At 66.2% G+C, this 226,120-nt stretch carries 216 protein-coding genes, 5 tRNA genes and 1 riboswitch (2 of these 222 cut by a window edge); of the genes, 134 read left to right on the top strand and 87 right to left on the bottom strand.

Translation table 11 applies throughout. The features are described from left to right. The 3 genes from SB751_RS03460 to SB751_RS03450 form a co-directional block, all read right to left on the bottom strand. Positions 1–511 carry the beginning of an ABC transporter permease gene (locus SB751_RS03460; protein WP_144197499.1) on the bottom strand. It extends 584 nt beyond the left edge of the window, so the window shows 511 of its 1,095 coding nt (coding positions 1–511); its start codon is at positions 509–511; the stop codon falls past the left edge of the window. Then, positions 504–2,072 carry an ABC transporter ATP-binding protein gene (locus SB751_RS03455; protein WP_211942762.1) on the bottom strand — a complete coding sequence of 523 codons (1,569 nt, stop codon included), beginning with the start codon at positions 2,070–2,072 and terminating at the stop codon, positions 504–506. The genes SB751_RS03460 and SB751_RS03455 overlap by 8 nt, the downstream gene beginning before the upstream one ends. 331 nt (positions 2,073–2,403) lie before the next feature. After that, entirely contained in the window at positions 2,404–3,312 is a 909-nt protein-coding gene (locus SB751_RS03450; RefSeq protein WP_144197501.1) for a pirin family protein, read from the bottom strand. Between the two features lie 680 nt (positions 3,313–3,992). On the opposite strand from SB751_RS03450, the gene SB751_RS03445 reads away from it, so the two are divergent. The 4 genes from SB751_RS03445 to SB751_RS03430 are packed head-to-tail and all read left to right on the top strand — an operon-like array spanning position 3,993 to position 7,527. Beyond that, complete coding sequence (locus tag SB751_RS03445; protein ID WP_410747783.1) at positions 3,993–4,709, top strand: ABC transporter permease; 717 nt, start codon at positions 3,993–3,995, stop codon at positions 4,707–4,709. A 13-nt stretch (positions 4,710–4,722) separates the two neighbouring features. Then, positions 4,723–5,664, top strand: a complete 942-nt coding sequence (locus tag SB751_RS03440) for a glycine betaine ABC transporter substrate-binding protein (RefSeq protein WP_144197503.1) — start codon at positions 4,723–4,725, stop codon at positions 5,662–5,664. A gap of 10 nt (positions 5,665–5,674) precedes the next feature. Continuing rightward, positions 5,675–6,328 carry an ABC transporter permease gene (locus SB751_RS03435; protein WP_144197504.1) on the top strand — a complete coding sequence of 218 codons (654 nt, stop codon included), beginning with the start codon at positions 5,675–5,677 and terminating at the stop codon, positions 6,326–6,328. Further along, positions 6,325–7,527 (top strand): betaine/proline/choline family ABC transporter ATP-binding protein, encoded by a 1,203-nt coding sequence (locus SB751_RS03430; protein ID WP_410747782.1) that lies wholly within the window; start codon positions 6,325–6,327, stop codon positions 7,525–7,527. The genes SB751_RS03435 and SB751_RS03430 overlap by 4 nt, the downstream gene beginning before the upstream one ends. Positions 7,528–7,606: 79 nt before the next feature. Here the strand turns inward: SB751_RS03430 and SB751_RS03425 are convergent, their stop codons facing one another. Continuing rightward, the gene (locus tag SB751_RS03425) at positions 7,607–9,184 is read right to left on the bottom strand and encodes an aldehyde dehydrogenase (NADP(+)) (RefSeq protein WP_410747781.1); all 1,578 of its coding nucleotides are present in this window, start codon (positions 9,182–9,184) and stop codon (positions 7,607–7,609) included. Positions 9,185–9,298: 114 nt separating this feature from the next. Then, positions 9,299–10,057, bottom strand: a complete 759-nt coding sequence (locus tag SB751_RS03420; RefSeq protein WP_144197507.1) for a FadR/GntR family transcriptional regulator — start codon at positions 10,055–10,057, stop codon at positions 9,299–9,301. 220 nt (positions 10,058–10,277) lie between these two features. Between SB751_RS03420 and gudD the strand changes: the two genes are divergently transcribed. Beyond that, positions 10,278–11,627, top strand: coding sequence for a glucarate dehydratase (gene gudD / locus SB751_RS03415; protein ID WP_211942758.1), 1,350 nt, complete (start codon positions 10,278–10,280; stop codon positions 11,625–11,627). Between the two features lie 59 nt (positions 11,628–11,686). Then, on the top strand, positions 11,687–12,685 hold the full coding sequence (locus SB751_RS03410) for a Bug family tripartite tricarboxylate transporter substrate binding protein (protein WP_144197509.1): 999 nt from the start codon (positions 11,687–11,689) through the stop codon (positions 12,683–12,685). Positions 12,686–12,767: 82 nt separating this feature from the next. On the opposite strand, the gene SB751_RS03405 is transcribed toward SB751_RS03410, so the two are convergent. Then, positions 12,768–12,857: transfer RNA gene (locus tag SB751_RS03405), tRNA-Ser, on the bottom strand. Between the two features lie 192 nt (positions 12,858–13,049). Here SB751_RS03405 and SB751_RS03400 point away from each other — a divergent pair. Continuing rightward, positions 13,050–13,562 (top strand): glycine zipper 2TM domain-containing protein, encoded by a 513-nt coding sequence (locus SB751_RS03400; RefSeq protein WP_144197510.1) that lies wholly within the window; start codon positions 13,050–13,052, stop codon positions 13,560–13,562. 76 nt (positions 13,563–13,638) lie between these two features. Here the strand turns inward: SB751_RS03400 and SB751_RS03395 are convergent, their stop codons facing one another. The 6 genes from SB751_RS03395 to SB751_RS03370 form a co-directional block, all read right to left on the bottom strand. Beyond that, positions 13,639–14,736, bottom strand: a complete 1,098-nt coding sequence (locus SB751_RS03395; protein WP_144201707.1) for an enolase C-terminal domain-like protein — start codon at positions 14,734–14,736, stop codon at positions 13,639–13,641. Positions 14,737–14,841: 105 nt separating this feature from the next. Next, positions 14,842–16,122 carry a radical SAM family heme chaperone HemW gene (hemW, locus tag SB751_RS03390; RefSeq protein WP_211942757.1) on the bottom strand — a complete coding sequence of 427 codons (1,281 nt, stop codon included), beginning with the start codon at positions 16,120–16,122 and terminating at the stop codon, positions 14,842–14,844. Continuing rightward, positions 16,119–16,733 carry an RdgB/HAM1 family non-canonical purine NTP pyrophosphatase gene (gene rdgB / locus SB751_RS03385; RefSeq protein ID WP_092293271.1) on the bottom strand — a complete coding sequence of 205 codons (615 nt, stop codon included), beginning with the start codon at positions 16,731–16,733 and terminating at the stop codon, positions 16,119–16,121. Before rdgB ends, hemW begins: the two co-directional genes overlap by 4 nt. A 35-nt stretch (positions 16,734–16,768) precedes the next feature. Continuing rightward, on the bottom strand, positions 16,769–17,485 hold the full coding sequence (rph, locus tag SB751_RS03380; protein ID WP_144201703.1) for a ribonuclease PH: 717 nt from the start codon (positions 17,483–17,485) through the stop codon (positions 16,769–16,771). Between the two features lie 85 nt (positions 17,486–17,570). After that, positions 17,571–18,485: a PP2C family protein-serine/threonine phosphatase gene (locus SB751_RS03375; RefSeq protein WP_144201701.1), complete on the bottom strand. Its 915-nt coding sequence runs from the start codon at positions 18,483–18,485 to the stop codon at positions 17,571–17,573. Between the two features lie 59 nt (positions 18,486–18,544). After that, the gene (locus SB751_RS03370) at positions 18,545–19,591 is read right to left on the bottom strand and encodes a serine/threonine protein kinase (protein WP_144201699.1); all 1,047 of its coding nucleotides are present in this window, start codon (positions 19,589–19,591) and stop codon (positions 18,545–18,547) included. Between the two features lie 257 nt (positions 19,592–19,848). Here SB751_RS03370 and SB751_RS03365 point away from each other — a divergent pair, with 257 nt between their 5' ends. The 4 genes from SB751_RS03365 to SB751_RS03350 all read left to right on the top strand — a co-directional run bounded on the left by SB751_RS03365 (position 19,849) and on the right by SB751_RS03350 (position 24,516). Further along, positions 19,849–20,784, top strand: a complete 936-nt coding sequence (locus SB751_RS03365) for a YicC/YloC family endoribonuclease (protein WP_144201697.1) — start codon at positions 19,849–19,851, stop codon at positions 20,782–20,784. A gap of 22 nt (positions 20,785–20,806) precedes the next feature. Next, positions 20,807–21,481: a guanylate kinase gene (gene gmk / locus SB751_RS03360; RefSeq protein WP_144201695.1), complete on the top strand. Its 675-nt coding sequence runs from the start codon at positions 20,807–20,809 to the stop codon at positions 21,479–21,481. Between the two features lie 97 nt (positions 21,482–21,578). Beyond that, entirely contained in the window at positions 21,579–21,782 is a 204-nt protein-coding gene (gene rpoZ / locus SB751_RS03355; protein WP_006162413.1) for a DNA-directed RNA polymerase subunit omega, read from the top strand. Positions 21,783–22,098: 316 nt separating this feature from the next. Next, positions 22,099–24,516, top strand: coding sequence for a RelA/SpoT family protein (locus SB751_RS03350; protein WP_144201725.1), 2,418 nt, complete (start codon positions 22,099–22,101; stop codon positions 24,514–24,516). 3 nt (positions 24,517–24,519) lie between these two features. On the opposite strand, the gene greB is transcribed toward SB751_RS03350, so the two are convergent. Next, positions 24,520–25,089, bottom strand: a complete 570-nt coding sequence (gene greB / locus SB751_RS03345; RefSeq protein WP_144201693.1) for a transcription elongation factor GreB — start codon at positions 25,087–25,089, stop codon at positions 24,520–24,522. Between the two features lie 125 nt (positions 25,090–25,214). On the opposite strand from greB, the gene SB751_RS03340 reads away from it, so the two are divergent. From SB751_RS03340 to SB751_RS03325, 4 genes are all read left to right on the top strand, one after another. Next, positions 25,215–25,291: transfer RNA gene (locus SB751_RS03340), tRNA-Arg, on the top strand. Between the two features lie 161 nt (positions 25,292–25,452). After that, positions 25,453–25,731: a hypothetical protein gene (locus SB751_RS03335; RefSeq protein WP_144201691.1), complete on the top strand. Its 279-nt coding sequence runs from the start codon at positions 25,453–25,455 to the stop codon at positions 25,729–25,731. Between the two features lie 157 nt (positions 25,732–25,888). Then, positions 25,889–26,128: a hypothetical protein gene (locus SB751_RS03330; RefSeq protein WP_144201689.1), complete on the top strand. Its 240-nt coding sequence runs from the start codon at positions 25,889–25,891 to the stop codon at positions 26,126–26,128. 122 nt (positions 26,129–26,250) lie between these two features. Next, positions 26,251–26,327, top strand: a tRNA-Met gene (locus SB751_RS03325). A 92-nt stretch (positions 26,328–26,419) separates the two neighbouring features. Here SB751_RS03325 and SB751_RS03320 read toward each other — a convergent pair. Further along, positions 26,420–26,680, bottom strand: coding sequence for a hypothetical protein (locus tag SB751_RS03320; RefSeq protein ID WP_410747780.1), 261 nt, complete (start codon positions 26,678–26,680; stop codon positions 26,420–26,422). Between the two features lie 59 nt (positions 26,681–26,739). Beyond that, positions 26,740–27,021 (bottom strand): hypothetical protein, encoded by a 282-nt coding sequence (locus SB751_RS03315; protein WP_092292251.1) that lies wholly within the window; start codon positions 27,019–27,021, stop codon positions 26,740–26,742. A 231-nt stretch (positions 27,022–27,252) separates the two neighbouring features. Between SB751_RS03315 and SB751_RS03310 the strand changes: the two genes are divergently transcribed. The 3 genes from SB751_RS03310 (at position 27,253) to lpxO (ending at position 30,037) form a co-directional block, all read left to right on the top strand. Then, positions 27,253–28,665, top strand: coding sequence for a DUF2252 domain-containing protein (locus tag SB751_RS03310; RefSeq protein ID WP_144201687.1), 1,413 nt, complete (start codon positions 27,253–27,255; stop codon positions 28,663–28,665). A 45-nt stretch (positions 28,666–28,710) separates the two neighbouring features. Further along, complete coding sequence (locus tag SB751_RS03305; RefSeq protein WP_092292255.1) at positions 28,711–29,022, top strand: hypothetical protein; 312 nt, start codon at positions 28,711–28,713, stop codon at positions 29,020–29,022. Positions 29,023–29,134: 112 nt separating this feature from the next. Beyond that, positions 29,135–30,037 carry a lipid A hydroxylase LpxO gene (lpxO, locus tag SB751_RS03300; RefSeq protein WP_144201685.1) on the top strand — a complete coding sequence of 301 codons (903 nt, stop codon included), beginning with the start codon at positions 29,135–29,137 and terminating at the stop codon, positions 30,035–30,037. A 23-nt stretch (positions 30,038–30,060) separates the two neighbouring features. Here lpxO and SB751_RS03295 read toward each other — a convergent pair whose 3' ends face one another. Together SB751_RS03295 and SB751_RS03290 are read right to left on the bottom strand one after the other, a co-directional pair. Then, positions 30,061–31,593 carry a sensor domain-containing diguanylate cyclase gene (locus SB751_RS03295; protein WP_186296953.1) on the bottom strand — a complete coding sequence of 511 codons (1,533 nt, stop codon included), beginning with the start codon at positions 31,591–31,593 and terminating at the stop codon, positions 30,061–30,063. A gap of 100 nt (positions 31,594–31,693) precedes the next feature. Continuing rightward, the gene (locus SB751_RS03290) at positions 31,694–33,142 is read right to left on the bottom strand and encodes a PLP-dependent aminotransferase family protein (protein WP_211942755.1); all 1,449 of its coding nucleotides are present in this window, start codon (positions 33,140–33,142) and stop codon (positions 31,694–31,696) included. Between the two features lie 176 nt (positions 33,143–33,318). Between SB751_RS03290 and SB751_RS03285 the strand changes: the two genes are divergently transcribed. After that, positions 33,319–33,702 (top strand): hypothetical protein, encoded by a 384-nt coding sequence (locus SB751_RS03285; protein ID WP_144201679.1) that lies wholly within the window; start codon positions 33,319–33,321, stop codon positions 33,700–33,702. Further along, positions 33,686–35,305: an NAD(P)/FAD-dependent oxidoreductase gene (locus SB751_RS03280; RefSeq protein WP_313818697.1), complete on the top strand. Its 1,620-nt coding sequence runs from the start codon at positions 33,686–33,688 to the stop codon at positions 35,303–35,305. Before SB751_RS03285 ends, SB751_RS03280 begins: the two co-directional genes overlap by 17 nt. Positions 35,306–35,309: 4 nt before the next feature. Here SB751_RS03280 and SB751_RS03275 read toward each other — a convergent pair whose 3' ends face one another. Then, positions 35,310–36,581 (bottom strand): TIGR03862 family flavoprotein, encoded by a 1,272-nt coding sequence (locus SB751_RS03275; protein WP_313818698.1) that lies wholly within the window; start codon positions 36,579–36,581, stop codon positions 35,310–35,312. A 157-nt stretch (positions 36,582–36,738) separates the two neighbouring features. Here SB751_RS03275 and SB751_RS03270 point away from each other — a divergent pair, with 157 nt between their 5' ends. Together SB751_RS03270 and SB751_RS03265 are read left to right on the top strand one after the other, a co-directional pair. After that, positions 36,739–37,848, top strand: coding sequence for an acyltransferase family protein (locus SB751_RS03270; protein ID WP_144201673.1), 1,110 nt, complete (start codon positions 36,739–36,741; stop codon positions 37,846–37,848). 53 nt (positions 37,849–37,901) lie between these two features. After that, complete coding sequence (locus tag SB751_RS03265) at positions 37,902–38,495, top strand: DUF1415 domain-containing protein (protein WP_144201671.1); 594 nt, start codon at positions 37,902–37,904, stop codon at positions 38,493–38,495. Between the two features lie 54 nt (positions 38,496–38,549). Here the strand turns inward: SB751_RS03265 and SB751_RS03260 are convergent, their stop codons facing one another. Continuing rightward, complete coding sequence (locus tag SB751_RS03260; RefSeq protein WP_144201669.1) at positions 38,550–39,392, bottom strand: class I SAM-dependent methyltransferase; 843 nt, start codon at positions 39,390–39,392, stop codon at positions 38,550–38,552. 261 nt (positions 39,393–39,653) lie between these two features. Here SB751_RS03260 and SB751_RS03255 point away from each other — a divergent pair, with 261 nt between their 5' ends. From SB751_RS03255 to SB751_RS03240, 4 genes are all read left to right on the top strand, one after another. Beyond that, on the top strand, positions 39,654–41,267 hold the full coding sequence (locus SB751_RS03255; RefSeq protein ID WP_144201667.1) for a DUF342 domain-containing protein: 1,614 nt from the start codon (positions 39,654–39,656) through the stop codon (positions 41,265–41,267). A gap of 189 nt (positions 41,268–41,456) precedes the next feature. After that, the gene (locus tag SB751_RS03250) at positions 41,457–41,903 is read left to right on the top strand and encodes a response regulator transcription factor (protein WP_186296952.1); all 447 of its coding nucleotides are present in this window, start codon (positions 41,457–41,459) and stop codon (positions 41,901–41,903) included. Positions 41,904–42,301: 398 nt separating this feature from the next. Continuing rightward, positions 42,302–42,580, top strand: a complete 279-nt coding sequence (locus SB751_RS03245; protein ID WP_144201665.1) for a type II toxin-antitoxin system RelE/ParE family toxin — start codon at positions 42,302–42,304, stop codon at positions 42,578–42,580. A gap of 13 nt (positions 42,581–42,593) precedes the next feature. Beyond that, a complete protein-coding gene (locus SB751_RS03240; protein WP_144201663.1) occupies positions 42,594–42,884 on the top strand; it encodes a HigA family addiction module antitoxin in 291 nt (96 codons plus the stop codon). 115 nt (positions 42,885–42,999) lie between these two features. Here the strand turns inward: SB751_RS03240 and SB751_RS03235 are convergent. Together SB751_RS03235 and SB751_RS03230 are read right to left on the bottom strand one after the other, a co-directional pair. Next, positions 43,000–43,075, bottom strand: a tRNA-Thr gene (locus SB751_RS03235). Positions 43,076–43,254: 179 nt separating this feature from the next. Next, the gene (locus tag SB751_RS03230) at positions 43,255–44,322 is read right to left on the bottom strand and encodes a porin (protein ID WP_144201661.1); all 1,068 of its coding nucleotides are present in this window, start codon (positions 44,320–44,322) and stop codon (positions 43,255–43,257) included. Positions 44,323–45,004: 682 nt separating this feature from the next. Between SB751_RS03230 and SB751_RS03225 the strand changes: the two genes are divergently transcribed. The 6 genes from SB751_RS03225 to SB751_RS03200 all read left to right on the top strand — a co-directional run bounded on the left by SB751_RS03225 (position 45,005) and on the right by SB751_RS03200 (position 50,646). Then, positions 45,005–45,841, top strand: a complete 837-nt coding sequence (locus tag SB751_RS03225; RefSeq protein WP_144201659.1) for an NAD-dependent epimerase/dehydratase family protein — start codon at positions 45,005–45,007, stop codon at positions 45,839–45,841. A gap of 43 nt (positions 45,842–45,884) precedes the next feature. Next, positions 45,885–46,742 (top strand): SMP-30/gluconolactonase/LRE family protein, encoded by an 858-nt coding sequence (locus SB751_RS03220; protein ID WP_211942785.1) that lies wholly within the window; start codon positions 45,885–45,887, stop codon positions 46,740–46,742. Positions 46,743–46,840: 98 nt separating this feature from the next. Continuing rightward, complete coding sequence (locus SB751_RS03215; protein WP_144201657.1) at positions 46,841–47,851, top strand: TRAP transporter substrate-binding protein; 1,011 nt, start codon at positions 46,841–46,843, stop codon at positions 47,849–47,851. Positions 47,852–47,996: 145 nt separating this feature from the next. Beyond that, on the top strand, positions 47,997–48,446 hold the full coding sequence (locus SB751_RS03210) for a TRAP transporter small permease (protein WP_410747820.1): 450 nt from the start codon (positions 47,997–47,999) through the stop codon (positions 48,444–48,446). Then, entirely contained in the window at positions 48,437–49,720 is a 1,284-nt protein-coding gene (locus tag SB751_RS03205; protein WP_092292289.1) for a TRAP transporter large permease, read from the top strand. Before SB751_RS03210 ends, SB751_RS03205 begins: the two co-directional genes overlap by 10 nt. After that, complete coding sequence (locus SB751_RS03200) at positions 49,693–50,646, top strand: aldose 1-epimerase (RefSeq protein WP_410747779.1); 954 nt, start codon at positions 49,693–49,695, stop codon at positions 50,644–50,646. The genes SB751_RS03205 and SB751_RS03200 overlap by 28 nt, the downstream gene beginning before the upstream one ends. 67 nt (positions 50,647–50,713) lie before the next feature. Here the strand turns inward: SB751_RS03200 and SB751_RS03195 are convergent, their stop codons facing one another. Both SB751_RS03195 and pepN read right to left on the bottom strand, forming a co-directional pair. Continuing rightward, the gene (locus SB751_RS03195; protein ID WP_144201651.1) at positions 50,714–51,730 is read right to left on the bottom strand and encodes a class 1 fructose-bisphosphatase; all 1,017 of its coding nucleotides are present in this window, start codon (positions 51,728–51,730) and stop codon (positions 50,714–50,716) included. A 95-nt stretch (positions 51,731–51,825) separates the two neighbouring features. Beyond that, the gene (pepN, locus tag SB751_RS03190) at positions 51,826–54,537 is read right to left on the bottom strand and encodes an aminopeptidase N (RefSeq protein WP_410747778.1); all 2,712 of its coding nucleotides are present in this window, start codon (positions 54,535–54,537) and stop codon (positions 51,826–51,828) included. 162 nt (positions 54,538–54,699) lie between these two features. On the opposite strand from pepN, the gene SB751_RS03185 reads away from it, so the two are divergent. Further along, a complete protein-coding gene (locus tag SB751_RS03185; RefSeq protein ID WP_377731475.1) occupies positions 54,700–55,437 on the top strand; it encodes a DUF4136 domain-containing protein in 738 nt (245 codons plus the stop codon). A 181-nt stretch (positions 55,438–55,618) separates the two neighbouring features. Further along, complete coding sequence (locus SB751_RS03180; protein WP_211942749.1) at positions 55,619–57,940, top strand: NADP-dependent malic enzyme; 2,322 nt, start codon at positions 55,619–55,621, stop codon at positions 57,938–57,940. Positions 57,941–58,090: 150 nt separating this feature from the next. Here SB751_RS03180 and SB751_RS03175 read toward each other — a convergent pair whose 3' ends face one another. The 8 genes from SB751_RS03175 to SB751_RS03140 all read right to left on the bottom strand — a co-directional run bounded on the left by SB751_RS03175 (position 58,091) and on the right by SB751_RS03140 (position 65,399). After that, positions 58,091–58,336 carry a hypothetical protein gene (locus SB751_RS03175; protein WP_092292299.1) on the bottom strand — a complete coding sequence of 82 codons (246 nt, stop codon included), beginning with the start codon at positions 58,334–58,336 and terminating at the stop codon, positions 58,091–58,093. 187 nt (positions 58,337–58,523) lie between these two features. Continuing rightward, positions 58,524–59,186, bottom strand: coding sequence for a hypothetical protein (locus SB751_RS03170; RefSeq protein WP_246119021.1), 663 nt, complete (start codon positions 59,184–59,186; stop codon positions 58,524–58,526). A 1-nt stretch (position 59,187) separates the two neighbouring features. Continuing rightward, on the bottom strand, positions 59,188–59,865 hold the full coding sequence (locus SB751_RS03165; protein ID WP_144201645.1) for a hypothetical protein: 678 nt from the start codon (positions 59,863–59,865) through the stop codon (positions 59,188–59,190). 247 nt (positions 59,866–60,112) lie between these two features. Further along, entirely contained in the window at positions 60,113–61,228 is a 1,116-nt protein-coding gene (locus SB751_RS03160) for a porin (protein ID WP_144201643.1), read from the bottom strand. A gap of 146 nt (positions 61,229–61,374) precedes the next feature. Continuing rightward, complete coding sequence (gene uraD, locus SB751_RS03155) at positions 61,375–61,905, bottom strand: 2-oxo-4-hydroxy-4-carboxy-5-ureidoimidazoline decarboxylase (RefSeq protein WP_144201642.1); 531 nt, start codon at positions 61,903–61,905, stop codon at positions 61,375–61,377. Then, positions 61,902–62,846, bottom strand: a complete 945-nt coding sequence (gene puuE, locus SB751_RS03150; protein WP_144201640.1) for an allantoinase PuuE — start codon at positions 62,844–62,846, stop codon at positions 61,902–61,904. The genes uraD and puuE overlap by 4 nt, the downstream gene beginning before the upstream one ends. Before the next feature lie 228 nt (positions 62,847–63,074). Further along, positions 63,075–64,481: a nucleobase:cation symporter-2 family protein gene (locus SB751_RS03145; protein ID WP_144201638.1), complete on the bottom strand. Its 1,407-nt coding sequence runs from the start codon at positions 64,479–64,481 to the stop codon at positions 63,075–63,077. 171 nt (positions 64,482–64,652) lie between these two features. After that, positions 64,653–65,399, bottom strand: coding sequence for a GntR family transcriptional regulator (locus SB751_RS03140; protein WP_149136443.1), 747 nt, complete (start codon positions 65,397–65,399; stop codon positions 64,653–64,655). A gap of 355 nt (positions 65,400–65,754) precedes the next feature. Here SB751_RS03140 and uraH point away from each other — a divergent pair, with 355 nt between their 5' ends. Together uraH and SB751_RS03130 are read left to right on the top strand one after the other, a co-directional pair. Continuing rightward, positions 65,755–66,108 carry a hydroxyisourate hydrolase gene (gene uraH / locus SB751_RS03135; protein WP_144201634.1) on the top strand — a complete coding sequence of 118 codons (354 nt, stop codon included), beginning with the start codon at positions 65,755–65,757 and terminating at the stop codon, positions 66,106–66,108. Between the two features lie 31 nt (positions 66,109–66,139). Further along, positions 66,140–67,348: a urate hydroxylase PuuD gene (locus SB751_RS03130; RefSeq protein WP_144201632.1), complete on the top strand. Its 1,209-nt coding sequence runs from the start codon at positions 66,140–66,142 to the stop codon at positions 67,346–67,348. A 129-nt stretch (positions 67,349–67,477) separates the two neighbouring features. Here the strand turns inward: SB751_RS03130 and SB751_RS03125 are convergent, their stop codons facing one another. The 7 genes from SB751_RS03125 to xdhA all read right to left on the bottom strand — a co-directional run bounded on the left by SB751_RS03125 (position 67,478) and on the right by xdhA (position 77,091). After that, positions 67,478–68,056, bottom strand: coding sequence for a TMEM165/GDT1 family protein (locus SB751_RS03125; RefSeq protein WP_092292319.1), 579 nt, complete (start codon positions 68,054–68,056; stop codon positions 67,478–67,480). 64 nt (positions 68,057–68,120) lie between these two features. Further along, a riboswitch (yybP-ykoY riboswitch) is annotated at positions 68,121–68,327 on the bottom strand. 68 nt (positions 68,328–68,395) lie between these two features. Then, positions 68,396–69,565 (bottom strand): fatty acid desaturase, encoded by a 1,170-nt coding sequence (locus SB751_RS03120; RefSeq protein ID WP_211942748.1) that lies wholly within the window; start codon positions 69,563–69,565, stop codon positions 68,396–68,398. Positions 69,566–69,715: 150 nt separating this feature from the next. Continuing rightward, positions 69,716–71,038 (bottom strand): guanine deaminase, encoded by a 1,323-nt coding sequence (gene guaD, locus SB751_RS03115; RefSeq protein WP_144201628.1) that lies wholly within the window; start codon positions 71,036–71,038, stop codon positions 69,716–69,718. A 56-nt stretch (positions 71,039–71,094) separates the two neighbouring features. Continuing rightward, entirely contained in the window at positions 71,095–72,150 is a 1,056-nt protein-coding gene (locus SB751_RS03110; protein ID WP_144201626.1) for an adenosine deaminase, read from the bottom strand. A 48-nt stretch (positions 72,151–72,198) separates the two neighbouring features. After that, positions 72,199–73,215: a xanthine dehydrogenase accessory protein XdhC gene (gene xdhC / locus SB751_RS03105; protein ID WP_144201624.1), complete on the bottom strand. Its 1,017-nt coding sequence runs from the start codon at positions 73,213–73,215 to the stop codon at positions 72,199–72,201. A 10-nt stretch (positions 73,216–73,225) separates the two neighbouring features. Beyond that, on the bottom strand, positions 73,226–75,571 hold the full coding sequence (gene xdhB, locus SB751_RS03100; protein ID WP_410747777.1) for a xanthine dehydrogenase molybdopterin binding subunit: 2,346 nt from the start codon (positions 75,569–75,571) through the stop codon (positions 73,226–73,228). A gap of 14 nt (positions 75,572–75,585) precedes the next feature. Next, positions 75,586–77,091, bottom strand: a complete 1,506-nt coding sequence (gene xdhA / locus SB751_RS03095) for a xanthine dehydrogenase small subunit (protein ID WP_144201619.1) — start codon at positions 77,089–77,091, stop codon at positions 75,586–75,588. Positions 77,092–77,367: 276 nt separating this feature from the next. On the opposite strand from xdhA, the gene SB751_RS03090 reads away from it, so the two are divergent. Continuing rightward, positions 77,368–78,315: a LysR substrate-binding domain-containing protein gene (locus tag SB751_RS03090; protein WP_144201617.1), complete on the top strand. Its 948-nt coding sequence runs from the start codon at positions 77,368–77,370 to the stop codon at positions 78,313–78,315. Between the two features lie 14 nt (positions 78,316–78,329). Here the strand turns inward: SB751_RS03090 and SB751_RS03085 are convergent, their stop codons facing one another. Beyond that, positions 78,330–79,172 carry an extracellular solute-binding protein gene (locus tag SB751_RS03085; RefSeq protein ID WP_377731474.1) on the bottom strand — a complete coding sequence of 281 codons (843 nt, stop codon included), beginning with the start codon at positions 79,170–79,172 and terminating at the stop codon, positions 78,330–78,332. 145 nt (positions 79,173–79,317) lie between these two features. Between SB751_RS03085 and SB751_RS03080 the strand changes: the two genes are divergently transcribed. The 7 genes from SB751_RS03080 (at position 79,318) to SB751_RS03050 (ending at position 86,150) form a co-directional block, all read left to right on the top strand. After that, complete coding sequence (locus tag SB751_RS03080; RefSeq protein ID WP_211942746.1) at positions 79,318–80,415, top strand: substrate-binding domain-containing protein; 1,098 nt, start codon at positions 79,318–79,320, stop codon at positions 80,413–80,415. A 94-nt stretch (positions 80,416–80,509) separates the two neighbouring features. Then, the gene (locus SB751_RS03075) at positions 80,510–81,091 is read left to right on the top strand and encodes a DUF4126 domain-containing protein (protein WP_144201613.1); all 582 of its coding nucleotides are present in this window, start codon (positions 80,510–80,512) and stop codon (positions 81,089–81,091) included. Positions 81,092–81,123: 32 nt separating this feature from the next. After that, entirely contained in the window at positions 81,124–83,700 is a 2,577-nt protein-coding gene (locus SB751_RS03070; RefSeq protein WP_284459806.1) for an ABC transporter permease, read from the top strand. A gap of 30 nt (positions 83,701–83,730) precedes the next feature. Beyond that, positions 83,731–84,153, top strand: a complete 423-nt coding sequence (locus SB751_RS03065; RefSeq protein ID WP_410747776.1) for a group II truncated hemoglobin — start codon at positions 83,731–83,733, stop codon at positions 84,151–84,153. Beyond that, entirely contained in the window at positions 84,140–84,751 is a 612-nt protein-coding gene (locus SB751_RS03060) for a DUF924 family protein (protein ID WP_410747775.1), read from the top strand. The genes SB751_RS03065 and SB751_RS03060 overlap by 14 nt, the downstream gene beginning before the upstream one ends. A 104-nt stretch (positions 84,752–84,855) precedes the next feature. Beyond that, positions 84,856–85,569: a TetR/AcrR family transcriptional regulator gene (locus SB751_RS03055; RefSeq protein ID WP_144201605.1), complete on the top strand. Its 714-nt coding sequence runs from the start codon at positions 84,856–84,858 to the stop codon at positions 85,567–85,569. Continuing rightward, positions 85,566–86,150 carry a TIGR00730 family Rossman fold protein gene (locus SB751_RS03050; RefSeq protein WP_410747774.1) on the top strand — a complete coding sequence of 195 codons (585 nt, stop codon included), beginning with the start codon at positions 85,566–85,568 and terminating at the stop codon, positions 86,148–86,150. Before SB751_RS03055 ends, SB751_RS03050 begins: the two co-directional genes overlap by 4 nt. Before the next feature lie 30 nt (positions 86,151–86,180). On the opposite strand, the gene SB751_RS03045 is transcribed toward SB751_RS03050, so the two are convergent. From SB751_RS03045 to SB751_RS03010, 8 genes are all read right to left on the bottom strand, one after another. Continuing rightward, positions 86,181–86,636 (bottom strand): diacylglycerol kinase, encoded by a 456-nt coding sequence (locus SB751_RS03045; protein WP_144201601.1) that lies wholly within the window; start codon positions 86,634–86,636, stop codon positions 86,181–86,183. Continuing rightward, positions 86,593–87,681, bottom strand: a complete 1,089-nt coding sequence (locus SB751_RS03040) for a glycosyltransferase family 4 protein (protein WP_144201599.1) — start codon at positions 87,679–87,681, stop codon at positions 86,593–86,595. The genes SB751_RS03045 and SB751_RS03040 overlap by 44 nt, the downstream gene beginning before the upstream one ends. Before the next feature lie 53 nt (positions 87,682–87,734). Next, on the bottom strand, positions 87,735–88,730 hold the full coding sequence (locus SB751_RS03035; protein ID WP_144201597.1) for a UDP-2,3-diacylglucosamine diphosphatase: 996 nt from the start codon (positions 88,728–88,730) through the stop codon (positions 87,735–87,737). 72 nt (positions 88,731–88,802) lie between these two features. After that, entirely contained in the window at positions 88,803–89,834 is a 1,032-nt protein-coding gene (locus SB751_RS03030; RefSeq protein WP_144201595.1) for an esterase/lipase family protein, read from the bottom strand. After that, positions 89,831–90,400, bottom strand: coding sequence for an RDD family protein (locus tag SB751_RS03025; protein WP_410747773.1), 570 nt, complete (start codon positions 90,398–90,400; stop codon positions 89,831–89,833). The genes SB751_RS03030 and SB751_RS03025 overlap by 4 nt, the downstream gene beginning before the upstream one ends. Positions 90,401–90,469: 69 nt before the next feature. After that, entirely contained in the window at positions 90,470–91,279 is an 810-nt protein-coding gene (locus SB751_RS03020; RefSeq protein ID WP_211943678.1) for a DUF3106 domain-containing protein, read from the bottom strand. 1 nt (position 91,280) lies between these two features. Next, positions 91,281–91,721: a DUF3619 family protein gene (locus SB751_RS03015; RefSeq protein WP_144201588.1), complete on the bottom strand. Its 441-nt coding sequence runs from the start codon at positions 91,719–91,721 to the stop codon at positions 91,281–91,283. Beyond that, positions 91,718–92,284 (bottom strand): RNA polymerase sigma factor, encoded by a 567-nt coding sequence (locus tag SB751_RS03010; RefSeq protein ID WP_092292361.1) that lies wholly within the window; start codon positions 92,282–92,284, stop codon positions 91,718–91,720. The genes SB751_RS03015 and SB751_RS03010 overlap by 4 nt, the downstream gene beginning before the upstream one ends. Positions 92,285–92,629: 345 nt before the next feature. On the opposite strand from SB751_RS03010, the gene SB751_RS03005 reads away from it, so the two are divergent. From SB751_RS03005 to SB751_RS02975, 7 genes are all read left to right on the top strand, one after another. Next, positions 92,630–94,393, top strand: coding sequence for an acetolactate synthase 3 catalytic subunit (locus SB751_RS03005; RefSeq protein WP_144201586.1), 1,764 nt, complete (start codon positions 92,630–92,632; stop codon positions 94,391–94,393). Next, positions 94,393–94,884 (top strand): acetolactate synthase small subunit, encoded by a 492-nt coding sequence (gene ilvN, locus SB751_RS03000; protein WP_008643328.1) that lies wholly within the window; start codon positions 94,393–94,395, stop codon positions 94,882–94,884. The genes SB751_RS03005 and ilvN overlap by 1 nt, the downstream gene beginning before the upstream one ends. Positions 94,885–95,012: 128 nt before the next feature. Then, a complete protein-coding gene (gene ilvC / locus SB751_RS02995; RefSeq protein WP_144201584.1) occupies positions 95,013–96,029 on the top strand; it encodes a ketol-acid reductoisomerase in 1,017 nt (338 codons plus the stop codon). Positions 96,030–96,295: 266 nt separating this feature from the next. Beyond that, positions 96,296–96,958 (top strand): phosphatidylserine decarboxylase, encoded by a 663-nt coding sequence (locus SB751_RS02990; RefSeq protein WP_144201582.1) that lies wholly within the window; start codon positions 96,296–96,298, stop codon positions 96,956–96,958. 34 nt (positions 96,959–96,992) lie between these two features. Then, a complete protein-coding gene (gene pssA / locus SB751_RS02985) occupies positions 96,993–97,898 on the top strand; it encodes a CDP-diacylglycerol--serine O-phosphatidyltransferase (RefSeq protein WP_144201580.1) in 906 nt (301 codons plus the stop codon). A 106-nt stretch (positions 97,899–98,004) separates the two neighbouring features. Further along, positions 98,005–98,508 carry a peptidoglycan-binding protein LysM gene (gene lysM / locus SB751_RS02980; RefSeq protein ID WP_144201578.1) on the top strand — a complete coding sequence of 168 codons (504 nt, stop codon included), beginning with the start codon at positions 98,005–98,007 and terminating at the stop codon, positions 98,506–98,508. Positions 98,509–98,824: 316 nt separating this feature from the next. Further along, entirely contained in the window at positions 98,825–100,363 is a 1,539-nt protein-coding gene (locus SB751_RS02975) for a 2-isopropylmalate synthase (RefSeq protein WP_144201576.1), read from the top strand. 126 nt (positions 100,364–100,489) lie between these two features. Here SB751_RS02975 and SB751_RS02970 read toward each other — a convergent pair whose 3' ends face one another. Further along, positions 100,490–101,026, bottom strand: a complete 537-nt coding sequence (locus SB751_RS02970; RefSeq protein WP_144201575.1) for a hypothetical protein — start codon at positions 101,024–101,026, stop codon at positions 100,490–100,492. A gap of 156 nt (positions 101,027–101,182) precedes the next feature. Here SB751_RS02970 and SB751_RS02965 point away from each other — a divergent pair, with 156 nt between their 5' ends. From SB751_RS02965 to ureG, 45 genes are all read left to right on the top strand, one after another. Next, positions 101,183–102,475: a branched-chain amino acid ABC transporter substrate-binding protein gene (locus SB751_RS02965; protein WP_144201573.1), complete on the top strand. Its 1,293-nt coding sequence runs from the start codon at positions 101,183–101,185 to the stop codon at positions 102,473–102,475. A gap of 172 nt (positions 102,476–102,647) precedes the next feature. After that, positions 102,648–102,911 (top strand): 30S ribosomal protein S15, encoded by a 264-nt coding sequence (gene rpsO / locus SB751_RS02960; RefSeq protein WP_144201571.1) that lies wholly within the window; start codon positions 102,648–102,650, stop codon positions 102,909–102,911. Positions 102,912–103,353: 442 nt separating this feature from the next. Continuing rightward, entirely contained in the window at positions 103,354–105,516 is a 2,163-nt protein-coding gene (pnp, locus tag SB751_RS02955) for a polyribonucleotide nucleotidyltransferase (protein WP_144201569.1), read from the top strand. 150 nt (positions 105,517–105,666) lie between these two features. Beyond that, complete coding sequence (locus SB751_RS02950) at positions 105,667–106,671, top strand: NAD(P)H-quinone oxidoreductase (RefSeq protein ID WP_410747772.1); 1,005 nt, start codon at positions 105,667–105,669, stop codon at positions 106,669–106,671. A gap of 133 nt (positions 106,672–106,804) precedes the next feature. Next, entirely contained in the window at positions 106,805–107,542 is a 738-nt protein-coding gene (gene tpiA, locus SB751_RS02945) for a triose-phosphate isomerase (protein WP_144201565.1), read from the top strand. Positions 107,543–107,591: 49 nt separating this feature from the next. Continuing rightward, positions 107,592–107,957, top strand: a complete 366-nt coding sequence (gene secG, locus SB751_RS02940) for a preprotein translocase subunit SecG (protein WP_144201563.1) — start codon at positions 107,592–107,594, stop codon at positions 107,955–107,957. A 189-nt stretch (positions 107,958–108,146) separates the two neighbouring features. Beyond that, positions 108,147–108,231: transfer RNA gene (locus SB751_RS02935), tRNA-Leu, on the top strand. Between the two features lie 173 nt (positions 108,232–108,404). Continuing rightward, complete coding sequence (locus SB751_RS02930) at positions 108,405–108,764, top strand: NADH-quinone oxidoreductase subunit A (RefSeq protein ID WP_144201561.1); 360 nt, start codon at positions 108,405–108,407, stop codon at positions 108,762–108,764. A 6-nt stretch (positions 108,765–108,770) separates the two neighbouring features. Beyond that, on the top strand, positions 108,771–109,253 hold the full coding sequence (locus SB751_RS02925) for a NuoB/complex I 20 kDa subunit family protein (RefSeq protein ID WP_008643342.1): 483 nt from the start codon (positions 108,771–108,773) through the stop codon (positions 109,251–109,253). A gap of 1 nt (position 109,254) precedes the next feature. Further along, entirely contained in the window at positions 109,255–109,857 is a 603-nt protein-coding gene (locus SB751_RS02920) for an NADH-quinone oxidoreductase subunit C (protein ID WP_144201559.1), read from the top strand. Positions 109,858–109,867: 10 nt separating this feature from the next. Beyond that, positions 109,868–111,121, top strand: a complete 1,254-nt coding sequence (locus SB751_RS02915) for an NADH-quinone oxidoreductase subunit D (RefSeq protein WP_144201557.1) — start codon at positions 109,868–109,870, stop codon at positions 111,119–111,121. A gap of 225 nt (positions 111,122–111,346) precedes the next feature. Then, positions 111,347–111,844, top strand: a complete 498-nt coding sequence (gene nuoE / locus SB751_RS02910; RefSeq protein WP_144201713.1) for an NADH-quinone oxidoreductase subunit NuoE — start codon at positions 111,347–111,349, stop codon at positions 111,842–111,844. 1 nt (position 111,845) lies between these two features. Next, positions 111,846–113,141 (top strand): NADH-quinone oxidoreductase subunit NuoF, encoded by a 1,296-nt coding sequence (nuoF, locus tag SB751_RS02905; protein ID WP_144201555.1) that lies wholly within the window; start codon positions 111,846–111,848, stop codon positions 113,139–113,141. Positions 113,142–113,153: 12 nt separating this feature from the next. Next, positions 113,154–115,526, top strand: coding sequence for an NADH-quinone oxidoreductase subunit NuoG (gene nuoG, locus SB751_RS02900; RefSeq protein ID WP_149136412.1), 2,373 nt, complete (start codon positions 113,154–113,156; stop codon positions 115,524–115,526). 18 nt (positions 115,527–115,544) lie between these two features. Next, complete coding sequence (gene nuoH / locus SB751_RS02895; RefSeq protein WP_144201551.1) at positions 115,545–116,609, top strand: NADH-quinone oxidoreductase subunit NuoH; 1,065 nt, start codon at positions 115,545–115,547, stop codon at positions 116,607–116,609. 74 nt (positions 116,610–116,683) lie between these two features. Further along, the gene (nuoI, locus tag SB751_RS02890; protein WP_186296954.1) at positions 116,684–117,172 is read left to right on the top strand and encodes an NADH-quinone oxidoreductase subunit NuoI; all 489 of its coding nucleotides are present in this window, start codon (positions 116,684–116,686) and stop codon (positions 117,170–117,172) included. Between the two features lie 171 nt (positions 117,173–117,343). After that, positions 117,344–117,985 (top strand): NADH-quinone oxidoreductase subunit J, encoded by a 642-nt coding sequence (locus tag SB751_RS02885; RefSeq protein ID WP_144201547.1) that lies wholly within the window; start codon positions 117,344–117,346, stop codon positions 117,983–117,985. A gap of 17 nt (positions 117,986–118,002) precedes the next feature. Further along, positions 118,003–118,308 (top strand): NADH-quinone oxidoreductase subunit NuoK, encoded by a 306-nt coding sequence (gene nuoK / locus SB751_RS02880; protein WP_029050842.1) that lies wholly within the window; start codon positions 118,003–118,005, stop codon positions 118,306–118,308. A gap of 55 nt (positions 118,309–118,363) precedes the next feature. Continuing rightward, complete coding sequence (gene nuoL / locus SB751_RS02875) at positions 118,364–120,448, top strand: NADH-quinone oxidoreductase subunit L (protein WP_144201545.1); 2,085 nt, start codon at positions 118,364–118,366, stop codon at positions 120,446–120,448. A 27-nt stretch (positions 120,449–120,475) separates the two neighbouring features. Continuing rightward, a complete protein-coding gene (locus SB751_RS02870) occupies positions 120,476–121,942 on the top strand; it encodes an NADH-quinone oxidoreductase subunit M (protein ID WP_149136410.1) in 1,467 nt (488 codons plus the stop codon). A gap of 21 nt (positions 121,943–121,963) precedes the next feature. Beyond that, positions 121,964–123,439, top strand: a complete 1,476-nt coding sequence (nuoN, locus tag SB751_RS02865) for an NADH-quinone oxidoreductase subunit NuoN (protein ID WP_144201541.1) — start codon at positions 121,964–121,966, stop codon at positions 123,437–123,439. A gap of 29 nt (positions 123,440–123,468) precedes the next feature. After that, positions 123,469–123,783 carry a DUF2818 family protein gene (locus SB751_RS02860; RefSeq protein WP_144201539.1) on the top strand — a complete coding sequence of 105 codons (315 nt, stop codon included), beginning with the start codon at positions 123,469–123,471 and terminating at the stop codon, positions 123,781–123,783. Positions 123,784–123,827: 44 nt separating this feature from the next. Next, positions 123,828–124,469, top strand: coding sequence for an NUDIX domain-containing protein (locus SB751_RS02855; protein WP_144201537.1), 642 nt, complete (start codon positions 123,828–123,830; stop codon positions 124,467–124,469). Positions 124,470–124,674: 205 nt separating this feature from the next. Beyond that, the gene (locus SB751_RS02850) at positions 124,675–125,145 is read left to right on the top strand and encodes a DUF1178 family protein (RefSeq protein WP_144201535.1); all 471 of its coding nucleotides are present in this window, start codon (positions 124,675–124,677) and stop codon (positions 125,143–125,145) included. A 96-nt stretch (positions 125,146–125,241) separates the two neighbouring features. After that, positions 125,242–126,444, top strand: coding sequence for an acyl-CoA dehydrogenase family protein (locus SB751_RS02845; RefSeq protein ID WP_144201533.1), 1,203 nt, complete (start codon positions 125,242–125,244; stop codon positions 126,442–126,444). Positions 126,445–126,457: 13 nt separating this feature from the next. Continuing rightward, positions 126,458–127,576: an acyl-CoA dehydrogenase family protein gene (locus SB751_RS02840; RefSeq protein WP_144201531.1), complete on the top strand. Its 1,119-nt coding sequence runs from the start codon at positions 126,458–126,460 to the stop codon at positions 127,574–127,576. Positions 127,577–127,655: 79 nt separating this feature from the next. Continuing rightward, complete coding sequence (locus SB751_RS02835; RefSeq protein ID WP_149136404.1) at positions 127,656–128,105, top strand: MaoC family dehydratase; 450 nt, start codon at positions 127,656–127,658, stop codon at positions 128,103–128,105. Positions 128,106–128,145: 40 nt separating this feature from the next. Further along, positions 128,146–128,619 carry a MaoC family dehydratase gene (locus tag SB751_RS02830; RefSeq protein ID WP_144201527.1) on the top strand — a complete coding sequence of 158 codons (474 nt, stop codon included), beginning with the start codon at positions 128,146–128,148 and terminating at the stop codon, positions 128,617–128,619. Positions 128,620–129,234: 615 nt separating this feature from the next. Beyond that, positions 129,235–130,203: a ubiquinol oxidase subunit II gene (gene cyoA / locus SB751_RS02825; protein WP_211943674.1), complete on the top strand. Its 969-nt coding sequence runs from the start codon at positions 129,235–129,237 to the stop codon at positions 130,201–130,203. Positions 130,204–130,211: 8 nt separating this feature from the next. Continuing rightward, positions 130,212–132,185 (top strand): cytochrome o ubiquinol oxidase subunit I, encoded by a 1,974-nt coding sequence (cyoB, locus tag SB751_RS02820; RefSeq protein WP_144201711.1) that lies wholly within the window; start codon positions 130,212–130,214, stop codon positions 132,183–132,185. A 5-nt stretch (positions 132,186–132,190) separates the two neighbouring features. Continuing rightward, complete coding sequence (gene cyoC, locus SB751_RS02815) at positions 132,191–132,841, top strand: cytochrome o ubiquinol oxidase subunit III (protein ID WP_144201523.1); 651 nt, start codon at positions 132,191–132,193, stop codon at positions 132,839–132,841. Further along, positions 132,841–133,188: a cytochrome o ubiquinol oxidase subunit IV gene (gene cyoD / locus SB751_RS02810; RefSeq protein ID WP_092292429.1), complete on the top strand. Its 348-nt coding sequence runs from the start codon at positions 132,841–132,843 to the stop codon at positions 133,186–133,188. Before cyoC ends, cyoD begins: the two co-directional genes overlap by 1 nt. A gap of 304 nt (positions 133,189–133,492) precedes the next feature. Next, a complete protein-coding gene (gene urtA / locus SB751_RS02805; RefSeq protein WP_144201518.1) occupies positions 133,493–134,755 on the top strand; it encodes an urea ABC transporter substrate-binding protein in 1,263 nt (420 codons plus the stop codon). Positions 134,756–134,872: 117 nt separating this feature from the next. After that, positions 134,873–136,516 (top strand): urea ABC transporter permease subunit UrtB, encoded by a 1,644-nt coding sequence (urtB, locus tag SB751_RS02800; protein ID WP_410747771.1) that lies wholly within the window; start codon positions 134,873–134,875, stop codon positions 136,514–136,516. A 1-nt stretch (position 136,517) separates the two neighbouring features. After that, positions 136,518–137,735, top strand: a complete 1,218-nt coding sequence (gene urtC, locus SB751_RS02795) for an urea ABC transporter permease subunit UrtC (RefSeq protein ID WP_250025144.1) — start codon at positions 136,518–136,520, stop codon at positions 137,733–137,735. After that, on the top strand, positions 137,732–138,613 hold the full coding sequence (gene urtD, locus SB751_RS02790) for an urea ABC transporter ATP-binding protein UrtD (protein WP_250025145.1): 882 nt from the start codon (positions 137,732–137,734) through the stop codon (positions 138,611–138,613). The genes urtC and urtD overlap by 4 nt, the downstream gene beginning before the upstream one ends. 2 nt (positions 138,614–138,615) lie before the next feature. Further along, entirely contained in the window at positions 138,616–139,308 is a 693-nt protein-coding gene (gene urtE / locus SB751_RS02785) for an urea ABC transporter ATP-binding subunit UrtE (RefSeq protein ID WP_092292439.1), read from the top strand. 9 nt (positions 139,309–139,317) lie between these two features. After that, positions 139,318–140,190: an urease accessory protein UreD gene (locus tag SB751_RS02780; protein ID WP_186296951.1), complete on the top strand. Its 873-nt coding sequence runs from the start codon at positions 139,318–139,320 to the stop codon at positions 140,188–140,190. 33 nt (positions 140,191–140,223) lie between these two features. Next, positions 140,224–140,526: an urease subunit gamma gene (locus tag SB751_RS02775; RefSeq protein ID WP_144201510.1), complete on the top strand. Its 303-nt coding sequence runs from the start codon at positions 140,224–140,226 to the stop codon at positions 140,524–140,526. A gap of 28 nt (positions 140,527–140,554) precedes the next feature. Next, a complete protein-coding gene (locus SB751_RS02770) occupies positions 140,555–141,193 on the top strand; it encodes a HupE/UreJ family protein (protein WP_144201508.1) in 639 nt (212 codons plus the stop codon). Positions 141,194–141,224: 31 nt separating this feature from the next. Continuing rightward, the gene (locus SB751_RS02765; protein ID WP_144201506.1) at positions 141,225–141,530 is read left to right on the top strand and encodes an urease subunit beta; all 306 of its coding nucleotides are present in this window, start codon (positions 141,225–141,227) and stop codon (positions 141,528–141,530) included. After that, complete coding sequence (gene ureC / locus SB751_RS02760; protein WP_144201504.1) at positions 141,530–143,248, top strand: urease subunit alpha; 1,719 nt, start codon at positions 141,530–141,532, stop codon at positions 143,246–143,248. Before SB751_RS02765 ends, ureC begins: the two co-directional genes overlap by 1 nt. Before the next feature lie 12 nt (positions 143,249–143,260). Further along, positions 143,261–143,857: an urease accessory protein UreE gene (ureE, locus tag SB751_RS02755; protein ID WP_410747770.1), complete on the top strand. Its 597-nt coding sequence runs from the start codon at positions 143,261–143,263 to the stop codon at positions 143,855–143,857. 18 nt (positions 143,858–143,875) lie between these two features. Then, positions 143,876–144,568, top strand: a complete 693-nt coding sequence (locus SB751_RS02750) for an urease accessory protein UreF (protein WP_144201499.1) — start codon at positions 143,876–143,878, stop codon at positions 144,566–144,568. Positions 144,569–144,581: 13 nt separating this feature from the next. Continuing rightward, positions 144,582–145,205 carry an urease accessory protein UreG gene (gene ureG / locus SB751_RS02745; RefSeq protein WP_144201497.1) on the top strand — a complete coding sequence of 208 codons (624 nt, stop codon included), beginning with the start codon at positions 144,582–144,584 and terminating at the stop codon, positions 145,203–145,205. 21 nt (positions 145,206–145,226) lie between these two features. Here ureG and SB751_RS02740 read toward each other — a convergent pair whose 3' ends face one another. Beyond that, complete coding sequence (locus SB751_RS02740) at positions 145,227–145,607, bottom strand: helix-turn-helix domain-containing protein (RefSeq protein ID WP_092292459.1); 381 nt, start codon at positions 145,605–145,607, stop codon at positions 145,227–145,229. 289 nt (positions 145,608–145,896) lie between these two features. Here SB751_RS02740 and SB751_RS02735 point away from each other — a divergent pair, with 289 nt between their 5' ends. After that, the gene (locus SB751_RS02735) at positions 145,897–146,550 is read left to right on the top strand and encodes a hypothetical protein (RefSeq protein ID WP_144201495.1); all 654 of its coding nucleotides are present in this window, start codon (positions 145,897–145,899) and stop codon (positions 146,548–146,550) included. A gap of 22 nt (positions 146,551–146,572) precedes the next feature. Here the strand turns inward: SB751_RS02735 and SB751_RS02730 are convergent, their stop codons facing one another. Both SB751_RS02730 and SB751_RS02725 read right to left on the bottom strand, forming a co-directional pair. Further along, the gene (locus SB751_RS02730; RefSeq protein WP_144201493.1) at positions 146,573–147,265 is read right to left on the bottom strand and encodes a glutathione binding-like protein; all 693 of its coding nucleotides are present in this window, start codon (positions 147,263–147,265) and stop codon (positions 146,573–146,575) included. Positions 147,266–147,476: 211 nt separating this feature from the next. Beyond that, positions 147,477–148,739 (bottom strand): acyl-CoA dehydrogenase family protein, encoded by a 1,263-nt coding sequence (locus tag SB751_RS02725; RefSeq protein WP_144201491.1) that lies wholly within the window; start codon positions 148,737–148,739, stop codon positions 147,477–147,479. Between the two features lie 156 nt (positions 148,740–148,895). Here SB751_RS02725 and SB751_RS02720 point away from each other — a divergent pair, with 156 nt between their 5' ends. The 3 genes from SB751_RS02720 to SB751_RS02710 all read left to right on the top strand — a co-directional run bounded on the left by SB751_RS02720 (position 148,896) and on the right by SB751_RS02710 (position 153,317). Further along, on the top strand, positions 148,896–149,837 hold the full coding sequence (locus tag SB751_RS02720) for a LysR family transcriptional regulator (protein WP_144201489.1): 942 nt from the start codon (positions 148,896–148,898) through the stop codon (positions 149,835–149,837). Positions 149,838–150,112: 275 nt separating this feature from the next. Next, positions 150,113–151,237: a CAP domain-containing protein gene (locus SB751_RS02715; RefSeq protein ID WP_246119020.1), complete on the top strand. Its 1,125-nt coding sequence runs from the start codon at positions 150,113–150,115 to the stop codon at positions 151,235–151,237. Between the two features lie 163 nt (positions 151,238–151,400). Beyond that, on the top strand, positions 151,401–153,317 hold the full coding sequence (locus SB751_RS02710) for a gamma-glutamyltransferase family protein (RefSeq protein WP_144201485.1): 1,917 nt from the start codon (positions 151,401–151,403) through the stop codon (positions 153,315–153,317). 89 nt (positions 153,318–153,406) lie between these two features. On the opposite strand, the gene SB751_RS02705 is transcribed toward SB751_RS02710, so the two are convergent. The 4 genes from SB751_RS02705 to SB751_RS02690 form a co-directional block, all read right to left on the bottom strand. Then, entirely contained in the window at positions 153,407–154,408 is a 1,002-nt protein-coding gene (locus tag SB751_RS02705) for a Bug family tripartite tricarboxylate transporter substrate binding protein (RefSeq protein WP_144196193.1), read from the bottom strand. Positions 154,409–154,600: 192 nt separating this feature from the next. Further along, entirely contained in the window at positions 154,601–155,677 is a 1,077-nt protein-coding gene (locus SB751_RS02700; RefSeq protein WP_144196191.1) for a phosphotransferase, read from the bottom strand. A 69-nt stretch (positions 155,678–155,746) separates the two neighbouring features. Beyond that, the gene (locus tag SB751_RS02695) at positions 155,747–156,526 is read right to left on the bottom strand and encodes an oxepin-CoA hydrolase, alternative type (protein ID WP_092292477.1); all 780 of its coding nucleotides are present in this window, start codon (positions 156,524–156,526) and stop codon (positions 155,747–155,749) included. A 69-nt stretch (positions 156,527–156,595) separates the two neighbouring features. After that, positions 156,596–158,119 carry a 3-hydroxyacyl-CoA dehydrogenase gene (locus tag SB751_RS02690; protein ID WP_144196189.1) on the bottom strand — a complete coding sequence of 508 codons (1,524 nt, stop codon included), beginning with the start codon at positions 158,117–158,119 and terminating at the stop codon, positions 156,596–156,598. A 177-nt stretch (positions 158,120–158,296) separates the two neighbouring features. Between SB751_RS02690 and SB751_RS02685 the strand changes: the two genes are divergently transcribed. The 4 genes from SB751_RS02685 to SB751_RS02670 all read left to right on the top strand — a co-directional run bounded on the left by SB751_RS02685 (position 158,297) and on the right by SB751_RS02670 (position 161,305). Then, positions 158,297–158,938: a glutathione S-transferase gene (locus SB751_RS02685; protein WP_144196187.1), complete on the top strand. Its 642-nt coding sequence runs from the start codon at positions 158,297–158,299 to the stop codon at positions 158,936–158,938. A gap of 209 nt (positions 158,939–159,147) precedes the next feature. Next, positions 159,148–159,648, top strand: coding sequence for a PAAR domain-containing protein (locus SB751_RS02680; protein WP_410747769.1), 501 nt, complete (start codon positions 159,148–159,150; stop codon positions 159,646–159,648). Between the two features lie 3 nt (positions 159,649–159,651). Beyond that, the gene (locus tag SB751_RS02675) at positions 159,652–160,263 is read left to right on the top strand and encodes a hypothetical protein (RefSeq protein WP_144196183.1); all 612 of its coding nucleotides are present in this window, start codon (positions 159,652–159,654) and stop codon (positions 160,261–160,263) included. Positions 160,264–161,005: 742 nt separating this feature from the next. Continuing rightward, entirely contained in the window at positions 161,006–161,305 is a 300-nt protein-coding gene (locus SB751_RS02670) for a hypothetical protein (RefSeq protein ID WP_144196181.1), read from the top strand. 240 nt (positions 161,306–161,545) lie between these two features. On the opposite strand, the gene SB751_RS02665 is transcribed toward SB751_RS02670, so the two are convergent. Both SB751_RS02665 and SB751_RS02660 read right to left on the bottom strand, forming a co-directional pair. Further along, positions 161,546–162,718, bottom strand: a complete 1,173-nt coding sequence (locus SB751_RS02665) for a pyridoxal phosphate-dependent aminotransferase (RefSeq protein ID WP_144196177.1) — start codon at positions 162,716–162,718, stop codon at positions 161,546–161,548. A gap of 59 nt (positions 162,719–162,777) precedes the next feature. Continuing rightward, positions 162,778–163,314, bottom strand: a complete 537-nt coding sequence (locus SB751_RS02660; protein WP_410747768.1) for a putative toxin-antitoxin system toxin component, PIN family — start codon at positions 163,312–163,314, stop codon at positions 162,778–162,780. Between the two features lie 40 nt (positions 163,315–163,354). On the opposite strand from SB751_RS02660, the gene yaaA reads away from it, so the two are divergent. Beyond that, entirely contained in the window at positions 163,355–164,140 is a 786-nt protein-coding gene (gene yaaA / locus SB751_RS02655) for a peroxide stress protein YaaA (RefSeq protein WP_144196173.1), read from the top strand. Positions 164,141–164,176: 36 nt separating this feature from the next. Then, on the top strand, positions 164,177–165,319 hold the full coding sequence (locus tag SB751_RS02650; protein WP_144196171.1) for a carboxypeptidase family protein: 1,143 nt from the start codon (positions 164,177–164,179) through the stop codon (positions 165,317–165,319). A gap of 59 nt (positions 165,320–165,378) precedes the next feature. On the opposite strand, the gene SB751_RS02645 is transcribed toward SB751_RS02650, so the two are convergent. The 3 genes from SB751_RS02645 to SB751_RS02635 form a co-directional block, all read right to left on the bottom strand. After that, a complete protein-coding gene (locus SB751_RS02645) occupies positions 165,379–166,137 on the bottom strand; it encodes a BspC domain-containing protein (RefSeq protein ID WP_368013930.1) in 759 nt (252 codons plus the stop codon). Between the two features lie 285 nt (positions 166,138–166,422). Beyond that, positions 166,423–167,295 (bottom strand): N-formylglutamate amidohydrolase, encoded by an 873-nt coding sequence (locus SB751_RS02640; protein WP_144196170.1) that lies wholly within the window; start codon positions 167,293–167,295, stop codon positions 166,423–166,425. A gap of 25 nt (positions 167,296–167,320) precedes the next feature. Next, the gene (locus tag SB751_RS02635) at positions 167,321–168,307 is read right to left on the bottom strand and encodes a Bug family tripartite tricarboxylate transporter substrate binding protein (RefSeq protein ID WP_144196168.1); all 987 of its coding nucleotides are present in this window, start codon (positions 168,305–168,307) and stop codon (positions 167,321–167,323) included. 162 nt (positions 168,308–168,469) lie between these two features. Between SB751_RS02635 and SB751_RS02630 the strand changes: the two genes are divergently transcribed. Then, positions 168,470–169,372, top strand: coding sequence for a LysR family transcriptional regulator (locus tag SB751_RS02630; RefSeq protein ID WP_410747767.1), 903 nt, complete (start codon positions 168,470–168,472; stop codon positions 169,370–169,372). Between the two features lie 21 nt (positions 169,373–169,393). On the opposite strand, the gene SB751_RS02625 is transcribed toward SB751_RS02630, so the two are convergent. Genes SB751_RS02625 through SB751_RS02615 form a run of 3 tightly spaced genes read right to left on the bottom strand, consistent with a single transcriptional unit; the run spans position 169,394 to position 172,071 of the window. Beyond that, positions 169,394–170,569, bottom strand: coding sequence for a vWA domain-containing protein (locus tag SB751_RS02625; RefSeq protein ID WP_144196164.1), 1,176 nt, complete (start codon positions 170,567–170,569; stop codon positions 169,394–169,396). A gap of 27 nt (positions 170,570–170,596) precedes the next feature. Then, on the bottom strand, positions 170,597–171,187 hold the full coding sequence (locus tag SB751_RS02620; protein WP_144196162.1) for a GNAT family N-acetyltransferase: 591 nt from the start codon (positions 171,185–171,187) through the stop codon (positions 170,597–170,599). A gap of 5 nt (positions 171,188–171,192) precedes the next feature. Beyond that, positions 171,193–172,071, bottom strand: a complete 879-nt coding sequence (locus SB751_RS02615; protein ID WP_149136371.1) for an AAA family ATPase — start codon at positions 172,069–172,071, stop codon at positions 171,193–171,195. Positions 172,072–172,424: 353 nt separating this feature from the next. Between SB751_RS02615 and SB751_RS02610 the strand changes: the two genes are divergently transcribed. Further along, positions 172,425–172,772, top strand: coding sequence for a c-type cytochrome (locus tag SB751_RS02610; RefSeq protein ID WP_144196158.1), 348 nt, complete (start codon positions 172,425–172,427; stop codon positions 172,770–172,772). A gap of 13 nt (positions 172,773–172,785) precedes the next feature. Further along, positions 172,786–173,193, top strand: coding sequence for a c-type cytochrome (locus SB751_RS02605; RefSeq protein WP_149136369.1), 408 nt, complete (start codon positions 172,786–172,788; stop codon positions 173,191–173,193). Positions 173,194–173,274: 81 nt separating this feature from the next. Here the strand turns inward: SB751_RS02605 and aroG are convergent, their stop codons facing one another. The 4 genes from aroG to SB751_RS02585 all read right to left on the bottom strand — a co-directional run bounded on the left by aroG (position 173,275) and on the right by SB751_RS02585 (position 181,558). Further along, positions 173,275–174,354 (bottom strand): 3-deoxy-7-phosphoheptulonate synthase AroG, encoded by a 1,080-nt coding sequence (gene aroG, locus SB751_RS02600; RefSeq protein ID WP_186296752.1) that lies wholly within the window; start codon positions 174,352–174,354, stop codon positions 173,275–173,277. 437 nt (positions 174,355–174,791) lie between these two features. Further along, positions 174,792–176,252, bottom strand: a complete 1,461-nt coding sequence (tldD, locus tag SB751_RS02595) for a metalloprotease TldD (protein WP_092292517.1) — start codon at positions 176,250–176,252, stop codon at positions 174,792–174,794. Between the two features lie 68 nt (positions 176,253–176,320). Beyond that, positions 176,321–177,163, bottom strand: a complete 843-nt coding sequence (locus SB751_RS02590; RefSeq protein WP_144196154.1) for a carbon-nitrogen hydrolase family protein — start codon at positions 177,161–177,163, stop codon at positions 176,321–176,323. Between the two features lie 36 nt (positions 177,164–177,199). Further along, positions 177,200–181,558: a YhdP family protein gene (locus SB751_RS02585; protein WP_410747766.1), complete on the bottom strand. Its 4,359-nt coding sequence runs from the start codon at positions 181,556–181,558 to the stop codon at positions 177,200–177,202. A gap of 109 nt (positions 181,559–181,667) precedes the next feature. Here SB751_RS02585 and glnE point away from each other — a divergent pair, with 109 nt between their 5' ends. Both glnE and rrtA read left to right on the top strand, forming a co-directional pair. Further along, positions 181,668–184,634: a bifunctional [glutamate--ammonia ligase]-adenylyl-L-tyrosine phosphorylase/[glutamate--ammonia-ligase] adenylyltransferase gene (glnE, locus tag SB751_RS02580; protein ID WP_211943818.1), complete on the top strand. Its 2,967-nt coding sequence runs from the start codon at positions 181,668–181,670 to the stop codon at positions 184,632–184,634. A 37-nt stretch (positions 184,635–184,671) separates the two neighbouring features. Next, positions 184,672–185,253 carry a rhombosortase gene (gene rrtA / locus SB751_RS02575; protein ID WP_144196314.1) on the top strand — a complete coding sequence of 194 codons (582 nt, stop codon included), beginning with the start codon at positions 184,672–184,674 and terminating at the stop codon, positions 185,251–185,253. Here rrtA and mprA read toward each other — a convergent pair. From mprA to SB751_RS02555, 4 genes are all read right to left on the bottom strand, one after another. Continuing rightward, positions 185,250–186,875 (bottom strand): MprA protease, GlyGly-CTERM protein-sorting domain-containing form, encoded by a 1,626-nt coding sequence (gene mprA / locus SB751_RS02570; protein ID WP_410747765.1) that lies wholly within the window; start codon positions 186,873–186,875, stop codon positions 185,250–185,252. The two genes, rrtA and mprA, sit on opposite strands and share 4 nt — an antisense overlap. Before the next feature lie 70 nt (positions 186,876–186,945). Next, the gene (locus SB751_RS02565) at positions 186,946–187,398 is read right to left on the bottom strand and encodes a hypothetical protein (RefSeq protein ID WP_144196145.1); all 453 of its coding nucleotides are present in this window, start codon (positions 187,396–187,398) and stop codon (positions 186,946–186,948) included. A gap of 67 nt (positions 187,399–187,465) precedes the next feature. After that, positions 187,466–189,268, bottom strand: a complete 1,803-nt coding sequence (gene recN, locus SB751_RS02560; RefSeq protein ID WP_410747764.1) for a DNA repair protein RecN — start codon at positions 189,266–189,268, stop codon at positions 187,466–187,468. Positions 189,269–189,296: 28 nt separating this feature from the next. Continuing rightward, a complete protein-coding gene (locus SB751_RS02555) occupies positions 189,297–190,229 on the bottom strand; it encodes an NAD kinase (RefSeq protein ID WP_144196141.1) in 933 nt (310 codons plus the stop codon). Between the two features lie 101 nt (positions 190,230–190,330). Between SB751_RS02555 and hrcA the strand changes: the two genes are divergently transcribed. From hrcA to SB751_RS02540, 3 genes are all read left to right on the top strand, one after another. Continuing rightward, positions 190,331–191,380 (top strand): heat-inducible transcriptional repressor HrcA, encoded by a 1,050-nt coding sequence (hrcA, locus tag SB751_RS02550; RefSeq protein WP_144196139.1) that lies wholly within the window; start codon positions 190,331–190,333, stop codon positions 191,378–191,380. Positions 191,381–191,443: 63 nt separating this feature from the next. After that, complete coding sequence (gene hemH, locus SB751_RS02545) at positions 191,444–192,559, top strand: ferrochelatase (protein WP_144196137.1); 1,116 nt, start codon at positions 191,444–191,446, stop codon at positions 192,557–192,559. A gap of 19 nt (positions 192,560–192,578) precedes the next feature. Beyond that, entirely contained in the window at positions 192,579–192,974 is a 396-nt protein-coding gene (locus tag SB751_RS02540) for an RNA-binding S4 domain-containing protein (RefSeq protein ID WP_144196135.1), read from the top strand. Positions 192,975–192,982: 8 nt separating this feature from the next. On the opposite strand, the gene SB751_RS02535 is transcribed toward SB751_RS02540, so the two are convergent. Further along, positions 192,983–193,216, bottom strand: coding sequence for a hypothetical protein (locus SB751_RS02535; RefSeq protein WP_144196134.1), 234 nt, complete (start codon positions 193,214–193,216; stop codon positions 192,983–192,985). Between the two features lie 213 nt (positions 193,217–193,429). On the opposite strand from SB751_RS02535, the gene grpE reads away from it, so the two are divergent. Both grpE and SB751_RS02525 read left to right on the top strand, forming a co-directional pair. Continuing rightward, on the top strand, positions 193,430–194,002 hold the full coding sequence (grpE, locus tag SB751_RS02530) for a nucleotide exchange factor GrpE (RefSeq protein WP_410747763.1): 573 nt from the start codon (positions 193,430–193,432) through the stop codon (positions 194,000–194,002). 83 nt (positions 194,003–194,085) lie between these two features. Then, positions 194,086–194,493, top strand: a complete 408-nt coding sequence (locus SB751_RS02525) for a thioredoxin family protein (RefSeq protein WP_144196130.1) — start codon at positions 194,086–194,088, stop codon at positions 194,491–194,493. Here the strand turns inward: SB751_RS02525 and SB751_RS02520 are convergent, their stop codons facing one another. Both SB751_RS02520 and SB751_RS02515 read right to left on the bottom strand, forming a co-directional pair. Continuing rightward, complete coding sequence (locus tag SB751_RS02520) at positions 194,494–195,816, bottom strand: phospholipase A (protein WP_144196128.1); 1,323 nt, start codon at positions 195,814–195,816, stop codon at positions 194,494–194,496. Positions 195,817–195,946: 130 nt separating this feature from the next. After that, entirely contained in the window at positions 195,947–196,378 is a 432-nt protein-coding gene (locus tag SB751_RS02515) for a DUF1841 family protein (RefSeq protein WP_144196126.1), read from the bottom strand. Positions 196,379–196,483: 105 nt separating this feature from the next. Between SB751_RS02515 and SB751_RS02510 the strand changes: the two genes are divergently transcribed. Together SB751_RS02510 and SB751_RS02505 are read left to right on the top strand one after the other, a co-directional pair. Beyond that, on the top strand, positions 196,484–197,413 hold the full coding sequence (locus SB751_RS02510; RefSeq protein ID WP_144196124.1) for a DMT family transporter: 930 nt from the start codon (positions 196,484–196,486) through the stop codon (positions 197,411–197,413). Positions 197,414–197,543: 130 nt separating this feature from the next. Continuing rightward, entirely contained in the window at positions 197,544–198,131 is a 588-nt protein-coding gene (locus tag SB751_RS02505; protein WP_144196122.1) for a malonic semialdehyde reductase, read from the top strand. A 39-nt stretch (positions 198,132–198,170) separates the two neighbouring features. On the opposite strand, the gene nth is transcribed toward SB751_RS02505, so the two are convergent. Further along, positions 198,171–198,815, bottom strand: coding sequence for an endonuclease III (gene nth / locus SB751_RS02500; RefSeq protein WP_211943937.1), 645 nt, complete (start codon positions 198,813–198,815; stop codon positions 198,171–198,173). Next, entirely contained in the window at positions 198,812–199,621 is an 810-nt protein-coding gene (gene rsxB / locus SB751_RS02495) for an electron transport complex subunit RsxB (protein ID WP_144196118.1), read from the bottom strand. The genes nth and rsxB overlap by 4 nt, the downstream gene beginning before the upstream one ends. Before the next feature lie 231 nt (positions 199,622–199,852). Here rsxB and SB751_RS02490 point away from each other — a divergent pair, with 231 nt between their 5' ends. Further along, positions 199,853–200,488 (top strand): TetR family transcriptional regulator, encoded by a 636-nt coding sequence (locus SB751_RS02490; protein ID WP_144196116.1) that lies wholly within the window; start codon positions 199,853–199,855, stop codon positions 200,486–200,488. Positions 200,489–200,565: 77 nt separating this feature from the next. On the opposite strand, the gene SB751_RS02485 is transcribed toward SB751_RS02490, so the two are convergent. Continuing rightward, entirely contained in the window at positions 200,566–201,807 is a 1,242-nt protein-coding gene (locus tag SB751_RS02485; RefSeq protein WP_211943936.1) for a polyhydroxyalkanoate depolymerase, read from the bottom strand. A 276-nt stretch (positions 201,808–202,083) separates the two neighbouring features. Next, the gene (locus tag SB751_RS02480; protein WP_410747762.1) at positions 202,084–203,280 is read right to left on the bottom strand and encodes an amino acid aminotransferase; all 1,197 of its coding nucleotides are present in this window, start codon (positions 203,278–203,280) and stop codon (positions 202,084–202,086) included. A 197-nt stretch (positions 203,281–203,477) separates the two neighbouring features. Here SB751_RS02480 and uvrB point away from each other — a divergent pair, with 197 nt between their 5' ends. The 13 genes from uvrB to iscX all read left to right on the top strand — a co-directional run bounded on the left by uvrB (position 203,478) and on the right by iscX (position 214,715). Beyond that, the gene (gene uvrB / locus SB751_RS02475) at positions 203,478–205,553 is read left to right on the top strand and encodes an excinuclease ABC subunit UvrB (protein WP_144196110.1); all 2,076 of its coding nucleotides are present in this window, start codon (positions 203,478–203,480) and stop codon (positions 205,551–205,553) included. Between the two features lie 61 nt (positions 205,554–205,614). Continuing rightward, positions 205,615–205,836 carry a hypothetical protein gene (locus tag SB751_RS02470; protein ID WP_144196108.1) on the top strand — a complete coding sequence of 74 codons (222 nt, stop codon included), beginning with the start codon at positions 205,615–205,617 and terminating at the stop codon, positions 205,834–205,836. Between the two features lie 38 nt (positions 205,837–205,874). Continuing rightward, positions 205,875–206,117, top strand: coding sequence for a hypothetical protein (locus SB751_RS02465; RefSeq protein ID WP_410747761.1), 243 nt, complete (start codon positions 205,875–205,877; stop codon positions 206,115–206,117). A 33-nt stretch (positions 206,118–206,150) separates the two neighbouring features. Further along, entirely contained in the window at positions 206,151–206,639 is a 489-nt protein-coding gene (locus tag SB751_RS02460; RefSeq protein WP_144196104.1) for a low molecular weight protein-tyrosine-phosphatase, read from the top strand. 61 nt (positions 206,640–206,700) lie between these two features. Then, positions 206,701–208,791: a site-specific recombinase gene (locus SB751_RS02455; protein ID WP_410747760.1), complete on the top strand. Its 2,091-nt coding sequence runs from the start codon at positions 206,701–206,703 to the stop codon at positions 208,789–208,791. 109 nt (positions 208,792–208,900) lie between these two features. Then, positions 208,901–209,452 carry a Fe-S cluster assembly transcriptional regulator IscR gene (gene iscR / locus SB751_RS02450; RefSeq protein WP_144196102.1) on the top strand — a complete coding sequence of 184 codons (552 nt, stop codon included), beginning with the start codon at positions 208,901–208,903 and terminating at the stop codon, positions 209,450–209,452. Positions 209,453–209,521: 69 nt separating this feature from the next. After that, positions 209,522–210,745, top strand: a complete 1,224-nt coding sequence (locus SB751_RS02445) for an IscS subfamily cysteine desulfurase (RefSeq protein ID WP_280527770.1) — start codon at positions 209,522–209,524, stop codon at positions 210,743–210,745. Positions 210,746–210,799: 54 nt separating this feature from the next. After that, entirely contained in the window at positions 210,800–211,204 is a 405-nt protein-coding gene (iscU, locus tag SB751_RS02440; RefSeq protein ID WP_144196098.1) for a Fe-S cluster assembly scaffold IscU, read from the top strand. A 78-nt stretch (positions 211,205–211,282) separates the two neighbouring features. Continuing rightward, entirely contained in the window at positions 211,283–211,603 is a 321-nt protein-coding gene (gene iscA / locus SB751_RS02435) for an iron-sulfur cluster assembly protein IscA (protein ID WP_144196096.1), read from the top strand. Between the two features lie 76 nt (positions 211,604–211,679). After that, the gene (hscB, locus tag SB751_RS02430; RefSeq protein ID WP_144196094.1) at positions 211,680–212,198 is read left to right on the top strand and encodes a Fe-S protein assembly co-chaperone HscB; all 519 of its coding nucleotides are present in this window, start codon (positions 211,680–211,682) and stop codon (positions 212,196–212,198) included. A 79-nt stretch (positions 212,199–212,277) separates the two neighbouring features. Continuing rightward, positions 212,278–214,143, top strand: coding sequence for a Fe-S protein assembly chaperone HscA (hscA, locus tag SB751_RS02425; RefSeq protein ID WP_410747759.1), 1,866 nt, complete (start codon positions 212,278–212,280; stop codon positions 214,141–214,143). A 37-nt stretch (positions 214,144–214,180) separates the two neighbouring features. After that, positions 214,181–214,519 (top strand): ISC system 2Fe-2S type ferredoxin, encoded by a 339-nt coding sequence (fdx, locus tag SB751_RS02420; protein ID WP_144196090.1) that lies wholly within the window; start codon positions 214,181–214,183, stop codon positions 214,517–214,519. Position 214,520: 1 nt separating this feature from the next. Next, the gene (iscX, locus tag SB751_RS02415; protein ID WP_144196088.1) at positions 214,521–214,715 is read left to right on the top strand and encodes a Fe-S cluster assembly protein IscX; all 195 of its coding nucleotides are present in this window, start codon (positions 214,521–214,523) and stop codon (positions 214,713–214,715) included. A 101-nt stretch (positions 214,716–214,816) separates the two neighbouring features. Here iscX and SB751_RS02410 read toward each other — a convergent pair whose 3' ends face one another. The 5 genes from SB751_RS02410 to prfB form a co-directional block, all read right to left on the bottom strand. Next, positions 214,817–215,503 (bottom strand): glycine zipper 2TM domain-containing protein, encoded by a 687-nt coding sequence (locus SB751_RS02410; RefSeq protein ID WP_144196086.1) that lies wholly within the window; start codon positions 215,501–215,503, stop codon positions 214,817–214,819. Positions 215,504–216,133: 630 nt separating this feature from the next. Then, complete coding sequence (locus SB751_RS02405; protein WP_144196084.1) at positions 216,134–216,724, bottom strand: N-acetylmuramoyl-L-alanine amidase; 591 nt, start codon at positions 216,722–216,724, stop codon at positions 216,134–216,136. Between the two features lie 223 nt (positions 216,725–216,947). Then, positions 216,948–218,480 (bottom strand): lysine--tRNA ligase, encoded by a 1,533-nt coding sequence (gene lysS / locus SB751_RS02400; RefSeq protein WP_144196082.1) that lies wholly within the window; start codon positions 218,478–218,480, stop codon positions 216,948–216,950. Positions 218,481–218,534: 54 nt separating this feature from the next. Beyond that, a complete protein-coding gene (locus SB751_RS02395) occupies positions 218,535–219,293 on the bottom strand; it encodes an SDR family oxidoreductase (protein ID WP_144196080.1) in 759 nt (252 codons plus the stop codon). Between the two features lie 109 nt (positions 219,294–219,402). Further along, positions 219,403–220,507 (bottom strand): peptide chain release factor 2 gene (prfB, locus tag SB751_RS02390; RefSeq protein ID WP_144196078.1). Its coding sequence is split into 2 segments (ribosomal slippage): positions 219,403–220,425 and positions 220,427–220,507, totalling 1,104 coding nucleotides; the frame shifts between segments, so codons are not numbered across the junction. 177 nt (positions 220,508–220,684) lie between these two features. Between prfB and SB751_RS02385 the strand changes: the two genes are divergently transcribed. Next, entirely contained in the window at positions 220,685–221,425 is a 741-nt protein-coding gene (locus SB751_RS02385) for a peptidoglycan DD-metalloendopeptidase family protein (RefSeq protein ID WP_410747758.1), read from the top strand. 19 nt (positions 221,426–221,444) lie between these two features. On the opposite strand, the gene SB751_RS02380 is transcribed toward SB751_RS02385, so the two are convergent. From SB751_RS02380 to SB751_RS02365, 4 genes are all read right to left on the bottom strand, one after another. Continuing rightward, positions 221,445–221,927 (bottom strand): hypothetical protein, encoded by a 483-nt coding sequence (locus SB751_RS02380; RefSeq protein ID WP_244845011.1) that lies wholly within the window; start codon positions 221,925–221,927, stop codon positions 221,445–221,447. Positions 221,928–221,964: 37 nt separating this feature from the next. Beyond that, complete coding sequence (locus tag SB751_RS02375; RefSeq protein WP_410747757.1) at positions 221,965–222,831, bottom strand: hypothetical protein; 867 nt, start codon at positions 222,829–222,831, stop codon at positions 221,965–221,967. A 117-nt stretch (positions 222,832–222,948) separates the two neighbouring features. After that, positions 222,949–224,649: a single-stranded-DNA-specific exonuclease RecJ gene (gene recJ / locus SB751_RS02370; RefSeq protein WP_144196072.1), complete on the bottom strand. Its 1,701-nt coding sequence runs from the start codon at positions 224,647–224,649 to the stop codon at positions 222,949–222,951. Positions 224,650–224,694: 45 nt separating this feature from the next. Further along, on the bottom strand, positions 224,695–225,855 hold the full coding sequence (locus SB751_RS02365; protein WP_144196070.1) for a hypothetical protein: 1,161 nt from the start codon (positions 225,853–225,855) through the stop codon (positions 224,695–224,697). 101 nt (positions 225,856–225,956) lie between these two features. Between SB751_RS02365 and SB751_RS02360 the strand changes: the two genes are divergently transcribed. Then, positions 225,957–226,120 carry the 5' portion of a lipoprotein-releasing ABC transporter permease subunit gene (locus SB751_RS02360; RefSeq protein WP_144196068.1) on the top strand. Its footprint extends 1,087 nt past the window's final position, so the window shows 164 of its 1,251 coding nt (coding positions 1–164); the start codon lies at positions 225,957–225,959; its stop codon lies beyond the right edge, outside the window.

The following is a 226,120-nucleotide window of genomic DNA, read 5'->3' as shown; positions in this document are numbered from 1 at the left end:
GCAGCAACTGCTGGGCGATGTAGGTCAGCATCAGCGAGACCAGGATCTCGTTGGCATTGAAGCGGTCCTTGAGCAGCGCGGTGATGGCCGCCCAGGCCATGCCGCCGATAATGCCGGCCAGCCCGGCGATGACCAGCACCGCCGGCCCGGCGATGGTGTGGCCCGGTGTGTCGAAATAGAGCACGGCGGCCCCGGCGAAGATGCCGCCGAGGATCAGCTGCCCATCGGCGCCAATGTTCCAGACATTGGCCCGGTAGCAGACCGACAGCCCCAGCGCGCAGAGCACCAGCGGCACGGTCTTGAGCAGCACCTCGCCAATCGCGCGCTTGTCTTTCAGCGGATCGACCAGGAATACCTTGAGCGCGGCCACCGGGTCCTTGCCGAGCACCAGGAACAGCAGCGCGCCGAACAGCAGCGTCAGTACCAGCGCGAACACCGGCGAGGCATAGGCCATCGGGCGCGACGGGGCGCCGCGCGGCGCCAGCGTCAGCGGGGAGCGGAGATCAGCCATGGCTAGCCCCCTCCGTGGCGGCGTGCGGCCGTTCGCTGGCCGGCCCGCCTTCCCACAATCCGCTCATCCACAGGCCCACCTGCTCGCGCGTGGCCGATTCCACGGGAATCGACGGCGACAGGTGACCCTTGGCCATCACATGGAGCCGGTCGCAGAGCCCGAACAGCTCGTCGAGTTCCTCGGACACGACCAGCACGGCGCAGCCGGTGGCCTTGAGCGCGAGGATCTCGTTGTGGATCTGCGCGGCGGCGCCCACGTCCACGCCCCAGGTGGGCTGTGCCACGATCAGCACTTTCGGGCCACTTTCGATCTCGCGTCCGACGATGAATTTCTGGAGATTGCCGCCCGACAGGCTGCGCGCCAGCGCCGCCGGCCCGCTGGCCTTGACGCGGAAACGGTTGATGATGCCGGCTGCCAGGCCCTCGGCTGCCTTCGGCGACACCATGCCGCCCCGCACATAGGGCGGCGTCTGGTGCGACAGCAGGGTATTGGCCGACAGGCTCATGCCCGGCACCGCGCCCCGGCCCAGCCGTTCCTCGGGCACGAAGGCCAGCCCCACGCGGCGGCGGGCGGCGGCGTCGAGCCGGCCCACCGGCTGGTGGTCGATCTGCACGCTGCCCGCCGCGCCGCGCGGGTCCTCGCCGGAGAGCGCCGCCAGCAGTTCCTGCTGGCCATTGCCGGATACCCCGGCGATGCCGACGATCTCGCCCGCATGCACATCGAGCGCAATCTGTTGCAGTTCGGTGGCGAAGGCGTGCGCGCGTGGCACCGAGAGGTCGCGCACGGCCAGTCGCACCGGCCCGCGCTCGGTGGTCACGCGGGCCTCGCGCGGCGGCTCGCCGCCAATCATCAGCCGCGACAGCGACGCCGCGCTTTCCGCGCGCGGGTCGCAGACGCCCGTCACCCGCCCCATCCGCATCACGGTGGCGTGATGGCACAGCGCGCGGATCTCGTCGAGCTTGTGACTGATATAGAGGATGCTGGTGCCTTCCTCGGCCAGCTGGCGCAGCGTGACGAACAGCGTCTCCACGGCCTGCGGGGTCAGCACCGAGGTGGGCTCGTCCAGGATCAGCAGCTGCGGCCGGGCCAGCAGCGCGCGGACGATCTCCACGCGCTGGCGCTCGCCCACGGACAGCGTGTGCACATGGCGGTTCGGCTCCAGCGGCAGGCCGTAGCGCGCCGCCGTGGCGCGGATGCGTTCGGCCAGCTGCTTCATCCCGCCGACTTCCTTCGGCGGCAGGCCGAGCGCGATGTTCTCGGTCACGGTCAGGGTGTCGAACAGCGAGAAATGCTGGAAGACCATGGCGATGCCCAGGTTGCGGGCATCGTGCGGGCTGGCGATGGCAACCGGCGCCCCGTTGAAGTGCACCTCGCCGGCGTCCGGGCGGACCGCGCCGAAGATGATCTTCATGAGGGTGGATTTGCCGGCGCCGTTCTCGCCAAGAACGGCGTGGATCTCGCCGGGAGCGACGGAGAGGCTCACGTCGTCATTGGCGGTCACGCCGGGATAGCGCTTGGTGATGTGGGCAAGCGCCAGCCTGGGGGGAAGTTGTAATGTCACTGAGGCGGCTCGGATTGTTGTGGCAGCAACGTTGAAATCAGGCACGTGACAGCGGCTGTGCGTGGCGCAGCATCGCCGCGCGGCAGGTTGTCATCATCATGGTGTCGTGATGCCCGGAATTTGCTGTGGATTATATAAGTGCGCGGGGGTTCGGCGGGCCGTTTCCGGCCGCAGGCCATGGCCCACAACGGTTACAGGCAGGTTGCAAGTCGCGTGCCGAGCACGCGGGCATGAAAAAACCGCCGCGCTGTCACGAGGACAGGGCGGCGGTCAGCAAGGGCCCCGGCGGGCGCCGGGGCAGGGAGCTATCGGTCAGGCGTCAGTCAGCGCATCACGCGGCATTGGCTGCCACGCCAAAGCGGCCTTCGCGGAAGTCGGCCAGCGTCTGGTAGATCTGTTCCTGCGTGTTCATCACGAACGGGCCGTACTGCGCGATCGGCTCGTTCAGCGGCTGGCCGGCAATCACCAGGAACTGCGCGTCGCTCGAGGCGGTCACGACCACGCCATCGGCCTGGCCGCTGTTGTCCAGCACGCCCATGCGCTGCGCTTCCACCACCGCGTCGCCAATCCGCACTTCGCCCTGATGCACATAGACAAAGGCGTTATGGCCGGCCGGCAGGGCCTGCGTGAAGGTCTGCCCGGCGGGCAGGTTCACGTCGAGGTAGATCGGCGCGGTGACCGGGCGCGTCATGGCCCCGGCCACGCCGTGGGTGGCGCCAGCCAGCACGCGCACGGTGCCACCCGAGGGCAGTGCCACGGTCGGGATCGACGTGGCCGGCATGTCGCGGTACCACGGCGTGGTCATCTTGTCCGCGGCGGGCAGGTTCAGCCAGAGCTGAAAGCCTTCCATGCGGCCGTCTTCCTGCTCGGGCAGTTCCGAGTGCACCACGCCGGAGCCGGCCACCATCCACTGCGCGCCGCCGCCTTCGAGCAACCCTTCATTGCCGGCGCTGTCGCGGTGACGCATGCGGCCAGCCAGCATGTAGGTGATGGTCTCGAAGCCCCGGTGCGGGTGATCGGGGAAACCGCCGATGTAGTCGTCCTTGTTGTCGGTGCCGAAGGCATCGAGCATCAGGAACGGGTCCAGCCGGCGTTGCAGGTTCTGCGTCAGCACGCGGGTGAGCTTTACGCCGGCGCCATCGGACGTGGCAATGCCGCGCACCACGCGGTCGACGGCGCGCGAGCGCGCTACGGTCTCCTGGGCGGTGGCCGGAACGGTGGCGAGAGTGCGGGTTTCCATGTTGTTTGTTCTCCTGTGGCGGACGGCCCTCGGCCGTCTCTGCATACCCGTAAATGTAGGGGTTTGGTGGCAAAGCGGTAGACGGCCGACGGGCAACAGATTGTTCCACTCATGTTGCAAGTGAGCATGCAGTCGGCGCATGGATGCAACGGGGTGACCGGCGTATCAGCAGTCGGAAGATCGCTACCAGATCGCAGAAGAAGCCGCCCGAAACCGCTGCGGAAAACGCGAAGATGACAGGTTGGCAGAAGTTGTGTAGAATAGCGCTCTCTTTGTCATCCGTTGCTGGAAATTGCTGTGGGCCGGTCTGTGCCGGAATCCCCGCAATCCGTTGTCCAGCAACGGCCGATTGACCGGCGGCGCCCACCGAAGCGCGTTTTCACAACGACACCAGTCGCCGCCACTGGCCAAGCCGGATCGATGCGATCCGATTGCGCCGCTATCGGGCGATCCGCGCCACAGCTTTACCGCGCGAATCCCCTTCACAAGGCTGTCCCGCCCCTTTCGCGTGGCAGCCACAAGTCCGTCCGCCGGCAATCGTGCCGGTCATGGCGGCAAGGCAATCTGAACCGGGCCCCGGCGGGCACCCATCCGAACTACCGCCGGCCCTTTTGTTTTCCGCTTCCGGGAAGTGGCGCCTGATCCTCATGGTGCCGCCCCTGGCTTTGGAAAGGGGGAATATGTCGAAGCAAACCATCCGGGCGCTGGCCTGGAGCGGTGTCATTGCCGCTGCGCTGGCTGGTCTGGTCGCGTGGATTGGTGTGGATGTGATTCATCGGTATCACGAGCGTCTCTTGTACGACGTGGGCGACCACCTCCGTCTGGTCACCATCTCGATGGCGCTGGCGCTCATCACCGGCGTGCCGGCGGGTATCGCCCTGAGCCGGCCCTGCATGCGCCGCTGGGCGGACCGCCTGATGCAGATCTTCAATATCGGCAATACCGTGCCGTCGCTGGCCGTGCTGGCACTTGCGCTGGCCGTGCTCGGCATTGGCGAGCGTCCGGCGGTGCTGGCGCTGTGGCTGGCGTCGCTGCTGCCCATCGTGCGGAATACGTACGAAGGGCTGCGCAACGTCTCGCCGGCCCTGCGCGAGGCTGCGCGCGGTATCGGCATGACGCCGTGCCAGCGCCTGGTGCGCGTGGAACTGCCCAACGCGCTGCCCGTGATCCTGGCCGGGGTGCGCATCAGCCTGGTGATCAACGTGGGCACCGTGCCGCTCTCGTTCCTGATTGGCGCCAACAGCCTTGGCGAGCTGATCTTCCCGGGCATCTACCTGAACAACCAGCCGCTGCTGCTGCTGGGCGCCGCGGCTACCGCGCTGCTCGCGCTGCTGCTGGACGCGCTGTTCGCCGCCGCCGGCCATATGTATCTGCGCCGCCGTGGGCTGGCGTACTGAGGAGCTGAATCACATGGGAATGCAACGAAACTGGGAGCGCCGGCTGTTCTGGCTGTTCGCCGTGGTGGGCGTGGCGGCTGCCGCCGTGCTGCTGGGCACCGCCCCGGCCCGCGCGCAACAGCCGGCTGGCGAGCCCGTGCGGGTGGGCGGCAAGAATTTCACCGAGCAGCTGATCCTGTCGTCGATGACCACGCAGTACCTGCGCGCCAAGGGTATCAACACGGAAGTCACCTCGGGTCTGGGCAGCACGCTGATGCGCCAGGCCATGGAGTCCGGCCAGCTGGACGTGGTGTGGGACTACACCGGCACCGCGCTGATCGTCTTCAACAAGGTCGAGGAAAAGCTGGACGCCGAGCAGAGCTACGCCCGCGTGAAGCAGCTGGACGCCGCCAAGGGGCTGATCTGGCTGGACGCCTCCCGGGTCAACAACACCTACGCGCTGGCCATGCCGAAGGAGCGCGCCGAGCCGGGCCTGACCACGCTGTCCGCATACGCCGCCAAGCTGCGCGAGAAGGCCGCCGATGACAAGGCCCGCCCGTTCGCCGTGGACATGGAGTTCGCCGCGCGCCCGGACGGCCTGGAGCCGCTCAAGGCCGCCTACCAGCTGCCGCTGGGCCGCAAGGACGTGATCCAGCTCGATCCCGGCCTGGTCTACACCGCGCTCAAGAACAACCAGGTGGATCTGGGGCTGGTCTACGCCACCGATGGCCGCGTGAAGGGCTTCGACCTCGTGCTGCTCGAAGACGACCTGCACTTCTTCCCGCCGTACAACGCCGTGCCAGTCGTCCGCAAGGCCGTGCTCGACAAGCGGCCGGAGTTGGCCGGCCTGCTCAACGCGCTGTCCGCCCAGCTCGACAACGCGGCGATGACCGACATGAACTATCAGGTCGATATCGGCCAGCAGCCGGTGGACAAGGTGGCGGGAGACTTCCTGCGCAGCCACGGTCTGATTTGAGGAGCCGCCCATGGATTTGCTGACTTATCTCGCGCATAGCTGGCCGACGCTGCTGCGCCTGACCGGCGAGCATCTGGCGCTGGTGGGCTCCGCCGTGGGGCTGGCCATCCTGATCGGCGTGCCGCTTGGCATCCTGATCACGCGCCACCGCTTCCTGGCCACGCCGCTGCTGGCGCTGGCCACGGTGGTGCTGACGCTGCCGTCCATCGCGCTGTTCGGGCTGATGATCCCGATCTTTGCGCGCTTCGGCCACGCGCTCGGCTACGTGCCGGCGGTGACCGCCGTGTTCCTGTACTCGCTGCTGCCGATCATGCGCAACACCTACACGGCGCTGGCCAATGTCGATCCCGGCATCCAGGAGGCCGGGCGCGGCATCGGCATGACCACCTGGCAGCGGCTGCGGCTGGTGGACCTGCCGCTGGCCGTGCCGGTGATCCTGGGCGGCGTGCGCACGGCCGTGGTGATGAACATCGGCGTGGCCACCATTGCCGCCATCATTGGCGCCGGTGGCCTTGGGGTGCTGATCCTGCAAGCGATCAGCCAGAGCAACATGAGCAAGCTGGCGGTGGGCGCGGTCCTCGTCAGCGTGCTCGCCATCGCGGCGGACGCCGGCCTGCAAGCCCTGCAGCGCGCGCTGACGCCGAAAGGAATCCGCCAACCATGATCGAACTCGACCAACTCACCAAGTCCTTCCACCAGAAGGACGGCACCGAAGTGCGCGCCGTGGACGCCGTCTCGATGACGGTGCCCAAGGGCGAGATCTGCGTCTTCCTGGGCCCCTCGGGCTGCGGCAAGACCACCACGCTCAAGATGATCAACCGGCTGATCGAGCCCACCTCGGGCACGGTCCGCATCGAGGGCGAGGACACCGCCGGCATCGACGGCGTGACGCTGCGCCGCAAGATCGGCTATGTGATCCAGCAGATCGGCCTGTTCCCGAACATGACGATCGAGGAAAACATCATGGTCGTGCCGCGCCTGCTCGGCTGGGACAAGCGCCGCTGCCGCGAGCGCGCCCGGGAGCTGATGTCGATGGTGCAGCTCGACCCGGACAAGATGCTGGGCCGCTACCCGCGCGAGCTGTCGGGCGGCCAGCAACAGCGCATCGGCGTGATCCGCGCGCTGGCGGCGGACGCCCCCGTGCTGCTGATGGACGAGCCGTTCGGCGCGGTGGACCCGATCAACCGGGAGAGCATCCAGAACGAGTTCTTCCAGATGCAGCGCCAGCTGGGCAAGACCGTGATCATGGTGTCGCACGACATCGACGAGGCGATCAAGCTGGGCGACAAGGTGGCCGTGTTCCGTCGCGGGCAACTGGTGCAGTTCGACCATCCGGACGCGCTGCTGGCCCACCCGGCGGACGACTTCGTGCAGGCCTTCATCGGCCATGACAACACGCTCAAGCGCCTGCTGCTGGTGCGCGCGGGCGATGCCGCGACGATGCCGCCGAGCTGCCGTCCGGACATGTCGCTGGCGGAGGCGTTCGGCGTGATGGACGAAGCCGACGTGCGCCACCTGCCGGTGATTGATGATGCACAGCGCGCGCTGGGCTACGTCACGCGCCGCGACGTGCGCAACGCGCTGGCCAAGGGCGGCAGCTGCGCCGACGTGCTGCGCCCGTTCGCGGCCAGCGCCGCGTTCGACGAGCACCTGCGCATCGTGCTGTCGCGCATGTACCAGCACAACACGAGCTGGCTGCCCGTGGTGGATGGCGAGGGGGTCTACCTCGGCGAAGTCACGCAGGAGTCGATTGCCGACTACCTGAGTTCGGGGCGCTCGCGCGGCAACGCGCCGGTGATTCCGCCGCCGGTATCGTCGCCGGTCACCACGCCGAGTTCGGCGCCGGTGCGGGTTGCCGCCTGACCGCGGCTGGAACGCCCTCCGCCATGAAAAACGGCCGCTTGCGCGGCCGTTTTTTCGTTCATCAGGACTGGGACGAGGCTCAGGCCCGGCCGAGTTCGCCGTCCTTCAGGCGCCACAGGTTCAGCGGGTTGCCATCCTGCACGGCTGCCGGCAGCAGGGCGGCCGGCACGTTCTGGTAGCACACCGGACGCAGGAAGCGGTCGATCGCCGAAGCGCCCACCGAGGTCGTGCGGGTGTCCGAGGTGGCCGGGAACGGACCGCCGTGCACCATCGCGAACGACACTTCCACGCCGGTCGGGTAGCCGTTGAACAGCACGCGGCCCACCTTGCGTTCCAGCGCCGGCAGCAGGCGCGCGGCCACGGCCTGGTCGCCGGCGTCAGCCTGCACCGTGGCCGTCAGCTGGCCTTCCAGGATGCGGGTGACGGCCAGCAGCGTGTCCACGTCGCGGCAGGTGACGAGCACCGTCGACGGGCCGAACACTTCGGCATGCATGCGGTGATCGGCGATAAAGCGCTCGGCGGTCGTCTCGAAGAACGCCGGACGCGCCTGGTTCGGACCCGTGCCCGCCAGGCCGCAACCCGGGCGGGTCAGGCCTTCCACGGCGGACAGCTGGGCCACGCCACGCTCGAACGCCTGATGGATGCCCGGCGTCAGCATCGTGCCGGCGGCCTTGGCCGACACCGCTGCCACGGCGGCGGCGCGGAAGGCGTCCAGCGCCGGGCCTTCGACGGCCAGCAGCAGGCCGGGATTCGTGCAGAACTGGCCCACGCCCATCACCAGCGATTCCACCAGGTCACGCGCAATGGCTTCGCCGCGCGCGGCGAGCGCTTCGGGCAGCAGGTAGACCGGGTTGATGCTGCTCATCTCGGCGTAGACCGGAATCGGCTGCGGACGCTCGTTGGCGACCTTGACCAGCGCCATGCCGCCCGTGCGCGAGCCGGTGAAGCCCACGGCCTGGATCACCGGATGGGCAACCAGCGCCGTACCGATGGCGATGCCGGCGCCCATCACGATCGAGAACACGCCTTCCGGCAGGCCATTGTCGGCAACTGCCTTTTGAATCACACGTCCGACCAGTTCCGAGGTGCCCGGATGCGCCGGGTGGGCCTTCACGACCACCGGGCAGCCTGCGGCCAGCGCGGAAGCGGTATCGCCACCGGCCACCGAGAATGCGAGCGGGAAGTTGCTGGCGCCGAACACGGCCACCGGACCCACGGGAATGTTCTGCATGCGCAGGTCGGGGCGCGGCGGGGTGCGCTCGGGCAGGGCGCTGTCGAGCGTGGCGTCTTGCCAGCGGCCATCGCGCACCACGCGCGCAAACAGGCGCAGTTGGCCGGCGGTACGGCCGCGCTCGCCCTGCAGGCGGGCGATGGGTAGCGCCGTCTCGGCGTGCGCGCGCTGGACCAGTTCATCGCCCAGTGCCTCGATGCCTTCGGCGATTGATTCGAGGAAGCGCGCACGCTGCTCGGGCGTGGTGGCACGATAGGTATCAAAGGCCGCCTCGGCCAGTTGGCAGGCGCGGTCCACATCGGCGGCATTGCCACCGTGGAACGTGGGGGCCAGGGTCTCGCCCGTGGCCGGGTTGATCGCCTGGAAAGTGTCTTCGGTGCCGCGTACGGCAGTCGCGCCGATCAGCATCTCGCCGGTAAGAGTCATGGTGTATCGATCCTGCGTCGTATCAGAAACATGTCATAAGACATCATATGACATCGGAAAGTCGCCCGCAACCGCGCCGCCCCCCAACTGCCAAAAGGGGCCGCGCGCATGGCGTCAGGCGGGAGAACCGGTGGAGCCTGCCATGGCGGAAGCCTTGCGCAGGCGCTCGCGGCTGTTGGTCAGGTGCATGCGCATGGCGGCCTTGGCGGCCTCGGGGTCGCGGCGCTCGATCGCATCGTAGATGCTCTCGTGCTCGAAGTTGACGCGCTCCAGGTACTGCTCGCGCTCGGGCGTGCTGACCTGCAGGCGGCTGCGCGGAATCACCATCGTGCCGAGGTGGCCCATGATGTCCGTGAAATAGCGGTTGCCGGTGGCGCGCGCGATGGACAGGTGGAACTCGAAATCCGAGCCCACGGCATCGCTGCCTTCGGAAGCCTTGCGTTTCATGTCGTCGAGCGCGCGGCGGATGGCCGTGAGCTGCTCGTCGCTGCGCCGCGTGGCGGCCAGGCTCGCGGCCTCGGCTTCCAGGCTGACGCGGAATTCGAGCATCGCCAGCACGTCCATGGCCGTGACCATGGCCGAGGGGTCGATGCGGAACGGCGAATGGGTCTCGACCGGGCGGGCCAGCACGAAGGTGCCGATGCCGTGGCGGGTCTCGACCAGGCCGCTGGCCTGGAGGCGCGAAAGTGCCTCGCGCACCACCGTGCGGCTCACGCCAAGCGTGGCCATGATCTCGGATTCGGTGGGCAGCTTGTCGCCGGGCTTGATCTGGCCCTGCTGGATGCTGTCGGTCAGGTTACCCACTACTTCCTCGGCAAGCGTACGGCCGCGGCGGCGCAGGGGGGCGGGCGAAGTCATCGGGACATTGGACATGGGTAGGGGAAACTGAGGTATTGACCGGCGCAAGATGCGCTCATTATACTGCGTCGTAAGTCATACGATGACAGATAACGCACAGGTTTGCGAGGCCCCTTGCAATAATCGGCATCGATCTGTCGCCGTATGACGGCCAAACATCACAAGCAGGGCGCAGTCTCGTCTTGGAGCGCGAACCCGGCATCACCCTGAAACGCGATTTCGGAGACAGATCCACATGACCGCATCCCAACATGCCGGCGTTGCCACGCCCGTCGTCACCGAGCTGACCGTCGTGCCCGTGGCGGGCCATGACAGCATGCTGATGAACCTGTCCGGCGCCCACGGCCCGTACTTCACCCGCAATATCGTGATCCTCAAGGACAGCGCCGGCAATACCGGCGTGGGCGAGGTGCCGGGCGGGGAGGGCATCCGCCAGACGCTGGAGGATGCACGTCCGCTGGTGGTGGGCCAGCCGATCGGCCAGTACCAGGCCGTGCTGAACAAGGTGCGTGCGACGTTTGCGAACCGGGACGCCGGTGGCCGCGGCCTGCAAACCTTCGATCTGCGCATCACGATCCATGCCGTGACGGCGATCGAGGCGGCAATGCTCGACCTGCTCGGCAAGCACCTGCAGGTGCCCGTGGCCGCGCTGCTCGGCGAAGGCCAGCAACGCGACGCCGTGGAGATGCTCGGCTACCTCTTCTACGTGGGCGACCGCCAGAAGACCACGCTGGACTACCGCACCGAGCCGAACGCCGACAACGAATGGTTCCGCGTGCGCAATGAAGTGGCGATGGACGCCAAGGGCGTGGTGCGCCTGGCCGAGGCCGCATACGAGCGCTACGGCTTCAACGACTTCAAGCTCAAGGGCGGCGTGCTGAGCGGCGACGAGGAGATGGAAGCCATCATCGCGCTGCACGAGCGCTTCCCCAAGGCGCGCGTGACGCTGGACCCGAACGGCGGCTGGCTGCTGGCCGACGCGATCCGCCTGTGCCGCGACAAGCACGGCATCCTGGCCTACGCCGAAGACCCCTGCGGTGCCGAGGACGGCTACTCGGGCCGCGAGATCATGGCCGAGTTCCGCACCGCCACCGGCCTGCCGACGGCCACCAACATGATCGCCACGGACTGGCGCCAGATGGGCCACGCGGTGCGCCTGCACTCGGTGGACATTCCGCTGGCCGACCCGCACTTCTGGACCATGCAGGGCTCGGTGCGCGTGGCGCAGATGTGCGCGGAGTGGGGCCTCACCTGGGGTTCGCACTCGAACAACCACTTCGACATCTCGCTGGCAATGTTCACCCACGTGGCGGCCGCCGCGCCGGGCCGCGTCACCGCCATCGACACGCACTGGATCTGGCAGGACGGCGAACACCTGACGCGCAGCCCGCTGAAGATCGAGGGCGGCCTGGTGCAGGTGCCCAAGACGCCGGGGCTGGGCGTGGAACTCGACATGGACGCGCTGGCACGTGCCAACCGTCTCTATCAGGAGAAGGGTCTGGGCGCGCGCGATGACGCCATCGCCATGCAGTTCCTGATCCCGGGGTGGAAGTTCAACAACAAGGCGCCGTGCATGGTGCGGTAACGCGTCCGGGTCACGGATCAAGGCATTAAAGATAAGACAGTCAGACAGGAGACAAGACAATGCTGAAACAGAAGACGCTGTTCCGCCGGATTGCCGGTGTATTCGTCGCCCTGGCCGTGGGCGCCACGGTCAGCAGTGTGGCCGTTGCGGCCGGCACGGCCTGGCCGCAGAAGGCGGTGACGATGGTGGTGCCGTTCCCGGCTGGCGGGTCGTCGGACACCATCGCCCGCGTGCTGGCGCAGCCGCTCAACGACAAGCTGGGACAGCCGTTCGTGATCGACAACCGCCCCGGCGCCACGGGCGCGATCGGTGCCACCTTCGTCAAGCGTGCCCCGGCCGATGGCTACACGCTGCTGGTGGCCTCGATTGGCGTGTACGCGGTCAACCCGTTCCTCCAGAAGAACCTGGCCTATGACCCGGCCAAGGACTTCGACCTGCTGACCGTGGCCGTACGCGCGCCGAACGTGCTGGTGGCCAACCCGAACTTCCCGGCCAAGAACCTGGCGGAACTGGTTGCCCATATGAAGAAGAACCCGGGCAAGGTGAGCTTCGCCACCTCGGGCGCGGGGTCGTCCGACCACCTGACCGCGGCGCTGTTCTGGCAGAAGAGCGGCACTGACGGCCTGCACGTGCCGTACAAGGGCGGCGCGCCGGCCATCTCGGACCTGCTAGCGGGCCAGGTCGATGTCTCGTTCCAGAACCTCAACGCGGTCATCCAGCACATCCGCACGGGCAAGCTGCGCGCGCTGGCGATTACGTCGGACAAGCGCTCGGCCCTGCTGCCGGACGTGCCGACGATGGCCGAGGCCGGTGTCAAGGATGTGGAAGTCTATTCGTGGCAGGCCGTGGCCGCCCCGAAGGGCCTGCCGGCGGACGTGAAGTCGCGCCTGCACGGCGCGCTGGTGAGCGCGCTCAAGGAACCGGGGATGCAGAAGAAGCTGGGCGAGCAGGGCTTCGAAGTCGTCGCCAACACGCCGGAGCAGTTCGTCCAGTTCGAGAACGAGGAACTGAAGCGCTGGAAGACCGTGATCGAGCAGGGCAAGATCACGCTGGAGTAAGCGCCCGGACCGAATCACCGTGGGGGTCAATGCTCCACAGCAGTGCTTCGCCCCGCCTGAATGGCGGGGTTTTTTATTTGTCTGGCGGAAGCGGTGAGATTCGAACTCACGGATGGGTCACCCCATCGGCAGTTTTCAAGACTGCTGCCTTAAACCACTCGGCCACGCTTCCTTGGAGGGCCGCATTATACAAGGTGGCGGCGGCCCGTAGTGTGATGCCCTCGTCAATCGCTTTGCCTGCGTTGTCGGTGTTTGTCGGACACAGCGGAACCTTGTGGGCCACATCGCCTCATATTGGCAGGACGTGCGGCGCCTGCCTGCCGCGCGTTGGCATCTCAAACAAGCGATAGAGGAGGACTTATCCATGCAGCAACATCGCAGCAAATCGTGGCTGGCCCTTGGCGCGCTGGCCTGTGCGGCCACCCTGGCAGGGTGCGCGCAACCGGGCTACAACGGCTACGGCAACTACAACAACGCGCCGCCCAACACGGGTTACCAGGACCCGAACCAGACCACCTACCAGGCCCCGGCCGGGTCGGTGTTCACGGGCCGCGTGGAGTCGATCGAGCCGATCAGCAGCACGCAAGGCAGTTCCGGCCTGCTCGGCACCGTGATTGGCGGCGCGGCGGGCGGCTTGCTCGGCCACCAGATCGGTGGCGGGCGTGGACAGACCGTGGCGACCATCGGCGGTGCCGTGGCGGGCGCCGTGGCCGGCAACCAGATCGAGAAACGCGCGGGCAGCAATACGCAGACCGTGTATCGCGTGAACGTGCGGCTGGACGATGGCCGGATGGCCACCGTGACGCAGAGCAACATCGGCAACCTGCGCGTGGGCGACCGGGCGCGCGTGGCCAACGACATGGCTACGCCGTACTGAGTACGCACCTCGTAGTTCTACGAAAAAGCCACGCGTCATGCGTGGCTTTTTCATCGGAGGCCCGTTTGACCCGGTTTCACTCGTATTGAAACCGCTTCACGGCGGGCTCGTCCCACTCGATCCCCAGACCGGGCCTGTCCGGCACGATGAGTTGCCCGTCTTCGAGCGCGAAGGGCGCCTTCAGGACGGGGTAGCCCCAATCCTGCCATTCCAGCCAGTGTGGGGTCTCTGTGATGCGCATCAGGTGCGCGCAGGCTTCCGGATACAGGTGCGTAGAGACCGGGATCCCCGCAGCGGACGCGATCGGCGCGGCGCGCAGCCAGCCCGACACGCCGCCGATCCGCATCATGTCCAACATGACGCAATCGCAGGCGCCGGCCTGCAATGCCTTCCAAACATCCCGCGGACCGTAGAAGTTTTCGCCTAACTGGATCGGCGTCCTGATCTCCCGGGCCAACTGTGCATGTCCGTCGGTGTTGGTGTAGGCGACCGGCTCCTCGAACCAGTAGAGCCCTTGATCGTCGAGCGCGTGGCAGCGGCGCAGGGCGTCGTCGAACGACAGGCCCTGGTTGAAATCCACCATGAGTTTGGTGTCTTCGCCGACGGCTTCCCGGACGCTACGAATGGCGTCGAGGTCGTCCTGCAGCCGCTCGCGGCCCAGCCGCAGCTTCAGCGCGTGGAAGCCGCCCTCTGCAACGAGCGCGGCGGCCTCCTCGGCAAGCCCGCCGACGTCGCTCAGCCAGAGTCCGTTGCTGTTGTACGCCGGCACCTTGCCCACCGCGCCCCCGAGCAATGCGGCGAGCGGCAAGCCGGCGGCCTGGCCAAGGGCGTCCCACGCGGCCATGTCGAGCGCCGCGATGGCGATCATCGTAATGCCCTCGTAGCCCACAAGGTGCAGGGCGCGTCTGGCGTGCTGGAAGTCATCCAGCGGGCAAAGCGGGGTGCCTGCCCGCGCCGCGACAAGGTCTCGGATGACGGGCACGATGTACTTCGCGGCTTGCTTGAGGTACGGCTCAAGATAGCTGCGGCCGACAATGCCTTCCCGGGTGTGAAGATCGATCAGGATCAACGGCCACTGGTCGAATGCGCCAACTTTCGACACGATAGGCCGTTTCAGTGGCACCAGAACCGGCCGGACCTCAACGCTTTGGCAGACCAGCGGTTCGAGCTTCATGGCGGCACCTCCAGCGCACTTCCCGAGGCGGTCGGCGGCAAGCGTGCCGCGACCTTCTCCCCAATATAGTCCGGGGTGGGGGGGATGGCGGGACCAGGTGCCGGTTCAGTCCTTCAGGAACATCTCCTGGAGGTCGTTCAGGAAGCGCCGGCCCAGTTCGGTCGGGCGGATCGTGGCGAGGTCGGCCTCCAGCAAGCCTTTCTTCTCGGCTTCGGCCAGGGTCTTGCTGATGGTGTGCAGGGGCAGGCCGGTGTAGTCGTGGAAGCTCGATGCCGGGACGCCGTCGGTCAGCCGCAGCGCGTTGAGCATGAACTCGAACGGCAGTTCGTCGGCGCTCACATCGCGCGCTTCCTGCACGGCGTTGCCGGCCATCGCCTCGCGCATATAGGTGGCGGGGTGCTTGTGCCGCATCTGGCGCAGCACCCGGTGCGGGAACGACAGCTTGCCGTGCGCGCCCGCCCCGATGCCGAGGTAATCGCCAAAACGCCAGTAATTGAGGTTGTGCCGCGCCTCCCGGTGCGGCTTGCCGTAGGCCGAGGTCTCGTAGTGCCGGAAGCCGGCCTCGCCGGTGCGGGCCTCGATGATGTCCTGCATCTCGTAGGCGATGTCCTCGTCCGGCAGCGCGGGCGGGTACTTGGCGAACAGCGTGTTCGGCTCCAGCGTCAGGTGGTACATCGACAGGTGCGTGGTGCCATAGGCCAGCGCCGCTTCGAGGTCGCGCACGCATTCCTCCACGGTCTGGCCCGGCAGCGCGTACATCAGGTCGAGGTTGACGTTGTCGAAACTGGCCTGGGCGATCTCGATGGCCGCGCGCGCCTCGCGCTCGCCGTGGATGCGGCCCAGCGCCTGGAGATGCCGGTCGCTGAAGCTCTGGATGCCGATCGACAGCCGGTTGATGCCGCTCGCGCGGTAGCTCGCGAACCGCTCGGCCTCGAAGGTGCCGGGGTTGGCTTCCATCGTGATCTCGGCGTCGGCATCGAGCGGCAGCAGCGCGCGGATGTCCGATAGCAGCCGGTCCATGCCGGCAGCGGACAGCAGGCTCGGCGTGCCTCCGCCGATAAACACCGTATGCACGGGGCGGCCCCAGACCAGCGGCAGCGATTGTTCCAGGTCGGCGCGCAGGGCGTCGAGGTAGGCGTCTTCGGGGATGTCGTGGCTGTCTTGTCCGCCGACGGTGCCCGGCGCCGCGTGCGAGTTGAAATCGCAATACGGACACTTGCGCACGCACCACGGGATGTGGACGTAGAGCGAGAGCGGCGGGGAGCCTGGCAGGGCAATCTGGCCCGGCTTGAGCCAGAGTTGCTGGTTGTCGGCGGGAGAAACGGCGGGCGAAGCGGCGGCGGAAACAGCCGGCTTGCCGCTGCTGACGGGGTGAATCGGAATCATGCGCGAACCTTCAGGCTGGCCGCCTGGAGCCGGGCCACCAGCCCCTGGAGCGCCAGCGCGCGATGGCTGATGGCGTTTTTCTCTTCCGCGCTCAGTTCGGCGGCCGTCTTGCCGATGCGCGGGAGCAGGAAATGCGGGTCGTAGCCGAAGCCGCCGGCGCCGCGCGGGGCGTCGACCACCTCGCCGGCCCAGGTGCCCTCGGCGATGATCGGCCGCGGGTCGTCGGCATGGCGCACCAGCACCAGCACGCAGTAGTAATGCGCGTGGCGATTGAGCTTGCCGGCCAGCTGCGAGATCAGGTGCGCGTTGTTGGCCGCGTCGGACTTTGGCTTGCCCACGCTTTGCGCGTAGCGGGCCGAATACACGCCCGGGGCGCCGTCCAGCGCGTCCACGCAGATGCCCGAGTCGTCGGCCAGCGCCGGCATGCCGGCGAGCCGGCTGGCGTGGCGCGCCTTGGCCAGTGCGTTCTCGACGAAGGTCGGATGCGGTTCCTCGGCTTCGGGAATGCCGAGGTCGCCCTGCGGCACCACGTCGATGCCCAGCGGCATCAGCAGCGCGCCGAACTCGCTCAGCTTGCCGGGATTGTTGGAGGCCAGCACAAGGCGTTGCATCGTCATCCCCTTTTGCTTTGCACGGTTCTCGTCGCTTACAGGCCGAGCGCCAGCTTCTGGTGGCGCACGAGGTCGGCAATGCCGGCTTCGGCCAGGCGCGTCATGGCGTCCAGGTCGGCGCGGCTGAACGGCACGCCTTCGGCGGTGCCCTGTACTTCGACGAAGCCGCCGCTGCCGGTCATCACCACGTTCATGTCGGTGTCGCAGCTGCTGTCCTCGGCGTAGTCGAGGTCGAGCACGGGCACGCCATCGACCATGCCCACGGAAACCGCGGCCACGAAGTCAAGAATTGGACTTTTTGCGATCAGGCCATCGGCCAGCATCTTGCTCACGGCGTCATGGGCGGCCACGAAGGCGCCGGTGATGGCGGCCGTGCGGGTGCCGCCGTCTGCCTGGAGCACGTCGCAATCGAGATGGAGGGTGTACTCGCCCAGCGCGCCGAGGTCGAACACCGTGCGCATGGCGCGGCCGATCAGGCGCTGGATCTCCTGCGTGCGGCCGGTCTGCTTGCCGCGCGCGGCCTCGCGGTCGGAGCGGGTGTGCGTGGCGCGGGGCAGCATGCCGTACTCGGCCGTGACCCAGCCTTCGCCGCTGCCTTTCTTGTGCGGCGGCACCTTGGCCAGCACGCTGGCCGTGCACAGCACCTTGGTATCGCCAAAGGCACTCAGCACGGCACCTTCCGCGTGGCGGGTGTAGTGGCGGGTCAGGGTGATGGGTCGCAGCGCATCGGCTGCGCGTCCGCTGGGTCGCATGGGGATCTTTCGTTGGAATCGGGTGAGACCGCGATTCTAACGCCGGCAGGCCATGCGTGCCCGCCGGCGCCCCATGCGCGGTACTTCAGCGCATGAAATTGGTGGTCTTGTCGATCGCGGCGCGGATCTCGGCAATCGACCGTTCGATCTCTTCCTCGGACAGCAGGTCGTTCTCGCTGCCCGTCCGCTCCAGGATCGACGTGGTGAAGGCGTTCAGCGGCAGGGTGTCGGTCAGCACGGCGTCGTCGTTCGGCACGGTGGCGTCGGCCTCCCACATCATGGCGATGGCTGTGGTGTTGTCGGCACCTTCGCCCGCGTTTTGAAGCGCCTGTTCGATCATGTCCGGAATGGCGTGCACCACCGACAGGCTGGTCACCTTGTCGACGATGACCTTTTCTTCCAGCGCGCCCCACAGGCCGTCCGAGCACAGCATCGCCACGTCGCCCGGTTCCAGGCGCACCGGGCCGCCGATGTCGATCAGCGGCAGGTTGGGCGAGCCAAGGCAGTTGTACAGCTTGTTGCGCTCGGGGTGGTTGGCCACGTCCATCGGCAGCACGCGCTCCTGCTGAAGCAGGTTTTCGATCTTCGAGTGATCGCGGGTGCGGGTGAGCAGCGTGCCCTTGCGGATCAGGTACAGGCGCGAATCCCCGGCGTGGGCCCAGTGGATCTGGCCGTTCTGGATCAGGCAGCAGACCACGGTGGTGCGCGGCACGTCCGCCAGGCGGTTGGCTTCGGCGTAGCGATGGATCTCGCGGTGCGCCAGCATGACCGTGTCCTGGAGGAAGTCCGCCGGATTGCGGATGGCCGGGCGGGCCTGGGTCTGGAACTGGCGCGCCAGCGTCTGCAGGGCTTGCTGCGCGGCGACTTCGCCCAGCGCATGGCCGCCCAGGCCGTCGGCCAGCACCATCAGCAGGGCATCACGCGTGAAGCAGTAGCCCATGCGGTCCTGGTTGATACGGCGGCCGCCTTTCCGGCTTTCCTGGTAGACGGAGAATCGCATGTTGTCGTGAGTTCGGTCAGGGCCGGCCCGGCGGGTGCGCGGGGCCGACGCGTAGTGATTTAATCGCCGCTCTGCGTGGTGGCGGTGTCGTCGCGGCGGCGCAGCAAGGTCATGAAGCGGCTCGTTGCGTTCATGCGTTCGGTAACGGGCCCGGCGGGGTTGGCCGCTGCCGCGGCGGCGGATTGTTCGCCCAGCGCGTTGCTCTGGTCGCGCAACTCCTTCTGGAGGCGGAACACGCTTTGCGGGCGCTCGGACGGCGTGAGCCGGAGGCACCATTCCACGAGGTCCACCAGCCCGTTGGTATAGGTGGCGCGCAGGCGGGCGATCGATTCGCCCATGCGGTCTTCCTTCTCGCGCTGGTTGGCTTCCTGCGGCGGCATGCCGGCCATGCACGCGTAAAGCGTGGCGCCCAGGCTGTAGATGTCGGTCCAGGGGCCGAGGTCGCTGTGCTTGCCGTAGAGTTCGGGCGCGGCGAAACCGGGGGTGTACATCGGCTGGAAGCGGGCGGCTTCCATGGTCAGGATCTGCCGCGCGGCGCCGAAGTCGAGCAGGATCGGCGATTCGTCCTCGCGCAGGTAGATATTGCCGGGCTTGATGTCCAGGTGCAGCAGCTTGTGGATATGGACTTCGCGCAGCCCGCTCATCAGGTCGTGGAATACCTTGCGGATGAACCGCTCGCGCAGGACCTTGGGCTTGCCCTGCTGCCGGGCCTGCAGGATATGCTCCTGCAGCGTCTTGCCCAGCTCGTAGTTCATGACCATGTAGACCGTGGAGTTCTCGCGGAAGAAATTCACCACGCGCACCACGCTCGGATGGGAAATGCGTGCCAGCGAGCGGCCTTCCTCGAAGAAATATTTCAGGCCCAGGCGAAACGAGGCCGCGTTCTCGTCCGGGACGACCGGAATCAGCTCGCCCGGGTTGCGGCGGGCCAGCGAGGACGGCAGGTATTCCTTGATGGCCACCGGGGCGCCGGTTTCATCGGTGGCGAGGTAGACGAAACTGAACCCCCCGCTGGCCAACTTCTTTACAATACGGTAGTTGGCGAGCAGCGTGCCGATGGGCAGCGGCGCACTCTTGGGTTGGTTAGCGCCCTTGGACTCTGTCATAGGATTCGGGACCTCATTTGCCCACGGATTCTCCCGGCTAATCGATCACTTGTAAAGAAAACATTAGCGGGGACTGTTGCCAAAAATCCGCGTTTTCCAACCGGGTTTTCCGTTGATTTTCTGCCCGGCCGGCGCGCTGCCCGCGCACCCGCCCCGGTGCTGGCTTGCAGGCCCCGGCGGCATGCGATTACCGCCCCGATTTACCCGTATTTCGACCCTTTCCGACCCTTTCCGACTCTTACGCGAGATAACCGACAATGATCCACAGCATGACAGGGTATGGCCTGGCGACGCGCCAGGCGCCGCTGACAAACGCCAAGGGCGAGCCCAGCGGCCGGACCGCCTCGGTTTCGGTGGAATTCCGGACTGTCAATTCGCGTTTTCTCGACCTGTTGTTCCGCGCCCCCGAGGAATGCCGCGCGTTCGAGCCCGCCCTGCGCGAGATGCTCATGGGCGAGCTGTCGCGTGGCAAGCTGGAGTGCCGCATCAACCTGCAGCGCACCGATACCGGCGGCGCCACGCTGGCGCTGAACCAGGGCCTGCTGGACCAGATCCGCGCGCTGGAGTCCACCGTGGCCGCCACCTTCAGCGGCGCCGGTTCGCTGCGCATGGGCGAGATCCTGCGCTGGCCCGGCGTGCTGGTGGAGCCGGAACTGTCGCAGGAGTCCCTGCGCGAGGCTGTCACGGGTGCCGCGCGTGACGCGCTGAACCAGCTGCTGGAAGCGCGCCGGCGCGAGGGCGAGGCCCTCAAGGCCACGCTCATGGAGCGCATCGACGCCATGCTGGCCATCGTCGAGCGCCTGACGCCGACCATCCCGCAACTGATCGCCCATCACCAGGAAAAGCTGACCGAGCGCCTCCAGGAGGCGTTCAACCTGGCCGCACCGTCCGGCATGCCGTCGATGAGCCGCGACGAGATCGGCGAGCGCATCCGCCAGGAAGCCACGGTGTATGGCATCCGCATCGATATTGCCGAGGAACTGTCGCGCCTGCAGGCCCACCTCAACGAAACGCGGCATATCCTGAAGAAGGGCGGTCAGGTCGGCAAGCGGCTCGACTTCATGATGCAGGAGCTGAACCGCGAGGCGAACACGCTTGGCTCGAAGGCCGCCGCCAAGGAGCTGGCCGATGCGTCGATGGAGCTCAAGCTGTTGATCGAGCAGATGCGCGAACAGATCCAGAATCTCGAATAAGTCCTAAACCAGATCACAGATCATGAGTGAAACGTCCCACACCGCGTCCCAGTCCACGCCGCACGTCGCCATCGACACCGCCTACCCCGGCAACCTGTTCATGGTGGTGGCCCCGTCCGGCGCCGGCAAGTCCACGCTGGTGAACAAGCTGCTGTCGCAGGATTCGGCCATCCGCCTGTCGATCTCACACACCACGCGCAAGCCGCGCCCGGGCGAGCAGAACGGCCGCGAGTACCATTTCACTACCGTGGACGAGTTCCGCGCCGCACGCGACCGGGGTGAGTTCCTGGAATGGGCCGAGGTGCACGGCAACTACTACGCCACGTCCCAGGTCTGGATCGAGCAGCAGATGGCCCAGGGCAACGATGTGCTGCTCGAGATCGACTGGCAGGGCGCCCAGCAGGTGCACAAGCGGTTTTCGAACGCGGTGGAGATCTTCATCCTGCCGCCGTCGCTGACCGCGCTCGAGGAGCGGCTCAAGAAACGCGGCCAGGACGAGCCGAACGTGATCGTGCGCCGCCTGCTGGCCGCGGGCAGCGAAATGTCGCATGCGTCGGAGTCGGACTACGTCATCATCAACGAGGTGTTCGATGACGCGCTGGCGCAGCTGAAAGACGTCGTTCGTGCCACCCGTCTGCGCTTTTCGTCGCAGAAGGCACGCCACAACGAGCTGTTCATCGAGTTGGGCATTCACTGACCTGAGGTCGGTGCCCAGGGGGCGGCCGGAACGTTTCCGGCCGCGTGCTGTAAAATGACGGCCTGTCGAACAGGTTTTGTCCCAAGGTGGATTCAATATGGCGCGTATTACCGTCGAAGATTGTCTGAAACACATCCCGAACCGCTTTGAGCTTGCGCTCGCCGCGACGTACCGGGCACGCCAGCTGGTGCAGGGCCATACGCCCAAGGTCGAGGCCAAAGACAAGCCCACCGTGGTGGCGCTGCGCGAGATCGCGTCCGGCCAGATCGGCATCGAGATGCTGAAGAAGGTGCCGACCTGATTGCCAGGGCGGCCTGTGGTGCATCGTTGTCTCGCGTACGTGCGGATTCAGCCGCGCATTCGTCCGGATTCCAGGGGCCGCCCCCATGTCTTCATCGTCGTCCAAGTCCGCGATCCATCCCGCGATCGTCCCGCCGGTCCCGCCCGGCGTACGGACGGACGGCGAACGGCCGGCATTGGGCCCCGTTGCCGCCGCCAGCGTGGCGCCGGGCGCCCCCTTGCCTGCCACACCCTCCGCACTGCCGGTGTCAGTCGGCTTGCCGCCTGCGCCGCCGGGTTCACCCGGAGGTAGGCGCGCCATGTCTGGCCAGATGCCGATGACCGCCCGAACCGGCGCCCCGAACCTGCCCGATCCGCTCGGCGACAACGTCGTCGGGGAGCGGTCTGTCGTGCCGCCGCTGCAGGGTAAGTCACGTGCGGGCCTGGCCAGCGAACTCGTGGCCGAGCCCGTCGAGGGCACCCTGCCGGCCGCGCCGGCGGGCGAGCTCTTCATCGACGCAGTGCTGGCGCAGTCATACCGGCACTTCTTCGGCCCGACCTCGCAGCCAGCGGTTCCGCCGCGCCAGCAGGTCATCTCCATCGCCCGGCTGATGGAGAAGCTCGCGTACCTGAAGCCCGCCGACCAGGCGCTGGTGCGCGAAGCCTTCCAGTTTTCCGACGAGGCCCACCTGGGCCAGTACCGCCAGAGCGGCGAGCCCTACATCACCCATCCGGTGGCGGTGGCGGAGCTGTGCGCGGACTGGAAGCTGGACGTCCAGTCGATCATGGCCGCGCTGCTCCATGACGTGATGGAGGACCAGGGCATCACCAAGAGCGAGCTGGCCGAGAAATTCGGTCCCAAGGTCTCGGAACTGGTGGATGGCCTGACCAAGCTGGACAAGCTCGAATTCCAGAGCCGCGAGCAGGCGCAGGCGGAAAGCTTCCGCAAGATGCTGCTCGCGATGGCGCGCGATGTGCGGGTGATCCTGGTCAAGCTGGCCGATCGCACGCACAACATGCGTACGCTCGATTTCGTGCCGCCCGAGAAGCGGCGCCGGATCGCGCTCGAAACCATGGAGATCTACGCGCCGATCGCGCACCGGCTGGGTCTCAACACGATTTACCGCGAGCTCCAGGAACTGTCGTTCAAGGTGGGCTCGCCGTTCCGCTACGCCACGCTGGAGAAGGCCGTCAAGGCCGCGCGCGGCAACCGGCGCGAGGTGGTCAAGCGCATCCTGGAAGCCGCCGAGCGCGCGCTGGCCGACGCCGGCATCGTGGCCGAGCTGTCCGGGCGCGAAAAGACGCTGTACAGCATCTATCGCAAGATGCACGACAAGCAGCTGTCGTTCTCGCAGGTGCTGGACGTCTACGGCTTCCGCGTGGTGGTGGAAACGCAGATGCACTGCTACATGGCGATGGGTGCGCTGCACAGCCTGTACAAGCCGATGCCGGGCAAGTTCAAGGACTACATCGCGATTCCGAAGATCAACGGCTACCAGTCGCTGCACACGACGCTGGTGGGCCCGTTCGGTACGCCGGTGGAGTTCCAGATCCGCACGCGCGGCATGCACCAGATTGCCGAGGCCGGCGTGGCTGCGCACTGGATGTACAAGCACCAGGCCGATCACGCCAACGATATCCAGCAGCAGGCCCACCAGTGGCTGCAGTCACTGCTGGACATCCAGAGCCAGACCGGCGACTCGCAGGAGTTCCTGGAGCACGTCAAGATCGACCTGTTCCCGGACGCGGTCTACGTGTTCACGCCGAAGGGCCATATCCGCGCACTGCCGCGCGGCGCCACGGCGCTGGACTTCGCCTACGCGGTGCACAGCGACCTGGGCAACCAGTGCGTGGCGGTCAAGATCAACAACGAGCTGCTGCCGCTGCGCACCGAGCTGAAGAGCGGCGATATCGTCGAGGTGGTGACGGCGCCGTACTCGAAGCCGAATCCGGCGTGGCTCGCCTTCGTCCGCACGGGCAAGGCGCGCGCGGCGATCCGGCATTACCTCAAGACCACCAAGCTCGACGAGGCCATCCAGCTGGGCGAGCGCCTGCTGGAGCAGTCGACGCGCCAGCTTGGCATCGAGCTGAAGGCGGTGCCGCAGGCGGTCTGGGATCGCATGATCCAGTGGACCGGCAACAAGCATAAGGAAGACATCTTCGCCGACCTGGCGCTCGGCCGCCGCGTGCCGGCAGTGGTGGCGCGGCGCATGGAGATCCTGCTGCAGGAGCTGTCCGGCGACGTCGACAGCGCGCTGCTGGCCGCCGTGCAGACCTTTGCGGGCGAGGAAGCGCCGGCCGTGCCGATCACCGGCGACGAAGGCATGTCGATGATCTTCTCGGCCTGCTGCCGGCCGATTCCGGGCGATTCGATCGTCGGCTATCTGGGCAAGGGCGAGGGGCTGCAGATCCACGTGCAGGACTGCAAGGTGGCCAAGCGGCTGCACAGCAAGGACCCGGAGCACTGGATCGAGGTCATGTGGGCCAAGAAGACGACGCGCGCCTTCGACGTGTCGATCAAGGTCATGGTGCGCAACGTGAAGGGCATCGTGGCGCGCGTGGCCGCGGACCTGACCGCCGCCGACGCCAACGTGGCCCACGTGGCCATGGAACAGCAGCAGGGCGGCCACCAGGAAGCCACGTACATGCAGTTCGTGATCCAGGTCCAGAACCGCCTGCACCTGGCCAACGTGATGCGTGGGCTGCGGCGCAACCCGGACGTAATCCGGATCTTCCGCGACCGCAACGACGGCTGACGCCTAGTTCACCGCGGCCTTCGCCGGGTAGCGGACTTCCAATATATCGATCTGTTCCATCCCGGCCGGCGTGCGCAGCGGCACGGTGTCGCCCTCGCGCGCCTTGATCAGCGCCTTGGCGATCGGCGAAATCCAGCTCACATGGTTGTTGTCGAGGTCTACCTCGTCCATGCCGACGATGGTGATGGTGGTTTCGTCGCCCGACTGGTTCGCATAGGTGACCGTGGCGCCGAAGAAGACCTGGTCGTTGTCGCCCTGCAGCGAGGGGTCGACGACTTCGGCCTTGTCGAGCCGGCGCGTGAGGAAGCGGATGCGGCGGTCGATCTCGCGCAGCCGCTTCTTGCCGTAGAGATAGTCGCCGTTCTCGGAGCGGTCGCCGTTGGAGGCGGCCCAGGAGACGATCTGCACCACCTCGGGACGCTCCACGTCGATCAGGTGCATCAGTTCGTCGCGCAGCCGGTTGTAGCCCGTGGCGGTAATGTAGTTCTTGGTGCCGGCGGGCAGCGGTGTCGCGCCCTCGGGCAGGTCGTCGTCGTCATCGTTCGACGACTCTTTGACAAAAGCCTTGTTCATGGTCCGGATCACTTCTTCGGGTAGTCATTATAGGAAGTTGCGCGGCTGGGGCGCGCCGGGCGAAAAAAATGCGGCGTAGGGGGTTCACAAAACTGAAAACTTCTATATAATCTCATTTCTCGAGTGCGGCTGTAGCTCAGTTGGATAGAGTACTTGGCTACGAACCAAGGGGTCGTGGGTTCGAATCCTGCCAGCCGCGCCACCTATCGAGTCAAAAAGGGCTTCCGGAAACGGAAGCCCTTTTTGCATTCTGGCCTCGATTCTCCGCCCCCGCTCCCCGTATTTCCCTTTCGCTCGCTGGAACGCTCCGCCCGCGCACCGCTCAAACCTGCATCGGTCTTGTCGATCGCAGGGAGAACGCGCATGAACCAGGATGAATGGCGGGTGGAGGGCTATCGCGGCATGGATGCCTACGTGCTGGTGTCGTCGCATCGTCAGGCGGTGGCCGGCAGCGTGGCCGACACCGAAACGTATGGCTACGAGGTGCGCGTTGCCGAGGAAGGTGTCGATCCCTCTGATACCGGTGATATCGAGATACTTTCCAGCGGCGGCCACGAATTTGCCACGCGGCACGCGGCCGAAGTGGCGGCTTTCAGTGCTGCCTACGCCCTTATCGACAAACTTTTGGGGCCGGTCAGATAGACAGCAAAGTTCCTTGTGGCCAGTGCAATGACGCATATCACGTCGTGATGCGTCTGTCGGGCCGGAACTTGATCAGGATCATTTTTGATCGGCGGGGTGACCCCTAGTCTGGATGTGGAGCGCGATGTTCGCGCCTTGCAGAAGACAGGAGGTAACCATGCCCGAGTATGAAGGGTTCAAGATTGTCTACGAAGTGATCAATTTGCCGAAGGGCAAGTGGGGGATCCTGATCGAGGTCATCCGGCGCGTGGACGGCGAAATCCTGATGGCCCGGCACAATCCTTTTCCGAGCCATCCTTTCGATACGAAGCTCGAGGCGCTCGAGCACGTGAACCGCTACGTTGCCTCGACGCTCGATGATCTTGATGACGCGCACACGGTGCGGCGTATCGCGTGATCCGCGTCGGTAATGCACAAAAAGAAAACGCCCTTCGCGGGCGTTTTCTTCTTCATGGTGCAGAAAGTGGAAATAGTGGTTGCCTTATGCGGGACGATCCCCCATAATTCATCTCCTTCAGACGCGGGGTGGAGCAGTCTGGCAGCTCGTCGGGCTCATAACCCGAAGGTCGCAGGTTCAAATCCTGCCCCCGCAACCAACACCTCTGAAGCCCTCTTCAAACACCTCTGCCGATCACGGCAGAGCGTTCCTGGCAGTACTTTCCCACATCGTATTTTCAGCGCCTGACGCCTACGCGTGCACCAGCGACGCCGCCTTCGCGAACGTATCGCGCACCTGCGGCTGGCCTTCGCGCTCAGCCGCCTCGGCGCGATCGGTGAGGCGGCCCTTGAGCACGGCGATATTGCCGCCGCCCAGCTTGGTCGATGCATCGCGCATCAGTTGCGTGAGCTCCTGCGTCACGTCGGCGCCATCGAAGGCGCTGACCGACAGCGCGGACACGCGCTCCAGAAAATTGTTGACCAGCGCTTCATCATGTTGCGGTTCGGGCATGGCTGCTCCTTGTCGAACGATTGTGAGACGCAATTGTGAGACGCAGGGCCGGGGGGCGATCAGGACCGGGGCAATTGCGGCGTGATGCGCCGCCGTGCGGGCTTCAGCGCCCGCGTGGGCCAGAGCACGTAGTTCGTATGCGGGTCCATCGGCTTGCCGAAGTACGAGACCCACACCTGCACGCCTTGTTCGGTTTCGGAAACGATCGCGGCCACGGCACGGGCGGCGACGGAAGGGGACTTGAGCAGATCGGCCAGTGCTTCCACGCCCTGGACCACATGGTGCTTCACCCCCCTGAACCACACGTACTGGCGCATGGCTGCAAGAAAATTCTTTGTCATGGACTCGATGGTTCCTTGTTGGTGCTGCGAGATGAGACCCAAGCTTACACGCTTAGTTGTGACACCTTTGTAGGGGGGCGTCTGATTTTTCCGCAAAGGCACGGCCAGATGTGATGCATGCGACGTGCGGTGCCAAATTGACAATGTGCGACGCTTGTCTTAGCTTCGTTACATACGCTGCACAAATCGCTGGTTTCACAACGTTTTTCCGGCCGAAGGCATGGAGGCATTTTGGAACATGTGGCGGATCTGAACGAACGGCGCGCCCGCGGCAAGGCGCTGCGCCAACTGGTGCCGCGGCGCTCGCACGCGGCGGTCGGCAATGTGGACCGGGACCCGATACCGCTGCTCGAGACCAGCAGCGCTGGCCGGGTGGAGCGGCTGGTGCCCTTGCGCTACGGGCGCATGATCCAGTCCCCGTTCGCATTTTTCCGAGGCGGCGCGATCATCCAGGCGCACGACCTTGCCGGCACGCCAGCCTCGGGCATGACCATCCAGATCTGCGGCGACTGCCACCTCTCGAATTTCGGCGGGTTTGCTACGCCCGAGCGCGCGCTGCTGTTCGATCTGAACGATTTCGACGAGACCAGCCCCGGCCCATGGGAGTGGGACCTGAAGCGGCTGACCGCCAGTATGGTGGTGGCCGCGCGCCACCTGCGCCACAGCAAGGCCGTCGCCGACAACATGGTGTGCGAAGTGGTCAACGGCTACCGTGACCGCATGGCCATGTATGCGGAAATGGGCGTGCTGGAAACCTGGTACGACCGCATTACGTTCGACCGCCTGCTGGCCGAGGCGCTCAACCCTGTGGCCCAGAAGGAGATCCGCCGCGCGATGGAGCGCGCCGCCAGCCGGACGCATGAGACGCTGCTGCCGAAGCTGAGCGAGCGCGAGGGGCACCGCTGGCGCATCCTGGACGCCCCGCCGGCCCTCTTCCATGTGCGCGGCGAGCAAACGCTGTTCACCGAGGACGACGACTGGCTCAAGACCGACATCGGCCCCGAAGTGATTGCCAGGTGCTTCAGCGATTACATCACCACGCTGGCCGCCGATCGCCGCGAACTGCTCTCGCACTTCACCTCCCAGGACATCGCCTTCAAGGTGGTGGGCGTGGGCAGCGTGGGCACGCGCTGCCTGATCCAGCTGCTCACGGACAGCCATGACAAGCCGCTGTTCCTCCAGTTCAAGGAAGCCACGCAATCGGTGGTGGCGCGCTTCTTCAAGTCGCCGAAGCTGACGCACGAGGGCCGGCGCGTGGTGGAGGGGCAACGCCTGATGCAGGCCGCCAGCGACCTGTTCCTGGGCTGGACCAAGGGGCCGTACGGCCGCCATTTCTACGCCCGGCAGTTGCGCGACATGAAATTCTCGGCCGAGATCGAACTGATGGATGCCGACCTGCTGACCGGCTACGGGCGCATCTGCGGTCGGGCACTGGCCCGCGCGCATGCCAAGGCGAGCAACCTTGCGCCGGAGATCAGCGGCTACCTGGGCACCAGCGATGCCATGGCCGAGGCGCTGGTGGGCTATGCCAACGCCTACGCGGACCAGGTGGAACGCGACTACGAGGCCTTCACCACGGCTTGCCGGTCGGGGCGGCTCGCCGCGCGCACCGATGCCGACATCGCCGCCGATTTTCAGGTTTGATGCCCGCGTAATATCAGAATCAGAATCGTCCTAAGGAGCTTGCCGATGACCGAGGATATGCTGCTGCAACTGATGGTGGAGGTGGAGCGTGCGGACCCCATCGACTATGCCAACCTGCCGTTCGACGACGACGCGTTGCGTGCGCTCGCCTGCAAGCTGATCGCCGAACGCTCGACGGAACTGGAGCTATCGGGGATGTCGCAGGAAGCGTTGTTGGCGACACTTTGGGCATCCACAGCCAAGCTCGTGCTCGAGAACATCGTGCTCAACGCGCGGCTGCTGACGTTGCAGGGATTGCCCGATGACGCCAAGGCGCTGATCGACCGCATCGCCCGCCAGTCGCGCGGCGGGGCGTGAACCCTCCCGCAGTAAAAAAGCGGACCGCGCATCACACGATGCGCGGGCGCCGACGTTTGGATAAAATACCGGCTTCAATCGGGCCTGGGCCTGATTTCTGGAGGTTTTACGCGTGATCAAGTGGATTATCGTCGCTGGATATCTGGGTGCGATCCTGTATGTGCATTTCCGCGGCAAGGTGCGACTGCCGTTCATGCGCCAGTTGCTCGACCACTCCGCGCTGGTGGCGCCGGTCAACTGCTTCATGTACATGTTCTCGGGCGTGCCGCGCACGCCTTACATCGGCGTTGAACGCTTCCCGGATCTGGAGAAACTGCGCGCCGCCTGGCCGCAAATTCGTGACGAGGGCCTGGCCCTGGTCGCGATGCGCAAGATCAAGGCCGCCGACAAGAACGACGACGCCGGCTTCAACTCGTTCTTCAAGTACGGCTGGAAGCGTTTCTACCTGAAATGGTATGAGGCGCAGCATCCGTCCGCCGAGACGCTGTGCCCGAAGACCGTGGCGCTGCTGCGCGAGTTGCCGACCGTGAAGGCGGCGATGTTCGCCGAGCTGCCGCCGGGCGGCAAGCTGAACCCGCACCGCGACCCGTTTGCCGGCTCGCTGCGCTATCACCTGGGGCTGTCCACGCCGAACGATGACCGCTGCTTCATCGAGGTGGACGGCGAGCGCCATAGCTGGCGCGACGGCCATGGCGTGGTGTTCGATGAAACCTACCTGCACTGGGCCGAGAACCGCAGCGACAAGGATCGCCTGATCCTGTTCTGCGACATCGAGCGCCCGATGCGCTATCGCTGGGCCGCCGCGGTCAACCACTGGATGGGCCGCAAGGTGATGACGGCCGCCAGCTCGCCGAACGAGGAAACCGACCAGACCGGCGCGATCAACAAGCTGTTCCGCTTCGTCTGGCTGGGCGGGCAGTACCGCCGCCGCTTCAAGTCCTGGAACAAGAACGTCTATTACGTGACCAAGTTCGGACTGATCCTCGGCGGCGTCGCGCTGATCGTTTTTCTCTGATTTTTCCGATTATTTCCCGATAGTCAGGACTCGGCGGCACCCGTCCGCCGACGCTCCGCGCCCACTGCCTCGTAGTGGGCGCGCTTGTCCTCGTACATGCGGCTGTCGGCCAGCTTGACTGTGTCGGTCAGCCGGTCGCCCTGCGTGCACGTGGCGGCGCCAATCGAAAACGACAGCCGCGCACCCGGATAGAACTGGTTGTTCAGCTCCACCACCTGCTGGATCTGATCGACCACCGTGGCCGCGCCGCGTTCGTCGTTGCCGGGTAGCAAAACCATGAATTCGTCGCCGCCGATGCGGGCCACGCAGGCTTGCTCGCCCACGGCTTTCTTGAGCACCTCGCCTGTGCGGCGCAGCAGCGCGTCGCCGTCGCCGTGGCCGTACTGGTCGTTGACCTGCTTCAGGCCATTGAGGTCCACCGCCACCACGCTGACCGGCCACGGCCCCTTGCGGCCCAGGCGCGCCAGCTCGTCCTCGTAATAGGCGCGGTTGTAGAGCTTGGTCAGCACGTCGTGCTTGCCCAGGAACTCCACGTAGGCTTCCGCCTTTTTGCGCGCGGTGATGTCGGTCAGCGACACCAGCACCTGGTCCCAGTCTGCCTCCCGGCCCGGGAAGACCGACCACTGCATGAACACGTCCACCGAGCGGCCATCGAGCGCGTAGTTGATGACTTCGCGCTGCTGCCAGAGCTTTTCGTGCCAGAGGTCGATCAGCTGCTCGGCGAAGTGGATGCGCATGTCGTCGCGGAACACGTCGCCCAGCCGGGACAGCAGGATCTCCTTGCTCGGCGCGGCGAACATCGTCAGCGTCTGCTGGTTGACGTCGAGCACGCGGATTTCCTGCATGCAGCGCGAGACGAAGTCCGGGTGCACATTCAGAAACGTCCGAAAATCGGTGATGCCGGCCGCGCGTACCTCGTCCAGCAGCATCTTCACCGCGCTGAAGTCCTCCACCCAGAGCGAGACCGGCGAGTGCTCGAACAGCCCCTGGGCGTACTGCTGGCTGCGGCGCAGGTCGCGCTCGCTGCGCACGCGCGCGGTGATGTCCTCGATCGACAGCAGCACGCGCGACCAGTCCTGCTCGTGGCCGGGCATGACCGTGGCGTCGAGGCGGATGTCCAGCCGTTCGCCGTCGAGCGTGTAGTTGACGGTCTGGCTGGCGAAGTGCCGGCCGCCGTCCCAGAGCTGACCCAGTTCCTCGACGTGCTGGTCGAACATGTCGTCACGGAACACGGTGTCGAGGTTGGCGACGAGGTCCGCCAGGTCGGCGGCGCGGAAGAGGTCGAGCGTGCGGCGGTTGACGTCGAGCACGCGGATCAGGGCCGAGCAGCGCGCCACTTCGGCCGGGCGCTCGCGCAAATAGGCGCGCAGGTCGGTCACCCCGCCCGCGCGCAGCTGGTCGAAGGCCAGCCGCACGGCGCTGAAGTCCTCAAGCCAGAGCGAGACCGGCGCGAGCTGGAACAGCGTTTGATAATCGTCGTCAAGCCGCGAAGCGGCGGGTGCACTGCCCAAGTTTGTTCTCCCTGGTTCTGGTAGTCGGTGTCCGCGCACAAGCATAGGCGAGGGCGCCGCCATTTTGGGACAAATCTGGGCGGAAGTCTCGCAAGAACGGTGCCGGGGGCGGGTGCGCGGGGACGCAGGAAGGCGGAGGGCGCCGTCAGGGGGCCAGCCGGCGTACCACGCCGGCCACGGTTTCCAACGCGCGTTCGATCGCCGGCTCGCGCGGATTGCCGCAGTTGAGCCGCAGATAGTGATCGAAGCGGTTCGAATTCGAGAACATCGAGCCCGGCATGACCCGGATGCCATGGGCCAGCACCTGCTCGAAGACGGTTTCAGACGACATCCCGGCCGGCAGTTCGATCCACAGGTGCAAGCCGCCGCGCGGCAGGGTGAGCCGCGTGCCGGCCGGAAAGCTGCCCGCCACGGCCTGCGCCATCCATTCGCGCTGGTTGCGCAACTGCTCGCGCAGGCGGCGCAGATGGCGCTCGAAAGCGCCGGTGCCCATGAAATCGGCCACGGCAATCTGCGCCAGCATCTCGTTGGGCCGCGAGAGGCCGAACTTGAGCATCTCCACGCGCGCCTGCCACTTGCCGGCGGCGATCCAGCCCAGCCGCATGCCCGGCGCCAGCACCTTGTGGAGCGAGGCGCAGTGGATCACGTTGCCCGTTGTATCCCACGTCTTGGCCGCCGCGAGCGGCGTCTCGCCCTCATAGGTGGAAGCGCAGCTGTCGTCCTCGATCAGCGCGATGCCGCGCGCCTCGCACCACGCCACCAGGCGCTGCTTGTGCGCGTCGGGCATGACGCAGCCGAGCGGATTCTGCAGGTTGGGCACCACGGCCACGGCCTTGATGTTGTCGTAGGTCTGCGCGGCCAGTTCCAGCGCCTCCAGCGAGATGCCGGTCTGCGGGCTGCACGGGATTTCGAGCGCGCGCATGCCCAGGCTCTCGAGAATCTGCAACAAACCGTAATACGTGGGCGATTCCACGGCGATGACATCGCCCGGCTGGGCCACGGCGCGCAGGGCAAGGTTCAGCGCCTCGGTGCAGCCATGGGTGACGACCACGTCCTCGGGCGCGAGCTGGATGCGCGAGCGCAGCGCGTGCCGGGCCAGTGCGGCGCGCAGGGACGGATGGCCGTCTGCCTCGGCCGCGCTGCCAAAGAGATCGGGATAGCGCCGCAACGCGCGGGCCGTGGCGGTGCGCAGCGCGGCCGTGGGGTAGAGCGAGGGCGCGCCGCACGCGCCGCCGAGGTTGATCTTGATATCGCGATGCTGGCTGCGCGCGAGGATGGCCGAGATGCGCTGGTGAATGCCCACGTACTGCGCTGGGTCGGGCAGGCCGGCCGCCGGTTCCTCGATCGGCGCCAGCGCCGGGCGCGACGGCGCGCGCACGAAGTAGCCCGAGCGCGGCCGTGCTTCCAGCAGCCCGGCGGTTTCCAGTTCCCGGCACGCCTGGAGCGCCGTGGACAGGCTCACCTCATGCAGCCCCATCAGCGACCGCACCGACGGCATGCGGTCCCCCACGGCCAGTGTGCCGGCGGCGATGGCCTGCCGGTAGTGGCCGGCCACCTGTTGATAGAGCGGGAGGGAGGGGTGCGTGGCAGTCATGGCGCGATCATCGCCCACGGAGCGCGGGCACAACAGATACAGATGAAGGGTGTCTGTATCGTAACAGAGCCGCATCGTGCGATCTGTTCTGGTCCGGTCCGCAATCCCTTGTGCCTGTTGGCCTGGCGGGCCGCCCGATAGGCTGGAGACCTGATTCTGGACCCCGGAGCGCGATCATGTCCCCAGCGAAGTTATCGACCGAAACCTACCAGCTGGCCGCCGGCCAGTGCCTCAGGCTGCACCTGGAGCCCGGTGCCGTGGTGCACCTCGAATCCGGCCGCCTGACCGTGGCGGGCCCGCCGCGCTGGCTGGCCGAGACGGTTTGCCAGCCTGCCGCCACGCTCGCGCCCGGCGCGGTGTATATCGCCGGCATCGCCGGCTGGGCCACGCTGGCCGCCGGCGGCGCGGCAACCGTGCACATCATGCAGCCGGCGCCGCCCCCGGGATGGTGGCGACTGATAAAATCCCGCTTCGGCCGATCTGGCCTCCTGCTGGGTAACGCCCGGCCACCAGACACCAAGGCCGCTGAAATACCCGTTCCCCATGCTACGTCTAAGTGAAGTCAAACTCCCGCTCGACCATACCGAGAGCGACCTGGAGGCGGCCGTGCGCAGCCACCTCGCGCAGATCGGTGTCAAAGGCGACGGGATGGTCGCGTTCACCGTCTTCCGCCGCGCGCACGATGCCCGCAAGCGCGCCGACATCAAGCTGACCTACATCGTCGATATCGAGGTCCGCGACGAGGCCGCCGCGCTCCAGCGCATGGCCGGCAAGCCCAACTGGAGCGTGACGCCCGACATGACGTACCGCTTCGTGGCGCAGGCCCCGGCGGGCGGGCCGAAGCTGCGTCCGGTGGTGATCGGCCTGGGCCCGTGCGGGCTGCTGGCCGGGCTGATCCTGGCGCAGATGGGCTTCCGTCCGATCATCCTCGAACGCGGCAAGGAAGTGCGCGAGCGCACCAAGGACACCTTCGGCCTGTGGCGCAAGAGCGTGCTCAATCCCGAGTCGAACGTACAGTTTGGCGAAGGCGGCGCGGGCACGTTCTCGGACGGCAAGCTCTACAGCCAGATCAAGGACCCCCGGCACTACGGCCGCAAGGTGCTCAACGAGTTTGTGCGCGCGGGCGCACCTGAGGACATCCTGTTCAAGGCGCGGCCCCACATCGGCACCTTCCGTCTGGTGAGCATGGTGGAGAAGATGCGGGCCGAGATGCTGTCGCTGGGCGCCGAAATCCGCTTCGAGACGCGCGTGGACGACATCGACATCGAGAATGGGCAGGTGCGGGGCCTCAAGCTCTCCACCGGCGATTACCTCGAGTGCGACCACGTGGTGCTGGCCGTGGGCCACAGCGCGCGTGACACCTTCCACATGCTGCACGACCGCGGCGTGTTCATGGAAGCCAAGCCGTTCTCGCTGGGCTTTCGCATCGAGCATCCGCAGGGGCTGATCAACCGCAGCCGCTTCGGCAAGTTCGCCGGCAACAAGCTGCTGGGCGCGGCGGACTACAAGGTGGTGCACCACGCCAGCAACGGGCGCGCGGTGTACAGCTTCTGCATGTGCCCGGGCGGCACGGTGGTGGCGGCGGCGTCCGAGCCGGGCCGGCTGGTGACCAACGGCATGAGCCAGTACTACCGGGCCGAGCGCAACGCCAACGCCGGCATCGTGGTGGGTATCACGCCGGAGGTCGATTTCCCGGGGGGGCCGCTGGCGGGCATTGCGCTCCAGCGTCATTGGGAGGAGCGCGCCTTCGAGCTCGGTGGCAGCGACTACCGCGCGCCGGGCCAGCTGGTGGGGGATTTCATCGCGGGACGGCCGTCCACGGCGCTCGGCTCGGTGGAGCCGTCATACAAGCCGGGGGTGACGCCGACGGACCTCAGCACGGCGCTGCCTGACTATGTGATTGACGCGATCCGCGAGGCGCTGCCGGAACTCGACAAGAAGATTGCCGGGTTTGCGATGCACGACGCGGTGCTGACCGGGGTGGAGACGCGTACGTCGTCGCCGCTGCGGATCCGGCGCAATAACGACGACTACCAGAGCATCAACGTGAAGGGGCTGTACCCGGCGGGCGAGGGTGCCGGCTATGCGGGCGGGATCTACTCGGCCGCCATCGACGGTATCGAGGTGGCCGAGGCCGTGGCGCTCGATATCGCCAACGGCTAGCCAGTCAGTTACCCGTCGTACCCCTCAGATAGTCGGCCGCGCCCAGGCCGGCCATCCGCCCACTGGCGAAGCAGGCTGTCAGCAGATAGCCGCCGGTGGGCGCTTCCCAGTCCAGCATCTCCCCCGCGCAGAACACGCCCGGTATGGCGTTGAGCATCAGGTGAGCGTTCATTGCCTCGAACGCCACGCCGCCGGCCGTGCTGATGACTTCGTCGATGGGCCGCGCGCGCACCAGCCGCAGCGGCAGCGCCTTGATGGCCGCCGCGAGGGCGGCCGAATCATGCATGTCGGCCTTCGACACCGCTTCATAGAGCAACCCCGCCTTGACCCCGGTGATGCCGAGCTTGCTCTGCAGGTGGCTCGACACCGAGCGCGAGCCGCGCGGGCGGGCGATCTCGTCGGCCACGCGTGCCGCGCTCATGCCGGGCGCCAGGTCCAGGTGGATCTCGGCGCTGCCATCCCGTTCGATGAGATCGCGGATCGGGGCGGATAGCGCGTAGACCAGGCTGCCTTCGATGCCGGTCGCGCTGATCACGAACTCGCCCTGACGATGCAGCGGCGTGCCGTCCGGCGCGGTGACCGCCATCGCCACGGATTTCACCGGCTGGCCGGCGTAGCGTTCGCGGAAGACATCGGACCAGTCCACATCGAACCCGCAATTGGCGGGGCGCAGCGGAGTGATGTCGACGGCACGTTCGGCAAGCCAGGGCACCCAGGCGGCGTCCGAGCCCAGTCGCGCCCAACTGCCACCGCCCAGCGCCAGTACCACGGCTGATGCCGATACCGTCGATTCGCCCGCCGGCGAGGCGAAGCGGAGCCGTCCGGCATCGTCCCAGCCCAGCCAGCGATGGCGGGTGTGCACGCGCACGCCCGATTCCCGCAGCCGATGCAGCCACGTGCGCAGCAGCGGCGCGGCTTTCATCTCGGTGGGGAAGACGCGGCCGGAACTGCCGACGAAGGTGTCGATGCCGAGGCCGTGCACCCAGGCACGCAGCGCCGGGCCGTCGAACTGCGCCAGCAGCGGTGCGATGCGGTCGGCCCGCTGGCCGTAGCGCGCCAGGAAGGCCGGCGCGGCCTCGGCATGCGTGATGTTCATGCCGCCCTTGCCAGCCATCAGGAACTTGCGGCCGACCGAGGGCATGGCGTCGTAGACGTCTACCGTCACGCCGCGCCCGGCCAGCGCCTCGGCCGCCATCAACCCGGCCGGGCCGCCGCCGATGACCACGGCGTGGGGCGTGCCAGAAGGGGCGGATGCTGAAAAGGAGGAGGCGGACATGGGCGGTGGCCGGTTGGCGGAGCAGGGGGAAGAGACGCGGGACGCCGCGCATTATAGGTGACAGCGCTCCGGCACCACGGCCGTGCGCGGACGTGCGGTGGCGCACAGCGGGCGCTCCCGGCGCCGGCCAGACTCGTTTAAAACAGGGGAGGCTTCCATGAGCTCAGCACCGCGCAATCCCACCATCGACATGTGCAGGGGCATCGGCATCGCGCTGGTGGTCTTCAGCCATGCCTGGGCCCTGCCTGATCCGGTGTATCGGGCGATCTATTCGATGGCCTTTCCCGCCTTCCTGCTGCGGGCCGGGCTGGTGTTCCAGCCCTCGCGGGCGGTGGCTGCACCGGCGTCGCACCTGTGGGGCAAGTTCATGCGGCTGGTGGTGCCGGCCTGGGGCATGGGGCTGGTGCTGGCGGTGCCTTATATCGTCGCCTGGGCGCTCGGACGGTTTCCCGACGACGAATTCGCCATGCGCTTTGTCGGCACCATGACCGGGTCCGCCATCAACGAATGGAATTTCCTGAGCACGCCGCTGTGGTCGCTGTTCTGCCTGTTCTGGCTGGACGTGGCGGCTACCGCGCTGGCGCGGCTGGGCCCGAGCGTGGCCGGGGCGCTGATGACCGGCGTCGGGCTGGTCTGGATTGTCTTCACGCAGGGTGGCGGCACGTGGTCGGACGTGAATCCGGTGGAGTGGCCGTTCTCGCTGCGTAACGTGGGCTGCGCCATGGTGTTCTACGGCGCCGGGCTCTGGCTGGGCGGCGGCAAGGGGCCCCGGGCCGCCGCGGTGGGGCCGATGCAGTTCACGCCGGCCTCGCTGACCATGCGGCGCGCCCTGTTGCTGGTGGTTACGCTGGCGGTCTGGGTGCTGGCCGTGCGCCACGCGCCGGATGTCTTGAATGTTTCGCGCAACCGCATCGGCACCACGCCCATGGCGATGGCGATGACCCTGCTCGCGGCCTTCGCCGGCACCGCGCTGCTGTGGCAGGTGGTGGTGCTGCTGCCAACCTCCCGCGCGGTGGTCTGGCTCGGCACGCATACGCTGCCCGTGTTCGGCTTCAACTACCTGGTCAACAAGATCGTCTTCGAGACGGCCACCCGCGCTGGGGTGGAGGTGGCGCGGCTGGGCAACTGGTGGTGGGTGCTCGCGCTGATCGAGCTGGCGCTGCTGTGCGCCATCGCCTGGGTGCTGGACCGCATGGGGCCCATCGGCGACCTGTTCAATGGCCGGCCGCTCAAGCGGGTGGGGCGAGAGAAGGCGCGCATGGCCTGACCTCGGGGGGAGGCGGGGCGTAGAATGGCGCTTTGCCAGCCGCTGTCCCCGCCATGCCTGCCTTTCCTGATTCTGCCGATGCTGCCGATGCCACCGATGCCCAGGTCGTCGAGGCCGTGCGCCATTGGCTGTCGCGCGCCGTCATCGGCCTGAACCTGTGCCCGTTCGCCAAGAGCGTCTATGTGAAGGATCAGGTGCGCTACGTGGTCAGCCCGGCCACGCGGGCCGAAGACCTGCTCGAAGAACTCGAGGGCGAACTGCGCGCGCTGGCGGACGCCGATCCGGCCCAGACCGACACCACGCTGCTGATCGTGCCGCACGCGCTGGCGGACTTCCTCGCCTATAACGACTTCCTGTACTTCGCCGAGCGCCTGCTGCGCAGCCTGCGGCTGGCCGGCACGCTCCAGATCGCCAGCTTCCACCCGGACTACCAGTTCGAGGGCACCGAGGCGGACGATATCGAGAACTACACCAACCGCGCGCCGTATCCGATCCTGCACCTGCTGCGGGAAGACAGCATCGCGCGCGCCGCCGAGGCGTTTCCGGACGCCGCCGATATCTACGAGCGCAACCAGGCCACCATGCGGCGGCTGGGCATCGACGGTTATCGGCGGTGGATGTCGGAAAAATCCGAAGACGAAGGCTGATCCGGGCGCAGTTCAGGGCGTCCCGGGCGCTTCCGGGGGCTGCACGGGGCGGTGTCAGGGCGCGGTGAAGAACCGCTCGCCCATTTCCTCGAGTCCCAGCGTCTCCAGCACGTTCTGGAGCCGGTCGGCCGCCCGCTTGCGCGGCAGGTCCTTGTACTGGGCGATGATCAGCTCGTTTTTCATCGAATGTTCCCAGCCCACCAGTTCGGTCACGCTGACCTGGTAGCCGTGCGCCTCGAGCTGCAGGCAGCGCAGCACATTGGTCACCTGGCTGCCGAACTCGCGCGTGTGCAGCGGATGGCGCCAGATCTCCGTCAGCGGATTGCCGGCCAGCAGCTTGCCCTTGTGCTTGCGCAGCACGCTGGCCACCTCGGCCTGACAGCACGGCACCAGCACGATGTGGCGTGCCTGCCGGGCCAGGGCGAAGCGGATGGCGTCGTCGGTGGCGGTGTTGCACGCGTGCAGCGCGGTCACCACGTCCACCGTGGCGGGCAGGGCGGGCGAGGTGATGGATTCGGCTACCGACAGGTTCAGGAACGACATCCCCGGGAAGCCCGCGCGTGCGGCCAGTTCCTGCGAGCTCTTCACCAGTTCCTCGCGGGTCTCGATGCCGTAGATATGCGAGTTCTGGCCCTGTTCCTCGGGCAGATCCTTGAAGAACAGGTCATAGAGGATGAAGCCCAGATAGGACTTGCCGGCGCCATGGTCCACCAGCGAGACCGCGCCGCGCGCGTCCGCCACCTCGCGCAGCAGCGGCTCGATGAACTGGAACAGGTGGTAGACCTGCTTGAGCTTGCGGCGGCTGTCCTGGTTCATCTTGCCGTCGCGCGTCAGGATGTGGAGTGCCTTGAGCAGCTCGATGGACTGGCCGGGACGGACTTCGTAACTATTGGACATGGAAGGCAAAACCTGAGGCGGGGACATCGGAGGGCGACAGTTTACCGAAATCCCGCCCCCCGGACCGCCATCCCCCGATTTCCGGGGCTTTCCGCGCGAGTGATACCCCACTTTTGTGGGCTAAAGTTCACGCCACCCGCTGCCGTTGATCAAAGATCGACGACAAGCAGAGTTGGCGGCAGCAAACGGTAATCCTTGCGGAAGGATCGGGGCCACGGCCCGGCCGGACTGCCATCGCCTGCCACACAGAAGCGGGGACACATGACAACCGACGCCGGACTACGCCTGGAACTGAGCCAGCCAGGGGACCACGTACGCGCGTGCTTTACACCGGAACCAGGACGCCTGCCGCCTGACCGCGCCACCCTCGAAGCCAGCCTCGAGGAACATGGCTGGCGCGGCGCGCGGCTCGACCAGAGCGCGGTGAACGCCTTCCTGACCCAGTGCCAGCTAGCCGACGGCGAGGTCGACGGCGTGATCGGCAGCCTGCTCGACGGGGCCTTCGAACTCGAAATTACCGCTGACAAGCTGTCCCTGCTGCTGACGCTGATGCCGCCCGAGGGCGGCCGGGCGATCGATATCGAAGACATTGCCGCCGCGGCGACCTCGATGGGCGTGGTGGCGCTGCTCGACAAGGCGGCCATCGAAGTGGCGCTGGAGGCCGGCAGCTGCGAGGGACGTGAAATCGCGCGCGGCGTGGCGCCGGTGCAGGGCCAGGCGGCACGCTTCGACAGCCTGGTGCAGCCGCGCAAGCCCGCGCAGAGCGAGAGCGAGGATGACCGCTTCGACCTGCGCGACCTGGGCAGCCTGCTGCTGGTGAACCCCGGCACGGCACTGATGCGCCGCACCCCGGCAAAGGCCGGCCAGGACGGCATGGATATCCTGGGCAAGCCGATTCCGGCCGAGCCGATGGTCGACACGCCGTTCGCGGCGGACCTGACCGGCGTGGCCATCGACCCCAATGACCCGCTGCTGCTGCTGGCCGTGATCGCCGGATCGCCGCGCGTGCTGCCGAGCGGCGTGATCGTGAGCCCGGTGGTGGACGTGGAGGCGGTGGACCTGCATTCGGGCAATGTCACGTTCGATGGCTCGCTGCGCGTGTCGGGCGACATTCGTACCGGCATGTCGGTGCGCGTGACCGGCGACGTGGTGGTCAGCGGCACGATCGAGGCGGCGCACGTGGAGGCCGGCGGCGACGTGATCGTCAAGGGCGGCATCATCGGCAAGGCCGAGACCGCGCACGGCGCCGATTCTGGCGAAATTGCGAGTGTGCGCAGCAAGGGCGCGGTGCATGCGCGCTATATCCAGAATGCGATTGTCGAGGCAGCCACCGAGGTGGTGGTGGAGAGCGGTATCCGCCAGAGCGACGTCTCGGCGGGCGAGCGCGTCACGGTAGGCAGCCCGACCGGCCAGGGCAGCATCAGCGGCGGCCGCACCCGGGCGCTGGCCAGCGTCAGCACGGCCATGCTCGGCGCGCCGGCGGGCACGGCCACGACCGTGCAGGTGGGCCTCAACCCGTTTGCCGACCAGCAGAAAGCGGAGCTGGAGGAGCAACGGCGCAAGATCCTGGAGGAGCAGGCCAAGCTCCAGCAACTGGCCGCGTTTTTCGCGAAACATCCAGAGCGCGCCGTCGGCGACATCCGCGAGAAAGCGCGTGCGACGATGTACAAGATCAACCGCGACCTGTTCGAGCTGGACGCCGAGATCGCCAGGCTGGCCGAGCAGATGAAGCCGTCGGAGGAGGCGGTAATCGCCGTGGGGCGGCGCATTCATGGCGGCGTGACGATGCAGGTGGGCCACAAGATCCTCAAGGTGATGGAGGACAAGACCGGCGGCCAGGTACGCGTGGTGGACGACCGGATCTCGGTGACCTGAGCGCGGCCGTGTTACGACGGGCTGGGTCGACGTTACGGCCGCCGTAACATTGGCGCGTCCCTCCGGCCGGCATGTCCGGCGGCGGTCTTCCCTTGTCCGGCAAGGGTTTGCGGGCCGATCGGCTTGCCCTTCTTCCTATGGCATGGCCCTTGCGGATGGCTCCCCGGCAAGACCAACGGGGAGACAGCCATGCGCGCGATCATCATCGACAGCCAGCCACTGGTGCGGATCGGCATCCTGCGGATGCTGGAGCACCTGCCGGACATCGGCCCCATCCGCAGCACCGACCCGGAGTCCATCGGGACGCTGCCCGTGACCGACGAACGGGTGCTGGTGGTGTACGGCATGTCCAGCGAGACCACAGACAACTGGGGGCTGCTGCGCCGGCTGCATCGCAGGATGCCGCAGGCGCGCATCCTGCTGCTCTCCGACAACGTCTGGCTGCACGTGCCGTCGTCGCTGCAGGTCTGCGGGGTGGTGGAGCAGGCCCCGAAATCGGCTTCCATCGAACGGCTGGAGGCGGCTATCCAGCACCTGCTGGGCAGCGCGGGCGCCCTGCCGCAGCCGGCACCCCGCTCGGACGCCTGGCAGCCGCTGCATCTGCCCCAGGCCCTGCTCGCCCCGGCTGCGCGCTGAGCACGCCGAATGACGCCCGCTGAAGGACACCCGCCATCGCGGGAAATCTGCACTAAGCTGGAAGGGTGTCCTGGGGTGCCGCAGGATCCGCGACAGCTAGTTCCGGGCAGCGAATGAAGACGCGGTCCAGCACACTGCGAAGGCGTTACGCGGAACCGGATCACGAGGCACTGGAATCAGGAAAGCCAACCTGCGCAAGCGGTTGGCTTTTCTTTTTGGTGGGTGGCGAACTTGGAGAACGTGGTGATTGAGAGGAATCTGATTTTGCGGGGAGGGCGCTTGCGCGTGTGCGGGCGGTCCTAGAATCGGCCTTCCCTATTTCGATGGAAAGCACGATTGGCTGATTGCGTTGCGTAACCCTAAGGGTTACACTCTCCGCCGACGATTGCCGTCTCACCATGATTCGCTCATTTGCGCACAAGGGTCTCGAACGCTTCTTCACCACAGGCAGCACGGCGGCGATTCCCGCGATGCACGTCAAGCGGTTGCGGCTGATCCTGGCGCTGCTGGACGAGGCAGGCTCCGCGCGCGATATGGATGCGCCCGGCTTGCGACTGCACGCGCTCAAGGGCGACCGCGCGGAGCTTTGGGCCGTGACGGTGCAGGCGAACTGGCGGGTGACCTTCCGGTTCGAGAACGGGGACGCGCACATCGTCAACTACATTGACTATCACTAGTGAGAGGGGCGCCATGCGCATGCACAATCCACCGCATCCGGGCGAGTTGCTTGCGGAGCTTTGGCTCGAGCCGCTGCGGCTGACGATTACCGATACCGCCGCGGCGCTCGATGTTTCGCGGAAGACGGTTTCCGAGATCGTGAATGGCCGGGCTGGCGTCACGCCGGAGATGGCGGTTCGGCTTGAACTGGCGTTCGGCAAGAGCGCCGAGTCTTGGCTCGCGCATCAGGCCGCGTACGACCTGTGGCAGGTGGACCAGTACCGCAGCGAGCTGCGCGTGCGCTCGCTCCAGCCCGCGACCTGAGCTTCGCCCCAAGTGCGCCGCCCATGAAGCGCCGCCCATGAAAAAACCCGCAGCGCTTGCGCGGTGCGGGTTTTTGAAGGCGACGCGGTAAAACTGGCGTCGCCGGTAATGCTGTTGGTGCCGAAGAGAGGAATCGAACCCCCGACCTTCTCATTACGAATGAGCTGCTCTACCGACTGAGCTACTTCGGCAACACCGTTGAGTGTTTCCAGCGCCTTGCGTTGCTTGCGAAACAATCGAACTGAGCCCGCAATCTTAGCGGTGAGTTTTGGGTTTGGCAAGACCCCCGTGCAGATTTTTTGCGCGATTCTTGCTGTGGCAACGTCGCCGGAACAACGCGGAAAGCCGGCGACGCGCCACAGGCGTCACATCAGAATTTGTGGCGCAGGCCGGCCATCACGCCAACCCGGCTACCGTGGCCGTAGAACGGAGTCTGGAACGTGGACTGGCCGCCCAGGGTGCGCCAGGCGTCGGTCAGGTTCGTGTAATCGGCCTCGATGTACACGTCCGTGCGCTTGCTGAATGCGTAGTCGAGCATCAGGGCGCCGGTGAAGCGGTTGCCGGAATCGTCGCCGTGCTTCAGGTGGTCGTAGGTGCCGAGTGCGATCACGGACCACGCGTTGGTGAACGCGTATTGCAGGCCCAGGTAGCCGGCCTGGTTCTTGTAGCCGGCGTTGTCGACATTGCTGTTGGTGTAGCCGAGGTAGACCGTGGCCGGGCCGACCTTGTAGGTGCCGCCCAGCGTCCAGACCTTCTGGTCGCTTACGGGTACGGCCACGCCGTAGTACGCCGCCGTGTCGCGCATGATCTGGTAGCCGCCGCCGACCATGAACGGGCCCGAGGCGTAGCTCACGCTGGCGCCCGTGGAGGACGAGTTCGAGAAGCTGCCGGCCACTTCGCCGAAGGCGTGTTGCGCCGCGATCGAGAACCCGCCGAACCGGCCCGAGTACTTGATCATGTTGTCCTGGCGCACGCCGCCGGTGTAGTTGCCGCCCTGGAAGCCGACGATGGCGAGGTTGGCCAGCGCCATCGCGTCATAGCTGGCAATGACTTCGTGGATCACGGTGAACTGGCGGCCCAGCGTGACCGTGCCGAAGTCACCCTGCAGGCCGACGTATGCCTTGCGGCCGAACAGGCGGTTGCCTTGCAGGCTCTGGCCGGCGTCGGGCGAGAAGCCCGATTCGAGCACGAACAGCGCCTGGTAGCCGCGGCCCAGGTCTTCCAGGCCGTACATGCCCCAGCGGCTGCCGGTGAGCACGCCGTCGGTCATCTGGACCTTGCCGTTGCCGGCGGCGGATTCGTTCGAGGTATAGCGGATCGTGGTGTCGACAATGCCGTACAGCGTGACATTGGATTGCGCGTGGGCGGGCGCCGTGGCGCCCAGTGCTGCGGCGCCGAGTGCTGCGGTAGTGAAGAAGGGCGCGAGGGCTCGCTTCATGGTTTGCGTCTCCATCCTGGCTCGTTATGGGTTGTTGTTGCGGAATGGCCGGTGCCTGTTTTCTTTGTGGACTTCTGCGACGTCCTTGGCTCAGGCATTGACCTGCACCGGCGTGGCGTGAAGGCGGCCCTGGATGGGCAATCCAGGGCGCCGGGACTGCTGATTGCCGGGGTTGGGAAAGGCAACTCAGGTCATCAGATGTCCTATGACATCGTACCTTACAGAAAAATAACGTCGCAAGACATAGGACGAGACATTAGTCAGCACGCAACACTAGAGCGGGGTGTCAGTTTTGCCAGGACGACCGGCCGAGGCCAGACATTTCGGCATCGCCGGCGTGATGCCTTTGTCGGTGCAGGGACGATGCACGAAAGCCTGGGCGCAATCGATGGATTTGCGTTGATCCATGTGCGAAGCCGGTTTCCGGGCGATTGACCGTGCGGCGTACCGCAAAAAGACCCCGTTTTCAAAGCGGCAAATTTACCCAAAACACCAATACGCGCAAATTCGTTTCAGTTGTCTGCAAACTAAAACTTCTAGGGAATTCACTGACGTTGCACCGCCTTGACCGCAGGTTGACGGACGATTAGATTCCAGTCACGTTGTATGACGACAGATCAATCAACCTATCCACATATCCCGCGAGGCCCTTGGCGGGGCCACGCCAGCGCATCCCGAACCTATGTCCCTCGCCCCCAAAGATCCGCTCGACGGTGTTGTCACCCGTTGCCATCGCATCCTGCTGACCGGCGCGGCCGGCAACCTCGGCAAGGTCCTGCGTGACCGCCTGAAGCGCTATGCCGATGTGGTGCGCATCTCCGATATCGCCGACCTCGGCCCGGCAGGCGCGCAGGAAGAAGTCGTGCCTTGCGATTTGTCTGACGCCAAGGCCGTCCACGCGCTGGTGGCGGGCGTCGATGCCATCGTCCATCTGGGCGGCGTGTCGGTGGAGCGTCCGTTCGAGGAGATCCTGCCGGCCAATATCCAGGGCACCTACCACCTCTACGAGGCGGCGCGGCGCCATGGCGTGCGGCGCATCGTGTTCGCCAGCTCCAATCACGTGATTGGCTTCTACAAGCAGGGCGAGGTGCTCGACGCCGATTCGCCGCCGCGCCCGGACGGCTATTACGGCGTGAGCAAGGCGTTCGGCGAGCAACTGGGCAGCTTCTATTTCGACCGCTACGGCATCGAGACCGTGGCGCTGCGCATCGGCTCGTCGTTCCCGGAGGCGAAGGACCGCCGCATGCTGGTCACCTGGCTCGGCTACGACGACCTGGAGCAGTTGATCAAGCGCGCGGTCTTCGTGCCGGAGGTGGGTTTCACGATCGTCTACGGCGCCTCGGCCAACCGCGATAGCTGGTGGGACAACAGCAAGGCGGCGCGGCTCGGTTTCCGGCCGGTGGAGTCGTCGGAGCAGTTCCGGGCCAAGGTGGAATCCGTCCCGCCGCTGCCGGCGGACGACGCGGCGGGCTGGTACCAGGGCGGCGCCTTCGTCAAGGCCGGTCCGTTCGGGGACTGACGCCGTGAGCGCCCCCATCTCTCAAGGCGAACGCATTGGCGACATGCGCTGCGGCGTGGGCGAGAGCCCCGTCTGGCACGCCGCCGAGGCTGCGCTGTACTGGACCGATATTCCCGGCCGCACGCTGTGGCGATACGACCCGGGCAGCGGGCAGACCGACCACTGGAGCCTGCCCGAGATGGCCGGCTGCATGGCGATGACGCCGGACGGCGGCTGGCTGCTGGCAATGGAAACCGGCCTGTTCCGCGTGGCGCGGCTGGTGCCGGGGCAGGCCACGCCGCCGCTGCAACGCGTGGCCACGGTGGCGCATGCGCGCGCCGGCATGCGCTTCAACGATGGCCGCGCGGACCGCCAGGGCCGCTTCTGGGCCGGCACGATGGTCATGGACATGTCGCTGGCCGCGCCCGACGGCAAGCTCTATCGCCATGACCCGGTCACCGGTGCGCTGGATGTTATGCGTGACGGATTGATCACCCCCAACGGACTCGCCTTCAGCCCCGATGGCCGCACGATGTATCTGTCCGATTCGCATCCCGCGCGGCAGGCCGTGTGGGCGTACGACTACGACACCGACACCGGCACGCCGTCCAACCCGCGCCTGTTTATCGACATGAACCGCTACCCGGGCCGCCCCGACGGCGCCGCCGTGGATGCCGATGGCGGCTACTGGATCTGCGGCAACGACGCCGGCCAGATCCACCGCTTCACGCCCGATGGCCGGCTGGACCGGTCGCTCGCGGTGCCCGTGGCCAAGCCGGCGATGTGCGCGTTCGGCGGGGCCGGGCTGGACACCCTTTATGTCACGTCGATCCGCACCGACGACACCGATCCGCTCTCGGGCGCGGTGTTCGCGCTGCAACCGGGCGTGCGCGGCCTCGAGGAGCCCATGCTGCGCGCGTGAGACCCCAATCGTCGAATCGCCGAATTGCCGTATCGCTTGCCCGCAAGCACCCAAGTCTTGAAGTCTTGATCGAAAAACTACAAATCCGGAGGCACTTCATGTTTTCTACCCGACTCCCGCGCGTCCGCCTGGGCGCACTGATGGCCGCCATGGCCGCCGCTGCTGCCACCTTGGCCACCGTGGCGATGCCGATGGCCGCGCAGGCCGCGGACATGCGCTCGGCTGACATCCACCCCGAGGACTACCCGACCGTGCAGGCCGTACGCCACATGGGCGAGTTGCTCAAGCAGCGTTCCAATGGCCGGCTGACGGTCAAGGTGTTCGCGCAGGGCTCGCTGGGCAGCGAGAAGGATGCGATCGAGCAGACCAAGATCGGCGCGCTGTCGATGGTGCGCGTGAACTCGGCGGCCATGAACAACATCTGCGAGGCCACCATCGTCCCGACGATGCCGTTCCTGTTCCGCTCCACCGACCACATGCGCCACGTGCTGGACGGCCCGATCGGCGACGACATCCTGAAGTCGTGCGAGAAGAACGGCTTCATCGGCCTGGCCTGGTATGACAGCGGCTCGCGCTCGATGTACACCACCAAGCGTCCGATCCGCACGCTGGCCGATGCCCGCGGCATGAAGATCCGCGTGCAGCAGTCGGACCTCTGGGTCTCGCTGCTGGAGGCGATGCACGCCAACGCCACGCCGATGCCGTGGGGCGAGGTCTACACCGCGCTGAAGACCGGCCTGGTCGATGGCGCCGAGAACAACTGGCCCAGTTACGAAAGCTCGCGCCAGTTCGAGGTGGCCAAGTACTACTCGCTGACCGAGCACTCGATGGCGCCCGAGATGCTGCTGTTCTCGAAGGTGATGTGGGACCGCATGTCCAAGGATGACCAGGCGATGGTGCGCCAGGCCGCCAAGGACTCGGTGCCGTACATGCGCAAGCTGTGGGACGAGCGCGAGCTGAAGTCGCGCAAGATGGTGGAGGCCGCCGGCGTGCAGATCATCAGCGTCGACAAGACCTCGTTCCAGGCCGCGATGAAGCCCGTCTATGACCGCTTCATCACCAGCGCCCAGATGAAGGACCTCGTGCGCCGCGCGCAGGATACGAAGTAAGGGTAAGGGCGCCATCATGCTTTCGTCTTCTCCCACCCCGGCCGCGCCGGTGGATGGTGCGCCGGGGCCCGCTCCGGCCCCGGTCTCCAGCCCCACCGGCGCCAGCCTCTACACCCGCTTCTGCGCCACGCTGGCTCGCGCCTGCATGGCGCTGGGCGTGACCGGGCTCGTGCTGCTGGTCATTGCCGTGCTCACGCAGGTGTTCGGCCGCTACGTGCTCAACGACACCCCCACCTGGGCCGAAACCATCGCCATGCTGCTCGTGCTCTACGTGACGATGCTCGGTACGGCGGTGGGCGTGCGCGACGCCGGCCACATCGGCCTGGAGTCCCTGCTGGTGCTGCTGCCCGAGCGCATCCGAACCAGGATCGAGCTGCTGATCCACGTGCTGGTCGGCACCTTCGGCGCGGTCATGGCCTACAACTGCGCGCTGCTGGCGCTGTCCGTGGCGGACTACAAGCTGCCCACGCTCGGCATCTCGGAGGGCTGGCGCTATCTGCCGCCGGTGATCGCCGGCGCGCTGATCGTGCTGTTTTCGATCGAACACATCATTGCGGTGCTGAAAGGCACGGAAGTGGAGCCGGCATGGCACTGATCATTCTCTCCATCAGCTTCTTCGGCCTGCTGGTCCTTGGCGTGCCGGTGGCGTTCTCGATCGGGCTGTCGGCGGTCATCACCATCCTGTACGAGGGCCTGCCGCTGGCCGTGGTGTTCCAGCAGATGACCTCGGGCATGAACGCGTTCTCGTTCCTGGCCATCCCGTTCTTCATCTTCGCCGGCGAGCTGATGCTGTACGGCGGCATCGCGGACCGCATCGTCAACTTCGCCAAGTCGATGGCCGGCCATGTGCGCGGTGGGCTGGGCATGTCGAACGTGCTGGCGTGCACGCTGTTCGGGGGCGTTTCCGGCTCGCCGGTGGCCGATGTGTCGGCCATGGGCGCGGTGATGATCCCGATGATGAAGCGCGAGGGCTACCACGCCGACTACGCGGTCAACGTGACCACGCACGCGGCGCTGGTCGGCGCGCTGATGCCGACCAGCCACAACATGATCATCTACACGCTGGCGGCGGGCGGGAAGGTGTCGATTGCCGCGCTGATCCTGGCCGGCGTGCTGCCGGCGCTGATCCTGACGATCTGCAACCTGGCCGCCGCCTACTTCGTGGCGCGCAGCCGGGGCTATCCGGCCGGCAAGTTCCCGGGCTGGGACATCGTCGGCCACTCGCTGGCGGCGGCGTTGCCCGGGCTGTTCGTGGTGGTGCTGATCCTGGTGGGCATCCTGTCCGGCGTGTTCACGGCGACGGAGTCCGCGGCGGTGGCAGTGCTCTACGCGCTGGCGCTGACCGTGCTGGTCTACCGCTCGCTGACGCGCGAGCAGTTCGTCAAGGCCGCGGCCAAGGCGGTCAAGACCACCGGCGTGGTGCTGCTGCTGATCGGCATTTCCGGCACTTTCGGCTACCTGATCAGCCTCTATGGCGTGGCCGAGCTGACCGGGCAGTTTCTGAGTTCGCTGTCCACCAGTCCGTGGATGATCTTCCTGATGGTGAACGTGATGCTGTTCATCCTCGGCACCTTCCTGGACATGGCCGCCACCATCCTGATCTGCACGCCGATCTTCCTGCCGATCTGCCAGCACTTCGGCATGGGGCCGGTGCAGTTCGGCATGATGATGCTGATCAACTGCGCGCTGGGGCTGAACACGCCGCCCGTGGGCACGACGCAGTTCGTCGGCTGCGCCATCGGCGGGGTGTCGGTGGGGCAGGTGATGAAGACGATCTGGCCGTTCTACGGGGCGCTGCTGGCGGCCCTGCTGATGGTCACCTACGTGCCGGCGTTCTCGATGTGGCTGCCGGACCTGCTGCTGAAGTGAGCGGCTGGCTGACCCCCGGCGCACTGCACACCGTGCGCGCGGGCGCCCACGTCCTGACCGTGGCGCCCGCCGCCGGTGGCCGCATGGCCGCGCTGACCACCACGCGTGCCGATGGCAGCGCCATCGACTGGCTCGCGCCGATGCCGGCCGCCGCGCTGCGCGACGGCTTCGAGGCCCGCGCCTGGCCCAAGGCCGGCAGCTATCCGCTGCTGCCGTACTCGAACCGCATCCGCGATGGCCGGTTCCGCTGGCAGGGGCGCGAGGTCCAGTTGCCGCCGCATCCGGGCCAGCCGCACGCGATGCATGGCTTCGGGCACGTCCGCCCCTGGCAGGTGGTGGAATCTCAGGAAAATGCGATCACGCTGGCGCTCCAGCATCCGCCCGGCACCGACTGGCCCTGGGCCGTGCTGGCGCGGCAGTCGCTGGTGCTGGACGAGGCGGGCCTCGCCGCCGCGCTCGACATCCGTAACGTGGGGGATACGCCGATGCCGGTGGGTGGCGGCTTCCATCCGTTCTTCGCCCGGCCGCCCGGCCTGCGCATCCAGTTCGACGCGGCGCATGTCTGGCCGGCGGACGGCGGCGGGGTGGCCACGGGCCGCGCGGCGATCGGGCGGCGCGAGGCCTTCCTGCGCGAGCGCCATCTGCCCGACTCGGACCTCTCCGTCTATTACAGCGGCTGGAAGCGCCAGGCCACGCTGCGGCGCGCGGACGGCGCCACGCTGACCCTGCGCGCCGCCGAGCCGCTCGAGCACCTGATCCTCCACGCGCCCGGCGGGTGCGACTTCGTCTGCCTGGAGCCGGTGTCGCACGTGGCGGACGCTGTCAACCTGTGCGCGCGGGGCTGGGAGGGCACCGGCCTGCGCGCGCTGGCACCTGGTGAGTCGGTCACGTTCCGCATGCAGTGGCTCATCGAGGTGCCGCGCTGATATGCAAACAGGGCGCCGGAGCGCCCTGTCTTGTCCTGCATCCCCCTATATATATAGAGGGACTGGCTTACGCCTTGCCTTCGGCTTCCCGGTGGTAGCGCGTGATGCGATCCACCTCGTTCTTGGAGCCGAGCACCACCGACACGCGCTGGTGCAGCTGGGTCGGCTGCACGTCCAGGATGCGGTCGTGGCCGTTGGTGGCCGCGCCGCCGGCCTGTTCGACCAGGAACGCCATCGGGTTGGCCTCGTACATCAGGCGCAGCTTGCCCGGCTTCTCCGGCTCGCGCTTGTCCCACGGATAGAGGAACACGCCGCCGCGGGTCAGGATGCGGTGCACATCGGCCACCATCGACGCCACCCAGCGCATGTTGAAGTTCTTGCCGCGCGGGCCTTCCTCGCCGGCCAGGCATTCGTCGATGTACTCGCGCACGGGCGGGGCCCAGTGACGCATGTTCGACATGTTGATGGCAAATTCCTTGGTGTCTTCCGGAATCTGCACGTCCGACTGGGTCAGCACGAAGCTGCCGGCCTCGCGGTCCAGCGTGAACATATGTACGCCGTTGCCCACGGTCAGCACCAGCGTGGTCTGCGGGCCGTACACGGCATAGCCGGCCGCCACCTGGTGCGTGCCCGGCTGCAGGAAGTCGTGCTCCGTCACGGTCTGGCCCGGCTTGGGCATGTGCAGCACCGAGAAGATCGTGCCGATCGACACGTTCACGTCGATATTCGACGAGCCGTCGAGCGGATCGAACAGCAGCAGGTACTCACCCTTCGGGTAGCGGTTCGGGATCTCGTAGAACGAGTCCATTTCCTCCGAGGCCATCGCCGCCAGGTGGCCGCCCCACTCGTTGGCGTCGAGCAGCACTTCATTGGCGATGACGTCCAGCTTCTGCTGGGTCTCGCCCTGCACATTGCCGGTGCCGGCCGAGCCGAGCACGCCCGCGAGGGCGCCCTTGCTCACGGCGTTGGAAATGGCCTTGCAGGCGCGCGCCACCACCTCGATCAGCAGCCGGAGCTCCGGCTGGATCGTGTTGTGCTTGCGCTGCTCCTCGACCAGATAGCGGGTGAGGCTGATGCGTGTCATGTGGGTTCTCCTTCGATGGCCGCAATTCTACATGTCTGCCGCTACAGACATCGCAGTTTTACGAATGGTTGCCGCTCCGTCCTCAGCCGGCGGGGTCAGGCAGCCAGTGACTTGCCGACGATCTCCCGCACGTCCCGCGAGAGCGTCTGGGACGCCGCCACGCGCTCCAGCGCGGCGCGCATGCGGTCCCGCAGCGGCAGCGCGTACTTCTGCCAGCGATCCATCACCCGCGCCAGCCGGGCGGCCACCTGCGGGTTGATGGCGTCCAGCGCCAGCACCTGATCGGCCCAGAATTCGTAGCCGGAGCCGTCCTCGGCGTGGAACTGCGCCGGATTGCCCGAGCAGAAGCTGAAGATCAGCGAGCGGGCGCGGTTCGGGTTGCGCAGGTTGAAGGCGGGGTGGGCCATCAGCGCGCGCACGGTGTCGATGGTGCGCTTGCCGGCGTGCGGGCCCACGTCGCCGCGCTGCATGCCCTGGAGCGAGAACCACTTGTCGATGACCAGCGCGTCCTGCTCGAAGCGCTGGTAGAAATCCGCCAGCGCGTGCTCGCGGCCCGGTGCGAAGCTGTTGACCAGCGCCGACAGCGCCGCGGCGCGGTCGGTCATATTGTCGGCCTGCTGGTAGTGGGTGTCGGCCAGCGCCTGCATGGCGGCGTCGCCGCTGTCGGCCAGATAGCCGAGCGCCAGGTTGCGCAGCGCGCGGCGGGCCATCGCATCCGCGTCGGGGCTGTACGGCCCCGGAGTGGCGTTGGCTTCATATGCGGCGAGCCATTCGCGTTGCAGCGCGCTGGCCAGGCCCTCGCGCATGAACAGGCGGGCGCGGTGGATCGCGGCCGGATCGGCCACGCCCATGCGCTCGGCCAGATAGGCTTCGGCAGGCAGCATCAGCGCCTGCTCGCGGAACGCCGGGCTCAGCGAGCCGTCCGTCAGCACGGCGCGGAAGGCAGCCACCAGCGCAGGGTCGAGCTTCAGTTCCCGGCCGGCCTGCACCTCGCCCACCAGTTTCAGCAGCGCGCGCGTGGCCAGGCGCTGGCCGGCTTCCCAGCGGTTGAACGCGTCGCTGTCTTGGGCCAGCAGGAAGGTCAGTTCGGCATCGGAGTATTCATAATCGACGATGACCGGCGCGGAGAAGTCGCGCAGCAGCGAGGGCAGGGGCGCCTTGTCGCCGCGCGGCAGCCCCGTGAAGCGGAAGGTCTGTTCGGCCTGCGTGAAGTCGAGCACGCGGGTGGTGCCACGCTGGGTAGCATCCCCGGCCCGCTCGCCTTCGAGGTGCAGCGGCAGGTCGGCGCCATCGGCACCGATCAGGCCCACCGCGAACGGGATGTGGAACGGCTGCTTTTCGGGCGTGCCCGCGCGGGTCTCGATGCCGACCTTGGGGCAGCGCTGGGTCAGCGTTAGCGCCAGCGTGCCGGCGGCGCCGTCCCACGCGGTCTTCACGCTGACCACCGGCGTGCCGGCCTGGCTGTACCAGAGCCCGAACTGGGTCAGGTCGCGGCCGTTGGCGTCGGCCATGGCGGCGCGGAAGTCGTCGCAGGCCACGGCCTGGCCGTCATGGCGCTGGAAGTACAGGTCCATGCCCTTGCGGAAGCCGTCGCGGCCCAGCAGGGTCTGGTACATCCGCACGACTTCGGCGCCTTTCTCGTAGACCGTGACGGTGTAGAAGTTGTTGATCTCCTCGTAGCTGTCCGGGCGCACCGGGTGGGCCATCGGGCCGGCATCCTCGGGGAACTGCACCTGGCGCAGCACGCGCACGTCCTCGATCCGCTTCACCGCGCGGCCGGACTCGGAGCCCATCATGTCCGCCGAGAACTCCTGGTCGCGGAACACCGTCAGCCCTTCCTTGAGCGAAAGCTGGAACCAGTCGCGGCAGGTCACGCGGTTGCCGGTCCAGTTGTGGAAGTACTCGTGCCCCACCACCGACTCGATATTGGCGAAGTCCACGTCCGTGGCCGTCTGCGCATTGGCCAGCACGTACTTCGTATTGAAGATGTTCAGGCCCTTGTTCTCCATCGCCCCCATGTTGAAGTCGCTCACGGCGACGATCATGAAGCGGTCGAGGTCGAGTTCCAGCCCGAAGCGGCGCTCGTCCCAGCGGATGGCATGGATCAGGGAGTCCATGGCGTGGCGGGTCTTGTCGAGGTCCTGCGGCTCCACCCAGACCTGCAGCAGCTTTTCCTTGCCCGAGGCGCTGGTGATGCGCTCCTCCACGCAGGCCAGCTTGCCGGCCACCAGCGCGAACAGGTAGGACGGCTTGCGGAACGGGTCTTCCCAGACGGCTTCGTGGCGGCCATCGGGCAGCGCGCGCTCGGACAGCAGGTTGCCGTTGGAGAGCAGCACCGGGCTGGCGGCGCGGTCGGCGCGCAGCGTGACGCGGTAGGTCGCCATCACGTCGGGTCGATCGAGGAAATAGGTGATGCGGCGGAAGCCTTCGGCTTCGCACTGGGTGAAGAAGTTGCCGTTGGAGACGTAGAGGCCGGACAGCGTGGTATTTGCCGCCGGGTTGCAGGCGGTGGTGATGGCGAGCGTGCCCTGCGCCGGCAGGCCGGTCAGCGTGAGCGTGCCGGCGTCTTCCTTCGCGCTGGCGAACGGCTGGCCGTCGAGGGTTACGCCGAGCAGCTCCAGGGCCTCGCCCACCATGACCAGCGGGGCGTCGCCGGTCGTGCCGGGCGCGCGCTGGAAGGTCAGCGTGCTGGTGACGACGGTGCGTTGCGGGTCCAGCTCCAGCACCAGATCGACGTGGTCGATGGCGAAGGCGGGCGGAGTATAGTCCTTGCGATAGACGGTAACGGGCGTATCGGTGCGCAGCATGGGGAATCCTGTCTTCGGAGTGACCGGGGGCGGGCGCCACGGCGGGTGGCGGTGCGGAAGGTCCGCGGAAGTCCCCATTGTAGCCAAGGGCGGCGGGGAATTCCGCGAGACCGCCCGTGTCTGAAGTCTGGTAGGACGAACGAACAAGAACGAGGTATCGCGATGTGGGATTTGGTAGCAGGGATGGGGCGACGGGCCGTGGTGGCGCTTGGGGCGCTGGGAGTATTGGGTTTGGCTGGCTGCGCCAGCACGGTGACCACCGAGGTCACCGCCTTCCGGCAGGCCGGGTGGCAGAACGACGCGCCGCGCACCTACGCCTTCGAGCGTGCGCCGGTGCAGGCGCCGGCCGGGCAGGCGGCGGGGCAGCCCGCCCAGGCCCCGCAGACTCAGCAGGCTCAGCAAGTCCAGGCTCAGGATTCCCAGCTCGAATATGAGACCTACCAGGCGTGGCTGGCCGAGGCGCTGGCCGGCGTAGGCTTCGAGCAAACGCCGCCGGGGCAGGCGCGCTACCTCGTCAGCATGGACTACGGCGCCGTGCCCGGCATGGTGCGCGTGGCCGAAACCTACTATTCCGATCCCTGGTACGGCCCGTGGGGACCGTACTGGGGGCCGTACGGCGGCTACTACCGGCCCTATGGCCCGTGGGGCTGGGGCCCTGGCTATTGGCCGCCGCAGACCGTGGTGCGCGACGTGCCGGTGACGTTCTCCAGCCTGCGCATCTTCTTCAAGGACGCCGCGAGCGGCAAACGCGTGTACCAGATCACCGCGCGCAATACCACCGAGGGCGGCAGCCTGGCGGGCGTGATGCCGTACATGATCCGCAGCGCCCTGACCGAATTCCCGTCCGAGAACGGCCGGCCCCGGCGCGTGACACTGGAAGTCGACAAGGACAAGAAGTAATTGCGGCGCGGCGCATGGGACGCCCGCTGGTTCACCCATAAGACAAGGCGATTGCCTACCGTGCGGTAAAAGGAGTTTTGCGCCAGATTCGCGCAAAACTGCTGCCGGCACGCGGCAAAGCGCAACCAGTCGCGAAATGGCTGGGCTAGAATGGCTCCTCGATTTTTTCCGGTACGAGCAAATGAGCAGCAAGACAAGCGGTGATGCACCGCAACATGCCCCCAATAGCCCTGAAGCGCAGTTGCGTCTCGCCGCGCTGGAATATCACCGCAGCCCGACCAAGGGCAAGATCCAGGTAACCGCCACCAAGGCGCTGTCCAACCAGCGCGACCTGTCGCTGGCCTACTCGCCGGGCGTGGCCTATGCCTGCGAGGAGATCGCCAAGGATCCGTCGATGGCCGCCGAGTACACCTCGCGCGCCAACCTCGTGGCCGTGATCACCAACGGCACCGCCGTGCTCGGCCTGGGCGATATCGGCCCGCTGGCTGGCAAGCCGGTGATGGAAGGCAAGGGCTGCCTGTTCAAGAAGTTCGCCGGCATCGATGTGTTCGACATCGAACTCGATGCCCGCGACCCGGACAAGATCGTCGAGATCGTCGCCGCGCTGGAGCCCACGCTCGGCGGCGTGAACCTCGAGGACATCAAGGCGCCCGAGTGCTTCTATATCGAGAAGAAGCTGCGCGAGCGCATGAACATCCCCGTCTTCCATGACGACCAGCACGGTACGGCCATCATCTCGGCCGCGGCACTGCTGAACGGCCTGAAGGTGGTGGGCAAGGAAATCGGCAGCGTGAAGGTGGCCGTGTCGGGCGCCGGCGCCGCTGCCATCGCCTGCCTGGACACCATGGTGAGCCTGGGCCTGAAGCGCGAGAACATCTCCGTGGTGGACTCGAAGGGCGTGATCTATGTGGGCCGCGACGCCAACATGGAAGCCAACAAGGCCCGCTACGCGCAGGACACCGCCAACCGCACGCTGGCGGACATCGTCAACAACGCCGACGTGTTCCTGGGCTGCTCCACCGCTGGCGTGCTGACCGGCGAGATGGTCAAGACGATGGCCGACAAGCCGATCATCCTGGCGCTGGCGAACCCGGAACCGGAAATCCGCCCGGAAGTGGCCAAGGCCGCGCGCCCGGACTGCATCATCGCAACCGGCCGGTCGGACTATCCGAACCAGGTCAACAACGTGCTTTGCTTCCCGTACATCTTCCGTGGCGCGCTGGACTGCGGCGCGACGAAGATCACCGAGGAAATGAAGCTGGCCTGCGTGAAGGCGATTGCCGAGCTGGCCGAAGCCGAGCTGAACGACGCCGTGGCCGCTGCCTACGGTGGCCGTGAGCTGAAGTTCGGCCCGGACTACATCATTCCCACGCCGTTCGACCAGCGCCTGATCGAGAAGATCGCGCCGGCCGTGGCGAAGGCCGCCGAGGAATCGGGCGTGGCCACGCGGCCGATCCAGGACCTGGAAGCCTATCGCCAGCAACTGACGCACTACGTCTACCACACCGGCCTGATCATGAAGCCGGTGTTCTCGGCCGCCAAGGCCGCGCCGAAGCGCGTGGCCTACGCCGAGGGCGAGGAAGAGCGCGTGCTGCGTGCCGTGCAGGGCGTGGTGGACGAGGGCCTGGCCAAGCCGATCCTGATCGGCCGCCCGCACGTGATCCAGATGCGCATCGAGAAGGCCGGCCTGCGCCTGCGCCCGGGCGTGGACTTCGAGCTGATCAACCCCGAGGACGATCCGCGCTACCGCGCCTATCACGAGGCCTACCACGCGCTGCGCGGCCGCGACGGCGTGACGCCGGACATGGCCAAGGTGGCGCTGCGCCGCTCGAACACGCTGATCGGCACCATGCTGATGCATATGGGCGATGCCGATGCACTGCTGTGCGGCACCGTGGGCCGCTTCGAAGCCCATCTGGAGCACGTGCGCGACGTGATCGGCCTGGCGCCGGGCGCCAAGGTGTTCGCCGCCATGAACGCGCTGATGCTCGAGAAGTACACGCTGTTCATCACCGATACCTTCGTGAACGAGGACCCGACCGCCGAGGAACTGGCTGCCATCACGCAACTGGCCGCCGAGGAAATCCAGCGTTTCGGCCTGCATCCGAAGGTGGCGATGATGTCGCACTCGATGTTCGGCTCGTCGAACCGCCCGTCGGCACGCAAGATGCGCGACGCCGCCGCGATCCTGGCCAAGGTGGCCCCGCAGCTGGAAGTGGAAGGCGAGATGCAGGGCGATGCAGCACTGGTCGAGGACGTGCGCCGTCACTTCCTGCCGAACACCAAGCTGGCCGGTAGCGCCAACCTGCTGGTCATGCCGACGCTGGACGCCGCCAACATCGCCTTCAACCTGCTCAAGATCACGGGCGGGCAGGGGGTGACGGTGGGCCCGATCCTGCTGGGCGCGGCCAAGCCGGTGCATATCCTGAACCCGCAGGCCACCACGCGGCGCATCGTCAACATGACGGCCGTGGCCGTCGCGGAGTCGAGCGCGGTGCGCTAAGTGTCTGGCGCGGCGCGCTAGGCAGCGGCCGGCAGGAAAGCGCTGGTGCCAAAGAAAAACCGGGCCTGAGGAAACTCAGGCCCGGTTTTTTCATGTCGGTGCGCTGGCAGCGTCTGCCGGGGTTGCCAGCGCGTCGGCGGGGCGATTGCACTATTGCAGCACGTTGTACTGCTCCCGCATTACCACGATGATCGAGCGTGCCGCTGCCATGCGATGGGACAAGTCGTCAAAGGTATCCTCGCGAAAATCAACCTCAGCGCTCCAGTTGCAACCCGTATGGTCCGGCTGGTGCACGCGCATGGCGTGAAGTTCCGCCTCGCCGCATTCAGGGTTGTTGTCCAGGCACTGGCTCAGGATAGCCATCAATTCCGACCGGGTCTTCGCATAGCGCCTCATGAGTCACCTCTTTGGTTCGCCGCGGGATTCGCGCTGGTTCGTGGTCCGGCCCACAGTCCGGACAATTAATCTATGCAGCGGGCGGGTCAGTCGCCAATTGAATCCACCTATGGAGCACCGGCTTCCGATCCTTCCCGGCATGTATTCCGCAGCGCAGCAATTGCCGCCGTCCTGGCCATCCGCTGCGCTAGAACGCGATCCCCATCGACACCACCACCACCTGCGCCGACGAAGCAGGATTGAACCAGTACACGCCCGCGGTGACCCGCTTGAACGTTACCTGCGCGAACGGGCCGCGTTGAATGTCGCGATCCGATTGATAGGCGCGCGTCCGCTGCACCGCGAGGCCGAGCCTGAGCCAGTCCGCCGGCCGATAGGCGAGTTCGCTCCACGCATAGACGTAGCTCGATTCGCGCTCGCGCTGGTCATGCACGTATTCGATCTCGATGTAGTAGTCGAACTTCCGCCAGGCAAGACTGGCCTCCAGGCCGCCGATCGGGCCGCGAACGTCGCCGCCGACCCAGCCCACGATCGGCGTAGCGGAGTAGGTGAGGGCTTCGCCGCCGGCAAAGGTCCACCCGACGAAGGCCGACATCGCGCGTCTCGCCTCATAGTTGACCCGTGTCTCCAGACGCAGCGCGCCAATATTCGCGCCGACGATGCCGGTCACGTACTGCTCGCCATGACGCGGAATGTTCCAGTAGGCCGTGGCGGCGAGGCTTTTCTCCGGGCCGCCGGCTTCCTTCGCTTCTTCCCCCACTTCGGCACGCGCGTCCTGGCAGGCCATTGCCATTACCGCTGCCATTGCCATGCCGACGCCGCCGACCATCACCCGGCAACGGGGGCGCATGTCAGCCACCCAGGGCGATGACCGCCATGGTCAGCGCCAGACCCAACGCCAGCATGCCGAAGCCAGCGCGTATGGCACCAAAGCCTGCGTAGTGCCCGAGCGCCATGCCACCCGCGAACAGCATGATCATCGAGAGCACGCGTGAGATGAGCAACGCAAGCGGCACGTGGTCGATCAGAACGAACGGCAGTGCCACCGGGAAGGTCGACAGCACGACGATGAAGAAGATGCGGACTGAGCCGAGCCAGTCGGCGGCGTCGAGGGTGGGGCGCGTCGGCAGGGCGGTCGCACCGGCCAGCCGGGCGCGGATGGCTTCCAGCTCGGTGTCGTCGACGAGCGTCCTCATCGCCGGCGGCAGCGTGTCGCGGATGATCCGCACGGCTTGCGCGGGATCGGCGGCGTGCTGCACCGCCAGCGCCAGCCTGAGCCGCTGGCCGCGGTTGGCCAGCGTCCGCACGAGGAACATGACCGCGTCGACGAGCCCCCAGGCAAGGTTGCAGCCCAGCGCCGCGCGTAGCATCAGGTGCCCCGCGTCAGGACCGACCGAAGTGGAGACGGCGCCGACAAACGTCAGGGCCATGAACAGTCCAAACAACATCTCTGACACGCGGTCGACGATATCGAGCACGGGCTCGCGTGTTTCCGCTGCGTTCTCGATGGCGATGTGGTTCGGATTCATGAGGCGTCGTTCCTCGAAAAGTGCCGGCAGCCTGACCTATTTATAGGCGGATCTTCGCGAGGATTCGCTTGGCCGAAAGGCCCGATCGCGCCAATCGCCGCGGGTAGCCGGAACGAGGACGCGATGAGGCCGTGATGCGGTGTGCCTCATGATGCACCGTCGGTATGGCGCCAAAAAAAAATGCCGTCCAGCGCCTGGCTGGACGGCATCGCCGCCGAAACGGCTTCCGTCTGACCGGTGACCCGGATCAGAACTTGTGACGCATGCCCACGCCGAAGGTATCGCCGTGCTCGAGGCCAGTGATCTTGTCGTAGAAATACGCTGCGTACACGTCCGTACGCTTCGACAGGTTGTAGTCGTAGGCCACCGCGAACGTGTTGCGCTTGAAGCTGGCCACGTCGTTCAGCGTCTTCACGTAGCCGTACGAGGCCAGAACGTTGCCCGCGCCCACCGGCACCGAAACGCCGGCCTGGCCGTCCATGTGCTTGATGTCGCCGTTGACGTTGGCGTTGACGTCGCTCTTGATGTACTGGCCCTGCGCGAACACCTTCACGACCTTGAAGTCGTACGACAGGCCCACCTGCACGGCGTTCTGCTTGTCGAAGCCCTGGATGTACGGGCTGTTGACGCTGCCGGTGGAGTTGGTCAGGTCACCCGGGGTGCTGTCGAACTTGACCTGCTGGTAGGCCACCGTCGCGGCGAAGTTGCCGACGAAGTACGTCAGGTTGGCGCCGAACTTGTTCTTGCTGTTGTTGCCGGCCGACTCACCCAGGCTGTAGATGAAGTTGGCGGTCAGGCCGCCGAACGTCGGCGTGGAGTAGACGATCGAGTTGCTCCAGCCGGAGTCGCCGATGATGCCCGGATCGTACAGCTGGCCGTTGTTGACCGTGAAGTACGTGTGGAAGATCTGCGGCGAGAACACGTACGAGTCGACCAGCGGGTTGAACAGGATCGTCGAGACGAAGTACGGCGTAGTGTTGCGGCCGAGCTTGACCGTGCCGTAGCTGTTGTTCTGCAGGCCGACATACGCATTGCGGCTGAACATCGAGTCGCCGTTGAAGCGGCCCATCGAGCCGGAGTCGGTGCGGAAGAAGCCGTTCAGGTCGAAGATGGCCTTGGTGCCCATGCCCAGGTCCTCTACGCCCTTGATCCCCCAGTAAGACGTCTGCATGCCGCCCGAATTGGCCACAAAGGCTCGGTCGCCGTTGCCCGGGCTCTTGACGCCACCGACGAACATGTCGGCCTGGCCGTACAGCGTGACGCTGGACTGGGCCATGGCCGCGCCGGAAAAGAGCATGGCGGCGACGGCCGCCAGCTTGATCGCCGGCTTGGAAGCCGGCTTGTTGTTGTACTGCTTCTGCATGGTAAAGACCTCCGTGGTTGTGATGCCTGCTCAGAACGTTTCTTGTGTGTGCCGGAACCCTTCTGGGTCTCTCTGGTGTGTCGAACGTTGCTGCCCTTCTTTCTCTCTCTCTTCTTCCAGTTGCCGCGCTATGCGTGTCGCGGCAACTAAGTCGCGGATACTAAGTCGTTCAGCCGGAACTGCGCAATGCGATGAATCTGACTGATGCAAGTTTGCAACTCCACCCCGGGCGCGTTATCGAGGCGGCTTGCAAAAGCGTCGATGATGCCGTGGCGGTCATAGCCGCGAACGGCCAGGATGAACGGGAAGCCGAACTTCTGGTTGTAGGCGGCGTTGAGCGCCTGCAGCCGTTCGAACTCCTCGGCCGTGCATTGGTCGAGCCCCGCGCCGGCCTGCTCGCGCGTGGACTCTGCCGTCAGCTCGCCGCGCACCGCAGCCTTGCCGGCCAGCTCCGGGTGGGCGCGCACCAGCTTCAGCTGGGCGGCCTCGCCGGCGGCATCGACGGCACCACGCAGCGCGGCGGCCAGTGCTGCGGCGTCGGCGAACGGGCGCGCCTTGGCGGCGGTCTCGGCGAACCAGGGCGAATGCTCGTAGATGCCGCCTAGTACTTCGACGAATTCAGCCTCGGGCATCGCATTCAGCTGGGCGAGGGTGTAGGTCGTGCCGGTCGTGCTCATGCCTGGCTCCCGTGCGGATGGGTGTCGATCCAGTGGCGGGCGATGTCCACGCGCCGGCAGATCCATACCTTGTCGTGCGCCTGCACGTAGTCCAGGAAGCGTTGCAGCGCGCGGAAGCGGCCCGGGCGGCCGAGCAGCCGGCAGTGCATGCCGATCGACAGCATCTTGGGCCGGTCCTGGCCCTCGGGGTCGCCCTCGGCATAGAGCACGTCGAACGCGTCCTTCAGGTACTGGAAGAACTGGTCGCCCGTGTTGAAGCCCTGCGGCGTGGCGAAGCGCATGTCGTTCGAGTCGAGCGTGTACGGCACCACCAGATGCGGCTTCTTCTCGCCGCCGGTGACTTCCACCTCGGTCCAGAAGGGCAGGTCGTCACCGTAGTAGTCGGCGTCGTACAGCAGGCCGCCGTGCTCCACCACCAGCCGGCGCGTGTTGGGGCTGTCCCGGCCGGTGTACCAGCCGAGCGGCATTTCGCCGGTCAGTTCCTTGATGATCTGCATGCCGATGCGCATGTGCTCGCGCTCGGTGGCTTCGTCGATGTTCTGGTAGTGAATCCAGCGCCAGCCGTGGCAGGCGATTTCGTGGCCCAGCTCGACGAACGCGCGCGTCAGCTCGGGATGGCGCTGGAGCGCCATCGACACGCCGAAGATCGTCAGCGGCAGCTTGCGCTGCTCGAACTCGCGCAGGATGCGCCAGACCCCGGCGCGCGAGCCGTACTCGTACACGCCTTCCATGCTCATGTGCCGCTCGGGATAGGCCGCGGCACCGATGATCTCGGACAGGAACTGCTCGGAGCCGGCGTCGCCGTGCAGCACGTTGTTTTCGCCGCCTTCCTCGTAATTGAGCACGAACTGCAGCGCGATGCGCGCGCCGCCCGGCCAGCGGGCGTGCGGCGGCTGGGCGCCGTAGCCGATGAGATCGCGTGGATAGTTATCGTGTGTCATCTCTTATATGTCTGCTTCAGGAGAAATCTGCTGCTCGCATGAGCGAAGGTCTCGATTGTTGTCATCGCCCCTGGCTGAAGCGACTTCACTTACGCAAAGCGCGTGCCAGAGGCGTCTCATGCGAGTCCGGCGCTGTTGACATGTTTTAGCGATGGTTGCGCGCCAAATGCCGTCAAAAACTGTCGGACAAAAATGTTGAATACGATTGTTGAATCAGGATTGTTGGGCTCACTCCGTGCCGTGGGAGTTGGCCGCTGCGCTGCGCATGGCCTCGTCGGCCGATTGCATGCCGTTGAAGAACAGGTTCAGCACGACCGCGACGATGGTGCCCAGCACGATGCCGCTGTGCGTGAACGGATCGGTCCACTTGGGCAGGTACTGGAACAGCGTGGGCGAGAGCGTGGGGATCATGCCGAAGCCGATGGAGATCGCCACGATGAACAGGTTGTGCCGGTTGCGGGTGAAGTCGCAGCTACCCAGGATGCGGATGCCCGACGCGGCGACCATGCCGAACATCACGATGCCGGCGCCGCCGAGCACGAACTGGGGCACCGACGCCACGATGTGCGCCATCTTCGGGAACAGGCCGAACGCGATCAGGATCACGCCGCCGGCTGCCGCCACGTAGCGCGAGCGCACGCCGGTCACGGTGACCAGGCCCACGTTCTGCGAGAACGAGGTGTACGGGAAGGTGTTGAAGATGCCGCCGATCACGGTGCCCAGGCCGTCGGCGCGCAGGCCGGCGGTCAGGTCGTTGCGGCTAAGCTTGCGGCCGGTGATGTCGGAGAGGGCCAGGAACATGCCGGTGGACTCGACCAGCGTGATCAGCATCACGATGCACATCGACAGGATGGCCGTGATCTCGAACGTCGGCATGCCGAAGTGCAGCGGCGTGATGATGGCCACGTAGCTGGCTTCGTTCAGGCCCTCGAACGAGACCTTGCCGAACGCCATCGCCACCACCGTGCCGATCACGATGCCGAGCAGCACCGCGCAGTTGGCGATCAGCCCCCGGCCATAGCGCGAGAGCAGCAGGATCACCAGCAGCACCAGGCCGGCGATGGCCAGGTTGCCGAGGTCGCCGTAGGCGAGGTTGGGCACGTCCTTGACCACGCCGTCGATCACGGTGCGCGTGGTGGGCTGGCCGCCGCCGGCCCAGTTGATACCCACCCGCATCAGCGACACCCCGATCAGCGTGATCACCGTGCCGGTCACCACGGGCGGAAACAGCCCGAGCATGCGTCCCATCATCGGCGCAATCAGCACGCCGAACAGCCCTGACGCGATCACCGCGCCGTAGATGCCGAGCAGGCCCACGTTGGGGTCGTTGCCGATGGCGATCATCGGTGCCACCGAGGCAAACGTCACGCCCATCATCACGGGCATGCGGATACCGAACTTCCAGAAGCCGATGGCCTGGATCAGCGTGGCGAGCCCGGCCGCGAACAGATCGGCATTGATCAGGAACGCCAACTGGTCCTTGGGCAGCTTGAGCGCCCCGCCGACGATGAGCGGTACGGCAACGGTGCCGGCGTACATCACCAGCACGTGTTGCAGGCCCAGCGCCAGCAGGCGCCCGGAGGGCAGCCGTTCGTTGGTGAGGTCCGTGGGGACCGTGGTGCTTGGGGAAGTCATGGGTGTGTCTCCTCTCCTTTGGTTTTGATGGGAACGCGCGCCGGGGTCCATGGCCTCTTGTAGTTATGAGGGTCTCGCGCCGTGCCTCTGTCGGGCGTTGGTGGCGGCGGGATTTGTGGGCCTGGCATCGGCAACAGGGGTGTGCTGTTGTCCGGCGGCGGGAACATCGCGCTAGGTGGAGCGGCCCAGCACGCTGCGAAGATCGAAATTGCCGGGTTCGTCCGGCTGCACGCGGTCCGCACAGGCGCCAAGGTGGTGCGCCATGCGCGACTGGGCGAGGGCGGCGTCGCCCTGTTCCAGTGCGTCGAGAATGTCGTCGTGTTCGTCGAACGAGCACGCGTTGTGGCCAGGGGACTCGACGCTGGCAATCATCAGCGTGGTGCGCGAGACCAGCCGGCGCATCATCGTCACCAGCAGCGCGTTGCCGGACAGCTCGGCCAGTGCGGTGTGGAACTCGGCGGAGAGCCGGATCCAGCGCGGGCGCGCGTGCGTCAGGAAGGCCTGGCGCTCGGACTCCACCATCTTGCGCAGCGGGGCGATCACGGTGCGGACGTTGGGCAGGCTGGCGAGCTTCTCCAGCACGGCGCGCTCGAGCATCTGGCGCAGCTCGAACATGTCGTGCGCTTCGTCGGTGGACGGGCTGGCGATGAACGCGCCCCGGTTGGGTTCGAGGTCGACCATGCCGTCAGCGGCCAGCCGCGAGAGCACCTTGCGCACGGTGTGGCGCGCGGTGGCATAGATCTCGCAAAGCGAATGCTCGGTCAGCTTGGTGCGCGGCGGCAGCCGGTGCTCCATGATCGCGTCGTAGATCTCGTGGTACATGCGCTCCTCCACGGAGCCCTTGCGGGCGGGCTTGTTATCGGAGGGGGTGGACTGGGCTTCGGCCACGGCGGCAATCAGTTTGAGATTCTTGGACATCCTGGGCACTCGCAAGGGAGACAGAGGGGATGATCGGGAGGAGCAACGATCGTAGCGAGTGGGTATCAAGTCGACATCAGGCGCCTTGATACCGGTCATACGGTCGCGTGGATCTAAAAATTGTTGACAATTATTTGGATATGCAAGCACTATTGTCAACAAAACCTGAGAAGGTTTTCGACAAGTACGGGAAATCCCCGAGTTGTCATACGGATTGGGCAGGCGCATTGTCGCCACGCACCAATCCAGCGCCGGGATGCGTTAAAAGACGTACCGAGCGGGCATCATTCCCACAAATGGTGCTAGTGAAGGCAGCGGCGCCCCTCACAACCCACACCCGCAAAGGAAGAACAGGATGGGACGCTTGACCACTCACGTTCTCGACACGGCCGCCGGCACGCCCGGTAAGGCGATGTCGGTCACCCTTCATAAAATTGTCGACAATCGCCGCGAGACGCTGAAGCAACTCGTGACCAACCACGATGGCCGTTGCGACCAGCCGCTGCTGGAAGGCGATGCGCTCGTGGCAGGCGTGTACGAACTCGAGTTCGGCGCCGGCGACTATTTCCGTGCCCAGGGCGTGCAGTTGCCCGACCCGGCATTTCTCGACGTGGTGACGCTGCGCTTCGGCATTGCCGACACGGCCGCGCACTACCACGTGCCCCTGCTGGTGTCGCCGTGGTCGTACTCGACCTACCGCGGCAGCTGAGCATCAGGCGGACGGGAAAAGGAGACAAGTCATGGAAGGCTACATTCTCGACTGGGCCAATCTGCTGCTGCGTTGGGTGCACGTCATCACGGCCATCGCGTGGATCGGTTCTTCGTTCTATTTTGTCTGGCTCGACAACAGCCTGACGCGCCCCGAAGATCCGGCCCTGAAGGAGAAGGGCGTTGGCGGGGAACTCTGGGCCGTGCACGGTGGCGGGTTCTACAACCCGCAGAAGTACCTGACCGCACCCAAGTCGCTGCCCGAGAACCTGCACTGGTTCTACTGGGAGTCCTACTCCACATGGATGACCGGCTTCGGCCTGCTGGTGGTGCTGTACCTGTTCAACGCCAGCACCTACCTGATCGACAAGAACGTGTTCGACATGTCGCCCGGCGCGGCGGTCGGCTTCGCGGTCTCGTACCTGGTCATCGGCTGGGTGGTCTATGACTCGATCTGCCGGCTGTTCGGCAAGAGCGACCGCGTGGTGGGCATCCTGGTGGCGGTGTTCGTGGGCGTGGCGGCGTATGCGGCCTGCCATATCTTCTCGGGCCGCGCGGCGTTCCTGCTGACTGGCGCGATGATCGCCACGATCATGAGCGCCAACGTCCTGATCTGGATCATCCCGGGTCAGCGCAAGGTCGTGGCGGCGCTGAAGGCCGGCCAGCCGGTGGACCCGATCCACGGCAAGCGCGGCAAGCAGCGTAGCGTGCACAACACCTACTTCACGCTGCCGGTGCTGTTCGCGATGCTGTCGAACCACTACAGCATGACGTACGCGCACAAGCAGAACTGGCTGGTGCTGATCCTGATCATGCTGGCCGGCGTGCTGATCCGCCAGTTCTTCATCCTGAAGCACAAGGGCAAGATCAACGTGGCCTGGCCGGCCGCCGGCGTGGCGCTGCTGGGTGTGGTGGCGGTGATGATCGCGCCGCAGCCGCGCCCGCAAGTGGCCAGCAACGCCGCTGGCGAAGCCGCCACCGCGGTGAGCTTTGCCAAGGTGCAGGAGATCATGAACGCGCGCTGCGTGCAGTGCCACGCCGAGGCGCCCAAGATGATGCCGACCGCCGCCAAGGGCATCAAGCTCGATACCGTCGACGAGATCAAGGCGCACGCGCAGTTGATCTACCAGCAGGCGGTGCAGCAGAAGGCCATGCCGCTGGGCAACGTCACGCAGATCACGGAAGACGAGCGTGCGCTGCTGGGCCAGTGGTTCGAGGGCGGCGCGAAGACCACCAACTGAATTTGACCGGGCATCGGTGATCGACGGTCCGGGGGCTGTGCAGTCCCGGCAGCCGGCAGTACCGGACCGGCGAGGGTTTGAACGGGGCGCAAGCCCCGTTTTTTTATGGCGTGCCGGCTTTGACCTGTCTCAGTGGCCGCCGACGTTGAACAGCGCCAGCAAGCCGAGTACGAGGAAGATCACTGCGGCGATCTTGTGTACGAGGGCGATCGGCATCCGGTTGGCAAAGCGGTCGCCGAGCAGCACGGCAGGCGCATTGGCCAGCATCATGCCGAACGTCGTGCCCGCCACGACGGCCAGTACTTCGCCATGGAAGCGTGCGGCCAGGGCCACGGTGGCGATCTGCGTCTTGTCGCCCATTTCGGCGAAGAAGAACGCGACGATCGTGGTGCCGAGGATGCTCAGGGCGCCGTTTGCGGGCTTGGCTTCCTCTGCCTCGTCGAGCTTGTCGGGAATCAGCATCCAGCCCGCCATGGCGATAAAGCCGAGGCCGAGGATCCAGCGTAGCAGGTTGGCGCCAAGCACCTGCGTGATCCAGCCGCCGAGCGCGCCGGCGAAACCATGGTTGACGAGGGTGGCGATCAGGATGCCGGCGATGATCGGCAGGGGCTTGCGATAGCGCGCGGCCAGCACGAGCGACAGCAGTTGCGTCTTGTCGCCCATTTCTGCGAGCGCGACGATGCCTGTGGAGACGAGGAACGATTCCATTTTTATAGGATTGGTACCGGGCCGCACACGCATCGCGAGATGCCAATGACGCACACCTTTCCCGGCCCGGCCAGAAAGGTATGGTCATCGGTCTCGCCAGGCGTTGGACGCTTGAGTCAGGCACGAAGCCCGCTCGGGTCCTGCGCTGCGTACGCCATAACCGTTGATGCTGGACACCACGGTCAAGTCTGTTGACGTACGCCCCTGTCTGCCGTATGCCGCATTGCGCGGCGTGGTGAGACGAGGGCGGCTACTCCCCAATGGAAGTCGCAATTGTACTAAAAGGCGGCGGACACTGTCCACCGCCTTTGGCATCGTTGCTGGGAAGTGCGGGTCAGGTCAGACCGGCACGGGCGAGTTGTCGCTGGTCTGGCGGCCGCGGAAGTCGGTCCAGCACAGGGCCTTGAAGTCGTACAGCTTGCAGCGGCGCGCGGTGCGGAAGTACCAGCGCCAAGAGAAATTCTCGATGATGATGCGGCCCGGCAGCGCATGCTCCAGCAGGGCCTGGGCGCGCTTGAGCCGGTACAGCGGCACGCTCATGTCCACGTGGTGCGCGGTGTGCTCCATGATGTGGTGGAGCGCGGCGCCGATGCCGAAGCGGAAACGCAGGTGCACGGTGGTCGAGACGAACGGCTGGGCCTTGGCCCACATCGGCTTGGTGTCGTACCACGCCACGCTCGTGTGCGTGTGGTGGACATACAGCACGAAGCCCACGGTCAGGTTCCAGATCAGGAACGGCAGCACGAAGCCGGCGCCGACCAGACCCAGGACCGACTGGTCCGTGGCCACGGCCAGCCACGCCAGCGCACCGATCCAGATGGCGCCGAAGGTGGCCACCAGCGTGCAGTCCCACATGAAGATCGCGCGGCGCGTGGCCATCTGGCGCTTGCTCGGGAAGAACAGCTTGAGCCACCAGATCTCGATCAGGTAATAGAGTCCGGCGCCAAAGCCATTGCGATAGATCCGCTCCATCACCCGGCGCCAGCGCGGCAGCGCGCGGAATTCCTCGAGCGAGTAGGGCGCCCAGACGAAGTCGAAGCCCTTGAGGTTGGTGTACCCATGGTGGACCACGTTATGGCCGACTTCCCACAGACTGTAGGGCGTGAGCGACGGCAGGAACGTCAGCCGGCCGAGCCATTTGTTCAGGCCGCGGCGGTCGGTCAGGCTCTGGTGGCAGGCATCGTGGCCGATGATGAACAGCCGGGCGATCACCAGACCCAGCAGCACGCCGAGGCCCAGCTTGGCCCACCACTGCGGCGCCAGCACCACGCCGGCCAGCACGGCGGCGAAGATCGCGTAGTCGAGCGCGAACAGCGTCAGCGCGCGGGCCACGCTGCGCTCGCCGAGCGGAATCAGCCAGCCACGGATGGTCTTGCGGTTCGGGAACGGGGCCTCGAAGGCGATGGGTTCCGGCAGGGGAACGCCGGCGAGCTTGCGGGGCGGGTGGGCAGGGTTGGAAGCCGGCTCAGCGGTCTGGGCCGGCGATAAATCCAGAGGTCGGGCAGTCATGTCAGTCTTTTTGGGTCTGTCTTGGCGCACCCGATAGCCGGGGGCGGGCAATGCGACAGCCTAGAAGGCTTTGATGACGATTGTGTTGATGCTGGTCAAGGCGGACGGGCGACAACCCGTATTTGCATGCCGTCCGTCGCCCAAAAGCGATCAGCCCGCCAGTTCCCGCGTGGCTTCGCCCATGATGTAGACGTTGTCCACTACGCGGTCGTCGCCCAGCATGGCAAACGCGAACAACTGCTCCTCGAGGGTCTCGGAGCGGCTGCTGCGGCGTGCGATCAGCGGCGTGGCCTCGGGGTCCAGCACAACGAAATCGGCCTCGCAGCCCACCGAGAAGCTGCCGATGCGGTCCGCCCAGCCCAGCGCCTCGGCGGCGCCGCGCGTGGCCAGGTAGAACATGCGCAGGGCGGTCAGGTGATAGCCGCCCATGCGCGCCACCTTGTGCGCCGCGTTCATCGTGCGGAACATCGAGAACGAGGTGCCGCCGCCCACGTCGGTGGCCAGCGTCACGTTCAGGCGGTGGGCATCGGACTGGTGGAAGTCATAGAAGCCGCTGCCCAGGAACAGGTTCGAGGTGGGGCAATGCGCCACGGCGGCGCCGCTGTCGGCCAGCCGGCGGCGGTCGTCCTGGTCGAGGTAGATCGCATGGCCGTAGAACGCGCCGGGGCGCAGCAGGCTGTAGCGGTCGTACACGTCCAGGTAGCTGCGGGCGTCGGGGAACAGCTCGGCCACCCATTTCACCTCGTCGCGGTTCTCGGCCACGTGGGTCTGGATGAAGGCGTCCGGATGGGCGCGCGCCAGTTCGCCGCAGGCGGCCAGTTGCGCCTCGGTGGAGGTCGGCGCGAAGCGCGGCGTGATGGCGTAGGCCAGCCGGCCCTTGTTGTGCCACTTCGAGATCAGGTCGGCGGAGTCCCGCGCGCCGCTCTCGGCCGTGTCGCGCAGGAATTCGGGGCAGTTGCGGTCCATCAGCACCTTGCCCGTGATCATGCGCAGGTTGCGGTCCTGGCTCGCGCCGAACAGCGCGTCTGCCGACGTGGCGTGCACCGTGCTCCAGACCATCGCCGTGGTGGTGCCGTTGCGCAGCAGCTCGTCGGTGAAGAACTCGGCCACGGCGCGCGCGTAGGCGGGCTCGCTGAAGCGGCGTTCCTCGGGGAAGGTGTAGGTGTCGAGCCAGTGCAGCAGGCCCGGCGACGGCGACGCGATGATGTCGGTCTGCGGATAGTGCACGTGGGTGTCGATGAAACCCGGCACGAGCAGCTTGCCGCGATGGTCGATCACCTCGGCGCCGGCCGGGATGTCGCGCGCCAGGTCCTCGTACAGCCCTACGGCGGCAATGCGGCCGTCCGTGACGAGCATCAGGCCATCTTCCCAATATTGATACGCCTCCTCATGGAACTGCGGATCGCGCAGGAAGTGGAGGATGCGGCCGCGGATGGCGCGGGTCGTGGCGGGATTGGGGGAAGTCGTGGTCATCTTCTCGTCTCAGGGGCGGCCGGACCTGGGGTCCGGCATCGTGTTTATGCGCCCGGTCAGGTCGTGGGAGCCGTCGCGGGCGGATTCTCGGGCGTGGCGGACCAGAAATGGTCCACTTCGGCCAGGTACTCGGCCTTCTGCTTGGCGGGCAGGAAAGCCGCTTCGAAACTGTTGCGGGCCAGCTTGTAGGCGTCGGCCGCGTCCAGCGGCAGCGCGGCGAACGAGGCTTCCCAGTTGGCGTTCATGTAGCCGCCGAAATAGGCCGGATCGTCCGAATGCAGCGTGACGGCCACGCCGGCATCGAGCAGGCGCTTCATCGGGTGGTCGCGCAGGTCGGGGTAGACCATCAGTTTCTGGTTCGACAGCGGGCAGACCGTCAGCGCGATGCGCTCGCGCGCCAGCCGCTGCACCAGGGCCTCGTCCTCGACGGCGCGCACGCCATGGTCGATCCGCTCTACATCGAGGATGTCGAGCGCATTGACCACGTACTGCGGCGGCCCTTCCTCGCCGGCATGGGCCACGCGGTGCAGCCCGAGCGCCTTGGCGCGGGCAAATACGCGCGCGAATTTCTCCGGCGGATGGCCTTTCTCGGACGAATCCAGCCCCACGCCGACAAAGCGGTCGCGGTAGGGCAGGGCAGCCTCGAGCGTCTCCAACGCGGCGTCCTCGGACAGGTGGCGCAGGAAGCAGAGGATCAGGCTGCTGGAAAAGTCGTACTCGGTGCGGGCCTGGGCCAGCGCATCGGCAATGCCGTCGATGATCACGCCCATCGGCACGCCGCGCTCGGTATGGGTCTGCGGGTCGAAGAAGATCTCGGCATGGCGGACGTTGTCGGCGGCGGCGCGCTTGACGTAGTCCATCGTCATGTCGAAGAAGTCTTCCTCGGTCAGCAGCACGCTGGCGCCGGCGTAGTAGATGTCGAGGAAGGACTGGAGGTCGGTGAACGCGTAGGCCGCGCGCAGCGCCTCCACGTCGGGGTAGGCCAGCTTGACCTGGTTGCGCTGGGCCAGCCGGAAGATCAGCTCGGGTTCGAGCGTGCCTTCGATATGCACGTGCAGTTCGGCCTTGGGGGTGCGGCGGATGCTGTCCGCGAGCGCGGCATCGATGGTCATGGGGCCTCTTTTCTGTCTTTGGCGGCTGCCGGATCACGGCGGCCGGGGTTACGGATGCATCGCTTCCGCCTGGCTGGCGGCCAGCGCCGCAGCGCGCTGGTCGCGCACCTGAAGCAGCTGGGCGACGATGGCTACCGCAATCATAGCCGGTGCCTTGTCCGTAATGCCGGAGACTCCCATGGGACACGTCATTTCCGGGAAGCGGGCCGGGTCGAAGCCGTGCTCCGCCATCCGGTGTTCGAACTTCGCGCGCTTGGTTTTCGAGCCGATCAGGCCGAAGTAGGCGTAGTCCGTGCGGCGGAAGATGCGCTCGCAGAGCGCCTGGTCCAGCGCGTGGCTGTGGGTCATGACCAGGAAATACGCGCCGGGCGGGGCCTGGTCGACCACGGCCTCGGGGGTATCGGAGGCCTCGGCCTCGATGTTCTCGGGCAGGCCGCCCGGGAACAGTGTGTCGCGCTCGTCCACCCAATGCACGCGGCAGGGCAGCGTGGCGAGCACCTTGACCAGCGCATGGCCGACGTGGCCGGCGCCGAACAGCACCACGTGCATGTCGTCCGGCACCAGCGTGTCGGTCCAGGCGCCGTCGGGGCGCAGCGCCACGGATGGCAGCAGCGCGCGGCTCGGCGCCACGGTGACCGGGCCAGCGCCGGAGGCCGGCACGGACCGCTCCAGCGCGCGCCCGCTGGCGAAGGCGGCGTCCACGGCATCGAGCCAGCCCAGGTCCTCGGCGCCCAGCACCTCGAAGGCGAGCTGCACCACGCCGCCGCAGCATTGGCCCAGCGAGGGCCCAAGCGGAATCCGCTCGATGCGGCGGGCGGCAGCGCCGGCGCCATGGGTACCCTCGCCGGCCATCATGGAGCGGGCGATGTCCATCCCGCGCCATTCAAGGTGCCCGCCGCCGATCGTGCCGACCAGATCGCCGGCCGTGACCAGCATGCGGATGCCGGGCTCGCGCGGCGCGGAGCCCTTGACCTCGACGATGGTGACCATCGTCACGGGCACGCCGGCGCGCACCCAGCGGGCGGCGTCGGCGAAGCGGAACGGTTTGAGCGGGGCGTCCTGCATGATGACCGCCTCAGGCGCGCGCCGCCTGCACCGCTTCCACGGCATCGAGGATGGCCTCGCTCGTGGCCGGGGCGCGCAGCGGCGGGTTGATGCGGTAGTCGCCCACCGCCGCGACGGCATCGCGGATCGCGAAGAACACCGAGAACGGCAGCAGCAGCGGCGGCTCGCCCACGGCCTTTGAGCGGTGGATGCTGTCCTCCACGTTGCTGTTCTGGAACAGCCGCACGTTGAAGGCCTCCGGGCAGTCGTTGATGGTCGGGATCTTGTAGGTGGACGGCGCGTGCGTCATCAGCTTGCCGTTCGGGTTCCACCACAGTTCCTCGGTGGTCAGCCAGCCCATGCCCTGGATGAACGCGCCCTCCACCTGGCCGATGTCGATGGCCGGGTTCAGGGACTTGCCGGCGTCGTGCAATGCATCGGCGCGCAGCAGCTTCCATTCGCCGGTCAGCGTATCGACGAGCACTTCCGAGCACGCCGCGCCGTAGGCGTAGTAATAGAACGGCCGGCCCTGCAGCGCCTTCTGGTCCCAGTGCAGCTTGGGCGTGGTGTAGAAGCCATCCGACCAGAGCTGCACGCGGGCCACGTAGGCTTCGCGCGCCAGGTCGCCGAAGGACAGGCGCAGCTCGCCGGCCACGACCAGGTCGTCGCCGAAGCGCACGGTGTCGGCCTCCACGCCGGCCTTGCGCGCGGCGAAGGCGGCCAGCCGCTCGCGGATCTGGCGCGCGGCGTCCTGCGCGGCCTTGCCGTTCAGGTCGGCGCCGGTGGAGGCAGCCGTCGCCGAGGTGTTGGCCACCTTGCTGGTGTCGGTGGCCGTCACGCGCACGCGCTCCAGGCGGATGCCCAGCTCGTGCGCTACCACCATCGCCACCTTGGTGTTCAGGCCCTGGCCCATCTCCGTGCCGCCGTGGTTCACCAGCACCGAGCCGTCGTTGTACACGTGCACCAGCGCGCCGGCCTGGTTGAAGTGGGCCACGTTGAACGAGATCCCGAACTTCACCGGGGTGATGGCGATGCCCTTCTTGAGCACCGGGCTCGTCGCGTTGAACGCGCGCGTGGCGGCGCGCCGGGCCGGGTACTCGCTCGATGCCACCAGCTCGTCGATCAGCTCGTGGATCACGTTGTCTTCCACGGTCTGGCCGTACGGCGTGACGTTGCGCTCGCCCTTGCCGTAGAAGTTGGCGCGGCGCACGTCCAGCGAGTCCTTGCCAACGTTACGGGCGATGTTGTCGAGGATGTACTCCACCGCGAACGCGCCCTGCGGGCCGCCGAAACCCCGGAAGGCGGTGTTGCTCTGCGTATTGGTCTTGCCGCAGTAGCCGTCGATCTGCACGTTGGGCAGCCAGTAGGCGTTGTCAAAGTGGCAGATCGCGCGGGTCATCACCGGGCCGGACAGATCCGCCGAGAAGCCGGCGCGCGACACCATCTCCACCTGCACGCCCTCGATGCGGCCGGCGTCGTCGTGGCCAACCTCGAAGTCGAACACGAAGTCATGGCGCTTGCCGGTGATCATCATGTCGTCGTCGCGGTCCGGGCGCAGCTTCACCGGGCACAGCAGCTTCCAGGCGGCCAGCGCGGCGCAGCAGGCGAACACGGCCGACTGCGATTCCTTGCCGCCGAAACCGCCGCCCATGCGCCGGCACTCCACCAGCACCTGGTGCGCGTGCCAGTTGAGCATGTGCGCCACGGCGTGCTGCATCTCGGTGGGGTGCTGCGTCGAGCACCAGACGTGCATGCCGTCGTTCTCGCGCGGCGCGGCGTAGGCGATCTGGCCTTCGAGGTAGAACTGCTCCTGGCCGCCGAGCTGGATCCTGCCGGCATCGCGGTGGGTGGCCCCGTCGATGTGCGCGCGCGGCGCGCCACGCGTCAGGTGCATCGGCGGCAGCACATAGCTGCCGGCCGCATGGGCGGCCTCGGGCGAGAGCACCGGCGGCAGGTCTTCGTAGTCGATCTCGGCCAGGCGGGCGGCGCGGCGCGCGGCATCGTGCGACGACGCCACCACCACGAAGATCGGCTGGCCGATGAACTGCACCACGTCGCGCGCCAGGATCGGGTCGTCGTGGATGATCGGGCCGCAGTCGTTCACGCCGGGGATGTCGTCCACGGTCAGCACGGCCACCACGCCGGGCGCGGCGCGCACCTTGTCGAGCGACACGGCGCGCAGCCTGGCATGGGCGCGGGCGCTCATGCCCAGCGCGGCGTGCAGTGTGCCGGCCAGCTCTGGGATGTCGTCGGTATAGGTGGCGGTGCCGGCCACGTGCAGGTGGGCGGATTCGTGCGGGCGCGAGATGCCGACTTGCGGCGAGGCTTCGGCGGCCACGCTGGCGTCGAGCAGGAAGGGTTCGGTCTGCTTGTTCATGGTGCGGGCTCTCCTCAGGCGCTCACGGGTTCGCCGGCGCCCAGGGCGCGGACGTTGACCACGGCGGCGGGCAGCGCATCGGCGCGCGTTTCCAGCCAGAAGCGGTAGAGCAGGTTGGCGGCGCCGCGCGCGCGGTAGGCGGCGGTGGCGCGCATATCGGTCAGCGGCTGGTAGTCCTGGCCGAGTGCGGCCATGCCGGCACGGGCGGTGGCTTCGTCCCACGGCTGGCCGACCAGGGCGGCTTCGGTGAGCGCGGCGCGCTTGGGCGTGGCGGCCATGCCGCCGAAGGCGACGCACGCCGCCGTGACGATGCCAGCTTCCACCGTGATGCCGAACGCGGCGCAGACGGCCGAGATGTCCTCGTCGAACCGCTTCGACAGCTTGTACGTCCTGAAATACTGCGGGCCCCGGAAGCCCTTCACCGGCACGCGCAGTCCGGCCACGAACTCGCCCTCGCCCATCGCCGTCTTCTGGTAGGCCAGATAGAGGTCCTCGAGCGGCATGGTGCGGCGCGTCTCGCCGCGCTGGAGCACCACCTCCGTGCCGAGCGCGATCAGCGCCGGCATCGAGTCGCCGATCGGCGAGCCGTTGGCGATGTTCCCGCCCAGCGTGCCGGCGTTGCGGATCGGCAGTGAGGCAAAGCGCTTCCACATTTCGTCGAGTTCCGGATGGGCGGCGGTCAGCGCGGCGTAGGCGCGCTCCAGCGTCACGGCGGCGCCGATCTCGATGAAGCCGTCGCGCTCGGCCACGGTGTTCAGGTCTTCCACCTGCCCCACATAGAGCAGGTTGCCAAGTTCGCGGAACTGCTTGGTCACCCAGAGGCCCACGTCGGTGCTGCCGGCCAGGATGCGGATGCCCGGCTCGGCAGCCTTGATCGCGCCGAATTCGGCGGCGGTGCGCGGGGCGTAGAAATGCTGGCCGCGCACGCTGTAGTGGAAGGTCTCGCCGCGCTTGAGGTTGCGCAGCGTGTCGGCGATCTGTTTCGGATCGAGCTTGCTGGCGGCCGGCGCGGGCAGCGCCATCATGCGCTGGCCGGCGTCGATGATCGGCCGGTAGCCGGTGCAGCGGCACAGGTTGCCGGTCAGGGCATCGCAGATCTCCTGGCGCGCCGGGGGCTCGCCGCCGGGCGTGTGCTGCTGGTACAGCGCCCACAGCGACATCACGAAGCCGGGCGTGCAGAACCCGCACTGGGAGCCATGGCACTCCACCATGGCCTCCTGCACCGGGTGGAGCGTACCGTCCGCCTGACGCAGGTCTTCCACGGTGATCAGGGCCTTGCCGTCGAGCGTGGGCAGGAACTGGATGCAGGCATTGACGGCCTTGAAGGCCACGTCGCCGCCGTCCTGCAACTCGCCGATCACGACGGTACAGGCGCCGCAGTCGCCTTCAGCGCAGCCTTCCTTGGTGCCGGTGCAGCGCACGTCCTCGCGCAGGTACTGCAGCACGGTGCGGGTCACCGGGGCGTCGGACACTTCCTGGACCTGGCCGCGGTGGAAAAAGCGGATGGTTTGCGTCTCCATGGTCTTCTCTCTTTCGGGGATGGCGGAAACATAGCACCGGCCACTTTCATGCAATATTCGGCCCAGGTGATATGCCCCATCAACGCGCGGCCGCTGGGGCGGTCCGGCGCCGTCTTCCCCGCCTGGAACCCAGCGCGGGCGCGGCTTGCCGGCGCACTCCGGGTCTTCCCGTAGTGCGCCGGCATTTGACCGCCCGTGGGGTGCCTGACATACACTATGCGCCGTTCCCATCCCCCACGCCAGCCACGCCCGCCCCCGGGTGCGCCGGCTCTCGCCATGCACGGACGCGACCATCTCGATACCTATTTGCTGCGGGTGCTGCACACCCTGCTCACCGAGCAGAGCGTGACCCGCACCGCCGTGCGCCTGGGCCAGTCGCAGCCGGCCATCAGCAACACGCTGAAGCGGCTGCGCGAGATCACCGGCGACGCCATTCTGGTGCGCGGCAAGAGCGGCATGGTGCCGACCGAGCGCGGCTGCGAGCTGCTGGCGCTGGCCGAGCAGAGCCTGGCGGCGATGGACCGCATCGCCCGGCCGCCGCAGCAGTTCGACCCGGCCACCACCACGCGCACCTTCCACCTGGGCGCGCCGGACTATCTGGATGCCTTCTTCCTGCCGAATATCGTCGAGCGGGTGCGGCGGCTGGCGCCGGGGGCCAAGCTGTTCGTCCATCCGATGACGCAGTCGAGCGATTTCCTGGACGCGCTGGAGCAGGGCCACCTCGACATCGTGGTCGGCAACTGGCTGTCGCCGCCCGAGCACCTCCATATCTCGCCGCTGTTCGACGACGAGGTGGTCTGCATGCTCGGCGCCCAGCACCCGCTGGCCCGCAACGGGCTGACGCTGCGCCACTACCTGGAGATGCCCCACCTGGCCCCGGCGCCGTACGCGTCGATGCAGCGCAGCATGATCGACCAGGCGCTGGCCGAGCAGGGCTACAAGCGCAACATCCAGGTCACGCTGCCGTACTTCGGCCTGGTGCCCTACGTGCTGATGAAGACGGATATGGTGTTCACCACGGGCCGCCAGTTCGCCGCGCACTACGCGCAGTACCTGCCGATCCGGATGGTGGCGTCGCCGGTGCCGTTCCCGCGCATGCGGTTCTACCAGCTGTGGCACGAGCGCTGCCACGCAGCGCCCGATGTGATGTGGATGCGGCGGATGATCGCCGAGGTGGCGGCCGACCTGCCGCAACTGCCGCGGCTGGAGGCCACGGCAGTCTGAGGGGGGGAGGTGACTTACTTCCCCTCGTAGCTCGGGAAGAACAACTGCTCGCCGTCCACCTTGTAGCTGGCGATGGTCTGCTGGCCTTCCTTCGACGTGACCCACTCCACGAACTTCATCGCGTCCGTATAGTTCGTGCCCGGGTGCTTGGCCGGGTTCACGGCGATCACGCCGTACGGGTTGAACATCTTCGGATCGCCCTCGATAGCGATCGCCAGCCCGGTCTTGGCGCGATAGGCGCCATAGGTGGCGCGGTCGCTCAGGGTGTAGCCGGGCATCTGCGCCGCCATGGTCAGCACCTCGCCCATGCCCAGGCCGGCATTCACGTACCACGGCTGGCCCTTCGGCTCGATGCCGGCACGCTTCCAGTAGTCCTTTTCCATCACATCGGTGCCCGAGTTGTCACCGCGCGAGATGAACTTGCTGCCGCTGGCGGCCAGTTTCCTGAACCCGGCGATGACGTCCTTGCCGCCCTTGACGTGGGCCGGGTCGCTGGCCGGGCCGACGACGATAAAGTCGTTGTACATCACGTCGCGCCGGTTCACGCCGTAGCCGGCGGCCACGAATTCATCCTCCATCTTGCGGGCGTGCACCAGCAGCACGTCCACATCGCCCATCTCGCCCATCTTCATGGCCTTGCCGGAGCCCACGGCGATCACCTTCACCGTGACGCCGGATTTCTGCTCGAACTTCGGCAGCAGGTATTTCAGCAGGCCGGAATTCTCGGTGCTGGTGGTGGTGGCCATCTTGATTTCGCCGGCCTGCGCAGCGGAAAGTGCCGATATCAGCACAAGCACGGTGGCGGCGGCCCATGCACGAGACAGGACGCGGGGAAGGGGAAAGCCAGTGCGGGACATCGATCGTTCCTTTATTATGTTTTCGAAAACACAATTGCCACGGCGGTGATGCTTCATGGAGAATGCCCGAACAAGCATCGTGAAACACAGGGCACACGATTGTTATCCGGCCACATTGCTCCTGTAAATATGCAAGGTATTTCATATGACGTTCAGGTTTGACCTGTTCCCGGTCATTGCTGCCGATGACAATCCACGCGCCAACAGCAAGGTGTTCCAGTTGCTGAAAGCCGTGCGCGAGACGGGCTCGCTGCACCGCGCCGCGCAGGAGATCGGGTTGTCGTACCGCCATGCCTGGGGTGTGATGCGTAGCTGGGAAGAGATGCTCGGCCGCAGCATGCTCGATATGGAGCGCGGGCGGGGCGCCTCGCTGACGCGCTTCGGGGAGCGGCTGCTGCGCGCCGAAGCACGGCTGCGGGAGACCATCGACCCGGCTGTGCAGAAGGCCATGGCCGATTTCCTGCTCGAACTCGACGACGCCGTGCAGCCGCAAACCGTGGTGCATTTTTCGGGTAGCCACGATCCTGCCGTGGAAGTGCTTTCCGCAGCACTGAAGGACGGGCCCAGCGCGCTCCAGCTCGATACCGTGTTCTGCGGCAGCGTGGAAGGGCTGATCTGCCTCCAGGAGCGGCAGTCGGAATTGGCCGGCTTCTATGTCTCGCCGATCCAGACCGCCGGCTCGGTCGCCCACGTGACGCTGCGCAAATGGCTGCGGCCCGCCGCGGTGCGGCTGGTGCGGCTGGCGTGGCGCGAGCAGGGGCTGATCGTGGCGCCCGGGGTGGCGCGCGAGATCCGTGACCTGCGCGACCTCGTTCGCACCGGCGCGCGCTTTATCAATCGCCAGCGCAGTTCGGGCACGCGCATGCTGTTCGACCAGCTGCTGGCCGCGCAGGGCCTCTATCCAGACCAGATCACCGGTTACGACGACCCCGAGTTCAGCAACGACAAGGTGGCGGAGGCCGTGCAGGCCGGCCGCGCGCAGGTGGGCTTCGGGCTGCGCATGAATGCCGAGCAGCACGGGCTGGGCTTCGTGCCGCTCACGCGCGAGGCGTACTACCTGGCCCTGCGCAAGAACGATGCGACCGCGCCGTGGATGGGCGCGCTGCTGGCGCTGCTGGCCGATCCGGCCTTCGTGCGCCGGATCGAGGCGCTGCCCGGCTACACGGCTGCCGAGCCGGCCGGCATCCTCACCCCGCAGGAGGCGCTGCCCTGGTTCGGCCCGGACGGCAAGGAAGGCGCCTGAGCGGGGCCATCCCCCCAATCCGCCAACCCGCGTCGGCTACCTTCCCCGGCCCGTATTACACTCCTCCCCAATTACCCACGAGGAGTTCCGCCCCATGCTGGAAACCGCCGCGCTGGCTGCAGGCATGTCCTGGGCCAGCGGCCTGCGTCTCTACCTGGCCGTGCTGGCGGCCGGGGTGCTGGCGCGCCTGGGTTGGCTGGACCTGCCCACGGGGCTCCAGGTGCTGTCGTCGTGGTGGGTGATCGGCGTGGCCGGCGTGCTGGCCCTGGCCGAATTCATCGCCGACAAGGTGCCCGGCTTCGACACCGCCTGGGACGGCATCCAGACCTTTATCCGCATTCCCGCCGGGGCGATCCTGGCCGCAGCGGCGTTCGGCGAACTCGATCCCCAGTGGATGGTGGCCGCCGGGCTCGTGGGCGGCACCCTGGCCGGCGCGGCGCATGCCACCAAGGCCGGCACGCGGGCGCTGATCAATGTCTCGCCGGAGCCGTTCTCGAACTGGGCGGCCTCGTTCACCGAGGACGTTGGCACCATGGGCGGCCTGCTGCTGGCGTTTTTCCTGCCCGTGGTGTTCCTGATCCTGCTGGGTGTGTTCCTGATCCTGGCGATCTGGCTGATTCCCAAGCTCTGGCGCGGCGTGCGACGCCTGCACGCCAGCCTGCGCGGCCCGCGCTGAGCCCTCCCTGCCTCATTCCTAGCGATTTTCCGATGCCGACCGACTCCCCCGCCGTGCCCGCCGCTCACCGTTTCTCCGCCTGGCATCACGCGCTGCGCATGGCCCGGCGCGACTGGCTGGCCGGCGAGCTGACGCTGCTGCTGTTCGCGCTGGTGCTGGCCGTGGCCGCGCTGACCAGCGTCGGCTTTCTCGCGGATCGCATGCGGCTTGGCCTTGAGCGCGACGCGCGCCAGATGATCGGCGCCGATGTGCTGCTGGTGTCCGACCAGCCGTTCGATCCCGCGTTTGCCGACCGTGCCCGGCGCGACGGCCTGCGTGTGGCGCAGACGGTGACGTTCCCGAGCATGGCCACGGCCCGCACCAGTGGCGTACCGGCGGGCGCACCTGCCAGCGGCGAGGCGCCGAGCCAGCTGGGCGCCCTGAAGGCGGTGACCGATGGCTATCCGCTGCGCGGCCGGCTCAAGGTGCTGTCGCCCGATGGCGGCGCGGAGCAGGAGGCCGAAGGCATCCCTGCGCCGGGCACGGTCTGGGTGGATCAGGCGCTGCTGGACGGTCTCGGCCTGCGCCTGGGCGATAGCGTGCAGCTTGGCAGCAAGACCTTCCGCATCGAGCGCGTGATCACGCAGGAACTCGACCGTGGCGCGGGCTTCATGAACTTCGCGCCGCGCGTGATGCTGCCGCTGTCCGACCTCGACGCCACCAAGCTGATCGGCTGGGGCAGCCGCGTGACCTACCGCCTGCTCGTGGCCGGCCCGGACGCCGGCGCCGCCGCCTACCAGCGCTGGGCGACCGACGAGATCGAGCGCCGCCACCTGCGCAACACGCGCGTGGAATCGCTCGACTCCGGCCAGCCGCAGATGCGTGCCACGCTGGACCGTGCCGAGCGCTTCCTGTCGCTGGTGGCGGTGCTGTCGTCGATGATCGCGGCGGTGGCCATCGCCATGTCTGCGCGCCGATACATGCAGCGTCATACCGATGCCTGCGCGGTCTACAAATGCATGGGCCTGTCGCGCGGACAGCTGCTGGCCGCGTTCGGCATCGAATTCCTCCTGCTTGGCGCCGGGGGCGCGCTCGTCGGCGTGGCGCTGGGCTACCTCGCGCATTACGGGCTGCTGCTGTCGCTGGGCGGATTGCTGCGCGTGTCGCTGCCGCAGCCGTCGGTCATCCCGGCGCTGACCGGGGTGGCGGCAGGGCTGGTGCTGCTGGTGGGCTTCGCGCTGCCGCCGCTGCTGGCGCTGACGCGCGTGGCGCCGCTGCGCGTGCTCCGGCGCGACATCGGCCTGCCGCCGATCTCGGCCTGGGTGGCCTATGCGCTGGGCCTGGGCGCCTTCGTGGCATTGCTGATGGTGGCCGCGCGCGACCTGAAGCTCGGCCTGACCACGGCGGGCGGGTTTGTCGGCGCGGGGGTGGCCTTCGCGGTGCTGGCCCTTGGGCTGCTGCTGGCGCTTTCGCGCGGCATGCGCGGCCGGGCGCGCGGCAGCGTGGGCTGGCGCTTCGCGCTGGCCGTGCTCGAGCGCCGGCGCGGCGTGACCGTGCTCCAGACCGTGGCGCTGGCCGTGGGGCTGATGGCGCTGCTGCTGCTTGGCATGACGCGCAACGATCTGGTCGATTCCTGGCGCAACGCCACGCCGGCCGACGCCCCCAATCGCTTCATCATCAATATCCAGCCCGACCAGCGCGAGCCGCTGCGCGCGATGCTGGCCACCAATGGCATCCGCGACCTGCTCTACCCGATGGTGCGCGGCCGCCTGACGCATATCGACGATCGCCCGATCCAGGCCAGCACCTACCCGGACGGCCGGGCGCGCAATCTGGTCGAGCGGGAATTCAACCTCTCGTATACAGACAGGCTGCCCGAGGGCAACGAGGTGATTGCCGGGCGCTGGACCGGCGATGCCGGCGGGGCTTCCGTGGAGGAGGGCATCGCCAAGACGCTCCATATCAAGCTGGGCGACACGCTGCGCTTCGACGTGGCCGGCCAGACCGTGGAGGCGCCGGTCACCTCGCTGCGCAAGCTGGACTGGGGCTCGATGCGCGTGAACTTCTTCGTGATCCTGCCGACGGACAAGATGCAGGGCCTGCCCGAGACCTACATCACCGCCTTCCACCTGCCGCCGGCCAAGTCGGCGCTTGGCAACCGGCTCACGGCCAGCTTCCCGAACATCACCGTGGTCAACACGGATTTGATCCTGCGCCAGATCCAGGCGGTGCTCGATCAGGTGATCGCCGCCGTGGAGTTCCTGTTCGTCTTCACGCTGCTGGCCGGCGTGACGGTGCTGTATGCGGCGCTTTCCGGCGCGCGCGACGAGCGCAAGCGCGACGCCGGCCTGCTCAAGGCCCTTGGCGCGAGCGCCGCCACGGTGCGCCAGACGCAGTACGCCGAATTCCTTGTCGTGGGCGGGCTGGCGGGGCTGCTGGCCAGCCTCGGCGCCATCGCGGTGGGCTGGGCGCTGTCTCAGTTCGTATTCGATTTCCCGTACCGGTTCAACGTGTGGATCGTGCCGGTGGGGGTGGTTTCTGGCATGCTGTGCGCTTTTGCCGGCGGCTGGCTGGGCCTGCGCGAGGTGCTGCGGCAGCCAGCGCTGGCCACGCTGCGCGACGTGCAGTGACCGCCGTGCAGCGATTCTTCTCGATTTGACATGATTACCGAACCTTCCGAACCGACCGACGCCGCCACCCAGGAAGTCACCGCCTACGAACTGGTCGGCGGCGAGGCCCGCGTGCGCGAGCTGGTGGACCGCTTCTATGACCTGATGGACCTGGAGCCCGAGTTCAAGCAGCTCCGCTCGATCCATCCGCCTTCGCTCGATGGTTCCCGCGACAAGCTGTTCTGGTTCCTGTGCGGCTGGCTGGGCGGCCCGAACCATTTTATCGAGCGCTTTGGCCACCCGCGCCTGCGCGCACGCCATATGCCGTTCGAGATCGGCACGCTGGAACGCGACCAGTGGATGCGCGCCATGGCGCTGGCGATGCAGGACATCGGCTTGCCCGAAGACCTGCAGTTGCGGCTGATGCAGGCGTTCTTCCAGACCGCCGACTGGATGCGTAATGTGCGGCGTTAAGCATGTGAAGGGTGCGCAGGACGTGCTGGACTTCTGGTTCGGCACGCCCGGCTCGGCCATCTGGAATACCGCGCGGAAGGAGTGGTTCACCAAGCGCGACGCCTTCGACGCCACCATCCGCGACACCTTCCTGCCCACCTGGCAGGCCGCGTACGAGGGGGCACATGACGGTGCGGCGGACGACTGGTCCAGCACGCCCGAAGGTACCTGCGCCCGCCTGATACTGCTCGACCAGTTCCCGCGCAACATGTTCCGGGGCGATCCGCGCACCTTCGCCACGGATGCGCAGGCGCAGGCGCTGGCCCGCCGGATGCTCGCGCAGGGCTGGGACCGCGAACTGCCCACGCCGTGGCATCGCATGTTCTGCTACCTGCCGTTCGAGCACGCCGAGTCGCCCGAGGCGCAGGACATCGCCGTGCGCGAGTACATCACGCTGCGCGAGGACACCGGCGGCGAAGTCGATAGCGTGGAGTGGGCCGTCAAGCATCAGGAAATCATCGCGCGCTTCGGCCGGTTTCCGCACCGCAACGCCGTGCTGGGCCGCGCCAGCACGGACGACGAACTGGCGTTCCTGAAGCAGCCCGGTTCCTCGTTTTGAGGGGCGCCGCCCCGCCAGTGGCGTTTTCGCCGCTTGGCGGGCTGTCCGCCCGACCCGATTGCTTATAATCCCAATCCTGCCGATTCGAGAGCCCGCCCGACCCCATGGAAGCCAAACCGCAAGCCGGCCCGCGCCGAACCCGAGACCGCATCCTCGACGTCTCGCTGCGCCTGTTCAATGAGCTTGGCGAGCCCAACGTCACCACCACGACGATCGCGGAAGCCATGGAGATCAGCCCCGGCAATCTCTACTACCACTTCCGCAACAAGGACGACATCATCAACTCCATCTTCGTGCGCTTCGAGCAGGAGATGGAGCGCCGCCTGAAGATGCCGGAGGACCACAAGGCCACGCTGGGCGAGAGCTGGGGCTACCTCCAGTACATGTCCGAGTTCCTGTGGAACTACCGCTTCCTGTACCGCGACATCAACGACCTGCTGGCGCGCAACCGGATGCTGGAGACCAATTTCAAGCGCATCGTGGAGCAGAAGAAACGCTTCGCGCTGGAGATCTGCCGCCAGTTCCAGGAAGACGGCGATATGGAAGCCACGCCGGAGCAGGTGGACGCGGTTTGTACCAATATTGTTGTAATTGCCACGTACTGGCTGTCGTTCCAGTTCGTGCAGCATCCGCGGCAGTACAACGATCCCGAGCAGATCCGGGGCTACCTGCACGGTTCGAGCTATCACATCTTCTCGATCCTGGCCCCGTACCTGCGCGGCAAGGCGCGTGAAGCGTTCGATCAACTGGCGCGCGAGTACGCCGTCTCCAAGGCGGAGGCCGAGGCCGCCGCTGCTGCGAAGAAGGAAAGACAGTGAAATCGGTTTGCGTGTATTGCGGGTCCAGCCCCGGCTTCCGCCCGGAATATGCCGAGGCGGCGCGCGTGCTGGGCGCCACCATGGCCCAACAGGGCCTTGCGCTGGTTTACGGCGGTGGCAAGGTCGGGCTGATGGGCATCGTGGCGGACAGCGTGCTGGCGCACGGCGGCACGGCCATCGGCGTGATTCCCGATGCGCTGATGCAGAAGGAAGTCGGCCATCGCGGCCTGACCGAGTTGCACGTGGTGCGCAACATGCACGAGCGCAAGCAGATGATGGCCGACCGCTCGGACGCGTTCATTGCCATGCCGGGCGGCGTGGGCACCTTCGAAGAGCTGTTCGAAACGTTCACCTGGGCCCAGCTCGGCTATCACGACAAGCCGGTCGGCCTGCTGAACGTGGCCGGCTTCTACGACGGCATGCTGGCCTTCCTGAACCACGCCGTGGGCGAGGGGTTCCTGAAGCAGGTGCACGCCGACATGCTGCACGTGTCCGACACACCCGGCGCGCTGCTCGGCAAGCTGGCCGCCGCCCCGCGTGTTCGCGTGGACAAGTGGATCGAGAAGCGCGAAGAGACCTGACCAGGCGGGACTAGTCCCGCCCGGTCCCGCCTAACCCAGCCAGCCGCCGATCCACCGCACCACGTGCGGCCCGCCGATGGCCATCCAGGTGCCGCCGCACAGCACGAGCGCCAGCATGACCGCCGCGCTGCCAAAGTCCTTGGCGCGCTTCGACAGGCTGTGCCGCTCGAGCGAGATGCGGTCCACGGCGGCCTCCACGCTGGAATTCAGCAATTCCACGATCAGCACCAGCAGCAGCGTCCCCAGCAGCAAGATCCGCTCGACCGCCGAGATCGGCAGCAGGAACGCGCAGGGCGTGAAAATCACCACCAGCGTCAGTTCCTGCCGAAACGCGCTCTCCTCGAGCACCGCGTAGCGCAGGCCGGACAGCGAGTTGATCGCCGCGTGCCAGGCGCGGCGGATGCCGCGATTGCCTTTGTGGGGATTGTTCTCGACCGAGTACTCAGTCTCCGGAGCGGACGGCAGCGGGGGATGCGGTTTTGGCATGATCGTGCGCAGCGGTGGGAGCCGTGGAGTCTTGGGGGGCTGCCGACGCTGGCAACGGCCGCAGGTGAGCGAGGAACTGCTCGGACGCGGCGCGCCACGAGAACTTCTCGGCGTGGGCGCGAGCGGTGACGCGGTCGATGCGCAGCGCCTCGAGGCAGGCTTCGCGCAAATCCTCGTGCATCACGCCGGCCGGGCTGTCGCCCAGCACATCGATCGGCCCGGTAACCGGGTACGCCGCCACGGGCAGGCCGCTCGCCAGCGCTTCCAGCAGCACCAGCCCGAAGGTATCGGTGCGGCTCGGGAACACGAAGACATCGGCAGAAGCATACACCTTGGCCAGATCCGGTTGCTTGAGCACGCCGAGATAGCTGGCGGACGGATAGCGCGCCTTCAGCCCGGCCAGCGCCGGGCCGTCGCCCACTACCCATTTCGAGCCGGGCAAGTCGAGCTGGAGGAAGGCCTCCACGTTCTTCTCCACGGCCACGCGGCCCACGTAGAGGAAGATCGGGTGGGCGGTGTTGAGCACGTTGGCGCGCTCGGCGGTGAAGACGTCGAGGTCCACGCCGCGCGTCCACAGCACGCCGTGGCTGATGCCGTATTGATGCAGGTCGTGCAGCACCACCGGCGTGGGCGCCATCACCGCGCGTGCCGGACCGTGGAACCAGCGCAGGAAGCGGTAGGTCCACGCCAGCGGGATGCCGAAGCGGGCCTGCACGTACTCCGGGAAGCGCGTGTGGTAGGCCGTGGTGAACGGCAGGCCGTGGCGCATGGCGTAACGGCGCGCGGCCAGGCCGAGCGGGCCCTCGGTGGCGATGTGCAGGGCCTCCGGGCGGAAAGCGTCGATGCGGGCGCGTACCTTGGCCGTCGGCAGCAGCGACAGGCGGATCTCCGGATACGTCGGGCATGGCACGGTGCGGAATTCCAGCGGCGTCAGCAGGTCCACCGTGTGGCCCATCGCCTCCAGTTCGCGGCGCGTGGACTTGAGCGTGCGCACCACGCCGTTGACCTGGGGCTCCCAGGCATCCGTGACAATCATGACTCGCATCGAATCTCCTTGCGGCAGTGTGGCCGGGTGAGGTGTCGTGGGGGCGGGGCGTGTCAAAGCGCCATCTCGGTGGCGCGGCGGCGGCGGCGTCCGACTGGCTCGGGCGGATCGAGCAGCGTGGTCCAGTAGACGATCTTGAGCTCGCCTTCCATGGTCTCGACCAGCGCCGAAAGACTCTCCACCCAGTCGCCGTCATTGCAGTAGAGCTGGCCGTCCACCTCGCGGATCTCGGCCTTGTGGATGTGGCCGCAGACCACGCCGTCGCAGCCGCGCCGGCGCGCCTCGTCCACCATCGCGTGCTCGAACGAGTTGATGTAGCTGACCGCGTTCTTGACCTGGTGCTTCAGGAATTGCGAGATCGACCAGTACTCGAAGCCGAGCCGGGTGCGGATGCGGTTGAAATGGCGATTCAGCGCCAGGATCATCGTGTAGAGCGAGTCGCCGAGGTAGGCCAGCCAGCGCGCGTGCTGCACCACGCCATCGAACAAATCGCCATGCACCACCCAGAGCCGGCGGCCGGTGGCGGTCACGTGGATGGCGTCCTCGCGCACGGTGATGTCGCCAAAGGCCATGCCATCGAACTGGCGCGCCACTTCGTCGTGGTTGCCGGGCACGTAGATCACTTCCGTACCCTTGCGCGCCTTGCGCAGCAGCTTCTGCACCACGTCGTTGTGGCTCTGCGGCCAGTACCAGCCCCGGCGCAGTTGCCAGCCATCGATGATGTCGCCCACCAGATAGAGCACGTCGGATTCGTTGTGCTTGAGGAAGTCGAGCAGATAGGTGGCCTGGCAGCCCGGCGTGCCGAGGTGGATATCGGACAGCCAGATGGCGCGGTAGCGGTGCGTGGGAGGTTCCGTGGCGGAGGCGGGGCGGTTGCCTGTTTCGGCGTGGAAGGCCGGGGCGGCGGGAGCGGTCGGCGACAGTTCCGTCGGCGGCGGCATGAAGGCCGCCAGCGCGGCGGACAGCGAGAGCGTGGTGTCAGGCTTGCCGCGCAGGCGTTGCGCGGCCCTCGACAGACGCCCCCGAGCAAACTGGAGAGCTTGAACCATGGCGGCCCCGGTATCGGCGATGGGTGCATTGAGCCCTTGCCGCGTGACGGTGCCGTGACGGAAACATGAATGTCACATGAAGATCGAGGTGTGCTGCGGGGCTTGTTGCGGCATCGGCGCCGGGGTGCGTAGGGCGGCCAGCGCGGCCAGCGTGGCGTCCACGGCGCGCGGGTGGCGCAGCAAGGAAACATGGCCGATGCCGGCCAGCGGCACGTTGCGCGCGCCGTCGAGCCACGCGGTGCCGGGCGGCCCGGCGATGGAGTCGTGCCAGCTGAACACCGAGACGATGCGCGCGCGCAGGGCCGGCGTCTCCGCCAGCGCCAGTGCTTGCAGCCACGGGCTGTGCCAGCGCATCTGGCGCGCATTGCGGCCACTGCCGAAGCGGGCGAGGGCACAGCCATGATGGGGCGAGCCGAGCGTGACGATGCCTGCGCAGGGCGGTGCCGGATCGGCGCCCATGTCAGCCTCCCGCAACGCCATCACCTGCGCGGCCCGCGCGGCGAGCCCGCCCATGCTGTGGCAGACCACGAGCGGCGGCTGGCCCGTGCGCGCGGCGATGTCGCGCATGCGGGCGAGCAGGGTCGGGGCATAGTCGTCGATATCGCCCAGCACGGGTTCGAGGTCGATCTCTTCGCAGCGATAGCCGGCGGCGGCCAGCGCGGGCGCCATATCGAGCCAGATCGCATGGTTGCAGCCGTAGCCGTGCACCAGCAGCACCGTCGGGGCGTCGGTGTCGGCGTTGGCGGGTGGCGCAAAGGTGAGGCGCGAGCGGAACGGCTGGAGCCAGTTGAACATGCGGAAGACCGCACGGCATTCGGAGAGATAGCAGGCGAGCGCGCCCGAGAGGCCGAGCGGCTGGCGCGGGGGGGCATCGGGCGGATGGGGGAGGCGCGCGTCCGGCGGGATGCCCGCGCCGCCCAGCGTGGCGACAAAGGCAATCCCCACGCCGATGCCGAAGCCCACCGGCACGGCCAGCAGCGCCGCGCCAATGGCGAGCGGCCACGGCCAGCCGGCCCCTTCGGCCAAGCCGGCCGCGATGCCGCCGGCCGCCAGCGTCTGCGTGGCCACGGCCACGCGGCGCAGCGCGGCCGCCGTCAGGCTCATGATTTCGAGGCGGGGCGTGGGTCGCGCGGGTCGCGCAGGTCAAGCAGGCGCGTGCCTGCCAGCCGGTCGTGCAGGAACTGGCGGCGCGGGTCGAGCCACGCCAGCGCAATCCACACCAGCAGGCCGGCCACCAGCACGCCGACGAACGGCCCGCGCGTGAGCCCGAGCGCGTGGCCGACCGCCGCCGCGGGCGGCAGCCACAGCCAGGCGAGCACATAGCGCAGCAGTGCGCGGGTCCAGTGCGGCGGCTCGCCGGCCGCCGTTTCGAGGCGGATGCGCCACGTCTGCATCGCCAGCGTCTGGCCGTTGCGCTGCCAGAACCACGTGAAGTAGCACGCCAGCACGACGAACATCCAGGCCTGATCGACATAGGGCTGGTCAAGGCCGAGCCGTTGCAGCACCGGACGCGCCAGCAGATAGACCGCGCTGGCGGCCATGAGCACGCCGAACAGCAGCACGCCCTCATAGAGCATGCAGGTCAGGCGGCGGCGCAGCGTGGGCGTGCGCGGGGCGCGCGACGGCATGGAAGCGGGAGGAGCAGGGGTGGCAGGGCTGGCGGCGGGCATGGCGCGGGTTCCGGGTGAGCGGCAATTATGCCAAATCCGGGGCGGCGCGCCGCGCGGCCGGGGCGGGTGTTACTGGCGGGGGGTGTCGGGAGGGCTGATCGGCATGTCGGTGGCCGCCTCGCCCGTGACCGGCGGCGAGAGCGACTCGGGGGCCGGTTGCGCTGCTGGTGCCGAAGCCGCCACTTCTGGTGGCGTGGCGGGGGCGGCCGGTGCGGACGCGGCGGCGACAGGGGCCGAAGCGGGTGCCGCCGGTGTCGATGCGGTCAGCGCCGGCGGCAGCGCGGCGGCCGCGCTGGCGGGCTTGTTGGCGCGGATCTGGTGGCCGGTATCGGTCGGCAGGCGCTTGCCGGACGGTAGTCCGCTCACCGCGCCGGGGCGACGTGGCACCTTCTCGGCTGCCGCCAGTTCCTTTTTCTGCGCCTCGGGAAGCTGTTGGTAACGGTCCCACGCATCGGCCTTCTTCTCGGCCGGCACCGTGCGGGTGATCTGGTAGTTCTCGCGCGCCACGCGGCGCTGCTGGGGCGTCATCTTGACCCATTCGGCCATCCGTTCCTGCAGCCGCGCCTGTTCCTCGGGCTTCAGCGACGGGTAGCGGTCGGCAATGCGCTGCCACTTGCGGCGGTTCAGCTCGGGAATGGTGTCCCAGAGCGGGCGCAGCGGGGCGAGGATCTGCTGGTGCGACGGGGTCAGTTCGACCCACGTCGGATGGACATGGAACACGGGCGGCGCCGAGGCGCCCGCGCGGACCTCGTGGGCTTCGGCGGCCTGCGTCAGCTCGCCCGCGGCCAGCACGGCCACGGCGCCAAGGCTGGCGCACAGCGCGGTGAATCGGGCCAGCCGGCGCGGGGTGGCGTCGGAGCGGAAGTGAGCGCGCGCCATCCTATTGATCGCGGTCGTGCTTGAGGAACACGTGGAAGCCCTGGTCGGCATAGGCCGTGGGCGGCAGGTCGTCGAGCAGCATGGCGGCGTCCACATCGGCGAGCTCTTCCACGCGCTTCTGCTGCTGCCACTGGTAGATGCCGGTCACGCCGGCGATCAGCGCCACCAGCGTCCAGAGCAGGGCAAGCCGGCGCAGCCAGGCGCCAGCGCGGTGCAGTGGCGTGCTGTCGTCATCGTCGAAGATGGCGCCATGGCTGCCGGGCAGGGCGAATTGCGGCACCGTGGCCGGTGCCTCGGCTTTCTTTGCGGCCAGCGCCATGCGCCGCGCGGCAGCAAGCCGTTCGGCAATGTCCGCCGGCACGGCATCCGCCGAGGCATCGAGTGCCGAGCGGATCTCGCGGGCGAAGCGGCGTTCCTGTATATCTCGTTGGTTTCGGCTCATAGTCGGACCCCCCGTGCGCGCAAGGCCTGCGCCAGTGTGTGCGTTGCACGGGAACAGTGCGTCTTGACGCTGCCTTCCGAGCAGCCCATCGCGGCTGCCGTCTCGGCCACGTCCATATCCTCCCAGTAACGCATCAGGAAAGCTTCGCGTTGACGCGTGGGCAGACGCTGGATTTCCTGCTCGATGATGTGCATGACCTGTGCCCGCTCGACCTTGTCGGCGCTGCTTTCCGCAGATTCTGACCCGGCCTGGGCCTCGAGGGTTTCCAGCAGGTCGTTGTCATCGCCTTCGCGGTCGTCGCGCAGGTTCGAGAACAGCGTTACCCACGTGTTGCGTACTTTCTGGCGGCGGAAGTAGTCGTGGATCGTATTCTGCAGGATTCGCTGGAATAACGGCGCCAGTTCGGCGGCATGCTTGTCGCCGTACTTTTCGGCCAGCTTGATCATGGCGTCCTGCACGATGTCCAGCGCGGCTTCGTCATCCCGCACGGCGAATACGGCCTGCTTGAAGGCACGGCGTTCCACGCTGGAGAGAAAGTCTGAGAGTTCCTGGTCGGTGGCCATGCAGGCAGGAATGTGCCGCGAAAGTCGCGCGGCGGGTCGCAAATGTCTGCGATGCTAGCAAAAAACAGCCGGCTTGGGCGATGCTGTATTGGTTTGCAGACAATATGCCGGAGGGGTCGCATGCGGCCGTTCGCCATCGTGGTGCGCGCACAAAAAAGTCTCCGGCAGGCCATAGACCACGCTGGTGCATTGCAGTATCATCATCGGTTCACGACATCAGTGGTTGTCTCATCAGACCGCTTATAAGGCGGTCTCTTCATGCAGACGCGCACCGCTTGAACCCGAGCCACAAGCCCGGCAGAGAGCATCCAAACAATTTTTTGCCGAAAATTGCAAAGGACTGAAATGAACATGCCCAGCGCGGAATTCTCCCACGCAGACAGCAATTCATCTGCCGCACCCGAAATGATCGGTGCGGAAATTCTCTGTCACGCACTCGCCGAAGAAGGCGTCGAATACGTCTGGGGCTACCCCGGCGGCGCGGTGCTGTACATCTACGACGAGCTCCACAAGCAAAAGAAGTTCGAGCACATCCTGGTGCGCCACGAGCAGGCTGCGGTCCATGCCGCGGATGGCTACGCGCGCGCCACGGGCAAGGTCGGCGTCGCCCTGGTGACTTCCGGCCCGGGCGTGACCAATGCCGTGACCGGCATCGCCACCGCCTACTTGGACTCGATCCCGATGGTGGTGATCACCGGCAACGTGCCGACCCATGCCATCGGTCAGGATGCCTTCCAGGAATGCGACACCGTCGGCATCACGCGCCCGATCGTCAAGCACAACTTCCTCGTGAAGGATGTGCGCGATCTCGCCGCGACGATCAAGAAGGCGTTCTTCATCGCTGCCACCGGCCGTCCCGGCCCCGTGGTGGTCGATATTCCGAAGGATGTCTCCCGGAATGCGTGCAAGTACGAGTACCCGAAGTCGATCGACATGCGCTCGTACAACCCCGTGAACAAGGGGCACTCGGGCCAGATCCGCAAGGCTGTAGCGCTGCTGCAGGGCGCCGAGCGTCCGTATATCTATACGGGCGGCGGCGTGGTGCTGGCCAATGCCAGCGAGGAACTGCGCCAGCTGGCCGCCATCACGGGCCATCCGGTCACCAACACGCTGATGGGCCTGGGCGCGTTCCCGGGCACGCACAAGCAGTTCCTCGGCATGCTCGGCATGCACGGGACGTATGAAGCCAACATGGCCATGCAGAACTGCGACGTGCTGATCGCCATCGGCGCCCGCTTCGACGACCGCGTGATCGGCAACCCGGCGCACTTCACCGCACAGGCACGCAAGATCATCCATATCGATATCGACCCCTCGTCGATCTCGAAGCGCGTGAAGGTCGACATTCCCATCGTCGGCAACGTCAAGGACGTGCTCCAGGAACTGATCGCCCAGCTGCAGGCCAGCGACGTCAAGCCCAAGCGCGAGGCCCTGGCCAAGTGGTGGGACCAGATCGAGCAATGGCGTTCGGTGGACTGCCTCAAGTACGACCGCCACAGCGAGATCATCAAGCCGCAGTACGTGGTGGAAAAGATCTGGGAACTGACCAAGGGCGACGCATTCATCTGCTCCGACGTGGGCCAGCACCAGATGTGGGCCGCGCAGTTCTACAAGTTCAACGAGCCGCGCCGCTGGATCAACTCCGGCGGCCTGGGCACGATGGGCGTGGGCCTGCCGTACGCGATGGGCATCAAGAAGGCGTTCCCGGACAAGGAAGTGGTCACGATCACGGGCGAAGGCTCGATCCAGATGTGCATCCAGGAACTGTCCACCTGCCTCCAGTACGACACCCCGGTCAAGATCTGCTCGCTGAACAACGGCTACCTGGGCATGGTGCGCCAGTGGCAGGAGATCGAGTACGACAACCGCTACTCGCACTCCTACATGACCGCGCTGCCTGACTTCGTCAAGCTGGCCGAGGCCTTCGGCCACGTGGGTATCCGCGTGGAGAAGACGGCCGATGTCGAGCCGGCGCTGCGCGAGGCGTTCCGCCTCAAGGACCGCACCGTGTTCCTGGACTTCCAGACCGACCCCACGGAAAACGTGTGGCCGATGGTCCAGGCCGGCAAGGGCATCTCCGAAATGCTGCTCGGCGCGGAGGACCTGTAATGCGACACATTATTTCGGTCCTGCTGGAAAACGAGCCCGGCGCGCTGTCGCGCGTGGTGGGGCTGTTCTCGGCGCGCGGCTACAACATCGAGACGCTCACGGTGGCCCCCACCGAGGATGCGTCGCTGTCGCGGATGACCATCGTCACCACCGGCTCGGACGACGTGATCGAGCAGATCACCAAGCACCTGAACCGCCTGGTGGAAGTGGTCAAGGTGGTGGACCTGACGGAAGGCGCGCACATCGAGCGCGAGCTGATGCTCGTGAAGGTGCGCGCGGTGGGCAAGGAGCGCGAGGAAATGAAGCGCACCGCCGACATCTTCCGGGGCCGCATCATCGACGTGACCGAGAAGACGTACACCATCGAGCTGACCGGCAACGGCGGCAAGCTGGATGCGTTCCTCGATGCCATCGACCGCACCGCGATCCTGGAGACCGTCCGTACGGGCGGCTCCGGCATCGGCCGCGGCGAACGCATCCTGAAGGTCTGACCGGCGCACCCGGCAGCGGCCACAAGCCAATCGCAGTATCCCCGGCGGCGCGACGCGTGAATCGGAACCAACGCCCGTGCCACGCCGCCACCCCTTATACGCAGACTTAGAAAATCGAAGGAATCATCATGAAAGTGTTTTACGACAAGGACGCCGACCTCTCCCTGATCAAGGGCAAGAACGTCACCATCATCGGTTACGGCTCGCAAGGCCACGCCCACGCACTGAACCTGAAGGACTCGGGCGTGAACGTGACGGTTGGTCTGCGCAAGAGCGGTGCGTCGTGGAACAAGGCCGTCAACGCCGGTCTGCAGGTCAAGGAAGTGGGCGAGGCTGTCAAGAACGCCGACGTGGTCATGATCCTGCTGCCGGACGAGCAGATCGCCGACGTGTACAAGAACGAAGTGCACGACAACATCAAGGAAGGCGCCGCGCTGGCCTTCGCGCACGGCTTCAACGTGCACTACGGCGCCGTGATCCCGCGTGCCGACCTGGACGTGATCATGATCGCCCCGAAGGCCCCGGGCCACACGGTGCGCTCGACGTACTCGCAGGGTGGCGGCGTGCCGCACCTGATCGCCGTGCATCAGAACAAGTCCGGCGCCGCCCGTGACATCGCGCTGTCGTACGCCACCGCCAACGGCGGCGGCCGTGCCGGCATCATCGAGACCAACTTCCGCGAAGAAACCGAAACCGACCTGTTCGGCGAGCAGGCCGTGCTGTGCGGCGGTACCGTCGAGCTGATCAAGGCTGGCTTCGAGACGCTGGTGGAAGCCGGCTACGCGCCGGAAATGGCCTACTTCGAGTGCCTGCACGAGCTGAAGCTGATCGTCGACCTGATCTACGAAGGCGGCATCGCCAACATGAACTACTCGATCTCGAACAACGCCGAATATGGCGAATACGTCACCGGCCCGCGCGTCGTGACGGAAGAGACCAAGAAGGCCATGAAGCAGTGCCTGACGGACATCCAGACCGGCGAGTACGCCAAGAGCTTCCTGCTCGAGAACAAGGCCGGCGCCCCGACCCTGATCTCGCGCCGTCGCCTGACGTCCGAGCATCAGATCGAGGAAGTGGGTGCCAAGCTGCGCGCGATGATGCCGTGGATTGCCAAGAACAAGCTGGTCGACCAGTCGAAGAACTAAGCTGACGACAGCTGGCAGGGCGGGGCCCCCGGGGCCCGCCGCCCTCGGCCGTCCAGCCCGCCGCCGGCCCCGCGCAGTGTTGCGTGAGGCATTTTGGCGGAGGCTGGACGGCTTTTTGTTATCCTTGTCGGACTTTATTCGGGCGCTGGCTCGAATCTTTCTTATTATTCGCGGCGATACCCCTACAAAGCCCCGACGGCGGCCAGTCCATGGCGCCGACCCGGCACGGCGTATCGTTTCTACCTGAACTTCAGACCAAGTCTTGCATGAACTATCCTCATCCGCTGATCGCCCGTGAAGGCTGGCCATTCCTGGCCGGCGCATTCGTCATCTCGCTGCTGGTGCATGTCAGCGCAGGTTTCTGGTGGGCGCTGCCGCTGTGGATTCTCACGATCTTCGTGCTCCAGTTCTTCCGCGATCCGCCCCGGCCGATTCCGTCGGCGCCGAACGCGGTGCTGGCGCCCGCCGACGGCCGCATCGTCGTGGTGGAGAAGACCCAGGACCCGTACGCCGGGCGCGAGGCGCTCAAGATCAGCGTGTTCATGAACGTGTTCAACGTGCATTCGAACCGCGTTTCGGTGGACGGCAAGGTCGAGAAGCTCGAATACTTCCCGGGCAAGTTCGTCAATGCCGATCTGGACAAGGCGTCGGTGGAAAACGAGCGCAACGCCATCGTGATTCGCCGCGCGCAGGACGGCAAGGTGGTCACGCTGGTCCAGGTGGCCGGGCTGGTGGCGCGCCGTATCCTGTGCTACACCAAGGTGGGCGACACACTCTCGCGTGGCCAGCGTTACGGCTTCATCCGCTTCGGCTCGCGCGTGGACGTGTACCTGCCCGTCGATGCGCGCCCGCGCGTGACGATTGGCGAGAAGGTGTCCGCCTCGTCGACCGTGCTGGCCGAACTGGACGTGCAGGGCGCGCAGCAGTAAGCCGCCGCCGTCCACACTGATAGGAGAGGCTGGCATGGGTGCCTTCAATCGACGGAACAAGCGCGTCAGCATCGGCAACGTGACGCATCTGCGACCGTTCCGCCGCAACCAGTTGCGCAACGACCCCGGCTACGACGAGGCCGAGGAAGGGCCCGACATCGAGTACGTGCGCCCGCGCCGGCGCGGCATCTACCTGCTGCCCAACGCGTTCACCACCGCCGCGCTGTTCGCCGGCTTCTACGCCATCGTGGCGGCGATGAACGGCCACTTCGACTCGGCCGCCATCGCCATCTTCGCGGCCATGGTGCTGGACGGCATGGACGGCCGCGTGGCGCGCATCACCAACACGCAGAGCGCATTCGGCGAGCAGTACGATTCGCTTTCGGACATGACGTCGTTCGGCGTGGCGCCGGCGCTGGTCATGTACACCTGGATCCTGCGCGATCTCGGCAAATGGGGCTGGATCGCCGCGTTCGTCTACTGCACCTGCGCAGCGCTGCGTCTGGCGCGCTTCAACGCCAATATCGGCGTGGTGGACAAGCGTTTCTTCCAGGGCCTGCCAAGCCCGGCCGCGGCGGCACTGGTGGCCGGCTTCGTCTGGCTGGTCATCGACAACAAGCTGCCGGTCAGGGAGCTGTGGATGCCGTGGGTCGCTTTTGCGATTACGCTCTATGCGGGCCTGTCGATGGTCTCGAACGCCCCGTTTTACAGCGGCAAGGCGCTGGACGTGCGCTACCGCGTGCCCTTCGGCATGATGGTGCTCGTGCTGGTGCTGTTCGTGGTGGTTTCCACCGATCCGCCGGTGGCGTTGTTCGGGCTGTTTGTGGCCTACGCGGTGTCAGGCTACCTGCTGTGGGCCTGGCGCGCGCTGCACGGCGAGCCAGGCGGGGTACGCAAGGCACGCGCCGGCGGACCCGACGGGCTCGGCGGCGGTAACTAGCAAGCATGGCAACAGGGCGTCTTCGGGCGCCCTGTGTCGTTTCGGCGGCATTTCAATCCGCATCACGCGGGTCGCATTACGTTCCACTCACCGTCAGGAGAATGTCATGGGCATGTTTGACTTCATCAAGGAAGCGGGCGAAAAGCTGTTCGGCAAGGGCGAGGCCAAGGCTGCGCAGGAAGCGGCCAAGGCGGACGCCTCGGCAGAGAAGGTGGAGGCCGCCAACCGCGCCGCCGGCGACGCCATCGAGGCCTACATCAAGCAGATGGGGCTCGACGCCACCGGGCTGATGGTCCAGGTGGACGGCTCGCAGGGCAAGGCGACGGTGTTCGGCGTGGCGCCGGACCAGGCAACCCGGGAGAAGATCATCCTCTGTGCCGGCAATGTGGAAGGCGTGGAGTCGGTGGAGGACAAGATGTCCGTCAACGTGGAGTCCACTGAATCGCAATGGCATACCGTGGTCAAGGGCGACACGCTCTGGGCCATCGCCCAGGTGGCCTACGGCAATGGTGCCGAGTACAACAAGATCTTCGAAGCGAACAAGCCGATGCTTTCGCACCCGGACAAGATCTATCCGGGTCAGAAGCTGCGGATTCCGCCGAAGGGCTGAAATCGGCCCGGGTCGGCCCGCCTTGCACGCGCGCGCCAAACCGGATATAGTCCCCGACATGATTTCGCGCCAGTCCCTACTCGCCCGCACCACCCTAGGTGGCCTACTAGGCCATCGGGTCGGGACGCGCGCGCGCTGAGGGACGCTATCGCCCTAGCGCGGAATCACCAGGAATTTTCCTAGTTTTCAAACGCCCCGGCCTGCACCCATGCACGCCGGGGCGTTTTGCATTCGATTTCGAGGACTGCGACGCCCGGCGGCACCAAGGACGGGACGGCACGGCACACAACAAGGTACAGCCCAGGAGCTCCACAAAATGTCTGACAAACTCATCATTTTCGATACCACCTTGCGTGATGGCGAGCAGTCGCCCGGTGCCTCGATGACCCGCGAAGAGAAGATTCGCATCGCGCGCCAGCTGGAACGGCTGAGGGTCGATGTGATCGAGGCCGGCTTTGCGGCCAGCTCCAATGGTGACTTCGAAGCCATTCGCTCGATCGCCCAGGTGGTCAAGGATTCGACGATCTGCTCGCTGGCGCGCGCCAACGACAAGGACATCGCCCGCGCGGCGGAGGCGCTCAAGCCGGCCAACTCGTTCCGGATCCATACGTTCATCGCCACCTCGGCGCTGCACATGGAGAAGAAGCTGCGCATGACGCCGGACCAGGTGTACGAGCAGGCGCGCCTGGCCGTGCGCTTCGCGCGCCAGTTCACTGACGACATCGAATTTTCGCCAGAAGACGGCAGCCGTTCGGACATGGACTTCCTCTGCCGCGTGCTTGAGGGCGTGATTGCCGAAGGCGCGACCACGATCAACCTGCCCGATACGGTTGGCTACGCGGTGCCCGAAGGCTACGCGGACCTGATCCGCTCCGTGCGTGAGCGTATCCCCAACTCGGACAAGGCGGTCTGGTCGGTGCACTGCCACAATGACCTGGGCATGGCCGTGGCCAACTCGCTGGCCGCCGTGAAGCTGGGCGGCGCGCGCCAGATCGAGTGCACGATCAACGGTCTCGGCGAGCGGGCCGGCAACACGAGCCTGGAAGAGGTGGTGATGGCCGTGAAGACGCGCCGCGACTACTTCAACATGGACGTGAACATCGACACCACGCAGATCGTGCCGGCCTCCAAGCTGGTCTCGCAGATCACCGGTTTCGTGGTGCAGCCGAACAAGGCCGTGGTGGGCGCCAACGCCTTCGCGCACGCCTCTGGCATCCATCAGGACGGCGTGCTCAAGGCACGTGACACCTACGAGATCATGCGCGCGGAAGACGTGGGCTGGACCGCCAACAAGATCGTGCTCGGCAAGCTCTCGGGCCGCAATGCGTTCAAGCAGCGCCTGCAGGAGCTGGGCATCGAACTCGAGAGCGAGAGCGAAGTCAACGCCGCCTTCGGCCGCTTCAAGGAACTGGCCGACCAGAAGGCCGAGATCTTCGACGAAGACATCATGGCCATCGTTTCGGATGAGGCGCACGACGTGAACGAGCACTACCGCTTCGTGTCGCTGTCGCAGCGCTCCGAGACCGGCGAGCGCCCGCATGCGCGCGTGGTTTTCAATATGGATGGCAGTGAGCAGACTGGTGAAGCCGAGGGCAATGGTCCCGTCGACGCCACCATGCATGCCATCGAAGGCAAGGTCAACAGCGGCGCGGAACTGGTGCTGTACTCGGTGAACGCCATCACCACCGGCACACAGGCGCAGGGCGAAGTGACCGTGCGGCTGTCGAAGGCCGGCCGCATCGTCAACGGCGTGGGCACCGATCCGGACATCGTCGCGGCATCGGCCAAGGCCTACCTGGCCGCGCTGAACAAGCTGCACGACAAGGCCGTACAGAAGATCAACCCGCAGATCTGACCTCCGATCCGCGTACCGGCGCCGGGGGCCCACAAGGCCCCCGCGACCATCAGCCGCCCGTCAGTCGCGTATCCCGCGACGACGGGCGGTTTTTCGTTGGATGGCGATGTCTCGCAATCGATACGGCTACGGGCGATCGGAGCGGTCGTACAGTGGATCTGGCGTGATCTGGGTCTGGCGCAGCACGCCGGCGTCATCGAAATAGAAATTGAACAGCGAGTACCACTGGTCTTCGTGGCGGAAGCGGTAGCTCCACACCTCGCGTTTCATCAATGGAAAGTACTGATTTGGCTCGCGCGGGGCACCGAAGTGCTCCAGCACGTCTTTCTTGGTCCAGACATTGACCTGCGCCTTGTACAGTTCCGGCGTCCGGAGCATCTGCCGGAAATTCGTCAGATTGCCATTCTTGTCGAAGTCGGCGGCGTACGATTCCTGGCCCAGCGGCTGTTTCGAATAGAACCAGCGCACGGTGCCGTCGTCGAGCTTGTAGACGTCGGTGGGCTTGCCGAAGGTGGCCATCACGGCGCTCTCGGGCTGGCCGACCAGTTTCAGGCCGGTATCCACCGGGGCCAGGGCGGTACAGGCGCTAAGCAGGGCGGCGCCCAGGCCCAGAGCCACGGTCTGGGCCAACCGGCGGCCGGAATATCGGAGGGGGGAGGTCATGGGGATTTCTCGACTGGCGATCGTACGAATGCTGGAAGTGTAGTCCGGTCCGGCGCCGATGTGCATCGGACGCTGCTTTTTTCATGGGATTGCCCCCATCGCCCCGGCTGCCGTACCATCCACGCCTTCGTCGTGCGATGTAGAAGAGGAGTGAGGATGTCCGGAGCGGAAAAGGGGTGGCGGCGCGGCCCGTGGTGTGCATGGCTGGCGGCGACGCTGCTGTGCCTGGCGGGGAGCGCGCATGCCCAGGGCGAGGCTGGCGCGCCGATCCGGCTGGGCATGATCGAGGGGCTGTCCGGCCCGTTCGCCAATGCCGGGGACGCCGTGGCGCGCAACCTGCGCATTGCCATCGACCGCGTCAACGCGCGCGGCGGCGTGAAGACCGCCGAGGGCGCCCGTCCGCTGGAACTGGTCACGTTCGACAGCAAGGGCAATGTCGATGAAAGCCTGATCCAGTTCCGCGCGCTGGTGGACAAGCGCATCCCCTTCGTTTTGCAGGGCAACAGCTCGGCCGTGGCCGGGGCGCTGGTGGCGGCGATCAATCGCCACAACATGCGCCAGCCGGAGGCGCGCGTGCTGTTCCTCAACTACTCGGCCGTCGATCCGGCGCTGACCAACGAGAATTGCAGTTTCTGGCATTTCCGCTTCGACGCGAGTTCGGACATGCGCATGCAGGCGCTGACCGAGGCGATTCGCGGCGAACACACTGTCCGCAAGGTCTACCTGATCGACCAGGACTACAGCTTTGGTCACCAAGTGGCGAAATCGGCACGTGAGATGCTGGCGGCCAAGCGGCCGGACATCCAGATCGTGGGCGACGAATTCCACCCGATCGGCAAGATCAAGGATTTCGCGCCGTACATCGCCAAGATCAAGGCCAGCGGCGCTGACGCTGTGATCACCGGCAACTGGGGCAACGACCTGACGCTGATGGTCAAGGCCGCGCGCGAGGGCGGGCTGGGCGCCCGCTTCTATACGTTCTACGGCAACGGGCTGGGCGCGCCGGCGGCGATGGGCGATGCCGGCGTGGGCCGCGTGCTGGCGGTGGCCGAGTGGCACCCGAACGTGGGCGGCGCAGCGTCCGACGCCTTCTACCAGGCATTCCGCACCCGCTACCCCGAGCCGCGCGACGACTACGTGCACCTGCGCATGCAGATGATGGTGGAAATGCTGGCGCGGGCCATCACCCAGGCCGGCTCCACGGATGCCGTCAAGGTGGCGCTGGCGCTCGAGAACATGCGCTTCACCAACGATTTCCACGACGCCACCGTGCGTGCGGACGACCACCAGGTGCTGCAGCCGCTCTATGTTTCGGTCATGGCGAAGCAGGGCGGGGACGTGCGCTTCGACAACGAAGGGTCTGGCTACGGCTTCCGCACTGTGAAGAAGCTCAAGACCGCCCAGACAACCCTGCCCACCACGTGCCGCATGGAGCGCCCGGCGAGCTGACCGGGCAGGCCGCGCGGACGGATTTCGCCGCGCCGGCAAATTCGGCTATAATCCGCGGCTGTCGTGCAAGGACCCCTGCGCACGGCGCATGCCTCAGTCCATACCAGGCTTCAAGGCACGACGCAGGTGGCGCATCCCGCGCTGCAGCGTTCGCAAGTGAAAGGAAATCATCATGGCAATCGCCAACAAGTCCGAAGTTATCAAGCAGTTCGCCCGCGGCACCAACGACACGGGTAGCCCCGAAGTTCAGGTCGCCCTGCTGACCACCCGCATCAACGAACTGACCCCCCACTTCAAGGCCAACATGAAGGATCACCACAGCCGCCGCGGTCTGCTGCGCATGGTGAGCCGTCGTCGCCGCCTGCTGGACTACCTCAAGGCCAGCGACGCTGACCGTTACCGTGCCCTGATCGAAAAGCTGGGCCTGCGTAAGTAAGGTCTGCGGATGGCAGCACGAATCCTGCACAAGTTGTTCCTGCACGATTTCACGTGAGGCCGCGATGCCTGCGTCAGCTCTGCTGAGGCAGGCATTTTGCTTTTCTGGTCCGGCGGCATCCCCGCCGGGCCGGCATTGATTGTGATGTTTGCTTCACTAAATCGTCCTGGCCAAGCAGCCCGGGCGCCCGTTGCGCCAAGACGTGTAACGGAGTAAGTTACCTCGCTCTTTATATTGCTCTGTGACCGGAGCCGGCCAAGGAACCGGGGTTTTGTGTCATTCCATCGCCGCATCGCCAGCCTGGTGGTGCTGCGATGGAATGGCATAGCACTTCCCTGAGACTGCGACCGGCATGAATCCGGCAGTTCGCCTGCCGCTGTGAGCGCAGGCGTCGCGGGACGCGCGTGTGTGCGCCCCGCATGCATGTATCAAGGAAACGCTCATGACCATGTTCAACAAGATCGTCAAGGAATTCCAATGGGGCCAGCACACGGTCCGTATGGAAACCGGCGAAGTCGCCCGCCAGGCTGGCGGTGCCGTAATCGTCGACGTGGAAGACACCGTGGTGCTGGCTACCGTGGTGGCCGCCAAGAGCCCGAAGGCGGGCCAGGACTTCTTCCCGCTGACCGTCGACTACATCGAAAAGACCTACGCTGCCGGCAAGATCCCCGGTGGCTTCTTCAAGCGTGAAGGCCGTCCGTCGGAAAACGAGACGCTGACCTCGCGCCTGATCGACCGTCCGCTGCGCCCGCTGTTCCCGGAAGGCTTCTACAACGACGTGCAGGTGGTGATCCACGTGCTGTCGATCAACCCGGAAGTGCCGGCCGACATCCCTGCGCTGATCGGCGCGTCCGCCGCGCTGGCTGTGTCGGGCATTCCGTTCAACGGCCCGGTGGGCGCCGCCCGCGTGGGTTACAAGGATGGCCAGTACCTGCTGAACCCGACCCGCTCGCAGATCGCCACGTCCGACCTGGACCTGGTGGTGGCCGGTACCGAGCGCGCCGTGCTGATGGTGGAATCGGAAGCCCAACAGCTGTCGGAAGACGTGATGCTGGGTGCCGTGGTGTACGGCCATGAGCAGATGCAGATCGCCATCAACGCGATCCACGACCTGGTGCGCGACGGCGGCAAGCCCGAGTGGGACTGGGCCCCGGCAGCCAAGAACGAGCCGCTGATCGCCAAGGTTGGCGAGATCGGCCTGCCGCTGCTGCAGGAAGCCTACCAGTTGCGCCAGAAGTCGGCCCGCAGCCAGAAGCTGAAGGAAGTCTACGCCGCAGTGACCGCCGGTCTGGCCGAAGCTGGCGTGGAAGCCGAGAAGGTGGAAGTCGGCAACATCCTGTTCGACCTCGAAGCGAAGATCGTCCGTGGCCAGATCCTGGCCGGCGAGCCGCGCATCGACGGCCGCGACACGCGCACCGTGCGCCCGATCGAGATCCGCTCGTCGGTGCTGCCGCGCGCGCACGGTTCGGCCCTGTTCACGCGTGGGGAAACCCAGGCGCTGGTGGTGGCCACGCTGGGTACCAAGAGCGACGAGCAGATTATCGACGCGCTGGCCGGCGAATACCGCGACCGCTTCATGCTCCACTACAACATGCCCCCGTTCGCCACCGGCGAGACGGGCCGCGTGGGCAGCCCGAAGCGCCGTGAAATTGGTCACGGCCGCCTGGCCAAGCGCGCGCTGATCCCGGTGCTGCCGAAGGACGACGAGTTCGCGTACACGATCCGCCTGGTGTCGGAAATCACCGAATCGAACGGTTCGTCGTCGATGGCTTCGGTCTGCGGCGGCTGCCTGGCGCTGATGGACGCCGGCGTTCCGGTCAAGGCGCACGTGGCCGGTGTGGCCATGGGCCTGATCCTGGAAGGCAACAAGTTTGCCGTGCTGACCGACATCCTGGGCGATGAAGATCACCTGGGCGACATGGACTTCAAGGTGGCCGGCACCGACGCGGGCATCACCGCGCTGCAGATGGACATCAAGGTCCAGGGCATCACGAAGGAAATCATGCAGGTGGCGCTGGCGCAAGCCCGCGAAGGCCGCATCCACATCCTGCAGAACATGCAGGGCGCGATGGGCCATGCGCGTACCGAGCTGTCGGCACACGCACCGCGCATGATCACGATGAAGATCCATCCGGACAAGATCCGCGAAGTCATCGGCAAGGGCGGCTCGACCATCCAGGCCCTGACCAAGGAGACCGGCACCACCATCGACATCGGCGAAGACGGCACGATCACGATCGCGTCGACCTCGACGGAAGGTATGGCGGAAGCCAAGCGCCGCATCGAGGGCATCACCGCGGAAGCCGAAGTGGGCAAGATCTACGCCGGTACCGTGCTGAAGCTGCTGGACTTCGGTGCCATCGTGAACATCCTGCCGGGCAAGGACGGCCTGCTGCACATCAGCGAGATCGTCAACGAGCGCGTGAAGGACATCAAGGACTGGCTGAAGGAAGGCCAGCAGGTGCGCGTGAAGCTGATCCAGGCCGACGAGAAGGGTCGTCTGCGCCTGTCGCTGAAGGCAGCGCTGGCGGAAGAGGGCGGCAGCATCAGCCCGATCGTCCAGAGCGACGCCCCGGCGGCTCCGGCCTCGCCCGACCAGCAGTAAGCCGGTTCCGCAGTACCCGTAGTCCTCGTAGTACCAAAAAAAGCGGCTGGCGATGTCCAGCCGCTTTTTTGTTTACACTGCCGGTCATTCCATGCGGATGGGGTTTGCCCGGCCTGCATGCCACGCACGACACACTGATGAGGAACGATCATGAAAGCCATCGAGATCCGTGAATACGGTGCGCCCGAAGTCCTGCAACTTGCCGAGCGCCCCGATCCGGAGCCGAAGGCGGGCGAGATCCTGATCCGCGTGGCGGCGGCCGGCATCAATCGTCCCGATGTGTTCCAGCGCACCGGCAACTACCCGGTGCCGCCGGGTGCCTCGGACCTGCCCGGCCTGGAAGTGGCGGGGGTGGTGGTGGGCGGCGACCTGTTGCACGCCGACAACCGCTTTGGCCTGAAGGTGGGCGACCGCGTCTGCGCGCTGGTGCAGGGCGGCGGCTACGCCGAGCTGTGCACGGCCCCGGTGGCGCAATGCCTGCCGGTGCCGGCGGGTTTGTCCGATATCGAGGCCGCTGCGCTGCCCGAGACCTTCTTCACAGTCTGGAGCAATGTGTTCGACCGTGGCCTGCTGGGCAAAGGCCCGCGCGGCAAGGACGAGACGCTGCTGATCCAGGGCGGCTCGAGCGGCATCGGCACGACCGCCATCCAGATCGCCAAGGCGCTTGGCTTCAAGGTCTTCGTGACGGCCGGCAGCGACGAGAAGTGCAAGGCCTGCGAGCAGCTGGGCGCCGATCGGGCGATCAACTACAAGACCCAGGACTTCGTGGCCGAGGTCAAGGCGCTGACCGAGGGCAAGGGTGTGGACGTGATCCTCGACATGGTGGCCGGCTCGTACCTGGCGCGCGAGCTGTCTTGCATCGCCGATGACGGCCGCATCGTCATCATCGCCCTGCTGGGCGGCGGCAAAGCCGAGATTCCGCTGGGCGACATCCTGCGCCGCCGGATTACCGTGACGGGCTCGACGCTGCGGCCCCGTCCGTCGTCGTTCAAGGGCAAGATCGCCGAGGCGCTGCACCAGCAGGTGTGGCCGCTGCTGGCGGCCGGCAAGATCAAGCCGGTGATCCATCAGGTCTTCCCGGCCGCGCAGGCTGCCGACGCCCATCGGCTGATGGAGTCGAGCGAGCACATCGGCAAGATCGTGCTGGCCTGGTAATAACGGGCGGCTGAGGACGCCCGCCGGGCGTCCTGCTGCGCCGGATCGGCTCGGTGTATGCAATTGTCCGCCCGTTGTGGCGGACCCCTTCCGGCCACGCTACAATAGTGGGTTTATTTCAGAGGGGGCACTTGTGAGACAAAAGCTGGTCATCGGCAACTGGAAGATGCACGGCAGCCTGGCCGCCAATGCGGCGCTGCTCGACGGTATCAAGGCGGCTTCGGCCCGCGCGACGCTGGCTGTTTGCGCACCGTTCCCCTATCTTGCCCAGTGCCAGACGCTGTTGTCGGGCTCGCAAGTGGCCTGGGGTGCCCAGGATGTGTCGGCTGAGGCACGTGGTGCCTTCACGGGCGAGGTGGCTGCCTCGATGCTGGCCGAGTTTGGTGTGAGCTACGCACTGGTCGGCCATTCCGAGCGCCGCACCTATCACGGCGAAACCAACGCCACCGTGGCGGCCAAGGCGCTGCGGGCCCTGGAATTTGGCATCGTGCCCGTGGTCTGCGTAGGCGAGACGCTCGCCGAGCGCGAAGCCGGGCAGACCGAAGCCGTGGTCGGTCGTCAGTTGCAAGCCGTGCTGGATGCGTTGTCTATCGAGCAGCTTGGTCGGATTGTTCTGGCCTATGAGCCTGTCTGGGCGATCGGCACCGGCAAGACCGCCTCCAGTGCCCAGGCGCAGGCCGTGCATGCCGTCCTGCGCGCGCAGGTGGCGGGCAAGGATGCTGGCGTGGCATCGCGCATGGCCATCCTGTACGGCGGCAGCGTAAAGCCGGACAATGCGGCCGAACTGTTTTCCATGTCCGACATCGACGGGGGCCTGATTGGTGGCGCCTCGCTGAAGGCGGATGATTTCCTCGCGATCGGCAACGCCTGATGCCGGTTCCGATCGTCTGATCAGGCAAGTTCGAAACGAATTCAACCAAATGGCAATCTTCAAGACTTTGTTGGTAATCGTGCAGGTCCTGTCCGCGCTGGGCGTGATCGCACTGGTCCTGCTGCAGCACGGCAAGGGCGCCGATGTGGGCGCGGCGTTCGGCTCCGGTGCATCGGGCAGCCTGTTCGGCGCCTCGGGCTCCGCGAACTTCCTGTCGCGTACCACGGCCGTGCTCGCATCGTTGTTCTTTGTCTGCACGCTGGGCCTGACGCTGCTGGGCAACTACAAGCCCACCGCTTCGCTGGGCGTGATGGGTGCCGCGCAGCAGCCCACGCCGGCCTCCGCGCCGGCTGGTGCGTCGGCGCCCGCGGCCGCTGCGGCCTCGGCCCCGGCAGGTCCTGCTGTACCGAAATAATCCGCCTGCGATCTGGCTGATTCCTGAGTTTTTTTAAAGTTGTGCATTGAACAAATCAGGGATCTTGGGTTAGAATGCAAGGCTTGAAACGATTCCCCAGCGACGGGGCTCAAGGCGGAAGACAGACTCTTCCACACGGGCTTCGGAGGGTGTAAAAACCCGGCGCAAGGCAATATTGTTTCTCCCCCAGCCGACGTGGTGAAATTGGTAGACACGCTATCTTGAGGGGGTAGTGGCGAAAGCTGTGCGAGTTCGAGTCTCGCCGTCGGCACCAAACAACTTGATCGGCGTCCGTCCGGAGCCGGCCCTCGGGCCATGCTTTGGATTGCGGCGCCGGCAGTCCGCAAGGCGGCGCCGTAGCTAAGACGGGATGGCGCTTGGGGTGGGCAACAGGACGCCGCTTCAGCTGGTGCTGTTGACAACATTCCAGATAAGGCTGGCCGTATCTTGACTCTCGAAGCCTACTTCCCCGTCCTCATCTTCATCCTCTTTGGCGTCGTGCTCGGTGTGGCACTGATGTCCATTGGTCGGATACTCGGTCCCAACAATCCTGATACCGCGAAGCTGTCGCCCTACGAGTGCGGCTTCGAAGCGTTCGAGGACGCGCGCATGAAGTTCGACGTGCGCTACTACCTCATCGCCATCCTCTTTATCCTGTTCGATCTCGAAACTGCCTTCCTGTTTCCGTGGGGTGTCGCCCTCAAGGATATCGGCTGGCCGGGATTCATCGCCATGGGCGTGTTTCTGCTGGAATTCATCGTGGGCTTCGTCTACATCTGGAAAAAGGGCGCGCTCGATTGGGAGTGATGTGAAATGGCAATCGAAGGCGTTCTCAATGAAGGCTTCGTCACGACTACCGCTGACAAGCTGATCAACTGGACCCGCACGGGCTCGCTCTGGCCGATGACGTTCGGCCTGGCGTGCTGTGCCGTGGAAATGATGCATGCCGGCGCCGCGCGCTACGACATGGACCGCTTCGGCGTGATTTTTCGCCCGTCGCCGCGTCAGTCGGACGTGATGATCGTGGCCGGCACGCTGTGCAACAAGATGGCCCCCGCGCTCCGCAAGGTCTATGACCAGATGGCCGAGCCGCGCTGGGTGATCTCGATGGGCTCGTGCGCTAATGGCGGCGGCTACTACCACTACTCGTACTCGGTGGTGCGCGGCTGCGACCGCATCGTGCCGGTCGATATCTATGTTCCGGGCTGCCCGCCGACGGCGGAAGCGCTGATCTACGGCGTGATCCAGCTGCAGAACAAGATCAAGCGTACCAACACCATCGCGCGCAAGGGCTGACATGGCGAATAACCTGGACACCCTCAAGACTGCGCTCGAAAAGGTTCTCGGCAAGCGCGTGCAGAGCCTGGTCGAAGCGGTTGGCGAGCTGACGCTGATCGTCAAGGCCGACGACTACCTCGAAGTGGCCCGCCTGCTGCGCGACGAGCCGTCGCTGCGCTTCGAGCAACTGCTGGACATCTGCGGCGTCGACTACTCCGACTACGCCGATGGCGCCTGGGACGGCCTGCGCTTCGCGGCCGTGTCGCACCTGATCTCGATCACGCACAACTGGCGCCTGCGCCTGCGCGTGTTCGCGCCGGATGATGACCTGCCCGTGGTGCCGTCGCTGATCGACGTGTGGAATTCGGCCAACTGGTTCGAGCGCGAAGCCTTCGATTTCTACGGCATCGTGTTCGAAGGCCACCCGGACCTGCGCCGCATCCTGACCGACTACGGTTTCGTCGGCCACCCGTTCCGCAAGGATTTCCCGGTTTCCGGCTTCGTGGAGATGCGCTACGACCCGGAACAGAAACGGGTGATCTACCAGCCGGTGACGATCGAGCCGCGCGAAGTCACGCCTCGCGTGATTCGCGAGGAAAACTACGGCGGCGTGCAGCACTGAGATCGACGTCATGGCAGATATCAAGAATTACACCCTGAACTTCGGCCCGCAACACCCGGCGGCGCACGGCGTGCTGCGCCTGGTGCTCGAGCTGGACGGCGAAGTCATCCAGCGTGCCGACCCCCACATCGGCCTGCTGCACCGCGCCACCGAGAAGCTGGCCGAACAGAAGACCTGGATCCAGAGCGTGCCGTACATGGACCGTCTCGACTACGTGTCGATGATGGTCAACGAACACGCCTACGTGATGGCCATCGAGCGCCTGCTGGGCCTCGAGGTGCCGGTGCGTGCGCAGTACATCCGCGTGATGTTCGACGAAATCACCCGCCTGCTGAACCACCTGATGTGGATCGGCTCGCACGCGCTCGACGTGGGTGCGATGGCGGTGTTCCTCTACGCGTTCCGTGAGCGCGAGGACATGTTCGACATGTACGAGGCGGTGTCGGGCGCGCGCATGCACGCGGCCTACTACCGTCCGGGCGGCGTCTACCGCGACCTGCCTGACACGATGCCGCAATACCGGGCGTCGAAGATCCACAACGAGCGTGCCATCAAGGTGATGAACGAAGCCCGTTCGGGCTCGCTGCTGGACTTCATCGAAGACTTCACGAACCGTTTTCCGACGTACGTGGATGAATATGAGACGCTGCTGACCGATAACCGTATCTGGAAGCAGCGTCTGGTGGACATCGGCGTGGTCAGCCCGGAGCGGGCACTGCAGATGGGCTTTACCGGCCCGATGCTGCGCGGCTCGGGCATCGAGTGGGACCTGCGCAAGAAGCAGCCCTACGAGGTGTACGACCAGCTCGACTTCGACATCCCCGTCGGCAACGGCGGCGACTGCTACGCGCGCTACCTGGTGCGCGTGGAAGAGATGCGCCAGTCGAACCGGATCATCAAGCAGTGCGTGGACTGGCTGCGCCGCAACCCGGGCCCGGTGATCACCGAGAACCACAAGGTGGCACCGCCCTCGCGCGTGGACATGAAGTCCAACATGGAAGAGCTGATCCACCACTTCAAGCTGTTCACCGAAGGCATTCACGTGCCGGCTGGAGAGGCTTACGCGGCGGTGGAGCACCCGAAGGGCGAGTTCGGCATCTACGCGATCTCGGACGGCGCGAACAAGCCGTACCGCCTGAAGATCCGTGCACCTGGCTTTGCCCACCTGGCCGCGCTGGACGAAATGGCCAAGGGACACATGATCGCCGATGCCGTGACGATCATCGGGACGCAGGACATCGTGTTCGGCGAGATCGACCGCTAAGTCGATCGAGAATCCGGAGACGGGGAGTCTCCACCCAGGCGTAAAGGCCGTCACCCGGACGACGATTCGGGTTCATGCGGCCGGCCCCGCGAGTGTCGGGGGCGGCAGGCGATGCCTGCGACGGACCGGCGGGGCGCAGAGCGACCTGGCCGGCGGAACATGGCAGCGACGGCTGCAAACCAGCGGAGGCCGCGAGCCGGCGTCCGCCGTATTACTGCAATGACCATGCTATCAGCAGAAGCTCTCAAGGAAATCGATCGCGCGATCGCGAAGTATCCGGCCGACCAGAAACAGTCGGCCGTGATGGCGGCACTCGCCGTGGCACAGGGCGAGGTGGGCTGGGTTTCCCCCGAAGTCATGCAGTTCGTCGCCAGCTACCTCGACATGCCGCCCGTGTGGGTGGAAGAGGTGGCCACGTTCTACAACATGTATGACACCAAGCCGGTGGGCAAGTACAAGCTCACCGTCTGCACCAACCTGCCGTGCGCACTGTCCGGCGGCGACCGCGCGGGCGACTACCTGAAGCGCAAGCTCGGCATCGACTACAACGAGACCACCGCCGACGGCTGCTTCACCCTGAAAGAGGGTGAGTGCATGGGCGCCTGCGGCGATGCACCGGTGATGATCGTGAACAACACCCGTATGTGCAGCTTCATGAGCAACGACAAGCTCGACGCGCTGGTCGACGAGCTGAAGACCGAAGCCGCCAAGGGAGCCAAGTAACATGACCTCTCTGCACGACCGTCACATCAAGCCGCTGATCCTGGCTGGCCTCGACGGCAAGAACTGGCACCTCGAAGACTACGTCAAGCGCGGCGGCTACAAGCAGCTGCGCCGGATTCTGACCGAGAAGATTCCGCCCGAGCAGGTGATTGCCGACGTCAAGGCGTCCGGCCTGCGCGGCCGTGGCGGCGCTGGCTTCCCCACGGGCCTGAAGTGGAGCTTCATGCCGCGTACGTTCCCGGGCCAGAAGTACCTGGTCTGCAATACGGACGAGGGCGAGCCGGGCACGTTCAAGGACCGCGACATCATCCGCTACAACCCGCATTCGCTGATCGAGGGCATGGCCATCGGCGCGTATGCGATGGGCATCACCGTGGGCTACAACTACATCCACGGCGAGATCTGGAACGAGTACAAGATCTTCGAGGAAGCCCTCGAGGAAGCGCGTGCGGCCGGGTTCCTCGGCGACAAGATCATGGGCTCGGACTTCAACTTCCAGCTCCATGCGCACCATGGCTACGGCGCGTACATCTGCGGCGAGGAAACGGCGCTGCTGGAGTCGCTCGAAGGCAAGAAGGGCCAGCCGCGCTTCAAGCCGCCTTTCCCTGCGAGCTTCGGCCTGTACGGCAAGCCGACCACGATCAACAACACCGAGACGTTTGCCGCGGTGCCCTTCCTGCTGGAAGTGGGCCCGGAAAACTATCTCAAGCTGGGCAAGCCGAACAACGGCGGCACCAAGATCTTCTCGATCTCGGGCGACATCGAGCGTCCGGGCAACTACGAGATCCCGCTGGGCACGCCGTTCTCGACGCTGCTCGAGCTGGCCGGCGGCATGCGCGGCGGCAAGCGCATCAAGGCGGTGATTCCGGGTGGCTCGTCTGCCCCGGTGGTGCCGGGCGACCTGATGATGGCGTCGGACATGGACTACGACTCGATCGCCAAGGCCGGCTCGATGCTGGGCTCGGGCGCCGTGATCGTCATGGACGAGACCCGCTGCATGGTGCGCTCGCTGCTGCGTCTGTCGTATTTCTATTTTGAAGAATCGTGCGGCCAGTGCACGCCGTGCCGCGAAGGCACCGGCTGGCTCTATCGCATGGTCAATCGCATTGAACACGGAGAAGGGCGCCAGGAAGACCTGGACCTGCTCAACAACGTCGCGGAAAACATCATGGGGCGCACGATCTGCGCGCTCGGCGATGCTGCGGCGATGCCGGTACGCGGCATGCTCAAGCACTACTGGAAAGAGTTCGAGTATCACGTCGAACACAAGCAGTGCATGGTCCCGGCCCATTCTTAAGCGTGGCAGAACATGGTTGAACTCGAGATCGACGGCAAGAAGGTAGAGGTTGCGGAAGGCAGCCTCGTGATGGAAGCCGCCCGCAAGCTGGGCACCTACATCCCGCATTTCTGCTACCACCGCAAACTCTCCATCGCGGCGAACTGCCGCATGTGCCTGGTGGAGGTGGAGAAGGCGCCCAAGGCGCTGCCCGCCTGCGCCACGCCGGTGACGCCTGGCATGAAGGTCTTCACGAACTCGGAAAAGGCCGTCAAGGCCCAGAAGTCCGTGATGGAATTCCTGCTGATCAACCACCCGCTCGACTGCCCGATCTGCGATCAGGGCGGCGAATGCCAGCTCCAGGATCTGGCGGTGGGCTACGGTGCGTCGGAGTCGCGCTACAAGGAAGAGAAGCGCGTGGTGTTCCACAAGAACGTGGGCCCGCTGATCTCCATGGAGGAGATGACCCGCTGCATCCACTGCACCCGTTGCGTGCGCTTCGGCCAGGAAGTGGCCGGCGTGATGGAACTGGGCATGTTGAACCGTGGCGAGCACTCGGAAATCACGACCTTCGTTGGCCAGACCGTGGATTCGGAACTGTCCGGCAACATGATCGACCTGTGCCCGGTTGGCGCGCTGACGAGCAAGCCGTTCCGCTACTCGGCCCGTACGTGGGAACTGGCGCGTCGCAAGTCGGTGTCGCCGCACGACGGCCTGGGCGCGAACCTGGTTATCCAGACCAAGAACCAGCGCGTCATGCGCGTGCTGCCGCTGGAAAACGAAGAGATCAACGAGTGCTGGCTGTCGGACAAGGACCGCTTCGCCTATGAAGGCCTGAACAGCCCGGACCGCCTGGTGCGTCCGCTGCTGAAGCAGGGCGGTGAATGGATGGAAACCGACTGGCAGACCGCGCTGGAATACGTCGCCAACGGCCTCGCGAGCATCAAGCGCGACCATGGCGCCGACCAGATCGCCGCGCTGGCCAGCCCGCACAGCACGCTCGAAGAGCTGTACCTGCTCGGCAAGCTGGTGCGTGGCCTCGGCAGCGACAACATCGACTTCCGCCTGCGCCAGACCGATTTCTCGGCAGCCCTGAAGGGCGCGCCGTGGCTCGGCATGCCGGTGGCCGATGTGACCACGCTGCAACGCGTGCTCGTGATTGGTTCGTCGCTGCGCAAGGATCACCCGCTGCTGGCCTCGCGTCTGCGTCAGGCCGGCAAGAAGGGCGCCCGCGTGACGGTGCTGGGTGCTGGCGGTGAAGACCTGCTGATGCCGGCGACGCGCATCGACGTGGCCCCGTCCGCCTGGACCGCCGCGCTGGCCGGTGTGGCCCGCGCCGTGGCGTCTGCCAAGGGTGTGGCGGCTCCCGCCGGTACCGAGGGTTTCGATGGCGGCGACGCCGCGGCCAAGGTGGCCGAAGCGCTGCTGTCCGGCGAACGCCGTGCGGTGTTCCTCGGCAACGAGGCTGTGCGCCATCCGCAATTCTCGGCGCTGCACGCGCTGGCACAGTGGATCGCCACGGAAACGGGCGCGACGCTGGGCTTCCTGACCGAAGCGGCCAATACGGTCGGCGGCTACATCGCCGGCGCGCTGCCGCAGCAAGGCGGCGCCAATGCGCAGGCGATGCTCGACGCGCCGCGCAAGGCCTACATCGTGCTGAACGCCGAACCCGAGTTCGATACCGCCGACGCCCGCAAGGCGCTGGCCGCGCTGAACCAGGCCGGTACGGTCGTGGTGCTGTCGCCGTTCCGCTCGGAAGCGGCCATGCAGTACGCCGACGTGATCCTGCCGGTGACGCCGTTCACGGAAACCGCCGGTACCTTCGTCAATGCCGAAGGCGTGCCGCAGAGCTTTAACGGCGTGGTGCGCGCGCTGGGCGAATCGCGTCCCGCCTGGAAGGTGCTGCGCGTGCTGGGCAACCTGCTGGATGTGCCGGGCTTCGACTTCGACACGGCCGAAGCCGTACGCGAGGAAGTGCTGGCCAAGCCGGTGGCACCGCAACTGAACAACACCACCGATGCCCCGATCCGCGTGACGGCTGCTGCCGCCAACGGTATCGAGCGCATTGCCGATGTGCCGATCTACCATGCCGACCCGATCGTGCGCCGTGCCGACTCGCTGCAGCTGACCGCGGCCGCGCGCCGTGCGATGCAGGTGGCGCTGTCGTCCGACCTGTTCGACAAGCTGGGCGTGCAGGTGGGCGACCCGGTGCGCGTGACGCAGGGCGAGGGTAGCGTGGTGCTGCCGGCCGCGCTGGAAATCACGCTGCCGGCCAACACCGTGCGCGTGCCGGCCGCTACCGTGGCCGCCGCGACGCTGGGTGCGCTGTACGGCAACGTCACCGTCGAGAAAGCCATCGAGCTGCCGGGCCAGCAGGCCAAGGCAACGCCGGCGGCCACCGCATAAGAAGAGCGAGAACGCAACATGATCGATTGGATTACCTCGCAAGGCCAGGCTGTGTTCGGTGGCGCGTGGACGCCGCTGTGGATTCTCATCCGCGCGGTGGTCATTGTGGTGCCGCTGCTGCTGTGCGTGGCCTACCTGATTCTCTGGGAGCGCAAGCTGATTGGCTGGATGCACGTGCGGATCGGCCCGAACCGCGTGGGCCCGCTCGGCCTGCTGCAGCCGATTGCCGACGTGCTGAAGCTGCTGCTCAAGGAAGTCATGATGCCGTCGCAGGTCAGCCGGGGCATGTACCTGGTGGCCCCGCTGATGGTGCTGATGCCGGCCGTGGCAATCTGGGCGGTGATTCCGTTCCAGGCCGAGGTGGTGATGGCGGACGTGAACGCCGGCCTGCTCTATGTGATGGCGATCAGCTCGGTGGGCGTCTACGGCGTGATCCTGGCCGGCTGGGCCTCGAACTCGAAGTATGCGTTCATCGGCGGGATGCGCGCCGCTGCGCAGATGGTGTCGTATGAAATCGCCATGGGCTTCGCGCTCGTGACGGTGCTGATGGTGTCGGGCAGCCTGAACCTGTCGGCCATTGTGAACGGCCAGAACACCGGCTACTTCGCCAACATGGGCATCAACGTACTCTCGTGGAACTGGCTGCCGCTGCTGCCGATGTTCGGCGTCTACTTCATCTCGGGCGTGGCGGAAACGAACCGTCACCCGTTCGACGTGGTGGAAGGCGAGTCGGAAATCGTGGCGGGTCACATGATCGAATACTCGGGCATGGGCTTCGCGCTGTTCTTCCTGGCCGAATACATCAACATGATCGTCATCTCGACGATGACCGCGCTGATGTTCCTCGGTGGCTGGGCGCCCCCGTTCTCGAGCGCGCTGACCAACATGATCCCGGGCTTCTTCTGGCTGCTGATCAAGGTTTTCCTGCTGCTGTCGGTATTTATCTGGATCCGTGCATCGTTCCCGCGCTACCGCTATGACCAGATCATGCGCCTGGGTTGGAAGATTTTCATTCCGCTGACCGTGGGCTGGCTGATCATCGTGGCGATCTGGATCAAGTCGCCGTGGAACATCTGGCACTGATGTGCCCGGCGACGGCGCGCCGCTGCAAGTGGCAGGGCGCGCCGCGCGGAAATAATTAGGAAGCAATCGTCATGCTGCTCGCCATCAAGGACTTCTTCAACAGCCTGCTCCTGAAGGAACTCTTCAAGGGCATGGCGCTGACCGGCCGCTATCTCTTCGCGCGCAAGATCACCGTCCAGTTCCCGGAAGAGAAAACGCCGATGTCGCCGCGCTTCCGCGGCCTGCACGCGCTGCGCCGCTACCCGAACGGGGAAGAGCGCTGCATCGCCTGCAAGCTGTGTGAAGCCGTGTGCCCGGCCGTGGCCATCTCGATCGAGTCGGACCAGCGTACGGACGGCACGCGCCGCACCACGCGCTACGACATCGACCTGACCAAGTGCATTTTCTGTGGTTTCTGCGAGGAAGCCTGCCCGGTCGATGCAATCGTCGAGACGCATATTCTCGAGTATCACGGCGAGAAGCGCGGCGACCTGTACTTCACCAAGGACATGCTGCTGGCCGTGGGCGACCGCTACGAACCGCAGATCGCGGCGAACAAGGCTGCGGACGCCAAGTACCGCTAAGCAGGCCAGCATCGCTGAACAGGGCGGGTGCCGGAAACAGCGCCTGGACCTGAAGTGAATTTGAATTTGAATCGGCCCTGAACAGGGGCCACCAGAAGGATGCCGCGCATGGCGCGGACCACCCCGGGGGTGGTTCGTGCCGCGTGGCCCAAAGAGGATCCGATAGGGACCATGGAACTCACGACCGCCATCTTCTACGTCTTTGCGCTGGTGCTGGTGCTCTCCGCACTGAAAGTCATCACGGCAAAGAACCCGGTGCATTCCGCACTGTTCCTCGTCCTGGCGTTCTTCACCGCCGCGGCGATCTGGATGATCCTGAAGGCGGAGTTCCTCGCCATCCTGCTCGTGCTCGTCTACGTGGGCGCCGTGATGGTGCTGTTCCTGTTCGTGGTGATGATGATCGATATCGATATCGAGCACCTGCGCCGCGACTTCTGGACCTACGTGCCGCTGGCTTCGGTGGTGGGCGCGCTGATCATCGCCGAAATGGCGATCGTGCTGGTGCGCAACTTCATCGGCACCACGGCCGCTGTGCTGCCGCCCGGCTCGCAGGACCCCAACTACTCGAACACCGGCGCGCTCGGCAAGCTGATCTACACGGACTACATCTTCGCGTTCGAAGTGGCCGGCATCATCCTGCTCGTGGCCATCGTCGCCGCCGTGGCACTGACGCTGCGCCGCCGCAAGGACGTCAAGGCACAGGATGTGTCGAACCAGCTGCGTACCCGCCGCGATGACCGCGTGCGCCTGGTGAACATGCCGGCCGAGGGCCGGGCCGGAGCGGATGCGAACGCAGCCGCCAATAAGAACTAAGCCCGGAGAATAACGCTGTGCTCTCTCTCGCCCACTTCCTCGTGCTCGGTGCGATCCTCTTCGCAATCAGCATCGTTGGCATTTTCCTGAACCGCAAGAACGTGATCGTGCTGCTGATGGCGCTCGAGCTGATGCTGCTTGCGGTCAATATGAACTTCGTCGCCTTCTCGCACTATATGGGCGACCTGGCCGGACAGGTTTTCGTTTTCTTCATCCTCACGGTGGCCGCTGCCGAGTCGGCAATCGGTCTGGCAATCCTGGTCGTGCTGTTCCGTAACCTGGACACGATCAACGTGGATGACATGGATACGCTCAAGGGCTGATCCATGACCTCCATGACCCAAGACTGCTCCCCGACCGCACACCAATAAGCGTCCTATGGCAACCACGCTCAACCCCAACCTGCTGCTGGCGATTCCGCTGGCGCCGCTCGCCGGCGCCGCGATAGCCGGCCTGTTCGGCACCAAGTTCTTCGGCACGTTCTCCTCGGATACGCGCGGCGGCCGCATCGTGGCCCACACCGCCACGATCCTCGGTGTCGCCATCGCCTTCGTCCTCTCGCTGCTGGTGCTGCGCGACGTGATGGACGGCGCCGGCTACAACGGCACCGTGTACGAATGGATGGCCATCGGCAGCCTGAAGATGGAAGTCGGCTTCCTGGTGGATTCGCTGACCGCGATGATGATGGTGGTCGTGACCTTCGTGTCGCTGATGGTGCACATCTACACCGTGGGCTACATGCAGGGCGACGCCGGCTACAACCGCTTCTTTGCCTACATCTCGCTGTTCACCTTCTCGATGCTGATGCTGGTGATGAGCAATAACTTCCTGCAGCTGTTCTTCGGCTGGGAAGCGGTGGGCCTCGTCTCGTACCTGCTGATCGGTTTCTGGTACACGCGTCCGACGGCGATCTTCGCCAATATGAAGGCGTTCCTGGTCAACCGCGTGGGTGACTTCGGCTTCATCCTCGGTATCGGCCTGCTGCTGGCCTACAGCGGCAGCATGGACTACAGCGCCGTGTTCGCCAAGCGCGAGGCACTTGCCGCCGTGACCTTCCCGGGCACCGACTGGATGATGTTGACCGTGGCCTGCATCTGCCTGTTCATCGGCGCGATGGGCAAGTCGGCACAGTTCCCGCTGCACGTGTGGCTGCCTGATTCGATGGAAGGCCCGACCCCGATCTCGGCACTGATCCACGCGGCAACCATGGTGACCGCCGGTATCTTCATGGTGGCACGCATGTCGCCGCTGTTCGAACTGTCGGACACCGCGCTGTCCTTCGTGCTGGTGATCGGCGCGATCACCGCGCTGTTCATGGGCTTCCTGGGCATCATCCAGAACGACATCAAGCGTGTGGTGGCGTACTCCACGCTGTCGCAGCTGGGCTACATGACCGTGGCGCTGGGTGCTTCGGCCTACTCGGTGGCGGTGTTCCACCTGATGACGCACGCGTTCTTCAAGGCACTGCTGTTCCTTGGAGCCGGTTCGGTCATCATCGGCATGCACCACGACCAGGACATCCGCAACATGGGCGGCCTGCGCAAGTACATGCCGATCACCTGGATCACGTCGCTGGTGGGCTCGCTGGCCCTGATCGGCACGCCGTTCTTCGCGGGCTTCTATTCCAAGGACTCGATCATCGAGGCCGTGGCCGAGTCGCATATCGCCGGTTCCGGCTTTGCGTACTTCGCCGTGCTGGCCGGTGTGTTCGTGACCGCGTTCTACTCGTTCCGCATGTACTTCCTGGTGTTCCACGGTGAAGAGCGTTTCGGCAAGCCGCACGCCCACCACGACCACCACGAGGAAGAAGATGAATCGCACGGCGACGACCATCACCATGGCCTGGCCCCGGGCGAGAAGCCGCACGAATCGCCGTGGGTGGTGACGCTGCCGCTGGTGCTGCTGGCGATTCCGTCGGTGATCATCGGCGCCATCGCCATCGAGCCGATGCTGTTCGGCGAGTTCTTCAAGCACGGCGTTGCGTTCAAGGACGTGATCTTCGTGGGCGAGAACCACCATGCAATGGAAGAACTGCGTGAAGCATTCCACGGCTGGGTGCCGATGGCGATCCATTCGCTGACGACCCCGGTGCTGTGGCTGGCCATTGCCGGTGTGGTGCTGTCGTGGTTCTTCTACATGAAGCGCCCGGACATCCCGGCCGCGATCCAGCAACGCTTCTCGGGCCTCTACAAGCTGCTCGACAACAAGTACTACATGGACGCGTTCAACCAGGCAGTGTTCGCACGCGGTGCGCGCCTGCTGGGCACCGGCCTGTGGAAGGGCGGCGACCAGGGCCTGATCGACGGTCTGTTCGTCAACGGTTCGGCCCGCGTGGTGGCATCGTTTGCCGCTGCCAGCCGCTACCTGCAGTCCGGCTACATCTACCATTACGCGTTCGCGATGATCCTCGGCATGCTGGTGCTCCTGACGCTGACGATCACTGGCGTGATAGGCACCAAGTGATAGGCACCAAGTAAGGAAAACAAAGAAATGGTTCTGTCTTTCGCAATCTGGCTGCCTATCTTCTTCGGCTTGCTGGTCCTCGCCTCGGGCTCTGATCGCAGCAAGTGCTACGTGCGCTGGATGTCGCTGTTCGGCGCGCTGGCCAGCTTCGTCGTCACGCTGCCGCTCGTATTTCACTTCGATACCGCCTCGGCGGCCATGCAGTTCGTCGAGAACGCGAGCTGGATCGAGCGCTTCAAGATCAACTACCACCTCGGCGTGGACGGGATCTCGATGTGGTTCGTGGTGCTGACCTCGTTCATCACCGTGATCGTCGTGATCTCGGCCTGGGAAGTGATCACCGAGCGTGTGGCCGAGTACATGGCCGCGTTCCTGATCCTGTCCGGCCTGATGGTCGGCGTGTTCTGCGCGCTCGACGGCATGCTGTTCTACGTGTTCTTCGAAGCCACGCTGATTCCGATGTACATCATCATCGGCGTCTGGGGCGGCCCGAACCGCGTCTACGCGGCCTTCAAGTTCTTCCTCTATACACTGCTCGGCTCGCTGCTGACGCTGGTTGCGCTGCTGTACCTTTACAGCAAGACCGGTACCTTCGACATCCTGTCCTGGCACCAGGCCAAGCTGTCGATGAACGAGCAGATCGCGCTGTTCCTGGCGTTCTTCATGGCCTTCGCGGTCAAGGTGCCGATGTGGCCGGTCCACACCTGGCTGCCGGACGCCCACGTGGAAGCACCGACCGGCGGTTCCGTGGTGCTGGCCGCGATCATGCTGAAGCTCGGTGCCTACGGCTTCCTGCGGTTCTCGCTTCCGATCGCCCCAGATGCCAGCCACACGCTCGCCCCGTTCATCATCACCATCTCGCTGATCGCGGTGATCTACATCGGCCTCGTGGCGCTGGTGCAGGCTGACATGAAGAAGCTGGTGGCGTACTCGTCGATTGCCCACATGGGTTTCGTGACGCTGGGCTTCTTCATCTTCAACGACATCGGCGTGGAAGGCGGCATCATCCAGATGATCTCGCACGGCTTCATCTCCGGCGCCATGTTCCTGTGCATCGGCGTGCTCTACGACCGCGTGCACTCGCGCCAGATCGCCGACTACGGCGGCGTGGTGAATACCATGCCGAAGTTCGCAGCACTCTCGGTGTTCTTCGCGATGGCCAACTGCGGCCTGCCGGCCACGTCGGGCTTCGTGGGCGAGTTCATGGTCATCCTGGGTGCCGTGAAGTACAACTTCTGGATTGGCCTGCTGGCCGCCACGGCCCTGATCCTTGGCGCGGCGTACTCGCTGTGGATGGTCAAGCGCGTGATCTTTGGCGACATCGTGCACCAGCACGTGCGCGAACTGATCGACCTGAACAAGCGCGAGTTCTTCATGCTGGGCCTGCTGGCCATCATGACGCTGTACATGGGCCTGTACCCGAAACCCTTTACCGATGTGATGCACGCGTCGGTCGCGAACCTGCTGTCCCACGTGGCGCAGTCCAAGCTGTAACAGCGGGGGAGAGAAATCAACATGCAACCGTCTTCTAGCCTGGCTCCGGTGGCGCCAATCATCTTCCTGGCGATTGCCGTCGCGGCGATCAACTGGATCGACCTTGCCCGCGGCAAGGGCAGCAAGAGCGTGGCGTACCCGCTGTCGCTGCTGACCACGCTGGTCCTCACCGTCTGGTTCGGCATGAACGCCGCCGCCGGCGAAACGCACTACGCGTTTGCCAACATGGTCGTGATCGACCCGATGGCCAACGTGCTGTCGGCGTTCTGCTCGGCCGGCATGTTCCTGACACTGGTCTATACGCGCAGCTACCTCGGCGAGCGCGACATGTTCGCGGGCGAGTTCTACATGCTCGCGCTGTTCACGCTGGGCGGCCAGATCGTCATGATCACAGGCAACAACTTCCTGACCCTGTACCTGGGTCTGGAACTGCTGTCGCTGTCGTCCTATGCGCTGGTGGCCCTGCGCCGCGAGTCGCGCGTGACGTCGGAGTCGGCGATGAAGTACTTCGTGCTGGGCGCGCTGGCTTCTGGCTTCCTGCTCTACGGCGTGTCGATGATGTACGGTGCCACCGGTTCGCTGAACCTGGGCGAGGTGTTCCGTGCCGTGGAATCGGGTCGCATCAATACGACGATGCTGGCCTTCGGCGTGGTGTTCATTGTTGCCGGCCTGTCGTTCAAGCTCGGCGCCGCCCCGTTCCACATGTGGATTCCGGACATCTATCAGGGTTCGCCGACTGCCGTGACGCTGCTGATCGCGGCCGGCCCGAAGGTCGCGGCCTTCGCGCTGTTCATGCGCGTGCTGGTCGAGGGCCTGCTGCCGCTGGCCAACGACTGGCAGATGATGCTGGTCGTGCTGTCGGTGCTGTCGCTGGCGATCGGTAATCTGACCGCCATCGTGCAGACCAACCTGAAGCGGATGCTGGCGTACTCGACCATCTCGCACATGGGTTTCATCCTGCTGGGCCTGCTGTCCGGCGTGGTGGCGAACAAGACGGATGGCGCCGCCGATGCGTACAGCGCGTCGATGTTCTACTCGGTGACGTACATGCTGACCACGCTTGGCACGTTCGGCCTGATCCTGGTCCGCACCCGCAAGGGCTTCGAGGCCGAGACGCTCGATGACCTGAAGGGTATGTCGCGCCGTCATCCGTGGTTTGCGCTGCTGATGCTGGTGATGATGTTCTCGATGAGCGGCATTCCGCCGACCGTTGGCTTCTACGCCAAGCTGGCCGTGCTGGAGGCGGTGGTTGCGGCAGGCATGAGCTGGCTGGCGATCGTCGCGGTGCTGTTCTCGCTGATCGGCGCGTTCTACTACCTGCGCGTGATCAAGCTGATGTACTTCGATGCGCCGGTGGGTGAAGAGCCACTGGAAGCATCGGTTGGCCTGCGCTCGGTGCTGAGCCTGAATGGCCTGGCCATCATCCTGCTGGGTCTCTTCCCGGCAGCGCTGATGAACCTGTGCTACCAGGCAATCCGCGCCACGCTGGCGTCCTGATTGTCAGACGATAGAAAAGGCACCGGATCATGAGTTCGTCGGCGGGCGGCTGGTTTGTCATCTTGTTGGCACTGGTGTGTGCCAACCTGCCGTTCGTCAACCAGCGCCTGTTTGCGGCGGTGGGCCTTCGCTGGAAGGATGCCCGCAAGCCGCTGTGGGTGCGGGTGGCGGAACTGATCGTGTGGTACGCGGTGGCCGGTGCCGCCGGTTTCGCGGTGGAGGCCGGCCTCGGCAACACCTTCCCGCAGGGCTGGCAGTTCTACGCCATCACGGCTTGCATGATGCTGGTGTTTGCCTTCCCCGGCTTCACCTGGCAATACCTGGTCAAACATCGCACGGCCTGACGGCTTGCCTGCGCCCCGGCCGTGCTTTCCTCACCGGAGCGTTCATGACGGACAAGACCCACAAGGCCCCCCCGGCGCCCGCAAGCGGTGCCGACGAGCATCTCAGCGAAACCTGCGTGGCGTCCGCCACCCTCCATCGCGGTAAATTTCTCACCCTCAAGCAAGACATCGTCAGGCTGCCAGATGGCAAGCAGGCCGGGCGGGAGTACGTGCTGCATCCGGGTGCGGTCATGATGATCCCGCTGTTCGATGACGGCACCGTGTTGATGGAACGCCAGTTCCGCTATCCGGTGGGCGAGGTCATGCTCGAGTTTCCGGCCGGCAAGCTCGATCCGGAGGAGGGCGCGCTGCGTTGCGGCCAGCGCGAGCTGCTCGAGGAGACCGGCTATACCGCCCAGCGCTGGGACTATCTGACCCGGATCCACCCGGTCATCTCCTACTCCACCGAATTCATCGACCTGTTCCTGGCACGCGACCTCACGGCCGGCGAATCGAAGCTCGATGACGGCGAATTCCTCGAGACGTTCATCACGCCGGCGGGCCAGGTCATCGACTGGGTCCGGCAGGGCCGGATCACCGACGTCAAGACGATCATCGGCGCGTTCTGGCTTGAAAAAATCCTCTCGGGCGCGTGGCAGCCGGGCGAGCAAGCCGAGCCACCGTTCCCGCTCAGTGGCGTCGGCTGAATTCGCACATTACTGTTAAGCTTGCGGCGGCCGCGAGGCGGACATCCCGGGGTTTTCCCTTGGTTTTCCCAGTCTCGCGGGCCCGCCTTGGCAGTTTGTGTTTCCCACGCATCCTGCTAGGCGAAACGGTCACAGAAAAAATTAGCACGACCGTTCACAAAATTTCGATTCACGGCTAATATTTGCCCGACGGGCTGGAAAGATCATGAAGGTGCTCGACCTGCGCTGTGCGCAAGACCATCGTTTCGAGGGCTGGTTCGCCTCGGAGGAAGATGCGCAATCGCAGTTCTCGCGCGACCTCGTCCAATGCCCGGTCTGTGGCGACCACGCGGTCAGTCGCCTGCCGAGCGCGCCGCGCCTGAATCTCTCGGGCGCCACCGCCAGGCAGGAGACACCCAAGCCGGCCAATGCGCCGGGCGCGGTGAACGCCGAAGTCCAGCAGGCGTTGCAGGCGCTGCAGGCACGCTACCTGTCGGCGGTACGGCAGGTGCTGGCACAGACCGAGGACGTGGGCGACCGCTTTGCCGAGGAGGCGCGGCGCATGCACTACGAAGAGGCACCGGAACGCGGTATTCGCGGTTCGGCCTCGGCGGAGGATGTGCAGGCGCTGGCCGAGGAGGGCATCGAGACCTTTCCGCTCATCGTGCCGGACGCACTGAAGCAGACGGCCCACTGAACAAGCATCCTGTGCCCGGTTTTCCCGCGCAGCGATGCGCAGGTAAAACAACTCGCCGCGCGCTCAACTAGGGAGCCGGCACCACTGGAGACGGGCATGGATCTCAACTACTCGGCGGCCGACAACGCCTTCCGGCAGGAAGTGCGTAGCTGGCTCGAAGCCAACCTGCCGGCGCAAATCCGCGAGAAGGTTCTCAATCATCGCCGCCCCAACCGCGATGACTTCAAGACGTGGCACAAGCTGCTGGCCGGCAAGGGCTGGTCGGCCCCGCACTGGCCGGTGGAGTTCGGCGGCACGGGCTGGAACGCCACGCAGCGCCATATCTGGGACGAGGAAAATGCCCGCGTCGGCGCGCCCGGCGTGCTGCCGTTCGGCGTGGCGATGGTCGCGCCCGTGATCATGAAGTACGGCAATGCCGAGCAGAAGTCCTACTACCTGCCGCGTATCCTCGATTGCACGGACTGGTGGTGCCAGGGCTACTCCGAGCCAGGTTCGGGTTCGGACCTCGCCTCGCTGAAGACGCGCGCCGAACTGACGTCGGACGGCAAGCACTACATCGTCAACGGCCAGAAGACCTGGACCACGCTCGGCCAGCACGCCGACATGATTTTCTGCCTGGTCCGCACGGACCCCGAGGCCAAGAAGCAGGAAGGCATCTCGTTCCTGCTGATCGACATGAAGACGCCCGGCATTACCGTGCGCCCGATCATCATGCTCGACGAAGAGCACGAAGTGAACGAGGTCTTCTTCGACAACGTGAAGGTGCCCGTCGAGAACCGCGTGGGCGAGGAAAACCGTGGCTGGACCTACGCCAAGTACCTGCTCGGCCATGAGCGCACCGGCATTGCCCGCGTGGGCAACTCCAAGCGCGAACTGGGCTTCCTGAAGCGCGTGGCGCGCCAGCAGCAGAAGAACGGCAAGCCGCTGCTGGAAGATCCGGTATTCGGCGCCAAGGTGGCTGCGCTCGAGATCGAACTGATGGCGCTGGAGCTGACCGTGCTGCGCGTGGTGTCCAGCGAGGCGGCAGGGAAGGGTCCCGGCCCTGAGGCATCGATGCTCAAGATCAAGGGCACCGAGATCCAGCAGATGCTGACCGAACTGATGGTGGAAGCCGTCGGCCCGTACGCACAGCCGTTCGATACGGCCTACCTCGAGTGCGAGCAGCCGCACGCGGTGACCGGTTTCGACGACGCCGCGCCGCTGGCCGCGTACTACTTCAACTATCGCAAGACCTCCATCTACGGCGGGTCCAACGAAATTCAGAAGAACATCATCAGCCAGATGATTCTGGGGCTGTGAGGAGACACGCAACATGAACTTCAATCTCAGCGACGAACAGAAGCAACTGGCCGACGCCGTCCGCCGCTTCATCGACAAGAGCTACGACTTCGAGTCGCGCAAGAAAAACATCAAGGCCGAGGCTGGTTACGGCGAGGGCACCTGGGGCGCGCTGGTCGAACTGGGCCTGACCGCGCTGCCGGTGCCGGAAGCGCAGGGCGGCTTCTCGGGCACGGCCGTCGACATGATGGTGGTGCAGCAGGAACTGGGCCGTGGCCTGGTGGTGGAGCCGTACTTCGCCACCGTGGTCGCCGCGCATGCGCTGAAGCTGGCCGGCGGCCAGGACGCCCTGCTCGAGCAGGTAGCTGGCGGTGAGGTCAAGCTGGCCACGGCGTTCAACGAGCCGCAGTCGCGCTACGCGCTGAATGATGTGCGCGTGACGGCCAAGGGTGGCAAGCTGAACGGCCGCAAGGTGGTGGTGATCCACGGTGCACAGGCCGATAAGCTCGTGGTGTCCGCCCGCACCAGCGGCGCCGATGCCGACACGATTGGCATCTCGCTGTTCCTGGTCGATACGAACGGCGCCGGCGTGAGCGTGACCGACTACCGCACCATCGACAATCTGCGCGCTGCTGACGTGACCTTCCAGGACGCCCCGGCCACGCTGCTGGGCGCCGAGGGGCAGGGCTGGGACGTGCTCGAAGCCACGGCCGACTACGGCGCGGTGCTGCTGTGCGCCGAAGCCGTGGGCGTGATCGACACGCTGAACGCCGCCACGCTCGAGTACGCCAAGACGCGCCAGCAGTTTGGCATGCCCATCGCCCGCTTCCAGGCGCTCCAGCACCGCATGGTCGAGATGTTCATCCATGCCGAGCAGGCTCGTTCGATCACGCTGCTGGCTGCGGCCCGCTTCGAGGAGTCGAACCCCGAGGAGCGCCGCCGCTACGTGTCCGCCGCCAAGGCGCGCGTGGGGCAGGCCGCCCGCACGGTTGGCCAGGAGGCGGTGCAGATCCACGGCGGCATGGGCGTGACGGACGAACTGCCGGCCGCGCACATGTTCAAGCGGCTGACGCTGATCAACACCACGTTTGGCGATGTGGACCACCACCTGGGCCGCTTCGCCAGCCAGCCGGGCTTCCAGGCAGCCGCCTGAGCCCCACGTTGTACAGAAACCGCGCCCGTTGTCCCCGGCGCGGTTTTTTGCTTCTGGTAACGCCATCTACGGAGCGAACATGTCAAAGATGTATTTCGAGGATTACCAGGTTGGCAGCGAGCATCCGCTGGGCAGCTACACGGTCACCGAGGCGGAGATCGTGGCGTTTGCGAGCCAGTACGACCCGCAGCCGTTCCATATCGACAAGGACGCCGCCGCCAAGAGCATCTACGGCGGGCTGATTTCGAGCGGGTGGATGACCTGCGCGATCATGATGAAGCTGCTGGTGAAGTCCATGGGCGACCGGAGCAGCAGCATGGGCTCGCCGGGCGTGGACGAGATCCGCTGGATCAAGCCCGTCTATGCGGGCGACACGCTGACGGCCGTGCTGAAGGTGCTGGAGACGCGCCCGTCCTCGTCCAAGCCGGACCGCGGCGTGGTGCTGACCCAGTGGCAAGCCACCAACCAGCACGGCGAGCTGGTCTGCACGGTCAAGGGCATGGGCATGTACGGCCGGCGGCCGGCATAATACGAACCCCGAATCGAGACGACGCAAAAGAGGAGACACCATGCGCACCATCGCATCGCTGGAAGAGCTGGAAAGCCTGCAAGGCCAGGAAGTGGCCGTCAGCGACTGGACCGAGATCACGCAGCAGCAGGTCAACCTGTTTGCCGAGGCCACTGGCGACCACCAGTGGATCCACATCGACGTGGAGCGCGCCAAGCGCGAGTCGCCGTTCGGCGCCCCGGTGGCCCATGGCTTCCTGACCCTGTCGCTGCTGCCGCAGTTCATGCAGAACGCGATCCACATGGAAGGCGTCAAGATGGGTGTCAACTATGGCCTGAACCGGGTGCGGTTCACCTCGCCGGTGCCGGTGGGCAGTCGCCTGCGCGCCCGCGTGAAGCTGCTCAAGGTGGAGCGGCTCGACCCGATGCCCAACGGCCTGATCGGCGCCCAGTCCACCTGGGAGGTGACGGTGGAGCGGGAGGGCAGCGACCGCCCGGTCTGCGTGGCAGAATCGATCAGCCGACGCTACTCCTGAGCGCCAGCCAGTTCCGATCTGAATCGGAAAAATACGAGGGCCGCTAGAACGCGGCCCTCGTCGTTTGTCCAGTGGAATCGTTGAAAAACGATCCATCACGACATGGCTGTCCCCTGCGCGCGACACTTTCGGGCGGCCGATGTCATTGTCCGATTTTCCGAACAGTGTTTCCGCACCCCGTGGGTTTACCCCTAATGTTGCGTTGCGGTACAGTCGCGCCCACGATGTTTTATGTTATGCGGTATCCGCGCGAAGACCGTGCCCGCTGCGCTGGCGGGGTGGTCGAAACCGGTGGAAATCGCGTGAGCATCGTGACACAACGCTCGTCCCGGCGGCAGTCTTGAGCCGGGATCGATCGCAGTTCAGGCAGTCGGTTACCTCAGCGCACGCACCGCCCCCTCCGGCATCCCGCGCACGCAGTCGTCAGTTGCTGTCCAGCCGCGTTCATGGCGTTGCCCGGCCGCATGGTCCGCAGGCGCTTGCATCGCCAGTTCCGCAACGCCAGCTTTGGACACGTCCTCCGGTTTTTCCCAGCCCAGCCAGCCAGTTGCCCCGTGCAGCGGATGGCGGTGCCGCGCCTGCATGTCGGGAGCGGCCCAACCAGACCGTCGTGACATGAAAAAACCCATAATGCCGCGCTGGACGCGGTTCCTGCCTAGCCTTGGCTTGCTGTTGCTGGCCGGCTGCAACATGACGCTGCTCGACCCGAAGGGTCAGGTCGGTGTCGACATCAAGGGCATCATCCTGATCGCTACCTGGCTCATGCTGCTGGTGGTGGTGCCGGTGATCGTCCTGACGCTGGTCTTCGCCTGGAAGTACCGCGCCACCAACAAGGCTGCCCGGTACGAGCCGGACTGGTCGCACTCGACCAAGATCGAGGTGGTGGTCTGGCTGATCCCCTGCATCATCATCGCGGTGCTGGGCTACATCACCTGGAAGTCGTCGCACGACCTGGACCCGTACAAGCCGCTGGAATCGAGCGTCAAGCCGATTACCGTGGAAGCGGTCGCGCTGAACTGGAAATGGCTGTTCATCTATCCGGAACTGAAGATCGCCACGGTCAACCAGCTGGCGCTGCCGGTGGGTACCCCGGTGAACTTCAAGATCACCTCGGATTCGATCATGAATTCGTTCTTCATCCCCCAGCTGGGCAGCCAGGTGTACGCCATGGCCGGGATGGAGACCAAGCTGCACCTCATCGCCAACGAAGCCGGCACGTATGACGGCATGTCCGCCAACTATAGCGGCGGCGGCTTCTCGGGCATGAAGTTCAAGGCCGTTGCGATGTCGAACTTCGACTTCGACGCGTGGGTGGCCAAGGTGCGCGCGTCTGACCGCCAGCTCGACGCTGCGGACTACAAGGTCCTGGCCAAGCCGAGCGAAGCGGAGCCGGTTGCCCTCTACGGCAAGGTCGAAGACGGCCTGTACACCGGCATCCTGCATCAGTACATGGGCGCCGACGGCCGCGCCATGGCCCGCGAGGGCTTCGATGGTGGCCCGGTCTGCACGTCGCGTAACACGCTCGGCGAAGAGCGGGTGTCCATGACCACGCCGGCCAAGCCGGCGCTGGGCGCGCAATCCTAGGAGCAATGATGTTTGGCAAATTGACTTTGTCGGCGATTCCGTTTCATGAGCCGATCATCATGATCACGCTGAGCTGCGTGGCCCTTGGCGGGCTGGCGCTGCTCGGCGGGATCACGTACTTCAAGAAGTGGAACTACCTGTGGAGCGAGTGGATCACGTCCGTCGACCACAAGCGTATCGGCGTGATGTACTCGCTGGTGGCGCTGATCATGCTGCTGCGCGGCTTCGCCGACGCCATCATGATGCGTACCCAGCTGGCGCTGGCCACCAATGGCGACCCCGGCATCCTGCCCCCTGAGCACTACGACCAGATCTTCACCGCCCACGGCGTGATCATGATCTTCTTCGTGGCCATGCCGCTGATGACGGGCCTGATGAACCTTGTGGTGCCGCTGCAGATCGGCGCGCGCGACGTGGCGTTCCCGTTCCTGAACACGCTGAGCTTCTGGCTGTTCGTGGCCGGCGCGATGCTGGTCAACATCTCCCTGGGCGTTGGTGAATTCGCGCGTACCGGCTGGCTGGCCTATCCGCCGCTGTCGGGCATCGACTACAGTCCTGGCGTAGGGGTGGACTACTACCTCTGGTCCTTGCAGATATCAGGGCTGGGCACGCTGCTGACCGGCGTGAACTTCCTCGTGACCATCCTCAAGATGCGCGCCCCAGGCATGACCCTGATGCGCATGCCGGTGTTCACCTGGACCGCCCTGTGCACCAACGTGCTGATCGTGGCTGCCTTCCCGGTGCTGACGGTGTCGCTGGCGCTGCTGGGCCTGGACCGTTACTTCGGCATGCACTTCTTCACGAACGACGGTGGCGGCAACGCCATGATGTACGTGAACCTGATCTGGATCTGGGGCCACCCCGAGGTGTACATCCTGATCCTGCCGGCGTTCGGTATCTTCTCGGAGATCATCTCGACGTTTTCGGGCAAGAAGCTGTTCGGCTACAAGGGCATGGTCTACGCCACCGCCGCCATCATGGTGCTGTCGTTCATCGTCTGGCTGCACCACTTCTTCACGATGGGCTCCGGCGCCAGCGTGAATGCGTTCTTCGGCATCACCACGATGATCATCTCCATCCCCACCGGGGTGAAGATCTTCAACTGGCTGTTCACGATGTACCGTGGCCGCGTGCAGTTCACGTCGCCGGTGCTGTGGACGCTGGGCTTCATGATCACCTTCGTGATCGGCGGCATGACCGGGGTGCTGATGGCCGTGCCGGCAGCCGATTTCGTGCTGCATAACAGCCTGTTCCTGATTGCCCACTTCCACAACGTGATCATCGGTGGCGTGCTGTTCGGCTACCTGGCCGGCGTGACCTACTGGTGGCCGAAGGCGTTCGGCTTCAAGCTGGACGAGCGTCTGGGCAAGTGCGCGTTCTGGTGCTGGCTGGTTGGCTTCTACTTCGCGTTCATGCCGTTGTACGTGCTGGGCCTGATGGGCATGACCCGCCGCCTGAACCATACCGACAACCCGGCCTGGACCCCGTTCCTGTACGCGGCCGTGATTGGCGTGGTGTTCATCGCCATGGGTATCGGCTTCCAGGTGCTGCAGATCGTCGTGTCGATCCGCAACCGCAAGGCGCTGGCCGACGTCACGGGCGATCCGTGGGGTGGCCGTACGCTGGAGTGGGCCACGTCGTCGCCGCCCGCGTTCTACAACTTCGCGCACACCCCGGTGGTGCGTGACCTGGACGCGTTTGCCGACATGAAGGCCCGTGGCGAGACCATCCGCACGGACGGCTACGAGCAGATCCACATGCCGAAGAACACTGGCGCAGGCTTCTACATGGGTGCCTTCAGCCTCGTGCTGGGCTTCGCGCTGACCTGGCATATCTGGTGGCTTGCCGCCGTGGGCCTGGTTGGCATGGTGGTGGCGTTCATCCGCCGCGCCAACGACGACCATATCGATTACTACGTGCCGGCCAAGCAGGTCGAGCAGATCGAAACGCTGCACCAGCAGCGCATCGCCACGCAGGGCTGATCATCATGTCGACTGAAGTTCTAGACCGTTTCGGGGCGCAAGCCCCCGCCCACGGCCACGCGCACGATGCCGCGCATGACCACGACCACGCCCATCACGACACCAGCGAGAACACCGTCTTCGGTTTCTGGCTGTACCTGATGAGCGACTGCATCTTGTTCGCGTGCCTGTTCGCCGCCTACGCCGTGCTGCGCGGCGAAGTGGCGGGCGGCCCGTCGGGCAAGGAGCTGTTCGAGCTCAACTTCGTGCTGGTCGAGACGTTCATCCTGCTGTTCTCGTCGATCACGTACGGCTTCGCCATGATCTCGCTGCAGAACCGCAGCAAGGGTCGCGTGCTGTTCTGGCTCGGCGTGACGTTCCTGCTGGGTGCCGCGTTCATGTCGATGGAAATCTATGAGTTCCATCACCTGATCCACGAAGGCGCCGGCCCCGGCCGCAGCGCGTTCCTGTCGTCGTTCTTCACGCTCGTGGGTACCCACGGGCTGCACGTGGCCAGCGGCATGGTCTGGATGCTCGTGCTGATGTGGCAGCTGAACAAGAAGGGCATGACCGCGACGATGGAAAAGCGCCTGAACTGCCTGAGCCTGTTCTGGCACTTCTTGGACATCGTCTGGATTGGCGTCTTCACCGTGGTCTACCTGATGGGAGCACTGTAATGGCACAACAACATGCAACGGCTGCCCACGGCGAGTCGCACGGCCACAGCAGCGTCAAGTCGTATGTGATCGGCTTCGTGCTGGCCGTGATCCTGACGGTGATCCCGTTCAAGATCGTGATGGACGGCACCATGGACCGCGGCACGATCCTCTGGATCATCCTCGGCATGGCCGTGGTCCAGATCGTGGTCCACCTGAAGTACTTCCTCCATATGGATGGCTCCAAGGGTCAGCGCTGGAACGTCATGGCGTTCCTGTTCACGCTGCTGATCCTGTTCATCGTGCTGGCCGGTTCGCTCTGGATCATGCACAACATGAATGCCAACATGATGCCGATGATGAAGTAAGCATCGTCAGGCATGCAGCGAAGACGGGGCCCTCGGGCCCCGTTTTTTATTGCCGACGGTGCGCGATGCACTGCCGCCGGCCTGCATCCTGCACTGATTTGCGGCCGTGCACGATGCCGGTGCGGCGCCGGGCGCGGCACCGGCGGCCCGGTTGGCACCGCAATGGTGCGTCGGCATCACCCGCCGTGACGTTTCCTCCCACCTTTGATCGTTCCCGGCCTGGCAGTCCATGGCACGCTAGTTGCAGAAGGATCACCCGGGGTGCGTAGAGTCCCTGACCATATACGACAAACTGGGAGCTGCAATGAAACGACGTGACATGCTGAAGCTGTCGGCGGTAGCCGCCGCGGCGATGATCGGTACCAGCCCGCTGCTGGCGCAGTCGAAGGATCCGATCAAGGTCGGCATCCTGCATTCGCTGTCGGGCACGATGGCCATCTCCGAGACCTCGCTCAAGGATGTGGCGCTGATGACCATCGACGAGATCAACAAGAGCGGCGGCGTGCTCGGCCGCAAGCTCGAGCCGGTGGTGGTGGACCCCGCCTCCAACTGGCCGCTGTTCGCCGAAAAGGCGCGTCAGCTGATCACGCAGGACAAGGTCGCCGTCACGTTTGGGTGCTGGACCTCGGTATCGCGCAAGTCCGTGCTCCCGGTCTACGAGGAACTGAACTCGCTGCTGTTCTACCCGGTGCAGTACGAGGGCGAGGAGATGTCGAAAAACGTGTTCTACACCGGTGCCGCGCCTAACCAGCAGGCCATCCCGGCCGTGGAATACCTGATGAGCAAGGAAGGCGGCGGCGCCAAGCGCTTCTTCCTGCTCGGCACCGACTACGTGTACCCGCGCACGACCAACAAGATCCTGCGCGCGTTCCTGAAGAGCAAGGGCGTGGCCGACAAGGACATCGAGGAGGTCTACACCCCGTTCGGACATAGCGACTACCAGACCATCGTCGCCAACATCAAGAAGTTCTCGCAAGGCGGCAAGACGGCCGTGATCTCGACGATCAACGGCGACTCCAACGTGCCGTTCTACAAGGAACTGGGCAACGCCGGCCTGAAGGCCAAGGACGTGCCGGTGGTGGCCTTCTCCGTGGGCGAGGAAGAACTGCGCGGCATCGACACCAAGCCGCTGGTCGGCCATCTGGCCGCCTGGAACTACTTCATGTCCGTGAAGAACCCCGAGAACGACGCGTTCAAGAAGCAATGGGCGGCGTGGGTCAAGGCCAACAACCTGCCCGGCGGCGACAAGCGTGTGACCAACGACCCGATGGAAGCCACCTACGTCGGCATCCACATGTGGGCGCAGGCGGTCAAGAAGGCCGGCACCACCGATGCGGACAAGGTGCGCCAGGCCATGTACGGCCAGACCTTCAAGTCGCCGGACGGCTTCACGCTGACCATGGGCGAGAACCATCACCTGTACAAGCCGGTGATGATCGGCGAAGTGAAGGGCGACGGCCAGTTCACGGTGGTGTGGAAGACGCCGAAGCCGGTGCGCGCACAGCCGTGGAGCCCGTTCATCGCGGGTAACGAAGGCAAGCCGGACAAGGTTGTCGCCGGCCGCTGATCTTCAGCGTATCCATGGTGTTTTGCCCCTCTCCCTTGGGAGAGGGGAGCCCTCCCTCGGTCGTTCCACGCATAAAAGACGCGAACCATCGCGCCATATCAGACGCCAGCCAGCCCTATGCACCGATCTCCATTCCCGTCCGCCTTGCCGTGGCTGCGCGCCATGCTGGCTGTGCTGTTGCTGGCCGCCGCGCCGCTGTGGGCGGCACCGCTCACGCAGGCTGACCTCAAGCCGTTGGTTGAAGACGACTTCGACGCCAAGACCGCTGCGCTCGCCGCGCTGACGCAGGCGCCGCCCGAACAGGCTGGGCCGATCCTGCGCGCGCTCCAGGACGACACGCTGCAATATGCGCCATCAGTGGGCATGGTGCGCCAGGACGATGGCAAAACCGTCGATGCCGTCACCGGCAAGCCGGTGACCGTGAAGGCCGATGAACTCGAGTCGCTCACGCTGAACAACAGCCTGCGGGCCATCGTCGATAGCGCCGCGAGCAGCCTGCTGCTGCAATCGCCGGACATCGCGGTGCGCACGCAGGCCATCAACACCTTGTCCGATCAACCCGATAATGCCTCGCGTGAAGCCGTGGAAACGGCCCGCAAGGCCGAGGCCGACGCCGGCCTGCGCGCCCGGCTCGACGTGATCTGGGCCAGCACCGTGCTGGCGCAGGGCACCGACGCCACGCGCGACGCGCGGCTGGAAGCCATCCGCATCCTCGGCCAGGACAGCAATCCGCAGATCCGCCAGAAGCTGACGCCGCTGGTGGAGCGCGATGAAGCGGGCAAGTTCAAGGAGCCCGATGCCGATGTACGCGCCGCCGCGCAGCAGGCCATCGACAAGATGCGTGGCGAGCAGGGTCGCGCCGAGCTGCTCGGCAACCTGTTTGCCGGCCTGAGCCTTGGCAGCGTGCTGCTGCTGGCCGCGCTGGGCCTGGCCATCACCTATGGGCTGATCGGCGTCATCAACATGGCGCACGGGGAGTTCCTGATGATCGGCGCCTACGCCACCTACGTGGTGCAGACGCTGTTCCGCGCCTATGCGCCCAACGCGTTCGACTGGTACCTGCTGGCGGCGCTGCCGGCGTCGTTCCTGGCGGCGGGCGTCGTCGGCTTCGCCATCGAGCGGATTGTGCTGCGCCACCTGTACGGCCGCCCGCTCGAGACGCTGCTGGCCACCTTCGGTATCAGCCTGCTGCTGATGCAGGCCGTGCGCACCATCTTCGGCGCCCAGAACGTGGAAGTGGCCAATCCCAACTGGATGAGCGGAGGCGTCACCGCGATGGCCGGCCTCGTGATTCCGTACAACCGCATCGTCATCATCGCCTTCGCGCTGGCCGTGGTGGCCGTGGCGTGGGCCGTGCTGAACCGCACCCGGCTCGGGCTGTTCGTGCGCGCCACCACGCAGAACCGCACCATGGCGGCCTGCGTGGGTGTGCGCACGTGGAAGGTGGACAGCTACGCCTTCGCGTTCGGCGCCGGCATCGCCGGGCTGGGCGGCTGCGCGCTGTCCCAGATCGGCAACGTAGGGCCGGACCTCGGGCAGGCCTACATCATCGATTCGTTCATGGTGGTGGTGCTCGGCGGTGTAGGCCAGCTGGCCGGCACCATCGTCGGCGCCTTCGGGCTCGGCCTCATCAACAAGTTCATCGAGCCGTTCTACGGCGCGGTGCTGGCCAAGATCTTCGTCCTGGTGCTGATCGTGCTGTTTATCCAGAAACGCCCGCAGGGCCTGTTCGCGCTCAAAGGGCGCAGCGCGGAGGCATGACATGCGTAGCTTTCAATCGAACTCCTCGAACGGGGCGCCGTTCCGCCTCTCGGTTCCCGAGCGCCAGCCGCTCTTCTCGCGCAAGGTGTGGCTGGCGCTGGTCATCCTCACGCTGGTGGTCGCGGTCGGCGTGCCGATCTGCGCGCTGGTGATTCCGGAGGGCCACCCGCTGCACCTGTCGGCCTACGCGCTGACGCTGATCGGCAAGATCATGTGCTTCGCGCTGGCGGCCATTGCGCTGGACCTGGTGTGGGGCTACTGCGGCATCCTGAGCCTCGGCCACGGCCTGTTCTTCGCGCTGGGCGGCTATGCGATGGGCATGTACCTGATGCGGTCGATCGGCCGTGAAGGCGTGTACAAGAGCGACCTGCCCGACTTCATGGTGTTCCTCGACTGGAAGGAACTGCCCTGGTTCTGGCACGGCACCGAGCACCTGCCGTACGCGCTGCTGCTGGTGGTGCTGGTGCCGGGCGTGCTGGCGTGGCTGTTCGGCTTCTTCGCGTTCCGCTCGCGCATCAAGGGCGTGTACCTGTCGATCATCACGCAGGCCATGACTTACGCGGCGATGCTGCTGTTCTTCCGCAACGAGACCGGCTTCGGCGGCAACAACGGCTTCACGGACTTCAAGCGCATCGCCGGCTACGCCGTGGCCGCGCCGGAAACCCGCGCCGCGCTGTTCGTGCTGACCTTCCTGGCGCTGCTGGCCGGGTTCGTGGCGTGCCGCTACATCGTCACGTCGAAGCTGGGCCGGGTGGTCACCGCCGTGCGGGATGCCGAGATGCGTGTGATGTTCTCCGGCTACAACCCGCTCGGCTACAAGCTGTTCGTCTGGACCTTCTCGGCCGTGCTGTGCGGGATTGCCGGCGCGCTCTACGTGCCGCAGGTGGGCATCATCAACCCGGGCGAGATGTCGCCGGCCAACTCCATCGAGATGGCGGTCTGGGTGGCCGTGGGCGGCCGCGGCACGCTGATCGGGCCGATTGTCGGCGCCTTCCTGGTCAACGGTGCCAAGACCATGTTCACGGCCTACTTCGCCGAGTACTGGCTGTTCCTGCTCGGCGCGATGTTCGTGCTCGTGACGCTGTACCTGCCCGATGGCGTGGTCGGTCTGTGGCGCCGCCTGCGCGGCAAGCGCACGGCCGCCCAGAAGATCCAGGCGGCCACGGGCGAGGCGGTGAGCCCGGCCGCCGTGACCCCGCAGCAAGGGAGCGAGGCATGAACGCGGCCACCTCACAACATGGCGCACAACACGGTGCACAGCGCGGCGCGGATCAGGCCGAGAGCGGCGACGCCACCGGCCTGGGCCGCGTGCTGGAGCCCGGCGTCATCGACACCTCGCACGGTCCCATCCTCTACCTGGAGGACCTGACCGTGCAGTTCGACGGTTTCCGCGCGCTCAACAAGCTGTCGCTGTCCATCGATCACGGCGAGCTGCGCTGCGTGATCGGCCCGAACGGCGCCGGCAAGACCACGATGATGGACGTCATCACCGGCAAGACCGGCCCGCGCAACGCCAACGTCAGCGGGCGCGTCTTCCTCGGGCAGTCCATCGACCTGATGCGGATGACCGAACCGCGCATCGCGCAGGTCGGCATCGGCCGCAAGTTCCAGAAGCCCACGGTGTTCGAGCAGCACGAAGTATGGGAGAACCTGGAACTGGCGATGAAGGCGGACAAGCGCTGGTGGTCGTCGCTGCGCGCGCGGCTGACCGGCGAGGGCCATCGCCGCATCGAGGAAACGCTGGCGCTGACCGGGCTCGAAGACGAGGCGTATCGCCCGGCCGGCCTGCTGTCCCACGGCCAGAAGCAGCGGCTGGAGATCGGCATGTTGCTGATGCAGCAGCCGCAACTGCTGCTGCTCGATGAACCCGTGGCCGGCATGACGGACGAAGAGACGATGCAGCTGGCCGGCCTGCTGAACAGCCTGCGCGGCAGTTGCTCGATGATGGTCGTGGAGCACGACATGGAATTCGTGGCGGCGCTGGCCGGACCGTCCGGCAAGGTCTCGGTGCTGGCCGAGGGCAGCCTGCTGGCCGAAGGCACGCTAGACGCCGTGAAGCGCGACGAGCGCGTGATCGAGTCCTATCTGGGAAGGTAACCATGCTGCAGGTCAATGCACTGAACCAGTTCTACGGCGGCAGCCACATCCTGCGCGACATCTCGTTCGAGGTGCCCCAGGGCAAGCTGACCACGCTGCTCGGCCGTAACGGCGTGGGCAAGAGCACGCTGCTCAAATGCCTGATGGGCGTGGTGCCCACGCGTAGCGGCCACATCAGCTGGGAGGGCAAGGCCCTCGAGAAGAAGGCCCCGTACGAGCGCGTCTCGGCCGGGCTCGCCTACGTGCCGCAGGGCCGCGAGATCTTCCCGCGCCTGACCGTCGAGGAGAACCTGCTGATCGGCGCCGCCAGCCGCGCGCGCCCGAACGGCGTGCCGGACCGCATCTACCAGCTGTTCCCGGTGCTGCGCACGATGCGCTCGCGCCGCGGCGGCGACCTCTCCGGCGGCCAGCAGCAGCAACTGGCCATCGGCCGGGCGCTGATGAGCGAGCCGCAGCTGCTGATCCTCGACGAGCCCACCGAAGGCATCCAGCCGTCCATCATCCAGGACATCGGCCGCGCACTGCGCCTGCTGGTGGACGAGTTCGGCATGACGGTGCTGCTGGTGGAGCAGTACTACGAGTTCGCCCGTCATCTGGCCGATCACTACGTCGTGATGAGCCGGGGCGAGGTGGTGGCCCGGGGCGAGGGCGCCACCATGGAACAGGATGGTGTGCGGGAGCTGATCGCGGTGTAATCTTCGCCCATGCGTCACCCCGATTTCCCATCCCAACTCGCCATGCCCGCCGCCTGGCATGCCAGCCTGCGCCTGCGCTTCGCCGCGCGCGCGGGCCGCACCGCCTTGGTCGAGCGCCGCCATCAGGGGCCGCTGCTGGTGCAGAAGCCCCTCTATCCGGAGGGCGACATCTGCCACGTGGTGGTGCTGCATCCGCCCGCCGGCGTGGCCGGCGGTGACAGGCTCGACATCGACATCGCCGTGGAAGCCGGCGCCCATGCCGTGCTGGCCACGCCGGGCGCCACCAAATGGTACAAGTCGCTCGGCCGCGAGGCCGCCCAGCAGGTGCGCATCGATGTGGCCGACGGCGCCCGGCTGGACTGGCTGCCGCAGGAGAACATCGTGTTCGACGATGCGCGCGCCCGCATTGCCACGGACGTCGTCGTGGCGCCCACCGGCAGCGCCATCGGCTGGGATGCCGTGGTGCTGGGCCGGCAGGCCTCGGGCGAGCGCTGGTCGAGCGGCGCGCTGTGGCTGGACACCCGCGTGGCCGGCCCGGACCGCGCGCTGTGGATCGAGCAATCGCAGGTCGATGCCACCTCGCCGCTGCGCCCCGCCGTGGCGGGCATGGACGGCCTGCACATCCTCGGCACGCTCTGGGCGGTGGGGCAGGGCGCCACGCCGGCACTGGCCGAAACCCTGGCCGAACCATTACCCTACGCGCCGGACCTGCGCGCCGGCGTGACCTGCCTTGCCGGGTCTGCAGGGCAGTCCATGCTGCTCCTGCGCGTCCTGGGGCGTGACATGGAAGCCGTGCGGCGCGTGATGACCGGCGCCTGGTCCGCGCTGCGCGCGCCGATCCACGGCGTGGCGGCCCGGCCGCTGCGCCTCTGGGCCACCTGACAACAAGACAAGCAAAGAACGAGGAACAGAACGATGGAACTGACGCCGCGCGAGAAGGACAAGCTGCTGATCTTCACCGCCGCCCTGCTGGCCGAGCGCCGCCGCGCACGCGGGCTCAAGCTCAACTATCCCGAGGCCGTGGCCCTGATCACCGCCGCGATCATGGAAGGCGCGCGCGACGGCCGCACCGTGGCCGACCTGATGCACGAGGGCACCACCGTGCTCAGCCGCGAGGACGTCATGGACGGCGTGGCCGAACTGATCCCCGAGATCCAGGTCGAGGCCACCTTCCCGGACGGCACCAAGCTCGTCACCGTGCACCATCCCATCGTCTGACACCCAATTCCACAACAAGAGAGCAACCATGCACCGATTCCTCCATCGCGCCGCCACGGGCACCGTGCTGACCCTGGCCACCGCGTCCGCCTTCGCCCATCCCGGCCATGACGCCGCCACCGTAGGCGCCAGCCTCTGGGCCGGCCTGCTGCACCCGTTCACCGGCGCGGACCACCTGCTGGCGATGGCCGCCGTGGGCGTGTGGAGCGCGCTCGCCACCAGTTCACGCGGCGCCTTCGGGCAAGGCGCGCCGGCCAAGGCCGACCTGCTGCGCCTGCCGCTGGCCTTCGTCGCCATGATGCTGGTGGGCGCGGCGCTAGGTCTTGCCGGCGTGACGCTGCCGGCCGTGGAGCCGATGATCGCGGTGTCGCTGCTGGTGATCGGCCTGCTGGTGGCCGTGCGGGCGCGCCTGTCGGCCATGGCCGGGATGGCCGTCGTCGGCGGCTTCGCGCTGTTCCACGGCTACGCGCACGGCGCCGAGCTGCCGGCCACGGCTGGCGCCATGCCCGCGGTGCTGGCCTACGTGGGCGGCTTCGCGGTGGCGACGATGGTGCTGCACGGCCTGGGCATCGGCGCGGGCCTGTTCCTGCGCCGCCATGCGGGCTGGATCGCCCGCGTGGCCGGGGCTGGCGTGGCGCTGTACGGCGCCGGCCTGCTGGTCGCCTGAGCGGCGGACGTCACCCTCAAGGAGCCTTGCGATGATTCCCGGTGAACTGATGCCGCTCGACGGCGAAATCGAACTGAACGCGGGCCGCGCCACGGTGAACGTCACGGTGGCCAACACCGGCGACCGCCCCGTGCAGGTGGGTTCGCACTTCCACTTCTACGAAACCAATGCCGCGCTCGACTTCGACCGCGAGGCCGCGCGCGGCTTCCGGCTGGATATCGCCGCCGGCACGGCGGTGCGCTTCGAGCCCGGCCAGTCGCGCACGGTGCAACTGGTGGCGCTCGCCGGCGACCGCATCGTCTACGGCTTCAACGGCAAGATCATGGGAGCGCTGTGATGAGCGTGAAAATCTCCAGGCAGGCCTATGCCGAGATGTTCGGCCCCACCACCGGCGACCGCCTGCGGCTGGCCGACACCGGGCTGGTGATCGAGGTCGAACGTGACTACACGATCTACGGCGAGGAAGTGAAGTTCGGCGGCGGCAAGGTGATCCGCGACGGCATGGGCCAGAGCCAGCGCATGGCCAAGGATTGCGTCGATACCGTCATCACCAACGCGCTGATCGTGGACCACTGGGGCATCGTCAAGGCCGACATCGGCCTCAAGCACGGCCGCATCGCATCGATCGGCAAGGCCGGCAATCCGGACATCCAGCCCGGCGTGACCATCGTCGTGGGGCCCGGCACGGAGGTCATCGCGGGCGAGGGCATGATCGTCACCGCCGGCGGCATAGACAGCCACATCCACTTCATCTGCCCGCAGCAGATCGAGGAAGCGCTGATGAGTGGCGTGACGACGATGATCGGCGGCGGCACCGGCCCGGCCACGGGCACTTTCGCCACCACCGTCACGCCGGGGCCGTGGTACATGGAGCGCATGCTGCAGGCGGCCGACGCCTACCCGATGAACATCGGCTTCCTCGGCAAGGGCAATGCCAGCCAGGCCGGCCCGCTGACCGAGCAGGTCGAGGCGGGCGCCATCGGCCTGAAGCTGCACGAGGACTGGGGCACCACGCCGCAGGCCATCGACACCTGCCTGACCGTGGCGGATGCCACCGACACCCAGGTGGCCATCCACACGGACACGCTCAACGAGGGCGGCTTCGTGGAGGCCACCATCGCCGCCTTCAAGGGGCGCACGATCCACACCTATCACACGGAGGGCGCCGGCGGCGGCCACGCCCCGGACATCATCAAGGTCTGCGGCGAGGCCAACGTGCTGCCGTCGTCGACCAATCCCACGCGCCCGTACACCGTGAACACGCTGGACGAGCACCTGGACATGCTGATGGTGTGCCATCACCTGGACCCGGCGATTGCCGAGGACATCGCCTTCGCGGAGTCGCGCATCCGCCGCGAGACCATCGCGGCCGAGGACATCCTCCACGACCTGGGCGCCTTCTCGATGATCTCGAGCGATTCGCAGGCCATGGGCCGCGTGGGCGAAGTCATCATCCGCACCTGGCAGACCGCGCACAAGATGGCGGCGCAGCGCGGCAAGCTGCCGGGCGACCCGCACGACGCGCGCGGCGGCCACGACAACTTCCGTGTGAAGCGCTACATCGCCAAGTACACGATCAACCCGGCGCTGACGCATGGCATCGCGCACGAGGTGGGCTCGATCGAGGTGGGCAAATGGGCCGATCTGGTGCTGTGGAAGCCGGCCTTCTTCGGCGTGAAGCCGAGCCTGATCCTGAAGGGCGGGATGATCGCGGCGGCGGCGATGGGCGACCCCAACGCGTCCATCCCCACGCCGCAGCCGGTGCACTACCGGCCGATGTTCGCCTCGGCGGGCGGGGCGCTGCCGCGCTCGTCGCTGACCTTCGTGTCGCAGGCCGCGCTGGCGGCGGACGTGGGCGGGCGCTACGGGCTGGCCAAGACGCTGGCGGCGGTGCGCGGCACGCGTACGGTGAGCAAGCGCGATATGGTCCACAATGACTGGCAGCCGCACGTCACCGTGGACCCGGAGACCTATCAGGTAGTCGCCGATGGCCAGCTGCTGATGTGCGAACCCGCCACCGTGCTGCCGATGGCGCAGCGCTATTTCCTGTTCTGACGGCCCCTGATTGTGATCAAGATCGACAAACTCCTCCCCGCCCCGCACGGCATTGCGCCGGTGCTGGTGCGGCGCGCCCCCAAGCTCGTGCTGCCGTTCGGCGAGCGCAGCAAGAGCCGCCTGCGCGCCGTGCTAGACAACGGGGCGGAAGCCGCGCTGTTCCTGCCGCGCGGCACCGTGCTGCGTGGCGGCGACCTGCTGGTGGCCGAGGACGGTACCTTCGTCGAGGTGCAGGCGGCCCCCGAGTCCGTACTGCAAGTGACGGCAACCGATCCGCTGGCCCTGATGCGCGCCGCCTACCACCTGGGCAACCGCCACACCCCGGTGGAAGTCGGCCGCGACTACCTGCGGCTGGAATTCGACGCCGTGCTGGCGGACATGCTGGCCCGCCTCGGCGTGCAGGCCACCCGCGCCGAACTACCCTTCGAGCCCGAGGCCGGTGCCTACGGCGGCGGCCACAAACACGGCCACGACGCCACCTTCGCTGAGGATTACGCGGCGGCGCAGGCGGTGTTCCATGACCATCATGGGCATGACCACGGTCACAGCCATGACCACGGGCATGACCATGGCCACGTTCATGATGAGCACTGTGGCCACAAGCACTGAATCCGCCCCAACCGCCCCATGACCGCGCTCCCCCAACTGATCTCGCTGCTGCATCTGGCGTCGCCGGCGTTGCCGATTGGCGGGTTCAGCTATTCGCAGGGGCTCGAGGCGGCCATCGACTGCGGGCTGGTGACCGATGCGGCCAGCGCCGAGCGGTGGATCCGGGACAACCTCACGCATGTGCAGGCGCACTGCGAGGCGCCGGTCTGGCTGCTGCTTCATCGTGCCTGGCTGGCGCGCGACCTGGCCGCCGTGCGGCACTGGAACGACTGGTTCCACGCCACGCGCGAGACGGCCGAGCTTCGGCTCGAAACCGAGCAGATGGGCTGGTCGCTGTCGAAGCTGATCGGCCAGATGGGGTGGGGCGGTGCCGCCATGGCATCGGACTTGTCCGAATTGGCGCCAATCTGCCTGCCCACCGCGTTCACGGCCGCCTGCGTGGCGCTGGGCGTGGACGCGCGTGACGGCCTGGCGGCCTATGCTTTCAACTGGACCGAAAACCAGGTCGCCGCCGCGATCAAGGCGGTGCCGCTCGGCCAGGTGGCCGGCCAGCACATCCTGCGCGGGCTGCACCCGGCCGTGCTGGCCGTGGTCGATGAAGCGGCGCAACGCGCCGACGCCGATCCGCCCCGCCTGTCCACGTTTTCCCCAATGCTGGGGCTGCTCTCTGCACGCCACGAGACGCAGTACTCCCGGCTGTTCCGTTCCTGACCCAGCCACAAACATGACCCGAACCAAGAAAAATCCGCCCCTGCGCGTTGGCGTGGGCGGCCCCGTGGGCTCCGGCAAGACCACGCTGCTGGAAATGCTCTGCAAGGCCATGCGCGACCGCTATGACCTGGTCGCCATTACCAATGACATCTATACAAAGGAAGACCAGCGCCTGCTGACGATCTCCGGCGCGCTGCCGGCGGAGCGGATCATGGGGGTGGAGACGGGCGGCTGCCCGCACACGGCGATCCGCGAGGATGCCTCGATCAACCTCGAGGCCGTGGACCGCATGCTGGCGAAGTTCCCCGATGCCGACATCGTCTTCATCGAGTCTGGCGGCGACAATCTGGCCGCCACCTTCAGCCCGGAATTGTCCGACCTGACGATCTACGTGATCGACGTGGCCGGCGGGGAGAAGATCCCGCGCAAGGGCGGGCCGGGAATCACGAAGTCTGACCTGCTGGTCATCAACAAGACCGATCTGGCGCCGTACGTGGGTGCCTCACTCGAGATCATGGAAGCCGACGCCCGCAAGATGCGCGGGGAGCGGCCATTCGTGATGGGGAGTGTCAAGGCCGGGCAGGGGCTCGATCAGGTCATCGCCTTTATCGAACGCCAGGGCTTGCTGACGGTATAAGGTGCGGCGGGTGGGGCAGGCTCAGCGCGGCTGCTTGCGGGCCAGCGCGCGGGCTACGCCGGCCACCACGTCGCGCTCGAAATCGCTCAGTTCGGCCATGTAGCGCATCGTCGCCTGCACGGCCGGCGAGGTGTCGGCCTGATACGGCGAACGCGGCGCCTCCACGGGCGCGGCGGCGGTTTCGTGGCGCGAAAAATCCAGCATCTCGGGCGGTGCCACGCCGAGTGTGTCAGCTAGAGTACATATGTTATAAAGAGCCACATTACGTGTGCCGCGTTCGATGCCGCTGAGGTACGATCTTGCCAGACCGCTTTCCAGCGACAGGGCTTCCTGAGACCAGCCGCGCTGCTTGCGCAACCAGGTCAGATGTCGCCCGAACAGCTTGAGAGGGTCGCCTGTCATATGCTGCTTTGTGGATTTTAAGTCGCTCAGAGCCTAAGGGTTTGACCCAAGCGTCACGACAACCTATAGTTCGTCGTTCTATCGGTACCAGATCCGCATCATAAGGGATGTACCCAAAACGGGTACGGAAGCGATGGTATTACCGGACGGCACTTAAGCCGTACCGAAACGGGGCAGTCGCGCAGTGAGGGGGGAGATCGGCGGGCGGAAATCCGCGCCGCATCGTGGCCTGCCGCCATTGCGCATTCCGTGGGACCCATGCGTCCCAGGCTCCGTTTTGGGGAATGCCATGCAGATTTTTTCGTTTTTCGACGCCGGGTTGTGCGGTGCAACGCCGCCCCTGCCGGACTTTCCGGACCTGAGCGTCGGTTTACAGTTATGTGTCATTCCGGCAACGGCCGGGCTCGGTCACGCCTGCCACCACGTGTTCCTGCGTGCCGGCGACATGCAATCCGGCATCGTTTCCGCCCCGGCCGAGTGGTGGGCCTGCCTGCGCGGCGGCCTGCGCGTGCTGTCCGCCGGCCAGGAACTGGCCGCGCTGGCCGGGGGCGATGTCTTCACGCCCCAGTCTGGGCAGCCGGTCATGCTCCAGGCCGTGCTGGACAGCGTGCTGGTGCGCACCGTGCCGCAGGCCGGCAGCCGGCCCGGCACCCCGAGTTTCGTCGTGATCGAGCCCGGCGAGCCCGACTGGGCCCAGCGGCTGCACGCCCATGACACGATATGGGCCACCTGCTACCGCGGCACGCTGTGCCTGCAATGGCGTGCCACACGCGGTACGGCCGGCGTGCGTACCGTCTACCTGCAACCCGGCATGGCCTTCGCGCCGGAGCGTTACGACGACTACTGCATCGATGCCATGGTGCCCGGCGCGGGCCTGCTGTGCTGTGCGCGCTCGCCGGTCGGCGAAGCCGAACCTGCGCTCGTGCTGCCCCGGGCGGCCTGACGGCTGACCGGGATGCCAGCGATCAGCGGCGCTGGTACTGCGTGGCGCCGAACAGGATCTCGCGCTCCGCATCGGTCCGCATCGGCTTGCGCTCCTTGGCGAGCACTTCCACGCCGCGCTTCACGGCGGGGCGCTCGGCAATCTCGTTGAACCAGCGCTTGAGGTGCGGATAGTCGTCCAGCTCCACGCCCTGGTTCTGCCAGCTGCGCAGCCAGGGGAAGGTGGCGATGTCCGCCACGCTGTAGCTGTCGCCGGCCAGCCAGGGGTGCTGCGACAACTGCTTGTCGATCACGCCATAGAGCCGTTTGGCCTCGTTGGTGTAGCGGTTCACCGCGTACTCGATCTTCTCCGGCGCGTAGATGCGGAAGTGGTGCGCCTGGCCCAGCATCGGCCCCACGCCGCCCATCTGGAACATCAGCCACTGCAGGGCTTCGTACTTGCCGCGCACGTCCTCGGGCAGGAACTTGCCGGTCTTGCCGGCCAGGTACAGCAGGATGGCGCCCGACTCGAACAGCGAGATGGGCTTGCCGTCCGGCCCGTCGGGATCGACGATGGCCGGGATCTTGTTGTTCGGGCTGATCTTGAGGAAGTCCTCGCCGAACTGGTCGCCAGCACCGATGTTGATCGGATGGACCTTGTACTCGAGGCCGCATTCCTCGAGCATGATGTGAACCTTGTGACCGTTGGGCGTCGCCCAGGTGTAGACGTCGATCATGAGGGAGCGCTCTCCTGGCTGCTTCGGAAATGTTCGGAAAATTCCGATGGGGAAGGGGCCCGGCGACCAGCGTCGCCAGGGTCCGAGCGATTAGAGCACAGAAGAAATAAGCCTGCTGGCGGTGCGGTCATCGCAGCCGCACCAATGAAAAAACGCGCGGCCCACGGGCCGCGCGCTTCGGCAAACTACGACGTCCAGCAGTTGCCGTGGCTCAGGAGCCGCGTGTCACCGGCATCTGGATGCTGTCCGGGTTCAGGCTCATGTGCTTGGCCAGTTCCAGCTTGGCGATGGCGTTGCGGTGCACCTCGTCCGGACCATCGGCCAGGCGCAGCGTACGCTGGTGCGCCCACCAGTTGGCCAGCGGGAAGTCACCCGAGACACCTGCGGCGCCGTGCACCTGGATCGCCCAGTCGATCACGCGCAGCGCCACGTTCGGCGCCACCACCTTGATCATGGCGATCTCGGCCTTGGCCACCTTGTTGCCCACGGTGTCCATCATGTAGGCGGCCTTCAGCGTCAGCAGGCGTGCCATCTCGATGTCGCAACGGGCTTCGGCGATGCGCTCCTGCGTCACGCCCTGGCGGGCGATCTGCTTGCCGAAGGCCACGCGGTCCAGGCTGCGCTTGCACATCAGTTCCAGCGCGCGCTCGGCCACGCCGATACTGCGCATGCAGTGGTGGATCCGGCCCGGGCCGAGGCGGCCCTGGGCGATCTCGAAGCCGCGCCCTTCGCCCAGCAGGATGTTGGCAGCCGGCACGCGCACATTCTTGAGTTCGATCTCCATATGGCCGTGCGGCGCATCGTCATAGCCGAACACGGGCAGGAAGCGCTTGATCGTGATGCCCGGGGTGTCCGCCGGCACGACGATCATCGACTGCTGCTCGTGGCGGCCCGCATCGGGATTGGTCTTGCCCATCACGATGTAGACCTTGCAGCGGGGGTCGCCGGCGCCCGACGACCACCACTTGGTGCCGTTGATCACGTAATGGTCGCCATCGCGCTCGATGCGGCAGCTGATATTGGTGGCGTCCGACGAGGCCACGTCCGGCTCCGTCATCAGGAAGGCCGAGCGGATCTCGCCGCGCAGCAGCGGTTCCAGCCACTGGTCCTTGAGTTCTTCGGAGGCGTAGCGCTCCAGCGTTTCCATGTTGCCGGTGTCCGGCGCGGCGCAGTTGAACACCTCGGGCGACCAGGGCGCGCGGCCCATGATCTCGCACATCGGCGCGTATTCGAGGTTCGACAGCCCCTCCGGTGCCCGCTTGGAGCGCGGCAGGAACAGGTTCCACAGCCCGGCCTCGCGCGCCAGCGGCTTCAGTTCCTCGACCACCTTGGTGGGAATCCAGGCGTTGCCGGCTTCGCGGTTGGCCTGGATCTCGGCGTAGAAGCGCTTTTCGTTCGGATAGATATGCTTGTCGAAAAAGGCCAGCAGCCGGGCCTGCATGTCCTTGACCTTGGGCGTGTACTCGAATTGCATGGGGTCTCCTCGCTACATTCGGGGGTGTGACGGCAGGCATCGCTTGGGACGGATGCCGACTGGGGCCTACTCTAGCGGACTGCGCGTAATAAGAAAAATGAATTTTCTGGATTGGACAGTATCAATGTCCTGCATTTCCATGCCAGAATGCCTGCCATGCAGCTATCCCGGATCGACCTGAACCTCTTCGTGGTGTTCGATGCCATCTACAGCGAAGGCAGCATCACCGCAGCCGCGCGTCAGCTCAACCTGACGCAGCCCGCCGTCAGCCATGCGCTGGGGCGGCTTCGCACGCTGTTCGACGATCCGCTGTTCGAGCGGCGCGGGCAGGGCATGGCGCCCACGCCGCTGGCGCGCTCGCTGGCGGGCGAGGTGCGCGGCGCGCTGCAGTCGTTCGCGCGCACGCTGCAGGATACGCCGCACTTCGACCCCACCGCCACCACGCGCCGCTTCACCATCGGCATGCGCGACGCGCTGGAATCTACGCTGCTGCCGCCGCTGATGGCGCGTGTGACGGCCATGGCACCGCATGTGGAGATTGCGGCGATCCGCTTCGACCGCCGCGAGATGGAGTCCGAACTGCTCGCCGGCACGCTGGATGCGGCCATCGACATCCTGCTGCCGGTTTCCCCGGCGATTCACCATGCCGCGTTCATGTCCGATCCGATGGTGGTGCTGGCCCGGCGCGACCATCCGCTGGTGAAGAAGGAGCTGACGCTGGAGCGCTACCTCGCGGCCGAACATGTGCACGTATCGTCACGTCGGCGCGGGGCGGGGCTGGAGGATCAGGCGCTGCACCGAATGGGCCTGACGCGCCGCGTGCGGCTGCGTTGCCAGCACTATGCGGCGGCCTGCCGCGTGGTCAGCTGCACGGACCTGCTCGCCACCTTGCCGATGCGTTACGCGCGCATCGCCAATGAGCCCTACGCCAACCGGCTGCTGGCGCTGCCGTTCAAGGTGCCGGCGCTGGAACTGCATCTCTATTGGCATGCCGGCGGCGAGAACGACGGCGCCAACCGCTGGCTGCGCGAGCAGCTGATGGCGGTGATGACGTCGCTCGGGAACGGCATGGGCGACGTCCCGCCCGCCGACGCGTAACGCGTAACGCGTAACGCCTATTGCACCCCCGTGCGCCGCGCGCGGGTCACAACGTAAGGCATTGTTAGCAGGCTGGACGATGCGGGAGGCGCTCCCTAACATCGTCCCGTTCCACCTGCCCCGGACGTCTCATGCCCGCATGACACCGCGCCCCCGCGCGCGCGTCCACACCCGGCAGTCCCCTCCATCCACGACTACAGAGCCGCATTCCGATGCCAGGGAAACACTTGCGTAACGATTCCATGCCCTCCCGCGCGAACGCCTTCGCGCGACCCATGCCGATGACGATCCTGGCGGCCTGCGCCGCCCTCGCGCTCAGTGCCTGTGGCGGCGGCGGCGATGGCGCGCCCAGCGCCGGTACCAGCGCCGCTCCGGCAGCCGGTGGCGCCAATGCGAGCCAGGCGGCGTCCGGGCAGGCCCCCGGCGCCGGCCAGACGGCGACGCTCCCGGCCGGCGCCGACCGCGCCTGCTACACCGTCACCGGCAGCGCCCCGGCGCCGGTCACCGGCAGCGTGAGCCTGCTGCCGGCGCGCGGCACCGGGGTCTCGGGCTATCGCGTGCTGGACGACGCGCGCAGCGCCGGCCTCTGCTACGCCAACTATCGGCGCGAGCAGGTGGGCCTGCCGCCGCTGACCGCGCGCGACGCGCTCAATACCGTCGCCCAGAACCACACCGCCTACATGCTGGCCAACAACCTGCTCACGCACGACGAGCAGTCGGGCAAGCCCGGCTACACCGGCGCGGCGCCGAACGACCGCATCCAGGCCGCCTATCCGACCAATGCCACGGCCGAAGTCGTGGCGGCCGGCAACAAGTGGACCAGTGCGGCGGGCGCCAACCTGTCGATGACGCCGAAAGACGCGCTCGTGGCGGACCTCGTCAACGCGCCGTTCCACCGCGCCGCGCTGCTGGGCAGCTACGGCTCGGCCGGCAGCGGGTTTGCCGAAAGCGTGGGCGCCGGCAGCAGCGGCGGCACCACGGCCAGCTACTACCAGACCATCGACCTCGCCGATGCCAGCAAGGGCGGCGCGGACAACCAGATGGTGGCCTACCCGTACAGCGGCCAGGCCGATGTGCCGGCGAGCTGGGTCAACAACGAGAGCCCCAACCCGGCGCCGGCGTACGCAGGCCAGACCATGGGCTACCCGGTGTCGGTGCAGGCCATCAACACGTCGCTGACGTTCAATGCCGATACGTTCACCATCACCGACGCCGCCGGCACCAACGTGCCCTGCGAGAAGGTGGATGCGCGTACCTCGGGCATGTCGAGCTACGCGCGCGGGCTGGCCATCTGCACGCCGCGCGCCCCGCTGGCGGCCAAGACCCGCTACAACGTTACCGTCGGCGGCACGCTGAACGGGCAGGGCGTGAACCTGAACTGGTCGTTCACCACGCTGTGATGGCGGACTGACTATATGTATACGGGGTGGCGCCCGCCGCCCCGTCTCCGTGCCGGTCACCCCCGATCGGCTGATTGGCCCATCGGCCAATCAGCCGTTTACAAGCGCATTACCGGTCATCTGCGTCTACAATCGCCACAGCTTCCCCCCCAGGAGAGATGGCATGGCTCGCGCAGTGACGAAGACACCGGCAGTTTCCCCGTCAACCCCCTCCCTGCTGTGGCGCGGCACGCTGGCCGTGGCGCTCGCCGCCGTGCTGGCGGGCTGCGGCACTGCCGCCAAGGACGCCGGCACGCCATCGGCATCGAACGCGGCCACGACCGCGCCGGCGCAGGCGCCGGCGGCGGCCATGCCGCCTGCGCCGGAGGTCTCCTCGGGCTATCGGCCGGGCATGACCACCAGCTACGGGCAGAAGCACATGGCTGCCGCGGCCAATCCGCTGGCCACCGAGGCCGGGCGCGAGATCCTGCGCGCGGGGGGCTCGGCCATCGACGCCGCTGTCGCCATGCAGGCCGTGCTGACGCTGGTGGAGCCGCAGGCCACCGGCATCGGTGGCGGCGCCTTCATCATGTACTGGGACGGCAAGCGCGTGCAGGCCTACGATGGCCGCGAGACGGCCCCTGCCGGCGCCACCGAGAACCTGTTCATGCGCGCGGACGGCAAGCCGATGGAGTTCTCCGAAGGCCAGATCGGCGGCCGCTCGGTGGGCGTGCCCGGCGTGCTGCGCGCGCTGGAGATGGCGCACCGCCAGCATGGCCGGCTGCCCTGGGCGCGGTTGTTCCAGCGGGCCATCACGCTGGCCGAGAATGGCTTCCCGATGTCGCAGCGGCTCTACACACAGGTGGCGGCGGACAAGTTCATGATCGGCTCGTCGGAGATGGCCGGCTACTTCCTCGATACGCAGGGCAAGGCCAAGCCGGTCGGCACCCTCGTCAAGAATCCGCAACTGGCCAAGACCCTGCGCGAGATCGCCAAGGGTGGTCCGAACGTGTTCTATAACGGGCCAATCGCGCGGGACATCGCTGCCAAGGTCAACGGCCATGCCAATCCGGGCAGCCTGAGCACGGCCGATCTCAAGGGTTATCGCGCCAAGGAGCGCGTGCCGGTCTGCACGGACTACAAGCGCTGGAAGGTGTGCGGCATGCCGCCGCCGTCGTCGGGCGGTATCGCCATCGCCCAGATCCTCGGCACGCTGGAGGCGCTGGAGAAACGCGACCCGCGCTACGCGCTGGCCAGCCTGAAGCCGCAGCCGGTGAACACCCCGGCCCGCGTGGAAGCCGCGCCGCTGGCCGTGCACGCGATCTCCGAGGCCGACCGCCTGGCCTACGCCGACCGTGGTCTCTACGTGGCCGATGCCGACTTTGTGCCGGTGGACGTGGCCGCGATGGTCAGCCCCGCCTACCTGGCCGAGCGCGCCGCGCTGATCGGCGACAAGAGCATGGGCCGCGCCCAGCCGGGCACGCCGCCCGGGGTGCGGGTGGCGTTTGCGCCGGACCGCTCGCCGCCGCGTATCTCCACCTCGCAGATCGTGGCCGTGGACAACCGGGGCGGAGCGTTGTCGATGACCACCACCATCGAGTCGTACTTTGGCTCGCACATCATGGTGCGCGGCTTCATGCTGAACAACCAGCTGACCGATTTCTCGTTCACGCCGACCGAGAACGGCAGGCCGGTGGCCAACCGCGTGCAGCCGGGCAAGCGCCCGCGCTCGTCGATGGCGCCGACGCTGGTGTTCGACCGCCAGAGCGGCAAGCTGGTGGCGGCGCTGGGCTCGCCGGGTGGCTCGCAGATCATCGAGTACGTGTCGAAGACGCTGGTCGGCCTGCTGGACTGGGACATGGACGTGCAGGCCGCCGTGGGCATGGGCAACTTCGGCAGCCGCAATGGCCCGACCGAGGTGGAGAAGGGGCTGGTGACGCCGCAGTTGGTGGAATCGCTGCGCGGCATGGGCCACCAGGTGGCCGAGATCGAGATGACGAGCGGCACGCAGGCCATCGTGCGCAAGACGCTGCCGAACGGCAAGCCGGGCTGGGCCGGCGGCGCGGACCCGCGGCGCGAAGGGGTGGCGCTGGGGGAGTGAACCAGCCGGATTGATGGCGTAGGAAAGCAAAAGGGCGCGAAGATCGCGCCCTTTTGCTTGCTGCGTGGCAGCGGGGGGTGCGGGTGCCGTCAGCCGTCCAGCTTCACGCCTGCGGCCTTCACCACCTGGGCCCAGCGCTTTTCCTCGGTCGAGAAGAACTTGCTGGTTTCCGGCGGCGTCATGGTCACCACCTCGGCGCCCTGGCCGGCCAGTTGCGCGCGGATTTCCGGGGTGCGGATAATGCGGATCAGCTCGCTCGAGAGGCGGGCCACCAGCGCATCCGGCATGCCGGCCGGCGCCATCACGCCCTGCCACGTACCCGATTCGAAGTTCGCCACGCCTTGCTCGGCAATCGTCGGCACCTGGCCGACCAGCGCCATGCGCGTGCGCTTGGACACGGCCAGCAGCTTGAGCTTGCCGGCCTGCACCTGCGGATACGTCGCCAGCATCCCGTTCATCAGCACCTGAGCGGTACCACCCACGGTGTCCGCAATCGCCTGCGCGCCACCCTTGTACGGCACGTATTGCCAGGCCGCGCCGGTGGCTTGCTGCACCGCCACGCCCGCCAGGTGCGGCGCGCTGCCGATGGCCGTCACGGCGAAGTTCAGCGTCTGCTTGTGCGACAGGGCCACCAGTTCCTTGAGGTTGTTGGCCGGCACGGACGGATGCACCACCAGCAGGTGGGGCGAGTAGGCCAGCATCGCCACGCCCTTGAGATCTTTCTCAGGGCTGAAGCTCAGCTTGGTGTACACGGACGGGCTGATGGCCAGCGCGCCCACATCGCACAGCAGCAGCGTGTGGTTGTCCGTGCCGGCCTGCGCCACCATGGCCGCGCCGATGTTGCCGTTGGCGCCCGGGCGGTTGTCCACCACCACGGCCTGGCCCAGCGCTTCGCCGAGCGGCTTGCTGATCAGGCGGGCGATGATGTCCGACGAGCCGCCGGCGGGGTAGGGCACCACCAGCCGGATCGGCTTGGTCGGCCACTTGTCGGCGGCCCAGGCGGATGCCGGGGCGAGGATGCCAGAGGTGCCGAAGGCGCTCAGTGCAGCCAGGCCCGATGCCTGGCCAAGGAATTGGCGGCGAGTACTCATGCTATGTCTCCGAAAAGCTTTATCGTCTGTTGTCGTACAACATGGCAGCAGTGTAGACGCGATTTTGCCTTTGGTCATCAGGGTTATGGCTAGGGATAGTACTCGGTTGTCTGATGACATGCAGACAATTCACCCCCCAAAACGCACATCGCCCCGACGGTGCGGGGCGATGTCTGGCAGGAATATGCAGGATCAGGCGCCGGATTTCTGGGCGTAGGCCCAGCCCATTTCAGCCATCGGGCGGGCGCGCTTGCCGGCGTCCGTCGCCTGTGCCGACGACGCCGTGCCATCGACCACGCGCTTCATGATCCCCTGCAGGATGCCCGCGATGCGGAACATGCTGAAGGCGAGATAGAAATTCCAGTCGCCCGTGATCTGGCGGCCGGTGCGCTGTTCGTACAGGCGCCGGTAGGTGGCCTCGTCCGGAATGCCCAGCGCCTGGTAGTCGAGCCCGGCGATGCCCCGGAACTGGCCCGGCTGGATATGCCAGCTCATGCAGTGGTAGCCGAAGTCGGCCATCGGATGGCCGAGCGTGGACAGCTCCCAGTCGAGCACGGCCAGCACGCGCGGCTCGGTGGGGTGGAACATCAGGTTGTCGAGCCGGTAATCGCCATGGACGATGCTGGTCAACTCATCGGCATCGGCCGGGATGTGATTCGGGAGCCATGCGATCAGCTGGTCCATCGCCGGGATCGATTCGGTTTCGGACAGCTTGTACTGCTTGCTCCAGCGCTCGATCTGACGCTGGAAGTAGTTGCCCGGCTTGCCGTAGTCAGCCAGTCCGATCGCCTTGTAGTCCACCGAATGCAGCGCGGCGATGACGCGGTTCATCTCGTCGTAGATCGCGCCGCGCTGGGCCGGGGTCATGTCCGGCAGCGCCTGGTCCCACAGCACGCGGCCGCTGACGAACTCCATGATGTAGAACGCGCGGCCGATCACCGATTCGTCTTCGCAGAGCGCGAACATGCGGGCCACGGGCACGTCGGTCTGGGCGAGGGCGGCCATCACGCGGTATTCGCGCTCGATGGCATGCGCAGACGGCAGCAGCTTCGCCTTCGGCCCCGGCTTGGCGCGCATCACATAGGTCTGCCCGGGCGTGATCAGCTTGAACGTGGGGTTCGACTGGCCGCCCTTGAACTGCTCGATGGTCAGCGGGCCGGCAAAGCCCTCCACATGCTGGCGCATCCAGGTCTCGAGCGCGCCCACGTCGAAGCGCTGCTGGTCGGCCACGGGGCGGGTCCCTTCAAAATGCGAAACGTTGCTGCTCATGCTGTCTCCGGTCTGTCTTTTTTATGTGGCGATGGCGTCGGTGCTTCGGCGGGCGGTCTCTCGGCCCCTTCAGCGGTAGTTCGGCTTGCGCTTCTCCAGGAAGGCGCTGATGCCTTCGCCTGCGTCCGGGTGGTGGAGCGCGGTCACGAAGCTGTCGCGCTCGGCGGCCAGGTGCTCGGTCAGCGAGGCGCTGCCGGCGTGGTTGATCAGCGCCTTGATGCCCTGGATCGCGTTCGGCGATTCCTTGGCCAGGTTCTCGGCAAGGCGCAGTGCCTCGGTCACGGCCTGCCCCGGCGGCACCACGCGGTTCACGATGCCGAAATGCGCCAGCCGCGCCGGATCGACCGGCTTGCCATCCATCATCATTTCACTGGCGAGCTGGCGCGGCAGCATGCGGGCCAGTTCGTACGAGCCGCCGCCGTCCGGCGTCAGGCCCACCTTCACATAGGCCATGACGAACTTGGCGTCGCTGGCCGCCACCACGAAATCGCACGCCAGCACCAGCGAGAAGCCCGCGCCGGCGGCGGGGCCTTCCACGGCGGCGATGATCGGCTTGGGGAACGCGTGCAGCGTTTCGATCCAGTGATTGAGGATTTCGATGCTTTTGGCCTGTACCTCGGCCGGCTGGGAGCGGTTGCCGAGCAGCCGGTTCAGGTTGCCACCGGCGCAGAACACGCCGTCGGCGCCGGTCAGCACCACCGCGCGGATGGTGTTGTCGCGCGCCGCCACTTCCAGCGCTTCCTGGCTTGCCGCGTAGATGTCCGGATGCAGCGCGTTGCGCGCCTCGGGGTTCGAGATGGTCAGGACGAGCGTGGCGTCCACGCGTTGGGAAAGCAGCTGGGCGGTCATGGCGGCCTCTTGGTGGGCAATGCGGCAAGAAAAAAGGCGCCCCGTGTCTCGGCGGGGCGCCCGGGAGGATCAGGCTTCTTCGGTCAGCAGCGACAGGCCCAGGCCGGCCCGGCGCCACAGCCACGGGCTCGGGCGGTAGCGCATGTCGCCGGTCAGGCGGTCCAGGTTGTGCAGCACTTCCAGGATCTGCGCGGCGCCAATCGCATCGCCCAGGGCCAGCGGGCCCTTGGGGTAGCCCAGGCCGAGGTTCACGGCGAGGTCGATGTCGGTCGGCGTGGCGATCCGTTGCTGCGCGATGTCGCTGGCGATATTGACGATGCAGCCGATGATGCGCTGGGCGACGAAGCCGGCCGAGTCGCGGATCACGGTGACGGGCACGCCATCGCTGGCGAACAGGCCGTGCGCGGCGTCGCGGGCGGCGGCGCTGGTGGCCGGCGTGGTCATCAGCGTGCGGCGCTTGGTGGCTTCGAACGGCAGCAGGGTGTCGATGGCGACCACGCGGCTGGCATCGAGCCCTTCCTGCAGGGCGGTCGTGGTGGCGTCCAGGCCCAGCGGGGTGACCACGATCAGTGCGTCGGCGGACGGGGCGTTGCCGCCTTCCGGCGTCACGCCCAGCGCGGTCAGCAGCTTCACGGTCATGGCGTGGCCACGCTCATTGGCGCGGCTCACCCACACGCTGGCCGGGCGCGCATCGGGCACCGGCTTCGCGGCGGGCACCTGCTTCTGGCCGTCCGGGTAGGCGTAGAAGCCGGCGCCGGTCTTGCGGCCCAGCAGCCCGCCCACGTAGCGCAGCGCCGTGATCGGGGACGGGCGATAGCGCGCTTCCTGGTAGAACTGGTTGTAGATCGACTCCATCACCGGGTGCGACACGTCCAGCCCGGTCAGGTCCATCAGCTCGAACGGGCCCATGCGGAAACCGGCCTGCTCGCGCATGATGTTGTCGATATCGACGAACTCGGCCACGCCTTCCTGGGCGATCTTCAGCCCTTCGATGTTCATGCCACGGCCGGCGTGGTTGACGATGAATCCCGGCATGTCCTTGCAGCGCACCGGCGTGTGACCCATGCGGCGCGACAGCTCCATCAGCTGGTCACCGATGGCGGGGTTGCCCGACAGGCCGTCGATGACCTCGACCACCTTCATCAGCGGCACCGGGTTGAAGAAGTGGTAGCCCACCACGCGGCCCGGGTGCCTGGCGCCCACGGCGATGGCCGTGATCGACAGCGACGAGGTGTTCGACGCGATCACCGCGTCTTCCCGGACGATGGCTTCCAGCTTGGCGATCAGGTCGCGCTTGACCTCGAGCTTCTCCACGATGGCTTCCAGCACCATGTCGCAGCCGGCCAGGTCTTCCAGCGCGTTGCACGGCTTCACGCGGGCCAGCGCGGCCTCGCTGTCGGCGGCGCTGATCTTGCCCTTGTCGGCCAGCTTGGCGAACGTGTCCTGCAGGTACTGGCGCGCAGCGGCCACGGCTTGGGCGTTGACGTCGAACAGGTTGACCGTCAGGCCCGCCTGTGCGGCAATCTGGGCAATACCGCGGCCCATGGCGCCCGTGCCGACGATGCCGAGCGTTTGAATAGAGGGTTGGCTCATCGTTCGTCCAAAAAAGTTGTGGTTAAATTAGCACGATCGTACGATTTCTGCATCTTCCGCGACAGCGGGTAGGCTTACGTGGCGTGCGAAGATCGGCCAGGCGGGGGCGCCTCAAGCGTCCTCGGGTCTACATGGACGCGACCCGGACGATCCATTTCAATAACGGAGAGAGACGACATGCTGAAGCTCTGCGGCTTTGCCGCCAGCAATTACTACAACAAGGTCAAGCTGGCGCTGCTGGAAAAAAACCTGCCATTCGAGGAAGTGCTGGCCTGGATCGGCGAAACCGACCTGTCGGCGACGCCGCTCGGCAAGGTGCCCTACATCATCACCGATTCCGGGCCGCTGTGCGAATCGGAAACCATCGCGGAATACATCGAGGCGACTTATCTCCAGGCGCCGCTGCTGCCGCATGACGCCTACCAGGCGGGCAAGGTGCGCGAACTCGTCACCTTCATGGAGGTATATCTGGAACTGACCGCGCGGGAACTGTATCCGGAGGCGTTTTTCGGCGGCAAGGTGAGCGATAACCTCAAGGAGCGCCAGCGCCGCCTGCTGGACCGCTATATCCCCGGTTTCGCCAGGCTGGCGAAATTCTCGCCCTTCGTGGCTGGCGACACCTTCACGCTGGCCGACTGCGCCGCCATCTGCCACCTCCCGCTGGTGTCGTCCTGCACGAAAATCATCTACGGCGAAGACCTGCTGGCGGACCTGCCGGTCAAGGCCTACCTCAAGGCCATGTCCGAACGGCCGAGCGTGCAGAAGGTGAATGCCGACCGCAAGGCCAATACCGAGCTGATGCTGAGCCGCAACCGGTAAATCGCCGCAATTCACCGGATAAGCCTCGATCAGCATTTTCCCAGCGCCCCGCTTGCGGGGCGCTTTGCATTGGCAGGCCCGATGGGAAATGCGCCGCTCGGGATTTTCCGAGCGCTCACCATTTGGTGAAAATTAATCAGGATTCTTCTATATACGGCCGATTTTTTCGTCGGTTAGATGGCGGCTCATCTAACAACGAAGGGGCACGTATGGCGGGTCAAAAAGGCATCGTTCGCCGGGGTGATACGACGACACACGGCGGCAAGGTATTGGAGGGCGAGCCCACCTTCGTCTTCTACGGGGAACCGGCGGCAGGCGTCGGACACATGGTCTGGTGTCCACAGTGCAAGGGCTCCTTCCCGATCATCGAAGGCGATCCCACCTTCCAGGCCATGGGCCGCGCCATGGCGCTCGACGGCATGCTGACCGCGTGCGGCGCCCGGCTGATTTCCTCGATAGGCGCCCAGGCGACGGTCCGGCACCCGGTGAGCGGAACCTCGGCCGACCCGGCGCCCGATGAAGAAGACCGCTTCGACGACCGCTACGTCCTGCGCGACAGCGCCACCGGGGAGCCGCTGCCCAACACGGAATACGCGGCGGTCCGGGCGGGCGCCGAGCCCGAATTCGGCACGACGGACGAATCTGGTCGCACGCATCTGCTGGCCGCCCAGCAACGCGCCGACAACGTGACGATCTACGTCGAGGGGTAAGCGATGACCCAAACGCTGACTTCCCCGACCACGGGCAAGACGCTGGTGCGAGCCGGTGTCCGGGCGACTACGTTGACAAGGTTTGATGAAGCGAAGCCGATTCCTGTGCGGCGGGAGTTTATTGAGGTGGTGGTGTTTGATTCGAGGTTGCTTAGCCGTGGCTCGCAGTGGGGGCACGCTGCCATCGAAATTGACGGCACCGTCTACAGCCGTGCCCCAATATTATTCTTCAAGGGCGGGTACAGAAAATATCTGATTGGTAACACGAGGCGATGGAGAACCAAGCCAGACGGCACAATCGGAAAGGGCGTATATCGCGATGCCGTCGGGCTGCTGATGTGGGTATCTCTACGAGAGAAGGCCCTCATTAGAGACGAACTGGAAAGACGTGTGGCGGTCAATGCGAAATACTCATTATTCGATAATTCATGCAGCTCCAATGTTGCCGATGTGCTTGAGTTGGCCGGCATCATGGCGCGCGATCCGCGAGCGTTTGGCGAGCTGACACCGGTCATGCCCGCTGAATTACTCGGCGTATTGAAGAAGTCGAATCGTCTCGTCGAGACGCGAAACTATAAAAAGGGGTGGGAAGGTGGCGCGTCGGCAAACTGGTAAAGCCCGTCACTGGTGCGCCGTGGGGCTTGCCTGCATTGTTGGCGGAATGCTCTATGGATACTGGGCGGGCTATCGCATCCCTCTTAGCACTCACGTTGCGACAATACCCATCGAGCTATACGGAGATGCCGCTGGGATGGTTGAGCCCGTTGAATCCGTCATAGGTAACGTGCAGGCCGGTGAACGCTGCAGGTTTATTCAGGTGACCATTGCGGAGGAAATGATGTTCTCCTACCGGGTGAAGTGTGGGGATTTGGACGGATGGACTGACGCCGGTGGTGCATTTGCGCCGCGGCTAGATCCGTACGAACTGTTCTCACTGAAATAAAGGGGGGGAAGGTGGCGCGTTGGCAAACTGGTAAGGCGTGGCCATGGTTCGTCGCAGCATTGTTCTGCATCGTCTTGGCTCTGGGATATTGCAGCGGCTACCAAGTACCGATCAGAACGCATGTGGCGACGAAACCCGTCCCCCTCTACGGGAATCCCGAAGGAATGGTGCCTCCAGTTGCCCCCTTGGTTGGGGAAGTCGCACCCGGTGCGCGATGCAGGTTTGTGCAAATCGGCGTTGCAGCGGAAATGATGTACACCTACCGCGTGATATGCGGGGAACTGGATGGTTGGACCGAGGAGGCGTTTGCATTCGAGCCGGCTCTGAATTCCTATGAGCCAGTTCAACAGGAAGAATGGAGGGAAGGTGGCACGTCGGCAAACTAGTAGGGCAAGGCCGTGGTGGATTGCCTGGATGCTCGGTATCGCTGGAGCCACGCTCTGGATTTACTGCGAGTTTCTTGGATATCGGCTTTCGTTCAGGGAGCGCGTCGTCACGCAGCCCGTCAAGCTCTATACGTTAATTGAGGGGATGATCCATAACCCACCCAGCCCTGTTGCAGGGGAATTGAAGCCCGGTGAACGATGCCGCTACATTCAGGTCGGTTGGGAAATCATGATGCTGAATTATCGGGTCAGGTGCGGAGACATTGAAGGCTGGACCGATTCCCCCGACGCGTTCGAGCCAAATCTGCGCTCGGGCGAATGGTTCTAATGGCCCGCCCATGGCGGGTTGTCATGCTGGCTTGCGTGGCCGGGACACTGGCGCTTGGCTATCTCTTCGGATACAAGCTTCCCATCGTGCCCCACGTGGCCAAGGAGCCTGTGAAGCTATACCGGGACTTCGAAGGGCAGTGGTTCCCGGCTACGCGTTCGAGCCGCCTGTTACTGAGTACGTTCCTTTCTAACCCATGCAGCCCGGGAGCCGACCACGTTCCCGGGCCGCCGGAATCCCTCAAATCTTCGCCAGCCGATCCAGCGCCAACTTCAGCGTCTCTTCCTTCTTGGCGAAGCAGAACCGCACCACGCCCGATTCGCGCGGTTGGGAATAGAACGCCGACACCGGAATCGCGGCCACGCCGATCTCGCGCGTGAGCCACATCGAGAAATCGGCTTCGCTCATATCGGAAATCGCCGAATAGTCGACGCACTGGAAGTACGTGCCGTCCGAAGGCAGCAGCTTGAAGCGCGTCGAGGCCAGCCCGGTGCGGAAGTAGTCGCGCTTGGCCTGGTAGAAGCCGGCGAGGTCCAGGTACGGCGCCGGATCGGCCATGTAGTCGGCCAGCCCGAACTGCATCGGCGTGTTCACCGTGAACACGTTGAACTGGTGGACCTTGCGGAACTCGTTCGACAGCGCAGCCGGCGCGGCCACGTAGCCGACCTTCCAGCCCGTGACGTGATAGGTCTTGCCGAAGCTCGACACCACGAAGCTGCGGCGCGCCAGTTCCGGATGACGCGAGACCGACTCGTGCCGCTGGCCGTCGTAGACCATGTGCTCGTACACCTCGTCCGAGAGCAGCAGGATGTCCGTGCCGGCTAGCAGATCGGCCAGTTTCTGCATGTCATCGGCACGCCAGATGGTCCCCGTGGGGTTGTGCGGCGTGTTGATGAGGATCATCCGCGTCTTGGGCGTGATGGCGGCGGCGAGCTTGTCGAAGGGGATGCGGAACGCTGGCGCTTCAAGCGTGACGGGCACTGCGACGCCCCCGGCCAGTTCGATGGCGGGCAGGTAGCTGTCGTAGCAGGGCTCGAGCACGATCACTTCATCGCCCGGATGCACCGCGCACAGGATCGACGTCAGGATGCCCTGCGTGGCGCCGGCCGTGATCGTAATTTCCGTATTCCAGTCGTAGGTGTGGTCGTACAGCGTGGCGATCTTGCCGGCGATGGCCTGGCGCAGCGCAGGCACGCCGGCCATCGGCGGGTACTGGTTGTGGCCGGTGCGCATGGCGTGGGCCACGGCGTCGACGATGCGCGCGTCGCAGTCGAAATCCGGGAAACCCTGGCCGAGGTTGACGGCGTTCTTCTCGGCGGCCAGCGCCGACATCACGGTAAAGATGGTTGTGCCGACCTTGGGCAGGCGCGACAGCGGCGGGGTCAGGGGTGCGAGCGAGGATTCTGCGGACATGGCGCGGGAAGGTGGCAGGTTAGTGCAGGTTAGGGCGGGTTCAGGACAAGCGGGTCATTCTAGCGGGGATCGGCGCCGGCAGTGGATGCCGGGGCCGCCTCGGTCGCGGCGGCCAGCCAGGCGGCGAAGGCCGGCGGCGGCAGGATCTCCACGCCGCTCATGCGGCGCAGGCGGCTCCTGAGCTTCAACACGGCCTTGTCCTTGGACACCAGCAGCGCGGCGCGCGCGAAATGTGCCAGTTCGATGAACTTCTGGTCGTCGGTGTCGCGGCACTTGGGCAGCCGCACGGCGTCGAAGTCGGTCTGGTCCGGGGCGGGTTCGAGCGTGGCGAGCCGGTCCACCTGGGCCAGCGCGGCATCGATATCGACCGAAAACCGCGCGAATTGCGGGTAGGCCAGTACCCGGCGCAGCTCCTCCCGGCAGTCGGCGCGGATCACCGGGGCGATGGTCCCGGCGTCCAGCGCGGCGCGGATCGGCGCCACGTGGGGGTCCTGGAAGACGAGCAGGTCGACCCAGATATTGGAGTCGAGTACCACGCGGGGCGGCGGGGCGGCAAAAGCGACGCAAGGGGCGCCGGCGGTGGTGTCTGTGGGCATTCGCTACAATCTGGTCTTTGTTCCTGTCCGCGATTTTGCCATGCTCATCGTTCTGTCTCCTGCCAAGTCGTTGGATTACGAGACACCCCCGCGCATCAAGACCCACACGATGCCGCGTTTTATCGACCGTTCCGCCACGCTGATCGAGCGCCTGCGCCGGCTGGCGCCGCAGGACGTAGCCGCGCTGATGGACATCTCCGACAAGCTCGCCGTGCTCAACGTCACCCGCTACGCGGACTGGAGTTCCGAGTTCACGGCGGCCAACAGCAAGCAGGCGGTGCTGGCCTTCAATGGCGATGTTTACGATGGCCTGGACGCGAATTCGCTGTCCACCGACGACCTCGCGTTCGCCCAGAAGCACATTCGCATCCTCTCCGGCCTGTATGGCGTGCTGCGCCCGATGGACTGGATGCAGCCGTACCGGCTGGAAATGGGCACGCGGCTGGATAACGCGGCCGGCAAGGACCTCTACGCGTTCTGGGGCGACGACGTCACGACCCTCATCAACAAGGACATGGCCGACCTCAAGCACGAGGGCCCGGCCACGCTCGTGAACCTCGCCTCCGAGGAATATTTCAAGGTTGTACGACCCAAGGTGCTTGCCGCGCGCGTCATCACGCCCGTGTTCGAGGACTGGAAGGGCGGCCGCTACAAGATCATCTCGTTCCATGCCAAGCGCGCGCGGGGCACGATGGCGCGCTACGCGGTGACACACCGTGTGACCGAGGCCAGCAAGCTCAAGCGCTTCGCCGAGGACGGCTACGCCTACGACAAGGCCGCGTCGGACGACACCCGCTGGGTGTTCCGCCGCCGCCTGGAAGACTGATATAAGACCGATCGCTGACCGGAGAGCCCGATTCCCATGACCTCAGCCCTGCATATCTCCACGCTGTTCGATTCCGGTGCGGTCGAAGTCGAGGCGCTGGACCGTGCCGACGACATCCGCCTGCGCATCCGCGCCGACTCCCACGCCGATTTCCGCCAGTGGTTCCATTTCCGGCTGCAAGGGGCAGCGGGGCAGGCGTGCCGGCTCCAGTTCCTGAACGCCGGCGAGTGCACCTATCCCGATGGCTGGCGCGACTATCGTGCGGTGGCGTCTTACGACCGCGCGCACTGGTTCCGCGTGCCCACGCGCTATGACGGCGGCACGCTGACCGTCGAGTTCACGCCCGAGCACGACAGCGTGTGGCTGGCCTATTTCGAGCCGTATCCCGAGGAGCGCCACCTGTCGCTGCTGGCCACGTGCCAGCGCTCGCCGCTGGCGCGGCTGTCGCACCTGGGCAGCACCGTCGATGGCCGCGACCTGACCTGCGTGACCGTGGGCCAGCCGGGGCCGGGCAAGAAGACGGTCTGGATGATCGCCCGCCAGCATCCGGGCGAGAGCATGGCCGAATGGTTCTGCGAAGGCGTGCTCCAGCGGCTGACCGGCACCGGCATGTGGGCTGGCGATCCGGTGGCCCGCAAGCTGCTGGACCGGGCGGTGTTCCACATCGTGCCGAACATGAATCCGGACGGTTCCGCGCGCGGCAACCTGCGCACCAATGCCGCCGGCGCGAACCTGAACCGCGAGTGGATGCAGCCGAGCCTGGAAACCAGCCCCGAGGTGTGGCACGTGCGCCGCGCCATCGAGGCCACCGGTGTGGACCTGTTCTTCGACATCCACGGCGACGAAGGGCTGCCCTACAACTTCGTGGCCGGGAGCGAGATGCTGCCGGGCTTCACCGATGCGCAGCGCGAGCAGCAGGCACGCTTTATCGAAGCCTTCAAGCGCGCCACGCCGGACTTCCAGGACGTGCACGGCTACGCGGCCAGCAAGTACAACGCGGATGCGCTGAAGCTGGCGTCGAAGTACATCGGCCACACCTTCGGGTGCCTGGCACTGACGCTGGAGATGCCGTTCAAGGACAACGCCGACCTGCCCGACCCCGTGGTGGGATGGAACGGCGCGAAAAGCGCGCTGCTGGGCACGGCGATGCTCCAGGCGGTGCTGGAGTATCTGGAATAAAAGTCTCAGGGTAGGTTCCTCCCCTCCCCGCAAACGGGCGAGGGGAGAACCTCCAGCGCTTATTGCTTCTTCTTCGTCTTGGTTGACGTCTTCGTCGTCGATTTTGTCGACTTCGACGCCGATGTCGACGCCTTGGCGCTGCTCTTGCCCTTCTTCCTGGACGTCGCCTTAGGCGTGGCTACGGCCGGCGCGGCGGCTGGCTCGGCGATCACGTCGCCGTTGCTGTCGAGCAGCTCGTAGGCCAGCATCATCCCCTCGTCATAGCCACAGCGTACCCGCACGGGTTGCCATTGCGCCTCGCCGACACGCTTGTGCGCCGAGGCCGCGAACGTTACCACCGTATTCACCGGCACGGCCTGCTTGCCCTGCGAGAACCGGCCGCTCCACGGCTCCACCGTGGCCTGCCCGTTGCTCAGTGCGCCGGTGGGGATCTTGAGCGCGTCAAAGGTGGCCGAACGTGGCACCACCCAGCTGGCATGCGCGGCGCAATCGGCCACGTTGGGCGTCGCGTTCTCGGTCTTCATCAGTTGTTCGCGCATCCGGGTCCGGTACTCGGCCAGGCTCACGCGGCCCTTGTCGGGCAATGTCACGGTCTTGGTGGGCGGATTGGTATTGACGACGGGCGGGGGCTTGACAGTCGGAGTGGCGGAAGCGGGTGCGGTGCCGGTAGCGGCGGGCGTGGCGCCCGGGGCGGCGGCAGCGTCGGCCGCCTCATCGCCCGGTGCGGTGGCGCACCCGGCGAGGGCCAGCGCGCCTGCCACTGCGGCGGTCAGCATGCACAGCCGGCCACCAAACAGTTCGGAAATTCGTCGGATCACGGGATCGTCTTTGCTTGTTCAGCAAGGAGGGTTGGCGAAGGATTGCCATGATAGAGGAAAGCTCCGCGGCAAAGTTCCGAAATGTTGTTACCTTGCGTTCTAATTGCGCGTAACCGCAGCACAACCGCCGTGATCACGCAGCGTTCATGCGGGATCGGGGCGTTGCAATATCAGAAAAGGCGCACGCGGCGCAAGTCAGGCGAACCCCGAGGCAGTGCACGCGTTGGAATGATCCCCGCCCGCGAGCGCGGGCGGGAACGGTCAGGGCTGACCTTGGCGGAGACCTCAGGCGGTGCGCGTGAAGCGCAGGAGGTCGTCCATCAGCGCGTTGAGGTCGCGCTTGAGCTTGTCGAAGCCGGCGTTGGGCGCCAGGCCCACTTCGTCCATGTACAGCTTGCGATTGATCTCAAGCTGCAGGCTGTTGCGGTTGGCCTGGGGCTGGCCCACCACCCGCACGATCTCCACGCCCTTGTACGGATGGTTGCGCCAGACGTCGTAACCCATCTCCTTGAGCACGCCTTCCACACGGTCGGTGAAGCGCGTGTCGCAGGTGGTGCCGTCACGGTCGCCTACCACGAAGTCCGGGTGTTGCAGGCCCGGGTGCTCGGTCGCGTACTGGGCGGCCTCGCTCGGCATGGAATGGCAGTTGATGTGCCAGACCTTGCCGTGGCGCGCCACGCCCGCGTCCGCCAGCCGTTGCAGCTGGGCGTAGTAGGGCACGTAGTAACGGTCGATGCGGGCCTGGAGTTCGGCCACGCCAAGCTTGCGGTCGTAGATCGGCTCGCCGGTGTCCAGCACGCGCCAGACCAGGCCCTTGCCGAGGCGGGTCTTGGAAGTTTCCTGCTTGGCGCCGGGCCACGGCGCGTCCAGCAGGACTTCGTCGATCTCCTCCAGGCCACGGTTGGCGTCGAGGTAGCTGCGCGGGAAGCCGGCGCAGAGCAGCGGGATGCCGCGCCCGGGGGCGTCGGCGTAGAGCGCATCCACGAAGGTGTCTTCCGCCTGCCGCAGCAGCGGCAGGGGCAGGTTGCCGGCGTAGCGGAAGTCCGCCGGGTACGTGGTGCAGCTGTGCGGGGAATCGAGAAAGAGCGGGCTGCTCTCGCCTTCCGGCATGTGCAGGAAGTACGGGCTTTCCGCGGTCTTTCGGTCTGCTTCAGTCATGCTTTGCCTGGGTTTGTTCCGAGGTTTAGTCCAGGGAGATCTTGGCGGCGGCTGCCACGCGCTTGTTCTTGGCCACTTCGGTGGAAATCTGCTTGGCGAACTGCGCCGGGGTGTCGCCCACCGGGGTGGCGCCGAGCTTCTCGAGCTTGGCCTTCACTTCCGGCATGGCCAGCACCTTGATGGCGGCGGCGTTCAGCTTGGCCTGGATGTCGGCCGGCAGCTTGGCCGGGGCGATCAGGCCGAACCATGCGGAGTCATTCACTTCGCCCAGGCCCAGTTCGGCGAAGGTCGGCACGTTCGGCAGGGCAGCCACGCGCTTCGGCGCGGCCACGGCCAGCGCGCGGAGCTTGCCGCCTTCGATGAACGGCAGCGAGGAGGGCAGGTTGTCGAACAGCACCTGCACCTGGCCGGCCAGCGCGTCGTTCAGCGCCGGGCCCACGCCCTTGTACGGCACGTGCAGCAGTTCGGTGTGGCTGCTCATCTTGAACAGTTCGCCCATCATGTGCGAGACGCTGCCGTTGCCGGCCGAGCCATAGGCCATCTTGTTCGGCTCGGCCTTGGCCAGCGCGATGAACGACTTCATGTCGGTGGCCTTCACCCCCGGGTTGATGCTCATCACGTTCGGCACCGAAGCCAGGTTCGTGATGGTGGTGAAGTCCTTGGTGGCGTCGTATTGCAGGCGCGGGTACACGGCCGGGTTGATGCCGTGGGTCGAGGCGGTGGCGATGCCCAGCGTGTAGCCGTCCGGCGCGGCCTTGGCGAGGTAGCCCGTGCCGATGCTGCCGCCGGCGCCGCCGCGGTTATCCACGACCACGGCCTGGCCCAGTTGCTGGCCCAGCTTGTCGGCGACGATGCGGGCCACGATGTCGGTGGTGCCACCGGCCGGGAACGGCACGACCAGCGTGATCGGCTTGGTCGGATAGGTGCCCTGGGCAAAGGCGGGCAGGGTCAGGCCAGCGGCCGCGAAGGCGGTGGCGGCGGCAAGGGCTTGGAGCAGGGGACGGCGTTGCATCAGGTCGATTCCGAGGAGGGAAAAAGAAGGGAGAGAGGGGGAAGAGATCGAAAAGAACGGTTTTTCCGATTCTGCGCGTGCGTGCAATGGACTGGCAAACGAAATAAAATCCCCAGATCATTCCAATTGGTATTGAAGGGGGTCAGATTTGGGAGGTGAAGCATGCGCCGCTTATGTCCGTCGATGACGGAGTTGCAGGCCTTTGAAGCAGCGGCGCGCCACAACAGCTTTACCGTTGCCGCGCATGAGCTACACGTCACACAGGGAGCCGTGAGCAAGCAGGTGCGCAGCCTGGAGGCGTTCCTGGGCGTGGAACTGTTCGAGCGTGTCCGCCAGCGGCTGATGCTGACCGATGCCGGCGAGCGCTATCTGGAGCGTATCCGCCCGAGCCTCAACGAGATCGAGGCAGCCAGCGTGGAGTTGATCGCGCGACAGGGGCGCGGCGGCATCCTGCACATTGCCAGCATGCCCACGCTGGGCGCCAAGTGGCTGATACCGCGCCTGCCGCAGTTCTTCGCCCGGCACCCGGAGGTCACGCTGGAATTCGTGCCCCATGCCCAGGGCTACGATTTTTCCCAGCCCGATCTTGATGCGGCGATTCGTTTTGGCGATGGCGTCTGGCCGGGGAGCCTGGCCGACTATATGACCGGCCGCGAGGTGCTGCCGGTGTGCCGGCCCGGGTTGCTCGCCCAGGAGCCCGAAGGGGTGGCGCGTACGCCGGCAGCCCTGCTGCGCTACCCGCTGCTGCACCACACCACGGTGCCCGAAGCGTGGCCAGACTGGCTGTCCGAGCTGGGCGTTTCCACCCGCCAGGCCTGGAGCGGCGCCCGCTTCGACCAGTTCTCCCTGCTCACGCAGGCGGCGGTGTCGGGGCTGGGTATCGCGCTGATCCCGCGCTGCCTGATCGAGGAGGAGCTGGCCACCGGCACGCTGGTCGTCGCCCATCCGGCGCGCGTGCTGGCGAAGAAGGGCTACTACCTGTGCTACCCGGAACAGAAGGCGCACCTGCCGGCGCTGCAGACGTTCCGGGAGTGGGTGATGGAAGGGGTGGACGTGGTGGCGTGAGGCGGAAAGGCCGCGCCGGGACTACTTCGACAGCACCTTCATCGCCTGTTCCAGCCCGGCCAGGGTCACCGGATACATCCGGTTCTTCATGATCTGGTTGATCACCGTGATGGACTGCCGGTACTGCCACAGCCCCTCCGGCTCCGGGTTGAGCCAGACAAAGCGCGGGAACTGCTCGATCATCCGGTTCAGCCATACCGCACCGGCCTCGGGGTTGTTGTACTCGACCGAGCCGCCCGGCTGAAGAATCTCATAGGGGCTCATCGTGGCATCGCCGACGAAGATCACCTTGTAGTCCGGCGTGTACTTGTGGATCAGGTCCCAGGTGGCGATCTTCTCGGCATGGCGGCGCCGGTTGTTCTTCCACACGTAGTCGTACAGGCAGTTGTGGAAGTAGTAGTACTCGAGGTGCTTGAACTCGGTCTTGGTGGCCGAGAACAGTTCCTCCACGCGCTTGATGTGGTCGTCCATCGAGCCGCCGACGTCCATCAGCATCAGCACCTTGACCTTGTTGTGGCGCTCCGGCCGCAGCTTGATGTCGAGCAGGCCGGCGTTGGCGGCCGTGGAGTGGATCGTGTCGTCGAGGTCCAGTTCGGTGTCGGCCCCCTCCCGCGCGAAGCGGCGCAGCCGGCGCAGTGCCACCTTGATGTTGCGCGTGCCCAGCTCCACCTGGTCGTCGTAGTCCTTGTAGGCGCGCGCTTCCCAGACCTTGATCGCGGTGCGGTTGCCCTTGGACGGCCCGCCGATGCGGATGCCTTCCGGGTTATAGCCGCCATGGCCGAACGGCGAGGTGCCGCCCGTACCGATCCACTTGTTGCCGCCCTCGTGCTTTTCCTTCTGCTCTTCCAGCAGCTGCTTCAGGCGTTCCATGAGCTTTTCCAGCCCGCCCATGGCCTCGATCTTGGCCTTTTCCTCGGCGGACAGCTCGCGCTCGAGCGTCTTCTGGAGCCAGTCGAGCGGGATGTCGCTCTTCCAGTCCACCAGGCTCTCCACGCCCTTGAAATAGGCGGCGAAGGTCTGGTCGAACTTGTCGAAGTGCTTCTCGTCCTTGACCAGCGTCATGCGCGACAGGTAGTAGAACTCGTCGATCGACGGCGAGATGACCTGCGCGCGCAGGGCCTCCAGCATGGTCAGGTATTCCTTGACCGAGACCGGCAGCTTGGCGTGCCGCAGCGAGAAGAAGAAGTCGATCAGCATCGCATTTCCCTTAGTTTCTGGCTGCGATCAGCGCGGCCGCTCGAGCTGGAACTGCAGGTGCGCACGCACGGTGGGCCATTCGCTGGCGATGATGGAGAACACCACTGTGTCGCGCAGCGAGCCGTCCGGCATGCGCGAGTGACTGCGCAGCACGCCGTCCTGCTTGGCGCCCAGCCGGGCGATGGCGGCGCGGCTCTGGTGGTTCATCCAGTGCGTGCGGAACTCCACGGCGATGCAGTCGAGCGTTTCGAACGCATGGCGCAGCAGCATCAGCTTGCATTCGGTGTTGAGCCCGGTGCGCTGCACGCGGCGCGCGTACCAGGTAGAGCCGATTTCCACGCGCCGGTTGGCGCCATCGACATTCATATAGGTGGTCATGCCGGCCAGCCGGCCGGCGGCGTCGCGCACGGCGAACGGCTGCATCAGGTCGCGCGCCTGGAGGTCCAGGCGGCGGCGGATCTCGGCCTCCATGCCCTCGGGCGTCGGCACGCTGGTGTACCAGAGCCGGTGCAGTTCGCCATCGGCGGCGGCTTCGCGCAGGCCGGCGGCGTGGTCGGGCGAGAGCGGCTCGAGCGTGGCGTGGCGCCCGGTCAGCGTGACGGGTTGGACGAAAGCCATGCGGATCAGCGGTTCGCGCGGTTCATGAACACCAGGCGCTCGAACAGGTGCACGTCCTGCTCGTTCTTCAGCAGCGCGCCGTGCAGCGGCGGAATCGCGGCCTTGCGGTCGGGGCTGCGCAGCGCCTCGGCGGGAATGTCCTCGGCCATCAGCAGCTTGAGCCAGTCGATCAGCTCGGACGTGCTCGGCTTCTTCTTCAGCCCGGGCAGGTTGCGCATCTCGTAGAACGCGTCCAGCGCGGCGGCCACCAGCTCGCGCTTGATGCCCGGGTAGTGGACGTCCACGATCTGCTGCATGGTGTCCGCGTCGGGGAACTTGATGTAGTGGAAGAAGCAGCGGCGCAGGAAGGCGTCCGGCAGCTCCTTCTCGTTGTTCGAGGTGATGATGACCATCGGCCGGTGCCTGGCCCGGATCAGCTCGCGCGTCTCGTAGACGTAGAACTCCATGCGGTCCAGTTCGCGCAGCAGGTCGTTCGGGAATTCGATGTCGGCCTTGTCGATCTCGTCGATCAGCAGCACCACGGGCTCGTCGGCCTCGAAAGCCTGCCAGAGCACGCCCTTGACGATGTAGTTGCGGATGTCGTGGACCTTGTCGTCGCCGAGCTGGGAGTCGCGCAGGCGCGACACCGCGTCGTACTCGTACAGGCCCTGCTGGGCCTTGGTGGTCGACTTGATGTGCCATTGCAACAACGGCATGCCCAGCGCGGCCGCCACTTCCTCGGCCAGCATGGTCTTGCCGGTGCCGGGCTCGCCCTTGATCAGCAACGGCCGCTGCAGCGTGCGGGCGGCGTTGACGGCCAGTTTCAGGTCATCGGTGGCAACGTACTGGGCGCTGCCCTCGAAGCGCGTGGACGGAGACGGATTGGCGTTGGCGGACGTGGACATGAGGCAACCTGTTTTAGGCGGAATGGGCCAGTATAAAAGCAGAAACCGATTCGCGTTTAGTGGGGGACACCCGGGTCCGGTCGTCTGGACTGCCACGTGTCGCCTGCGGTACAATGCGCCGGTTTGACGCGCCCCCAAAGTCAAGTTCCCACATGCCCGGCAGTCTGCCCGTTGTCATGGCAGATCCCCCGGTGCCGGCAACAAGCGCGAGATGGTTGCAGAATGGTGTCAGAGCACCCGCGGCACATCCACAACGCTTTTCCGCGATTGCATCCCCACCCCCGTTCCCAAACCGTCTCCGGCCAGCAGGGCAGGTCACGCACGGTTTAACACTTCCCAATCATCTAAAGACAATGAAAAAGCTCCTCACGATGGTGGTGTTGGGCGCGGCCGCAACGGCTGCGCAGGCCCAGGACGCAAAGGGCAATGTGGACACTGCCAAGGACAAGGTTGCAATGTGCATTGGTTGCCACGGCATTCCGGGCTACCGTGCATCATTCCCGGAGACATACGAAGTACCGATGCTGGGCGGCCAGACCGCCAAGTACATTGAAAACGCGCTCAAGAGCTATCAGAAGGGTGATCGCAAGCATCCGACGATGCGGGGGATTGCCGCGAGCCTCTCGGACAAGGACATTGCAGACGTGGCGGCCTACTACTCGCAGCAGAAGGCCGATACCAAGAACAACACGCTGAAGTAAGAGGCTCAGAGACATGAAGACGCTGATGACGCTGAACAAGCTCCGATTCGCGGTGGGCGCGCTCGTGCTGGGCGCTGCCACCCTCCCGGCCGCCGCCGCCGACATCGCTGCCGGCAAGGCACTGGTGGAGAAGGGCGCCTGCGTGGCCTGCCACGGCGCGGGCATGAACGCCCCGATCACGCCCGACTATCCCAAGCTGGCTGGCCAGCATGCGGACTACCTCTACCACGCGCTGGTGTCGTACCAGATCAGCGGCAACCCCCTGGTGGGCCGTACCAACGCGATCATGGCCGGTCAGGTCAACGCCAACCCGGCCGTGACCGACAAGAACGGCAAGCCGCGCCCGTTCACGCGCAAGGAGTTGAAGGACATCGCCGCGTATATCGAGTCGCTGCCCGGCGACCTGGTCCTGAAGAAGTAAGTCCCCGCGCGGGGATGTAAAAAAGCCGCTTCCGAGGAAGCGGCTTTTTGTTGCGCCGGCGCTGCGGTGGCTACCGTAGCGTCAGTTGCCGCTGCCGGTGACCAGGCGGCGCTGCTTTACCGCGTTGGCCAGGGTCTCGAGCACGGTCACGGAGTCATTCCAGCCGATGCAGGCATCGGTCACGGACTGGCCGTAGGTCAGGTTCTCCACCGGGGTGCCCTGCACGTGATCCTGGCGGCCGGCCACGAGGTGCGATTCCACCATCACGCCGACGATGCGCTGGTCGCCCCCGCCGATCTGGCGGCCGATGTCCTCGCAGACCGGGATCTGGTTCTCGTGCTTCTTGCTGCTGTTGGCGTGCGAGGCATCGATCATCAGCCGCGCGGCCAGGCCGGCCTTCGAGATGGCGTCGCACGCTTCCTGCACGCTGGCGGCGTCATAGTTCGGCGTCTTGCCGCCGCGCAGGATGATGTGGCAGTCCTCGTTGCCGGAGGTCGACACGATGGCCGAATGGCCGCCCTTGGTCACCGACAGGAAATGGTGCGGCTGCGAGGCGGCCTTGATCGCATCGACGGCGATCTTGACGTTGCCGTCGGTGCCGTTCTTGAAGCCCACCGGGCAGGACAGCCCCGACGCCAGCTCGCGGTGCACCTGCGATTCCGTGGTCCGGGCGCCGATCGCGCCCCAACTGACCAGATCGGCAATGTATTGCGGGCTGATCATGTCGAGGTACTCGGTGCCGGTCGGCACGCCCAGCTCGCTGATGTTCAGCAGCACCTCGCGCGCGGTGCGCAGGCCGTCGTTGATCTTGAAGCTGCCGTCCATGTGTGGGTCGTTGATCAGCCCCTTCCAGCCCACCGTGGTGCGCGGCTTCTCGAAATAGACCCGCATCACCACTTCCAGCTCGTTGGCGAAGCGGTCGCGCTGCACCTTGAGCATCTTGGCGTATTCCAGCGCGGCACGGGTGTCGTGGATCGAGCAGGGTCCGATGATGACGATCAGGCGGTCGTCCATGCCGTGCAGGATGCGATGCATGGCTTGGCGGGCACCGTAGATCACGTCGGACGCTGCCTCCGAGCAGGCGAACTCGCGGATCAGGTGCGCGGGCGGCAACAGTTCCTTGAGTTCGCGAATACGCAGGTCGTCGGTGTTCTTCAGCATGATGGCTCCGGGTCTTTGTGAGGTCGTTAGTCTGTTGGTGGGTTGCGACGCGGCCGTGGCGGGGATAAAAAAAGCCGCCAGGTTCGCTGGCGGCTTTTTCTGAATTTCGGGCTGCTTACAACTGTCCCTCTCCATCCGCCAGCGGTGCGAGATCGCTAAAAAAGTAAAAGTAAAACTTGGCGGACATGGCGGTGTTTCGGGTCAGCTTGTGTCGGAATCTGGGTGATGCGTCGAATTTATGCTGTGGTGCGTGTTGAAAAGGCATTTAATTGCGCGGCCATCCCTTAAATCATGGCTCGCAATCGCCACACGCCCGACAACGAAGCATCTTTATATCGCTTTTCAAGATCGATGGCAAGCGTCAATCGCGTGGAATCGCAACAGATTTCACCAAAAATGGCATGCCGCCGCCATCGATCCCGGATCAGTTCCTGGCCTCAGGCGGTGCCGCCCACGGTCATGTTCTCGATCCGCAACGTCGGCTGGCCCACGCCCACCGGCACGCTCTGGCCTTCCTTGCCGCACACGCCCACGCCCGAGTCCAGGCGCATGTCGTTGCCGATCATGGTCACGTCCTTGAGCGATTCGGGGCCGTTGCCGACCAGCGTGGCGCCCTTGACCGGCGTGGTGATCTTGCCATCCTCGATCAGGTACGCCTCGCTGGCCGAGAACACGAACTTGCCGTTGGTGATGTCCACCTGGCCGCCGCCGAAGTTCACCGCGTACAGGCCGCGCTTCACGCTGGCGATGATCTCCGCCGGGTCCTTGTCGCCGTTCAGCATGTAGGTGTTGGTCATGCGCGGCATCGGCAGGGCGGCGTAGCTCTCGCGGCGGGCGTTGCCGGTGACCGGCATCTTCATCAGGCGCGCATTGAGCGTGTCCTGGATGTAGCCGCGCAGGATGCCGTCTTCGATCAGCGTGGTGCATTGCGTCGGGTTGCCCTCGTCGTCGAGGTTCAGCGAGCCGCGCCGGTTGGCCAGCGTGCCGTCATCGACCACGGTCACGCCCTTGGCCGCCACGCGCTCGCCCATGCGGCCGGCGAAGGCCGAGGAACCCTTGCGGTTGAAGTCGCCCTCCAGCCCGTGGCCGACGGCCTCGTGCAGCAGCACGCCGGGCCAGCCCGGGCCGAGCACCACGGTCATCGCGCCGGCCGGGGCGGGGCGCGCCTCCAGGTTCACCAGCGCCGACGCCACCGCTTCATCCACATACTTGGCCAGCAGTTCGTCGGTGAAGTAGCCGTAGGCGTAGCGGCCACCGCCGCCCGAGGAACCCACCTCGCGCCGCCCGTTCTGCTCGGCGATCACCGTGACCGACACGCGCACCAGCGGCCGCACGTCGGCGGCGATCACGCCGTCGCTGCGTGCCACCAGCACCACGTCGTACTCGCCGGCCAGCCCGGCCATGACCTGCACCACGCGCGGGTCCTTGGCGCGCGCCATCTTTTCGATGCGCTCCAGCAGCGCCACCTTCTCGGTGGCGGTCATCGAGTCGAGCGGATCGTTCGGCGTATAGAGGTTGCGCCCGGTCTGGGAGGCCAGCGCGCCGGCCACCTTCACGCGGCCGCTGCCGCTCTTGCCGATGGTGCGCGTGGCCGCCGCGGCCTGCGACAGCGCTGGCAGGCTGATGTCGTCCGAATACGCGAACGCGGTCTTGTCGCCGGACACCGCGCGCACGCCCACGCCCTGGTCGATGCTGAAGCTGCCCGACTTGACGATGCCTTCTTCCAGGCTCCACGCCTCATTGCGCGTGTACTGGAAGTACAGGTCGGCATAGTCGACCTTGTGCGTGAAGATGTCGGCCAGCACGCGCTGGAGCTTGGCCTCGTCGAGCCCATACGGCGCCAGCAGCAGTTGCTGCGCCGTGGCCAGGTTGCGGATTCCGAGATCACCGGCGTTCATGATTGTCCTTTCAGCATTCATTGAAGCCGGCACGGGCCGGCTTCAGATCGTAGTCGTTGGGGTAGATGCTACAGCACCCGATGCCGCAGCGCCGGCAGGTTCTGGCGGACTTCCGCCAGCCGCGCCGGATCGATCACGCCGGCCACCACGCCCTCGCCCTCGGGCAGCACGCCGAGCACCTCGCCCCACGGATCGACCAGCATCGTGTGGCCCCACGTGCGGCGGCCGTTCTCGTGCTTGCCGCCCTGTGCCGCAGCCAGCACATAGCACTGGTTCTCGATCGCCCGGGCCCGCAGCAGGATCTCCCAGTGCGCCTGGCCCGTGGTGTAGGTGAAGGCGGCCGGCATCAGAATCAAGCTCGTGCCGCCGCCGGCGGCCAGATGGCGGTACAGCTCGGGGAAGCGCAGGTCATAGCAGACCGACATCGCCACGCGGCCGCACGGCGCCTCGAACGCCACCGGCTCGGTGCCGGCCAGGATGGTGCGGGACTCGTCGTAGCTTTCGGTGCCCCTGGTGAAGCCGAACAGGTGGATCTTGTCGTAGCGCGCCACGCGTTCGCCGCGCGGGTCGAAGGCCAGCGAGGTGTTGTAGACCCGGCCTTCGTCGCCGCAGTGCAGCGGCAGCGTGCCGCCCACCAGCCAGACACGGTGGCGCCGCGCGGCATCGGCCAGGAAGCGCTGCACCGGGCCGTCGCCGTCCTGCTCGCGAATCGCCACCTTGTCGGTCTCCTGCCGGCCCATCATGCAGAAGTACTCGGGCAGCAGCACCAGTTCGGCGCCGCCGCGCACGGCCTCGGCGATCAGCGCGTCGGCGCGGGCGAGGTTGGCATCGAGCGACGTGCCCGTCACGGTCTGCACGGCGGCGACGCGGAACGGGGTGGAAGGGGCGGAGGGTGCGGCGGAAGCGGTCATCGTGGGGCGTCCTGTGTCGGGGCGGCGAGCCGGTTTCTAGCGGAGGAACTCGGTCGCGCGCTCCTGGATCGACGGCTGTCGGGGCTTATTGTCCTCCACTTTCGTGATCTTGGGATCGGCCCAGGATCCGGACACGTGATAGTGCAGCGTGAACACCTTGGAGAACTCGTCCGCGAACAGCAACTGGGCGGCCAGCGTGCCGATGCCGAGCACCGGATTGATGAACGCGGCCGCCACCGAGGTGGTCGTGGCGTTGATGCGCGGCACCACCGAGACCTGGAGGTCCTGCGTCTCGCGCAGCAGGTTGGCCGTGCCGGTCATCGACGCCATCATCTGGCTGCTCTTGAGCTGGAATTCGTCGATCTTGCCGACGCCGTTCTCGATCGTGCCGCTGCCGGTCAGGTCGTCGAATACCACGCCCCGGTTGGACAGGCTGCGGAAATCGAGCGTGGCGAACTTCAGCAGGCTTTGCAGGCTCAGCACGCCCAGCAGGCGTGCGGCACCCGGCTCCACGCTGAGGATCTGGCCGTTTTCCAGCTTCAGCGAGAGCCGGCCGGACAGCGACGGATAGTCGATCGACAGCGGCGAGCCGCGCCACGCGATGCGGCCTTCGAACGCCCCCTTGCCGTCGCGCAGCGTGTGCGCCATGCCCATGCGGTCCAGCACGTCGCCGGCGTCGCGGATGTCCAGCTTGAAGTTCAGCAGCGTGCGGCGGCCCTCGGTGGGGGAGGCGGAGCCGCTCGCCACCGCATCGCGCAGGCGGCGCGGCACGCGCCAGGTACCGTTGCCGGTCAGCGTGGCGCCCGGTTGCTCGATGGTGAGGTTGTCCAGCGTCCAGACCGGCTCGTTGCCGGCGTGGCTGGTGTGCGCCTTGACTTCCAGCTTGCCGAAATCCTTGCCGCGCAGCACGAACTTCTCCGCCACGAGGTCCAGCGCGGGCAGTTCCTCGATATTGCGCGCCATGGTGTCGGTGGCGTGGCCGTCATCGGCGGCCTCGGGGAAGTCCAGCCGCGACAACCGCACGGACAGCGAGCCGGATGGCGTGCTGGCATCGCGCCGCCACTGCGCCGTGCCGGCGATCTGGCGCGACGTCATCTGCGCGTTCCAGCCGCTGCCTTCGCGGTTGGCGTCGAGGGAGACGTCGTCGAGGCTGCGCCCGAACGCATCGAGCGCCTTGGCGCGCACGGTCACGCGTTCGGGCAGGAATGGCGAGTTGCGATCGACGTTGTTCGGGTTGTCGCGGCCCGGCGCGGCCGGCGCTGGCACCGTGCCGCCCAGCGCGTTGCGCCAGGCATCGACATCGAGCCGCTCAGTGGTCAGTGCCGCCGTGACGCCGCTGGCAGGCTGCGGCGCCGGCTGGCCCACGCCGATGCCGCCGGAGATGACCTCCAGGCCCTCGGCGCCGCGCCGCAGAATATAGCGCGCCGACACCGCGTTGCCGAGTTGCACAGTCAGGTCGTCCTGCCCGGCGCGGGCCGCCGCCGTAGCGGGGCGCAGGTCGAAGCGCAGCGGCATTTCCTGGGCCGCCGTCTTGACCAGCGGCGCCGGCAGGTTCAGCGCCATGCCGACGAGGCTGGAGCCTACCTGGATCTGGAGATGCCTGTCGCGGATGCCGATCTCGGCGTTGTAGGCCGTGGCACCTTCCATATGCGTGCCGGCGTTGCTGCCCGCCGCGGCCAGCGCCTCGCGCAGGCCGGCCGCCGTGGCGGTACCGCCCACGGTCACGCGCGTGGTGCCGTCGGACTGGGTGCCGCCCCCGATCCGGGTCTCGCCGCCAAGGAAGCGGCCGCGCACGTTGTCGAGCCGGAAGCCGTGCTCGTCGAACGCCACCACACCCGTCGCACCATAGAGCGTGGGCAGTTCCGGGAACAGCGTCACATCGTTGCCGGGGAAGCGGAACTGGCCGTCCACCTTGGTGCCGGCCGCGTGATGCAGCGGCAGGTCAAGCTTCAGCTTCAGGTCGCCCTGGCCCGGTGCGTGTGAGTTTTCCGTCACGTTTCCGGACCAGCCCTTGACCGGGGTATTGGCGATGAAGCGCAGGAAGCTCTGCACCGGCCCGTTGGCCATGCCGTCGATCATCAGGTGGCCATGGTCGCTCAGATCGTCGATGCGGCCGTTGACGTTCTGGAGCACCACGCCCGGCACGCCGCGCACCGCCGCCCGTTTGGCCAGGAACGTCAGGCTGCCGCGCTCGAACATCACATTGCCCTGGATGTCGGTGAAGTCGGGCCAGGCGGTGCCGCCGTTCGTCTTGCCGTGGCCGTTGCCATTCACGCCACCATTCACGCCACCGGTCACGTTGGGCCCGGTCTCGTGCGGTGCTACCTGGTAGCTCACGTTCTGCACCGGAATCTCGGCGCGGAAGTCGCCCGCCTTCTGGAACGGCGGATGGAACGGGAAGTGGGCCAGGTCGCCCTTGATCAGGAACTTGGCGCCGGTGGCCTCGCCGCCGACCAGCGCGCCGCCCAGGTAATGGCGTGTGCTGGGCAGCGTCAGCGGCAGGTAGCGGACGATGCGGTTGGCCAGCGCGCGGTCCAGTTCGCCCGAAATATCGGCGATGCCGCCGTGGCCGTCGCCGCCGGCGCGCCAGGTGCCGCGCACCGTGCCGGCCGTGTCGGCGTTGGCAAAGCGCACGCCATCCGTGTGCACCGCGAGCTTGCCGGACTCCTGCGTCCAGCGGATTTCGCCGCGCAGTTCGTCGAACGGGATGCGCGGCTCTTCGAACACGCCCGGGAACATCAGCGCGGCATCGGTGCTGTCCACGCGCGCCGTGCCCTGGCGGTCATCGAAACTGAAATTGCCTGAAAGCTGGGCGAAGCCCGGCGTGCCGGCGCGGGGCAGGCCATCGGCGGCCATGGCCGGTACGGCCGGCTGGCTGTTCACCGAGACCTTGCGCAGCGTGCCCTGCACGGCGTAGTGGGACGCGCCCGGGCTGCGTGAGAGCAGCCCGGCGCGCTCGCGCGACCATGCCACGTCGAGGTTGTCGATATGGCCGGCTGGCTGGAGCACGCGCAACTGGCGCAGCAGCGCGGTATCCAGTGGCAGAGAGGTAGCCAGCGCGCGTACGGTGTTCAGGTCGAACGTCGGCGCCTTGAGCGCGAACTTGCGCAACTCGCCCCGATCGTCGCGGGTCCAGTTCACGGTGACCTTGCGCATGCCTTCGCGCCAGGTCGTATCGGCGCTCGAAGGCGGCCCGGCCAGTGGTTCGGGCTGCCAGAGCAGCGTGTCGATGGTCAACTGGTGGTTGCCGGCGCGGTCGCCCTTGTGCAGCAGCAGCGCCTGTGCGTTGGCCAGCTTGAGCGGCTCGGCGGCGCCGGCCAGTTGCAGGTCCACGCCCGTGGCGCGCATCCGCATCTGGCTGCCGATCAGGTGGCCTTCGCGGAAATCGACCGAACCGGACGTGCTGAAGACGCCGCTGTCCACGTGGTCGAAGATGGCGAGGTAGCGCTGCACCACCGGCAGCTGCATCTGGCTGAAGTCCCAGTTGGCCTGGCCAGTCCAGTGGCGCCAGTCGCCGGTGGCACGCAGGTAGTCGTGGCGCAGTGCGGCCTGGAAGACCAGCGGCTGGGGCGCCAGCGAGGCGCTGCGGGCCTCCAGCCGGAGCGTGTGCTGGGCACCGTTGCGGTGCGCGGTGAAATGGATGTCGGCCACGTCCAGCTGCGGCAGGCGGGCCTTTTCGTCGAGCCAGCGCAGGTTGCCGCTCATCAGCTCGATATGGCCCTGGGCGAGCAGCCAGTTCAGGAACGGGTCGTCGCTGGTGGTGGACGGGTGCGCCTCGATCGGCACGCCGGCCACCAGCAGGCGGCCCTCGGGCGTGCGGCGCACCAGCACATCGGTGCGCTCGGCCATCAGGCTGGCGAACTGCACGGTCAGCGCCGGCACGGAATGCCAGGAGAGCTTGCCGTCGAGCGTGCCGGCGGAGAGCAGCACGCGCTGCTGGCTGTCCACGGCGCGCACGTTGCGTGCGCGGAACGCCGGATGCCAACCGTCCCAGAATGTATCCAGCTCGCCGATGGTCAACTGGGCGGTCAACGCCGCCGAGCCTTGCTGCTCCAGCCACTGGCGCGCAGTATGGGCCTGCGGCCACAGCACGAAGCGGATCAGCAGCACCGCCACCACGGCCAGCGCGGCCAGCGCCAGCACGATGCGCACCAGCACCCGCCAGAGCCGGGGCCAGACCGGATGCGTCACGCCGGCACACAGCGCGCGCCAGCCGCCACGGGCGGCCGCACGCAGCCGCGCACCCACGCCGGACGCCACGCCGGACGCGGGTGCGGAGGAGGAATGAGAAGCCTGGGAAGCCGGGCCGGCGGTGGCGGCGGACGCCTCGGCAGCGGCGCTGGCGGACGTTGAACCGTCGGCGGGCGCGGCAGGGGCGGCGGGGCGTCTGGACATGCGCAGATTATCCGACAATACTAGCCGCTCTCCAAAGTGGTCGATAAGGGTGCGTTGTTGCGCCACCGCGTATCGCCACGGCGCCTGCCCGCATTGCAAAGTTACTGGAATGACTGTCCCTGATCCGACGAGTTCCGCCGCGGGCGCCGCCCCGGCTCACCCCCTTCCCACCGAGGCGCCGGATGCGCCGCCTGGACCCATCGGCAACATGGTCGAAGGGGCCTATGCCACGGTGATGGCCAGGGCGTTACCCGCCACGGATTCCAATGCCGCCGGCGAGGGCGACGTATTGTACTCGGGGCAGGCCTCCCATTACGCCCGCCGCGTGCTCCAGGCGCGCCCCGAGCTGGCCGCCGTGGTGGCGGATGCCGCCCGGGCGCCCCTGACGCGTACCTGGATGGAGGCACGGCTGCAGGCGCTCCACGCCCCGTCTGCCGATGCCGAGGCCGCCGCCGCCCAGGCGCTGCGCCGGCTGCGGGCCGAAGTCATGTGCGTGGTGATCGAGCGCGACCTGCGCGGGCTGGCCCCGCTCGGCGAGATCACGGGCGCGATGACCGACCTCGCCGAACTCGGCATCCAGTTCGGCCTGCGCGTGCTCGGCGATGACCTCGCCGCCACCTACGGCCGGCCCACCGGCGCCCAGAGCGGCGAGGTGCAGGAACTGGTGGTGGTGGGCATGGGCAAGCTGGGCGGGCGCGAACTCAACGTCTCGTCAGATATCGACCTGATCTTTCTTTATGACGAGGATGGCGATACCCAGGGCGGGGCGCGCAGCCTCTCGAACCACGAATATTTCATCCGCGTGGGGCGGCGCCTGATCAACCTGCTCTCCGAGGTGACCGCCGATGGCTACGTGTTCCGCGTGGACATGCGGCTGCGGCCCAATGGCGATGCCGGCCCGCTGGTGTGCAGTCTGGGCATGCTCGAGGAATACCTTGTCGTGCAGGGCCGCGAGTGGGAGCGCTACGCCTGGATCAAGGGCCGCGTGGTCTCCGCGCTGGATACGCCTCACGCCACGCGCACGGCCGCGCTGCTGGGCCGGCTGACCACGCCGTTCGTGTTCCGGCGCTACCTCGACTATGGCGTGATCGCGGCCATCCGCGCGCTGCACGCCCAGATCCGCGCGGAGGCGGCCAAGCGCAGCGGCGGGCTGGCCGGCCACGGCGTGAACCAGCGCTCGTTCAATATCAAGCTCGGGCGCGGCGGCATCCGCGAAATCGAGTTCATGGCGCAGGTGTTCCAGCTGATCCGCGGCGGCCAGGACGCCGCGCTGCGTGTGCGGCCGACGCTTGAGGTCCTCGACGTGGCCGTGGCCCGCAACCTCCTGCCGGCGGGGCAGGCCGAGCAGCTGGCCGATGCCTACCGCTTCCTGCGCCAGCTGGAACACCGGCTGCAATACCGCGACGACGCCCAGACCCACCACCTGCCGACCAGCGAGGACGAACAGCTGGCCGTGGCGCGGATGATGGGCTATGAAGACTGGCCCGCGCTGGTGGCGCAGATGAATGCGCTGATGGCGCCCGTGGCGCAGCAGTTCGAGGCCACTTTCGCCGATCCGTTCAGCGACCCGGACGCGCCGCAGTGCGAGGCGCTCTGGCCCGAGATCGTGCGGGAAGGGCAGGGCTCGCGGCCCACGCAGGACGGCCCGGACGAGACCGATCCCGAGTCGTCGCCGTGCCAGCGGCTCCAGGCCGCCGGCTTCAGCGACTGCACCGGCCTCTACGACCGCCTGCGCGCCATCGCCACCTCGGTACGCTACCGCGCGTTGTCCGAGTCGAGCCGGGCACGCTTCGACCAACTGGTCAACCGCGCGCTCGACCTCGCCAACAAGCAGGACGATGCCGACAGCACCATCGCCCGTTTCCTTGATTTTCTCGATGCGATCAGCCGGCGGGCCTCGTATCTTTCGCTGTTATCCGAGTACCCGCAGGCGATGGACCGCGTCGCCCAGACGCTGCATGCCTCGCGCTGGGCGGCGGCCTACCTGACCCGCCATCCGCAGCTTCTGGACGAATTGCTCGACAGCGAGGCCCTGGCGAGCGCGCCGGACTGGCCCGCCTTCCGCGCCCGCGTGGCCGAGCGCCTGCAGGTGGCGCACGGTCAGGTCGAGATGCAGATGGACATCCTGCGCCGCGAGCACCACGCCGAGACCTTCCGGATCCTGCTGCAGGACCTGCACGGCCTGCTGACCGTGGAGCAGGTGGCCGACCGCCTCTCCGACCTGGCCGACGCGATGCTCGAAGTCACGCTCGGGGCGGTCTGGGCCCAGCTGGCCACGCGCCACGCCGAGACGCCGCGCTTCGCGGTCATCGCCTACGGGCGGCTGGGCGGGAAGGAGCTGGGCTATGCGTCCGACCTCGACATCATCTTCCTGTATGACGACGACCACGAGCGCGCGCCGGACGTCTACGCGGCCTATGCCCGTCGCCTGATTACGTGGCTCACGAGTCACACGGCGGCCGGCATGCTGTTCGATGTGGACATGCGGCTGCGGCCCAACGGCGCGGCGGGGCTGCTTGTGACGAGCTTCGACGCGTTCCGGCGCTATCAACTGCGCGAGGGCGACAACACCGCCTGGGTCTGGGAGCATCAGGCGCTCACGCGGGCCCGCTGGTGCGCCGGCGACAGCGCGATTGGCGCGCGCTTCGAGGCGCTGCGCGAGGAGGTGCTGCGCCAGCCGCGCGACGCCGCCGCGCTGCGCGACGAAATCGTGCAGATGCGCGCCAAGGTGGCAGAGGGCCATCCCAACCCCACGCCGCTGTTCGACCTCAAGCACGACCGGGGCGGCATGGTCGACATCGAGTTCACGGTGCAGTACCTCGTGCTGCTGCACAGCGGCGCGCATCCGTCGCTGACCGGTAACAAGGGCAATATCGCGCTGCTGCGCATGGCCGGCGAGCTTGGCCTGATCGACAAGACCCTCGCCGTGGCCGTGGGCGACGCCTACCGGCTGTTCCGCGCACGCCAGCACAAGCTGCGGCTCGATGGCCAGGACCAGGCCCGCGTGCCGCCGGCCTCCGTGGCGGACCAGACCGCGCAGGTGCAGGCGCTGTGGCGCGCGGTCTTCGGTGAGTAGTTCGGTCCCGCCCCAGCCCGACCACGGCTGGCCGGCCATGCTGGCGACCATCGCCGGCGTGGCCGGACTGGCCGCGCTGTTCACCTTCGTCCCCTGGCTGTACGCCCACGGCCTGTACCTGCGCGACGCGGTGCGGCTGGACGGCCAGTGGTGGCGCGTGGCCACGGCGATGTGGGTGCATCTGGACTGGCGTCACTATCTGGCGGACATGGCCGCCGCCGCCGGCCTGCTGCTACTCGCCGGCCGCGCCACCCGCATCCGCGAGATGCTGGCGATCCTCGTCATCAGCGGGCTGGCCGTTCAGGTGGCCCTGCTAAACATCCCCTCGGTCGGCTGGTACGGCGGGCTGTCCGGTGCGCTGCACGGGCTGGCCCTCTGGGCCGGCCTGCGGCTGCTGCAAGCCCCGGGCTTCTCGCGCGTGATTGGCGTCATCACCTGCGTGGTGGTCATCGGCAAGGTCTGGACCGAGCAATCCTGGCTCGCTGCACTCGTCTTCGACCCGTCCTGGGGCTTCGGCATCGTCCGCGCCGCCCACGCCGCCGGCGCGATCGCCGGGCTGGCATGCTGGGTGCTGCAGGAATGGTGGCGCACGCGGCGGGGGAATGGGGCAGGGCGCTAGCGAACCCGCCGCCGCATCCCAAATCCCACCACCCCAACCACCAGCAACACCACCGCACTCCAGGGCGCGGTTGCCCCACCGCCGCCGCCGCCACCGCTGTCCGAGGAGGCCGCCGGCGCCGGTGCAGGCGTAGCCGTGACGGCCGGGTTGGCCGCTGCTACCAGCGCGCCGTCGGCATCCAGCAACCCTGCGCCGCATTTGCCGACGTTTGCGCTTGCGGTGCAGTAGGTGTTGGCCGGATGGGGGCGCGCGGAGCTTTTCAGGCCGGCGGTGACCTGGGCTGGCGTCAGCGCACCGTTGACCGCGAACATCATCGACACCACGCCGGAGACCATCGGCGCGGCGAAGCTGGTGCCGGCGGAGTTGCTGATGACGAAGTTGCCGGCCGTGGTCGTGCCGGAATTGCTCAGCGTGCGGATCAGCGACGAGCCGCCCGGCGTGGAGCAGGTGGGGGTGTTGCCGATCATCACCACGCGCGAGTTGCCGCAGCCGCCGCCCGGGGCGCTCAGGGCGACCTGCGGGCCGACGTTGGCGAAGCTGGCGTTCTCGCCATCGTTGGCGTGGGCGGTGACGGCGATGACGCCGGTGCAGTCGGCGGGAGCTTCCACGGCGCCGGCCGAATTGCCGGCTGCGGCCACGACCACCACGCCGGCGGCGTTCAGGTCGTTGACGGCCTGCTGTTCGATGGACGAGCAACTGCCACCGCCCAGGCTGACGTTGACCACCTTGGCCGGCGTCGCATTGGCCGGCACGCCGGGTACGGCGAGCCCGCCGGCCCAGCGCATGCCGTCAACCGTATCGGATAACAGCGCGCCGCAGCGGCCCGATACGCGCACCGGCTGGATCCGCGCGGCCCAGTCCACGCCGGCGATGCCCACGCCGTTGTTGGTCAGCGCGCCCAGCACGCTGGCCACGCGCGTGCCGTGCCACGTGCTGTTGGCCTGGCCGCTGCCGTCCTGACAGGTCTGGCCGGCTGGAACAAAGTCTCCCGGATCGGTGGGATCGCTATCACGACCATCTACGTTGTCTTGCGAGACGGTCGCGCTACTAATGAAGTCGTAGCCCGGCACGAGCCGGTCGACCAGGTCGGGGTGGGGCAGGTAGCCGGTGTCGACCACGGCCACCACGATGCTGCTGCTGCCGCGCGAGCGGTCCCACGCGCGCGTGAGGTTGGCGGCGCCCACCACCTGGCTCGGCAGGCCCATGTAGGTCTGGTTGCCGGCGAATTCGGGGTCGTTGGGGATGGTGTCGTGCAGGCGCAGCCAGCGGTCGGGCACCGCATCGGCGATGCGCGGGTCCTGGCGCAGCCGCTTCGCCACCGTTTCGGGGTTGTCGCCCTTGGCGTCGGTCACGCTCATCAGTTGCAGCGTGCCCGCCATCGGCCGCTTCACGCCGAGCGCCAGGCCCGTGTTGGCCTCCACGGTGCGCATCTGGGTGGGCGTGACGGACTGGCTGCCATCCCGCCAGCGCACGATGTAGTTGCCCGTGTAGACCGGCGCGGCGCGCGCCCCGGTGGGGCCCTGCGCGGTCACCGGCAGGCTCCAGCATGCGGTCACGGCCAGCAGTGCGGCGGACAGCCCTTGGGCGGCGCGCAGGCCGCGCTTCAGCGTGTGGTGTGGCATCTACGACTCCTGGGGGCGTTGGTAGTGCGATGCGAACTGCTGAACTGCAACCTACAGGAAAACGGGCGCTTTATTGTGCTGGCATGTCCCGGCTGGTGGGCATGGTGCGATGCGGCTTGAGCGTGCGGTCCGACGTGGCCGATTCCACGCGCGGCGCGGCCTGCAGCGTGGCCACGGCCTGGTCCAGCGTGATGTCGGGCACGGCCGTGATGGCGGTGACCAGCCACACGCCGCCGGACATCGGCCGCTTCACCACGTACCGGACCGGGCCCTCGATCCCCGCCAGCAGCTTGCCGGCGTCCTCGGACACCGTCACCTCGGGCGGCGTGAACTTGACGAGGATATCGCCGATGGCGCGGTCGTCGGTGATGCTGCCGCGCGGCGGCGCGAACGATTTCGACTCCGACGCGCAGCCCGAGACGGCGCCCAGCGATGCCAGCGAGGCAACGGCGGCCAGCGCCATCGCCAGGACCCTGCGGCGGGGGCGGGGGCGGGGGTGTTGCGGGGACTGACCAGCGGTCATGGGGCGAAGCTCCTGAGATCTGTATCTATATATATAGCGGGATGCGGACGTGGCGACGGTGCGCGCTTCAGCCGGCGGCCCGGCGCGGGCGGCGCGAGCCCCCTTCGCGCGGCGCGGTGGTGGCCTGATTTGCAGCCTGATTTGCAGCCTGGCTCGCGGCCAGCTCGGCGGCGCGGGCGCCCTGCGCCAGCATCTCCTGCGCGTGTTGCGTCGTCGTGGCGGTGACCGTGGCCCCGCCCAGCATGCGCGCGGTCTCGTTGACGCGGCCCTCGGCGTCGAGCACGCGGATTCTGGACCGCGTGACGGCGGCCCGGGCCTTCGTGGCGTCGGCCGTCTCCTTGCTGACCAGCAGGTGCGTGCCGGCCTGCGCCGCCACCTGCGGCAGGTGGGTCACGCAGAGCACCTGGCGCGCGCGGCCCAGTTCCTGCAGGCGCCGGCCCACCACCTCGGCCACGGCGCCCCCGATGCCGGTATCCACTTCGTCGAAGATCAGCGTCGGCGTGGGTGCGGCCTCGCTCGTGATGACCGAGATGGCCAGGCTGATCCGGGCCAGTTCGCCGCCGGACGCCACCTTGGCCAGCGGGCGGGCCGTCACGCCGGCATGGCCGGCGACGAGGAATTCCACCTGCTCCAGCCCGTGGCTCTGGCCTTCGGCCTCGTCGAGCGGATTCAGTGCCACCACGAAGGTGCCGCCAGCCATCGACAAGCCCTGCATGGCGTCCGTGACGGCGCCGGACAGCGCCTTGGCGGCGGTCTTGCGCGCGGCGGACAGGTGCCGCGCCAGCGTCAGGTAGGCGGCGCGTGCGGCGGCCTCGCGGGCCAGCACCTTGTTGATGTCCTGCGCGGCCTGCAGGTCGTCGAGTTGCTGGCGGCGGGCCAGCAGTTCGTCCGGCAACTGCTCCGGCGGCAGGCGGTACTTGCGCGCCGCCGTGTGCAGCGCCTGCATGCGCGCTTCCACGGTCTGCAGGCGTTCCGGATCGAGTTCGAGCCGGTCGACGTAGCGCGTCAGCGAATGCGCGGCTTCCTCGACCTGCACCTGCGCCGGTTCCAGCGCGGCGAGCACGTCGCGCAGCGCGGGATCGACATCGGCCAGTTGCTGGAGCCGGTGCACCACGCTGTTGAGCACGGACAGCACGGCGCCGTCGGCCTCGGACAGCGCTTCCAGCGCGGCGCGGCTGCCGTCGATCAGGCCGGCCGCGTGCGAGAGGCGGTTGTATTCGCCCTGGATCTCTTCCCATTCGCCCGCCTGGGGCGCCAGCTTGTCGAGTTCGCCCACCTGCCATTCCAGCCGCTCGCGCTCAAGCTGCATTTCGCGCGATTGCGACTCCACGGCCTCGCGCTGGCGCACGCAGGTGCGCCAGGCCCGCCACGCCTCCGCCACCGCGCCGGCCTGTTCGGTCAGGCCCGCGTGGGCGTCGAACAGGTGGCGCTGGGCGTCCGGCCGCAGCAGCAGCTGGTGGGCGTGCTGGCCGTGGATGTCCACGAGCTGGTCGCCCACCTCGCGCAGCTGGGCCAGCGTGGCCGCCGTGCCGTTGATGAACGCCTTGCTACGGCCGCCCGCATCGACGGTGCGGCGCAGCAGCACGGTGCCTTCGCCGTCCAGGCCGGTCTCGTCGCCGGACAGCTCACGCTCGGCCAGCCAGGCGTCGAGCGCTGCGTGCGTGCCGAAGGTGGCGCTGATGCTTGCGCGGGTGCTGCCTTCGCGCACCACGCCGGCGTCGGCGCGTTCGCCGAGCACCAGGGCCAGTGCATCGATCAGGATGGACTTGCCGGCGCCGGTCTCGCCGGTGAAGACGGTAAAGCCGGTGGTGAAGTCGAGGTCGAGCGTATCGACGATGACGAAATCGCGGATGGACAGGCTGCGGAGCATCGTGGCCTTGGGGGGAGTGGGGGCCGGCTCAGAGCCGGTTGTCCTCGGTCGGGTATTCGTGCCAGTGCAGCTTCTTGCGCAGCGTGGCGTAGTAGTTGTAGCCCACCGGATGCAACAGGGTCACGGTCTTGCTCGAGCGGCGCACGACGATCCGGTCGCCCTGCAGCAGCGAGGTCAGAGACTGCATGTCGAAATTGGCACTCGCGTCGCGCGCGGTGGCCACCTCGATCGTCACTTCCGCGTCGTGCGGCAGCACGATCGGGCGGTTGGACAGCGCGTGCGGGGCAATTGGCACCAGCACCAGCCCGGACAGCGTAGGATGCAGGATCGGCCCGCCGGCGGCCAGCGCGTAGGCGGTGGAACCGGTGGGCGTGGAGACGATCAGGCCGTCCGAACGCTGGTTGTACATGAAATAGCCGTCCACCGAGACGGCCAGCTCGACCATGCCGGAAATGCCCGAGCGGTTGACCACCACGTCGTTGAACGCCAGCGCGGAGAAGATCACGCCGTCGTCGCGGATCACGCGGGATTCCAGCAGCATGCGGGTTTCGGCCTCGTAGCGGCCGGCCAGCATCTCGGGCAGGGCGCGCGTCACGTCCTCCAGCGGGATGTCGGTCATGAAGCCCAGCCGGCCATGGTTCACGCCGATCAGCGGCACGTCGAGCCCGGCCAGCTGGCGGGCCAGGCCCAGCAGCGTGCCGTCGCCGCCGAGCACCACGGCCACGTCGGCCTCGCGCCCGATCTCGTCGGCGGAGAATACCGGGTAGCCGGAGAGGCCGGTGGCCTGTGCGGTCTCGCGCTCGAAGACCACGTCCTGGCCGTTGCGGGAAATGCAGGCGGCCAATTCCTCGAGCGGGCCCTCGATGCCGGCGGTCGAGTACCGGCCGACCAGGGCAACGGTCTGGAACGCGGCGCGGGGCGCGGCGGCGGGGGCGATGGCTGGGTTCTGGGGGGCAGACATGCCGGGATTAGACCATACCGCCGTGACCATTGTCAGTAGGTGGGCACGCACCGGTGCGAAGCCCGCCCGAACCGGGGAAAGTTGTTTAAAATCGGGGCACTATGGACGAACGTTCGAAAACGCTTCTCAAGACCCTGATCGAGCGCTACATCGCCGAAGGCCAGCCCGTGGGCTCGCGCACCCTGTCCAAGTACTCGGGTCTCGATCTCTCGCCGGCGACCATCCGCAATGTGATGTCCGACCTCGAGGAAATGGGGTTCATCGCCAGCCCGCACACGTCGGCCGGCCGGATTCCCACGCCGCGCGGGTACCGGCTGTTCGTCGATTCGATGCTTACGGCGCGCCCGCTGGAGGGCGGCACGGTGGAGATGACGGCCGAACTGGCCGCGCTGACCGGCCAGATCCAGGGCCAGCTGGCCGGGCAGCAGCTGGGGCCGCAGCGGATGATTACCGCCGCCGCGCACACGCTGTCTAACCTCTCGCGCTTTGCCGGCGTGATCATGACGCCGCGCCGGGGCCAGTCGTTCCGCCAGGTGGAGTTCATGCGCCTGTCGGAGAAGCGCATCCTGCTGATCATCGTCAGCCCCGAGGGCGACGTCCAGAACCGCATCATCCAGACTGAACTGCCGTACACCCCCGCCCAGCTGATCGAGGCGGCCAATTTCTTCAATTCCCACTACGCCGGCATGAGTTTCGATGCCGTGCGCAGCCATTTGCGGGTGGAATTGCAGGATCTCCGCCGCGACATGTCAGCGCTGATGCAGGCCGCCGTGGAGGCCGGCAGCAGCGCCATGGCCGAGGACGACGACCAGGTGTTCATCTCCGGCGAGCGCAAGCTGCTCGAGGTGGAAGACCTGTCGTCCAGCATGGACAAGCTGCGCCGGCTGTTCGATGTCTTCGAACACAAGACCAACCTGCTGCAGTTGCTCGATGTCTCGAGCCACGCGCAGGGCGTACAGATCTTCATCGGGGGCGAAAGCCAGCTCGTGCCGCTCGAAGACATGGCCGTCATCACCGCGCCCTATGGTGTCGATGGACAGATCGTCGGCACGCTCGGCGTGATCGGCCCGACGCGGATGGCCTACGAACGGGTGATCCCGATCGTCGACATCACCGCGCGGCTGCTCTCGAGCGCGCTCTCCCAGAATTGATTGCTGCGCGCGGGCACGCCACGTGACAACGCGCGCGTGGCGCCCGCCATTTCCGGAAACCCTATGACGTTCTCGGCAGAACCGGCTTACCAGCACGGCCAGGCGCCCCGCACGGCCATCCTGCTTATCAACCTCGGCACGCCGGATGCGCCCACGCCCAAGGCAGTGGGGCGATACCTGAAGGCGTTTTTGTCCGATCCGCGCGTGGTCGAGATCCCGCGTCTGGCCTGGCTGCCGATCCTGCACGGGCTGATCCTGCCGTTCCGCTCGCGCGCATCGGCCATGAAGTACGAATCGATCTGGCTGCGCGAGGCGCACATGACCGGCTCGCCGCTGCTGGTGCACACCGAGCGGCAGGCCCACGCGCTCCAGCAGCACATGCACCGGCTCGGCCACGATGTGACCGTGGCCTGCGCCATGCGCTACGGCAATCCGTCGATTGCCTCGGTCATGGAGGCCCTACGCCGGCAGGGTACGGAGCAAGTGCTGTTGTTGCCACTTTATCCGCAGTTCTCAGGCACGACTACGGCCACGGCGTTCGACGAGGTCTTCCGCGTGCTGGCCGGCTGGCGGAATCAGCCGGAATTGCGACTAATCAAGCACTTTCACGACCATCCCGCCTATATTTCCGCCCTGCAGCAGCAGGTGAGCGGCTTCTGGGCGCAGCACGGCATGCCGGACTTCGCCCGGGGCGACAAGCTGATCCTGTCCTTCCATGGCCTGCCGCGCCGGCTGCTGGATCTGGGCGACCCCTACCACTGCGAATGCCTGAAGACCGGACGGATGCTGGGCGAGGCGCTGGGCCTGCAGCCGGGCCAGTATCAAGTGACTTTTCAGTCTCGTTTCGGCAAGGCCGAATGGCTCCAGCCCTATACCGCGCCGACGCTGACCGAGCTGGGCAAGGTCGGCACGCATCGCGTGGATGTGTTCTGCCCCGGCTTCCCGGCCGATTGCATCGAGACGCTCGAGGAAATCGCCATGGAAGGGCAGTCCGAATTCCGCGTGGCGGGCGGACAGGAATTCCAGTTCATTCCCTGCCTGAATGATGCGGACTACTGGATTGCCGGGCTGGCCGAGATCGCGCTGCAGCATCTGCAGGGTTGGCCGCTGCGCCAGCCACATCCGCACGAGCTGGAAGCGCGGCGCTCGCGGGCGCAGACCCGGGGCGCTGCGGCGTAAGGAATCAAGGAGTTAGACGATGGACGTGGACTTCGAGGCGGATGCCCGGCAACGCATCGACAAATGGCTATGGTGCGCGCGCTTCTTCAAGACGCGCTCGCTGGCGGCGGAGGCCGTGGAGCGGGGCCGGGTGGAGGTCAACGGCCAGCCGGTCAAGAATTCACGGGAAGTGAAGCCCGGCGACGCCGTGAGGATCGACGCGCACCAGCAGCGTTGGGAGATCGAGGTGAAGGGCGTGGCCGCCTCGCGCGGGTCGGCGCCCGTGGCGCAGACGCTGTATGCCGAAACCCCGGAAAGCCAGGCCCGGCGCCAGGAAGAGGCGGAACGGCGGCGCATGCAGCCCGAGCCGACGGCGCAGCTGCAGGGCCGCCCGACCAAGCGCGACCGGCGCCGGATCGACGGTTTCAGAAGCTAGGGATGGATTCAGCGGTTGTACGGGAAGTACGGAACGATATAGTGCTTGAACACCGCCTTGCCACTGCCATACTCGGTCTCACGCGGCGTGAATGCGCCGGAGGCGCAGATGAAAAGTGTCATCACCGACAGCGCGGCGAGCAGGCACACCGTTACGACAGGAAGCTTGTGCATGACGAACCTTCCGAAGGATGCACCAAAATAATCCACCAGCGTGCTCCCGTTATTTTTGTCATTTTTCATTGATAGATCTTAGTCATTGCGTTGCAGCAAAGCAATGAACACCAGATTGCATGAATCACGGCTTTGTAACCGCGTATTTCGGCGTCTCGCCCCCTTCACACTTGAAAAAGCGGGGACCGGCGCCAACTGCGGCTAGACTTGCCGGTTTGGCATCCCGACCCACCCGACGGCCTGCGCCAGGCGGGCCGAGTTTTAGATTTGATACGGATCGACATGGAAGAACAGAATCAGACCCAGACGCCATCCCCAGCTTCGAGCGCGCCGCAGGCGGCAGACGATGCCCTGCGCGCCCAGCAGCCTGGCACGGACGCCCCGGCCGGCGATGATGTGGCCCGCCTGACGCAGCAGGTGGCCGACCTGGAGGCCAAGGCCAAGGAAAACTACGAGCTGTTCCTGCGCGCCACGGCAGAGGGCGAGAACATCCGCCGCCGGTCGCAGGAAGAGGTCAGCAAGGCACACAAGTTCGCGATCGAGAACTTCGCCAACAACCTCGTGCCGGTGATGGACAGCCTCCAGGCTGCGCTGGCCGACAACACCGGCGATCTCAAGAAGCTGCGCGAAGGCGTGGAGCTGACCGCCCGCCAGCTGGCCGCTGCCTTCGAGCGCGGCAAGATTGTCGAGCTGAACCCGGTGGGCGAGAAGTTCGACCCGCATCGTCACCAGGCGATCTCGATGGTGCCGTCCGAGCAGGAACCCAACACCGTGGTGAACGTGCTCCAGCGTGGCTACATGATTGCCGAGCGCGTGCTGCGCCCGGCACTGGTGACGGTCTCGGCGCCGCGCTAAGCCGCGCAAAGCCTGACCCCCGAAGCATGACCCAACGCCCGGTGCCGCAACGCCCGGGCGTTGTTGTTTCCAGGAACCCCACGATGTCAGACGACGCTCAATCCCCTCATCTCGATCACCGCGCCTTCGACGCCTTCGCCATGCAGGCGGTCGATGGGAGTACCATCGACGCGGCCATCGCCGCTGCCGGTGACGACCTGGTCTGCGTGTTCTTCTGGGGCGTGGACTGCTTCAACTGCGAGATGGCCAAGAAGGCGATGCTCGCCAACCCGGACCCGATCCGCGCGTTGAACCTGCGCTGGCTGCACGCCAACGTCTACGAACACCCCGAGCTGGGCAAGCGTTTCGGCCTGCACGGCATTCCGGTGTTCATGTTCTTCCAGCGGGGCAAGAAGCTGGGCCGCGCCACGGGCTGGCACGGCCACGGCCAGTTTGCGGCCGCCGTCGGCAACGCGCGGCTCAAGGCCGAGGGCAAGCCGCTGGCCGGCTGATCAGCGCGACAGCGCGTAGCCGATGCGGAACTGCCACGGCGTCTTCTGGTTGTAGTCGAGCAGGCTCTCGCCGTAGCCGTAGAAGTAGCCAGCCATCAGATAGCCGGCCGTGCCCGGCAGTAGCCGCGCGAGCGGGTAGGTGAGCTGCGCATCCACGCTGCCATAGCCCTTGCGCGTGCCCTTGCGCAGCGTGGCGGCAAATTCCCACGAATCGGGCCGGCCGTAGGCCACCAGCAGGTCCATGTAGCCGCGATAGTGTGCAATGTCCTCGTTGTCGCTCTTGCCGACGTAGCCGTAGACCTTGGGCGCCACGCGCCAGTGCCAGTCGGTCTGGTCGCCGAAATATATCGTCGGCTTCAGGAACAGCGTGTTGACGCTGCGCGACTGGTCGCCATCGCGCCCGTTCGACTCGTGCTCGAAACCGGTGGCCAGCGAGAGCCGGCTGATCACACGGTTCTTCACGCCCGTATCGGACAGGTAGTAATAGAGGCTGGGCCGGTAGTTGGTGTCGCGGAACGGCCGGGACTCGTCGTTCAGGTCCCATAGCGAGAACTGCGTGTAGGCGAAGTACAGGTTGTCCAGCACGCGCTTCGAGCTCGGGTTCTCGCCCTCGAAAATGCGGTACTTGAAGCTGATCTGGAACTTGGCGTTGGCGCCGTTGTGCGCGCCGAACATCAGGTACATCGGCTCGTTGAACGAGAGGCGCTGGCCGTCGCGCAGGTCGGCCGGCGAGGGCCCCGGCGTGCCGCCGTTGGCGGCCGTGACGATCGGCGTGACGGGTACCGTGGCGGCTGGCGTGGCTCCCTCATGCTGGGAGGTGCCGGGGGCGGCGGCCAGGTCCTTGTGCTCCGTCGAGGCAGCGCCCGGGGCCACGGCCGCCACGGCCGGCGCGGCGGGGACTTCGCCCGGCAGCGGCGCGCGGTTCAGCGTGACGACCACCGGCGCGGCGTCGATGCCGGCCACGTCGAGCCGCACCTGGCCGCGCATGCCGTCCGGCCAGTCGGCGGTATAGGTGATGGTGCGGATGTCGCCGTGGCGCAGGTTCAGCACGGACGGGCCGCCGCCGGTGCGCTTCATGTCGATCCGCACGGGCGCGGCGAGGTCGCCGGTGGCGCTCACCTGGAGCGTTTCGGGCACTGCGTAGCGTCGCATCGACTGGTCGGCGCTGACCAGCAGCGTGAGCGTGAAGGGCCGCGTCCCGTCGATGACGCGCGGCGGTTGCAGCAGCGATACGGCGGCGTGCGCGGAAACCGGACCCAACAGGGCGAACGAAATAAGCGCCGCGCTGCCGAAGCCGGCGCGGCGAGGCACGGAGAGAGACATGGATGCGTGCGCGTCACGTCGGAGCAGGGTCCGCGGACACGTCAGAGTTTGGAATGCCCGACAGCCTAACACGTGGCTCGCGGGCATCTTGTGACGAATTGTTGGTGTGAAAAGTGCTGGATAAGGCCGGTTAGCCGGCGGCGCGGCGGCGGATGTTGTCCACGTAGGCCTGGCCATCCGGCGGCATGCCGGTGCGCTGTGCGTTCCAGAGCATTTCACCGAGGCATTCCATGATCTGGTGCTGGGCCTCGTGCGGCGAATCGAGTCGGCGCGAAAGTGCCTCATACGCCGTACGGATGCCGGGCGGCTGGTCGATCGACACCTGTTCGGAGATCGACAGGTGCATCGCCAGATGCAGGAACGGATTGGTCTGGCCGCCCTCGGGCGTGTAGTCGCGCGTCAGCGCGCCTTCGGTATCGGTCAGCAGCGGCTGGTATTCGGGATGCTCGTCGATCCAGTCGACGGCCATCACTTCGAGCGGGGTGAGGACATTGCCCGCCACCCGCTTCTGCCACGCTTCGCAGAAGAACCGGCGGACTTCTTCTCTTGAGGGATTGAACATGATGGTCGGTATTGTAAACGAGGCCCCCGAACGCTGCCGGCCGCCCGCCGCGCGCAAGTAGAATGCGGGCTTCCCGGTTCCCGCTTCCTGCTCCTTGCGCCACCCATGACCGCTTCCGCCACCCTCGGCCAGGCCCGCCACACGCTCGCCGGCGTGCTGATGATTGCGCTGTCCGCCAGCGCCTTTGGGGCCATGGCGATCTTCGCGCGCTACGCCTATGCCGCCGGCGCGGATGTCTATGGCCTGCTGGCGGTGCGCTTCGTGCTCGCCGCCATTGCGATGGCCGTGGTCATGCGCACGCGCGGCATCCGCCTGCCGCCGTGGCGGCGCGTGCTGGCGCTGGCGGCGATGGGCGGCATCGGCTACGTCAGCCAGTCCTATTGCTTCTTCACCGCGCTGAACTACGCGCAGGCCAGCCTCGTGGCGCTGCTGCTCTATCTCTATCCGCTGTTCGTGACCATCCTTGCTGCGATCTTTCTCAAGGAGCGGCTGACCAACGCGGCGGTAATCGCGCTGGTGCTGTGCTCGGTCGGCGCCGGCCTGACGGTGGGCGGGGGGGAGGGCAGCCCGCTCGGCATCGCGCTGGGCGTGGCGGCGGCGGTGATCTACTCGATCTATATCGTGGTGGGCGCGCGCGTAACGGCTGGCGTCAACGCCATCGCCACCACCACGGTCATCTGTACGGCGGCAGCGCTGGTCTATGTGACGGTGGGCATCCTGCGCACCGGCGCCGGCGTGCCGCCGCAGTTTCCGGGCGACGCGGGCGGCTGGCTCGCCTTGATCGCCATCGCGCTGGTCTCCACGGTGCTGGCCATCCTGACCTTCTTCGCGGGCTTGCAGCGGCTGGGGGCTTCCAGGGCGTCGATGCTGTCCACGCTGGAGCCGGTGGTGACGGTGCTGCTGGCGGCGATGTTGCTGGGAGAGCACATCGGCGCCACGCAGGCCATCGGCGGCGGGCTGATCCTGGCCGGCGTACTGTGGCTCACGCGCCGCGCCAGCGGCACGCCGCAGGTGGACGCCCGGTCGGACACCTAGTCAAGCGCCTAGTCAGGCGCCGCCGTCGACGAAAGGATTTGAGGGACATCGTGAAAGCCGTTGTTGGGTTTTCCGCGCACCCATCGGTACAATCGCGCTTTCTTTCATCCGGAAAATGGGAAGGCGCGCAATGAAATCCATCGATCAGGCAGCTCTCGCACAATTGTTCACCGATGCCCGCACGCACAACGTGTGGCAGGACAAGCACGTGGACGACGCCCTGCTGCAGCAGATCTATGAGGCGATGAAGTTCGGCCCGACCGCCGCCAACAGCAGCCCGGCCCGCATCGTGTTCGTGAAGTCGGCCGCCGAGAAGGCGCGGCTGGTGGAATGCGTGTCCGCCGGCAATGTCGAGAAGACCCGCTCGGCGCCGGTCACCGCGATCATCGCCTTCGACAACAACTTCCACGACCAGCTGCCGAAGCTGTTCCCGCATGCCGACGCCCGCTCGTGGTACGCCGGCAACACCGAAAAGATCGCGCGCGATGCGCTGATGAACAGCTCGCTGCAAGGCGGCTACTTCATCCTGGCCGCCCGCGCACTAGGTCTGGACTGCGGCCCGATGGGCGGTTTCGATGCCGCCAAGGTCAACGCGGCGTTCTTCCCCGATGGCAAGTGGTCGGTGAACTTCCTGGTGAACCTGGGCTATGGCGAGGCCGCCCAACTGCATCCGCGCGGCCCGCGCCTGTCGTTCGACGAAGCCTGCCGGATCGTCTGATCCCCGCCGGCGCCGGGGCTTATACCTTCGGCGCCGGGGCTAGGCGCTTGGTGCCGGCGTTTTCTCGCGGAACTCGCACAGCGGCTCGATGGCGCAATGCCAGCATTCGGGCTTGCGCGCCTTGCAGACGTAGCGCCCGTGCAGGATCAGCCAGTGGTGCGCGTCGTGCAGGAATTCCTTCGGCACCACCTTGAGCAGCTTCTGCTCGACGATATCCACGTTCTTGCCCGGCGCCAGCCCCGTGCGGTTGGAGACGCGGAAGATGTGCGTATCCACGGCAATGGTCGGCTGGCCGAACGCGGTGTTGAGCACCACGTTGGCCGTCTTGCGGCCCACCCCGGGCAGGGCCTCCAGCGCCTCGCGGTCTGGCGGCACGCGCCCGTCATGCCGCTCCACCAGAATCCGGCAGGTCTCGATCACATGCTTGGCCTTGGTCTTGTAGAGGCCGATGGTCTTGATGTAATCGATCAGCCCCGCCTCGCCGAGCGCCAGCATCTGCTGGGGCGAGTGGGCCACCGGGAACAGCAGGCGCGTGGCCTTGTTCACGCCCACGTCTGTGGCCTGCGCGGAGAGCAGCACGGCAATCAGCAGCTCGAAGGGGGAGCTGTATTCGAGTTCCGTGGCCGGGGTTGGATTGACGTCTCGCAGCGTTTCGAAGATGGCGCGGGTCTTGGCGGCGTTCATGCGTCGGGAGGCTTCTTGTTGTTGTCGGGAGGCGCCTGCGTCAGGCCGGCCTTGGCGCGGCGGGCCTCGGCGGCGTCGATCTGGGCCTGCACGGCCGGCGACACATTCTCGGTATTGCGCGGCGTGGCGGCCGCCTGTTTCTGGCGCGCGCGCTCGATCGCGGCCTGGATGATCGCCTTCTTGCGTTCCTGGGCGGCGCGCTCGGCATCGGACATCACGGGTTCCGCCTGCAGCGCCTCCAGCTTGGCCGCGGCCTTGGCGGCCAGGCGTGCGTCGTTCTCCTCGCGCTCGCGCACCAGCCGGGCGCGGCGCGCCAGGTAGCGCGTGTGGGCGGCGTCGGCCTGCGCGGGGGACCACGCGGCCCAGCCCGTCTTTTCGCCCGTTACCGGAATCATGTCGATGCAGTCCACCGGGCAAGGTGCCACGCAGAGATCACAGCCGGTGCACCAGTCGGGCAGCACGGTGTGCATCTGCTTGGCTGCGCCGGCGATGGCATCGACCGGGCAGGCCTGTATGCAGAGCGTGCAGCCAATGCAGCGCGATTCGTCGATACGCGCCACGGCCCGCGACTGCTCCACGCCGTGCTCGGGGTCCAGCGCACGCGGCGCCACGCCGAGCAGGGCGGACAGCCGCACGATGCCCTCGGTGCCGCCCGGCGGGCAGCGGTTGGGCGCCGCCTCGCCCCGGGCCATGGCCTCGGCGTACGGGCGGCAGCCGTCGAACCCACATTTGGTGCATTGGGTTTGCGGCAGCAGGGCTTCTAGGCGGTCCGCCAGGGTGGCGGCGGCGGTGAGGGTGATGGTCACGACTGCGAGGAACGATGTGAGGGACGGCTAACGCTTCTGCACGCCTCTGCGGGCGTGTGCGCGGCAAGGATTATCCCCGATTTCCCGAAACGGCAGAACCGGCGATGATTGGCGCGCCACGCCGTCGCCTCACCCGTTTGGGCGATATGTGGCGGATCTTTGCACGAGACACGAGCAATATGTGCTCGGCCGTGCCATATAATCCCGCGCAACCGACCGACTCCGGAACCCATGTCAAACGAGCCAAAAACCAAGCGGGATCCCGAAGGCACGCGCCGGCGCATCCTGGCCGCCGCCACCGAAGAATTCGCAAAGGGCGGGCTGGCCGGCGCGCGCGTCGACCAGATCGCCCGCCGGGCCGAGACCAACGAGCGGATGCTCTATTACTACTACGGCAGCAAGGAAGGCCTGTTCCTGGCCGTGCTCGAAAAGCAGTACGCCGAGTTCCGCGCCGCCGAGGAGCAACTGCATGTGACCGACGAAGACCCGGTCGCGGCCGTTCGCACGCTGGCGCGCTTTGTCTGGGACTGGTATTACCAGCACCCCGAGTTCATCCGCCTGGTCAACAGCGAGAACCTGCACGAGGCGCGCCACCTGAAGAAGTCCGCCCAGCTGCATCAGTTGATCAATCCGGTGGTCAACGTGCTGGCGGACATCATCCGGCGCGGCCAGCAGCAGGGCCTGTTCCGCGACAACGTGGACGTGCCCCAGTTCTACCTGACCATTTCGGCGCTGGGCTACTACGTGCTCTCCAACCGCTACACCATCAGCGCGGTGATTGGCCGCGACGTGGCCTCGGAAGACGAGCACGCGCGCTTTGCCGAGCTGCATACGGACATGCTGCTGGCCTTCCTGCAGAAGCGCTGAGCGGCTATCCCACCCGGGAAAACAAAAATGCCCGCGAGATCATCGCGGGCATTTTTGCATTCGGCGTCCGACTGGCTTCAGCGGGATTTACGGATGAAATCGCGCAGTTCCGGATAAATATTCTCGCGCCAGCGGCGGCCCGAGAAAATCCCGTAGTGGCCGGCCTTCGGCGCGGTGATGTGATGCCGCTTGGCCTTGGGAATGCCCGTACACAGGTCGTGCGCGGCCGCGGTCTGGCCGGCGCCGGAGATATCGTCCAGTTCGCCTTCGATGGTCAGCAGGGCCGTGGTCTTGATGTCCTGCGGACGCACCAGCGCGCCGTCGATCTCCCAGGTGCCGTTCGCCAGCCGGAACTCCTGGAACACTTCCTTGATGGTGTCGAGGTAATACTCGGCGGCCATGTCGAGCACGGCGTTGTACTCGTCGTAGAAGCGCACGTGCGCCTCGGCGTCGTCCGCATCGCCCTCGACCAGGCTCAGGTAATAGTCATAGTGCGAGGACAGGTGGCGGTCCGGGTTCATCGCCACGAAGCCGGCGTGCTGCAGGAAGCCCGGGTAGACGCGGCGGCCGTGGCCCGGATAGTTCGCCGGCACGGTGTAGATGACGTTGTTCTCGAACCACTCGTACGACTTGTTGGTCGCCAGCGAATTGACCGCCGTGGGGCTCTTGCGGGCGTCGATCGGGCCGCCCATCATCGTCATCGTGCGCGGGGTGGTTTCCTTGTTGGAGGCCATCAGCGAGATCGCGGCGAGCACTGGCACCGTGGGCTGGCAGACCGAGATCACATGCAGGTTATCCGCGCCGATGTGGCGGATGAATTCCTGAATGTAATAAATGTAGTCAGACAGATGGAACGGGCCGACGTCGGACGGGACCATGCGCGCATCGACCCAGTCGGTCACGTAGACCTTGTGGTCTTGCAGCAACGTGCGCACGGTGTCGCGCAGCAGCGTGGCGTGGTGGCCGGAGAGCGGGGCGCAGACCAGCACCACGGGCTCGTCCTTGAGCAGCTTGATGGTCTCGGGGTCGTCCGCGTAGCGCTTGAAGCGCACCAGCTTGCAGAACGGCTTCTCGAACACGGTTTGCTCGACGATGGGGATGTCCCGGCCGTTGGAGCGCACCGACTTGATGTCAAAGGCGGGTTTCTCGTATTCCTTGCCGAGCCGGTAGAGCAGTTCGTAGCCGGCCGCGAGGCGGGGTGCGCCCGGCACCAGGGAAAGCGGACTGAGCGGGTTGGTGAAGGTCTTGGCCGTCGCCTGAGCCCAGGCGGTCAGCGGGTTCAGCATGGAGCGCTGGAATTCGTGCAGTTGGTAAAGCATGCCGGTACCTGTTGCCTTTCTGTCGGGCGTTTGTGCCCGATGGATTATGCCCGCAATCGAACGGTCGTGCTTTGCAGCATACGCTTCCAAAGTACGCCGACAAGCGGTGAAGACAATAGGACATTGGCTTGAATTCGTGGTGACAGACACGTACAGACACAAAAAGGCGACCGGGAGTGGCCTCCCCGTCGCCTTTCTTGTGGCACTGCGTCAGAACGGGTGCAATCGGCGTGTTGCTTTTTGGTGCAATGCGCCGAAGCTGTCGTTCTGTGATGCTTAGTACACTGCGGCGATGGCGTTGACCACCGCGTCGATGTTGCGGCTGTTCAGCGCAGCCACGCAGATCCGGCCCGTACCCACGGCGTAGATACCGTGGTCGTTGCGCAGGCGGTCCACCTGTTCGGTGGTCAGGCCCGAGTACGAGAACATGCCGCGCTGGGCCTTCACGAACGAGAAGTCACCCGGCACGCCCTTGGCGGCCAGCTTGTCCACGAGCGCATGGCGCATCAGCTTGATGCGGTCGCGCATTTCGCCGAGTTCCTGCTCCCACATGGCACGCAGCTCGGGGCTGTTCAGCACCGTGGCCACCACCGTGCCGCCGTGCGTGGGCGGGTTGGAGTAGTTGGTGCGGATCACGCGCTTGACCTGCGACATCACGCGCTGGGCTTCTTCCTTGCTCGTGGTGACGATCGACAGCGCGCCCACGCGCTCGCCATACAGCGAGAAGCTCTTCGAGAACGAGCTGGAGACGAAGAACGGCAGGCCGGAATCGGCGAACAGGCGCACGGCGGCGCCGTCCGGGTCGATGCCATCGGCAAAGCCCTGGTAGGCCATGTCCAGGAACGGGATCAGGTTGCGTTCCTTGACCAGTTCCACCACCTGCTTCCACTGGGCTTCCGACAGGTCCACGCCGGTCGGGTTGTGGCAGCACGCGTGCAGCACGACGATGGTGTTGGGCGCGTAGGACTTCAGCGATTCCACCATGCCGGCGAAGTTCAGGCCGTGGCTGGCGGCATCGTAATAGGCGTAGTTCACGACCGGGAAGCCGGCCGATTCGAACAGCGCGCGGTGGTTTTCCCAGCTCGGGTCGCTGATGGCGACCTTGGCATCCGGGTACAGGCGCTTCAGGAAGTCGGCGCCGATCTTCAGGGCACCGGTGCCGCCAAGTGCCTGGGCCGTCACAACGCGGCCTTCCGTGATCAGGGCCGATTCCTTGCCGAACAGCAGGGTCTGCACGGCCTGGTCGTAGGCGGCGATGCCTTCGATCGGCAGGTAGCCGCGCGGCGTGGCGCTGGCCAGGCGAGCCTTTTCGGCCTCCTGCACGGCGCGCAGGAGGGGAATTTTCCCTTCGTCGGTGAAGTACACGCCAACGCCCAGGTTCACCTTGGTGGAGCGGGTGTCGGCATTGAAGGCTTCATTCAGGCCCAGGATCGGGTCGCGCGGGGCCATCTCGACGGCAGAAAACAAACTCATTTGGATTCTCGTGGTCAGCTGTGTAACAAAACGGAGGGCGTAGAATGCTTCGGGCTGCGCTGGCGGATCGCGTCGAGGGCCCTACTCCTACTGACAGGAACTGACAGTAGCGTGATGCCACAATGCTTGAAGCGGGTCCGCGCAACCCCAAGATTCTAGCGTATCCGCCAGTTTTTCCTCAGGTTTTTCCCTACCCTATGACGAATCTCGCCGAAGTCGCCCCGGTCCTGGACGAAGACAAATTCGTCACCTTTCCGGGGTCGCCGTTCCAGCTCTACCAGCCGTTCCCGCCCGCCGGGGACCAGCCCGAGGCCATCCGCCAGCTTGTGGAGGGCGTCGAGGACGGCCTGTCGTTCCAGACCCTGCTGGGCGTGACCGGGTCCGGCAAGACCTTCACCATGGCCAACGTCATCGCACGCATGGGGCGGCCGGCCATCGTCTTTGCGCCGAACAAGACACTTGCGGCCCAGTTGTACTCGGAGTTCCGCGAGTTTTTCCCGCGCAACGCCGTCGAGTACTTCGTCAGCTACTACGACTACTACCAGCCTGAGGCCTACGTGCCGCAGCGCGACCTGTTCATCGAGAAGGACTCGTCGATCAACGAGCATATCGAGCAGATGCGGCTGTCGGCCACCAAGAGCCTGCTCGAGCGGCGCGACACGATTATCGTGGCGACCGTCTCCGCGATCTACGGGATCGGCAATCCGAGCGAATACCATAAGATGATTCTGACGTTGCGCACCGGCGACAAGCTGAGCCAGCGCGACATCATCGCGCGGCTGATCGCCATGCAGTACACGCGCAACGAGACCGATTTCCAGCGCGGCACCTTCCGCGTGCGCGGCGACACGCTCGACATTTTTCCCGCCGAGCACGCCGAGATGGCCGTGCGCGTGGAACTGTTCGACGACGAGGTCGATTCGCTCCAGTACTTCGACCCCCTGACCGGGCGCGTGCGTCAGAAGATTCCGCGTTTCACGGTCTACCCGTCGAGCCACTACGTCACGCCGCGCGAGACCGTGCTGCGCGCGATCGAGGACATCAAGGTGGAGTTGCGCGAGCGGCTCGATTTCTTCTACAAGGAGAATCGTCTCGTGGAGGCGCAGCGGCTGGAGCAGCGCACGCGCTTCGACCTGGAAATGCTCTCGGAGCTGGGCTTCTGCAAGGGCATCGAGAACTATTCGCGGCACCTCTCCGGCGCCAAACCGGGCGAGCCGCCGCCGACGCTGGTGGATTACCTGCCGCCGGACGCGCTGATGTTCCTCGACGAGTCCCACGTGCTGATCGGCCAGCTCAACGGCATGTACAACGGCGACCGCGCGCGCAAGACCACGCTGGTGGAATACGGTTTCCGGATGCCGTCCGCGCTGGACAACCGGCCGCTGAAGTTCGACGAATTCGAACGCAAGATGCGCCAGGTGATGTTCGTCTCGGCCACGCCGGCGCAATTCGAGAAGGACCACGCGGGGCAGGTGGTGGAGCAGGTGGTGCGGCCGACCGGCCTGGTCGACCCGATCATCATGGTGCGCCCGGCCACGACCCAGGTGGACGATCTGCTATCCGAGATCAACATCCGCGTGCAGGCCGGCGACCGCGTGCTGGTGACCACGCTGACCAAGCGGATGGCCGAGCAGCTGACCGAATTCCTGTCCGAGAACGGCGTCAAGGTGCGTTATCTGCACTCGGACATCGACACCGTGGAACGCGTGGAGATCATCCGCGACCTGCGCCTCGGCACCTTCGATGTGCTGGTGGGGATCAACCTGCTGCGCGAGGGCCTCGATATTCCCGAGGTGTCGCTGGTGGCCATCCTCGATGCGGACAAGGAGGGCTTCCTGCGCGCCGAGCGCTCGCTGATCCAGACCATCGGCCGCGCCGCCCGGAACGTCAATGGCACCGCCATCCTCTATGCGGACCGCATGACGGACTCGATGAAACGCGCGATCGACGAGACCGAACGGCGCCGCATCAAGCAGATTGCCCATAACGAGGCCCATGGCATCACGCCGCGCGGCGTGGTCAAGCGGATCAAGGACATCATCGACGGGGTGTACGACCCGAACGAGGTCCGCGCGGAGCTGAGCGCCGCCGCCGAGCGCGCGAAATACGAGGACATGAGCGAGAAGCAGGTCGCGAAGGAGATCAAGCGGCTGGAGAAGCAGATGCTCGACCATGCGAAGAATCTCGAATTCGAGAAGGCCGCCCAGGTGCGCGACCAGTTGGCCAAGCTGCGGGCCCAGGTGTTCGGGGCGGGCGGCGATCACATCCTATAGTGTCTAGGGTGTCCGGGGGCATCCACGCCGGACGGAGCCGGTCAACGACGAGGAGCGCGCCATGGTGACACAGTTCGAATACGGTGGTTACGCGGTGGTGGCGCGGGCAGTACCGCATGCGGGAGGCGGGTTTTCGGGGGTGGTGACGATCGCCGACGCGTTCGGCGAGCCCAGCGGGCCGACTTTCGAGTCGGAGACCGGCGCGGCAGCCACCCCGGAGGCGGCCCTGGCACTGGCCGAGGCGGCCGCCATGCGCACAATCGATGCCGGCGAGGTGAACTGACCCGGGCCAAGGGTCGCCGGCAGCACAGGAGACAAGACATGGCCTATAGCAGTGAATGGAAGAAGAGGGTTTTCGATACGCACGAGATCCAGGTGCTGGTGAAACCCCGTTCGCCGATCGAGTGGGAGTACACGGTGCGCGTCTGCCGTCCGGGCACCAATATCCGCGCCGCCGGCACGCTGGTGGAAACCGCGCCGCCGACCGCCCACTTCAAGACGCCGGAAGACGCCGAGGCAGCCGGTTGGGAGAGAGGGCGGGAGTTGGCGGTGCAACTGGCGTAGTGCCGGCGCCATCGGCCAAGTAAAATCGTGCCGATGAAAACATTTGCCATCCTGATGTGCTGCATGGGAAACATCTGCCGTTCACCGACGGCGGAGGGCGTGCTGCGCGCCAAGTTGCTTGCCGCGGGTCTCGCGGAGCGGGTCGAACTCGACTCCGCGGGCACCCACGACTATCACCTCGGGCGCCCGCCCGATGCGCGCAGCCAGCGCTACGCGTTGCAGCGGGGGTATGACCTGTCCGCGCTGCGGGCGCGCAAGGTGGGGGTGGCGGACTTCCAGCGCTTTGACCTCGTGCTGGCGATGGATCACGCCAATATCTCCACGCTGCGCGCGCTCCATCCCGAAGTCAGCCCGGACAAGCTCCGGCTCCTGATGAGCTTTGCCACCCGGCACCACGCCGAGGAAGTGCCCGACCCCTACTACGGCGAGGGCGATGGCTTCGAAACCGTGCTCGACTACGTCGAAGACGCCTGCGACGGTGTGGTGGCCATGCTGCGCGAACAGTTGGCGCGCACGCGCTGAGACCCCCCGCCAAGCCCCGCAGCCCCAGGCCGGCAACCTTGCCGGCCCTCCAGAGACATCCATGGTTTTTTCCCTGTTCCGCAAATGGCGCAAGTGGCGCGAGTCACGTAATGCGAGCTTGCAGCTCGACGCCATCCTGGCCTCGGCCAACCCCGACGCCTTGCTCGCGGACCGCAACGCCTGGCTCGTCGAGCTGGGCTACTGGCTCCGGCGCGACGGCCGCCTGGCCGTCGATCCTGATACTGGCCCCGATCAGGCCAACGCCCCGGCGCGCAGCTATCCCGCCCACGTACGGCTGCGCTATCTGCTCCAGGTGCTGGCGCGGCACCCGGACTGGGCGGACCGCTTCGCGCGCACCATCCGCTCGATCGTCCGCGACAACGATCCCACCTCGCTGTTCTGCGATACCGGCGTGGCCTCCCACCCCGGCTTCTGGGGCGAGATGGTCGATCGGCTCCAGGCGCGCTTCCTGCCCCCGCCGCCCAACCGCAACGACATGGCCGGCCTGTTCGCGCTGGTCTTTGCCGACGAGAGCGATGCCGATTGGGTCGATGGGCTCGACGACGATTTGATCGAGCGCATCGCGTCAGCGCTGCAGGCTGGTGCCGAAGACGATCGCATCATGCTTGAGGCCACGCTGGCCGCAAGCATCCAGGTGCTCGCCAGCCAGGTGCGCGCCACCGGCCTGAGCCAGTCGATCCGCTCACGCCTGCCCGGGCGCGTGCAGGACACGCCATTTTTCCGGCTCGACGCGGCCATCGCGGCGCTGTGCGAGGAGGGGCTGGCGCATGACAACGAGGTGTTTGGGCATCGGCTCAACTATTTCCGCGCGTTGCTCGATGGCTGTCTGGCCGCCGCACAGCACGTCTATGACGATCTCGAGGAGAACGGCGTCTCCGTCGAGGTGGTGTTCCAGATCGAACGCATGAAGGTCCGCCTGGCGCGGATCGACCTGCTGCTCAACGCCTGGGTGGACCCGGGCCGCCACAGCCGCCACGCGCACCTGATGGCCGAGCTGATCCGCTCCACGCAGGCGCGGCGCAGCATCGCCCACCTGGCCGGCTCATCGTTCGCGCAGTTGGCGCGCAAGGTGGTGGAGCGCTCCGCCGAGACCGGCGAGCACTACATCACGCGGGACCGCAAGGAGTACGGTGAGCTGCTGCGGGCGGCGGCCGGCGGCGGGCTGGTTACGGTGGTCACGGTCTACCTGAAGTTCCTGATCTACGGCCTGCACCTGGACAAGTTCGTGGAGGGCCTGCTGGCCTCGCTGAACTACGCCGGCAGCTTCCTGGCGATCCATTTCGCGCATTTCACGCTGGCTACCAAGCAGCCGGCGATGACCGGCCCGGCGCTGGCCCACCGGCTCGATGGCGCGGGGCGGCCGGAGGGGCGCGAGGCATTCGTCGACGACACCATCGCGATGATCCGCTCGAACGCGGCGGCGATTTTCGGCAACCTGGCCGTGGTGTTCCCGGTGGCGCTGCTGGTGCAGTGGCTGGCCAGCAAGCTGCTTGGCGCCAACCTGATCACGCCGGCCAAAGCCATCGCCACGATCGAATCGTTCTCGATTCTCGGCCCCACGCCGCTCTACGCCGCGTTCACTGGCGTGCTGCTGTGGCTGTCGAGCCTGATCGCCGGCTGGGCGGACAACTGGTTCGCGCTGCACCGCGTGCACGACGTGATGGCCTACAACCGCCGGCTGCGCTACGTGCTGGGGCAGGGCGGGGCGATGAAGCTGGCGGATTTCTGGAAACGCAACCTGTCCGGCATCGCGGGCAATGTGTCGCTGGGATTCCTGCTCGGGCTCGGGCCGGAGATTCTCAGCTTTTTCGGTCCGCATATGGAAGTGCGCCATGTGACGCTTTCCACCGGTTCCGTGGGCACGGCCATCGGCGTGCTCGGCATGGATGCCCTGCGCATGCCGTCGCTCTGGCTGGCCGTGGCAGGTATCGCGTTGATGGGCGTGTTGAACGTGTCAGTCAGCTTTGCCCTGGCCTTCAACATGGCGATGCGGTCACGCAACCTGCCGCGCGTGGATCGGCGCGAACTCAGCGCAGCGGTGCGCCGGCGCATCGTGCGTCACCCGATGTCCCTGCTGATTCCGCCGCGCGTGGTGCCGGTGTCGTCACATGCGCCCGGCGATGCCGCCTGAAAAGCGCCGTGCCGGATACCGTGCAATGCAGCAGGGGTACTTGACTGTTTTGGTCGGATAAATTTATACTTGAGCGAAACGATCAAGTATTTCCCTTTCCCCGAGCATCATGAGACTGACCACCAAAGGCCGTTTTGCGGTAACCGCCATGATCGACTTGGCCATGCGCCAGGATCAGGGGCCCGTCACGCTCGCCGGCATCAGCCAGCGCCAGAAAATCTCCCTGTCCTACCTGGAGCAGCTGTTTGGCAAGCTGCGCCGGCATGAGATCGTGGAAAGCGTGCGCGGTCCGGGCGGCGGCTACAGCCTCGCCCGCAAGGCCGAGGACGTCACCGTGGCGGACATCATCATCGCCGTGGACGAGCCGCTGGACGCCACGCAGTGCGGCGGGAAGGGCAATTGTAACGGAGATGACGGTTCCGGGCGCTGCATGACCCACGAGCTGTGGGCCACCCTGAACCAGAAGATGGTCGAGTACCTCGACTCCGTCTCCCTGAAGAACCTCGTGGACCAGCAGCGCGCCCGCCAGCCGGCGGTGCTGCACGACATGCGCGAAGACGCCGCGCAGCCCGTGCCGGTGACGCGCAGCAAGGCCGAGAAGCAGGAAAAGCCGGCGCGCCCGCGCGTGGTGAACTCGGTGTTCAGCCTCGCGCAGTCCTGAGCAGATTTCAGATAGTTGATTTAAACTATCGGTAGACAGTAAGAGATTAGCGGTCCCTATAAGGCAGTCATAACGATGAGCACCCCACATTTCCCCATCTACATGGATTATTCGGCCACGACGCCGGTGGACCCGCGCGTAGCCGACAAGATGATTCCGTACCTGCGCGAGCAGTTCGGTAATCCGGCCTCGCGTAGCCACGCCTATGGCTGGGAAGCCGAGCGCGCGGTGGAAGAGGCGCGTGAGCAGGTGGCCGCGCTGGTGGGCGCCGATCCGCGCGAGATCGTGTGGACGTCGGGCGCAACCGAGTCGAACAATCTGGCCATCAAGGGTGCCGCGAACTTCTACTCGGGCAAGGGCAAGCATCTGATTACGGTGAAGACCGAGCACAAGGCGGTGCTGGACACCACCCGCGAGCTCGAGCGCCAGGGCTTCGAGGTGACTTACCTCGACGTCAAGGACGACGGCCTGATCGACATGGAAGTGTTCCAGCAGGCGATTCGCCCGGACACGATCCTGGTGTCGGTGATGCTGGTGAACAATGAGATCGGCGTGATCCAGGACGTGGCGCAGATCGGCGAGATCTGCCGTGCCAAGGGCATCATCTTCCATTGCGATGCGGCCCAGGCCACCGGCAAGGTCACCATCGACCTGAACACGCTGAAGTGCGACCTGATGTCGTTCTCGGCGCACAAGACCTACGGCCCGAAGGGCGTAGGCGCGCTGTATGTTCGTCGCAAGCCGCGTGTGCGGATTGAGGCGCAAATGCACGGTGGCGGCCACGAGCGCGGCATGCGTTCGGGCACGCTGGCCACGCACCAGATCGTCGGCATGGGCGAAGCGTTCCGCCTGGCCCGCGAGGAAATGGCCACCGAGAACGAACGCATCCGCATGCTGCGCGACCGCCTGTGGCGCGGCCTGTCGGGCATGGAAGAGGTGTACCTGAACGGCTCGCTGGAACACCGCGTGCCGCACAACCTGAACGTCAGCTTCAACTTCGTGGAAGGCGAGTCCCTGATCATGGCGATCAAGGACGTGGCCGTGTCGTCGGGCTCGGCCTGCACGTCGGCCTCGCTGGAACCGTCGTACGTGCTGCGCGCCCTGGGCCGCAACGACGAACTGGCGCACAGCTCCATCCGCTTCACGGTGGGCCGCTTCACCACCGAGGAAGAGATCGACTACACGATCGAGCTGCTGAAGAACAAGATCGGCAAGCTGCGCGACCTGTCGCCGCTGTGGGAAATGTTCAAGGACGGTGTCGACCTGAACTCGATCCAGTGGGCCGCCCACTAAGCAGCGCGCCAACACAATAACGACCCCATTCAAGATTCGTCAGAGGTAGCCAAAATGTCTTACAGCAACAAGGTTCTCGACCACTATGAAAATCCGCGCAACGTCGGTTCGTTCGACAAGAACGACGACGCGGTGGGCACCGGCATGGTCGGCGCCCCGGCCTGCGGCGACGTGATGAAGCTGCAGATCAAGGTGAACGAGGCGGGTGTGATCGAAGACGCCAAGTTCAAGACCTACGGCTGCGGCTCGGCCATCGCGTCGTCGTCGCTGGTGACCGAATGGGTCAAGGGCAAGACCGTCGACCAGGCCCTCGAGATCAAGAACACGCAGATCGCCGAGGAACTGGCGCTGCCGCCGGTGAAGATCCACTGCTCGATCCTGGCCGAAGACGCCATCAAGGCGGCGGTTGAGGACTACAAGAAGAAGCACGGCGTCCCCGCCGCGCAGCAGGCCGCCTGATCGGCGGACTGGCTTTTTCGTTGGAAACTGCCACGCCCGGCGCCTGTGCCGGACGTGGTGTCTGACAGCAAGGCAACGATGATCACAATGACCGAAAAGGCGGCGAAGCACGTCGCCCGCTACCTGGAACGCCGCGGCAAGGGCGTGGGACTGCGCGTGGGCGTGAAGACCACCGGCTGCTCCGGCCTGGCCTACAAGCTCGAATACGTGGACGAAGTGCTACCCGAGGACCAGGTCTTCGAGACGCAGGGCCTCAAGGTGATCGTCGATCCGAAGAGTCTGCCGTACATCGACGGCACCGAACTGGACTTCGCGCGCGAAGGGTTGAACGAGGGTTTCCGCTTCAACAACCCGAACGTCAAGGACGAGTGCGGCTGCGGTGAGTCGTTCCGGGTCTGATTCCCGACGACACGCTGAAGTGCAATGAAGTGCGAAAGGGGGGCGGCGTGGCCGCTCCTTTTTGTTGGGGAAGGTTTTGAAAGACGATTTTTTCTCGCTGTTCGGTTTGCCGGCGCGCTTCGATGTGGATCAAACTGCACTCGACGAAGCCTACCGCACCGTACAGTCTCAGGCCCATCCGGACCGCTTTGCCAACGCCGGCGACGCCGAGCGGCGCGTGGCGATGCAATGGGCCGCGCACGCCAACGAAGCCTATCGTACGCTGCGCCAGCCGCTAAAGCGCGCCATCTACCTGCTCACGCTGCGCGGCGTGGACATCCAGGCGGAGAACAATACCGCCATGGCCCCGGCCTTCCTGATGCAGCAGATGGAATGGCGTGAAGCGCTGCAGGAAGCGGTGGAAGACCGCGCAACGGACCGGCTCGACGGCCTGCTGCGCGACCTGCGCCAGGAACGGCGCGAGCGCCTGGAGGCGCTGGGCGCGCTGCTCGATGCCGGCAGCAATGAGGCGGCCGGCGCCGCGGCGCGGCAACTGATGTTTATCGAGAAGATCGAACACGACGCCAGCGAGGCGATCGACCGGCTGGAAAACTAGGCGAATCGCCAGTCTCCCGGCACGGTCCTCCCCGGCGAAGTCCGGACATCGCCCCCACAAGAACACGCGAAGAATTATCATGGCACTGCTCCAGATTTCCGAACCCGGCATGTCGCCGGCCCCGCACCAGCGGCGCCTGGCGGTCGGTATCGACCTTGGCACCACCAACTCGCTGGTGGCTGCCGTGCGTAACAGCATTCCCGAAGTGTTATCCGACGAGCGCGGTCGTCCGCTGCTGCCTTCCGTCGTGCGTTACCTGCCGGACCGTACGGCCCATATCGGCTATCGCGCACAGGACGAAGCCGTGCGCGACCCCAAGAACACCATCGTCTCCGTCAAGCGTTTCATGGGCCGTGGCCTGCGTGACGTGGCCAATATCGAGCACAGTCCGTACGACTTTGTCGATGCGCCGGGCATGGTGCAGATCAAGACGGCTGCCGGGGTGAAGAGCCCGGTGGAGGTGTCGGCCGAGATCCTGGCTACGCTGCGCCAGCGCGCCGAGGATTCACTCGGCGACGATCTCGTCGGCGCCGTAATCACGGTGCCGGCCTATTTCGATGACGCCCAGCGCCAGGCCACCAAGGACGCAGCCCAACTGGCCGGCCTGGAAGTGCTGCGCCTGCTCAATGAGCCGACTGCGGCGGCCATCGCCTATGGCCTCGATAACGCGGCCGAAGGGATCTACGCGGTTTACGATCTCGGTGGCGGCACCTTCGACATCTCCGTGCTCAAGCTGACCAAGGGCGTGTTCGAGGTGATGTCCACCGGCGGCGACTCCGCGCTCGGCGGCGACGACTTCGACCAGCGCCTGCTGTGCTGGATCGTGGAACAGGCTGGCCTGCAGCCGCTGTCCGCCGAGGACACCCGACTGCTGATGGTGCGCGCCCGCGCTGCCAAGGAAGCCTTGTCCGAGAGCGACAGCACGGTGATTGACGCGGTGCTGGCCAGTGGCGAGATCGTCCACCTGCCGCTGACCGCCTCGGAATTTAACGATATTACGAAGCACCTGGTCCAGAAGACGCTGGCGCCGGCGCGTAAGGCGCTGCGCGATGCCGGCGTGGAGACGCAGGATGTGAAGGGCGTGGTGCTGGTGGGCGGCGCTACGCGCATGCCGTCGATCCGCAAGGCCGTGGGCGAGTACTTCGGCCAGACGCCGCTGACCAACCTCGATCCGGACAAGGTCGTGGCGCTCGGCGCCGCCATGCAGGCCAACCTGCTGGCTGGCAACCACGCGCCCGGCGAGGACTGGCTGCTGCTCGACGTGATCCCGCTCTCGCTGGGCGTGGAGACGATGGGCGGCCTGGTCGAGAAGATCATCCCGCGCAACAGCACGATTCCCGTGGCGCGCGCCCAGGAATTCACCACGTTCAAGGACGGCCAGACCGCGATGGCGATCCACGTGCTCCAGGGCGAGCGCGAACTGGCGAGCGATTGCCGGTCGCTGGCACGCTTCGAGCTGCGCGGCATTCCGCCGATGGTGGCCGGCGCCGCGCGCATCCGCGTGACTTATCAGGTGGATGCCGACGGCCTGCTGTCGGTGGCCGCGCGCGAGATGCACTCGGGCGTGGAGGCGTCGGTCTCGGTCAAACCGTCCTACGGGCTGGCTGACGACGACATCGCGCGCATGTTGCAGGACAGCTTCCGCGAGGCCGAGCAAGACATGAAGAGCCGCGCGCTGGCTGAGGAACGCGTGGATGCCGAACGTCTGGTGGAAGCCACCACCCGCGCGCTCGAGGTGGACGGCGACCTGCTGACCGCCGAGGAACGCGCGACCGTGGACGCGCTGATGGCCAATGTGCGACAGATTGCAACAGGCGACGACCACCACGCGATCAAGACCGCCGTGGAGCAGCTTTCCCATGGCACGGACGAATTTGCCGCACGCCGCATGGACCGCTCGATCAAGAGCGCGCTGGCGGGGCGCAAGGTGCAGGAGCTCGGCTGAGCCGCGCCGGATTGAGACAAGTCATACCAGGATAGACATGGCACAAATCATCGTATTGCCTCACGTGGAACTGTGCCCCGAAGGGGCCGTGTTCGAGGCCCCCCAGGGCACCAGCATCTGCGACGCGCTGCTGAGCCAGGGCATCAACATCGAGCACGCCTGCGAGAAATCTTGCGCGTGCACCACGTGCCACGTGGTGGTGCGCGAGGGCTTCAATTCGCTGGAAGAGGCCGAGGAAAAGGAAGAAGACCTGCTCGACAAGGCCTGGGGCCTGGAGCCGAACTCGCGCCTGTCTTGCCAGGCGCTGGTGGCGGACGCGGATCTGACCGTAGAAATTCCAAAATACACGATCAACCACGCCAAGGAAGGCCACTGAGATGAAATGGACTGACACCTTCGACATCGCCGCGGCGCTCTACGACAAGTACCCCGAGGTGGACCCGCTGACGGTGCGCTTCACGCAACTGCGCCAGTGGGTGCTGGAGCTGGACGGTTTCGACGACCTGCCCGAGCGCTCGGGTGAGAAAATTCTCGAGGCGATCCAGGCTGCGTGGATCGAGGAAGCGGCGTAAGGCTGCACCTCTCGTAGATCGATGAAAACTCGATGCAAAACGGCCGCGCTGGCATCCACCAGCGCGGCCGTTTTGCTTTCTCCGGGAAGCGCTTACCTCCCTTACCCGGTTACCAGCACGCCACGCTCCATGTGGACGCGCTGGCCCACATCGACCCCCGGCGGGTTCTTGTAGGTGAAGGTACGGCGCGTGCCGTCGTCCATCTGCACGCTGACGCGGTAGGCCTTGTCCTTGTTCACGTGTTTCTCGACCACGTTGCCGGCGTAACCGCCAGCCGCCGCACCGGCCACGGTGCCGAGAATCCGGCCATTGCCGCTGCCGATCTGGTTGCCGAGCAGCCCGCCCACCACGGCACCGCCCACCGCACCCACGCCGCTGGTGGGCTTTTCCGATTCCACCACGCTCACGGCCGTCACGCGGCCAGCCGTATGGCTGGGCCGGGCGGCAGTACGCTCTTCGGACTGCGCCGATTGCGTGGGCTGTGCGGGCGGCTCGTTACGCGCCTGCTGGGCTTGCTGGGCCTGTTGGGCGTCATAAGTCGGCGGACGAGTCGTCGAACCCGGCGGCGGTGTGATGGGCTGCGTGGCGACCGGGGCAGGGTAGTCAGCAGGCCCCTGGTTTGCCTTCGTCAGCGGCAACACGCCGGTGACGGCGGCCACCGCGGTCAGGCTGGCCACCACCACGGCGACTGCCGCGGCGCCGACCAGCGGGTGCAGTCGGCGCTGAGGCGGCAGCGGCGGGGTGGGCGAATTCGACGAATGGGCGGTAGCGGGAGTGGGGTGCTGCATTTGTTGTTCTCCGGGTGACCGGACTTGCCGGTCGATACCCAAAGTGTGGCCGAATCGCGCCCCGATTGCCGTTCGATTTTGTAAGCATTCGTAGCGCAGAAATGTCATTGAAATCAGAGACTTATGACGCTATCGGGTCTCGTCCTACAGGCTCTGCTGTAACAATTCCGGCTCGTGGAAGCTGGCGCTCTTTTCTCTAGCACTTCCCCTCATCTTCAAGCCCGTAAGTACACGCGAAAGGGTCGTACCATTTGTTCTTTCCATAGTAGACGTACACTTTATCGCCCCCGTGCGTCCATACCAATGCTGCCGTTCCGCCGGAATATAGGCTCCACGCCCCGGAACTGTTGTCTTCGAACACGACAGTGCCCGTGGCATAACACGGAGAATAGTAGTCGTGGAGCACCATGCGCGCCTGGACAGGGTAGATCTTGGAAAAGAAGTTTTTGACCTGCGTGACCGTTGGCCGGAACTTCTTACATAGCTCGGCGGTCCGCGGATCTCCATCCGGTAGCGATTGGCCGACTTCTTCAATCACCACTTTTCTGACGTCTCTGGCTGAGCAAAGCGAGGCTGTCATGCACAGCAAAACGAATGCGGCCGATCTCAAGAGAGGAAGAGATCTTGCCCCTACCATCTTGCGGTCCTCGCTTCGGTCAGGTTCTTGTAGGAAATATCGGGGTGCCGATAGACTTCCCGCGACATCACCGCGAAGGTGTCCATGAGTTCTGATACAAGCCAGTCTAATGAAGAGTTTTGAGCGGCAGTGACATCCTCGTAAACTTCCTTGTTTTTCGGTCCGATTGCCATGCCTACCAGTTCTATTCCTATGGAGTCATGATTGGATGGAAATCGGCTGGGCCATTTTTTCTTTACTTCGTGTCGATGTAGAGCACGAGTTCCGAGCTTTGATACCTTGTCTAGCTCGATGGAGGAACACTGTTTGGTCAAGATGCTGCGTGACCGGAGCCGGCCGACGCGATTTGTCACTCTCTGCAGGGATGCGGTTTGATAGATGGTTCCGTCCTTGTCTATCAGGAAGTGAGCACCATTCGCTCCTTCGTCGCCATAACTGTTAAATGTATGGGATGACTCCGGGGCGCTTGTTTGGTGTACAACGATCCCGTTTACGGTGTCCATCGGTCCGCGCTCGATCTTCGGGAATATCTTCACCCTCACACGTTCTGCGTCGACATGCCCTTGCTTCGTAATAAACAGCATCCTCTCTCCTGGTCAGGTTGCCCCTCCCGGCTGGGGGCGGCCATCAACCTAGCAGGAGCGAGTACGCGGAAACAATCGCTGATTCTTTAAACTCTGGGGCACAGAGACGTCGCGTTTCGGCGTCGCCAAAAAGAAAAACCCCACACCTGGAAAAATGTGGGGTTTGTCAGTGGTCTGCAACCCGCCACGCATGCGGTGGGTTGTCTGGGTGGGTACCTGCTGTTCAATCCTCGCGGCGCAGGTGCGGGAACAGGATGACGTCGCGGATGTTCGGGCTGTCGGTCAGCAGCATCACCAGACGGTCGATGCCGATGCCGCAGCCACCCGTCGGGGGCATGCCGTATTCGAGCGCGCGGATGTAGTCGGCGTCGAAGTACATCGCTTCCTCGTCGCCGGCGTCCTTCTGCTCCACCTGCTTGCGGAAGCGGTCGGCCTGATCCTCGGCATCGTTCAATTCCGAGAAACCGTTAGCGATCTCGCGGCCCGTGATGAACAGCTCGAAACGCTCGGTGATGCCCGGCACGGTGTCCGAGGCGCGCGCCAGCGGCGATACCTCGACCGGATAGTCGACGATGAAGGTCGGCTCCCACAGCTGGCTCTCGGCCGTTTCCTCGAACAGCACCAGTTGCAGGGTGCCGAGGCCGGCGTTCAGGAACTGCGGCGCGCTCGTATTCACGCCGAATTTCTTCAGTTCGGTGCGCAGGAAGTCGGCATCGGCCAGTTGCGCGTCGGTGTACTCGGGCGCGAACTTCTGGATCGCCTGGCAGATCGTCAGGCGATGGAACGGCTTGGCCAGATCCAGCTCGCGGCCCTGGTAGGTCACCGTGGCGCTGCCGCGCGCATCGATGGCCGCCTGGCGGATCAGGTTCTCGGTGAAGTCCATCAGCCAGCGGTAGTCCGTGTAGGCCGCGTAGAACTCCATCATCGTGAACTCGGGGTTGTGGCGCGGGCTCACCCCTTCATTACGGAAATTACGATTGATCTCGAACACGCGCTCGAAGCCACCGACAACCAGGCGCTTCAGGTACAGCTCGGGCGCGATGCGCATGAACATCTGCATGTCCAGCGCGTTGTGGTGCGTGATGAAAGGCTTGGCCGCCGCGCCGCCCGGAATCGGGTGCAGCATCGGCGTTTCCACTTCCATGAAGCCGGCGTCAGCCATATGGCGGCGCAGCGAGGAAATGGCGTTAGTACGAGCCCGGAACGTGGCACGCGTCTCGGGCGAGACGATCAGGTCCACATAGCGCTGGCGGTACTTGGTTTCCTGGTCGGCCAGGCCGTGGAACTTGTCCGGCAGCGGGCGCAGCGATTTCGACAGCAGGCGCAGCTCGCGCACCTGCACCGACAGCTCACCCTTGTTGGTGCGGAACAGCTCGCCGCGCGCGCTGATGATGTCGCCCAGGTCCCAGTGCTTGAACGCGGCATAGACCTCCTCGCCCACCTTGTCACGCGTGACATAGAACTGGATCTGGCCGCTGCCGTCCTGCACGGTGGCAAAGCTGGCCTTGCCCATCACGCGCTTGAGCATCATGCGGCCGGCGATGGCCACTTCCACGGGCTGCGCTTCCAGCGTGGCCTGGTCGGTCTCGCCATGCTCGGCGTGCAGCGCGGCGGCCTGGTGCGTCGGGCGGAAGTCGTTGGGGAAGGCCACGCCTTGCTGACGCAGGGCCTGCAGTTTCTCGCGCCGCTCCGCGATGATCTTGTTCTCGTCGGCGGCAGGTATATCGGCGGCTGGGGCGCGGGTCGGTTCGGTCATGATGTGTCGGTGGATCGCGCGGGCAGGGGCCGGCGCGGTTCGGTTCAGTTCGGTTCAGTAATTGCGGATGTCGTCGAGTTCGGTCTTGCCGAAGTCGGGACGATCCAGGTAGGCCACGATGCGCCGCGCCGTGTCTTCGGGCGAGGCGAGCTGGTCGTTGGCCTTGAGGTCGCGGAAGCGCTGCACGGCGGCGAAGTCCGCGCCCCGGATGGTTTCCTGCATGTCGGTATCGACCACGCCCGGCGCCAGCGCCACGGCGCGCACTGCGCGCGGCTCCGGCACGCTCGCGTACTCGGCGTTGACCGAGCGGATGAACATGTCGAGCGCGGCCTTGCCGGCGCAATAGGCGCTCCAGCCCGGCACCGGGTTACGCGCGGCGCCCGACGAGATCGCCAGCACCTTGCGCGCGCAGTCGAAGCGGGTGGTGTGCTCGATGAACGCGCCGGTCATGGTCATCGGCGTTGCCAGGTTGGTCAGCAGATGGGGGATGAGCGTGGTCTCGTGCAGCGCCGTGATCGGGCCAATCGGCTCTACAACGCCGGCGTTGAGGATCAGCGTCACGCTGGCCGGGGTCTCGTCCACGGCATCCAGCACGCTGCCCAGCCAGCCAGCGGCCGCGCTGGGCTGGGACAGGTCCTGCAGGTGCCAGGCCACCGGCACGCCGCTGGCGGCGATATCCGCCTCCAGTTCGGGGCTGCGGCTGCGCGCCACGCAGATCACCCGGTTGCCCGGTTTCAGCAACGCGCGGGTCAGTGCCGCGCCCAGGCCGCGCGATGCGCCCGTGACGATATAGAGATGGATACCTGCGCTCATGGTGCCCCGGATGTCTTGGTGGTCTTGGTGGTTCGAAGGTGAAGCGGAATGCGTCGAAGTTGGCCGGCGGGAACCGGCGCGCCACCCCGGGGGCGGCGCGCCGGCCTGCTTACAGGCCCTGTTTCAGGCTGGCCTCGATGAACGGATCGAGGTCGCCGTCCAGCACCTTCTGGGTGTTGGACATTTCCACATTGGTGCGCAGGTCCTTGATCCGGCTCTGGTCCAGCACGTACGAGCGGATCTGGTGGCCCCAGCCCACGTCGGTCTTGCCGGCTTCGAGCTTGTCGGCCTCGGCCTGGCGCTTGCGCATCTCATGCTCGTACAGGCGCGACTTCAGCATCGACATGGCCTCGGCACGGTTGCGGTGCTGCGAACGGTCGTTCTGGCACTGCACGACGATGCCGGTGGGGATGTGGGTAATCCGCACCGCCGAATCGGTCTTGTTGATGTGCTGCCCGCCCGCGCCCGAGGCGCGGTAGGTATCCACGCGCAGGTCGGCCGGGTTGACTTCCACCTCGAACGAATCGTCCACCTCGGGGTACACGAACACCGACGAGAACGACGTGTGGCGGCCGCCCGACGAATCGAACGGCGACTTGCGCACCAGGCGGTGCACGCCGGTCTCGGTGCGCAGGTAGCCGAACGCGTAGTCGCCCTCGATCTTGATCGTTGCGCTCTTGATGCCGGCCACGTCGCCCTCGGATTCCTCGAGCACCTCGGCCTTGAAGCCCTTGCGCTCGCAGTACTTCAGGTACTGGCGCAGCAGCATCGATGCCCAGTCGCACGCTTCCGTGCCGCCGGCGCCGGCCTGGATATCGATGAAGGCGTTGGCCTGGTCCATCTCGCCCGAGAACATGCGGCGGAATTCCATGCCGGCCACGATGTCCTCGAAGCCCTTGACGTCGGCCTCGATGGACTCGAGCGTTTCATCGTCGCCTTCCTCGCGCGCGAGCTCGAACAGCTCGTCGGCGCCGGTCAGGTCGTCCGTCAGCTTCCCGAGGACCTGTACCACGGCCTCGAGCGCTTTCTTTTCCTTGCCCAGGTCCTGGGCCCGCTTGGGGTTGTTCCAGACCTCCGGGTCTTCCAGCTCGCCGTTGACTTCGTCCAGGCGTCCTACTTTGACATCGTAGTCAAAGATACCCCCGTAGATCTTCCGTCCGGGAACGGAGATCGGAGATGGCACCGGAGATGGCGTTGAGGCGTTCTGCTTCCATGATGTTCCTGCGCTTCCCAAAACCTTGAATTATAGCGGATTGGCGCCGTAAATCCCGGGAGGGATGGTCGCGTGTGGCGAACCGTTCGCGATGCGAACGGTCTACCAGGGGGCCGCGGCGCCACTTTGCAGCACTTCGGCGACAATATCGGGGAATAACAGGAGTGAACTCGGACGCATGACAGCAAGCAACCTCGCCAGACCAGACGTGTCTGCGGCCCGCCGCCGCACACTGGGCCGCCTTGGCGCGGCAACGATGGCCGCGCTGACGGCCTCGCTGCTCGCCGCCTGCGGCACGACTCCCACAGAGCCGGCGCCGGACGGCTTCTACCGCGTGGAACGCGGCGACACCTTGTACTCGATCGCCCGGCGCAACCGGCGCTCGGTGGCCGAGTTGGCCCGCTGGAACGACCTGACGGACACCAATCAGATCGAGGTTGGGCAGTTGATCCGGGTGCGGCCGCCGGCCGGCGCCGCGGCCGCGTCGGGACCGTCCAAATCATCGGAAAAATCTGAAACGCCGGCCAAACAGGCCGACGCCGCGCCATCTCGCCCGCCCGCCAACGCCATCAAGCTGCAATGGCCGGCCGATGGCCGCGTGACGGGCCGCTTCGCCCTGCCGGCCGAGAAGGGTTTGCGGATCGAAGTGCCGGCCAACGGCAAGGTCCGCGCCGCCGCCAGCGGCTGGGCCATCCACGTCGGCACGCTGCGTGGCTACGGCATGCTGGTGATCGTAAAGCACAGCGACGACTGGCTGACCGTGTACGGCAACCTCGACAAGCCGCTGGTCAAGGAAGGCGCCCGCGTCACCACGGGACAGGAGATCGGCAGCATGGCCAGCGCGGCCGAGTTGCACTTCGAGGTGCGTGGCAACGGCAAGCCGGTGAATCCGGCCACCTACCTGCCGCCGCGCGGCTAGGCAGACGGCCGGCGGCAGGCTATTCGGCGTCCGGGGCTTTCGGCCTCGGCGCCTTGAACGGCTTGATCACGTATTTCTCGCCATGCTTGCGGCAGTCATCGGCGACGGCTCGCCACCAGGCTTCGGTGACGAGGTAGGTGCTGCCGTTGATGTCGTTGGGGGTGGGGACGGTGTCAGTAGCCAGTTCGAGATGGCGGTTCGACATGATGAGGCTTTCATGTACGTACTCTGGATAGCGGCTTCCTCCCCACAGGATTAACGTTTGCGGCTCCCGCCAGTGCACCCAAACCTGCTTTCTTCCATCCGACCACTTGTAGCCGACTACGCAAAAGTGGTTTCGTTGGTCGTTCTTATGGAATGTGGCAAGAAAATGGCGTATTGCGCCCGCCGGATTTCGATAATGGCGTTCCTTGGAGACCGTGAAACGGCCCACCGGTTTTTCAGAAAATCCATCCGGCAGGCCATCGCCGGCGTATCCGCTCAGAGAAGCGGCGGCCAGCAAAGCAAACGATACGCACTTAGATCTCATCGTCTTTCCCTTAGGGCTTGGCCTTGTTTTTCGGCTGCAAGCTGGCGAGAAACCCCTCGGTCAAGGTATAAAAATCCTGTCCTCCCTTGCTCTGGAATTTCTGGAAATTTTGGCCTGGGTGGCTCGAGTCCAGCGTGCGCCAGGCATACAGCCCGGTTCGGCTTGGATCGGGGCCGAAATTTTCGCCTTTTGCGACCGCCAACGCGCTGGCGACGTACGCCATGTATTCCTTTTGACGGAGATGGGTTCCATCGTGAGCAATGTCCAGTGTGCGATTGAGCATCTGGTGTTGATCGGGCGCAATGGCTGGATAGTTTTCGAAGCCCCTTACCTGGTTCTTTGCCTTAATCAATGTAGTCAGGTCGGTCGCACCGCGCGCGGCGAAATGCTGGGCGCCAAGTTTCAGTCGATTGCGCAAGACATGCACCATCCATTGCATGCTTTCGCGTGCGTCGCCTTGGTTTACGTATTTTTCGTGGTCGGGGCTTGCATTCTCAACGATTAACATCCGCGCGAGAACGCCCTGTTCGGTATTCGGTTCCGGTAGAACGAGTTTCGGATGAATCTCGACCGTCACCCCGCCGGTATTAGTGTCCCTAAGCTGCGGCCGTCCTTGCGCGTCAGTCGCGTACGCATCCACATGAACAATGTGGCGGCTCACGATACTGTGAGCCTGGACCTCAAGCCGAAGTACCTGCTCGATCCGCCTATCGTCGACCTTCAACGGTACGACTGTCAGGATACTGTCGGTACTCCGGAGCACCAGATGTTTCTTGTTTGGCCCCAGACCGGACACCTTGAACTGGAGCCGATTCCCCGGGAAAAGGGTGATTTGCGCGCCGAGCGGCGCGCCGTTGCTGCGCAGGAGTTTGGCCATGTTGCTTCAACCATGAGGGAAGAAGCGGCCATTGTTCAGGCGCTCGAATACACGCGTAAATCGTAGAACAGCGGAAATGTGTACCAGATTTCCGCAGTCCCGCCAGCGTTTGCCGATTTACTGCGCGTGTTCGATTACCAGTTGCACGCGGGTGACCCCGTTGAAGGTGTTGTTGTCCAGCCGGTAGGCCACCGTCGCGCTGGCGCCGTCGAGGGCGTCGGCGTGGTTGAACCAGATCGCGTCGAAGCGCTGGCTCCCACGTCCCAGTTGCAGCTTCAGGTGCTTGCCCTTGAGCACGGTCTGGCGCAAGACGTCGAATTCGCCGCAGAACGTGGGGGGCGGGAAGCCCTGGCCCCAGACCTGACCTTCTAGCAATCCGACGAATTCCGGGCTGAAGCACGACTCCTCGATGTCGCCATCGGTCTCGATCACGCGCGCCAGTTGGTCGTCCGTCAGCCATTCCCGGCCAACGGCTTCGAACGCCGACATAAAGGTATCGAAGTCGGCCGAGCGGACGGTCAGTCCGGCCGCCATCGCATGTCCGCCAAATTTCACCAGTAAGCCGGGGTGCCGCTTCGACACCAGATCAAGCGCATCGCGCAGGTGGAACCCCGGGATCGAGCGGCCGGAACCCTTGATATGTTCTTCGTCACCCGGCGCGAAGGTGATGGTCGGGCGGTGGAACTTCTCCTTTAGCCGCGAGGCCACGATGCCGATGACCCCCTGGTGCCAGGTGTCGTTGAACACGCTGACCGTGTAGCGCGACGCCGGATCGAGCCCCGCCAGCGGCGCCTCCAGGATCTGCAGGGCCTCCTGCTGCATGCCGGCCTCGATGTCGCGCCGCTCGCGGTTCATGCCGTCCAGTTCCTGGGCGATTTCCCACGCACGGTTCGGGTCGTCGGTCAGCAGGCATTCGATGCCGAGCGACATGTCGGCAAGCCGTCCCGCCGCGTTGAGGCGGGGACCCAGGCCGAAACCGAGGTCGAACGTGTTCGCCCGCGTGGCCTCGCGCCCGGCCGCGCGGAACAGCGCCGCCACGCCCGGATGCATGCGTCCGGCGCGCATCCGGCGCAGGCCCTGGGCCACGAGGATGCGGTTGTTGGTGTCCAGTTTCACGACGTCCGCCACGGTGCCGAGCGCCACCAGGTCAAGCAGGGTTTGCAGCGGCGGCTGGGTCGCCTGGGTGAACGCGCCGCGCCGGCGCAGTTCCGCGCGCAGGGCCAGCAGCACATAGAACATCACGCCCACGCCGGCCAGGTTCTTGCTCGGGAACTCGCAGCCGGGCTGGTTCGGGTTGACGATGACCGCCGCCTCTGGCAACTCGGCGCCGGGAAGGTGGTGGTCGGTCACCACCACGTCGATGCCGAGCGCATTGGCCGCCGCCACGCCATCGACCGACGCAATGCCGTTGTCGACGGTGACGATGACGTCCGGCTGCTGCTGGGCGGCCAGCGCCACGATCTCGGGCGTCAGTCCGTAGCCGTACTCGAAGCGGTTCGGCACGATGAAATCCACGCGCGCGCCGAGCATGCGCAGCCCGCGCACGCCCACTGCGCAGGCCGTGGCGCCGTCGCAGTCGTAATCCGCCACGATCAGCAGCTTGCGGTTGGCCGCGATGGCATCGGCCAGGTACTCGGCCGCGTGGCCGATGCCCTTCATCGTTGTGGGAGGCGTCAGTTCCGGCAGTTCGGTAGCCAGTTCAGACGGATGCAGCACCCCGCGCGCCGACAGGATGCGGGCCAGAGTCGGGTGCAGGCCCGACTTGGCCAGCACATCGGCGTGGGGTTCGGAATAGGAGCGGATGGCGATCCGGGTCATGGTCGTTCGTCCAGAAAACGGGCGCGAGAAGGGAAAACGCGCGGATCAGGCCACCATGGCCAGGTCGGAAAGCAGGGCGCGCCAGTCGCCGCGCGCGCCCATGCCGCGCCAGAACTTGCGCAGGTCGGCGCGCCGCACGGTGAACTCGGCATAGTGGTTCTCGCCGCCCAGCACCAGCGTGACACCCATGATGCGGCCATCGGCCAGGGCTGCGAGCACCGGGGTGAACCACTGGGCGTCGAGCGCGTGCATGCGCTCGAGCCAGAGGCCCCAGTCCTGGGCGATATGGGCCTCGGCGGCGGTGTCGAGCATCGCCATGACATGGCCGTCGGCCTTCGCAATCTCCTCGAATCTGGCCGGCTGCGGGTCGAGCAGGCTATCGCCGGCGAGGGCCAGGCCGGCCAGGAACGGGTCGTCAGTCAGCACGGCGTCGGCCAGCCGGTTGACGAGGCTCAGCTTGCCGCCGCCGTGGAGCCATACCGAATTGATGGTCAGGCGGCCCTCGGCCTCGCGCGCCTGGTTGACCGGATGGTCGTGCCAGGTCATCTGGATCTCGTTCTGGAGGCGCCGCCAGTCGCGCGCCCGCGCACCGGCTTGCAGCCAGATGTCGATATTACGGCCCGTGGCGCGCACTGGCGTGGTGGCTTCCAGCTCGCCGAACACATCGTCGGCCACATACCAGCGGGCGGGGTGGGGCGCGTCCAGCGCAATGCCGGACTCACGGAGCAGGTCGTCGATGGCGGCGCGCAGCGCGGCGGCCTCGTCGGCGCGGATCTCGAGCTGGTCCGGATGCATCAGCACGAGGTGGTCCCGTGCCGCATGAATATGGACCGGCTGGAGGCAGGCCCAGCCCTGGTCGCCGTCTTCCTGGCGCCTAAGGTCGGCGGCAGGCGGCGCCTGGGCGGCGTCCGGCTGGCGGTCCGCGGCACGTTGCCGCAGGTCGGCCAGGCGCATAAAAGGCGCAGTCGGCACCCGGCGGGTGTCCAGGCCGGCCCGGCCGGCCAGCCAGCGTTCCTGCGGCAGGGTGCGCAGGAACAGGTCGTCGTGGGTCTCGCGCAGGCCCGGGGCGGCGCGGGTGAGCAACTTTCCGAGCGCCGGCAACTCCAACTGCCGCAGCAGCGCGCCGGAGACGACGTCGTCCGTGGCGTCGTTGCCGGCGCCAGGCGGGACGGAAAAGGGCACAATCAGGGTCAGGTGCGTCATCATGGTTGCCGAGATTGTAAACTTCCGGCTGGCCGGCGCCAGTTTTCCGTCACCCAAGGGGGCGGATGGCCCGCCGGCGCGACTTCCGAACAACAGGATTCCTCTTGAACTTTCCCTACGAGTGGCAGATCGGCTGGCGATACACCCGCGCGAGCAAGCGCGCCAGCCGCAACACATTCATTTCGTTCATTTCCATGATCTCGATGCTTGGCATCGCGCTCGGTGTGGCGGCGCTGATCGTCGTGCTGTCGGTCATGAACGGCTTCCA

The sequence above is a fragment of the Cupriavidus sp. SIMBA_020 genome (assembly GCF_046535395.1).
Lineage (GTDB): Bacteria > Pseudomonadota > Gammaproteobacteria > Burkholderiales > Burkholderiaceae > Cupriavidus > Cupriavidus campinensis.
Note: the sequence above shows the minus strand (reverse complement) of the source record. Positions and strands in the feature narration are given on the sequence as shown.

Bases quoted from the DNA above. Each gene is read 5' to 3' on its own strand.
- SB751_RS02605 (WP_149136369.1), top strand. From the start codon at position 172,786: ATGAAGACGCTGATGACGCTGAACAAGCTCCGATTCGCGGTGGGCGCG.
- SB751_RS02830 (WP_144201527.1), top strand. From the start codon at position 128,146: ATGCGCACCATCGCATCGCTGGAAGAGCTGGAAAGCCTGCAAGGCCAG.
- SB751_RS02555 (WP_144196141.1), bottom strand. From the start codon at position 190,229: ATGTCTGCCCCCCAGAACCCAGCCATCGCCCCCGCCGCCGCGCCCCGC.
- SB751_RS03025 (WP_410747773.1), bottom strand. From the start codon at position 90,400: ATGCCCGCCGCCAGCCCTGCCACCCCTGCTCCTCCCGCTTCCATGCCG.
- SB751_RS02845 (WP_144201533.1), top strand. From the start codon at position 125,242: ATGGATCTCAACTACTCGGCGGCCGACAACGCCTTCCGGCAGGAAGTG.
- SB751_RS03305 (WP_092292255.1), top strand. From the start codon at position 28,711: ATGACCGAGGATATGCTGCTGCAACTGATGGTGGAGGTGGAGCGTGCG.
- gmk (WP_144201695.1), top strand. From the start codon at position 20,807: ATGAGTGAAACGTCCCACACCGCGTCCCAGTCCACGCCGCACGTCGCC.
- SB751_RS02950 (WP_410747772.1), top strand. From the start codon at position 105,667: ATGAAAGCCATCGAGATCCGTGAATACGGTGCGCCCGAAGTCCTGCAA.
- SB751_RS03060 (WP_410747775.1), top strand. From the start codon at position 84,140: ATGTGCGGCGTTAAGCATGTGAAGGGTGCGCAGGACGTGCTGGACTTC.
- SB751_RS02405 (WP_144196084.1), bottom strand. From the start codon at position 216,724: ATGCTGTTTATTACGAAGCAAGGGCATGTCGACGCAGAACGTGTGAGG.
- SB751_RS02740 (WP_092292459.1), bottom strand. From the start codon at position 145,607: ATGACAGGCGACCCTCTCAAGCTGTTCGGGCGACATCTGACCTGGTTG.
- SB751_RS03365 (WP_144201697.1), top strand. From the start codon at position 19,849: ATGATCCACAGCATGACAGGGTATGGCCTGGCGACGCGCCAGGCGCCG.
- SB751_RS02835 (WP_149136404.1), top strand. From the start codon at position 127,656: ATGTCAAAGATGTATTTCGAGGATTACCAGGTTGGCAGCGAGCATCCG.
- SB751_RS03120 (WP_211942748.1), bottom strand. From the start codon at position 69,565: ATGACTGCCCGACCTCTGGATTTATCGCCGGCCCAGACCGCTGAGCCG.
- SB751_RS02585 (WP_410747766.1), bottom strand. From the start codon at position 181,558: ATGTCCAGACGCCCCGCCGCCCCTGCCGCGCCCGCCGACGGTTCAACG.
- SB751_RS02485 (WP_211943936.1), bottom strand. From the start codon at position 201,807: ATGCTTTACCAACTGCACGAATTCCAGCGCTCCATGCTGAACCCGCTG.
- cyoA (WP_211943674.1), top strand. From the start codon at position 129,235: ATGAAAAAACCCATAATGCCGCGCTGGACGCGGTTCCTGCCTAGCCTT.
- SB751_RS03055 (WP_144201605.1), top strand. From the start codon at position 84,856: ATGGAAGCCAAACCGCAAGCCGGCCCGCGCCGAACCCGAGACCGCATC.
- urtA (WP_144201518.1), top strand. From the start codon at position 133,493: ATGAAACGACGTGACATGCTGAAGCTGTCGGCGGTAGCCGCCGCGGCG.
- SB751_RS02840 (WP_144201531.1), top strand. From the start codon at position 126,458: ATGAACTTCAATCTCAGCGACGAACAGAAGCAACTGGCCGACGCCGTC.
- SB751_RS02515 (WP_144196126.1), bottom strand. From the start codon at position 196,378: ATGTTCAATCCCTCAAGAGAAGAAGTCCGCCGGTTCTTCTGCGAAGCG.
- SB751_RS02525 (WP_144196130.1), top strand. From the start codon at position 194,086: ATGTCAGACGACGCTCAATCCCCTCATCTCGATCACCGCGCCTTCGAC.
- grpE (WP_410747763.1), top strand. From the start codon at position 193,430: ATGGAAGAACAGAATCAGACCCAGACGCCATCCCCAGCTTCGAGCGCG.
- rpsO (WP_144201571.1), top strand. From the start codon at position 102,648: ATGGCAATCGCCAACAAGTCCGAAGTTATCAAGCAGTTCGCCCGCGGC.
- SB751_RS03015 (WP_144201588.1), bottom strand. From the start codon at position 91,721: ATGAGCCGAAACCAACGAGATATACAGGAACGCCGCTTCGCCCGCGAG.
- SB751_RS02735 (WP_144201495.1), top strand. From the start codon at position 145,897: ATGCAGATTTTTTCGTTTTTCGACGCCGGGTTGTGCGGTGCAACGCCG.
- SB751_RS03255 (WP_144201667.1), top strand. From the start codon at position 39,654: ATGACAACCGACGCCGGACTACGCCTGGAACTGAGCCAGCCAGGGGAC.
- SB751_RS02690 (WP_144196189.1), bottom strand. From the start codon at position 158,119: ATGAGCCAACCCTCTATTCAAACGCTCGGCATCGTCGGCACGGGCGCC.
- SB751_RS03185 (WP_377731475.1), top strand. From the start codon at position 54,700: ATGTGGGATTTGGTAGCAGGGATGGGGCGACGGGCCGTGGTGGCGCTT.
- SB751_RS02630 (WP_410747767.1), top strand. From the start codon at position 168,470: ATGCGCCGCTTATGTCCGTCGATGACGGAGTTGCAGGCCTTTGAAGCA.
- SB751_RS03130 (WP_144201632.1), top strand. From the start codon at position 66,140: ATGGAAGGCTACATTCTCGACTGGGCCAATCTGCTGCTGCGTTGGGTG.
- nuoE (WP_144201713.1), top strand. From the start codon at position 111,347: ATGCTATCAGCAGAAGCTCTCAAGGAAATCGATCGCGCGATCGCGAAG.
- nth (WP_211943937.1), bottom strand. From the start codon at position 198,815: ATGAACGCCGCCAAGACCCGCGCCATCTTCGAAACGCTGCGAGACGTC.
- SB751_RS02650 (WP_144196171.1), top strand. From the start codon at position 164,177: ATGACCTCAGCCCTGCATATCTCCACGCTGTTCGATTCCGGTGCGGTC.
- SB751_RS03040 (WP_144201599.1), bottom strand. From the start codon at position 87,681: ATGCGAGTCATGATTGTCACGGATGCCTGGGAGCCCCAGGTCAACGGC.
- ilvC (WP_144201584.1), top strand. From the start codon at position 95,013: ATGAAAGTGTTTTACGACAAGGACGCCGACCTCTCCCTGATCAAGGGC.
- hscA (WP_410747759.1), top strand. From the start codon at position 212,278: ATGGCACTGCTCCAGATTTCCGAACCCGGCATGTCGCCGGCCCCGCAC.
- iscU (WP_144196098.1), top strand. From the start codon at position 210,800: ATGTCTTACAGCAACAAGGTTCTCGACCACTATGAAAATCCGCGCAAC.
- SB751_RS03240 (WP_144201663.1), top strand. From the start codon at position 42,594: ATGCGCATGCACAATCCACCGCATCCGGGCGAGTTGCTTGCGGAGCTT.
- SB751_RS03295 (WP_186296953.1), bottom strand. From the start codon at position 31,593: ATGCTTGTGCGCGGACACCGACTACCAGAACCAGGGAGAACAAACTTG.
- SB751_RS03090 (WP_144201617.1), top strand. From the start codon at position 77,368: ATGCACGGACGCGACCATCTCGATACCTATTTGCTGCGGGTGCTGCAC.
- SB751_RS03065 (WP_410747776.1), top strand. From the start codon at position 83,731: ATGATTACCGAACCTTCCGAACCGACCGACGCCGCCACCCAGGAAGTC.
- SB751_RS02670 (WP_144196181.1), top strand. From the start codon at position 161,006: ATGCTCGGTATCGCTGGAGCCACGCTCTGGATTTACTGCGAGTTTCTT.
- cyoD (WP_092292429.1), top strand. From the start codon at position 132,841: ATGGCACAACAACATGCAACGGCTGCCCACGGCGAGTCGCACGGCCAC.
- SB751_RS03215 (WP_144201657.1), top strand. From the start codon at position 46,841: ATGTTTTCTACCCGACTCCCGCGCGTCCGCCTGGGCGCACTGATGGCC.
- SB751_RS02855 (WP_144201537.1), top strand. From the start codon at position 123,828: ATGACGGACAAGACCCACAAGGCCCCCCCGGCGCCCGCAAGCGGTGCC.
- SB751_RS02625 (WP_144196164.1), bottom strand. From the start codon at position 170,569: ATGCTGATCGACTTCTTCTTCTCGCTGCGGCACGCCAAGCTGCCGGTC.
- hemW (WP_211942757.1), bottom strand. From the start codon at position 16,122: ATGATTCCGATTCACCCCGTCAGCAGCGGCAAGCCGGCTGTTTCCGCC.
- SB751_RS03400 (WP_144197510.1), top strand. From the start codon at position 13,050: ATGCAGCAACATCGCAGCAAATCGTGGCTGGCCCTTGGCGCGCTGGCC.
- SB751_RS03275 (WP_313818698.1), bottom strand. From the start codon at position 36,581: ATGTCCGCCTCCTCCTTTTCAGCATCCGCCCCTTCTGGCACGCCCCAC.
- SB751_RS03320 (WP_410747780.1), bottom strand. From the start codon at position 26,680: ATGCCCGAACCGCAACATGATGAAGCGCTGGTCAACAATTTTCTGGAG.
- SB751_RS02665 (WP_144196177.1), bottom strand. From the start codon at position 162,718: ATGTCCGCAGAATCCTCGCTCGCACCCCTGACCCCGCCGCTGTCGCGC.
- urtB (WP_410747771.1), top strand. From the start codon at position 134,873: ATGCACCGATCTCCATTCCCGTCCGCCTTGCCGTGGCTGCGCGCCATG.
- SB751_RS02520 (WP_144196128.1), bottom strand. From the start codon at position 195,816: ATGTCTCTCTCCGTGCCTCGCCGCGCCGGCTTCGGCAGCGCGGCGCTT.
- SB751_RS03070 (WP_284459806.1), top strand. From the start codon at position 81,124: ATGCCGACCGACTCCCCCGCCGTGCCCGCCGCTCACCGTTTCTCCGCC.
- SB751_RS02465 (WP_410747761.1), top strand. From the start codon at position 205,875: ATGGCCTATAGCAGTGAATGGAAGAAGAGGGTTTTCGATACGCACGAG.
- fdx (WP_144196090.1), top strand. From the start codon at position 214,181: ATGGCACAAATCATCGTATTGCCTCACGTGGAACTGTGCCCCGAAGGG.
- SB751_RS02615 (WP_149136371.1), bottom strand. From the start codon at position 172,071: ATGTCCACGTCCGCCAACGCCAATCCGTCTCCGTCCACGCGCTTCGAG.
- SB751_RS03145 (WP_144201638.1), bottom strand. From the start codon at position 64,481: ATGACTTCCCCAAGCACCACGGTCCCCACGGACCTCACCAACGAACGG.
- iscR (WP_144196102.1), top strand. From the start codon at position 208,901: ATGAGACTGACCACCAAAGGCCGTTTTGCGGTAACCGCCATGATCGAC.
- ureG (WP_144201497.1), top strand. From the start codon at position 144,582: ATGACCCGAACCAAGAAAAATCCGCCCCTGCGCGTTGGCGTGGGCGGC.
- SB751_RS02375 (WP_410747757.1), bottom strand. From the start codon at position 222,831: ATGGCCAAACTCCTGCGCAGCAACGGCGCGCCGCTCGGCGCGCAAATC.
- SB751_RS03010 (WP_092292361.1), bottom strand. From the start codon at position 92,284: ATGGCCACCGACCAGGAACTCTCAGACTTTCTCTCCAGCGTGGAACGC.
- SB751_RS02975 (WP_144201576.1), top strand. From the start codon at position 98,825: ATGTCTGACAAACTCATCATTTTCGATACCACCTTGCGTGATGGCGAG.
- nuoG (WP_149136412.1), top strand. From the start codon at position 113,154: ATGGTTGAACTCGAGATCGACGGCAAGAAGGTAGAGGTTGCGGAAGGC.
- SB751_RS02620 (WP_144196162.1), bottom strand. From the start codon at position 171,187: ATGGCTTTCGTCCAACCCGTCACGCTGACCGGGCGCCACGCCACGCTC.
- SB751_RS02635 (WP_144196168.1), bottom strand. From the start codon at position 168,307: ATGCAACGCCGTCCCCTGCTCCAAGCCCTTGCCGCCGCCACCGCCTTC.
- SB751_RS03290 (WP_211942755.1), bottom strand. From the start codon at position 33,142: ATGACTGCCACGCACCCCTCCCTCCCGCTCTATCAACAGGTGGCCGGC.
- SB751_RS02695 (WP_092292477.1), bottom strand. From the start codon at position 156,526: ATGACCGCCCAGCTGCTTTCCCAACGCGTGGACGCCACGCTCGTCCTG.
- SB751_RS03370 (WP_144201699.1), bottom strand. From the start codon at position 19,591: ATGACAGAGTCCAAGGGCGCTAACCAACCCAAGAGTGCGCCGCTGCCC.
- SB751_RS02590 (WP_144196154.1), bottom strand. From the start codon at position 177,163: ATGACCGCTTCCGCCGCACCCTCCGCCCCTTCCACCCCGTTCCGCGTC.
- recN (WP_410747764.1), bottom strand. From the start codon at position 189,268: ATGCTCCGCAGCCTGTCCATCCGCGATTTCGTCATCGTCGATACGCTC.
- SB751_RS03375 (WP_144201701.1), bottom strand. From the start codon at position 18,485: ATGCGATTCTCCGTCTACCAGGAAAGCCGGAAAGGCGGCCGCCGTATC.
- gudD (WP_211942758.1), top strand. From the start codon at position 10,278: ATGACCGCATCCCAACATGCCGGCGTTGCCACGCCCGTCGTCACCGAG.
- SB751_RS02490 (WP_144196116.1), top strand. From the start codon at position 199,853: ATGTCAAACGAGCCAAAAACCAAGCGGGATCCCGAAGGCACGCGCCGG.
- SB751_RS03430 (WP_410747782.1), top strand. From the start codon at position 6,325: ATGATCGAACTCGACCAACTCACCAAGTCCTTCCACCAGAAGGACGGC.
- SB751_RS02410 (WP_144196086.1), bottom strand. From the start codon at position 215,503: ATGCAGCACCCCACTCCCGCTACCGCCCATTCGTCGAATTCGCCCACC.
- SB751_RS03315 (WP_092292251.1), bottom strand. From the start codon at position 27,021: ATGACAAAGAATTTTCTTGCAGCCATGCGCCAGTACGTGTGGTTCAGG.
- SB751_RS02385 (WP_410747758.1), top strand. From the start codon at position 220,685: ATGACAGCAAGCAACCTCGCCAGACCAGACGTGTCTGCGGCCCGCCGC.
- SB751_RS02610 (WP_144196158.1), top strand. From the start codon at position 172,425: ATGAAAAAGCTCCTCACGATGGTGGTGTTGGGCGCGGCCGCAACGGCT.
- SB751_RS03030 (WP_144201595.1), bottom strand. From the start codon at position 89,834: ATGAGCCTGACGGCGGCCGCGCTGCGCCGCGTGGCCGTGGCCACGCAG.
- nuoN (WP_144201541.1), top strand. From the start codon at position 121,964: ATGCAACCGTCTTCTAGCCTGGCTCCGGTGGCGCCAATCATCTTCCTG.
- SB751_RS02455 (WP_410747760.1), top strand. From the start codon at position 206,701: ATGGTTTTTTCCCTGTTCCGCAAATGGCGCAAGTGGCGCGAGTCACGT.
- SB751_RS03270 (WP_144201673.1), top strand. From the start codon at position 36,739: ATGAGCTCAGCACCGCGCAATCCCACCATCGACATGTGCAGGGGCATC.
- SB751_RS03225 (WP_144201659.1), top strand. From the start codon at position 45,005: ATGTCCCTCGCCCCCAAAGATCCGCTCGACGGTGTTGTCACCCGTTGC.
- nuoF (WP_144201555.1), top strand. From the start codon at position 111,846: ATGACCTCTCTGCACGACCGTCACATCAAGCCGCTGATCCTGGCTGGC.
- puuE (WP_144201640.1), bottom strand. From the start codon at position 62,846: ATGACACACGATAACTATCCACGCGATCTCATCGGCTACGGCGCCCAG.
- SB751_RS03435 (WP_144197504.1), top strand. From the start codon at position 5,675: ATGGATTTGCTGACTTATCTCGCGCATAGCTGGCCGACGCTGCTGCGC.
- SB751_RS02535 (WP_144196134.1), bottom strand. From the start codon at position 193,216: ATGAAAAATGACAAAAATAACGGGAGCACGCTGGTGGATTATTTTGGT.
- SB751_RS02565 (WP_144196145.1), bottom strand. From the start codon at position 187,398: ATGACCGCTGGTCAGTCCCCGCAACACCCCCGCCCCCGCCCCCGCCGC.
- SB751_RS03350 (WP_144201725.1), top strand. From the start codon at position 22,099: ATGACCGCCCGAACCGGCGCCCCGAACCTGCCCGATCCGCTCGGCGAC.
- SB751_RS03140 (WP_149136443.1), bottom strand. From the start codon at position 65,399: ATGTCCAAGAATCTCAAACTGATTGCCGCCGTGGCCGAAGCCCAGTCC.
- SB751_RS02365 (WP_144196070.1), bottom strand. From the start codon at position 225,855: ATGATGACGCACCTGACCCTGATTGTGCCCTTTTCCGTCCCGCCTGGC.
- SB751_RS02505 (WP_144196122.1), top strand. From the start codon at position 197,544: ATGAAATCCATCGATCAGGCAGCTCTCGCACAATTGTTCACCGATGCC.
- SB751_RS02780 (WP_186296951.1), top strand. From the start codon at position 139,318: ATGCGTCACCCCGATTTCCCATCCCAACTCGCCATGCCCGCCGCCTGG.
- SB751_RS03250 (WP_186296952.1), top strand. From the start codon at position 41,457: ATGCGCGCGATCATCATCGACAGCCAGCCACTGGTGCGGATCGGCATC.
- SB751_RS02705 (WP_144196193.1), bottom strand. From the start codon at position 154,408: ATGAGTACTCGCCGCCAATTCCTTGGCCAGGCATCGGGCCTGGCTGCA.
- SB751_RS03450 (WP_144197501.1), bottom strand. From the start codon at position 3,312: ATGGAAACCCGCACTCTCGCCACCGTTCCGGCCACCGCCCAGGAGACC.
- lysM (WP_144201578.1), top strand. From the start codon at position 98,005: ATGGGCATGTTTGACTTCATCAAGGAAGCGGGCGAAAAGCTGTTCGGC.
- SB751_RS03280 (WP_313818697.1), top strand. From the start codon at position 33,686: ATGCTACGTCTAAGTGAAGTCAAACTCCCGCTCGACCATACCGAGAGC.
- SB751_RS03410 (WP_144197509.1), top strand. From the start codon at position 11,687: ATGCTGAAACAGAAGACGCTGTTCCGCCGGATTGCCGGTGTATTCGTC.
- SB751_RS03335 (WP_144201691.1), top strand. From the start codon at position 25,453: ATGAACCAGGATGAATGGCGGGTGGAGGGCTATCGCGGCATGGATGCC.
- SB751_RS02775 (WP_144201510.1), top strand. From the start codon at position 140,224: ATGGAACTGACGCCGCGCGAGAAGGACAAGCTGCTGATCTTCACCGCC.
- SB751_RS02965 (WP_144201573.1), top strand. From the start codon at position 101,183: ATGTCCGGAGCGGAAAAGGGGTGGCGGCGCGGCCCGTGGTGTGCATGG.
- SB751_RS02915 (WP_144201557.1), top strand. From the start codon at position 109,868: ATGGCAGATATCAAGAATTACACCCTGAACTTCGGCCCGCAACACCCG.
- SB751_RS02920 (WP_144201559.1), top strand. From the start codon at position 109,255: ATGGCGAATAACCTGGACACCCTCAAGACTGCGCTCGAAAAGGTTCTC.
- SB751_RS02470 (WP_144196108.1), top strand. From the start codon at position 205,615: ATGGTGACACAGTTCGAATACGGTGGTTACGCGGTGGTGGCGCGGGCA.
- SB751_RS02750 (WP_144201499.1), top strand. From the start codon at position 143,876: ATGACCGCGCTCCCCCAACTGATCTCGCTGCTGCATCTGGCGTCGCCG.
- rph (WP_144201703.1), bottom strand. From the start codon at position 17,485: ATGCGACCCAGCGGACGCGCAGCCGATGCGCTGCGACCCATCACCCTG.
- SB751_RS03210 (WP_410747820.1), top strand. From the start codon at position 47,997: ATGGCGCTGGGCGTGACCGGGCTCGTGCTGCTGGTCATTGCCGTGCTC.
- recJ (WP_144196072.1), bottom strand. From the start codon at position 224,649: ATGACCCGGATCGCCATCCGCTCCTATTCCGAACCCCACGCCGATGTG.
- ureC (WP_144201504.1), top strand. From the start codon at position 141,530: ATGAGCGTGAAAATCTCCAGGCAGGCCTATGCCGAGATGTTCGGCCCC.
- urtE (WP_092292439.1), top strand. From the start codon at position 138,616: ATGCTGCAGGTCAATGCACTGAACCAGTTCTACGGCGGCAGCCACATC.
- xdhA (WP_144201619.1), bottom strand. From the start codon at position 77,091: ATGGAGACGCAAACCATCCGCTTTTTCCACCGCGGCCAGGTCCAGGAA.
- SB751_RS03395 (WP_144201707.1), bottom strand. From the start codon at position 14,736: ATGAAGCTCGAACCGCTGGTCTGCCAAAGCGTTGAGGTCCGGCCGGTT.
- uvrB (WP_144196110.1), top strand. From the start codon at position 203,478: ATGACGAATCTCGCCGAAGTCGCCCCGGTCCTGGACGAAGACAAATTC.
- SB751_RS02460 (WP_144196104.1), top strand. From the start codon at position 206,151: ATGAAAACATTTGCCATCCTGATGTGCTGCATGGGAAACATCTGCCGT.
- SB751_RS03045 (WP_144201601.1), bottom strand. From the start codon at position 86,636: ATGCCAAAACCGCATCCCCCGCTGCCGTCCGCTCCGGAGACTGAGTAC.
- cyoB (WP_144201711.1), top strand. From the start codon at position 130,212: ATGTTTGGCAAATTGACTTTGTCGGCGATTCCGTTTCATGAGCCGATC.
- SB751_RS02720 (WP_144201489.1), top strand. From the start codon at position 148,896: ATGCAGCTATCCCGGATCGACCTGAACCTCTTCGTGGTGTTCGATGCC.
- SB751_RS03170 (WP_246119021.1), bottom strand. From the start codon at position 59,186: ATGCGCCCCCGTTGCCGGGTGATGGTCGGCGGCGTCGGCATGGCAATG.
- nuoH (WP_144201551.1), top strand. From the start codon at position 115,545: ATGATCGATTGGATTACCTCGCAAGGCCAGGCTGTGTTCGGTGGCGCG.
- SB751_RS03445 (WP_410747783.1), top strand. From the start codon at position 3,993: ATGTCGAAGCAAACCATCCGGGCGCTGGCCTGGAGCGGTGTCATTGCC.
- ilvN (WP_008643328.1), top strand. From the start codon at position 94,393: ATGCGACACATTATTTCGGTCCTGCTGGAAAACGAGCCCGGCGCGCTG.
- SB751_RS03035 (WP_144201597.1), bottom strand. From the start codon at position 88,730: ATGGTTCAAGCTCTCCAGTTTGCTCGGGGGCGTCTGTCGAGGGCCGCG.
- rrtA (WP_144196314.1), top strand. From the start codon at position 184,672: ATGCTGGCGACCATCGCCGGCGTGGCCGGACTGGCCGCGCTGTTCACC.
- SB751_RS03420 (WP_144197507.1), bottom strand. From the start codon at position 10,057: ATGTCCAATGTCCCGATGACTTCGCCCGCCCCCCTGCGCCGCCGCGGC.
- SB751_RS03330 (WP_144201689.1), top strand. From the start codon at position 25,889: ATGCCCGAGTATGAAGGGTTCAAGATTGTCTACGAAGTGATCAATTTG.
- SB751_RS03175 (WP_092292299.1), bottom strand. From the start codon at position 58,336: ATGAGGCGCTATGCGAAGACCCGGTCGGAATTGATGGCTATCCTGAGC.
- urtC (WP_250025144.1), top strand. From the start codon at position 136,518: ATGCGTAGCTTTCAATCGAACTCCTCGAACGGGGCGCCGTTCCGCCTC.
- SB751_RS03265 (WP_144201671.1), top strand. From the start codon at position 37,902: ATGCCTGCCTTTCCTGATTCTGCCGATGCTGCCGATGCCACCGATGCC.
- greB (WP_144201693.1), bottom strand. From the start codon at position 25,089: ATGAACAAGGCTTTTGTCAAAGAGTCGTCGAACGATGACGACGACGAC.
- guaD (WP_144201628.1), bottom strand. From the start codon at position 71,038: ATGACCACGACTTCCCCCAATCCCGCCACGACCCGCGCCATCCGCGGC.
- SB751_RS02970 (WP_144201575.1), bottom strand. From the start codon at position 101,026: ATGACCTCCCCCCTCCGATATTCCGGCCGCCGGTTGGCCCAGACCGTG.
- SB751_RS02675 (WP_144196183.1), top strand. From the start codon at position 159,652: ATGACCCAAACGCTGACTTCCCCGACCACGGGCAAGACGCTGGTGCGA.
- pnp (WP_144201569.1), top strand. From the start codon at position 103,354: ATGACCATGTTCAACAAGATCGTCAAGGAATTCCAATGGGGCCAGCAC.
- nuoL (WP_144201545.1), top strand. From the start codon at position 118,364: ATGGCAACCACGCTCAACCCCAACCTGCTGCTGGCGATTCCGCTGGCG.
- mprA (WP_410747765.1), bottom strand. From the start codon at position 186,875: ATGCCACACCACACGCTGAAGCGCGGCCTGCGCGCCGCCCAAGGGCTG.
- SB751_RS02680 (WP_410747769.1), top strand. From the start codon at position 159,148: ATGGCGGGTCAAAAAGGCATCGTTCGCCGGGGTGATACGACGACACAC.
- SB751_RS02660 (WP_410747768.1), bottom strand. From the start codon at position 163,314: ATGCCCACAGACACCACCGCCGGCGCCCCTTGCGTCGCTTTTGCCGCC.
- hemH (WP_144196137.1), top strand. From the start codon at position 191,444: ATGACGTTCTCGGCAGAACCGGCTTACCAGCACGGCCAGGCGCCCCGC.
- SB751_RS03245 (WP_144201665.1), top strand. From the start codon at position 42,302: ATGATTCGCTCATTTGCGCACAAGGGTCTCGAACGCTTCTTCACCACA.
- urtD (WP_250025145.1), top strand. From the start codon at position 137,732: ATGAACGCGGCCACCTCACAACATGGCGCACAACACGGTGCACAGCGC.
- SB751_RS03220 (WP_211942785.1), top strand. From the start codon at position 45,885: ATGCGCTGCGGCGTGGGCGAGAGCCCCGTCTGGCACGCCGCCGAGGCT.
- SB751_RS03165 (WP_144201645.1), bottom strand. From the start codon at position 59,865: ATGAATCCGAACCACATCGCCATCGAGAACGCAGCGGAAACACGCGAG.
- glnE (WP_211943818.1), top strand. From the start codon at position 181,668: ATGACTGTCCCTGATCCGACGAGTTCCGCCGCGGGCGCCGCCCCGGCT.
- SB751_RS02925 (WP_008643342.1), top strand. From the start codon at position 108,771: ATGGCAATCGAAGGCGTTCTCAATGAAGGCTTCGTCACGACTACCGCT.
- SB751_RS03085 (WP_377731474.1), bottom strand. From the start codon at position 79,172: ATGTCCCGCACTGGCTTTCCCCTTCCCCGCGTCCTGTCTCGTGCATGG.
- SB751_RS03005 (WP_144201586.1), top strand. From the start codon at position 92,630: ATGAACATGCCCAGCGCGGAATTCTCCCACGCAGACAGCAATTCATCT.
- SB751_RS03195 (WP_144201651.1), bottom strand. From the start codon at position 51,730: ATGACACGCATCAGCCTCACCCGCTATCTGGTCGAGGAGCAGCGCAAG.
- SB751_RS03080 (WP_211942746.1), top strand. From the start codon at position 79,318: ATGACGTTCAGGTTTGACCTGTTCCCGGTCATTGCTGCCGATGACAAT.
- SB751_RS02725 (WP_144201491.1), bottom strand. From the start codon at position 148,739: ATGCAATTCGAGTACACGCCCAAGGTCAAGGACATGCAGGCCCGGCTG.
- SB751_RS03075 (WP_144201613.1), top strand. From the start codon at position 80,510: ATGCTGGAAACCGCCGCGCTGGCTGCAGGCATGTCCTGGGCCAGCGGC.
- SB751_RS02480 (WP_410747762.1), bottom strand. From the start codon at position 203,280: ATGAGTTTGTTTTCTGCCGTCGAGATGGCCCCGCGCGACCCGATCCTG.
- SB751_RS03205 (WP_092292289.1), top strand. From the start codon at position 48,437: ATGGCACTGATCATTCTCTCCATCAGCTTCTTCGGCCTGCTGGTCCTT.
- SB751_RS02885 (WP_144201547.1), top strand. From the start codon at position 117,344: ATGGAACTCACGACCGCCATCTTCTACGTCTTTGCGCTGGTGCTGGTG.
- SB751_RS02710 (WP_144201485.1), top strand. From the start codon at position 151,401: ATGGCTCGCGCAGTGACGAAGACACCGGCAGTTTCCCCGTCAACCCCC.
- pssA (WP_144201580.1), top strand. From the start codon at position 96,993: ATGGGTGCCTTCAATCGACGGAACAAGCGCGTCAGCATCGGCAACGTG.
- lysS (WP_144196082.1), bottom strand. From the start codon at position 218,480: ATGACCGAACCGACCCGCGCCCCAGCCGCCGATATACCTGCCGCCGAC.
- xdhB (WP_410747777.1), bottom strand. From the start codon at position 75,571: ATGAACAAGCAGACCGAACCCTTCCTGCTCGACGCCAGCGTGGCCGCC.
- rpoZ (WP_006162413.1), top strand. From the start codon at position 21,579: ATGGCGCGTATTACCGTCGAAGATTGTCTGAAACACATCCCGAACCGC.
- SB751_RS02395 (WP_144196080.1), bottom strand. From the start codon at position 219,293: ATGAGCGCAGGTATCCATCTCTATATCGTCACGGGCGCATCGCGCGGC.
- SB751_RS03230 (WP_144201661.1), bottom strand. From the start codon at position 44,322: ATGAAGCGAGCCCTCGCGCCCTTCTTCACTACCGCAGCACTCGGCGCC.
- SB751_RS03160 (WP_144201643.1), bottom strand. From the start codon at position 61,228: ATGCAGAAGCAGTACAACAACAAGCCGGCTTCCAAGCCGGCGATCAAG.
- SB751_RS02510 (WP_144196124.1), top strand. From the start codon at position 196,484: ATGACCGCTTCCGCCACCCTCGGCCAGGCCCGCCACACGCTCGCCGGC.
- SB751_RS03440 (WP_144197503.1), top strand. From the start codon at position 4,723: ATGGGAATGCAACGAAACTGGGAGCGCCGGCTGTTCTGGCTGTTCGCC.
- SB751_RS03425 (WP_410747781.1), bottom strand. From the start codon at position 9,184: ATGACTCTTACCGGCGAGATGCTGATCGGCGCGACTGCCGTACGCGGC.
- SB751_RS02700 (WP_144196191.1), bottom strand. From the start codon at position 155,677: ATGAGCAGCAACGTTTCGCATTTTGAAGGGACCCGCCCCGTGGCCGAC.
- SB751_RS02765 (WP_144201506.1), top strand. From the start codon at position 141,225: ATGATTCCCGGTGAACTGATGCCGCTCGACGGCGAAATCGAACTGAAC.
- SB751_RS02850 (WP_144201535.1), top strand. From the start codon at position 124,675: ATGAAGGTGCTCGACCTGCGCTGTGCGCAAGACCATCGTTTCGAGGGC.
- SB751_RS03285 (WP_144201679.1), top strand. From the start codon at position 33,319: ATGTCCCCAGCGAAGTTATCGACCGAAACCTACCAGCTGGCCGCCGGC.
- hrcA (WP_144196139.1), top strand. From the start codon at position 190,331: ATGGACGAACGTTCGAAAACGCTTCTCAAGACCCTGATCGAGCGCTAC.
- SB751_RS02860 (WP_144201539.1), top strand. From the start codon at position 123,469: ATGAGTTCGTCGGCGGGCGGCTGGTTTGTCATCTTGTTGGCACTGGTG.
- SB751_RS02715 (WP_246119020.1), top strand. From the start codon at position 150,113: ATGCCGATGACGATCCTGGCGGCCTGCGCCGCCCTCGCGCTCAGTGCC.
- SB751_RS02990 (WP_144201582.1), top strand. From the start codon at position 96,296: ATGAACTATCCTCATCCGCTGATCGCCCGTGAAGGCTGGCCATTCCTG.
- uraH (WP_144201634.1), top strand. From the start codon at position 65,755: ATGGGACGCTTGACCACTCACGTTCTCGACACGGCCGCCGGCACGCCC.
- SB751_RS02770 (WP_144201508.1), top strand. From the start codon at position 140,555: ATGCACCGATTCCTCCATCGCGCCGCCACGGGCACCGTGCTGACCCTG.
- pepN (WP_410747778.1), bottom strand. From the start codon at position 54,537: ATGCTGCGCACCGATACGCCCGTTACCGTCTATCGCAAGGACTATACT.
- SB751_RS02685 (WP_144196187.1), top strand. From the start codon at position 158,297: ATGCTGAAGCTCTGCGGCTTTGCCGCCAGCAATTACTACAACAAGGTC.
- SB751_RS02730 (WP_144201493.1), bottom strand. From the start codon at position 147,265: ATGATCGACGTCTACACCTGGGCGACGCCCAACGGTCACAAGGTTCAC.
- aroG (WP_186296752.1), bottom strand. From the start codon at position 174,354: ATGCTGAAGAACACCGACGACCTGCGTATTCGCGAACTCAAGGAACTG.
- SB751_RS02640 (WP_144196170.1), bottom strand. From the start codon at position 167,295: ATGACTGAAGCAGACCGAAAGACCGCGGAAAGCCCGTACTTCCTGCAC.
- SB751_RS03110 (WP_144201626.1), bottom strand. From the start codon at position 72,150: ATGACCATCGATGCCGCGCTCGCGGACAGCATCCGCCGCACCCCCAAG.
- uraD (WP_144201642.1), bottom strand. From the start codon at position 61,905: ATGAGCACGACCGGCACGACCTACACCCTCGCCCAGCTGAATGCGATG.
- SB751_RS02540 (WP_144196135.1), top strand. From the start codon at position 192,579: ATGGACGTGGACTTCGAGGCGGATGCCCGGCAACGCATCGACAAATGG.
- yaaA (WP_144196173.1), top strand. From the start codon at position 163,355: ATGCTCATCGTTCTGTCTCCTGCCAAGTCGTTGGATTACGAGACACCC.
- secG (WP_144201563.1), top strand. From the start codon at position 107,592: ATGGCAATCTTCAAGACTTTGTTGGTAATCGTGCAGGTCCTGTCCGCG.
- SB751_RS03020 (WP_211943678.1), bottom strand. From the start codon at position 91,279: ATGGCGCGCGCTCACTTCCGCTCCGACGCCACCCCGCGCCGGCTGGCC.
- SB751_RS03260 (WP_144201669.1), bottom strand. From the start codon at position 39,392: ATGTCCAATAGTTACGAAGTCCGTCCCGGCCAGTCCATCGAGCTGCTC.
- SB751_RS03125 (WP_092292319.1), bottom strand. From the start codon at position 68,056: ATGGAATCGTTCCTCGTCTCCACAGGCATCGTCGCGCTCGCAGAAATG.
- xdhC (WP_144201624.1), bottom strand. From the start codon at position 73,215: ATGCAGGACGCCCCGCTCAAACCGTTCCGCTTCGCCGACGCCGCCCGC.
- SB751_RS03180 (WP_211942749.1), top strand. From the start codon at position 55,619: ATGAGCAGCAAGACAAGCGGTGATGCACCGCAACATGCCCCCAATAGC.
- tldD (WP_092292517.1), bottom strand. From the start codon at position 176,252: ATGAACGCCGGTGATCTCGGAATCCGCAACCTGGCCACGGCGCAGCAA.
- iscA (WP_144196096.1), top strand. From the start codon at position 211,283: ATGATCACAATGACCGAAAAGGCGGCGAAGCACGTCGCCCGCTACCTG.
- SB751_RS02870 (WP_149136410.1), top strand. From the start codon at position 120,476: ATGGTTCTGTCTTTCGCAATCTGGCTGCCTATCTTCTTCGGCTTGCTG.
- cyoC (WP_144201523.1), top strand. From the start codon at position 132,191: ATGTCGACTGAAGTTCTAGACCGTTTCGGGGCGCAAGCCCCCGCCCAC.
- rdgB (WP_092293271.1), bottom strand. From the start codon at position 16,733: ATGCAACGCCTTGTGCTGGCCTCCAACAATCCCGGCAAGCTGAGCGAG.
- iscX (WP_144196088.1), top strand. From the start codon at position 214,521: ATGAAATGGACTGACACCTTCGACATCGCCGCGGCGCTCTACGACAAG.